This window comes from Bacillus sp. UNC322MFChir4.1, assembly GCF_000746135.1.
Lineage (GTDB): Bacteria > Bacillota > Bacilli > Bacillales > Bacillaceae_G > Bacillus_A.
In genome coordinates this window covers 1-225,043 of record NZ_JQKQ01000011.1, presented here as the reverse complement: position 1 = coordinate 225,043, position 225,043 = coordinate 1, and the positions used below count along the sequence as shown (strand labels likewise).

The following is a 225,043-nucleotide window of genomic DNA, read 5'->3' as shown; positions in this document are numbered from 1 at the left end:
ACAAAGATCCAAAAGATCCAAACACAAATACAGAGACAAACAAAGATCCGAAAGATCCAAACACAAATACAGAGACAGACAAAGATCCAAACACAAATACAAGCACAAATAGCGATCCAAGAGTTCCATCTAATAAACAAAACGATAAAACGACAGTATTACTTCCTAAAACAGGAGGAGCACCAGCGGAGATGATTTCAATTGTTGGCGGTATGGTATTGTTCGTTTTAGGTGGAATGTTATTTGCTCGTCAACGAATGAAACAATAAAAAGCTGTAGAGTATTATTTGATAACTCCTTTAGGGAATCATTCAAAAAACTTCATGGACAGGTGAAGAAAAGAATGAAACCTAAAGGGTTTTTTTATAGGAAAAAGGAAGTGTTTTCGAATGGAGAATAAATAGCGCGCATCAATTGAGGTTCGATGCGCGCTGCTTTATAGTTCTTATGTTGTTAAGATGACTATAACCGTATGTTTTTGTTTATAGCGCTGTTAAAATAATTGGTTCACCGCGTGTTACAACAATTGTATGCTCGCACTGTGCAACAAGGCTTTTATCTGGTGTGACAAATGTCCATTCATCATCACCGCGTTCGATAATATGATCTGCATGCATAGATACGAATGGTTCTACTGCTAAGACAAGTCCGTCTTTTAGGAGAGCGCTATCCATTGGATCGAAATAGTTTAAAATATGATTTGGTGCTTCGTGTAGGCTAAGGCCAATGCCATGTCCTGTTAAGTTTTGAATGACTGTATAGCCATTTTTACGAGCATCGTTGGCAACTGCACGGCCAATTTGGTTTTGTTTTGCGCCAGCTTTTACTTTTTTCATGGCTGCCCAAAATGCACTTTCAGCAGCAGCACAAAGTTTTTCTTTTGCTTCGTCTTGTCCAAGAACAAATGAAATACCTGTATCTGCATAGTAACCATCAAGTGCCGCAGATACGTCTACGTTTACTAAGTCGCCTTCTTTTAGAACGCGGTCTCCTGGGATGCCGTGTGCAACTTCTTCATTGACGCTAATGCAAGTTGTACCTGGAAAATTATATTCTTTTTCAGGTGCAGAAATAGCACCGTGCTCATCTAATACTTTCTTACCGATTAAATCAAGCTCTCTCGTTGTCATGCCTGGTTTCGCTTGTTTTTTCATTTCCTCGCGAGCAAGCGCAACGATGCGGCCGACTTTGCGTAAGCCTTCTAAATCTTGTTCATTTCGAATAATCATGAAAACCACTGTCCTTCCTCAAATGTACATCTCACATGATTGTATCATGTTTATTTTTGTCCTGCTACTTACCTAGGGAGTCGCTCATTTCAAGATTTCATGACATTTGTCATATCCATGTCATGACGTCTCATACTGTTTTCCACATCTTCCAATTTATACAATATAAATATAAGAACGACGGGGGTGGAGAAATGGAACAGATAATTGAAGTAAATGGTGTTTCAAAAACATTTAAACATAAAAAAGCAGTAAATAACGTTTCATTTACAGTAGCGAAAGGGGAAATTGTTGCATTACTTGGACCAAACGGAGCTGGTAAAACGACAACAATTTCGATGATGCTTGGATTAAGGGATCCTTCAGAAGGAAAAGTTTCTATCTTCGGTAAGAGCCCAAAACACCGAGATGTTCGCAATCGCCTTGGAGCAATGCTGCAAGAAGTGAGCGTCATTGATAGTGTGTCAGTAGAAGAAGCAATTGACTTGTTTCGTAGTTATTATACGAATCCAGTTGCAAAAGAAACATTACTTCAGCTATCCAATTTAGCTTCAGAAAGAAAGCAAAGATGTGAAAAGTTATCTGGTGGCCAAAAAAGACGTTTAAATTTCGCGCTCGCACTTGCTGGGAATCCCGATTTACTTTTCTTAGATGAACCAACAGTAGGGATGGACATTACGTCTAGAAAAAGCTTTTGGGATACAATTCGAAAATTGGCAGCTGAAGGGAAAACAATCATTTTAACAACACATTACTTAGAAGAAGCAGATGCACTAGCAGATCGAATTTTATTATTCGGTAACGGCAAAATCATCGCTGATGGTACGCCAGATGAAATGAAAGCAACGATTTCTCAAAAAACAATTTCGTTTTATGTAAAAGAAGAGGTACCGATGGGTATGCTTCGCAGCCTATCTCATGTTACAAATGTCCAATGTAATGAAAAGCATGTGGTACTGACAACAGATGATACGGACGCTACGCTTCGAGAAATTTATCATAAAAACTTGCCTGTTAAGGATGTTGTTGTTGAGCGCGGTAGCTTGGATGAAGCTTTTGAACAGTTTGTCGCAAATCAGAAGGAGGGAATCGTATGAGAGCGTTTTGGATGCAATGTAAAATAGAAATATTACGTACGTTTCGCAATAAATTATTTATCTTTTTCTCATTATTAATGCCAGTTATGTTTTACTACATTTTTACTAATGTTGTGTCAGTGCCGCAAAACGGAGATGCATGGAAAGCACATTATTTAATTTCAATGGCTACGTTTAGTATTGTAGGAACGGCACTCTTTAGTTTTGGTGTTCGTCTTTCACAAGAAAAAGGGCAAGGATGGACACAGCTTTTACAAATTACACCGCTACCAGAAGGCGTATATTTAACAGCTAAAATTATTGCTCAAACGGTTGTAAATGCTTTTTCAATCATTGTTATTTTCATCGCGGGTATAGTCATTAATGATGTACAGTTAACAATAGGACAGTGGATTGGCGCTGGATTATGGTTATTGGTTGGTGTTACGCCATTTTTAGCACTTGGAACGATTATCGGTGCGATTAAGAAAGCGGATGCGGCTACTGGACTAGCGAATATATTAAATATGTGTTTAGCAGTTCTAGGCGGCTTGTGGATGCCGATTGAAATATTTCCAAAGACGTTAAGAAGCATTGGAGAATGGACGCCGACATATCACTTCGGAAGCGGGGCTTGGGATATTGTTGCTGGCAAGACAATTGGTTGGGAAAATGCGGCAATTTTAGGAGGTTATTTTATCGCTTTTGTTGTACTATCAATATATATAAGAAAAAGACAGGAAGCGGTATAAAATGATCGAAAAGAAGCAGTTTGAACTATTTCCGAAACAGATGGGTTTTTTCCCTTATATATGGCTCGTATATTTGTTGTATCCTCTTTACTATTTGATGGGGCAATCAGGATGGAAATTGATATTAGGAGGCGGTATGCTTGTACTCTTTGTTATTGCATACCGCCAGCTTTATTTTGTGCCAAAGAATTTTATTATGTGGGCTTGTATTCAACTGGTGATTACATTCTTATTTAGTACGTTTTATGACCCATATATGATTTTCTTTGGATTTTTTACAGCAAATGCAATAGCATTTGCACAGACAAAAAAACAATTTCGTTTATTATTTTTCCTTTTGATCGTAATGATTTGTTCGTTTATGTTGGTGAACATCCGCGTGTTTACAAACACATCTGCTATAACTGTGATCCCGATGTTTATTTTAATGATTGTTACACCATTCGGTATGCGGAATTTTAACCAGAAAAAAGTATTAAGAACACAATTAATTGAAGCAAATGAACAAATTCGTGATTTAGTAAAACGCGAAGAACGGCAGCGCATTGCAAGGGATTTACATGATACGTTAGGGCATACGTTATCGCTCATTACATTAAAAAGCCAGCTTGTTGAGAAGCTTATTGTGAAAAATCCGGAACGCGCTTGTCTAGAGGCAAAGGAAATTACGCAAACATCCAGAACGGCGTTAAAACAATTACGGGAATTAATTTCTGATATGCGGATGATTACTGTCGAAGAAGAGCTAGAACAAGTGAAGGTGATTCTTCAAGCTGCTAGCATATCGCTAGAGGTGCAGCAGGAGACAAGTACGAATGTATTATCACCGCTAGAACAAAACATTGTCGGAATGTGTGTACGTGAAGCGGTGACAAATGTTGTGAAGCATAGTAAGGCAACGGAGTGCGTAATTATTTTACTTGAGGCGCAAGGGAAGTTGATGGTGCAAGTAAAGGATAATGGTGTTGGATTACAAAACAATCACGATGGGAACGGTATACTTGGCATGAGGGAGCGATTAGCTCTCATTGATGGAGTACTTAAATTAGATGATATTCATAATGGAACGATGTTAACGATACATGTTCCAATTGTCATAAGAACAGGGAAAGAAGGTGCGCATGCATGATTCGAATCATCATTGCAGAAGATCAGCGTATGCTTCGCGGGGCGTTAGGGGCTTTGCTGGATTTAGAGGATGATATTGAAGTTGTTGGGCAAGCGGAAAATGGAGAAGAGGCTTTGAAGCTCATTGAAACAGTACAGCCTGATATTAGTATTATGGACATTGAAATGCCGATTCAAAGCGGTCTGGATGTTGCTGAAACATTGCGGAAGCAGCAATCATTGTGCCGGGTTATGATTTTAACAACATTTGCTCGACCTGGTTATTTCGAGCGCGCAATGAAAGCAAATGTTCATGGGTATTTATTAAAAGATAGTCCGAGTGAAGATCTCGCAGCGGCAATTCGTAATGTTATGAATGGAAAGCGAGAAATTTCCCCTGAGCTTATGTTCGGACTTTGGCAAGAACAAAATCCATTAACAGATCGGGAAAAAGAAGTTCTTCTATTAGCGAAAGAAGGAAAGACGACAAATGAAATCGCCAAAACACTATATCTTTCATCTGGAACCGTTCGAAATTATATTTCGGATGTTTTAACGAAGCTGGATGCAAAAAATCGGATTGAGGCGATTACGATTGCGGAAGAAAAAGGATGGATATGAAAAAAGGTGTTTACCAATGTGAATCGGTAAACATCTTTTTTTGCGGGTAACTGTGTAACAAGTGAAATTACATCAATAATTGTGTAATCGCTAATAATTGGGTTATAATTTTAATATATGAATTTAATAATATCAACGTATGTAGTCGCCTTCTCGTTTTTTACAAATGACAATTTCACTAGTAAATTCTTTTTCTGACATATCGTTTGGAATTTGCAGAGCATTTCGTAAGAAAATTTTCACTTCATTTTTCGACAAAAAATTTGTTATATTAAGATTGGGTTATTGTACTTTTTTTTCTTGTACTTCACCTTTCAAGTACTTTTTCACGATATTTTCTTTCGTGCTACTTTGAGATCCTGCTAATGTTTCGATTGTTAGCCCGGGCTGAGCAGCTGCAACTTTTATTTGTTTATTATTCATTTCTTGGATACGAATTGCTTAAGGACAGAGCAAGCCGAAAGAAGAGAACTGGTCATTTTTTGTGATTTTTCTCTAACACACTTAATCTCACAAGTGTATGAGATTAAGTGTAAGACAAAATTGCGGAATTTTATATAAATTATGCAATATTTCATATCGAAAATTGTCGAAATGGCAGTATTGTATTGGTATGACCATTTTTAAAACTAAATTGCAATAAATGGGATGGATGGTGAACTAACGTGCATGCGGAAAAGCTGGGAGACGAAATTAAAAAGATTAGAAGGATGCGAGGTTTAACACAAAAGCATTTAGCTGATAACATATGTCATCAGTCGGAAATAAGTAGAATTGAATCAGGAGTAGTATATCCGAGTATGGACATATTACAAGGAATTGCAGCAAAGTTAAAAGTACCGATTATTCATTTTTATGAAGTAGTGGCTTATTCTGATATTGAACGAAAAAAACAATTTAAAGATCTGATTCAATCGCTATGCAAACAAAAGAAATATGAAGAAATTTATAAAAAAACATGGGATGAGCTAAAGAAAGAAGAAGATCATCCAGAGTTTCAGCAATTTCTTCTTTGGCATCATCATTTATCGGCGTATATGTTGAAAAAGGTGAATTATGAATACTGCATTTTAGAGTTGAAAAAATTAATCACCCAGCAATCAGTGGGTATGGATGTCTTTCAAAGTTTATATATCGAAAATTCAATTGCAAATATTTATGCGGAAAATGAATGTATTCAAAAAAGCATTGAAGTTTATAAACATATTTTAAAACAGTTGAAATCATTACATAGTAACGAGGAATTTGCTATAAAGGTTGGCTATAATTATGCAAAGGCATTGTATTTAGATGACCGGTATGAAGAAGCTCTTTACAATGTTGAAAAAACAATTGAAACATCATGCCAGAATAGTAACATGACACTCATTGGCCAGTTATTCTATCAAAAAGGAGAATGTCTTGAAAAGCTAGGGCATTCAGAAGATGAGATTAGAATTGCTTATGCAAAAGCGCTGTTCTTTTTTGAACTATTAGATCTACATTCTTATAAAAATACGCTGTTAAACAAAATGAAAATTTAAACAGGTAAAAAAAGGGTATGCATAATTGCATGTCTTATGGATAAAATTTCATGTTATATTAGAAAAAAAGACGTGGGGGAATGGAATATGAAAAAACTTCTTGTTGGTAGTTTATTGACATTAGCAATGTTAGCAGGTATTTCATTTGGCAGTGCGCTAGTAGACCAAAATCAAGCAGTAACAAATCATAATGATGTAGTACAATTAGCTTCAGATTTACCATTTGAATATTAAAATAAAAAGAAACAACCGTCTAGTCAAGACGGTTGTTTCTTTTTTTAGGCCTTTTTGCATAAGAACAGTCCAACAATGCGGGTTTCACTTTATAGAAAAAAAGAAAATAATGTTCCGATCCATTCTTTTCCTTTATCTAAAGGGGATAAAGAAGAAACGTCTTCCATAGAAAGTAAATTGGAGGATTCTAGATCTTGATTGATTTCTTTTTTCACTTGTTCTAAAAACGGTGAATCATATAATATACAATTGATTTCATGATTCATATATAAGCTTCGTTTATCAAAATTGGCCGTTCCAATATCACAAATCCATCCATCTACCATTACAATTTTCGCGTGAAAAAAACCATCTAGAAATTCGTAAATATGACAACCTGCTTTAATAAGTTTCCGACAATACGGAAGTTTTGCTTCGCGAACAAATGGATGATCCGCTTTTTTAGGCACGAGTATAGTAATACGAACTCCTCTTTTTCGCGCGCACAGCAATGCGTTCATTAGTTCTTTTCCAGGAATAAAATAGGGCGTGCCAATATACAGTTCTTTTGTTGCCTTTTCAATGAGATCGAGAAAAGTTTGCTGCAAATATGCGCCGTCAGTTGGTACGAATTGATGAGAAGTTTCGCCTTTTTTTAGTATTGGAAAATAACAATTTTCATCCAATAAGTCTTCGTTTGTATCATCGCGCCAATCATGTAGAAACTGCGTTTGCAAATCTTGTACACCTTCTTCGGTAAGGCGTAGGTGATAGTCACGCCAAGGACCTAGCTCTTGGTTATGTCCTAAATATTCTTCTCCGATGTTGAAACCTCCAATGTACCCAATTTTCCCATCAATAATAGTAATTTTTCGATGGTTTCTTTGGTTAACAGAGAAAAAGAGAAAGGGAAAACGAATTTTATGACAAAATGAAAAGTGCACACCGTGTTGTTTTAATTTCTGAATCGTTTGTTTTGATAAACGATGGCTGCCGATTCGATCAAGAAGAAGACGCACTTCAATACCTTGCGCTGCTTTTTCCATTAAAAGCTGTAAAAATGTATGGCTAATCTCATCATTTTTTACGATAAAAAACAAAATATGTATATGATGTTTAGCGTGTTGTATATCAGTAAATAGCTCCTTATATAATGCTTTCCCATATGTATAAAGTTTAAAATTACTATGGCGTATAGGAAAGGAACGTGGTTTAAGATTGTTTAAATGAATTTTTCTTCCATAGATGAAGTCAAAAGCTGCCCACAGTAAGAGAAAGATAAGGATGAGAAATAAAAAGTTCATGAAGTTCCCTCCTCTATATTCATTTTTATCTTGCAATTCGCCGGATTCGTTCTAAGTATCAATGGGATATGAAAAAACTACTGACGGAAGCTTCGCTTTATAGTTTCACCGAAATAAAAAGCTTTATGAAAAAATATATTGTTGTATAACAAAAAACTGTTGACTGAATGCTCACTCATCATATAATGGGAGTAGGGGTAATGAATTCAGAAAATTATTTATTTTTGAAGATTCGAAAATAAAAAAGTATACTACATGGAGAGGGGTTGGCAGAAATATGAACAGCTTATTAATTGTAAATTGGTTGGCGACAATTGCCATCGTTGCGTATGCAGCTTATTTATTTGTGTATCTTATACGAACACGGATTACCTACATACGATTAGGAAAAAAAGTAGAGTTTGATCGCCGCTTCAAAGAAAGATGGGATCTTATTAAAGGGAATGTCTTCGGACAAAAGAAATTACTCAAAGATAAAAAAAGTGGCATTATGCACGTTATGTTTTTTTACGGATTTATTCTTGTCCAATTTGGAGCAATTGACTTCATATGGAAAGGCTTAGCGCCAGGATCGCATCTTCCACTTGGACCACTATATTCTGCATTTACATTCTTCCAAGAAATCGTCACACTCGTTATTTTAATCGCAGTCTTTTGGGCTTTTTATAGAAGGTATATTGAGAAGCTTGTTCGCTTAAAGAGGAACTTTAAAGCAGGGCTTGTTTTAATTTTCATCGGAGGCTTAATGTTATCTGTTCTTCTTGGTAATGGAATGGGCATCATTTGGCATGGCGAGGAATTATCATGGAGTGAACCGATCGCTTCTGCAATCGCTTACTTATTTTCTGGGATTGGCGAAACAGCCGCAATTGTCGTGTTCTATTTTGCGTGGTGGTTGCATTTACTAATTTTGTTAACGTTTTTAGTTTACGTTCCACAATCGAAACATGCGCATTTAATTGCAGGACCAGCAAATGTATACTTTAGCCGTTTAACAAACCCAGGGAAATTAGAAAAAATTGATTTTGAAGATGAAACGCAAGAAACATTTGGCGTTGGGAAAATTGAAGACTTCAAACAAACACAGCTTATTGATTTATATGCATGCGTAGAGTGCGGCCGCTGTACGAATATGTGCCCGGCAACAGGAACTGGTAAGATGCTATCGCCAATGGATTTAATTTTAAAGCTGCGTGACCATTTAACGGATAAAGGTGCAGCAGTAACGTCGCGCGCACCGTGGGTACCAACCGTTGCATTTAACAAAACAAAAGGCAATCAACTAGCGATGATGGCAGCTGGAGATGGACAACATGAATCTGCCGCAACGCTCGCATACGATCCAAGTTTAATTGGAGATGTCATTACTGAAACAGAAATTTGGGCTTGTACAACGTGTCGTAACTGTGAAGATCAATGTCCAGTTATGAACGAACACGTTGATAAAATTATTGATTTGCGCCGCTACCTTGTTTTAACAGAAGGAAAAATGGATCCAGAAGCGCAGCGTGCTCTGACAAATATCGAGCGTCAAGGAAACCCTTGGGGACTGAATCGTAAAGAGCGTGAAACGTGGCGTACGATGGAAGAGGAAGTTTCCATTCCAACTGTGAAAGAAAAAGCAAAAGCAGGCGAAGAGTTTGAATATTTATTCTGGGTAGGTTCTATGGGATCTTATGATAACCGTAGCCAGAAAATTGCGTTATCTTTTGCGAAATTAATGAATGAAGCTGGTATTTCCTTTGCGATCCTCGGAAATAAAGAGAAAAACTCAGGAGATACACCGCGCCGCCTTGGAAATGAATTTGTTTTCCAAGAGATGGCAAGTAAAAATATTGAAGAGTTTGAGAAAGCAGGCGTGAAGAAGATTGTTACAATCGATCCGCATGCGTATAACACGTTTAAAAATGAGTATCCAGACTTTGGCTTACAAGCAGAAGTCTATCATCATACAGAATTGTTAGCACAGTGGGTGAAAGAAGGGCGCTTAAAGCCAGTTCACCGCGTCGAAGAAACGATTACGTATCACGACTCTTGTTATTTAGGACGTTACAACGAAGTGTACGAAGCACCGCGCAATATTTTAAAAGCGATTCCAGGTGTGAAGCTTGTTGAAATGGAACGTAACCGTGAAACAGGAATGTGCTGCGGAGCGGGCGGCGGTCTTATGTGGATGGAAGAGACGGCTGGTTCGCGTATTAACGTGGCACGTACTGAACAAGCACTTTCGACATCGCCGACGATGATCGGTACGGGTTGCCCGTATTGCTTAACGATGATCAGCGATGGTACGAAGGCGAAAGAAGTAGAAGAGCGCGTACAAACGCTTGATATAACGGAGATTCTAGAGCGCTCTGTCATTGGACCGAAGAAAGAAGCAATATAAGAATCCGTACAACTTTAGATAAAAGGGGTGCAAATTTTGCACCTCTTTCTCACGACAGCGCTACTGAACGAGCGTTCAATCAACGCCGTAATAAGAAGAAATGGGGGAATATGTTTTGACAAGAACAGTAATTTTAAGTGCTGCAAGAACACCTGTTGGAAAGTTTGGGGGAGCTTTAAAGGATGTAAAGGCAACAGAGCTTGGAGGAATTGCAATTGGAGCGGCTTTAGAGCGTGCGAATGTTGCAGCAAGTGATATTGAAGAAGTTGTATTTGGGACGGTTATTCAAGGAGGACAAGGGCAAATTCCATCGCGCCAAGCAGCTAGAGAAGCAGGGATTCCGTGGGAGACTCGCACAGAAACAGTGAATAAAGTTTGTGCATCTGGACTTCGTGCTGTAACGTTAGCGGATCAAATTATTCGCACTGGTGATCATTCGTTGCTTGTAGCAGGCGGCATGGAATCGATGAGCAATAGTCCATATATTTTACGCGGCGCGCGCTGGGGATATCGCATGGGGCATAACGAAGTTGCCGACTTAAACGTGGCGGATGGTTTAACGTGCACATTTACTGGCGTGCATATGGGTGTGTATGGCGGCGATGTTGCCAAAGAAGACGGTATTTCTCGTGAAATGCAAGATGAGTGGGCATGCAGAAGTCATATGCTTGCCATTGAAGCGCAAAAGGAAGGCCGCTTTGCAGAAGAAATTGTTCCTGTATCTGTGCCGCAGCGAAAAGGGGAGCCGGTAGTCGTAGCGCACGATGAAGCGCCGCGCGGAGATACAACAATTGAAAAATTAGCAAAGCTAAAACCTGTATTTGATAAGGATGCAACGGTTACGGCTGGGAATGCACCAGGTTTAAATGATGGAGCAGCAGCGCTCGTGTTAATGAGTGAAGAACGTGCGAAGGAAGAAGGAAGAAAGCCGCTTGCAACGATTTTAGGGCATACAGCGATCGCGGTTGAAGCAAAGGATTTTCCGAGAACACCAGGCTATGCCATTAATGAGTTATTAAAGAAAACAGGCAAGAAAGTGGAAGACATTGATTTATTTGAGATTAATGAAGCGTTTGCTGCTGTAGCGATTGCAAGCGCAAACCTTGCAGGTATTAATCCCGAGAAGATTAACGTAAACGGCGGAGCAGTTGCGATGGGGCATCCAATTGGAGCAAGCGGGGCGCGCATTATCGTTACTCTTATCCATGCATTGAAGCAGCGCGGCGGTGGAATTGGAATTGCATCTATTTGCAGCGGCGGTGGTCAAGGCGACGCAATCATGATTGAGGTTCAGTAAAAAGGGGGCTATAAACATGACAGTACAAAAGATTGTTGTAATTGGTTCGGGGCAAATGGGTTCTGGAATTGCACAGGTGTGTGCGATGGCAGGCTATGACGTATATATACAAGATTTAAAGCAAGAGCAGCTAAACCGCGGAATCGCAACTATTACGAAAAATTTATCTCGGCAAGTTGAGAAAGGCCGCATGAGTGAAAATGATAAGGATGCAACGTTACAGCGTCTGACCGCAACGATTACGCTAGATTGTGTAGAAGAAGCAGATCTTGTCATCGAAGCAGCTGTGGAAAGAATGGACATTAAAAAGCAAATTTTTGCGAAACTAGATGAATTAGCACCGGAGCATACGATTTTAGCAACAAATACATCTTCGCTGCCAATTACTGAAATTGCAGCTGTTACGAATCGTCCAGAAAAAGTCATCGGTATGCACTTTATGAACCCTGTTCCGGTTATGAAGCTTGTCGAAATTATTCGCGGCTTAGCAACGGAGGACGCTGTATATGAAACGATTGAGGATATTACAAAAAAAATCGGCAAAGTCCCAGTTGAAGTAAATGACTTCCCAGGGTTTGTTTCTAACCGTATTTTATTGCCAATGATTAACGAAGCAATTTATACGCTATATGAAGGCGTTGCAACAAAAGAAGCGATCGATGAGGTTATGAAGCTTGGCATGAATCATCCGATGGGACCATTGACACTTGCTGATTTTATCGGTTTAGATACTTGTTTATACATTATGGAAGTGCTGCATGAAGGATTAGGGGATAGCAAATATCGACCATGCCCGCTCCTACGTAAATATGTAAATGCAGGCTGGTTAGGACGTAAGACAGGACGCGGTTTTTACGTTTATGAATAATTAATACCTCTTCCGGTGTACTAGTGGTCTTACTAAGCCATTCAATCATAATAAAAAACAATTTGAGGTGAAGTAGATGAACTTTCAATTTACAGAAGAGCAGCAAATGATGCGGAAAATGGTTCGGGACTTCGCTCAGAAGGAAATTGCTCCCTTTGTTCCAATGATGGAACAAGGGGTGTTTCCTAGAGAAGTTCTAAAGAAAATGGGCGCGCTTGGACTAATGGGGATACCAATTCCAGCGAAATACGGCGGGGCGGAAATGGACTTTATTTCGTATATTTTAGCCATTCATGAAATTTCAAAAGTAAGCGCTACGGTAGGGGTCATTTTATCAGTACATACTTCTGTTGGAACGAATCCTATTTTATATTTTGGAACAGAAGAGCAAAAGAAAAAATATATTCCAAAGTTAGCAACGGGTGAATATTTAGGGGCATTTGCATTAACAGAGCCAAGCGCAGGATCGGATGCTGGGAGTCTGAAATCAAGGGCGGTTAGGCAAGGCGATGAGTACGTTATTAACGGTTCGAAAGTATTTATTACAAACGGCGGCGAGGCAGATACATATATTGTCTTTGCTTCTACGAATCCGGATGCGGGTACGCGCGGAATATCGGCATTTATTGTCCCGAAAGATACACCAGGTTTAGTTATTGGAAAAGATGAGCACAAAATGGGGTTATTAGGTTCTCGAACAGTGCAATTAACGTTTGAAGATATGAAAGTTCCTGCTGAGAATTTGCTTGGCGAAGAGGGCCAAGGTTTTAAAGTGGCAATGGCAAATTTAGATGCTGGTCGCATCGGTATCGGGGCACAGTCACTTGGTATCGCTGAAGCAGCGCTAGATTGTGCTACTGATTATGCGAAAGAACGTCGTCAGTTTGGCAAACCGATTGCCGCGCAGCAAGGATTAGGGTTTAAGCTAGCGGATATGGCAACAGCCGTTGAAGCAGCTCGTCTGCTTGTATACCGCGCTGCATCATTAAGAACGCAAGGTTTACCGTGCGGGAAGGAAGCGTCAATTGCAAAATTATTTGCTTCCAAAACAGCAGTAGAAGTGGCAATTGAAGCTGTGCAAGTGTTAGGTGGTTATGGTTATACAAAAGAGTATTCTGCAGAGCGATTCTTCCGCGATGCAAAAATATGTGAGATTTATGAAGGAACAAGTGAGATTCAGCGTTTAGTTATTAGCAGAGCGCTTTAAGGGGGAAATAGAGATGCATTTTAAATTATCGGAAGAGCATGAAATGATTCGGAAAATGGTTCGTGATTTTGCGAGAAATGAAGTCGCACCCACAGCAGCGGAGCGTGATGAAGAGGAACGCTTTGACCGCGCTTTATTTGATCAAATGGCGGAACTTGGCTTAACTGGTATTCCGTGGCCTGAAGAGTACGGCGGAATTGGAAGCGATTACTTAGCTTATGTGATCGCGGTGGAAGAGTTGTCACGTGTTTGTGCTTCTACAGGTGTAACATTATCAGCTCATACATCGCTTGCAGGTTGGCCAATTTTCACATTCGGTACAGAAGAGCAAAAGCAGAAGTATTTACGTCCAATGGCAGAAGGAAAGAAAATCGGTGCTTACGCCTTAACGGAGCCGGGTTCTGGATCAGATGCTGGCGGAATGAAAACAACGGCAAAGCGTGACGGTGATCATTATATTTTAAACGGTTCGAAAATTTTCATTACAAACGGCGGCATTGCGGATATTTATGTGGTATTTGCACTGACAGATTCAGAATCAAAGCAGCGCGGTACAAGTGCATTTATTGTGGAAAGCAGTGCGCTAGGATTCTCTGTTGGAAAGAAAGAGAGCAAGCTTGGTATTCGTTCTTCACCGACGACGGAGATTATATTTGAGGACTGCCACATTCCAGCTGAGAACTTACTTGGCGAGGAAGGGCAAGGATTTAAAATTGCAATGAAAACGTTAGATGGCGGCCGTAACGGTATTGCGGCGCAAGCGGTTGGTATCGCACAAGGCGCGCTTGATGCCGCGGCTGATTATGCGAAGGAACGCCAGCAATTTGGGAAGCCAATTGCCGCGCAGCAAGGAATTGGCTTTAAACTAGCGGATATGGCAACTGGAGTAGAGGCGGCGCGCTTATTAACATATCAAGCAGCTTGGCTTGAATCAGAAGGTTTGCCGTATGGAAAAGAATCAGCAATGTCGAAATTATTTGCAGGAGATACAGCAATGAAAGTGACGACAGAGGCTGTGCAAGTATTTGGAGGATACGGTTATACAAAAGATTATCCAGTAGAACGCTTTATGCGCGATGCAAAGATTACGCAAATTTATGAAGGAACGCAAGAAATTCAGCGTCTTGTTATTTCACGTATGTTAACAAAGTAGAAGAGATTAGAAGCGTAGGAGCCTCCTACGCTTCTTCCTGCAAAATGATAGAAAAGGGGTGAAGGATATAGATGGTTAAGCACAATGTACAAGCATCTGTGAAAGATGAAAGACTTATTGCACTTCGGCGTGAACAAATGATTAAAGGTGCTGTGCAGCTCTTTAAACAAAAAGGATTTCCGCGCACAACAACGAGAGAAATTGCAAAGGCAGCAGGCTTTAGCATTGGGACACTCTATGAATATATTCGAACGAAAGATGATGTGCTTTATTTAGTGTGTGATAGTATTTATGAACATGTAAAAGAGCGTTTAGAGCAAGTGCTTTGCAAAGGAAAAGGAAATGTTGATAGTTTAAAAGCAGCGATTACAAATTATTTTAAAGTGATGGATGAATTGCAAGAAGAGGTTCTTATTATGTATCAAGAAGTTCGTTTTCTACCAAAAGAATCGCTGCCTTACGTACTAGAGAAAGAATTTCAAATGGTAGGGATGTTCGAAGATATTTTGCAGCAATGTGTTCAAAATAAAGTATTTACTTTAACAAAAAATGAGATTCAACTGCTTGCTCATAATATTTTTATTCAAGGACAAATGTGGGGATTTCGGCGCTGGGCGTTGCAGAAACTTTATACATTGGAAGAGTATACAGAGATGCAAATTCGTTATGTATTAAATGGTGCTCATATGATTCCGAGCTATATAGATCCAAATTAAAAAAATAAAATAAAAGCATTTTTTAGGTGGGCGAGGGCGTCTGGTCATGTATAGAAGTGGTTAGGGTCTTTTTCTGCCTAGCAGCAGTCTATATATCGAAAAATGAAAATGGGTTCATATGAAAGGAAAATGACCTTCCATATGCAGAGGGGATCACTTGATGATTCCCTATTTTTTTGTGGCATATTTGGTGCAGTTTTGTTTATAATGAATAGTATGGATTTTTTTGAACAGGCCTTTATATAATTAGGATATATTTTAAGAAAGGAAGTGCCGCACAAGTGAATTTAAAGCAAATTTCACCAGAAGAGCTAAAAGAATTGTCCATGATTGAAGTTGTACATAGCTTGTTAGAGGAAAAAGGACAAGCAACACCTTTTCATGATCTAGTTCAAGAAATCGCTCAATTACTAGAACTATCTGAAGAACAAGTTGCAGCGAGAATCGCGCAATTTTATACAGATTTAAATATCGATGGCCGCTTTATCAATCTTGGAGAAAATCGTTGGGGACTACGTGGATGGTACCCGTACGAGCAAATTGATGAGGAAATTTTACCTCAAGCGAAGCCTAAGAAGAAACGTAAAGTTGAAGAAGTAGAAGATGACTACATCGAAGCGGAAGATGATTTCGAAGACGATGGCGACTTCGAAGAAGATGAAGAAGAAGACGTAGAAGATCTTGATGAGCTTCTTGATGAAGAAGATGAAGAAGATGATGATCTTGATGACTTAGATGAAGAAGATGATGATGATGATTTCGCTGATGAAGATGAATTAGAATACGACGAATCAGAAGAAGAAGAGGAAGAGCTGTAGTTCTTGACTTTTCATTATCGTCCATGTAGAATCATTTTTGGGCTCTTTAAAAAAGACGATAATAATTTTTTCTTATAAATATAAAAGAAAATTGCTCCCTATTCATTACTTTGTGTAATAAAGGGAGCAATTTTCTTTTTTGTTTTTTGTTTAGAAAAATGAAAGAGTCTAACAATAAGATAAGGTAAGTGTTATCTACATACGTTGCAATTTGCAGCGGTAATTATATAACAGCAAAGTAGAAGGGAGTACATTCATGACTAAGTATATTTTTGTAACAGGCGGTGTAGTATCATCTCTAGGAAAGGGGATCACAGCAGCATCCCTTGGAAGATTATTAAAAAATCGTGGTTTAAACGTAACGATTCAAAAGTTTGATCCGTATATTAACGTAGACCCAGGAACAATGAGCCCATACCAACACGGTGAGGTATTCGTTACAGATGATGGTGCAGAAACAGATTTAGACCTTGGTCATTATGAGCGTTTCATCGACATCAACTTAAATAAATACAGCAACGTAACAACAGGTAAAATTTACTCTTCTGTTCTTCAAAAAGAGCGTCGTGGTGAATATTTAGGAGGAACTGTTCAAGTTATTCCTCACATTACAAATGAAATTAAAGAGCGTGTATATCGTTCAGGCCGCGAAACTAATGCGGACGTTGTGATTACAGAAATCGGCGGAACTGTTGGTGATATCGAGTCTTTACCGTTCCTAGAAGCAATTCGCCAAATTAAGAGCGATATTGGCCGTGACAATGTAATGTACATTCATTGTACGTTAATCCCTTATTTAAAAGCAGCTGGCGAAATGAAAACAAAACCAACACAGCATAGTGTTAAAGAACTTCGCAGCTTAGGTATTCAGCCAAATATTATCGTTGTTCGTACAGAACTTCCTGTTTCTCAAGATATGAAAGATAAGCTTGCTTTATTCTGCGACATTGATACAAAAGCAGTAATCGAAGCACGCGATGCAGATACATTATATGCAGTTCCATTATCTCTTCAAGAGCAAAACATGGACCAAATCGTTTGTGATCATTTAAAATTAGACAATCCAGCTGCCGATATGACAGAATGGAATGCATTAGTTGAGAAAGTACGCAATCTGTCTAAGAAAACAAAAATTGCTCTTGTTGGTAAATATGTAGAGCTTCAAGATGCATACATTTCTGTTGTAGAAGCACTTCGTCATGCAGGTTATAAATTTGATACAGATGTAGAAGTGAAATGGGTAAATGCTGAGCACGTAACAGCAGAAAACGTGAAAGAATTAGTTGGCGATACAGATGGTATCCTTGTACCAGGTGGTTTCGGTGACCGCGGTGTTGAAGGTAAAATTGCTGCAATTCAATATGCACGTGAAAACAAAGTTCCATTCTTAGGAATTTGCTTAGGTATGCAACTTGCATCAATCGAATTTGCACGTAACGTATTAGGATTAGAAGGTGCGAACTCTTCTGAAATTAATCCTGACACGCCTTATGCAATTATCGACCTATTACCAGAGCAAAAAGACGTAGAAGACTTAGGTGGTACACTTCGTCTTGGGCTATACCCATGTAAGCTTACGCCAGAAACAAATGCTTATAGTGCATATAATGAGCCAGTTGTATATGAACGTCATCGTCATCGTTATGAGTTCAACAATGAATTCCGTAAAGATATGGAAGGCGCTGGGTTCATCTTCTCTGGTACAAGCCCAGATGGCCGTTTAGTAGAAATTATCGAATTGAAAGAACATCCTTGGTTCGTGGCAGCACAGTTCCACCCAGAACTTGTATCTCGTCCAAACCGTCCACAACCGTTGTTCCGTGACTTTGTACAAGCTTCTATTATTAATAAAGAAGGTAAGTAATAAGAAAAAGGCGTCCTATTATAGGGCGCCTTTTTGCGTTACTCATATTCATTCATAATGTCATCAATTGTAAACTTTAATCCGTGATAGGCAAATAAAGCTGTCATTAAACTTGGAAATCCATACCGAGATCCGTCATCATCTGGAATTAATGGCTTGATAAGTTGTGTATCGATATGTGCATCGGTGAATTGTTCTAATGACAATTCGCCTTCTTGTTTAGCGGAAATACCAACAATAAAATGACCGTTTTCTTGCAATTGTTTCGCTAGTGAAATAATCTCTTCATCTGTAGAAAAACGGCTAATCAGTAGGATGCGATCGGCAACGGTTACGTCTTCTTGTTTATCGTCTGCAAATAATCGTTTTGCATGTTGCATAGGCTCGGCTCCGTATAAAGCTTCGGAAATTACACCTTCCATCTCTTTCGTACCGTGCAAGTAAATGTGTCCATCTCCGATTAATGCTTGTGCAAGTAAACGAGCACTATCTTCTATATTCATCTCTTCTTTCTGAGCAATTTTTGTGAAATAGCCACCTAGCTGGGTGGAAAAAATTTTAAACATGGTGATGCTCCTTTCTAGCATGCTTATCGGCTTTCATTATAGCTTATTTATTCATAACGGTGCTAGCGCTAGGAAATAGGAAGCAGTAAAATAAGAAAGAATAGGAAGGAATTTGATAAAAAGTAGCGAAATTAATCGAAAGATATGAATCCATTTTAATTTTTCGACATCTAGATTGTTGCTATGTAGAAAAAAGTTCTGACCGCTTCTATGCATGGTCAGATGCTCCCAGGCTATATAAAAAGAATGGTTTTTATGCCTGTTTTTAATTTGGATTTATAGGGATACGAGAAATACAAATTTTGTATTTATATAGAAAGGTTGGGGAATATGGAAGGGAAAATTTTAATCGTTGATGATCAATACGGCATTCGAGTTTTATTACATGAGGTGTTTCAAAAGGAAGGTTACGAAACATTTCAAGCAGCAAACGGTTTTCAAGCCCTCGATATTGTGAAAAAAGATTGTCCAGATTTAGTTATTTTAGATATGAAAATCCCGGGTATGGACGGAATTGAAATTTTAAAACATGTGAAAAAAATTAATCAAGACATTAAAGTAATTTTAATGACGGCTTATGGCGAGTTAGATATGATTCAAGAAGCGAAAGAACTCGGTGCGTTAATGCACTTTGCAAAGCCGTTTGATATTGATGAAATTCGAAGTGCTGTGCGAAAAGAAATTGCTGTAGAAGCATAATCGTGAATTTTTTATTAAAAAATAGTAAAAAAGCGTTTTCATAAACTAATGAGCAGGTGAATGCAGTTGAGTTTTTGAGTACAAGTTGGTATCCTATGGAGTGTAGAAAAAAGTCCGGTATGTGATTATACATATTTTTCCTTATTGTGGTCATACTACCACCGATAAGAACTTATCGGATACAAAAAAACGTTTTTAGGAGGATTTACCATGCCTTTAGTTTCCATGAAAGAAATGCTAAACAAAGCGCTAGAAGGAAAATATGCAGTTGGTCAATTCAACATGAATAACTTAGAGTGGACACAAGCTATCTTAGCTGCTGCAGAAGAAGAAAAATCTCCTGTAATTTTAGGTGTATCTGAAGGTGCAGCTCGTCATATGACTGGTTTCAAAACAGTTGTAGCTATGGTTAAAGCTTTAATCGAAGAAATGAACATCACTGTTCCTGTTGCGATTCACCTTGACCATGGTTCAAGCTTCGAAAAATGTAAAGAAGCAATTGATGCAGGTTTCACATCTGTAATGATCGATGCTTCTCACCACCCATTTGAAGAAAATATCGAAACTACTAAAAAAGTAGTAGAATATGCACACGCTCGTAACGTATCTGTAGAAGCTGAGCTTGGTACAGTTGGCGGACAAGAAGATGACGTAGTAGCTGAAGGTGTTATCTACGCTGATCCTCAAGAGTGTAAAGAACTAGTAGCTGCAACAGGTATTGATTGCCTTGCTCCAGCATTAGGTTCTGTACATGGTCCTTACAAAGGTGAGCCTAACTTAGGATTCAAAGAGATGGAAGAAGTTCGTGACGTAACTGGTGTACCTTTAGTACTTCACGGTGGTACTGGTATCCCAACAGCTGACATCAAAAAATCTATCTCTTTAGGTACTTCTAAAATCAACGTAAACACTGAAAACCAAATCGAGTTTACAAAAGCGGTTCGTGAAGTGTTAAATAAAGACCAAGAAGTTTATGATCCTCGTAAATTTATCGGGCCTGGTCGTGAAGCAATTAAAGCGACTGTAATCGGTAAAATTCGTGAGTTTGGTTCTAACGGTCAAGCATAATTTTAAAAATGACTTTAGAAACCGTCTAGCCTTTTAGACGGTTTCGTTTCGTTGTATAATGAAAGCGTGAACATTTTGCGGAATAGACAAATTTCTGCTTGTTAGGGCATTTTAAGAGAATTATTTTTGTAATTATGTAAAAATAAAGGGAACAGAGAGCATGGACATACTCGCAAGTGTAAGAATGTATCCGAAGTAGTGAACTTACCCGTTACAGTAGGGAATGGATCGGGAAATGAATTCACAAGAAGGGGGCTTAAGATGGATAAGTTGCTGATTGAAGGCGGTGTACCTTTACATGGTTCAATTCGTGTGAGTGGTGCAAAAAATAGTGCTGTTGCGCTTATTCCTGCGACCATTTTAGCAGAAACACCCGTTACAATTGGTGGTGTACCTAATATTTCTGATGTGAAAATACTCGGTGATTTGTTAGAGGAAATTGGTGGATCAGTCACATATCATCAAGATGAAGAAATGACAATTGATCCTTCTAAGATGGTAGCAATGCCTCTTCCGAATGGAAAGGTAAAAAAGCTGCGTGCTTCCTATTATTTAATGGGAGCAATGCTCGGTCGTTTTAAACAAGCGGTAATTGGACTTCCTGGTGGATGTCATTTAGGACCAAGGCCAATTGACCAGCATATTAAGGGGTTTGAAGCGCTTGGAGCACATGTCACAAATGAGCAAGGTGCAATATATTTGCGTGCAGAGGAACTGCGGGGAGCACGTATTTATTTAGATGTTGTCAGTGTAGGTGCGACAATTAACATTATGCTTGCTGCCGTGCGTGCAAAAGGTAGGACAATCATTGAAAATGCAGCGAAAGAACCTGAAATTATTGATGTAGCCACATTGCTTACAAGTATGGGAGCTCGCATTAAAGGAGCAGGAACAGACGTAATTCGTATCGATGGTGTTGAATCGCTTCACGGCTGTTATCACTCTATTATTCCTGATCGCATTGAAGCTGGAACATATATGATTCTGGGTGCGGCTTCTGGCGGTGAAGTTGTAGTTGATAATGTGATTCCGCAGCACTTAGAATCTATAACGGCTAAGCTTCGGGAAATGGGTGTCAGAGTAGAAACACATGATGATCAAATTGTGGTAAGTGGGGATCGCCAGTTAAAAATGGTAGATGTAAAAACGCTCGTATATCCAGGGTTTCCAACTGACTTGCAGCAACCGTTTACGACGTTATTAACAAAGGCAAGCGGAACGGCAGTTGTAACAGATACAATTTACGGCGCACGATTTAAACATATAGATGAATTAAGAAGAATGAATGCGCAAATTAAAGTAGAAGGTCGTTCTGCTATCGTGACAGGGCCTATTTCGCTGCAAGGAGCGAAAGTGAAAGCAAGTGACTTACGTGCCGGGGCTGCTCTTGTTATTGCAGGTTTAATGGCAGAAGGGATCACTGAGATTACAGGGCTGGAGCATATTGATCGCGGCTATGAAAATTTAGAGGACAAGCTTCGAGGTCTTGGCGCAAAAATTTGGCGTGAAAAAATGACAAGACAAGAGATTGAACAGATGAAAAACGCCTAAAGAGCTTTGCGTCTATAATAGGGCGCATGGTGAATGTTAATTATGGGAGAAATATTAAGGTTTAAAGGAGAGGGATTAGATTGGAAAGAAGTTTATCCATGGAATTAGTACGTGTAACGGAGGCTGCAGCGTTATCATCAGCACGCTGGATGGGGCTTGGTAAGAAAGATGAAGCAGATGGGGCAGCAACTTCAGCGATGCGCGATGTGTTTGACACAGTACCGATGAAAGGAACTGTAGTAATTGGTGAAGGGGAAATGGATGAAGCACCAATGCTATATATCGGTGAAAAATTAGGGACTGGATATGGTCCGCGCGTTGATGTAGCAGTTGATCCATTAGAAGGAACAAATATCGTTGCAGCAGGAGGATGGAATGCGTTAGCAGTCATTGCCGTAGCAGACCATGGAAACTTATTACATGCACCTGACATGTATATGGAGAAAATTGCGGTTGGTCCAGAAGCAGTTGGTGCAGTTGATATTAATGCACCAGTTATTGATAACTTACGTGCAGTTGCGAGAGCAAAAAATAAAAATATTGAAGATGTTGTAGCAACTATTTTAAATAGACCACGTCATCAAGCAATTATTGAGGAAATTCGTAAAGCGGGAGCACGCATTAAATTGATTAACGACGGTGATGTAGCTGGTGCTATTAACACAGCATTTGATCGCACGGGTGTTGATATTTTATTCGGATCTGGTGGTGCACCGGAGGGAGTTCTAGCTGCTGTAGCATTAAAATGTTTAGGTGGAGAAATTCAAGGGAAGCTTCTTCCGCAAAATGAAGCAGAACTAGAACGCTGCAAAAAAATGGGCATCGATGATGTTAACCGTGTTCTTTATATGGAAGATTTAGTAAAAGGTGACGATGCAATCTTTGCAGCAACCGGTGTTACTGACGGTGAATTACTGCGCGGTGTTCAATTTAAAGGAAGTACTGGTACAACACACTCTCTTGTTATGCGCGCGAAATCGGGAACAGTTCGCTTTGTTGACGGTCGTCATAGTTTAAATAAAAAACCAAATTTAGTTATAAAATAGGAAGTGTGAAAGTGATAGATAGAGCGAAGACAAATTTTGTTGTCTTCGCTTCTTGTATTTGTCTCGCAATGTATTGATTAAAATGAGGTAAAAGGGTTACAATAGTGAATATTACTCTACTTGTACTTATTGCCTTTCATTAATATGCATTAACCTTCCATAATTTCCCTTACCCAATGAAAAAAGAGAATAATATTAAAGTGTGGTGTCCGAATGAATTTAACAATTTCAGCATTAGAAAACATGAAGTTAAAAGAGTTATATGAACTTGCAAAAGAATTTAAGATTTCTTATTACAGCAAATTAACGAAGAAAGAGTTAATTTTTGCAATTTTAAAAGCGCGAGCAGAAAAAGAAGGTTTCTTTTTCATGGAAGGCGTACTGGAAATTATTCAATCAGAAGGATTTGGCTTCCTACGTCCAATCAACTATTCTCCGAGTTCTGAAGATATTTATATTTCAGCTTCGCAAATTCGTCGTTTTGATTTGCGTAATGGAGATAAGGTTTCTGGTAAAGTGCGACCTCCGAAAGAAAATGAACGCTACTTTGGATTGCTACAAGTTGAGGCGGTTAATGGAGATGATCCAGAGTCAGCGAAAGAACGTGTGCATTTCCCAGCGCTAACACCGTTATATCCAAATCGTCAAATGAAATTGGAAACGGAAACAAAGAAATTATCAACACGCATCATGGATTTAATTGCACCAGTTGGATTTGGGCAACGTGGTCTAATCGTTGCGCCGCCAAAGGCTGGTAAAACGATACTGTTAAAAGAAATTGCACATAGCGTTACAACAAATCATCCAGAAGCAGAACTGATTGTACTTTTAATTGACGAACGTCCAGAGGAAGTAACGGATATCGAACGTTCTGTGAAAGGTGATGTTGTAAGTTCTACTTTTGATGAGGTACCAGAAAATCATATTAAAGTAGCTGAGCTTGTATTAGAGCGTGCGATGCGTCTTGTTGAACATAAAAAAGACGTTGTCATTTTAATGGATAGTATTACCCGTTTAGCGCGTGCGTACAACCTTGTGATTCCGCCAAGCGGCCGTACGTTATCTGGTGGTATCGATCCGGCAGCATTCCACAGACCAAAGCGCTTTTTCGGAGCAGCTCGTAATATCGAAGAGGGCGGTAGCTTAACAATTTTAGCAACAGCTCTTGTTGATACAGGGTCTCGTATGGATGATGTTATTTATGAAGAGTTTAAAGGAACAGGAAATATGGAGCTTCACTTAGATCGTTCTTTAGCAGAACGTCGTATTTTCCCAGCTATTGATATTCGTCGTTCTGGTACACGTAAAGAAGATTTATTGATTCCAAAAGAACATTTAGATAAGTTATGGGGTATTCGTAAAACAATGAGAGATACGCCAGACTTCATCGAAAGCTTCTTGCGTAAGCTACGTCAAACAAAGACAAATGAAGAATTCTTGCAAAATATCCCTGCAGATTCAAAGAGATATGTCACGATGAAGTAATGCTAAAAACAGGTAGTTGCAAAATGTAGATAGCCTTGTTATAATTTCATCATGTGCGTTTCATCAACTATAGTTGTGATTGCAGCTAACGATGAAAAAACTCTGTTTCGAAAATGATTCAGGGCGGAAGGAGATGAAAAGAATGAAAGCAGGAATCCATCCAGATTACAAGAAAGTTGTATTTATGGATACAAACACAGGCTTCAAATTCTTAAGCGGATCTACAAAAGGTTCTAACGAAACTATTGAGTGGGAAGATGGTAACACTTATCCATTACTAAAAGTTGAGATCAGTTCTGATTCTCACCCATTCTACACAGGACGTCAGAAGTTTGCTACTGCAGACGGACGTGTTGACCGCTTCAACAAGAAATACGGCCTTAAGTAATAACAAACATAAAGCAGGCAAGTGTATATATCCGCTTGTCTGTTTTTTTTGCGAAAATATAAATCTTTACCTACTTAAAGTGAGAATAAGCATATAAATCCAAATGAAAAAACGACATAAAACCATCTTTTTTAGGTGGCGAGGGCATCTGGCCAATTTATATGTCAGAAAATCAAAATGGATTCATATAGGTGAACGGAGGGGCTTTTATGTACGTAATAAATCAACACGGTTGGCTTGAAGTGATTTGTGGAAGCATGTTCTCCGGGAAATCAGAAGAACTCATCCGCCGTGTGCGCCGTACGCAATTTGCAAAGCAAAATGCGATAGTCTTTAAACCGTGTATTGATAATCGTTATAGTGAAGAAGACGTTGTGTCGCATAATGGATTGAAAGTAAGAGCAGTTCCTGTTGCGGCTTCAAAGGAGATATTTGAACACGTAACGGAGGATATTGATGTTATAGCAATTGATGAAGTACAATTTTTTGATGGGGACATTGTGGAAGTGGTGCAAGAATTGGCAAGCCGCGGCTATCGTGTAATTGTTGCCGGTTTAGACCAAGATTTCCGTGGTCTACCATTTGGACAAGTTCCTCAGCTTATGGCAATTGCGGAGCATGTAACAAAACTGCAAGCAGTATGTGCTGAATGCGGATCTCCTGCAAGTCGTACGCAACGTTTAATCAATGGGGAACCAGCTTCTTTTGATGATCCAATTATTTTAGTTGGCGCATCAGAATCATATGAACCACGTTGTCGTCATTGTCATGCTGTACCAATTGAACAGAGATAAAAACTCGCTACATAAGGCGGGTTTTTTTAGAAAATGCGTAGGGGCTGAATGAGCCGTCGCCACTTTTAAATATAATTTGCGTTTTTTTTGTTATGTACCATATACTATTTGTATTAGATTAGAGACTAGGATGTTGAGGTGAATGTTGTGTTAGATCGTTTGCAAGCTGTAGAGGACCGTTATGAAAAGTTAAACGAGCTTTTAAGTGATCCAGAGATTATAAGTGATCCGAACAAACTTCGTGAGTATTCAAAAGAACAATCTGATATACAAGAGACGGTAGAGGTGTACCGTGAGTATAAAGATGCTCGTGAACAATTAAGAGATGCAAAATCGATGTTAGAAGAGAAGTTAGATGCTGACATGCGTGAAATGGTAAAAGAAGAAGTGTCTGAGCTAGAGGGACAAGAGAAGGAATTATCAGAGCGTCTGAAAATTTTACTTGTTCCAAAGGACCCGAATGATGATAAGAACGTTATCGTAGAGGTTCGTGGTGCTGCTGGTGGTGATGAAGCGGCATTATTTGCTGGTGATTTATACCGTATGTATAGCCGTTATGCTGAGGTGCAAGGTTGGAAAACTGAAATTATCGAAGCGAGCTATACAGAACTAGGTGGATATAAAGAGATTATCTTTATGATCAACGGTAAAGGCGCTTTTGCAAAGTTGAAATTTGAAAATGGTGCGCACCGTGTGCAACGTGTTCCGGAAACAGAATCTGGAGGACGTATCCATACTTCTACAGCAACTGTAGCTGTATTACCGGAAGCAGAAGAAGTAGAAATCGATATTCATGAAAAAGATGTTCGTGTGGATACGTTTGCTTCTAGTGGTCCTGGTGGACAAAGTGTTAATACAACGATGTCAGCGGTACGTTTAACGCATTTACCGACTGGTGTAGTTGTTTCTTGTCAGGATGAAAAGTCACAAATTAAGAATAAAGAAAAAGCAATGAAAGTATTACGTGCGCGTGTTTATGATAAGTTTAGACAAGAAGCGCAAGCTGAGTACGATCAAAACCGTAAACAAGCTGTTGGTACGGGAGACCGTTCTGAGCGTATTCGTACGTACAACTTCCCGCAAAATCGTGTTACAGACCATCGAATCGGTTTAACGATTCAGAAGCTGGATCAAATCTTACAAGGTAAGTTAGATGATTTCATCAATGCCTTAGTGATGGAAGATCAGGCGCAAAAGATGGAGGCAGCTGAGTAATGCGTGTCTATGAAGCCCTGAAATGGGCTTCTTCTTTTTTACAAGAAAATGGGCGAGATGAAAATGCGGGAGAAATTGTCCTTTGTCATGTATTAAAGACGAATCGAACAGGTTTAATGATGAACATGCGTGAAGAATTAACGGCAGAACAAGAGCGCATTTTTGCAGACTTTATCCACAAGCATGTAGCGGGCATGCCTGTTCAGTACTTAATTGGATATGAAATGTTTTATGGGCGTTCATTTTTTGTCAATGAAGAAGTGCTTATTCCAAGACCGGAAACAGAGGAGCTTGTGCTAGGAATATTAACACGTATTCGTCGTAAATTTGGAGATAAGGGTGTACATGTGGCTGATATTGGCACTGGTAGCGGGGCAATTTCGATTACACTTTCTTTAGAAAATCCCCGTTTACATGTATATACAGTCGATATTGCTCCGGAATCGATTGAAGTGGCGCAGAAAAATGCAGCAGAATTACAGGCGAATGTAACGTTCTATCACGGTGATTTATTGTCGCCGTTTCAGGAAACGAAGCAAAAGCTAGATGTTGTTGTGTCGAATCCTCCTTACATTCCAGAAGAGGATTGGAGAGGGCTCTCTTCCGTAGTGAAAGAGCATGAGCCAAAGCGTGCGCTCGTTGGAGGTGAAGATGGGCTGGACTTCTATCGACGCTTTATGGAGGAATTGCCAAAGGTGTTGCAAGAAGAGGCGATTGTTGCTTTTGAAGTAGGCGTAGGACAAGGTGAAGATGTGCGTGCCTTACTGCAAGAAACATTCCCTCATGCGCATGTAGAAGTTGTATTTGATATTAACGGGAAAGATCGTATGGTCTTCGCGGAAATGTAATGTTAACAGGGAGCTGAGTCAGCTCCCTGTAGTGTATTTAGCGTGTCAAACGGTGTTGAAGGGTCTTTATCCCGCATTAACGGGCAGTAAAAGCTGGAGAAGAGCAGGGAAGAAAACTGCCCGTAAAAGCCCGATTGGTGAGAGCTAATCATCAGTGAAAAAGGCGTCACTGATGGAAGTTTCACTGTATATTGTGTCGAAGCGCTGATATATTTTAAAAAGCGCCGATATATCGAAAAGAACGATCGGATAAAAATAAATAGATTCTAAATTTAGTAGGTTAGAAAGAAGAAAACTTGTCTACACTGTTTTACTGAAGGGACGGTGGAGATAAGATGAAAAAACAAGCGATTGCTTATCTACTTTTATTATTAATTGGTGCACAAATGATTGCGCACTTTGGATATATGAAAGTTGATGCGAAAGGACCTGTCGTAATTCCGAAAGAGGCGATTCGATTACGTATTTTGGCTAATAGTGATTCGAAGGAAGATCAAGAGTTAAAACGTAAAGTGCGTGATGAAGTGAAAGCGCAAATCGATGGTTGGGTGGCAGAGTTAAAATCGTTTGAAGACGCACGTCGCGTCATTCAAAGCCGTATCCCAGAGCTTGAACAAACAGTTGCAAAAACATTGAAACGAGAAGGTAGTAAGGAAACTTTTACGGTTCAGTTTAATAAACATATCAAATTTCCAACGAAAGTATATGGGAATTTTATTTATCCAGCTGGAGAGTATGAAGCAGTACTTGTGACAATTGGAAAAGGTGAAGGGGCGAATTGGTGGTGCGTGTTATTTCCGCCTATGTGTTTCTTAGACTTCTCTAGTGGTACAGCTGTAAAACGAGAAGAGCCTGTTGTGAAAGCCGAAACGATTGATGAGGATGATATAGAAGAAAATTATGTGCAAAAGGAAATTGTAAAAGAAGAAATAACACAATCTCCTAAGGATAAGAAAGAGACGCGCATCGCGCCGAAACAAAAAGTGAAAGCAAAGGATGCGCAAGAAAAACGTATTGAAAAAGAATTACAAGAAGAAAGTAAGCAAGAAGAACCGGATGTTAGTAAACAAGAAGAGCAAGTGAAGGTAGTAGAAGAAACGGAAGAAAAGCCGGAAGTAAAATTGTTTATCGTAGAAGTATTTACATCTTTATTTTCAAAATAGGTTCTAAAAGAGAATCCCTCCTCATATATAAAAGTATGAGGAGGGATTGTGTATGAAGCACATACGTTTTGCTACAAAATCAGATGTGGAAAGACTACAAACCTTTTTTGGACAAGTTCGGATGAACGAAGAACGTTTAGATCAACTGTATGGGAATTTTATGATATTAGAAGAAGAGGACCAAATTCAAGCGGCTGTTGGATATGAGCAAGCTGGAAGTGATGCGCTTCTTCGCTCGTGTTTATTCACACCTGCTGTGGATAAATCTATGTTCTTGCATTTTTTTGAAACGTTTTTACAATATATTAAAGAAAAAAATATTGAGCAATTATTTTTACTCACAAATAGTCCACAATCTGTGACGATATTTCAGTTTTTTCAATTTGAAACGGTTGAAAAGGACGTTGTATCAGAAGGGATTCAGGAATTAGAACATTTTTGTGAAAATATAAAACAACCGAATGTAATTATACTAAATTGTCAGCTATTCACAAAGTTATCCACTGATTAAATGGATTTATCCACATTTTGTGGATAAATCTTATTTGTCTTTTGGATAAATCTCATAGTAAACTACAAATAACAAGTATTTCATGGTAGAAAAGGACGTGGAAAAAAATGAATACAAAAATGTGGACTGTGGATAATGTTGTGGAAATAAAAAAAGATTATCCACAATTACAAGAAGCAGCGCATTTATTACGAGAAAATGAAGCAGTAGCCTTTCCGACTGAAACAGTTTACGGACTTGGTGCGAATGCATTAAGTGACGTAGCTGTTGCAAAAATTTTCGAAGCAAAAGGAAGACCAAGTGATAATCCGCTTATTGTACATATTGGTACGGAAGAACAATTAGATGGTATTGTAGCTCATGTTCCGCCAATTGCAAATGTATTAATGAAGCATTTCTGGCCAGGGCCATTAACGCTTGTTTTTCCGAAAAAAGACGGGATCTCTGAAAAAGTAACAGCTGGGTTGGAGACGGTAGCAGTTCGTATGCCAGATCATCCAGTAGCATTAGCGCTTATTGAAGCAGCAAGTGTACCAGTAGCGGCTCCAAGTGCGAATCGTTCCGGGCGCCCTAGTCCAACGCTCGCTTCTCATGTATACGAAGATTTAGATGGGAAAATTGCTGGTATCGTGGATGGCGGGGCAACTGGTGTTGGTGTAGAATCAACTGTACTAGATTGTACGAGTGAAATACCAACGATTTTGCGTCCGGGTGGTATTACGAAGGAGCAATTAGAAGAAGTAATTGGACCTGTTTTATTAGATCCGGCATTAAAGGATGAAACAGAAAAACCAAAATCGCCAGGGATGAAATATACGCATTATGCACCGAAAGCTCCGCTTAGTATTGTTGAGGGTTCGCGTACATTTATTCAACAACTTGTGGATAATAAAAAGCAAGAAGGTTATAAAGTAGGCGTATTAACAACAGAGGAATATGAGCATGTCTATCAAGCAGACGTTGTTCTATCTTGCGGACAGCGCAGTGACTTAGCAACCGTTGCGACAAAGCTTTATGATGTATTGCGTACATTTGACGCAAGCGGTGTTGATATTATTTTTAGTGAGTCGTTCCCAAGTGAAGGAATAGGTAGTGCAATCATGAATCGTTTAACAAAAGCCGCGGGTCACCACATCATATTCGAAAAATAAATTCTAACTCTCCTCGGACGTGCATATTGTGAAGTAGCAAGTCCGAGGGGGGACATTATGACAATTGAACATATTATAAGCGAATTGTTGCCGCTATTTATTATGGCATTTGCGCTAGGGCTTGATGCGTTTTCGGTTAGTCTCGGTATGGGAATGATTGCGCTTAAGCTGCGTCAAATTTTTTTTATCGGCATTACAATTGGTACATTTCATATAATTATGCCTTTTATCGGTATGATACTTGGCCGTTTTTTATCAGAGCAATTTGGCTCCATTGCCACTTTTATAGGTAGTGTTTTATTAATGGGATTAGGATTTCACATTGTGTATACGTCAATATCTCACAATGATGAATATAGAAGTGTTCCGGCTGGGGCAAGTTTACTATTGTTTGCTTTTAGTGTAAGTATGGATAGTTTTTCTGTTGGCTTAAGTCTCGGTATTTACGGAGCGCGTACGTTTGTCACAATTCTCATATTTGGTGTCGTGAGCATGATGCTTACTTGGTTCGGATTGTTAATTGGCCGCAGGGCACAAAGTATTTTTGGGACATATGGAGAAGTGCTTGGCGGTATTATACTTGTTGGATTTGGGATAAAATTATTATTTTCGGTATGAACGTAGCCAACTTCTTAGAAAGGATGACAGCTATGATTAAAATTAAACAATTTTTCGGTATTATTGTTAGCTTTTTTGTTTTCTGGTTTAGTATGCTAGGTGTTCAAAGATTAGCAGAGTTTTTTGATATAGATGCACTAAAATTTATGGATGACCAAACAGGCGGAGCGCATATTTTCTATTCTCCGTACCCATTTTTAATTGTCTTTATTGTAACCCTTATTTCTTTATATTTCTTTGTTGTGAAATTAGAAAAACCGAAGAAAGAAGAAGTAGAATCATTTCGTGAAGAATAGCGTAAAGGCCCAGCTGTGATAAGTAGCTGGGCTTTCATAGTTGTATACATAATATATCGGCGACTAGAACAGTCGGTGGCTTCGCGTCTTCCGCCGAGGCAAAAAGCGCCTCTATGTCAGAAGCTCCATCCCCCTCTTGTTCTGATCGAGCCGCCTCCGCTTTTAGTATATCCAGCTCCTAGCCCCTTCCGTCTAAGAACCTTCCTCACGAAAAGGTAAAGAGCACCTTTTGTGGGAAAGAACCTTAGCCGATGGAGCTAAGCAGTCGCTTCCGCTTTTAATTATGGCCTTACAAGCTCAAACTGTTCTCCAAGTTTTGCGTAGTTATGTCCGGCTAATCGGCTTATTGGTTTTAGTTGTTCAGCGTTAATGCGTCCATTTTCGTATAGGTGCTCAGCGATATGGAATCGTACGATGCGACCGATTAGTAGATCGCATGCTGGGGAGTTTTCTGTTCCGCCTAATTGAATAGCGCTCTCTAATATACATTCCATACGAATGCTTGCTTCTTTTACTCCTGGTACAGAAATTACATCACTATCGATCGGTGTTAGTTTTGCGAGTTCGATTTCACTTTCATTTGGAGGAAGATTAGCTGCTGTTTCGTTAATGGCTTCTGCATAAGATTCATCAGAAATATGAACGACAAATTCTTCTTTCTCCATCGCATTTCGTGCTGTATCTTTTGGCTTTCCGTCTTTTCGTTGTACGGAAACTGAGATAAGAGGCGGATTTGCCGCAACGATATTAAAGTAGCTAAATGGAGCGCCGTTTAGTACCCCATCATTTGTAACGGTTGTGACGAATGCAACTGGGCGTGGAATGATACTCCCCGTTAGTAATTTGTAATTGTCCTTCTCAGTTTGTTCATTTGGATTAATAGATCGCATATATGTAATCTCCCTTCTTAATATGTGTAACACTTCTTTGTTTGTTTACAAGATAAGAGGGGGAAACTCCTGCTGAAAAAATATATTTTTGTAAAGGGGATAGCGTCATATCCCTATCAAGTTACTATCTTTAAATAGGCCTACACAAAAATTTTGTGTTTATGATATGATTTACATATATAGGAAATTCGGGGCGGTTTAGCTGAGTTTCGTACGTATATATTATAAATGATGGGGAGAGCATACATATGGATAGTATAATTTTTGATTTGGATGGAACTATTTGGGATTCTATAAACACTGTACTACTTGCATGGAATAGTGTAGTTGAGGAAAATAAGCAAATAGAAAAGAAGTTAACAAGAAGAGACTTCGAAGGTACTATGGGACTTCAAATGGAAGACATAAGTAGCAAGTTATTTCCAAACTTAGATTTAAACACTCGAACACAAATCATTAAACAGTGCTTTGAGATCGAAGGTAAATATATAGAGAAACACGGTGGGGTTCTTTTTGAAAACGTGGAAGATGTACTATATAACCTTTCTAAGAAATATAAACTTTTTATCGTTAGCAATTGTCAACAGGGTTATATTGAGGGATTTTATCGGTATCATAAACTTGAGAATTACTTTTTAGATTATGAAAACCCTGGTAGAACGGGTCTCTCAAAAGGAGACAATATCAAATTAATAATTGAAAGAAACAACCTTTCAAAACCTGTTTATGTTGGAGATACAGAGAGTGATCTAAAGGCGTCTAGGTATGCGGGTATCCCTTTTGTTTACGCAAAGTACGGTTTTGGAAATGTAAGTGAATATGATCAAGTTATAGAGAAATTTGATGATCTTTTAGACCTATTCTAAAGAATAATAACAATTGATTAAAGGAACTAACAGAATAATAGATTGTGATTTTAAGATACTTATCGGCTTATCTGAGGGTTTTTTTATTTTTTTTGGGTATTTGCCTTTCTTAGCTTGATAGGCATGGAGTAGTGTCAGGTTTATGCGGATTTACAATGTTAAGCGGAAAACCTAACGGGGCAGGTTCAGTTAGTAAGAGGATTAGATAAAACTGTGTCGAATATACTTTATTTGGTGAAATTGAAGGCTGGGAGGATCCATTTTGAAGAAATATGAGATTAAAAATAACATTCCAACATTGGAAGAATATAAATATTTATGTGACTCTGTGGGATGGACTAATTATATGAATTTTGAAGTGGTGGAGACATCACTTCAAAATTCTATTCACTGCATCACAGTCTATGATAATGATCAAATTGTGGGTATGGGGAGAATTGTTGGCGATGGGGCTATCTATTTCTATATTCAAGATATAGTGGTTCATCCAGATTATCAAAAGAATGGTATTGGAAAGGAAATAATGAGTATTTTGGTTGAATACTTAAATCGGAATGCCCCAGATAAAGCGTTTGTTGGTTTGTTTGCATCACAAGGTAAAAAATCATTCTATGAAAAGTATGATTTTAAAGATTACTCACCCAACATGACGGGGATGTTTACTGTAATTTCAAAAGAATAGACATAATAAATTTTAGAAGAAGGTATTAATCAACATAAAAGCCATTATTCTTCTAGTAACCTTTTTTCCTTATTAAGCTAACAGGAGCTTTAGTTGAATAAGGACAAATAAAAAAAGTCGATTTCTTGGTTAAGAGATCGACTTTTTTAATGGGTTGAAAAAATCTCGAATTCAAGATTTTTAGTTAAATTAAAGTGTAAGCGCCAGGTCCGATAAGGGCAACGCCAACTGCAACTGTAATTAAAATAAGGTTATATTCAAAACCGTTTTGTGTAACCCAGTAGCCATTTTTTCCGTGAACTGTGATGATGGCTACTAACATTGTGCCGACAATAAATAGAGCACCTACCCAAGTGAAAATACCAGCAGCAAATAAGAAACCGCCTAGTAATTCAGTTGCTCCGGCCATAAATGCCATAAATACGCCTGGTCGTAAACCGATTGATTCCATCCAGCCGCCAGTTCCTTTTAAACCGTGACCGCCGAACCAGCCAAATAATTTTTGTGTGCCATGCCCCATGAAAGTAATCCCAATAATAAGACGGATAATAAGAAGACCAATGTTCATCATTTTATAAAACCTCCAAAAAGTTATTTACTTACCTTATGTAAGTAAATAATAAAATAGTTACTTACTTTAGTCAAGCTAATTATCTAAAAAACGAAAATAAATTTTACAAATAATAGATGAAAAAACAATGATGTTGTTAAGGGGTTTATACAATTTATGGGGGAAAATGGAGAAAGTTCACTTCTTTTTCAATTGAATTCAGACAGTCTGAATTGACTGGAATTTTTTGAGAAGATACAATAAAAGTCTGGTTAACGATTTCATTTTATGGGAACGTTTTTATATCGCTAAAGCGATGAATGATAAGGAGGATTAACCTATGTTTAAAAAATTATTTGGTTTTGGTTCTAAAACAAATGCAGAAACAATTGTCTCTCCATTAACTGGAGAAGTGAAAAATATTGAAGAAGTACCAGATCCAGTATTTGCTGGTCGTATGATGGGAGATGGTGTTGCCATTGATCCAACTGAAGGTGTGGTAGTATCTCCGGTAGATGGTGAGATTGTACAATTATTCCACACAAAACATGCTGTAGGTATTAAAGCGAAAAACGGTGCGGAGATCTTAATCCACGTTGGATTAGAAACTGTAAACATGGCAGGCGAAGGTTTTGAAACATACGTCTCTGAAGGACAAGCTGTTAAAGCTGGTGATAAATTAATCTCTTTCGATTTAGAATTAATTCGTGAAAAAGCGAAAAGTACAATTACACCAATCGTTATTACAAACACAGGTGAAACAGAATCTATTGAAACAACTGTAGGTGTAACAGCTACAAAAGGTTCAACTGGAGTAATGAAAGTAACAATGAAATAATCATTTTGATAAGTAAGGAATCCATTTCATAATTGGAGTGGATTCTTTTTTATGTCCGTTTTTTTAACTTATACATACATTTCTTTTTTTCGCTACCATTGTGCGTTATGATGAAAATAGATATTCATCATAAGGAGTGGTGTTTGGTGAAGCGAGTATTATTCGTTTGTACAGGTAATACGTGCCGCAGCCCGATGGCAGAGGCGTTATTACATCATCATGGTAAGGAGCAGTTTGACGTGCAATCTGCCGGTGTTTTTGCGGAGGTTGGTACTGATGCATCTCTTCATGCTAAAAATGCGCTAGAAGAAAAGGGGATTTCAATTGCCCATTCTTCAAAGCTGGTGACGGCAGAGTTGTTAGAGTGGTCGGATGTTGTATTGACGATGACAGCAGGACATCGCCAACTTTTATTAGCGCACCATCCAGAAATAAGTGAAAAAGTGCATACATTCTATAAATTTGTAGAAGGTACAAATAAGGATATTTCTGATCCTTTTGGCGGTTCGCTTGCTATTTATAAAGCAACATTAGAAGAAATGGAACAACTTGTGCAAACTTTGGTGAAAAAACACTCAGAAAGCTAATGTTTCGTGTATAATACGATATTGGAGTTAATGGAAAGAAGAGATTTCCACTAATAGAAGTTTCATTTTATATTTGGAGGGGTTTACAATGAAAGTAGTTGTAGCATCTGATCATGGCGGAATGAATATTCGCAAAGAAATCGTAAGTCTATTAGAAGAATTGAACATTGAATATATTGATTTAGGTTGTGAGTGCGAGGCAGGATCTGTAGATTATCCTGATTTTGCATTCCCAGCAGCAGAAATGGTTGCAAATGGAGAAGTAGATCGCGGTATTTTAATTTGTGGAACAGGAATTGGTATGTCAATTGCGGCAAATAAAGTACACGGCATTCGCTGCGCATTAGTGCATGATACATTTAGTGCAAAAGCAACGAGAGAGCACAATGATACGAACATGATAGCAATGGGTGAGCGTGTAATTGGAGCTGGATTAGCACGCGACATCGCGAAAATTTGGTTAACTACGGACTATGAAGGTGGCCGTCACGAAAATCGTGTTGGAAAAATTAAAGCATACGAAGCGAAGTAATTGTATTCTAACTTCTAGTAAGAAGTAATATAATTTGTTGAACCTACCTGCGAAAGGAAGAGCGTAATGAGTGAAATATTACAATTAAAAGAGCAGTTGCAAACGGCGCTTTTTGAATTTCAAGAGCAAGCCGCGCTGCGAAACGGAAACCTTTTTGTTGTGGGCTGCAGTACGAGTGAAGTGCTTGGTGAAAGAATTGGAACATCAGGAACGATGGAAGTAGCAGAGGCAATTTTTTCTGAGTTAACACATTTTCAAGAGCAGTGTAGTATTGCCCTAGCATTTCAGTGCTGTGAACATTTAAACCGTGCTTTAGTGGTAGAAAGGGAAGTCGCAGAAAAGCATCAGTTCGAAATTGTAAATGTTACGCCTGTCAGATCAGCGGGTGGGGCTCTTGCAACATATGCATATCATAATATGAAAGATCCAGTTATTGTGGAGTTCGTAAAAGCGGATGCAGGTATTGATATTGGAGATACATTTATCGGTATGCATTTAAAACATGTAGCTGTTCCAGTGCGCACACGAGTGAAAGAGATTGGGCATGCTCATGTAACGATGGCGAAAACACGTCCGAAGTTAATCGGCGGAGCGCGTGCAGTATATGCAATAAAAGAGGAAACGTTTACTTGTATTTAAGTAAGAAAAAAGACCAAATTCGGTCTTTTTTTTCTTTTATCATGTGTGTAGTCGTGTTAGAATGTAGTTGAAAATGTGAAGATTTAAAAGGATTACAACTAGAACTTTCGTTTTTTCTTAGGAAATGAAGGGAAAATATCGAAAATAGGTGTAGTTCGCTCAAAAAAAGGGGGATTTTGGTGGAGCATTTAAAACGTCAAGATGAAAAGGTGTTTGCTGCAATTGAATTAGAATTAGGAAGACAGCGTTCAAAAATTGAGCTTATTGCATCTGAAAACTTTGTAAGTGAAGCAGTAATGGAAGCGCAAGGCTCTGTATTAACGAACAAGTATGCAGAAGGATATCCTGGGAAACGTTATTACGGTGGTTGTGAGCATGTAGATATCGTCGAAGATATCGCACGCGATCGCGCAAAAGAAATTTTTGGCGCAGAGTACGTAAACGTTCAACCGCACTCTGGTGCACAGGCAAACATGGCTGTATACTTCACAATTCTAGAGCAAGGTGACACAGTGCTTGGTATGAACTTATCCCACGGCGGTCACTTAACACACGGAAGCCCTGTTAACTTTAGTGGTATACAATATAACTTCATTGAATACGGTGTAGATCCTGATACACATTGTATCAATTATGAAGATGTATTAGAAAAAGCAAAAGAGCATAAACCAAAATTAATCGTTGCCGGTGCAAGTGCATATCCTCGTGAGATTGATTTCAAGAAATTCCGTGAAATCGCTGATGAGGTTGGCGCATATTTAATGGTAGATATGGCACATATCGCCGGACTTGTAGCAGCAGGCTTACACCCAAACCCAGTACCATACGCTGACTTTGTAACAACAACAACTCATAAAACATTACGCGGGCCACGCGGCGGTATGATTTTATGTAAAGAACAATTTGGAAAGCAAATTGATAAATCCATTTTCCCTGGTATTCAAGGCGGACCGCTTATGCATGTAATCGCAGCAAAAGCAGTTGCATTTGGAGAAGCATTGCAGGATGACTTCAAAACATATGCACAAAACATTATTAACAATGCAAAACGTTTAGCAGAGGGTCTACAAAAAGAAGGAATTACCCTTGTTTCTGGTGGAACGGACAACCACTTAGTTTTAATTGATGTTCGTAATTTAAATATAACTGGAAAAGTTGCAGAGCATGTATTAGATGAAGTGGGTATTACAGTAAACAAAAATACAATTCCATTTGATCCAGCGAGCCCATTTGTAACAAGCGGCGTTCGTATCGGAACTGCAGCTGTAACATCAAGAGATTTCGGATTTGCTGAGATGGATGAAATTGCATCTATCATTGCTTACACATTAAAAAATCATGATAATGAAGCAGCATTAGAAGAAGCACGTAAGCGTGTAAATGCTTTAACAGATAAATTCCCAATGTATAAAGGGCTGTAAGATAGAAAAAAATTGTGAACGGAAAAACATACGTTTTTCATTTTGCAAAAAGCATGTAAAGCGAAAAGGCGACTTTCTGTTCAACATTGAACGGAAAGTCGCCTTTTCTATGTTATTTTTAGGCGGATGATTTGTTTTTCATTCATACAAAAAATCTGTATATCAAAACAGTATTTGTTTTATACACAGATCATTTGCGAAATAATTGTAAAATAATATAATGGCAATAAATATGATTTACATTACTGCTTTTAAAAGATCTGCTACGAATGGAATTACTGAACCTAGAAATTTTAAAATTTCCATAGCGATTTGCATAAACAATCCCTCGCTTTCTGAATATTTAATTATCTATCTATATTCTTATTATACTTTTGCATAATGCACTTTACAACTTATTTTGGTATGCAATATTGCATACAATATAACTAGTTTAAAAGCTCTACACACCTCATAGTATTTCAATTGTAAATGCTCAAAACAAACGCCCGAGTAGATAAAAAGGGTTATTTCATCGGTATGAGTAACGGATGTATGGGGCAACCTTTTTTGTGAATAACAATTCGGCTAATTCTATTTTTATAATGTAGGCTTGTTCTTTGCTTGTTTTTGAGTAGGTTCCTATATGGAGCACATGTATTTCCTTTCGAGAAGAGAAAAGTATGTATTTTGTCTAAATAAGGAAAATAAATAGAAATGATAGCTGTTTTACATCTATATCCCAAATTCACCCTTGAATATTAGAAGCGTTTTCTTTACAATCGTACATAGTGTAAAAACAGCGTGGTCTCACGCATCAATATCATCTGAAGGAGCGATTCACATGGGAAAACTGTATGTTTTTGATCACCCTTTAATTCAACATAAGATTACATATATTCGCGATAAGAATACAGGCACGAAAGAATTTCGTGAATTAGTAGATGAAGTAGCAAGCTTGATGGCGTTTGAAATTACACGCGATCTTCCGCTTGAAGAAATTGAAATTGAAACACCTGTAAGTAAAGCGAAAACAAAAGTGATTGCAGGTAAGAAGCTTGGTTTAATTCCTATTTTACGTGCAGGCTTAGGAATGGTAGATGGAATTTTAAAATTAATTCCAGCAGCAAAAGTAGGTCATATCGGTTTATACCGTGATCCAGAAACATTACAACCTGTAGAATACTATGTGAAACTTCCAACTGATGTAGAAGAACGTGATTTTATCGTACTTGATCCAATGTTAGCGACAGGCGGCTCTGCATCGGAAGCAATTACTTCTTTAAAGAAGCGCGGTGCGAAGCATATTAAATTAATGTGTATCGTCGGTGCTCCAGAAGGGGTAAAAGTTATTCAAGAAGACCATCCTGATGTAGATATTTATGTGGCTGCATTAGATGAAAAATTAAACGATCACGGATACGTTGTACCAGGTCTTGGAGATGCTGGCGACCGTTTATTTGGAACGAAGTAAGACAACAGACGAGAAGATATCCTTCTCGTCTGTTTTTTCATATAACATAATATGAGGTGAAATTGCATATAATATAGAAACTTCTTACTTGAGAAAGTTATATAATAGAAGGGAAATTATATATTCAAAAAACATAATAGTGACAAACTTGTGAACTTTTCTCTTCTATTATAAATAGAAAAGGTCTAGAAATTAGACGTATTTTAACATTTTTTTGAAGGAGAACGTTTTCAAATATGGAAGGAAATACCTAAAGCTCAAATTTTTTGATTTTTTTCGATTTGACGTTGACACTGTTTAATACCCTATTGTATGCTAACTACGGGGATAGATGGTAGGGTTTTCATTGTCAAATTTTCGTCTATTCTTTGACAAAAAAAATAACTTTCTTATTTAATTAGGATTTATGCAAATAAATGAGTTATTATTAACACATTCTTTACACACATAGTGAATGAGGCTGTATATCATGGAGGGATGAATCCTTGGAAGGAAACAAGCGTAGTCCATTTAAGGCATATGCTTTAATGACAGGAATTCTTTCTCAGCTCGTTGGCGCTATTTTAGTTGGGATTTTTGGCGGGCAATGGATAGATGGTAAGCTTGGAACGTTTCCATTATTTCTAGTAATCGGTTTATTATTAGGACTTGGAACAGGGGTTTATGCGATGATTCGACTCATTCGACAATTTTATTCGGGAGAGCAATGATGATAGAAGTACATGAACTTGTCCAAAGACAAAAGAAATATATGTACAACCTTCTCGCACTCTTTGTATTAGGATGGGGCTTTACCTCATACAAAGATGTCTTTTTAGGACTGATTATCGGAACGATTTTCGGTTTTCTTAGTTTGCGCATCGTTGCACATAAGACGGACAAGCTGTTAGATCGCGTTACACAAGGTGAGGAAGTGAAGTATAAAGCGACTGCAGTGAGTACATATTCGAGATTAGCCACGATAGGGCTATTAATTTTGTTTGCAGCTAAATATCAACATTTAATGGCGATGTGGAGCTTAGGATTAGGATTGCTGACAGGATATCTTGTCATGATCATAGATTTTCTTTATCTACAGTATAAGAGCAGGGAAGAGAGGTGAATTACTAGTGGAACACGGTAAATTAGTTGAATTTCTAGGTTTAACGTTCGACTTGTCCTCAGTTATGATGACGACTGTTGCGGCAGTAATCGTATTTATCATTGCTATTATGTGTACCCGTCGCTTAGCCTTGCGCCCAACAGGAATGCAAAACTTCTTTGAATGGGTTGTGGACTTTGTAAAAGGTATGATTGATAGTACGATGGATTGGAAAACAGGCGGACGCTTTTTAACGCTTGGAGTTACACTCATTATGTATATCTTTGTAGCAAACATGCTCGGTTTGCCGTTCATGATTGCGACAGCTGAAGGCGGAGAGCATATTGCATGGTGGAGATCTCCAACGTCTGACCCAGCAGTTACTCTAACATTAGCCGTGATGGTAGTTGCCCTTACCCATTATTATGGAGTTAAGATGAAGGGTACGAAAGAATATTTAAAAGGCTATATTCAACCAATGAAATTCTTATTCCCTTTAAAGGTAATTGAGGAATTTGCAAATACATTGACGTTAGGTCTGCGTTTATTTGGTAACATTTATGCGGGTGAGATTTTATTAACGTTACTTGCTCAGTTAGGAGCAAGCGGTACGTTTGGCGGCGCATTAGGTGCTGTTCTGCCGATGTTAGCATGGATGGGCTTCAGTATTTTCGTAGGCGCTATCCAGGCGTTTATCTTTACAATGTTAACGATGGTGTACATGGCTCATAAAGTAAGCCACGACCATTAATATATTTAAAGTAAGTACAAAATTTATTTTTTATTGATAAAAAGGAGGACTTTTAAAATGAGTTTAGGTGTAATCGCAGCTGCAATTGCAATTGGTTTATCTGCATTAGGTGCTGGTATTGGTAATGGTCTTATCGTATCTCGCACAGTTGAGGGTGTTGCTCGTCAACCAGAATTACGTGGTGTACTTCAAACAATCATGTTCATCGGGGTAGCGTTAGTTGAGGCGCTTCCAATCATCGGTGTAGTAATCGCGTTTATCGTATTAAACAAATAAGGGATAGCTCCCCTTACAATAAGTGGCGAAGATCGTTTTGGGACCTTCTTCGCCATTGCTTTATGAATGAAACATTACTTGTCTTTTCATTTGTTTAATTTAGATTTTTGAAGGGAGTGAATCCTTGTGCCAACTCTATTATTAGGAGCTGCTGCTGTTCCATACGGAACGATGCTTTATACAATCGTTGTTTTCTTAATTCTATTAGCATTACTTCGTAAATATGCATTTGGACCTTTAATGGGAATTATGAAGGACCGTGAAAATCATATTTCTAACGAAATTGACGCTGCGGAAAAGAACAATGCAGAGGCGAGAAAGTTAGTAGAAGAACAACGTGAAATGTTAAAACAATCGCGCATTGAAGCGCAAGAATTAATCGAGAGAGCGAAAAAGCAAGCAGAGGATCAAAAAGATGTTATTGTTGCTGCTGCCAAAGAAGAAGCGGTATCTATTAAAGAATCTGCTGTACAAGAAATTCAACGCGAAAAAGAGCAAGCTATTGCTGCTCTTCAAGAACAGGTTGCTTCTTTATCTGTCCAAATTGCTTCTAAAGTAATGCAAAAAGAACTAAAAGAAGAAGACCAAGTTCAATTAATTCGTGATTATATTAAAGAGGTAGGAGAAGCGCGATGAGCAATGAGATTGTAGCTAAACGTTATGCCGTCGCTCTTTTTCAAATCGCAAAAGAAAAACACGTACTAGAAATGTTTGAAGAAGAACTGCGCCTTGTGCAAAGTGCTTTTGTAAGTAGTAAAGAACTACATACATTTTTAGGTCAACCAAGCATTTCAGCTGAAAAGAAAAAACAATTTCTTTCTAACGTGTTTTCTACTGTTTCTCAGCCGATTTTAAGCACGTTATATATTTTAATCGATAATCATCGCGAAACATTATTACCTGAAATTGTAGATGTGTATGTTGCCCTTGCTAATGAAGAGCGTAACGTAGCGGATGCAACTGTTTACTCTATTCGTCCTTTATCAGAAGATGAGAAGATTAGCATTGCAGAAGCATTTGCAAAGAAAACAGGAAAAGATGCAATTCGCGTTCAAAATGTTGTAGATGAAGATTTACTAGGCGGTATTAAAGTACGCATTGGAAACCGCATTTACGACGGCAGTTTACAAGGAAAGTTAGCACGTATTCAGCGTGAACTTATGAAGAATAGATAGGGGTGAAGCGCATGAGCATCAGAGCTGAAGAAATTAGCGCACTGATTAAGCAACAAATTGAAAACTATCAGTCTGAGATCGAAGTTAGCGATGTTGGTACAGTTATTCAAGTTGGTGACGGTATTGCACGTGCTCATGGTCTTGATAACGTTATGGCTGGTGAGCTTGTTGAGTTCGCTAACGGCGTTATGGGACTAGCACAAAACTTAGAGGAAAATAACGTAGGTATCATTATTTTAGGACCTTATACTGAAATTCGTGAAGGTGACGAAGTACGTCGTACAGGTCGCATCATGCAAGTACCAGTAGGGGAAGAGTTAATCGGTCGTGTTGTAAACCCACTAGGTCAACCAGTAGACGGTTTAGGTCCAATTAACACAACAAAAACTCGTCCAATCGAAAGCCCAGCACCAGGCGTAATGGATCGTAAGTCAGTTCATGAGCCACTTCAAACTGGTATTAAGGCGATTGACGCTCTTGTACCAATTGGCCGCGGACAACGTGAGTTAATCATCGGTGACCGCCAAACTGGTAAAACAGCTGTAGCACTTGATACAATCTTGAACCAAAAAGATCAAGATATGGTTTGTATCTATGTAGCAATCGGACAAAAAGAATCTACAGTTCGTAACGTAGTTGAAACATTACGTAAGCACGGTGCATTAGAGTACACAATCGTTGTAACTGCATCTGCATCTCAACCTGCTCCATTATTATACTTAGCTGCATATGCTGGTGTAACAATGGGTGAGGAATTCATGTACAACGGCAAACACGTATTAGTTGTATATGATGACTTATCAAAACAAGCGGCTGCATACCGTGAATTATCATTACTATTACGTCGTCCTCCAGGTCGTGAAGCGTATCCAGGGGATGTATTCTACTTACACTCCCGCTTACTAGAGCGTGCGGCGAAATTAAGTGATGCAAAAGGCGCTGGTTCTTTAACAGCATTACCTTTCATCGAAACACAAGCAGGGGACGTATCAGCTTACATCCCAACAAACGTAATCTCTATTACAGATGGACAGATCTTCTTACAATCTGATCTATTCTTCTCTGGTGTACGTCCAGCGATCGACGCAGGTACTTCTGTATCTCGTGTTGGTGGTGCGGCTCAGATCAAAGCGATGAGCAAAGTATCTGGTACACTTCGTCTTGACCTTGCATCTTATCGTGAATTAGAAGCGTTCGCTGCGTTCGGTTCTGACCTTGATAAAGCAACACAAGCGAAATTAAACCGTGGTGCACGTACAGTAGAAGTATTAAAACAAGGCTTACATAAGCCATTAAAAGTAGAGAAGCAAGTTATGATTCTTTACGCATTAACACGCGGATTCTTAGATGATATCCCAGTAGTAGATATCACTCGTTTCGAAGACGAGTTGCATGCTTGGTTAGATACAAATGCTGCTGAATTATTAACTGAAATTCGTACAACAACAAAACTTCCTGAAGACGAAAAAATGGCAACTGCTATTAACGGCTTCAAAAAAGTTTTCGTAGCATCTGAGTAATAATAAAAGGCGGAAGCGGCTCGTTAAGCCGCTCCACTTCTATATAAACAGGGCTCTTACATAGAGTGCTAACGGATATGAAGAGGAAAAGAGTAGGTGCACCTATTCTTTTCCTTCAATCATGAACAAGTATAACGATTAGGAAGACCGACAAAATGGAAGTCTTTCTGATCATGCCAACTTCCGGAAAAAAGGTGGTGAAAACCTGTGGCATCTTTACGCGATATAAAAGCGAAAATTAACTCGACAAAGAAAACGAGTCAAATTACGAAAGCGATGGAGATGGTATCTGCATCGAAGTTAAACCGTGCAGAACAAAATGCTAAATCTTTCGTTCCGTATATGGATAAGATTCAAGAAGTAGTAGCGAGCATAGCGCAAGGTAGCGGGGTAAATCATCCAATGCTAACAGCGCGTCCTGTAAAGCGAACAGGATACATCGTTATTACATCGGATCGCGGACTAGCAGGTGGATATAACAGTAACGTTTTACGTGCAGTAAGTAACGTAGTGAAAGAGCGTCACAACATGGATGCAAGTCAGTACGCAATTATTGTACTTGGACGTCTAGGACGTGATTACTTAAAACGTCGTGGCTTTAATATCATTGATGAAGTACTTGGATTATCGGATCAACCAGTATTCGCTGATATTAAAGACATTGCTTCAAGAGCAATTTCTATGTTTACAGATGGTGCTTATGATGAATTGTATATTTACTACAATCATTATGTAAGTAAGATCTCACAAGAAGTAACGGAGAAGAAAATTTTACCGCTTACGGATGTGGCATCTGACAAAGCAACAACTTCATATGAATTTGAACCATCTGAAGAAGATATTTTAAAAGTATTATTGCCACAATACGCAGAAAGCTTAGTTTACGGCGCATTGCTAGATGGTAAAGCAAGTGAACACGCAGCGCGTATGACAGCAATGAAAAGTGCTACAGACAACGCAATGGAAGTTATCGATACACTTACACTTTCTTTCAACCGCGCTCGTCAAGCAGCGATTACGCAAGAAATTACGGAAATCGTTGGCGGTGCAGCTGCGTTAGAGTAGAGAGAAAAAGCGGAAGCGATAATCTCAAAAGCGAAATGAAATATAAAAAACGAAAACCGACTGTTCGTAGAAAAGCCGGTTAATTAAAAGAAAGCTAGGAGGGAACCCGATGAATAAAGGGCGCGTTACGCAAATCATGGGTCCGGTTGTAGACGTTAAGTTTGACGGCGGAAAGCTACCTGAAATCTACAATGCCCTTAGAATCAAAGAAGAAGCAATGGACTTAACTTTAGAAGTTGCGCTTCATCTTGGTGATAATACAGTTCGTACAGTAGCAATGTCTTCTACTGATGGACTTGTTCGTGGTACAGAAGTAGAAGACACTGGTAAACCAATTTCTGTTCCAGTTGGTGATGCAACACTTGGTCGTGTATTTAACGTATTAGGTGATGCAATTGACTTAGGTGAAGAAGTAGCAGCGGATGTACGCCGTGATCCAATTCACCGCCAAGCACCTGCATTCGAAGAGTTATCTACAAAAGTAGAAATTCTTGAAACTGGTATTAAAGTAGTAGACTTATTAGCTCCTTATATTAAAGGTGGTAAAATCGGTCTATTCGGTGGTGCCGGTGTAGGTAAAACGGTATTAATCCAAGAATTAATTAACAACATCGCACAAGAGCACGGTGGTATCTCTGTATTCGCTGGTGTAGGTGAGCGTACTCGTGAAGGTAACGACTTATACCACGAAATGAGTGATTCTGGCGTAATCAAGAAAACAGCGATGGTATTCGGACAAATGAACGAGCCACCTGGAGCGCGTCAACGTGTTGCGTTAACAGGTTTAACAATGGCTGAACATTTCCGTGATGAGCAAGGACAAGACGTACTTCTGTTCATCGATAATATCTTCCGTTTCACGCAAGCTGGTTCTGAAGTATCTGCCCTACTTGGTCGTATGCCATCTGCGGTAGGTTACCAACCAACACTTGCAACAGAAATGGGTCAATTACAAGAGCGTATTACATCAACAAATAAAGGGTCTATCACGTCTATCCAAGCGGTATATGTACCAGCCGATGACTACACTGACCCAGCGCCAGCAACAACGTTCGCTCACTTAGATGCAACAACAAACTTAGAGCGTCGTTTAACACAAATGGGTATTTACCCAGCGGTAGATCCATTGGCATCTACATCTCGTGCACTATCTCCAGAAATCGTAGGAGAAGAGCATTATGCAATTGCTCGTCAAATTCAGCAAACACTGCAACGTTACAAAGAGCTTCAAGATATCATCGCTATCTTAGGTATGGATGAGTTATCTGAAGAAGATAAATTAGTTGTACATCGCGCTCGTCGCGTTCAGTTCTTCTTATCACAGAACTTCCACGTAGCAGAACAGTTTACAGGTCAAAAAGGATCTTACGTACCTGTAAAAGAAACAGTTCGTGGATTCAAAGAAATTCTAGAAGGAAAACATGATGACCTTCCAGAAGACGCATTCCGTCTGGTTGGTGGTATTGAAGAAGTTGTTGAAAACGCGAAGAAAATGATGGCATAAGGCCTTAGGAGGGACGAATTATGAAGACATTTCCAGTCAGTATTGTAACTCCTGATGGACCGGTTTACGAAAACGAAGTTGAAATGGTAAGTGTAAGAGCAGAGAGCGGGGAAATGGGGATCTTAGCAGGTCACATTCCAACTGTTGCACCACTTAAAATTAGTGCAATTCGCTTGAAAAATGGTGGGCATACAGATTACGTAGCAGTTAGCGGTGGCTTTATTGAAGTTCGCCCTGATAAAGTAACAGTATTAGCACCATCTGCTGAAACAGCAAATCATATCGACATTCATCGCGCAAACGAAGCGAAGCGCCGCGCTGAGCAACGTATGCAAGATAAACAAGCACATGTTGACTTCAAACGTGCAGAAATGGCACTTAAACGTGCGATTAACCGTTTAGACGTTTCCAATATGAAGTAAAGACAAGGCCGCAAAGGGATGAACCTTTGTGGCTTTTTCTCGTTTATATATAAACGAGAAAAACCAACATAAAAACCACTATTTTTAGATGTGCGAGAGCGCCTGGCCATGCTTGGAGCGGTCAGGTCCTTTTTCTGCCACAGGCAATATGAAAACAAAGGGAAGTAGCATATCACTTTTTGTTTTACATACCAGCAACTTAGATGTTAAAAAATCAAAGTGGATATATATAATAAAAAAGCCCGATTCTTCCTTAGTACAGGGAGATCAGACTTTTTTACTATAATATCAATGTTTTGATGATAATGTAGAATGCGTCACTTTATTATTTTGCTAACACATCATGGTACTCTTCATTACGTTCAATTTGGCTTTTCGCAAAAGGACATAGTGGGATAATAACTTTCCCTTCTTCCCTAGCGAACTCGACGATTCTTTTCACTAATGCTTCTCCGACTCTTTGACCTCTCAGGTTGTCTGAAACAAATGTATGGTCTACAATAATTTTTTCTTCTCCAGTTGGAACATAAGTTATTTCTGCCTCTTTGTTATTTGGTTCTCCTACATAAAAACTATTGGTATCTTTTTTTATTTCAAGCATTTTATATGCCCTCCTTTTAATGCTGTACCTTTCTTTGTTTTAAAACTATACGCGTGGCAGGAAAAGGCCCTAACCGCTCCTATATATAGCCAGGCTCTCCCAGGCCATTTTAAAAATGCTTTTCTGCCTTTTTTCATAGAGTGACTGAGTAGTTACAGTGATTTTATGTAATGCACGTATGTGGAACCGTTTCTTTTCATATTCTTATTTACTACTATCTTTTTTTACATATTTCAATGCACCGCTTGGACATTGATCAATAACCTTTGCAATTTCGTCAGCCTCTGCGCCATTAGCGTTAACCCACGGCTTCTTATTTATATCAAAAACCTCTGGTAATCCTTTTACGCATTTTGCGGCATGGGCGTAGATTTCAGCGTTGAAAAAGACAGCAATATCTTTTCCTGCATAACGTTTACTTTTGAATTTTTCGAAGTAAATCTAAAAGCTGCTTTTTTTCCTCGTGATTCAAATTGGAAAATTGTGAAGCTTGAAAGTGTTCTTGGTCTGGAACCACTTCATGAAATAACTTTTTGCCTTCCTCTGTCAATGAAAGGTATTTTGTTTTCCACTCTTGCTCTCGTTTAACCAATCCCAATACTTCCATTTTGCTTAACAATTGCGTGATATTTCCCTTTGTAACAAAAAGCTTATTTGCTAATTCCTGTTGAGACAATTTTTCATGGGAACCGACCTGAACTAAGACGTCAAATTGGGCTACCGATAGATTCCATTTTTTTAAGTATTGATTCGATTCGCGAATGCTCTGGTTATATACTCGTGAGAGACGGAACCATAACATTAAACCGAGACGTTCCTCTTGTTTAGATAATAAAGAGTTGTTTGCCTTTTTTTCCATTAGGTCACCTGATTTTTCTTTTTTACATTCAATTTATAACTAAACTGATAAAATGTCAATATTATACTTGTTTACCATCACACTTTGTGTGAAAAGGAGTGTTAAAAATGGAAGAGAAAAAAGTAACGTGGTTGGAACTTTTTTATGACTTACTATTAGTAGCAGCGGTCTCAACTGCTACTAAGGTTTTAATTCACGTTGAAAATGGATATATTTAACCAGAATATTTTTAAAAATTTATTCTTATATTTATCCCGATATGTTGGGCTTGGACAAGATATTTTGCATCAACGTATGTTTATGATCTTTCAAATGTTGTTCGTCCTGATTATGATATCCAGTTTATCGGTTGATTTTGATTAATACTATTTTTCTTTTCTTATTGGTTATATTGGACTAAGAGCACTTACAGCGATTCAATATCTTGTTGTTCGGAAGTTAGAAAAAGGGAATAGAAAGAAAGCTACTCATTTAACAACTACGTAAATATAAGCTGTGAGGATGTAACGAAAAACCTTGATTTCCACTGTAGCATAGAAAAACAACTAACCGAAAGCCATATTAAACAAATTGGCTAAAGAAAAATACAAAACTTTTACTACTATTTCTTTAGCTTTCTCCATACTTTAGTACAACAACGACTTATTTATATTAAAAGAAGGATAGTGTTTAACCTAAATTTAGGGATATAATAAAATAAATGGTATATAAATAAAATAATACCATTTAGGGGGAGGTTATATATGATTAGTCAATTAAAAAGAGAAGCACTTGATGCATTAAGAGGAAGATGGGGATTTGCGGCATGGGCGACTTTATTAATCGGAATTCTTATTTTTGCTGTGAACTTAGCAATTACAGGTATTTTCTCAATCTTTTGGGGATGGGAAGAGGCAAAGGATTCTATTACAGTAAGTGTTGTGGCGATGCTTATTATCGGTCCGTTAACGTTTGGTGCTTATTATCTTGTTTTAAACGCAGTTCGTGGGAAAGAGGTTCGTATCGGTTATTTATTTAAATGGTTCGGTGATGGCGATACGTTTATGAAATCATTTTTAACATACTTATTAATGTATGTGTACCTTGTTTTATGGATGTTCCTTCTTATTATTCCAGGAATTATTAAATCATTTTCTTATTCCATGACGTATTTCATTTTAAATGATCACCCAGAGTATACAGCGAATCAAGCAATTACTGAAAGTCGCCGTATGATGGACGGACATAAAATGGACTACTTCTTATTATGCTTAAGTTTTCTAGGTTGGTTTTTATTAAGTGTCGTTACTTTAGGAATTGGTTTCTTATGGTCAACTCCATATTTTTACACGACATCTGCAGCGTTTTATGAGGAGATTTCAAAGAGATATTATAAAAAAGAAGAGACTACTATTTAAAAAGCAACTAGCATGAAATGAATTATTCATGCTAGTTTCACTTTGTTGAAAAAGTCGTTTGTCAATAAATAAACGACTTTTTCTATAAACTTTACTTCTCTATATTTGGGCTTTTTATGGTTAAAAATTACTTATTTCTGAATAAAACACCATGTTTTAACCCGAAAAATCAGTTGAACTTACAACAAGATTGTTAAAGATTCACTTGACGGATTTGTTTTTCAACAGTATGCAACTAGCATGAAATGAATTATTCATGCTAGTTTTTATGAGAATAAAATTAGTTGCAATTACTGTACACCAAGTAACGTAAGGGAAAGTCTTTCTCTAGTTACTTGGTTTTTCTTTTTCCCAATGTATCGACATAAGAATTTGAAATTTGCTATAATATCTATAATTGCATTATTTAGAAAAATTAAAAAATAATAAATGATGCAAATGAATCATAACGTGTACTAAGTGAACTTGTTTTTATGAGGGGGGAGAGAGTTTCACGATGGTAAATGTATATGAAAATAGTTATATGATTGTCGGTGTTTTTTTGCTATTAGGTATATTGTTGCCGGTTGTAGCACTCACCTTGGGGAAAATACTGCGTCCACATAAACCAAGTGCAGCGAAGAAAACAACATATGAAAGTGGAATTGAGCCGTTTCATGATGCAAACGTCCGCTTCCATGCCCGCTATTATATTTTTGCATTGCTTTTTGTCATTTTTGATGTAGAAACTGTGTTTTTATATCCGTGGGCGGTAGCGTACGACAAACTGGGATTATTTGCATTAGTGGAAATGCTCATTTTTGTTATTATGCTACTTATTGGTCTTGTCTATGCTTGGAAAAAGAAGGTGTTACAGTGGCTATAAATTTTGAAAATATTCACCCGCAAGAACGCGCTGAGTTAGAAAGAAATATATTTTTTACGACGCTTGAGCAAGTAAAAGGTTGGGCACGCAGTAATTCATTATGGCCAATGACATTTGGATTGGCATGCTGTGCAATTGAGATGATGGGAGTCGGTTCTTCGCATTATGATTTAGATCGATTTGGCTCGTTTTTCCGTACATCTCCGCGTCAATCGGATGTCATGATTGTATCTGGGACGGTAACGAAGAAAATGGCTCCAATTGTTCGGCGTTTATATGATCAAATGCCAGAACCGAAGTGGGTCATTGCGATGGGATCGTGTGCAACGGCGGGTGGACCGTATGTAAATTCATATGCTGTTGTAAAAGGGGTAGATCAAATCGTACCGGTGGATGTGTATATTCCTGGTTGTCCGCCGAATCCAGCAGCTTTAATCTACGGGATTAATAAATTAAAAGAAAAAATTCGTTACGAAGCAAAGACAGGAAAGCAGGTGACGAATAAATGAGCGATCAAGATAAAAATATAGATGACCTGAAAAAAGAGGCGGCAAGACGGGCAAAGGAAGAAGCAAAAAAGCGACTCGCAGCACGTCAGGAAAATGAGGTTCATCGTGTAGAAGAAAAAGAGAAAGCGCTATCAAAAGAGAGTGAAATAGATATAGTAGAAGCAAAGCGCCGCGCAGCAGAGGAAGCAAAAGCGAAGGCGAAGGAACTAGCTGCACAAAAGGCATCTGGTGATGATGAAAAAGCAGCAGGGCCGGAAGATGAGGAGAAGGAGAAAGCAATCGTCGCCGCAAAGGCAAAAGCAGCGGCAGCAGCAAAAGCGAAAGCGGCTGCACTAGCAAAGCAGAAAGAAAAGGAAAAAGAATCAGGTTCGGAAGATAGTGAGAAAGAGAAAGCAATCGCCGCGGCGAAGGCAAAAGCAGCGGCAGCAGCAAAAGCGAAAGCGGCCGCGCTAGCAAAGCAAAAAGCATCTGAAGGTGGAAGCGTAGACGACGAGAAAGAAAAGGCAATTGCGGTTGCAAAAGCGAAAGCAGCAGCTGCAGCAAAGGCTCGCGCTGCTGGGGGAAAGAAAGAGGAAGAAGTAAAAGTAGAACAGCCTTCACAAAATCAGCCGTATTTAGATAGGTACGTTCAGGCAATTACAGTGAAATTTGGCGAAGGTGTGCTAGAAGATTTCTATATTAATAGGTTGTCTAAAGATGTTCCAACGCTTGTTGTGAAAGTAGCGCATTACTATGAGGTGATGGAGCTTTTAAAGAAAGATCCCGAATTGGTATTTAGTTATATGTCAGAATTGCATGCAACAGATTTTGCTACGCATATGGAAGTGTATGTGCATTTATTTTCATATGGTAAGAAGCAATCTGTAGCGGTGAAAGTAAAACTTGATCGGGACGAGCCGAGAGTGCCTTCTATTGTATCGCTATGGAGCGGGGCGGATTGGCCGGAGCGCGAGGCGTATGATTTGCTTGGCGTTGTGTTTGAAGGGCATCCCAATTTAAAACGTATTTTGATGCCTGATGATTGGATTGGTTATCCGCTGCGAAAAGATTATGAGCCGTTTGATGCGGGGGTGTAAAACATGATTCGTACAGAAGAAATGCTTTTAAATGTAGGGCCGCAGCATCCGAGTACGCATGGTGTATTTCGGCTCGTTATTAAAATTGATGGGGAAATCATTAAAGAAGCTACGCCTGTAATTGGCTATTTGCACCGTGGTACAGAGAAAATTGCGGAAAGTTTGCAGTATACGCAAATTATTCCGTACACAGACCGAATGGATTATTTAGCAGCAATGACCAATAATTATGTGATCTGTCACGCTGTTGAGACGATGATGGGGCTTGAAATACCAGAGCGTGCTGAATATTTGCGCATACTTGCAATGGAGCTTGGGCGCGTGGCGAGTCACCTTGTTTGGTGGGGGACCAATTTGCTTGATATTGGAGCGGTCAGTCCGTTTTTATATGCGTTTCGCGAACGCGAGATGATTATTAACCTACTGAATGAATTATGCGGAGCGCGTTTAACGTTTAATTATATGCGCGTTGGCGGGGTGAAGTGGGATGCACCGGACGGCTGGGTTGAAAAGGTGCGTGAGTTCGTTCCGTATATGAGAGAGCAGCTAGCGGGGTATCACGACCTTGTGAGTGGCAATGAAATTTTCTTAAACCGTGTAAAGGGAGTCGGTGTTTACTCGGCAGAGGATGCCTTGCAATATTCGTTAAGCGGAGCAAATCTGCGCTGCACGGGCGTGAAATGGGATCTTCGCAAAGATGAGCCGTACTCGATTTATGACCGTTTTGATTTTGATGTTCCGGTTGGCGAAGTAGGCGATGCTTGGGACCGTTATATTTGCCGAATGGTGGAAATTGAAGAAGCTCTGAAAATTATTGAACAAGCGGTAGAGCAGTTTCCGAAAGAAGGAGCTATTTTAGCGAAGGTACCAAAGATTATTAAACCACCAAAAGGTGAGGCATTCGTGCGAATTGAGTCACCGCGCGGCGAGATTGGCTGTTACATCGCCAGTGAGGGAAAGAAAGAGCCGTATCGCTTAAAGTTCCGCCGTCCGTCTTTTTATAATCTGCAAATTTTACCGAAGCTCTTAAAAGGCGAGAATATTGCAAACTTAATTACCATTTTAGGCGGCATTGATATTGTACTTGGGGAGGTTGATGGGTGATGATACAAAACCTCTTAGAGTCACCCGCAAGCTGGACGAATTTTCTTATCTTTTTCGGATTGGCAACGTTGCTTTTGTTTGTCGTTCTTGGCTTTGTTACATATGGGATTTTAGCAGAACGAAAAGTAATGGGGTTTATGCAGGGGCGTATAGGGCCGAACCAAGTGGGCGGCCGTTTTGGACTCCTGCAAACAGTAGCAGACGTGTTGAAACTTTTGCTAAAAGAAGATACGATTCCGAAATTGGCCGATAAACCGCTCTTCATATTAGCACCGGTCATTGCGTTTGCGCCGGCATTTATGGTACTTGCGGTCATTCCGTTTACAGATAAGTTGCAGTTTGCCGATATTGGCGTTGGCGTGCTGTATTATATTGCAGTCTCAGGTATTACAACAATTGGTGTTGTAACTGGGGGATGGGCGTCTAACAATAAATATTCGTTACTCGGCGGAATGCGCGCCGCAGCACAAATGATCTCCTATGAAATTCCACTTGTGATGAGCGTAATTGGGGTTGTCCTTCTAACAGGTAGTTTAAATTTAAATGATATTGTAGAAGCGCAAAAAGGGGTTTGGTACATTTTCGTGCAGCCAATTGGTTTTATCGTCTTTTTAATCGCAGCTGTTGCTGAATTGAACCGAACGCCATTTGATTTACCGGAAGCCGAATCCGAGCTTGTCTCTGGATATCATACGGAGTATTCGGGATTTCGCTGGGCGTTCTTTATGCTTTCAGAGTATGTGTATTTCTTCGGAATGGCATCGCTTATAACAGTACTATTTTTAGGAGGTTGGCAGCCAATTCCGTTTCTAGCGTTTATTCCGGGAGCTGTTTGGTTTGCGCTCAAATTTAGTGCAGTTGTCTTTCTCTTCATTTGGTTCCGCGTGACGTTCCCGCGTATACGAGGCGATCAGTTAATGGAGTTTGGCTGGAAAGTATTACTGCCAGTAGCACTTGCGAATATTTTCTTAGCAGCATTGATAAAAGAATTGTTCTTCTAATCTAAAGGGGGCAGGAGTACAATGAAGGGATTATTTAAGGGTTTAAAGTATACACTTAGCAATTTAAGTAAGAAGAAAGTAACGTACGACTATCCGAATCAGCCACTACCACTCCCAGATCGCTTTCGCGGTATTCAAAAGTTTTATCCAGAAAAATGTATCGTGTGCAATCAATGCGCAAATATTTGTCCAACAGACTGCATTCAACTAACAGGGAAAAAGCACCCAGATCCAGAGAAGAAAGGGAAAATCATAGACACGTATGATATTAACTTTGAAATTTGTATTCTTTGCGATCTTTGTACAGAAGTTTGCCCGACAGAAGCCATTGTGATGACAAATAACTTTGAGCTAGCTGAATATTCGCGTGATGATTTATTTAAAAACTTACAGTGGCTTGATGAAAATAATCAACATGTGAGAAGGGAGAATAAAGCATGAGCGGCGAGTTAGTAGCATTTCTAGCATTAGCCCTGCTTGCGATCATGGGCGGTGTACTTATGCTGAACTTAACGAAAGTGATGCATATGATGCTCGCTTTAGTGTTTACATTTCTTAGTATTGCCGGGCTGTATTTCATGTTATCGGCAGAATTTGTCGGGGTTGTTCAAATTTTGATTTATTCCGGTGCGATTACGATTATTATGATTTTTGGCATTATGTTAACGAAGCATAATGATCAAGAAAACTCCTGCTTTGGCTGGCGTAAATTCATTGTTTTTCTTGCTGTGGTAATCTTCGGTGCGGTAATGTATTTTGCGGTGAATAACGTCGATTTTGAGAGTGGACGTGTTCAAGATGGCGCAGTGCTTCATGAACAAAATACACGTCAGATTGGGGAATTGTTGTACTCGAAATATATAATACCGTTCGAATTAACGTCTGTTGTATTACTTGTTGCTCTTGTGGGGGCAATTGTACTTGCGAAAAAGGACGAGAAAAAGGGGGATTCGCATGAATAGTATTCCAGCTTCTGCGTACCTGACGCTTGCGATTATACTGTTTTGCATCGGTTTATTTGGAGCATTAACGAAGCGCAATACAGTAATTGTATTGATTTGTATTGAACTTATGTTAAATGCGGCGAACTTAAATTTAGTTGCCTTTAGTAAATTAGGGATGTTTCCAAATTTAAAGGGACAAATTTTTTCATTGTTCACAATGTCTGTTGCTGCAGCGGAAGCAGCGGTTGGATTGGCGATTTTAATTGCTTTATATAGAAACCGCGCGACTGTTAATACAGATGAAATGGATTCGTTAAAGCATTAAGGGGAGGGGGATTTCGTAATGGGTGGTTATGCATGGCTAATACCGCTTTTCCCGCTTGTGTCTTTCGTTTTACTCGTGATGTTTGGTAAGAAGCTAAAAGAAGGAAGCAGCTGGATTGGCATCTCGCTTACGTTTCTTTCATTTGCGTCAGCGGTAGTTGTATTAATAGAGCGGCTATCATCAGAAACGGTAAAACAGCAATGGAATTGGCTCCGAGTAGGGGATGTGAACATTTCTTTTGGATTCGAAGTAAGTGCATTAAACGCATTAATGCTCTTTATTGTCTCACTTGTAAGTTTGCTCGTTCATTTGTATTCGAAAGGGTATATGCACGGTGATGAAAGACTCCATATCTTTTATGCATACTTAGGTTTTTTTACATTTGCGATGCTGGGGCTCGTCATCTCTACTAACTTATTACAGCTGTATATATTTTGGGAGTTAGTAGGACTTGGTTCTTTCTTATTGATTGGTTTCTACTTCTTTAAAGAAGAAGCAAAGGCGGCTGCGAAAAAGGCGTTTATTATGACGCGTATCGGTGATGTAGGCTTGTTTATCGGGATGATTCTATTATTCTGGCAAGTTGGTAGCTTTGATTACGATGTGATTTTTCAGGCCGTACAAGCTGGAGAGATTTCGGGGACGATGATTACAGTAACGGCGATTTTAATCTTCGTCGGTGCGATCGGGAAGTCAGGTCAGTTTCCGCTTCATACGTGGCTTCCGGATGCGATGGAAGGTCCGACGCCAGTATCAGCGCTGATCCACGCGGCGACGATGGTTGCTGCAGGGGTATATTTAGTCGCTACTATGTTCCCGCTTTTTGCAGCGAGCGAAGCGGCGATGCAAACTGTTGCAGTCGTTGGCGGTATTACGGCAATTTTTGCAGCATCTATTGGTATCGTGCAAACGGATATTAAGCGTGTATTAGCGTACTCCACGGTGAGTCAGCTTGGTTATATGATGCTTGCACTCGGTTCGGCTGGTTATGTGGCGGGGGTGTTTCATTTAACGACGCACGCTTTCTTCAAGGCATTATTGTTCTTAGCGGCCGGCAGCGTCATTCATGCGGTGCATACGCAAAACATCGAAGAAATGGGCGGCCTGTTTAAGAAGATGAAAGTGACCGGCTCATTGTTTTTAATTGGAACGTTTGCGATTAGCGGGGTACCGTTATTTTCCGGTTTCTTTAGTAAGGATGAAATATTAGCGGCGACGTGGGAGCGCGGCAATTACGGTTTATTCGTTCTGGCGGTAATTGCAGCTTTCTTCACGGCCTTCTATATGTTCCGCTTATACTTTCTTGTCTTTACAGGAGAGGCGCAAAGCGAGCAAAAACATGTTCATGAGTCACCAAAGGTAATGACAGTGCCGATGATGATTCTTGGCGTCCTAGCAGTTGTGGGTGGCTATGTGAATACACCTTGGTTCGGAACTTTTCTTGGGGATTGGCTTACAAAAGACGCGACGTTTCAAGTGAGAGAGGTTCATGGCCCGGCTTGGATTATGATCGTGGCAACGCTCGTTTCATTGGCCGGGATTGGTTTAGCATATTTGATATATAGAAAACGTACCATTTCACGTGATTGGCTTGGCGGGAAGAATACATTCGTATACAGCTTGCTGAAGGAGAAATATTATATTGATGAATTGTATAGGGTAACGGTGCTTCTACTCGTGAAGGGAATTGCATATATTTTATATTTCTTTGAAACGTATATTGTTGAAGGCACGGCGCAGCTTATTAGCGGCATTGTAAAAGGTGTAAGTACGATTGGCTCAAAGCTCCAAAACGGGCAAGTGCAAATGTACGGCACAGTTACAGCGGTTTGCTTAGCTGCACTCGTAGTCATTCTGTTATTGACAGGGGGGTATGGACAATGAGTTCCTTTCTATTATCTTTCTTCATTTTCTCCCCGCTGCTAGGCATTATACTGCTGGCATTTGTACCAAAGAAAGAGGAACGAGCGGCGAGGATTGCCGGTTTAATTGGAACATTACTTCCGCTTGGGGCTGCGCTCTATATCGCAAGTACATATGCAGCGGGAAAAAGTTTAACGATGTTTGCAGAAAAGGTAAAGTGGATTCAATTTGGAAACTTTCCGGGTATAGACAAAGAATTGTTTGCAATTTATTACGAGCTCGGCATTGATGGCTTCTCGCTCGTTATGATGTTTCTTACGGCATTATTGGCGACATTGGCAGCTATTACGGCCTTTTCCGTTACAAAGCACGTAAAAGGTTTCTATGTGCTCTTGCTTATGCTTGAAATCGGCATGCTTGGCGTCTTCGCTGCGGAAAACTTGTTACTGTTCTTCGTTTTCTTTGAAATTACACTGCCAGCTATGTTTTTACTTGTTGGGAAATGGGGCAAATTCAGCAGTGAAAAAGCGGCGTACAGCTATTTAGTTTATAACGGCATCGGTTCAGCGATTTTACTTATTGCCTTTTCCATTTTATTTGCGAGAGCAGGTACAACAAACATTGCAGATTTGCAAGCCGTTTTAGCAGGAAAAGAAATGACAACAGTTGGTGAACTGTCAAACTCCTTGCAGCTCGGTTTATTTATAGCGATTATGATTGCATTCATGATTAAACTTCCAGTCTTTCCGCTGCACCGCTGGATGGTGAATGTCCACGTAGAGGCGCACCCAGCGGTAGTCATGCTGCATGCAGGTGTTCTCTTAAAGATTGGGGCATACGGGATTGTCCGTTTTGGAATGGGACTTTTCCCGGCGCAGTTTGAAACATTCGCGGTTGTTTTAGGAGTTCTAGGAGTGATCAACTTGCTGTACGGGGCACTCTTAGCGCTTGTTCAAACCGATTTCCGAAAGGTGCTCGCTTATTCTAGTATTTCACATATGGGAATTGTATTGATCGGTTTAGCCGCGCTGAACGCAGCGGGAATGAAAGGGGCATTGTTCCAAGTCGTTTCCCACGGTTTAATTGCGGCGCTGTTATTTTTCTTGCTTGGGATAATCGAGCAACGCTTTGGTACTTCTGACATTACAAAGCTTGGCGGCTTAGCGAAGCAAGTGCCGGTGCTTAGCGGATTTTTGTTAGCGGGAAGTATGGCTTCGCTCGGACTTCCTGGAATGTCTGGCTTTGTAAGTGAATTTCTCGCATTTCTTGGCTTGTTTCAAGAGCACCGAGTATTAGCGGCAATTGGGGCAATTGGGATTATTTTAACAGCCGTGTATGTACTGCGGGCAGCTATGCAAGTGATATTTGGAAAAAGCGAGTGCGAAGCGAAGAGCGATATACACGGATCGGAGTATATTCCAGTGGTAATCTTGCTTGCGTGTATTTTAGTCATTGGTATTTTGCCAGATGTACTAGGTGAACCGCTTCGTGACACATTACAGTCGTTAGGGGGTAGATAGAATGGATATGAAAACATTACTAGACTTATCATGGTATTTAATGACCCCGGAATTTATCCTGCTTGGCGGGGCTATTCTTCTATCACTTCTTGATCTGTTTGTAAAACAAACGTTTCAGCGCCGAAATTTAGCGTATGGGGCAATTGGAACGGTCATACTTGCACTTGTGGCGCTCGTTACATTGTACGGTGCACCAACTGGAGGAATTTTAGAAGGAACTTTTGTATTAGACGGATATTCAAAAGCATTTAAAACGCTCTTATTGCTCGGCGGCATTCTTGTATTGCTGCTTGCGATGAGCGATGATGATAAGCAGCCGATTGAAGACTTGGGAGAATATTATTACTTATTTTTAACGGCGCTTCTTGGTGCGATGTTTATGGCTTCTAGCAGTGATTTCATTACACTGTTTATCGGTCTTGAGTTATTGTCTTTGTCTTCGTATATATTAGTTGGCATTCGTAAAAATTATAAGGCTTCAAATGAAGCGGCAATGAAGTATGTCATAAATGGTGGGATTTCTACGGCAATTACGTTGTTTGGGATGAGCTATTTATACGGACTGACAGGCTCAACAAATATTTTAGAGATGCAGCGCTTGTTCGCGCAAGGTGTGGGCGGCGATATACAACTTTTGCTGTCGCTTGCGTTTATCCTGCTTTTTGTTGGTTTGTCTTTTAAAATCGCGACTGTCCCATTTCATATGTGGGCACCTGATGTGTACGAAGGAGCAGCAACTCCTGTTACAGCACTCTTAGGAACGGTATCGAAAATTGCTGGATTTGTAATGATTGTTCGCATTTTCTTAGTTGTTTTCGGGGCGACTCCTGCTTGGCAAGGGGCAGCATCACTACTTAGTAATATGAGTATTTATATCGCTGTTCTTGCTGGTGTAACGATGATTGTTGGGAATAGCGTTGCTTTAAAGCAACATAATATAAAGCGAATGCTTGCATATTCAGGAGTGGCACATGCCGGTTATTTACTCGTACCGCTTGTTGCGATGTCGCCATTTCTTATGGATAGTATGTGGTTTTATATGCTGGCTTATGTATTGATGAATGTCGGGGCATTCGCAATTATCCATGGAATAATCTTACAAACAGGGCAAGAAAATATATCTGCTTTTGCTGGTTTATATAAACGATCACCGTTTGCGGCGATTATGATGACAATTTTTATTTTATCACTCGCTGGTATTCCTGGGACAGCTGGATTTATCGGGAAAATTAACATCTTTTTAGGGGCCTTTATCGCCGAGCCAGCTCATTACGTGCTCGCATCAATTATGATGGGAACAACGGTTATTTCATTCATCTACTATTTTCGCATCTTGCAGCAAATGTTTTTTCGTCAGGCAAAAAGTGAGGAGCGTATCATTCTTCCGGTTAACCTAAAAATCGTTGTAAGTCTTTGTACGATTGCAACAGTTGGGCTCGGTATATTGCCAGCGAGCGGTTACAATTTCTTTTATCACTATTTTCCTTTTCTGAAAGATTTCTTCTTTCTTGGGGTTATGGTACAATAATACAAATTGAAAGTGTAGAGCATAAACTCTACACTTTTTATTTTGGTAAATTTTCATTTACTACATATAGTGGTAAATAAGTTTGGTTCATACGGACAGTTTCCCGTTAGAGCAGGAGGGTCGATTTGTTATGGCACAAATTTTAGGTCAACAAGCACTTATTGCAATTGTGTCGCATTTACTGTTTATTACCATTACGTGGTGGGCCTTGCAAGGTCTTCACTTAGAACGTTTAATGAAGCCAGGGAAAGTGATGCAAACGAGGGTGATTCTTATTCTTGTAACGATTGCCATTGGTGCATCTGTAAGTAATTTTTTCCTTGATTATTTAGGTTATTCAAAGAGTTTAACATACCTTGTAAAGTAAAAAAATACAACGTATAGAACCATCCTTCTCCGTCAACAATGGGGACTAGGAGGGGATGAACGTGAAAAAAATACAAGCCATGATGTTGATTGTCGTGAGTTTGGTTATATTTTTAGTTGGATATCGGGAAATGAAGCCTGTGAGTGATCAGGAAAAAATGGAGAGTATGATAGCTGCTTTAGAGAAGAACGGTACGGATGTTCAGCGTTGGTCTTGGTTAGCAAGAGAAACGAAGGAAATTTCAAATATACATACATTTGAAAAAGAATTAAAACAACTGAAAGAACGTGCGGATTTAGAAGAGTGGCAAATTGAGAAGTCTAAAGATGGTTACAAAGCGATTGCACAAAAAAAATTTTCTTCTTATGAAGAAAGACTAGTAGTTACGTGGACAATGGAAAATACTAAAGAAAACACTTTCATTATATATGAAGTGAGCGGAAAAAAGTGGGATCCTAAATATATTAATAAAATGAATAAAATTTTTAATACAAAACCAAAAATTTATACTTGTATTCAAGGTGCGCTCAGTGATAAGATTGAAGGTGTTTTGCAAGATAAGGTAAATGAAGTTTTGAAAGATCTTTCAGCAAAAGTGATTGAGAAAGTAGAAGAAAGAGCATTTGTGTCAGTCTCCGCATATAATAAAAAATGGAATGACGCTCTTTCAACAAATAAAGAGAAAATCAATGTGCAAATAGCAATACGTTCTACGAACAGCAAGAATACAATTGTGGTTGGCACACCGATCATAACTTCTGAGTATTGAATAGATGTGAAAAAAGGACACGGAGGGGAATAACTTGGAAAAGATCATCGTCCGTGGCGGAAAGCGGTTGAACGGCACAGTGCGCGTAGAGGGCGCAAAAAATGCTGTATTACCTATAATCGCTGCAGCCCTATTAGCGAGTGATGGAAAGAATGTACTATCTGAAGTACCAGAATTATCAGATGTATACACAATTAATGAGGTATTACGTCATTTGAATGCAGAAGTATCTTTTGCAAACAATGAGGTAACAATTGACGCATCAAAAGAACTAAACATCGAAGCACCATTTGAATATGTACGTAAAATGCGTGCGTCCGTTCTTGTAATGGGGCCACTTTTAGCACGTAATGGTCGTGCACGTATTGCGCTTCCTGGTGGATGTGCAATCGGTTCACGTCCAATTGACCAACATTTAAAAGGCTTTGAAGCAATGGGAGCAAAAGTAAAGGTTGGTAACGGATTTGTTGAAGCGTATGTAGACGGTAAATTAAAAGGTGCGAAAATTTACTTAGATTTCCCAAGCGTAGGGGCAACTGAAAACATCATGTCTGCCGCTGTATTAGCAGAAGGAACAACAGTGATTGAAAACGTAGCAAAAGAACCAGAAATCGTAGACTTAGCGAACTTCTTAAATGCAATGGGAGCAAAAGTACGCGGTGCTGGAACTGGCACAATTCGCATTGAAGGTGTCGATAAATTATATGGTGCAAACCATTCTATTATTCCTGATCGTGTAGAAGCGGGAACATTTATGGTTGCAGCAGCAATTACAGGCGGAAACGTTTTAATTGAAAATGCTGTACCAGAACATTTACGCTCTATTACAGCGAAAATGGAAGAAATGGGCGTTACAATTATTGAGGAAAACGAAGGTATCCGTATTATCGGCCCTGAGAAGTTAAAAGCGGCTGACATTAAAACGATGCCACACCCAGGATTCCCAACAGATATGCAATCACAAATGATGGCATTATTATTGAAAGCAAACGGCACAAGCATGATTACAGAAACAGTATTCGAAAACCGTTTCATGCATGTGGAAGAGTTCCGCCGTATGAATGCAGATATTAAAATCGAAGGTCGTTCTGTAATTATGAATGGACCAGGTAACCTGCAAGGTGCTGAAGTAGCTGCAACAGATTTACGCGCTGCAGCAGCGTTAATCTTAGCTGGTTTAGTATCTGAAGGCCATACGCGTGTAACAGAATTAAAACACCTTGACCGCGGATATGTAAACTTCCACGGCAAGTTAGCTGCATTAGGTGCAGATATTGAACGTGTAACTGAGCGAGTAGAAGAAGTAGTAGAACAACAAGTATCTGATCTTCACGCTTAATAAAGGTAGCTTCTATGCAAAGGCATGGAAGCTATTTTTTTTCATGTACTCTTATTGTTATAGTCAAGAAACATAATATTTATGCCTGCCTCATTAAAAATTCTAAAAATTTAAACATAAAATAGATGAAAAAGAACGTGTTCTAAATGCTTGTCTTACTCCATAAGAATGAAATGAGTCCAATTTCATAGTGGAGGAAGATCATGAAAACGACAAAGCCCATTATCCTCATCATAACGCTGCTAATAGCGTTAGTGATTATCGTACCAAGTTTGCTTGTTTTTCCGTTTGGGAAAGTGAAAGAAGGGAAGGAACATTCACCTTCTGCCCCTAAGTCCGTGCAAGACGTACCGGCTCCCCCTCCTACAAAAACCGATGTGCAAGTATCTGTGTATCGCAGTCAGCAAAAAAAGACCGAAACGGTTTCAATTGAAGACTATGTTGCCGGCGTTGTCGCGGCAGAAATGCCAGCAAACTTTGAAATGGAAGCATTAAAAGCACAGGCATTAACAGCGCGTACATTCGTTGTGAAGCGTATGTTAAGCGGACAGAAGCTTCAAAATAAAGCGGATGTAACAGATACGGTAGAAAATCAAGTGTACAAAAGTAAAGCGGAGCTAAAAGAACAGTGGGGCAAAGAGTACGAAGGGAAAATGAAGCGGATTGAAGAAGCAATATCAAAAACAGCCGGACAAGTTTTGACGTATGAAGGCAGCCCGATTACAGCGTCATTTTTCTCAACAAGCAATGGCTATACAGAAAATGCCGCAGACTATTGGGGCAGTGACTACCCGTATTTAAAAAGTGTAAATAGTCCTTGGGATCAACAAGCACCGAAATTTACGAGTGAACAAACTTTTACTGTTGCTGACTTTCAAAAGCGCCTTGGCGTAAAAGTGTTGACAAACGGAAATGTTGGCAACATTAAGGACCGCACAGAAGGAAAGCGCGTTAAGGAAGTTAACTTTCAAGGAAAGACATTAACAGGGAGAGATGTAAGGGACAAATTAGGCTTACGCTCCTCTGACTTTACGTGGAAGCAGCAAGGCGATCAAATTATTATCACAACGAAAGGTTATGGTCACGGCGTCGGAATGAGCCAATACGGTGCAAATGGAATGGCGAAGGAAGGAAAGGTATACACAGACATTGTGGCCCACTATTATAAAGGTATAGCAATTTCAACGTTGAATCAGTATGAGGGGAAATTGACGGCGAAGAAGTGAAGGCATAGCGCGGCGGCGCTATGCTTTTTTATGCATGGGTGTCTCGTTTTGTCGAATCGCCGATAAAGTGAAACTTCCGTCAGTGGGGGTTTTCTTCATCCCCCACTGACGGTTAGTTGAACCAATCGGGCTTTTACGGGCAGTTATCCCCCACCTATCTTCTTTGCTTCTCTCTGAATCTTGAGGTGGGGGTCTTACTGCCCGTTAATGCGGGATAAACGGTAGCACAGGTACGAAACATCGTCTTGTATGATGTAACTCCTTGTCAGACTTTGTAGAAAAGGAAAGAAAGGTTGTTAGTTTTTGCCTAGGTTTGTCGTGTTATAATACAGTTATATCTTTAGATATACAATGTTGATAGGGGGAACGAAAGATGATGATGGATGTACCACTTCTCATTCCGGCAATGATGGAACGAGCGGAGAAGTATTTTTCAAAAAAGGAAGTTGTCTCGCGTACGGCATCACGTATTCAAACGTTAACATACGGAGAAATTGCAAGGAGGACAAGAAAACTTGCAAGTGTATTAAAGAAAATGGGGATTGAGGCAGGAGATAAAGTAGGAACAATCGCCTGGAATCATCACCGCCATTTAGAAGCATATTTTGCAATTCCCGGAATCGGAGCGGTATTACATACAATTAATTTACGCCTTTCGGCAGACCACATTTCCTACATTATTAACCACGCCGAAGATAAAATTATTTTGGTGGATGAAGATATGGTTCCTGTATTAGAAAGTATTCAACACGAAATTCCTCATGTGAAAGCATTTATCATTATGACAGATGACGATGCACTACCTCATACAACACTATCACCAGCATATCACTATGAACAACTCCTTGAAGAAGGCGATGAAACATTTCAATTTATAACAGATTTAGATGAGAAAGCACCTGCCGGTATGTGCTATACTTCCGCAACGACAGGGAAACCGAAAGGCGTTGTGTACACGCACCGTAGCATTGCACTCCACAGCTATACGCTTGGGCTTGTCGACGGAGGGGGCATATCAGAAGCAGACACTTGTATGCCTGTTGTTCCGATGTTCCATGTCAATGCATGGGGACTCCCATTCGCAAGTACGTGGTTTGGTACAAAGCTCGTCTTACCAGGACCACACTTTACTCCGAAAATTTTAGCAGAGCTAATTGAACGTGAGAAAGTAACGATTAGTGCCGGTGTTCCAACAATTTGGATTGGCTTACTGCAAGAGCTTGAAAAGTACCCGTATGATATTAGCAGTGTTCGGACGATATGGTCAGGTGGATCAGCAGCACCAAAAGGTATGGTTCGTACTTATGAAGAAAAATATGAAATTGCGTTCAGACAAATCTACGGCATGACGGAAACAAGTCCGGCCGTTGTCATTAATTGTCCGAAGTCGTATCAACGTGATTTACCGAAAGAAGAGTACTATGAGCTACGCTCCCGCCAAGGCTATTTACTCCCAGGCCTTGAAATGAAGGTAATTGGTCAAGAGGGTGAAATAAAATGGGACGGTGAAGAAATGGGAGAGCTTTGCCTCCGCGGGCCATGGATTGCCGGCAGTTATTATCATGATGAACGTACTGAAGAGTCGATGAAAGATGGCTGGCTGCACACTGGCGATATCGTAACAGTGGACCCGGAAGGTTTTATTAAAATTGCTGATCGCACGAAAGATTTGATTAAAAGCGGCGGCGAATGGATTTCCTCCGTTGATTTAGAAAATGCATTAATGACACACGAAAAAGTATTAGAGGCATCTGTCGTTGCTGTTCCGCACGAAAAATGGCAAGAGCGTCCTGTCGCATGTGTCGTTTTAAAAGAAGGAGAAATGGCCAGTCAAGAAGAGCTATATGATCTATTAGAAAGCCAATTTCCAAAATGGTGGATGCCCGACGATATTTTATTTGTCGAGGAAATTCCGAAAACATCTGTCGGGAAGTTTTTGAAACGAGCACTTCGCGATCAGTTGAAGAGTTATATGGTGAAGTAGGAAGACAAAATGAACGAGTGAGAGCATAGCGCGGTGGTGCTATGCTTTTTTATGTGCAAATAAGTGATATGTATATATTATAAAATATAGTAATTGAAAAAAGTGTTAAATTGTAATATTCTGAAATTGTAATGATATATAAAAAAAGGGGAGAAAGTAAGAAAATGGTAAAGTGGCGTAATAAAATAGCTTTTTTAACAGCATTTATTTTTATTTTTATGAACTTATTTATGGAAGCACCTGTTTTTGCAGACATGCAAAATGCAACGTCTATTGCTCTGAATCAGGACTATACAGGTAGTGTAAAGAATGGAGCGCAGCATTATACGTTTAAATTATCGAAAGATGGAAAAGTGAAAGTTTCGATGAATAAGCATAAAACGAGTAGTTGGTATGTGGATGTCATGAATGCGAAAGGGAATAGTTTGAAAAGCTTTAAAACGGAGTATGGAGCGAATGTAAGTGGTAATGAAGAAAGAGAGATTGGCCTGCCAGCAGGAACGTATTATATAAAAATAAAGAGTGGTCAAAATGGTTATGCTAACAATTATAAATTTAGGGTGAACTTTACAGCGAGTGATGTGTATGAAAAAGAATTCAATAATACACAGCAAACGGCAAATAAAATTCAATTAAATACAGTATATAAAGGGGCATTACAAGAATCTTGGGATCATGATTATTATACGTTTACGCTTCCATCTGATGGAAATGTAACATTTTCAATGAAAAAGAGCAAAACAGCGAGTTGGTATGTCTATATTACAGATAGCAAGGGGAACTCTTACAAATATTTCACAACAGGAAATGGTGCAAATGCTAATGGCAATGAAGAAAGACAAATTGGTTTGCCAAAAGGAACATATTATGTAGAGATACAAGATAATCAAAAAGCGATGGATATTCCGTATGAACTTCAAATGAAATTTCAAGCGAGTAACTATTTTGAAAAAGAATTCAATGACAGCTTTGCGCAAGCTAATTCTATTGAATTAAATAAAAATTATAGAGGATCGTCGAGAAATGGTCTCGATAGTGATTATTATTCATTTTCAATTGATGCAACAAAAGTAATCCATATAAAAATGGAAAGATCTAAAGAAAGTTCTTGGGATGTAACGCTTTATGATGCCAAACAAAAGTATATGAGTAGCTTCTCAACTGAATATGGAACAAAAGGAGTTGGAAGTGAAGAACGTACATATACGTTAACAAAAGGGAAATATTACATTACAGTATTTAATGGGAAGGGTGCGGTGGAGAAGCCGTATCAATTTAGCGTTTTAGATCGTTCCCCGCAATTAACAGAAAAACAAATACAAGTGAATAACTATAAAGGGAAAGACGATGTTGTTACAGTAAGTGGTGTGAAAGTAAACGATGTTGTAAAGGTGTACGATCAAGCAACGGGTGGTAAATTGTTAGGAACGGCTAAAGTAACAAAAGGAACACAGGTGAGTATGAATATAAAGCAACTTGGACCGAAAGCTGGTAAAGTGTATGTTTCTTTAACACAACCAGGAATGGGAGAAGGTGTGCGTACAGCTGGTAGTTTTGCTGGTGAACCAACAAATGCATTACAGGCGAGCCAAGTGAAAGTTGTAAATAATAAAGGGAAAGCTGATGTTATTACAGTAAGTAATGTGAAACAAGGCAGTGTTGTAAAAGTATATGATCAAGCAACAGGCGGAAAAGTATTAGGGACAATGGCAGTAAAAAGTGGAACACAAGCTGTTATAAATATGAATCAAATTGGAGAAAAAGCAAGTAGTGTGTATGTAACATTAACAGAACCTGGTTTATTAGAAAGTGCACGAGCATCATATAAATTCGCAGGCGAACCAACAAATGCACTACAAGCAAGTCAGGTGAAAGTTGCTAACAACAAAGGGAAAGCCGATGTTATCACGGTAAGTGGTTTACAAGTAAACGACGTTGTAAAAGTATATAACAAAGCAACAGGCGGAAAATTATTAGGAACAGTAAAAGTTACAAAAGGCACACAAGCGGTAGTGAGTGTACAGCAGTTAGGTGAGAAGGCAGGAGCGACATATGTGACTGTTACAAAGCCTGGTATGAGTGAAAGTACTCGAACGGCGTATAAGTTTGCGGGAGAAATATCGAACTCATTGCAAGTAAGCCAAGTGAAAATTACAAATAATAAAGGAAAAGCAGATCGCGTAGCAGTAAGCGGGATTGTTAAAGGTGATATAGTGCGTGTGTATGATGCAAACAGTAAGCTTTTGGTCACTTCTCCGCAGGCAACAGGGACTACTGTTACAGCAGATGTGAAACAATTAGGAACAAAAGCAGGTTATGTTTATGTTTCTGTAACGCGTGCAGGAATGAAAGAAAGCACAAAAGTGAAAGTAGCTTATAAAGCAGAATAAAGATTGTATGAACAAGCCAACGTCCTGTTATCATCAGGTTGTTGGCTTGTTTTTTGAATAAGTATCATAATTTTCCAGCATTTGTTTGTTATAATAAATAGAAAAAAATAGCATGGGGGAAAAAATATGGCGCTACTTGAGCTAAAACAATTGGGGAAGACAAATCAATTACCAACGATTCAGCTCAAACTCGAAAAAGGTCAATGCGTTGTGCTGCAATGTAATAACCATACTGCTAAAGTTTTGCACCGCATTATCATTGGAGAGGAAGAGGCATCGACAGGAAGTGTGTTATTTGCGGGGAAGCCTATTCAAAAACAAGTGTATGCACGTATTGGTTTTTGTTTTTTAAAAGATGAGGCATATGATCGCTTGGAAGTGAAGGAATATTTCGCATTTTTATCTGGATTGTATGAATCTAGTATGAATATAGAAGAAGTCTTTCAGCATGTTGGTTTACTTGATAAGAAAAATGTCCAAATAAGGAATTTGTCATTTTCAGAGAAACGTCGTCTTCATATTGGACGAGTCATGATTCATAACCCAGATCTCATTATATTTGAAGAACCGGAACAAAACGTAGATATGGAGAGTACGATCATTATTCGAAAGGCAATTATGAAATTAAAAGAACAAGGAAAAGCGATCTTTATCACGTCTGCCTTTCTTTCGGATGCTTTATCGTTAACGGAGGACGTGTATGTATTGCATCAAGATGGCGTAAAAAAAGTGGAAATTGAACAAGAAGAACAGGTAGAAGCGGAAGATGAAAAGGTAATCGAAATGATTCCGCAAATGAAATTAGAACGAATCCCGGCAAAAGTAAACGATAAAATCATTTTAATAGATCCAATGGAAATTCAATTTATTGAAACGCAAAATGGGACGACACATATTCATGTGCGTGATGGTGATTTCATTTGTGCGCTTACATTAAGTCAATTAGAGGAACGACTAAAAGGGTTCGGATTTTTCAGGTGTCACCGCTCTTATCTCGTGAATTTACAGCGTGTAAGAGAAGTGATTACATGGACGCGAAATAGTTATAGTTTAATCCTCGATGATGAACGCAAAACATCGATTCCACTTTCAAAGGGAAGGATGGATGAATTAAAAGGTGTAATCGGACTGTAAATGTATGTTGCGTTAACCCTAGTATTACTTCATTCGCCTCTTATCGTGTTTCAATGAGTTAAAACTATGCTCCATTCACCGGTAAAAATACTCCTTTTACCGGTATTTTACTGCATAGCCTCTTTGTTTTTCATATGATTGACTCAAGAAAAGTGAAACGAACAAACGAAAAGCAAAGGGGATGACGAAATGACATTAGCAATTGAAATGAAAGATGTAATGAAAACATTCGACAGCAAAACAGCGCTTCGTAATGTAAATATTGAAGTGAAGCAAGGAGAAATCTTCGGGTTTCTTGGTCCAAGTGGATCTGGAAAAACAACAACTGTAAAAATTTTAACTGCGCAGTTGCTTCATAGTGTAGGAACGGTGAAAGTGTTAGGCCAAGATATTACAGGATCAGGAAGCATTGATTATAAACGAGTTGGTATTTTAACAGATAATAGCGGTCTATATGAAAGACTTAGCATTTATGATAACTTACTATTATTTTGTGACTTATACGACTGTAAAAAAGAGCGAATTGATGAAGTGTTAGCAGAAGTGAACTTATTAGATGATAAAAAGACACAAGTAAAAAAGCTGTCAAAAGGAATGAAACAACGGGTAGTGCTAGCGAGGGCGATTCTTCACAAGCCAGATATTCTCTTCTTAGATGAACCAACATCAGCGCTTGATCCGGTAAATGTTCAAAACATTCATAACATCTTAAGGGATTTAAATAAAGAAGGAACAACAATTTTCTTAACAACGCACAATATGGATGAGGCAGAAACACTTTGCAACCGCATTGCGTTCTTATGCGGGGGAGAAATTGTTGCACTTGATACGCCAGAAAATCTCCGTTTACAATACGCAAAAGACAAAATTGAAGTTGTGTTAAAAGATAAGAAAAAAGAAACAGTGCAAAAAGATGAATTAGGAGCAAAACGTATTTCAGAATGGATGAAAAAAGGGGAGTTACTATCGATTCATTCTTATGAGCCCACGCTCGGGGATATTTTCATTGAAGTAACTGGGAGGGGATTATGATGACATTTTCTATGAAGAGGTTTTCGGCGATTTTACGGAAAGAGATGCAAGATTTAAAAACGAATGCACAAGTATTATTAATGGCGATTTTACCGCTTGGTCTAGCGCTTTTTTACAAACAAATGGGGGGCGGAAAAGAGTTTTTAGCGGGAATTGTAATTGTTATGGTATTGAGTATGGTGACAACAATTACACAAGCGACCCTGATTGCAGAAGAAAAAGAAAAACATACTCTTCGCGTTATGATGCTATCACCAGCTTCTCCTATAGAAGTTATTTTAGGAAAGTCTTTACCAATTATGGTCTTATCGATTCTTTTAAGTATAATAAGCTTATTTGTGTTAGATACGTTAAAGGGAAATATCTTTTTATTAATGATCATTATCTTATTGGGAGTACTGCTATTTATTATCATAGGGACAATGATTGGTCTTTTAGCTAAAAACCTAGTGCAAGTTTCTATACTTGGCACACCGATTATGATGATCTTTTTTGCAGGGCCTTTACTACACCTCTTTGTAAAGAATGAAATCGCAAAAAAAATCCTTTATTATGTACCGACAAATCATATTTTTAATGCAATTACAGATGCATTAGAAGGAAAAGGTTTCTCTTCATTAAGTGGAAATCTAATGAATATTTCTATATGGGTTTTCATTACATTTATTCTGTTTCTCTTCGTCTACAAAAAGAAACAACTAGACTAAAAACTGAGCATTTTGGCTCAGTTTTTTCTTTTTTTATCATTTCCTCGGAAATTTTGTAATTCTGATGCATATTTTTACAAATTTTGTCGAAAAGTAATTAGTTATAGATTGTATAGGATGGATGAATCTTGTTCAAAATGATTGCTGAGGTGATGATAGAATGAGAGAGAGGGAAAACAAGAAGTCTTCTCGAAAAGTAGTTCATTTGTTTCAAAAGCGTTGGGTATTCCCGACACTATACATTGTGTGTGCAGCAGTCATTTTAACGGTTGCATTATGGTATCAGGCAACGAATACGAAAAAGATGCCTGAGAAGAATGAAGCGAAGCAGCAAAGTCAAAGTGAAAATCCAACAGTGCCAGTAATCAAATCTTCAGAAGTTGTGAAGATGCCAACTGCAAATGGTGCAGAAGTTGTTGTAAAGAAGAAGTTTTACGAAGATAAGGCAGCAGCTGAAGAGCAAGAACAAGCACTTGTTTTTTATAACAACACATACTCTGCGAATACAGGAATCGATATCGCAGCGAAAAATGGAAAAGAGTTTGATGTAACAGCGGCAATAAGCGGAACAGTTACAAAAGCGGAAAAAGATCCACTTCTTGGCTATGTTGTAACGGTTGACAGCGGCAATGGTATTAAAACGTTTTACCAAAGCTTAGGAAATGCAAAAGTGGAAAAAGGCGCGAAAATTAATCAAGGTGAAGTGTTAGGGAAAGCAGGATTAAGCGAAGTGAATAAAGATGCAGGATATCATGTTCATTTCGAAGTTCGTAAAGATAATGTTGCTGTAAACCCAGAAAGTTACTTTGACAAATCGATTGCGGATATTAAAGTTGAAAAGCAAGAAAAGAAAAAAGAAGAGAAATCAACAAGCGGTCAGGCTGATGATAAGCAAAAAGAAGAAAAATCAACAAACAGCCCAGCTGACGATAAGCAAAAAGAAGAGAAATCAACAAACAGCTCAGCTGACGATAAGCAAAAAGAAGAGAAATCAACAAACAGCTCAGCTGATGACAAGAAAAAAGAAGAAAAATCAACAAATGGTTCAACAGAGAACGAAACAACATCTCCTGAACAAGCTGAGTAATGTACAAAACCATCAACTCTCTATACGAGGATTGATGGTTTTATTTCTATATAAAAATAAAACGTTTTTAAAAACATTGTAACGGCAAGGAAATTGGACAGAATTCTCGAATATATATTACTAAGAAGGAGGGGATTGGTTTGTCGTTATTATTTGTTGTGTCAATTGCAATTATTTTATTATTTGTTTTATTTTCCTTATATTATTTGATTACCAGTAAGAAAGAAGTCCCCCATCAAAGCCTTTTGGAAGAAGAATTTGATCGAGAAGAATGACGCCTTTTAGAAGGCGTCATTTTTTTTGTTTCGGTTTTGTCTTAAACGGAAAACTTTCATTTTTCACCGATTTCTCAAAAAAAAATGTAATTTTTGTCACCATAGTCCGCAAAAATAGAGAACTTGTAGCATATAAATACAATGCGAGCAATACAATGGTTATAAACCAAAGCAAAGAGAGTGTTTGAGGTGAGAAATCGTGGATCATTTCATTATAAATCCTAGAAAGTGTAGCGCTTACAAACAGCACTCGAACTTACAGCTTAGTCACATGCAGCGAGTCTCATTTCACCCTTCTCACATCCAATTTAGGGAGGCGAGTGGTGTGCACGATTACATCAAAGAGAGAACAATCAAGATTGGTAAGTATATCGTGGAGACAAGAAAAACAGTTCGTGTTATTGCGAAGGAATTTGGGGTGTCAAAAAGTACTGTGCATAAAGATTTAACAGAACGTTTACCAGAAATTAATCCAGAGCTCGCAAATGAAGTGAAAGAAATTCTTGATTATCATAAGTCAATCCGTCATCTCCGGGGCGGCGAAGCGACGAAACAAAAGTATCAAAAAGAGGATACAGAAAAAATCGTGCGTCAATAATCGGCTATTAAGCAAACATTCCAAAGAAAAGTAACTTTTTTTTCAGCATAATTCATTTCTTCAATATTACGTTTCAGAAAAGATTATGATAAAATTAGGAATTAGGTGCAAAAGAATTCGGGTTTAGCCTGATTTGGATATTGAGGAGGAAGACACAGGAATGTTTGCGAGAGATATTGGAATTGACCTTGGCACGGCCAACGTATTAATTCATGTAAAAGGTAAAGGGATTGTATTAAATGAACCGTCTGTTGTGGCAATTGACCGCAATACAGGAAAAGTATTAGCGGTAGGAGAAGAAGCAAGACGTATGGTAGGGCGTACACCTGGAAACATTGTAGCGATTCGTCCGCTTAAAGATGGTGTAATTGCTGACTTCGAAATTACAGAAGCGATGTTAAAACATTTTATCAACAAACTTGACGTAAAAGGCTTTTTATCAAAACCTCGCATTTTAATTTGCTGTCCAACAAACATCACGTCTGTAGAACAAAAAGCAATTCGTGAAGCCGCTGAAAGATCTGGCGGTAAGAAAGTATACTTAGAAGAAGAACCAAAAGTAGCTGCTGTTGGTGCTGGAATGGAAATCTTCCAACCAAGCGGAAATATGGTTGTTGATATTGGCGGAGGTACAACGGATATTGCGGTACTTTCTATGGGCGATATCGTTACCTCCTCTTCCATTAAAATGGCGGGCGATAAGTTTGATATGGAGATCTTAAGCTATATTAAACGTAAGTATAAGCTATTAATTGGGGAACGTACAGCAGAAGATATTAAAATTAAAGTGGGTACAGTGTTCCCAGGTGCACGTAGTGAAGAACTTGAAATTCGCGGTCGTGACATGGTAACTGGTTTACCTCGCACAATTACAGTAGGCTCTGAAGAAATTACAGAGGCATTAAAAGAAAACGCAGCTGTCATTGTACAAGCTGCAAAAGGTGTATTAGAACGTACACCACCAGAATTATCTGCTGATATTATTGACCGCGGCGTTATTTTAACAGGCGGCGGTGCATTATTACACGGTATTGACATGCTTCTTGCAGAAGAGTTAAAAGTACCTGTATTAATTGCGGAAAATCCAATGCACTGCGTAGCGGTTGGAACAGGAGTTATGTTAGAGAATATTGATAAATTACCACGCCGCGCTTTGCGATAAGAGAATAAGTATAAAATGTAAAAAGCCGAAAGAAAGCAATTTTCTTTCGGCTTTTTGTGTAGTGAAAATATGATAAGAAAAATTCCGCTGTATAGATAAGCGAGAACAACCCTATTTGTACATAGAATAATGAATAGGAATTTATATATAATCATAACATCATGATGTGGATATGTTTGTAATAATGGGCTGATGGGGGGGAATGATTAAGGTTGCTGTATTAGGGAGTTGTGTTTCAAGAGATAATTTTAATTCCGCATTTGTCCTTGATTATGATGATTATGCCACTTGCGTTGTTCATCAAAATCAAATATCAATGATTTCACTTAATTCAAAGCCCATTCCTTATGACGAGAAATTAATAGATAATTTACCCCCTTTTGAGACAAACCATTTCACTACGGAATGAAATAAAAGTTTCTTTAGTGAAATGATAAAACACCAACCAGACTACTTAATCATAGATTTTTATGGTGATTTGCATTACGGTGTACAGCAAATAGTGGAAAGTTATATAACCAATAAGAAATGGTTATTTCAAAAGACATCTCAATATCAAATTTTAGATAAAGGAATGGAAATGCTGCTGTTTTATGTTCACTATGAAATGCCTTTCTATCAAGATTTTTCACGTAAATTCTTAAATATTGTGTTAGCTGACACAAGAAGAGAATTAGAAGCTGCGAAACGAAAAATTGAGATTGCTGGAAGCGGAAAAGGCGGAAAGATAAAAAAGTATGTCCTATATATCATAAAAATGTTATATTTTCACAAATGAATTTCTTTTAGATTTGCCTCGCACAATTACAGAGGTATTGTTATTGTACAAGCTACAAAAGGCGTTAGGTAAACATTCTAACGCTTTTTTAATTTATATATTTGACTATCTATCTTTAAAAATATAACGATTCTACAAAAAGTAGAGATAAATAAAGAAAAAGAGAGAAAATTCGGTTTAAATCGAAAAAAATGTAGAAATTTGTCGTTTTTATATTAGAAATAATTGTATTATAATGAACTCGAATACGACAAATGGGGTGAATATGCCCTTTGGTATATTGACTTCCCCTAAACTGGGCATACGCTTTTTCTACCTCCATGTAAATTGTACTTATGTTTGTTATACCAAAACTTGTAGAGAAGAAAGAGTGTGTGCATTTTTTTGAAATAACACGAAGCAGAAAAGTCTGCTTCGTTTTTTTTGTAATGACAAATAATAAACAAAGTGGGATAATATATATAACCTAGTACTAAGACTAATATCTAAAAAAGGAGCGAGATAGGATGTTAAATATAGAGCAAATTAAAGAAATTATTCCGCATCGCTATCCATTTCTACTTGTTGATCAAGTTCTTGAAGTAGAAGAAGGAAAACGTGCGGTCGGTATTAAAAACGTTTCTGCAAATGAAGAATACTTTAACGGTCACTTCCCTGATTACGCAGTAATGCCTGGTGTACTTATTGTAGAAGCATTAGCACAAGTTGGGGCAATTGCTGTTTTAAAGAAAGAAGAAAACCGCGGACGTCTTGCTTTCTTTGCGGGCATTGACAACTGCCGTTTCAAAAGACAAGTACGCCCAGGTGATCAACTTCGTTTAGAAGTAGAAATGACACGTGTACGCGGCCCGATTGGCAAAGGAAAAGCAGTTGCAACTGTAAATGGTGAAGTCGCATGTGAAGCAGAAATTACATTTGCGCTTGGAGATAAGAAAGAGTAAAACCGTCATGATGATGACGGTTTTTTTAGTTGTTGCAATTCAATGCTAAGGTACGATACAGTGGAAAAACGGAAAAAGAGCAAGCGCTAAAGAAAAAAATGTATTACAACATTACTCGGTGTTTTGTGGAAAATTTATGGAATTACATTGTCAGATTTAATAGGATTTTGTAATATTAAGTTAGGTTTTTTTTAGTTGCAAAATAATAAGTACAACGAGAGACAATAGCATAAAGGTTTTTATAAAAATCTTATGTTTTTTTGTGCTTAGGGGTCTTATGATTTGAATATTATTATAGATAAATAAAATAGAGAATGGTTAAGTTAGGGGGATTTATGTTGAAACAAGTAAAAAAAGCAATTATTCCAGCAGCTGGACTGGGAACAAGATTCTTACCAGCAACGAAAGCAATGCCAAAGGAAATGCTACCAATTGTCGACAAACCAACAATTCAATACATCGTAGAAGAAGCAATTGAATCTGGCATTGAAGACATCATTATCGTAACAGGAAAAGGAAAACGTGCAATTGAAGATCATTTCGATCATTCCTTTGAACTAGAAGAAAATTTACTATCAAAAGGTAAATATGAAATTTTAGAAAAAGTACAAGAATCTTCAAAGATTAACATACATTACATACGTCAAAAAGAACCAAAGGGGTTAGGACACGCAGTATGGTGTGCTCGTAAATTTATCGGCAACGAACCATTTGCGGTATTACTTGGTGATGACATTGTACAAGCAGAAACACCATGCTTACGTCAGCTAATCAATGAGTGCGAAGCAACAAGCGCTTCTGTCATCGGTGTCCAAACAGTACCAGACAACGAAACACATCGCTACGGCATTATCGACCCAACTACGCAAAATGGCCGCCGCTACCAAGTGCGTAAATTTGTAGAAAAACCAGCACAAGGAACAGCGCCATCAAACTTAGCAATTATGGGCCGTTACGTATTAACACCAGAAATCTTCATGTTCCTAGAAGACCAGCAAACAGGTGCAGGCGGAGAAATTCAATTAACGGATGCAATTCAACGCTTAAATGAAATTCAAAGAGTATTTGCTTACGACTTTGAAGGAACACGCTATGATGTTGGAGAGAAATTTGGCTTTATTAAAACGACAATTGAAATGGCACTTCAGCATGATGAGCTAAAAGAAGAGTTGATGAAATATATAAATGAATTGGTGCAGAAAGAAAATATTTATGTATAAAAAGTAAGGTAGAAGTTTTGATGTAGTGGTCGGTGTGACAAAAAGGGCATCGATTTGGATGCAAAAGTTAGGATTAGAATGGTTTTATAGGTTTGCTCAAGAACCTAAGTGAATGTGGGAATATAGATTTAATAAGTAAACATATAAAGTGGAAGATACACAAGGCTACATTAGATATGATAAGAAACAAATAGATTCTTATGCAATTAAAATCCCTTACATAAGAAGGGTTACCAAACAAGTAGAGAGAAAAATATAAAGGACCACGATATACAAAATCGTGGTCCTTTATATTTTCTACTATTTACTTCGTAAAGTACTGTGAAACAACTTGCTTTATTTGTTCCTTGTCCATTATTAATTGATCGTTATTATTCTTTAAAATATCATCATACATGGACTTAAATTCGCCGCTAATTTGATGATATTGCAATTGTTTTGCAGGATTAAAGTCTTTTACAGCCATTCCCAAGCTTAGCATATCTGTTGTCGTCATATTGGATGAGATTAAGAAGTTTGGAATTTGTTTAACAAAATCTGGTAGTTTCGTTATGTTTGAAGGTTGCAGTGTTTTCTTTGCAATCCCTACTAATGCTTCCTCTTGTAACCTTTGGCGGTCATATTCACCTTTTTTAAGAGAGTAGCGTTCATGTACAAGTTCTGTTACCATTTTGCCATCTACTGAATGTGTGCCGGCGTTTATTACTTTATTTTTATTTTCTGGGTACCAAGGATGTGTAAGTTTCACATCAAACGGTACATTCATTTCAATACCACCAATTGCATCGACCATTCCTTGTAAGCCTTGGTAGTTTGTTTCTACATAGTAGTTAATATTTACCCCCGTTAGTTCGGTAATGGCTTGTATTGCGGCTTCTACACCCTTTTGTTGACCTTCTGTTGCTTGCTTAATATATTGTACGCTCGTCAATTTTGTGTAGCCGTAGCCATCAAGGTGTACGCGTGTATCACGAGGAATACTCATCGCGTGATATTCTTTTTTATTTAGATCCATATGGACAATCATCATAGAATCAGAGTGACCGATTTTTTGGCCTTTTCGCTCATCTGAACCGATTAATAAAATGTTAAAGACACCGTTTTGTATTTTTGTGTCCTGACTTGGATCTGCCTTTTTATTAGAATTAGGATTGGCATTGACTACAGGAACATTTTTGAAATGATTTTCAGGCTGCAGTTGCTTGTAGGCATACACGCCTCCGCCTACAGCAAGGATAATTATTACTAGAAAACTGATCCCTATAATCTTCCATATTTTCTTTCTTTTTTTCATAGGAGCCTCCACTGTGTTCTATTTATTTATAAATAAATTAGTTGAATACATGCTAAATAATTTTACTATATAATATAAGTTTTTTTCTACTTCATTTTCTTGTATTTTGAATTTGTAATATACGTGGAGAAGAATGGGATTCTTTGTATGTAATAAATATAAACATTAAGGATTCAGCAAGGGAAGAAACTCTTTTGGAATAATAAAATCCGTTAGGTGTACAATAAGGAATACTACTGGGAGATTCTATTACGTATAATTTTAAAAATGTAATTTTTTTCATGTTATGATAAATATTGTTAACATTCTGTTGATTGGAAGGGAAGAAGGCATAAAAGATGAAAAAGAAAATTTTATTTTGGATTCTGGGCCTTATAGGTCTTCTCTTAGTTGCTGGAGGGGCTTATGCGTATCATATTTATTCTAATGTATCAAATACGTTAGAAGTAGTTCATAAACCATTAGAACGTGAGAAGTCAGAAAAGCGAGAGCGAAAAATAGATGTCGCAGATCAAAAGCCGATTTCGATTTTATTAATGGGTAGTGACCAACGAAAAGATGAGGCTAGTCGTTCGGATTCTTTAATTTTATTTACGTTAAACCCAAAGACAAAGTCGATGAAAATTACGAGTATTCCACGTGATTCATACACAGAAATTATCGGTAAAGGTAAGAAGGACAAAATTAATCATGCTTATGCATTTGGCGGAATTGACATGACTGTGAAAACAGTTGAAAATTTCCTTGATATTCCTGTTGATCACTATATTGAAGTAAACATGGTTGGTTTTAAAGATATTGTAGATGCGGTTGGCGGTGTAGATGTTTATAATGATTTGGACTTTACAATTGAAGGGGTTCATTTTGTAAAGGGAGATTTACATTTAAATGGTGATAAGGCTCTTTTATATGCTCGCATGCGCTACGAAGATCCTCGCGGCGATTTTGGACGTCAAATGCGTCAACGTCAAGTGATTCAAGCGGTAATTAAAAAAGGAGCAAATGTTTCTTCACTTGCGAACTACGGTGATGTATTACAAGCGATTCAAAAGAATGTAAAGACAAGCTTAACGCAAGACCAAATGTTTGATATTCAAAAGAATTATAAAGATTGTATGAAAAACAGTGAAGAAATCCAAATTCCAGGTGATGGTCATAAGGCTGAAGATGGTATTTGGTACTATTTTGTAACAGATCAAACACACAAAGATATCTCTAATAAGCTAAGGGAAAACCTTGAGTTACCGAAGAAATAACCTTTCAAACCCAACTACTCTTACGATGGTTGGATTTATTTTTTTATTGTTTTATATTGATATTATGTAATGCAAGGTTAGTAATGGGATAAAACGCATAAATAAGAAAGTTGCGAAGAAGGTGATACATGCAATACATCTTCTGGTTAATTCTGATATTTAATTAACTTAGTAAAATAATGGTTAGAAAGGTATTATCTATTTTTTTAGGGCATAATTAATGATAGGTTATATCTTAACGATAAAAAAATGACTATTTGGTTTATTGCGATAATTATTATATGCAAAGCCGGTAAAAAAATGTAAAGGAAATGTCGTTTTTTATATTTTTGGGGTTTGAAAAAGGGAATAAACTGTTGGTATATCAAAGATATAAACATTTTCTTTAGTTTAAATATGACAAAAAACGACGGCATTTTACTTTATTTAGTAAAAAGTATGATATAATATTTTTGTTAATTTTAGATGGATTTTATATGAAGTTTATGTAAAATTATTTTTGGTTACATAAATAGAATTGAATTGTGTTAATCAATTATTTACAGGGGCAAGAAAGGCATTTTTATATAAATATTTGTGGAAAAATGTTCAGAGGAAAGGGAGAGACGTAATTTTGAGGAAGGTAATTACATACGGGACGTTTGATTTGTTGCATTGGGGCCATATTAACTTATTGAAAAGAGCAAAAAGCCTAGGTGATTACTTAATTGTGGCGGTATCTTCAGATGAGTTTAATAAATTAAAAAATAAAAAATCTTACCATAGTTATGAAAATCGTAAAATGATTTTAGAAGCAATTCGTTATGTGGATCAAGTAATTCCAGAACAGGATTGGGAACAAAAGGTAAAAGATGTCAAGAAGCATGATGTAGATGTATTTGTTATGGGCGATGATTGGGAAGGGGAATTTGACTTTCTGAGTGATTATTGTGAAGTTGTATATTTACCACGTACAGCGGGGATTTCTACTACAAAAATAAAAAAGGAACTAGTGCTTGTTGCTAGATAAAGATAGATGATTAGAGAATTAGTAGTAGATATATACCTTATTATATTTAAAATTTTGCATAGTTTGATGAAACTATTTCCTATGCAAAGAAAAGTTACTTTTATTATGTCTTATGGTGAAAACCACATCTTTATTTATGATGAAATGAAACGCCAAAAAATTGATTATGAAGTCATTTTCTTATATAAACCTACATGTAAATATAAAGTGGATAGCTATTCAAATGTGAAATCTTATACATTTGAATCGAAGAATATCTTTCATATGATTCAATCAGCCTATCACTTGTCTACTTCCCAGTATGTTATTGTTGATAACTATTTTGGGTCTCTTGCAGGAATCAAGTTTAAAAAAGGCGTACAATGTATTCAACTTTGGCATGCAGCAGGTGCTATTAAAAAGTTTGGCATGTTAGCATCTGCCTTTTATAAAAGAAGCCCAAGAGCTCAAAAGCGATTTCTCGATGTTTACGATCATTTTCACAAAATTGTTGTAGGTTCTGATGCATTGGCTAATATCTATAAGGGAGCTTTCGGGTTGTCGGATGATAGGATATTAAAAACAGGGATTCCGAGAACGGACCTGTTTTTTTATGAACAGTGCAAGAGGGAGATTAAAAACAATATTTTATCAATAAATCCTTCTTTAAAGGGTAAGAAGGTTATTTTGTATGCCCCAACTTTTAGAGATAAAGAGTTGGAAGATTTCGGTTTGCATCTAGATATTGATGCAATGTATCGAGAATTTGGGCATGAATATGTCCTCATAATAAAACTGCACCCAGCTATAAGAAATAAATGTGATTATGAAGGTAAGTATGAAGGTTTTCTATATGATTATTCTTCTTATTCTAATATTAATGATCTATTTTTAGTAACGGATGTATTAATAACAGATTATTCTTCCATCCCATTTGAGTTTTGTTTGTTGAATAAACCAATGATCTTTTTTGCATATGATTTAAAAAAATATGCAAAGAAAAGAGGAATCATTGGTAACTATGCATCTAGTGTTCCAGGACCAATTGTATATAATATGAACGATTTAATTCAAGTATTAAAACAGGCACGGTTCAACATAGAGGACGTAACGAAGTTTTCTTTGAAGTGGAATCAGTATTCGGAAGGCGATGCGAGTGAGAGATTTGTAAATATGGTATTTAAAGGGGAGGAGTGAATCCCTATTACCTTGGTATTTTGAATCATGTAAATTTTAATATGCATGCATTGTTTTTAGTGACGAACTACAATATATGCGAAAGAAAAAAAAGATGTTGTTAGTCATTCCAAATATACTTTATGAATATGTTGAAGAGGAGTTTTAGGATTGCAAATTAGGAAACAAATGAACAGAATGAAAAACCGTATGAACTTTTTAATGGGTCCGATTAAAAAGAAATTAAATGATCCAGGATTTAATCGAGGTCTTAAATATACTGAATTTTATACAAAATTAGTGATAGATGATAAAGTTATCATTTATGAATCTTTCCATGGAAAAGGTATGACGGATAGTCCGTATGCGATTTTCAAGAAACTTATTGATGATGCGGAGTATAAAGATTATAAACATGTTTGGGCTTTAAATGATACGAATAACTTTTATGCAAAACGTTATGAAAATAGAAAAAATGTTAAATTTGTTAAAGTTCATAGTGAGGAATACTTGGAGTATTTAACAAAGGCAAAATATTTAATTAATAACACTACGTTCCCACCTTATTTTCAAAAAAAAGAAGGACAAATTTATGTGAATACGTGGCATGGAACACCTATTAAGACATTAGGAAAAGATATGAAAGGTGAACTGGGCCAACATAAGAATATTCAAAGAAACTTTATGCACTGTGACTATATATTAAATCCTAATAAGTTTACTGCCGATACGATTGTAGATTCCCATGATTTAGAAGGGATATATAATGGTTACATTGTTGACGAAGGATACCCTCGAATTGATCTTACCCTACAAACAAATCCAGAAGAAGTACGGGAGTATTTAAAGCAATTTGTAGAAATTGATGATAAGAAAAAAATTGTTTTATATGCCCCAACTTGGAGAGGCGGAGTAAATCAGGTAAACAATATTAAGGATGAAATTGATAATATTGTAAAAAAACTGCATTCTAAAATGCCTGATGATTATCAATTACTATTAAAGGTTCATACATTGACATACAAGTTTATTAAAGATGATGAAAGTTTACGAGAGATTTGTATACCTGATTGGGTAGATTCTAATGAATTAATGTCAATAGTAGATATTTTGGTGACAGATTACTCTAGTATTTTCTTTGATTATATGGTAACTGGAAAACCAATTATCTTTTTAACGTATGATAAAGAAGCGTATGAAGAGGAGCGAGGATTATACGTTAACCTTGAGGATATGCCAGGTCCGTTATGTTATACAGTAGATGATGTTATTGATAGTATTGTAAATATTGACACTGTAAGAAATGATTATGATTTTAAATACAAAGAAATGTTAAAAGAATATTGTTATCATGATGATGGAAATGCCACAATGAGAGCCATTGATATTATTTTTAAAGAAAAGCATACAAATTATGTATATAAAGTGACAACTGAAAATAAGCAAAATATTTTGATGTACTGCGGTGGATTCTTAAATAATGGAATTACTACATCGGTTATTAACCTTTTAAACAATATAGATTACTCAAAATATAATGTAGTAGTCATTGATAAGGGAAAATATGATGAAGTTTCAGGGTATAATTTCAGTCAAATTAACTCAAACGTTAAAAAGTTTTATCGAGTAGGTAGCTTGAATACAACTTTAAAAGAATCTTATCAACATAATTATCTCATGAAGATGGGATTAAAGAATGAACGAGCTCAGAAGGTTTTACCAAAACAGTTATATAAACGTGAAGTTGCAAGACTATTTGGTAATGCAAAATTTGATATAGCAATTGATTTTAGTGGATATGTTCCATTTTGGGCACTATTGTTTGCATTCGGAGATTTTAAAAAGAAGAGTATTTATCAACATAATGATATGTGGGCAGAATATTCTAAGAAAATTAAAGGTAAATTTAAGCATAAAGCTAATTTGAATATTATTTTCCCACTGTATAAAGAATTTGACAAAATAGTAGCTGTAGCAGAGCATACAAGGAATTTAAATAGAAAGAATTTAAAAGAATATATCACACCAAAGCAAGGTGTTTATGTTCATAATTCTATAGATTATAATAAGGTGCTTAAACAGATTGAAGAAGGCGACATATATAATTATGAAGGTCAAGATTATTTATTGAAAGAAAACATTTCTGTAAATGGTAGACTTGATATTCAAGGGATTGAGATGCCAAAGAAAGAGAACATTAACTTTGTGAATATGGGTAGATTATCCCCTGAAAAGGACCAAAAGAAGCTTATAGAAGCCTTTTCAAAGGTTGCTGAGCTCTATGACAACGTGAGGCTTTATATTATTGGAGATGGAGTTTTAAAAGATGAGCTAGCGAGTTTAGTAAGAGCAAAGAAATTAGAGGACAAAGTCTTCTTTACTGGTCAAATGAAGAATCCGTTCTTGCTTATTAATCAATGTGATTGCTTTATTCTTTCATCTAATCACGAAGGACAACCAATGGTGTTATTAGAAGCATTAATATTGAATAAACCTATTATTGCCACTGACATTGCAGGATCAAGAAGTATCCTAGAAGAGGGTTATGGTGAATTAGTCGAAAATAATGTAGTTGGCTTAGTTATAGGAATGCAGTTTTTCATCTTAAATAAGCTCCATTTTAAAGAGTTTGATTTTAAGGAGTATAATGAGCATGCGCTTGAAATGTTTTACAATGAAGTGTGCGTAATCGAAAATCAAGAATAGTATGTAATGAAGCTAAGTGAATTGTATTTATATCACTTAGCTTCTTGTATAAATGATAAACTTTTTAATGTTGTTAAGGTGGTAAAAGGGGGATTATTTTGAACCAGATTACAGTCATCGGTGCAGGAAGTTGGGGAACAGCATTATCTATGGTTCTAGCAGATAACGGGCATGAAGTAAGAATTTTCGGGAATAAATCAGAACAAATCCGAGAAATTAATGAAAGGCATACGAACGAAGCGTATTTACCTGGCATTCAGCTTCCTGAAATAATAAAAGGATATGAATCTCTGAGTGAAGCAATGGAAGGAATAAATACAGTACTATTAGTTGTTCCTACGAAAGCAATTCGTAGTGTAATGCAACAATTAAAAGATATAGTAAAACAGCCAATTACAATTATTCACGCTAGTAAAGGGATTGAACCTGGCTCATTTAAACGTATTTCAGAAATGATTGAAGAAGAGATGCCGAAAGAATTGCTAGAAAGTGTTGTTGTTCTTTCGGGGCCAAGTCATGCAGAAGAGGTGGGTCTTCGTCATCCTACTACAGTAACTGCTGCGTCATATCATCTACAGGCTGCTGAGAAAACACAAAATTTATTCATGAATACAAATTTTCGTGTATATACAAATCGAGATGTAATCGGTGTTGAATTAGGCGGTGCATTAAAGAATATTATTGCCCTCGGAGCAGGTATTTCAGATGGACTTGGCTATGGGGATAATGCAAAAGCGGCATTAATTTCACGGGGATTAACTGAGATTACACGTTTAGGGTGTGCGATGGGAGCAAATCCACTTACTTTTGCCGGCTTAACAGGTGTTGGAGATTTAATTGTGACCTGTACTAGTGTTCATAGCCGAAATTGGCGCGCTGGAAACTTACTTGGAAAGGGTCATGATTTAGAAGAGGTATTAGAGAATATGGGAATGGTAGTAGAAGGTGTTCGTACAGCCGAGGCAGCGTACTATTTAGCTGAGAAGATGAATATTGAAATGCCAATTGTGGGTGCCATATACAATGTTTTATTTAATGGAAAAAATGCAAAAGAACAAGTAGATGCGTTAATGGGGCGAACAGGAAAAGGTGAAGTGTCACGTTAATGTATCAAATTGAAGTGTAAAGCGAAGAAAAGCGATTAAGTTAGAAGGTGTATTAACGACATGAGCTTTATTAAAAAAATAAAAAATTATCGTATCGTAAAAATTTTATGTAAGGCAATATTTCTGTTCTTTAGTTGTTTACCGCCGAAAAAAAATCTAATCCTATTCGAAAGTTTTTCCGGAAAGCAATATAGTTGTAATCCACGAGCCATGTATGAATATATGCTGCAAAATAATATGGATTTTCAAATGGTATGGAGTGTAAAAAAGGACTGCATAGCGGTGTTTGAGGAAGCAAATATTCCATATGTAAAAAGGTTTTCAATTCGTTGGTTTATATTGCTAGCACGCGCCCGGTATTGGGTAACAAATAGTAGGATGCCGACTTGGTTGCCAAAACCAAAGCACACTACTTATGTGCAAACATGGCACGGTACACCTCTTAAGAAGCTGGCCGGTGATATGAAAGAGGTTCACATGCCAGGTACAACAACAGAAAAGTATAAGCATAATTTTTACCGCGAGGCACAAAACTGGGATTACTTACTTTCTCCTAATGCTTATTCTACAAAGATATTTAAGAGGGCTTTCCAATTTCAAAAAGATGTTGTTGAGGCAGGATATCCTCGAAACGATTTCTTATATGTAAATAATAACTCTAAGGCCATTCATGCATTAAAGAAAAAAAATGGATTACCTGTAGATAAAAAGATTATTTTATATGCACCAACTTGGCGAGATGATCAGTTCTATAGTAAAGGGCGTTATAAGCTAGATTTACAATTAGATTTAGGTCTTTTACAGGAAACGTTAGGCTCAGATTATATTATTTTGTTGAGAATGCATTATTTAGTGGCGGAACAATTTGATTTAGAACAGTATAGTGGGTTTGTATATGACTTTTCTCATTACCGAGACATTAATGAACTGTACTTATTATCTGATTTGTTAATTACAGATTATTCGTCTGTCTTTTTTGACTATGCAAATTTGAAGCGGCCAATTATTTTTTATACATATGATATTGATTCGTATCGTGAAAAACTAAGGGGGCTCTATTTTGATTTAGAGACAGAAGTCCCTGGCCCCGTTGTTGTAAATACAGAAGGAGTACTAGCAGAAATATTAAAATTCGAATTGAACGGTTTAGGTGAGTTTGCAGACAAATATAATACCTTCTATAATAATTATTGTTATTTAGAAGATGGTTTTGCTTCTAAGCGAGTAGTAGAGAAAATATTCTTCGGAGAGGCACAATAAGATGAAATCAATGATTATGGTTTTAAAAGAACAGATTAATAGCTTGTATTTAATTCAGCGGTTATCTGTTTATGAAGTGAAAAGTGCGAACAATAACAACTATTTAGGAATTGTTTGGGAAGTGTTAAATCCTTTAATTCAAATGAGTATTTATTGGTTCGTATTTGGGCTTGGAATTCGAGGCGGACATGGGGTAGATGGGGTCCCGTTTATTTATTGGCTATCTGCAGGGCTTGTTGTATGGTTTTTTATAAACCCAACAATACTACAAGCCTCTAAATCTATTTATACAAGATTGAATATGATTTCAAAGATGAATTTTCCAATGAGTGTGATTCCGAGCTATGTTATTATGTCTAATTTTTATCAACATGTAATACTCGTTGGTATTGTGACCATTCTATTTATCGTAACTGGTCAAGGAATTTCCATTCATTATATTCAACTCATTTATTATATGTTTGCGACAATTTTATTTATATTTTCGCTGTCCTTAATTACATCAACGTTAGCTACCATTGTAAGAGATGTACAAATGATTGTGCAATCTGTTATGCGAATGTTGTTATATTTAACACCTATTTTGTGGACTCCTGAAAGATTACCAGCTGGTCTTCAAAAAATTATGCAATTAAATCCATTGTGTTATATTGTAGAAGGTTATAGAAAGGCCTTTTTAGGTACGGGTTGGTTTTTTGAGGATATAAAGTATGGAATGTACTTTTGGGGACTTGTTTTCTTGATGTTGCTAATTGGTACGACATTACATGTAAAGTTTAGAAAACACTTTGCAGATTATCTATGATGAGGGTTGTAAAAATGAATTGTTCAGTGAAGTTTCGTAACGTAACAAAAAAGTATAAGATGCATAGTAAAAACTCTGATAAGTTGAAGGATATTTTATATCCTGGAGGGTTCGGTGAGGATTTTTATGCATTAAGAAACTTAGAATTTGAGGCTCATAAAGGTGATGTGATTGGAATTATTGGAGTAAATGGATCGGGTAAATCAACGATGTCTAACCTAATCGCCGGAATTACTCCACCAACAGCTGGAAGTGTTGATATAAAAGGAAAAGTAGCACTCATTGCTATTGCGGCGGGTCTTAACAATCAATTATCAGGTAGAGAAAATATTGAGCTTAAATGTTTAATGATGGGGCTAAGTAAAGCAAAAATTGAAAAATTGAAACCTGAAATTATCGATTTTGCGGATATTGGCAAGTTTATTGATATGCCAGTAAAGAAATATTCTAGCGGGATGAAGTCAAGGTTAGGATTTGCCATTTCGGTGAGTATTAATCCGGATGTGCTCGTAATTGATGAAGCTTTATCAGTTGGGGATCAAACATTTGCTGATAAATGTTTAAAACGTATGAATGAATTTAAAGAACAAGGTAAAACGATATTTTTTGTTAGCCATTCTTTAGGACAAGTCAAATCATTTTGCACAAAGGCTTTGTGGCTTGAATATGGTGAAGTTAAAGATTATGGTCCTATTCAAGAAGTGATGCCAAAGTATGAAAGCTTTTTAAAAGAATATAAGGCAATGAGTAAGGAAGAACAGCAAAAGTTTAAAAAGGAAGCAACAGAGAAACAGGCGGGAAAAGATTTCGTACAAACTAAAGAAGCTTCTATTCCTTTTAATTCTTTATCCATAGCAAATAGAAGAAAGAAGAAAAAGAAGAAAATATCTAAATATGTCGCTGGTTTTATTAGTTTAGCGCTATGTATAGCTATTGGCGGAACTGTATATTGGAAAAAAAATAACGTATTTCATTCTTTACAGGCGAAAGAGAAACATGAAGAAAAACCTATTGAAAAAAAAGGTGTTCCAAAGCCAAAAAATCCATTAGCTGATCTAGATGTTCGATATGTGAATACTACAAAAGCTCGTGTAAGAAGTACGCCAATATTAGAGGGTGAAGTAGCTACCACTATGACATTTGGGACATCGTTTATAGTGAAGGATCAGAAAAAAGACGACCAATCTGGAGTAAATTGGTTAAAGATACGATATGGTAATGGACAAGAAGGTTGGATTAGCGAAGCGGTAGTGAGTGCAATTCCCTTTAGCAATGCTTTACCGTATGAAGGCGTTGTTAACAAACTCAAAAAATTAGATGGAACTTCTCAAAATTTAGAGCAATATCTTGCTTTGTTAGGTAAAAGTAAAGAGGATGTAACTAGTATAATAGGGGCTTCTCAAAGTGAAGAGAAATTGCCAGAAGGAATAATGACTCATTATAAAAATGTCGATATTATATGTACGGATCAACTAATTGTTAAACAAGTGAATATTAAGAATACAAATATATTACAATCGGCATTAATAGAACAATTAGGCGAAGCGCAATTAAAAAGCACAGACAATTTAATGTTAGTGTATCGATCAAACAAATATGATTTTAAATTTTCTTCTGACGGTTCCGTAATTAACCAAATAGCAATTTTGGATATGTTAAAATAAAGCCTAATGGATCAAGTTTTATCTATTTAAATTAGAACTCATATGCAATGAAAAAGACTATGCCTGAAAAAGGTAAACAGAAAGGTTATTCCTACTAAAGGAGATAGCCCATGGTCTTTGGGCGCAATATGTGACGAATTATTTTGTTACAAAATAATAATAGCTTAGCAGAATGATTAGTGAATGTAATAGAGGGAATTGTCGTCAATATATAGTCGATAATTCCCTCTATTTTCATTTTTGATCTTTGTTATACTATTTCTGATGTTTGTTATACTATATAAATCACAAATAAGTTGTTACTATAATACAAAATGATGCTCGCTTTGTTTTCAATTTGGCATGTGGGATGCTATGCAAGAATGGATGCTCTCGCCCTCCTTAAAAAGAAAAGGAGGTTTTTATGTCGTTTTTTATATAGCTTCGGAAGGGGGAACTCCATGAAAATACTCGTAGTCGATGATGAATCGAGCATTTGTAATTTAATTCGGATGCAGTTAGAGATGGAAGGATATGAAGTACTGACAGCTGCGAATGGCAATGAAGCGCTGCAAAGATGGGAAGAGAAGCCCGATGTATTGATTTTAGATGTGATGCTTCCTGATATAGATGGTTATGAACTTCTTCGGTTGTTCCGGGAGAAGGACCATGATATTCCGGTGTTAATGTTAACGGCGAAGAGTCAGATGAATGATAAGTTGCTTGGTTTGCAGCTCGGTGCTGATGATTATGTGACGAAGCCTTTTCATTATGCGGAGTTGATTCTACGTGTGAAAAATATGGCACGGCGTGTGCAGAAGAAGGAAACAATTTATCATCATGATGTGATTCAAGCCAGCGAGTTTGTGATTTGCCCAAAGGAACGAAAGCTACATGTGAGTGGACAAGAAATTCATTTGACGTATCGTGAGTTTAATTTGTGTCAGTTGTTTGTGATGAATCCTCAGCGCGTGTTTATGAGAGATGAGTTGTTAGAGAAAGTATGGGGTTTTGAATATATCGGCAATACGAGAGCGGTTGATATTATGGTGCAGCGTCTGCGAAAGAAGCTTGGGAGCAGCGGAGAGAGTATTAAAACGATTTATGGCGTTGGCTATAAGTTAGATTGTTAAAGGTGATTGGATGTCATTAAAACGAAATATGGTGCTTGGTATAGTAGGATTATTGATTCCCATTTTGTTTCTTCTTTATATGGTGATTTACATTTCACTTGAAAAGAATATGTATCGGAATGCGGCAAGTTCGCTCGAGAAGTTAAGTGTGGAAGCCCAAATATATACGATGAATTATTTGGAGAAGGAGGCGGAAGTGGAGACGCTTGGGCCTAATTCGTTATTGATTGCTTCTTATTTAGCAAAGCGGATGGATATCCGTGTTCAGATGATCGGGAAAAACGGAGAAGTTGTGGCGGATACGCAAAAAGGGGCGCTTCTTTATCGGAATGTCGATATTAGGCATTCGCTGCAAGGGAAGAAGGCTTATGTTGTTGAAGATGGTGATCCAGCGCCGTTACTACTGTTTTCGAGTCCGGTTTATTATGGGAATGAAGTGATTGGAGCAATCCGCTTTGTAGATGAGCTGCGTGATGAAAAGGAAGTATTGTTGAATGTGAGCTGGACATTTGTCGTGACATCGATTTGTTTAGTGGCAGGCGGCATTTTCTTTGCGATTCGTTTGGCAAATTCGCTTCATAAACCAATTGATCAATTAAGGCAAATGGCAAAGCGCCTTGCTAATGGTGATTATAAAAGCAAAATTGAGTTAACAGAGTATGTGGAAATTGCCCAGTTGTCGGCTTCTTTTAATGCAATGGCCGATGCAATTGAGTTACACATGACGCAATTACGAGAAGAGAAAGAGAAGCAGAAGGATTTCTTGGACCGAATTACGCATGAGTTGAAAACACCGCTTACTGCCATTATTGGTTATGTTGACTTGATTCCAAAACTGCAGAATGAGCGCGATGTGAAGGACAGTCTTCATTATATTTCGATAGAGAGTCAGCGTTTATTATCGTTAGTGGAGGAGTTATTGCAATCTTCGAAGTATGGAACGAGTACGTTTGAAGTTTCACCGACGATTGTGGATATAAAGCAAATTGCGGATGAAGCCATTTCGATTGTAAAGCCGCGCCTGCAGCAATATGAGGTAGATGTTAGCAATGAATTATATGCTACGTACGTCATTGCTGATTTTGATAAGACGAAGCAGATTTTCTTAAATATATTTGATAATACGATTAAATATAGTGATGCTTCTCAGATGAGGTTAAGTGCGGTTGTAAATGGACATGAAGTAAAAATATTGATTTATGATGATGGAATTGGAATGGATGATGAGGTACTTGCAGAATGGAATCGTTCTACTAAGGAGAAGGTGCTATCTTCTAGTTATGGGAATGGCTTCGGTTTGTTGATCTGTAAGGAGATTATGAATAAGCAAGGTGGAAGCATGCGAATTGAAAGTAATGATATGGGAACGATGATATACATGACATTTCTGTTGCCAAGGTATATGGAAGATATAAAAAATTTGAAAGCGATTAAATGATACATTTATGAAACATTTATGCGGTATTTTCGAAACAACGTTTTTTTATCTTGGAGGTAGGCAGAAATGAAAAGGCTATCATTTCAAGTTCTCTTGTTTGTCTGTTGTATGATTTGTTTTATTTTTTTGTTTTATTTTATTGAAGAGCAGTTGTACAACCGCGTTACTATTGTAAATGACAAGCAAGCTGTTTTAAAAGGAGCAAATGAATCTGTTCCTATTGAAGTAAGAGTAAAGCACGAGAAGTGGGGAGAAGTAGTTGTCACAGACGAGGTTCGTCTGCATGCGATTATCTCATTTTTTGATCGGATTCGAACCGAAAAGAATCATGCAGATATTTTAGAGAAAGTTTTTACTGGAGAAATAACGTACTTGAACGGACATAAGCGTACGTTTGCAGTAGGTGATTTGTTTCAGTATGAGGCAGATGTGTACGGAAAGAATGGTACAGATCCTATGATTTCTGCGTTTCAAACGTATTTGTTAAGTTTATATTATACGCCTGAGAGAATTAGTGATTTCTTTGCGAGTGCAAAGGAAGTGGTTGTGCGGCAAGGTGATGATGTGCGTGCTGCTGATTTGGACCTAATACTGGCGCGAATCCGGCAAGCGAAACAAATTACGGATTATGCCGAAATTCAAAATTTGCTGTATGCGCAGAAAGATCCAATCGCTTATATAACCGCTTATCAAAATGGAAAACAGGTAAAGAATAGGCGCGAGGATATTCTTACGATTTCTGTATATGGAAATTACTTTGTTGTTCAATATCTCGGCGATAATAATGGAAATGTTATGTATATGAAAGGCTCCCTAGCGTCGTTATTTGTAAAGGAGAATCATTCATGAAAAAGATAGCCTTTTTCTTCTTTTTGCTAGTAATAGGAGGAGCGATGTCTAGTTGCTCTCGAGATACAACCACTATTAAATATGATGAAGGCGGTCTTCCGATTTTAAAAGATCGTCATCTCGTTGCTTATGTTGCAGCGCGTGAAGAGGTAGGCGAGGCATTGTTATCGTCTTTTTGCAGGGCGCGAGGATGTACGTATGAATTTATTCGTCTTTCTACAGAGGAAATGTTAAGAAGAGTAGAAGCGGAAGCTGATAACCCAAAAGCAGATGTTATTATTGGGGGCACATTAGATGCTCATCAGATGATGAAGCGAAAGGACATTTCGATTCCTGTAACAAGTCAGCATGCTAATAACATTTCAAAAGCCGTAAAAGATAAAGATGGCTATTGGTATGGTTATGAAGTAGAGCAGCTGGCGATTGCTATTAATAAGGAGCGATGGAAACAGGAAATAGAACCGCTTGGACTTTCGTATCCCACGGAATGGAAAGATTTATTACATCCTGCTTATGCTGGAAAGATTGTCATACCTGATCCGAATGTATCAGGAACAGCGTATACGTTGTTTCAATCATTAATAGATACGTTTGGAGAAGAAGAAGCAAACAAATTTGCGGTGGGGCTTGCCAAACAAGTTGCAAAGGTAACGGTTAATGGTTATATGCCTGCGGAATATGTTGCGAGTGGCGAATCGATTATCGGCATTAATTTCATCGGAGACCAGCGTATGCTGCAAAAGCAAGGCTTTCCAATTGTAAGTAAGGTACCGAAGCAAACAGGTTTATCTGTTAATGCGATTTCTAAAATACAACATGCACCGAGTGGTATTATAGCGGATTTATTTATTGATTATTGTTTATCAGAAGAAGCGGGGCATATTTTAGAAAAAGTTTCGTTTGGCGTACCAACGATGCTTGCAAAGCGTCAGCAAGAAGTGCAAGGTCAGCCAGTTGGAAGAACGAATCAATCAGTATCAGATAGTGGAATCATCGAGTTATGGAATAGACAACGTCTCTCTCAAAAGTGAAAAAAGGAGAAGAGATAATATGTTTAATTGGCTTAAACCTGCACCAGCAATCGAGCGTTTGCCAGCGAATATGATCGACAAATTATACAAACTACTACGTCTTCGTGTATTACTTGGAATCTCGGTCGGGTATGCAGCGTATTATTTAGTTCGTAGTAACTTTACGTTATCTAGTACGTACTTAATGAAAGAATATGGTTTTACTACAACGGATATTGGTTTACTAGGTTCCGTTGTGGCGATTGTATATGGACTAAGTAAGTTCTTTATGGGGAATTTATCAGATAAAGCGTATGCTCAGCGCTTTATAGCGGTTGGATTATTTTTATCTGCAATTATAAATATTTGTTTTGGTTTTGCATCTTCATTTGGCATGATTTTAACATTATTAGTATTAAATAATGTTTTCCAAGGTATGGGGGCTCCGCCTTGTAGTACTGTAATGGCAAAGTGGTTCTCGAAGAAAGAACGCGGTACGAAAACAGGACTTTGGAATATTTCACATAATATCGGCGCGATGCTTGTACCACCGGTTGTTGGAATTGGTGTTGGTATTTTCGGTGAAAGTCATTGGCAAGCTGGCGTGTTCATCTTCCCGGCGATTATTGCAATGGTCATTTCAATTCTTATGTGGATCAATGCGAAGGATACACCAGAATCTGTCGGTCTTCCACCAATTGATGAATATCGTAATGACTATGAAGATCTTGAGAAGGCAGACAATGCGGGCAAAATGTCACCAAGAGAAATTTTAATGAAATATGTAGTGAAAAATAAATTTGTTTGGTATTTATGTATTGCGAACGCATTTGTATATTTAATTCGTTTCGGTGTAATTAACTGGGTACCAATTTATTTAACAACAGTTAAAGGATTTACAAAAGCAGAAGCACATGCAGCGTTCTCAATCTTTGAAGTTATGGCAATTCCAAGTTCATTAATCGTTGGTTTGTTAAGTGATAAGTTATTCAAAGGGAAACGTATGTCACTATGTGTGTTTAGTATGGTTGGTGTTGTTATTGGAACGTTCGTATACTGGCAAGCATCTAACATACTTGTTGTAAGTGCGGCAGTTTCGATTATTGGTTGCTTAATCTACGTACCACAATTTTTAATTGGTTTAAGTGCAATGGAATTAGTACCAAAATTCGCAATTGGTACAACAGTAGGTATGTGCGGCTTGTTCGGTTATTTAGGCGGAAGCCTAGTTGCCAACGCAGCGATTGGTGTTATCGTTGATCGCTCTGGTTGGGATGGTTGTTTCATTCTATTAATAGCAGGTGGTATTTTATCTACTGTATTCTTATTCATCGTTCAATTTGGTCATGAGAGAAAAGCGTCTAAGAAGCAAACTGCTTAATCATTTTGAAGAGGAGAATCTATCAATTGATAGATTCTCTTTTTTTAATCAAACGTTTGTTTAAAGGTTGAGATGTTGATATGCAAATGTTTACGACTGAAGTGGAAAGAACTTATCGTTGTACGGCAATTGTTGTAACAGGTGAGAATATATATGAAATTAGACTGGGGGTACCGAAAGATTTACCTACTTCAAATAATTCCACAGATGTAGATTTATAAGAGGATTTTTAAAAGTGGCGCCTGAGAGATTTTAAACTCAATACAGTCAACAATTAACGGTTATTTTGAGCTGTTAATCAAACGTTTGTTTAAGGAAAATATGCATATTTGCATATTAGAAAATATTGAATTTTAAAACATGCCATTGTTTGATACAATTTGTAATATACAGACTATGTAATATAAATGTAATAAATGTCGAATGTTTGTTGAGATATTTTGGAAAAGTTTGTATAATTTAATTATATTAACAATTTAAATAAAAGGAGAGAGAAAATGTTACCAAATACGGTTCGTACTCCGAATAAAAAGAAAAAGTGGATCATCATTGGAGTTATTGCACTTATTATTATCGTTGCTGCTGTTAATATTTTTATTATGCAGGGTAAGAAAAAAGGGACTACAGCAGATGTAAAGTTTACAGAAGTAACAGAGCGTCAGCTTAATAATACAAAACTCATTTCTGGCCAAGTAAAACCAGGGAATATTGAGAGTTTCTATACGGATGCAACTAAAGGAAAAGTAAAAGATATTGCTGTAAAAGAAGGGCAAGAAGTGAAGAAAGGGGACAAGCTGTTCTCTTATGATAATGAAGAAACTAATTTGCAAGTGAAGCAAGCAGAAATAGAACAAAAAGTGGCTTCTATGCGCTTTGATCAAGGAAAGAAAAAAATAGATTCATTGAAACAAGATATTAAGAAAGCGAAGGATAGCGGGGCGACGAAAGAGGCAATCGAGCCGTTAGAATCGCAATTAAATGAATTAGAATTGCAACAAAAAACATCTGATCTTGAAAAAGAAAAAGTGAATCTTCATATAGAAGAATTAAAGAAAAAACAAGGTGAACTTACGGTTTATAGTAATTTTGCCGGTGTTGTACAAAAGCTTGATAAAGATGCTTCGCAAGGTTCTACGTCAGCATTGGGTGGACAAGGGAAATCATTTTTGCAAATCGCTTCTAAGGATGCATTCCAAATTCAAGGTACATTAACTGAACTACAAAAATCACAAATCCAAAAAGATCAAACAATTACAGTGACGGCAAAGGCAGCGCCAAAGAAGAAGTGGACTGGAAAAATTACTGAGGTAAGCGAATATCCGACAAGTGCAGAAGTAACTACACAAGCTTCAGCAGGCGGAGAAGCAAACCAAAATATGTCTTATTATACATATAAAGCATCATTAGATTCCCAAGATGGATTATCACCAGGTTATCATGTGTCTATTCAAGTAAACTTAGAAAATAAGAAAATGGTTGCTGTTCCTAGTAAAAGTATTGTAACAGAAAAAGAAGAATCATTTGTGTATGTAGAGGATAAAGGAAAGCTTCGCAAACAAATTGTGAAAAAAGGTTCAAGTGATGGAGATTGGGCTGAAGTAGTTGAAGGCGTAACAGTAGGACAAAAGGTGGTTGAAAATCCTTCCGATAAAGTGTTTAACGGAATGGAAGTGAAGAAAAAATGATTACCTTAAACAATATTCATAAAACATATTATCAAGGAAGTTTAGCTGTACCAATTTTACATGGTATTAGTTTAAGAATTGATAGCGGTGAATTTGTTTCGATTATGGGACCATCTGGATCGGGGAAATCAACGCTTATGAATATTATCGGTTGTCTCGATCGTCCAACAGAAGGCGAATATACGCTGAATGATGTGAATGTTTTAACAGCAGATGAGTCAAAATTGGCGCTTATTCGAAATGAATATATCGGTTTTGTGTTCCAGCACTTTAACTTGCTGCCCCGTCTTTCGGCGGTGGAGAATGTAGAGCTCCCGCTTATTTACGGTGGTATAAAGAAAGCGGAGCGCCGCGAGCGGGCATTAGAGGCATTAGGGAAGGTTGGATTGGCAGATCGCGTCCATCACTTGCCAAATGAATTATCAGGTGGACAAAAGCAGCGTGTGGCAATTGCACGTGCGATTGCGAATGATCCAACATTCATTATGGCCGATGAACCAACCGGTGCGCTTGATACAAAATCGGGTGAACAAGTTATGAATATTTTCACCCAGCTAAACAAAGAAGGTACAACGATTGTAATGGTTACGCATGAAGAGGAAGTAGCAGCGTATTCATCTCGCCGCATTGTGCTCAGAGATGGGAAAATTACAGAAGATAGAAGGTGTGCTGTATGAGTTTACTAGATAGTATTAAAATTGCTCTTTCTTCTATTCTAGCTCATAAGCTGCGCTCCGTACTGACAATGCTTGGGATTATTATCGGTGTTGGTTCCATTATTACTGTCGTTGCAATTGGACAAGGCGGGGAAGCGATGCTGAAGTCTCAATTTGCCGGTATCGGTAATAATGTAATTCCACTTCAGTTTCAAACGGATATCGATGATCCGTATGCAGCGGGAATGGGAGAACGTCCTGAATTAAAAGAAGAAGATATTCTCGCGTTGAAACAATTGCCAGAGATTAGCCATGTTGTTACGACGAATTCGGGTATGGAACCAATCGATATTAATGATAAAAAAAGCATGATTAATATTATTGGACTTGATAGCGAATATTTTGCGGTAAATAAAATAAAATTGACTGAAGGCCGTTCTTTACATGAATCAGATGTTGAGCAGGGCAATAACGTTGTAATGATTAGTACGAAAGCGAAGGAGACGTTTTATCCGAAAGAAAATCCTGTTGGGAAAATTATCGAGATAAAAGGTCAGCCATTGCAAATTATCGGAGTGTATAAATCAGATAATAGCTTTATGGGCATGGGACCGTCGGAAATATTAATTCCGATTTCGCTTTGGGCAACACTATATGGAAAAGATGAAATTCAAAGTATTTCAGTGCAAGTAAAAAATGTTGATCAAATGGAATCCGCTGGGAAAAAGGCTGTTGGCGTTTTAAACGACCGCAAACCAAATGATATTCCAGGGAAATATGAAGTTCTCGATATTGAGAAGATGAAAGAAAGTATTTCAAAAGTAACGAGTATTATGACGATGATTATCGGCGGTATTGCGGGTATTTCCCTTGTCGTTGGAGGTATCGGCGTTATGAATATTATGCTCGTATCTGTTACAGAACGTACGCGCGAAATTGGTGTTCGGAAAGCGCTCGGTGCAACGCGCGGGAAAATCTTGCTGCAATTCTTAATCGAAGCTGTGATGTTAACACTTCTTGGCGGTTTAATTGGAATTGGCCTTGGATACGGAGGCGCTTATATCGTTTCTACCTTTGCGAAATGGCCACCGCTTGTTTCATGGGAAGTTGTCGTTGGCGGCGTCTTATTCTCGATGACGCTCGGCATTATTTTCGGATTAATTCCAGCAAACAAAGCAGCGAAATTAGATCCAATCGAAGCGCTGCGTTATGAATAATATATAGATCTATTTTGATTCTTCAACATCCAAGTTGTTGTTATGTAAAACAAAAGTGATACGGCTCGCTTAACATTGCCTGTGGCAGCAATGGGCCTTGACCACTTCAAGCATGGCCATTTTATGTTGATTTTCAATTTGTATTTATATATCACACCCAGTTCTTGTGGGTGGTGAATCCCTGTTTGAAAAAGTGGGGATTCACCACCCGTTAGAACGGGTATAAAATAAAGGGGGGCTTTACATATGGAAGTGAACGTAAACACGCAGAAGGTAAGTGGAGAGAAGCCATCATTATTTGGAATGATTACTTCTCCTAGTTTGCAGTTTGAGAGAATGAGAACTAATGCACCGGTGTGGGGCGCGTTTTTCTTATTAGTTCTTTTAGGTGGACTTGGATTCATGGCGATTGGCTATGCATCGTTAAAAAACCCTATAATGGTAGAAGCGCTTAAAGAGGATCCTACTGGAACTGCTAAGTACTTTATAATGGGTGGGGCATTTGTTACTGGTCTATTTATGACGGCAATTATGTTTTTTATTGGAGCTGCATTGTATAAAGTTATTATGATGTTTATGGGAAATGATACATCTTATAAGAAATTATTATCTATTACAGTATATTCAGGTATCATTAGCTGCATCGGTTTATTAGTGAATGCTGTATTAGCAATTGTACTAGGCACTGATGGAACTGTACGCTATACAAGCTTAGGACCTTTATTTGAAAAAGGGACAACTGCATTTGGGATTGGAAACTCAATTGAAATCTTTGCAATTTGGGGTTTATTTGTAACATGGTTAGGACTGCACATTACAGCTGGCTTAAGCAAGAAACAAGCAACGATTCTTGTTGTGATTTTCTTTCTTATTTCTCTTGCTTTTAGTGCTTTCAGAGGTTTTGGTGCTTAAGTAAAATGATGAGAAGGTTGTCGGGAATTTCCCGACAACCTTTTTTTATGTTGCATAACGTTTCGATAAAATTGCTATGGAATCTCACATAAGACTAGCAGAACTTCAAATGTTGCATAGGTAAATTTGAAATTTTGCTAGTCTATCATGAAATGCAGTGCGGTGAAGGGGCTGCTGTTTTTTTATAAGGTAAAGGTACCGCGGAATAACAAAGAGGTATACCTTTTAGAAATGGGTCAAATGTGAAGCCAGTTACCTTTACGGAAACAGTAGCGCTGTATGAGAAGATGATTAAAAATCAAATGAAGAAGCTTTGTATTTACCGTGATTATGAAGAGTATTATCAATGCGGGCTCATTGCACTTTGGCGAGCGTATGAGAAATATGATGAGGAGAAGGGAAGTTTTCCGGCATATGCGCTTGTGACGGTGCGGGGGTATTTGCTAGGGCAGTTAAAGAAGGAGTGTCGTGTTCAAGACCAGGAGGTTTGTACGGAGTGGCATATGTTAGAAAATATCGGCGGTGAGGAGAAGCAAGAAGAGGCATTTGAGTATATGAGTATGCTAGAAGAGAAGGAAAGCTTTGTCTTATTTGAGCATTTCTACGGTGGGAAGAAAATACATGAGATTGCAACTGAGCTCGGGATGACGTATCATCAAACGCGCTGGATATATAGACAAGCGCTGAAGAAAATGCGGCTGCATGCAGTGGGAAAAGAATAGAAAAAGGGAGCAGATAGCCTCCCTTTTCTATATGTATGCAGAGTTCACTCAAAGAGGAGGAAAAGAATGATCTACTGGTAGTTTCATTTTATCTAGAAGATTGAGTTTAGCTAAAATGTGACCAGCTTTTATCCATTGATTCTCCATTTGATTGGGACTAATAGGGAAGATTTGATTTTTACCATTACGAAAATAGATGTTTGTGTGGCGAGAATCGTGACGTTCCAGTCTTTCGATGTAAGCATAAAATATCCAGGAGCATGGCCAAGATGAAGGTGATTTTGTAGGAATGGCGCACATGAAGTGTTGATGATCAATAGGGATTGGGACGTTTTGTTTAAAGTGGCAACATTCTTGAATGGCTAATCGTTTTCCTTCATAAGTCGAGTAGTTTCGCATAATGCAACTTTCACGAATGAGTTGCAGCGGTGTTTTCACTGAAAAGATGATTCTTTGCGTTTCCCAAATTTTTGTTTGATAAACAGGATGAGCGTACGCCTCAAGTGCCATCGTTTGCGCGGAAATTTCATACCAATCAACTAAGTCAGTCAATGGAAAAGCCTCCTCATATTGTAATGAATTACACTTCCTATTATAAGAATAAAATATAAAAACAATTTAAAGAATTTGTAAATTAATGTTAAAAAATGTATTTATTTACTGTTTTTTCTCGATATATGCGGAAGGGATTCCTTGTTAGAAATTTGTAGCTATTTAGGTTGTCTAATTTGCAATAGGATTCCATATATATGAAAATAGAAAGGATAGGCGGTGAGGAAATATGAAAAAGAAATATGTGTTTCTCGCTTTGGTTCTAGTACTCTTCGTATATTTAGCAAATAGCAACCCGAGTAAAGGGGAATATACAGACTGGGCAGCAAAGCAGTTTATGAAAAGGAATGATATTCATAAGAAATTGACGGAAGTTGAGCAAGAAGATAAAGAAGGGCTTCTTGGTGAATTAGCTACCATTGGAAAGAAATTAGCGAAGAGTTATGTAGAGCCGCAAGTTGGTTTATTAATCGATCATTATACAAAGCGGAATGACTATATTTTTTTCTCGACATATACAACGGAGTTTCAGCTAGGGAAAGAAAATTATAAATATGTTTCAGTCGGTATTTCAAATATCTTTATACCAGTTGAAATGCCAAAAAAGAAAGAGAAGTAACCGCATTGGTACTCCTCTTTCTTTTTTGTTTATATGTTAATTTTTACTTCAGAAATACTCTTTTCGACAATACGTGCGCCTTTTTTGCGAGCATGCTGCCCAAGCGTTAGGAAAATGCCAGCGGATAGAATGGTATCCATGACGCTATTTACGGTTTGTTCGTTTACTGGTGTAACAGGATTTTCGATTGAAAAAGTAGTTGTTTTACCGTCTTCTTTTAAGAAAACAAGTTCTAGTACTTCCATTTGTTATTCCCTCCTTTTATTATTGGTTAGATACGTCAGTTGTGCTAACAAGCTGAACAGAATCAAGTTTTTGCTGTTGCAGTGAAGCAATTGCAGATGCAACTTCGTGTACTTTGTTTAAGTCTGCATCAGGTTTGACGTTTTTAAATTGTTTGTTTTTCATAATCGCTTTACCATTTTTGTCTGTACCACCATTTAGGACAAGACGTAAGCTCATATCAGATACAATCGTTTGAATCGCCATGCCTTTCACCTCCCTTTCGTCATATATATAGGTGGTAACGTTACATTTTTGGCGTGAATTTTTTCCTTTTTTTTGTTACGCTTAAGAGAAATAAAGTAAGGAGTTTCAAACATGAAGCATAAGTGGTTATTTTGGATTCCCGTTTTAGCATGGATGGGGATCATTTTTTATTCATCTTCTCAGCCATATCAGGATCAAGATATACGTCCAGATATCACAAAATATGTGAATGTGGAATTTGTGAAAGAGCATTTTTCATGGGTATCCATTGATTATGGAGGGGGTACTCCTGTTAGCATTGTGAACAAAGGGGTCGATGGTTTTCTCGAATTTTTTATTCGTAAAGGAGCTCATTTTATTGTGTTCGGTATTCTGGGGGCATTGTCATATTTCGCATTATTGAAGTGTGGCTTGAAGCGAAAACAAGTTTTTTGGCTGGCCGTGTTTCTTGTTGCTGTGTATGCGGGCATGGATGAGATTCATCAATCCTTCACAGGTGACCGTACACCAATGTGGCAAGATTCCGTATTAGATACATGTGGTGGTTTCACGGGTATTCTAATAAGCTGTTTTATTTGGAGAAGAAAAAGGAGCTGAAATATTAATATTTCAGCTCCTTTTTATATGGTGGCGTTTTTTGGATATAACGGTGCTTGGACACCGTGCGACACGATTGTCTATACTCCTAATAGTTCTTTCAGTTCGTTTGTGGATAGTTCTGTAATCCAGTTTTCACTAGTGATAATCGCATTATTGAGCGATTGTTTTCGCTCGAGCATTTCATCAATTTTTTCTTCAAGTGTTCCTGTTGTAATGAGTTTATGCACATGGACAAATCGTTTTTGACCGATGCGATAAGCGCGGTCTGTCGCTTGGTTTTCAACGGCAGGGTTCCACCAGCGATCGTAATGAATCACATGGTTGGCTGCGGTTAAGTTTAGTCCTGTTCCGCCCGCTTTTAAAGAGAGCAGGAAGATGCCATGTTGTCCGCTTTGGAACTGTTCGATCATTTTATCGCGCTCTTTCTTCGGTACACTTCCGTTCAAGAAGATGACGCGCTCTCCAAAATGTTCTTCAAGCAATGTTTTCAGCATATTTCCCATTCGAATATACTGCGTGAAAATGAGGCAGCTTTCATGCTGATCCCGTATGTTTTCAACGAGTTCTAATAATGTTTCTATTTTCATAGAACGATTGGCTAAGTTTGTTGGCGCATCTTCTTTTAAATAGAGAGCAGGATGGTTACAAATTTGTTTTAGTTTATTTAACATGAGCAAAATAAAACCGCGGCGCTCAATGCCTGTTAATCCTTCCACATTCTTTAACGTATCTTGAACGAGTTGTTCATAAAGCGATGCTTGTTCCGCCGTTAACGGACAATATGCTTTTTGCTCTTGTTTATCTGGTAAGTTCAAGGCAACTGATTTATCTTGTTTCGTGCGGCGCAGTAAGAACGGTGCGATTAAGCGCTGCACTTGCTGAATCTTTGTTTCATCGCGGTCCTTTTCAATCGGCGTTACGAAACGGCGCTGAAACTGCGGTAAACTACCAAGATAGCCATGGTTCAGAAAGTCAAAGATCGACCATAATTCTGATAAACGGTTTTCCATCGGTGTTCCTGTTAAAGCGATTTTATGATTTGCTTGCAACTTTCGAACAGCACGCGATTGTTTCGTATGCGGATTCTTTATATTTTGCGCCTCGTCGAGAATAATTGCATCCCAGCGCTGTGAGCCGAGCTCTTCTTCATCAAGCTGTGTGAGTGCATAGGATGTCAAAATTACATCGGCATCTTGCATAAAAGTGGACAAATCTTCTCCCTTGGCCCGGTTGCCGCCGTAATGGAGTTTCACTTGTAAGCTCGGTGCAAAGCGCTCGAACTCTTTTTGCCAGTTACCGAGAACAGATGTAGGCGCCACAATAAGTGCGGGTCCTGTTTTTAGGTTGTGTTCTTTTATATAGAGTAAGTAAGTAATTGTCTGGATGCTTTTTCCAAGTCCCATATCATCGGCTAATAACGCACCAAATCCAAGCTCTCGTAAATAGAGGAGCCACTCAACTCCTTGCTGTTGGTATGGTCTTAATGTTGCTTGCAAGGAAGCTGGTATTTGTATAGATGGAATCTCTCCAATGTGCAGCAATCTGTCGAATAACTTATCATAATAATCATCGAGTTCGATTTCCATATCTGCAAATGGACTTTCTTCTTCAACTACTTCTGTTTCTGCTCCGCGAAGTAATCGCTGCTGCACAACGTCTTTCATTTCAAGGCCGTATTTGTCTGCTTTCTTCATCAGTTTCTTCACTTCTTCGATAAAGGCAGGGTCAAGCCTCATCCATTGTCCGTTTATATGAATGAGACGTCTGTTTTGTTCGATGAGCGCGAGAAATTCGGCCTCTGATAAATTGATGCCGTTTGTAGAAATACGCCAGTTAAAATCTACGAGCGTATTCATGCCAAAGAATGCTTGCCCTGCCTTTGCATTATGTTTCACTTGGATGCGCAGCTTTGGTTTATTGGCTTTTAAATTTTGCCACCATGATGGTAGTAAAATATCAATACCAGCTGCTAGCAATTCATTGCTGGCTTCTGTTAAAAAGCGCCATGCTTCCGTTTCGTGTAATTCACTTCGAAATAGATCGTCTTCCATTAACCAAGGTACGAGTTTGCCGAAACCATCTTGCGTTTCCGTAATACGTTCTTCATATTTCAACCATCGTTTCGGCAATGATTCAGAATCGGTATATACGTATATTCGTTGAGTGCCGCGCTTTGGTGTTAATATGGTTTCAAGCTGCCACGTTTCAAAATCATTCTCCGGTTCTTGAAGACGAAGTCCAACTGTAAATGGTAGATCGTCTTCGATATAGCCAATTTTACGTAGCCAATCGTCTTCATGAATGGCTGTTTCAAGCTGTCTTATCGTAAAGTCATAATGCTCATATAAGCGCTGTGCATCTTCCCATGCTGTGCCAGAACGAGTCTGATGGCGAAGCGTTTCATTAATTGCATCTGAAAACAGGGCTTGCACCGTTTCATCTACTATTTCTTCATGAGCGGTTTTCCAGGAAGGATATTGATGCCATTGCTTTATATCTGGAATGAAGTCTCCTACCCTGTAAGCCTCCCACATTTTTTCGGCCATTGGCGCGAGTTCGCTAATGGCTGCACTTGTTTGTAAGTTCGTAAATGAATTTACCGGTTTTTTCGCGATATATTCAAATGCTTGAGTAGCGTTTAAAATGATACCGCTCCGCTGTTCATATGTTCCTTCTTGCAAAAGTGTTCCATAGAAAGAAGAGGAGTGCCATGTGAACGCATGTTGTTTCCAACTGCTTACAGGCAAACTGTTCCCTGTTTCATCCTCTGCCCAAAGAAACCAGTTTTGGTTCATTCGTTCGAGCCGAATGATAATGTCAATTAATGTTGTCATGGATCAACTTCCCTTTCCGCAGTTCTTCTTGTAAAGCTCGCAGTCGTGAGTGAGAGGAAGCAATAATCATAATGAAAGACTCCCATTCATCTACCCGTTTGAGCTTTTTATATAGTGTTCTTAGTTTTTTTAAGTAGCGAACAGCTCTGCGGTACGATTTGCGATTCTTTTCTTCAATCGCTTGCATTGCAGCATAATGATAGAGCGGAAGAGCAGCTTCCGGCGCTTCTTTTTCAACTTCTTTTAATACTTCTTTTAACAATTCAATGGATTCAAATCCATATAGTAAATGGAGTTCTGTCCATGTGTGATATTGTCTTTTAGCGAGTACATATTGCTCATAGCTGGTGAAGCTATATGGTAATAATTCTTGAAGAATCATCTCATAGCCAGCTTGTTCATTCGTATGCGTTGCATATGTTTCATACATCATCATAAATAAACGGACAACATCTTTCACAAAGTAAGGATCGTGCTCGGTCGTTATCGTTTCTTTCACTCGCTTGTAAGTGAAGGACAGCCATCCTTTTGCCCGCTCCCACTGCATGGAACTTAATAAATCTTCAAGCCAATCAAAGTAAAGGCCAACAACTTGTGGTGGCTGTGCTCTTAGTACATCCATTGCCTCTTTATCTTTTCGCTGTAGAAAGAGAAGATGAGCGGATGCAAGTGCTTTTGATAATGGATGTATTTTTGTTTCAATCCGTTTTTGTTCTTCCAGTATCCAATCCGGTTCTACGAACAGCTCTCCCCATAGGTGGCGATAAATAAAAAATCGCTCCTGTGTATAAGAAGGGGCAGAGAAGAATATTGTATGCAGCATTTCAGCGATGTGGTGCAGAAATGGCTGGAGTGCATCTTGAAATGGTTCAGCTTTCAAATCTTGTACAATACTCTCTATTTTATTCACAAAGAGTTGTACAATATTGATTTGTTGATGATAAGAATAGATTTTATCTGCTTCAAATGTTTCAATCTCTTTCAGTAGCTTCTGAAAAGTAAAGAGTGCTGCACTCAGTTTAAATAATTCGTGAACTGTAACAATCCGCGGTGCTTTTCGTTCCAGTTTCATATAGAACTCCGTGAAAATGTTCATCAGAAAATACATTTGTTTGTATGAAAGACGTGCGTGTTCTTTAACAAATGTATCGTACTCAGATTCAAAGTACGGAAGCCAGCTTTCATAATTTGTATCCGTAAAATCGTTCATTTGCAGCATTTGCCGCGCTGTGCGAATAGGCGGGAGCACCGGCCTCGTTTTTTTCTTAAATAAAGTTAGAATGTCTCCCACTTGCCCAAAGCTTGAAGCTGCATATAGTAATACGGCGAACATATGCTCACATTGCGTTGGTGAAAAACAATCACAATAACTTTCGGACACATTTCGAATCGGAATATTTACACTATAAATATCCCCGTCATGTTCGACTGTTCCTGATAATGTATATCCATCGAAATCAACGTTATACACGAGGCCACTACGATAGAGCTGAAGTGCATTTGATACTTGTTCTTTGTCAGCCGCTTGCTGTGGGTCGAGTCCTTTCAAAAACTCATTGGCAATTTCCATAATTTCATCTTTCGTAATTGAATGTTGCAGCATAATGTTCCTCCGCGCAAAAGATTTCCTTCTTTTCTATTATAAGGTGAAACTTCCCTCAGTGGGTGTTTTGTTCATTTCCCACGGTGGGGAGTAGTTAAATGAACTAGGCTCTTATGGGCAGTTATCTCCTAATTTTTTCTCTTTCATTCAACGAAAAAGACTATCTCTTTTAAGAAGAGGTAGTCTTTTGTTGCAATATGCTTTGTACATAAGGATCTTGTAAAATCATTTCGATTAAAGGAATCGTTTTATTTTTGAAGTGGTAGCCAGTATCGATTGGAAATGGCTTTTGGTTACCAGGCTTGACGCCATATTGTATGATTTTGTATTCTACGTCTTCGCCGCGCTGTAAAATGATGAGTCTATAGCGGTTATCATCATGTTCTAATGAAAAATCAATGGCAGTTGCATCGTATGTAACGGCATCTTTATATATATATGGAGTTGGTGTACCAATCCAGTCAACGTTTGCGTTTATATTCATATGAATTCCTCCTTTTTTCTATTATAAATAAAATAAGAGCCAGCTCTCAACTGATGAGAGCTGGCTCGCCTTTTTAGCAACAATAGTAATTAGTTTAAAATTTTCACTTTTACAGTTTTACGTCCCCATTTGTTTGCAGCGCTGTCAGAGCCTACTAGGACGTCGATACGATTTCCTTTAATTGCACCGCCAGTATCACCAGCAACTGCTTCGCCGTATCCTTCTACCCAAATTTTTGATCCAAGTGGAATTACTTTCGGATCAACAGCAACCATTTTCATATTTGGATTTGCTGTTAGGTCATGACCCATTGCAGTTAATACACGACCGCCATGTGTGCCGCCATTTTCGCTTGGGTTAGCTGTGTAAGCAGTTGCAACAACTGTTAATTCACGGCCATTAGCTGGAGCAGCTTTTGTTTCTGTAGCAGCCTGCGTTTTTTGGGCTTGAGCTGGTTGAGCCGACCCGGCTTTTGCTGGAGCAGGTGCTTGTTCTTGTGCTGTTACGACAGGTGCATTACCTGTTAAGTAAGGAACATTTACATAAGCTGTTTTTCCGTTATATTCAAATTGTAACCATTCGTTTTGAACTTGATGTGTTGTTTCGATCACATCATCTTTCTTTAATGTACCCAAAATTTCTGAGTTTGTGTTTGCATCAGCACGTACGTTTAATACGTTTGCTGTTACATAATAGATGTTTTTCGTAAATTCTGCGCTTACGAATCCTTCTTTACCATTTAGGTTCACTTTTAGCCAACCGTTTTCTGTATTTTTAACATCTAATTTATTACCATTTAGTACTTTTCCTACAACTTTTGATTCAATAGTTGGGTTTTCTCGTACGTTTAGTACGTCTGTTGTAACAACTGTTTCTGCCTGTGCAGAAGAAGTGAAAATCCCAAGACCAAAAACTGCTGCTGTTGCTATACCAAGTAACTTTTTCATGAATAGCCTCCAATGCTTTTGTTTTCGTGTCCTCATTATAGCAACAGATTTTTTGAGAAAATGGGAAATCACACAATTACAAACCATTCGTAACAGTTCATTAATAATTTGTAATATGAAAAGAAGTATAAAGAAAACGCTCTTTTCCTATGTTTTAAGGGATTCTATTACATCTTTACGGATTAGAAAAGAGAAATAAGATATTGCAAAGCGGTTAATCGTGTTTCGCTCATATTACAAAGTTATTATGGGAGTGTTGCATAAATAAAGGATTTTATTAATTTATAAGTAATATAGTTATGAAAATATAACGTATTTGTGTTGTTTTTCACAATTTATAGCCCGATTTTAAGAAAAATCATCATTTAATTGTTACAAAAAAGGAGGCTGTCATAGAACAAAATGGGCTTGTTTCAATCCTGTAATAGTATGTGAGAGGGGGGGAATTAATAATATTTCTATATATAAGTTAAAAAAACGATTTAAAAACCTCTTTCTTTTTGGAGGAGGACGAGAGTATTGGGTTGTGCATAGCAGCGATGTTACAAAATGAAATAATAACTGTCTTTTATGATTGCAATTGAGAAGGCAGATTGAACGAGTTAGAGGCATCATTAGCCATGGGATATTTAATTTTGCATGATATTGACAAAAAATTGTCGAAAATGTGTTGTTACTTCTTTTTAAATGTGCTATATTATTTCGTGTAAGCGATTCCAATTTAGGTTTCATGGCAATCAAGGGGAGGACATCAAGAATAATGAAACGTTACGAACGAAAGTGGAAACATATTTGTTTAAAGCGTACTACACATCGAGCGGTACATGAAAACGCAGAGCAGAAAATGGAGAAAGCTATAGAAGGACAAGAAAAGCAACTTGTCTCACAAAAGTAGTATCCACTTTTTTCGTAAGTATGATAAGAAAGTATTACGTTCATTGGGGGATGGGCGTGAAGTAACTTTCAACTAAGGGGTATTAGTTCGATATATAAGTTTTACGGCTAAAATAAGCGCAGGGCATACGGCAGCTCTGCGCTTATTTTTTTTCTTATTGAGTAATAATATAAAACCCTTTTCTTTTTAAGGGGACGAGAGCATCTGGCCGTGCATAGCAGCGATTTAGATGTTGAAAAAATGAAATGGATATATATAAGAAAGAAGTGAAAATAAAAAATCCATCTTAAGTGAAAAATGCAACTTAAGATGGATTTTGTTTATTAGTTAAAACATCATGCCTGCTACAGCAGCGTTTAAGAAGTTTGCAAGTGTACCTGCGATTACCGCTTTAATTCCTAGCTGTGCAATTTGTTGACGGCGTGAAGGTGCAAGTGTACCTGTCACACCTAATTGAATAGCAATAGATGAGAAGTTTGCGAATCCGCAAATTGCAAACGCTAAAATAATGTTTGTTTTATCAGAAAGCTCTGCCATATGCTTAGCTAAGTTTCCGTATGCAACGAATTCATTTACTGCAAGTTTTTGTCCGATGTAACCAGCAGCTTGAATCGCTTCATGAGGCGGAACCCCGATTAGTATAGCAAATGGAGAAAGGATGTAACCGAAAATTAGATCAAGGCTTAGTTTAATATCAAACCAAGAACCGATCCATCCTAGTAGACCGTTTAATACAGCGATTAACGCGATAAATGCCATAAGCATTGCTGCAACGTTAATAACAAGTTGCATCCCTTCAGATGCACCGCGCGCTGCTGCGTCAATAACGTTTGCATCTGTACGCTCTGTAGAAAGTTGTACATCATTATTTACTTCTTCTGTTTCAGGCATCATTAGTTTTGCAATTAATAAGCTTGAAGGTGCAGCCATAATAGCAGCTGCAAGTAAATGCTCTAGCGGAATTCCCATTGCCGCATAACCAACAAGAACAGATCCGGCAACAGATGTCATACCGCTAACCATAATAGTGAAGAATTCACTATTTGTTACGCGATCTAAGTAAGGTTTAATTAAAATTGGTGCTTCCGATTGTCCTAGGAAAACAGTTGTAACAGCATTTAAGCTTTCTGTCTTTGAAGTTCCAAGAAGTTTGCTTAACCCGCCGCCAATAATCGTAATAAACCATTGCATAATACCAAAATAATATAATACGGCTACGAGTGCACTAATAAATACAATTGGAAGTAATGCTTGAATAACAAAGACGAAGCCCCAAGGCCCTTTTGCGTTAGCTAAACCACCAACAACGAATTGAATTCCTTCATACGAGAAATTAATAAGAGTTTGTACGCCGTCAGCAGCATGCTTTAAAGCCGCTTTTCCTGCGCCCCATCTTAAAACGATGAAGGAGAAAGTAATTTGAAGTGCAAGCGCAATTGAAATTGTGCGCCAATTAATAGCTTTGCGATTGGAAGAAAGTAAAATTGCGATTACCAAAACTCCAAGCACGCCGCCAATTCCCCATAAAACATTCATGCTTGTAAATCTCCTCTCTGAATTGTCGGAACATTACAAATAGCAGAACTGCTCCGTTTCCTTGAAAATATTATCTTATGTAACTTATCACACCAGACATCAGAGGTCAAACGTCTACGAATAAGTCAGAATAGGAAAACAATACTGGAGTAAACATATTATATAAAGCAGTTTTATAAGTGCAGCCATGCGGAACAAAATGTATGTGGAAGGAATAAAATCTAAGCTACTATGCATGGCCAGATGCTCTCATCCATCTAAAAAAGGGGAGTATGTAGATCTTTCATTATCTAAGCCGCTCTCGCCTTCCCCTAAAAGAAAAGGTCTATTAAAATCTTTTATACAAAAAAGCCTTCTAGTAATCTAGAAGGCTCTTAAACTATTAATTAATAAGGCTTAGAATATCCTAAGAAATGGCTGCTCCAATAAGAGTTACTTAATGATGCTACTTTAACTCCATTGTCCCCAGCTTGAATAAATCTGCCGCCACCAAGGTAAATACCCATATGGGATGGACCAGATTTATATGTGTCTTTGAAGAAAATCAAGTCGCCTGGTTGCGGGTTAGATGTATGTTGGAAGCTGCTCCAATATCCAGCTACGCTTTGACGGCTGATTGAATAACCAAACTTTTTATATACATGATAAATGTAACCACTGCAGTCAACGCCGTTTGCAGAAGTGCCACCCCATACATATGGAACACCTTCCATTGATTGTGCGTATGAAAGTAGTGATGAAGTATCATGAGAGTTATTGTTATTATTGTTGTTATTGTTATTATTGTTTTCAGCTGGCTTATTGTTTTGTCCACCACTTACAGGTGTTTTAGATAAGAAGCGAGTTCCTACATAGCCAGTGCGGCCGTTGTAGTTAATTTTGCTCCAGCCGTATTCGTCTGCAAGTACTTGTACTTTTTGTCCTTGTGGCAGTGCACCGATTACACCGTAGTTTGTTCCAGCACCACTACGTACATTTAGTGCGCTTGCATTCACGTAATAGTCTCCACTTCCTTGATTTGAAGTGTTGCTATTATTGTTGTTGTTTTCAGCTGGTTTTTGAGTTGAAGTATTACCTTGCCCACCACTTACAGGTGTTTTAGATAAGTAACGAGTTCCTATATAGCCAGTGCGGCCGTTATAGCTAATTTTGCTCCAACCATATTCGTCTGCAAGTACTTGTACTTTTTGTCCTTGCGGCAGTGAACCGATTATCATGTAGTCCATTCCAGCGCCGCTGCGTACATTTAGTGCGCTCACATTGATGTAATAGTCTCCACTTCCTTGATTTGAAGTGTTGTTATTATTGTTGTTGTTTTCAACTGGTTTTTGAGTTGAAGTATTACCTTGTCCACCACTTACAGGTGTTTTAGATAAGTAACGAGTTCCTATATAGCCAGTGCGGCCGTTATAGCTAATTTTGCTCCAACCATACTCGTCTGCAAGTACTTGTACTTTTTGTCCTTGCGGCAGTGAACCGATTATACCGTAGTCCATTCCAGCGCCGCTGCGTACATTTAGTGCGCTCACATTGATGTAATAGTCTCCACTTCCTTGAGATGAAGTGTTGTTATTGTTGTTTGTTGACGGATTAGAAGTACCGCCTTTAACAAATTTCACAAATTCGCTGCTAACATAACCTGTATTTCCATTATGTTTTACTTTGAACCATCCATTTTCAGCACCAATAACGTTTAATGTTTGACCGTTTAATACGCCACCAATGATACTGTGGTATGTAGCTGGGCCTGTACGAACACGTAAAGATGTAGCATTTACAACATATGTACCGCCTGTTTGAACTGTAACATTGTTGTTATTTTGTTGTTGTTTATCTTGTACAACGTTAGCGTCAGAACCGCCTTTTGTTACATAGTCTTTGCTAACGTAAGCGTTTTGTCCACCGTAGTTAATTTTGAACCAATCTTTTACTTCACCAATGACTTGTACAACTTGTCCTTTATGTATAGAGCCTAATTGTGTGTGTGATGTGCTAGGGCCTGTACGAACACGAAGGGAAGATACATTTACTGTATAATTTCCGCTTGCTGGTTGAATAGTTGAGTTGCCTTGTGATGAAGAGCCTGTATTTACAAAATCGCCGCTAACGTAGCCGACTTTTCCGTTATATTGTATTTTATACCAGCCGTTTTCTTGTCCAATTACGTCTAGTTTCTGTCCTTCATACACACGAGAAGTAATGTCATAATCTGTGCTAGGACCCGTACGAACGCGTAATACGTCTGCATTTACTGTGTATTTTGTGTCGCTTTTTGGAGCTACTTTAGTTGTTTGTTCTGTTTGTGCTGCAGGTTGTTGTGCATTTTGTCCAGTTGTTTCTGCCTGAACTGTGCCCATTGCCGGGGCTGCTGCACCTGCTACAGACACTGCTGCAAGACCAGCAAGATATTTTTTCATAGTTTGTCGATTCCTTTCTGTCTGTATTTTAGGTGATGAAAAAATTACCAACTATAAAAATTCTAAAGTGGTTGTCGACTGATGTCAATGCATATAGGAAAATCCATATATGGTAAAAAGGATAAAAAAGAAGGGTGCTAATTCATTTGCACCTTATTTTAGGAACTAAATCTATATATTAATAATAAATAGATGTATTATTATTCGTTTTTAAGATAAAAAGGCGTTAGAAGTAGAAAAGCTTTGCATAAATGTCTTCTGTAGTAATTTTGTGATCGGGCCTACTTGCCCGTTTTGAATAGGGGTTCCATCTAGATGGGTAAGTGGCATTATTTCAAAGGTTGTGCCTGTAAAGAAGCATTCATCTGCTTTATACACATCATGAATGCCAAATAATTCTTCATGCAGGGAAATATGTAATGTATGGGCAAGTGATATAACATATTGCCTAACAATACCATTTAAAATGAGATGATTTGCAGGATGAGTGTATAGTTTGCCGTTTTTCACAAGAAAGAAGTTAGAATGACTACCTTCTGTGACAATGCCATTTCGAACGAGAAGAGCTTCTTTGCAGCCTCTTCGCTCTGCTTTCGTATTAGCTAGTATATTAGGTAACAAATTTAATGACTTAATATCGCAGCGAAGCCAGCGAATATCGGGCTCTGTTATCGCACGAATTCCATATTCAATCCATAAAGCAGGTCGCTCTTTTTTTCGAATGTAAGCATAAATAGTTGGAGTAGTATCAAAAGAGAAGGCATGAACACGAGGATTGACACCTCGGGAAATTTGTAAATAAATGATGCCATCTTCTTGAAATTGATTCTTTTCAAGTAGTTCGTATAAGAATGAGATAAGCTCAGCTTTTGAAAGGGTAAGGGACAACTCAACTTCTTCCATGGAGCGGTATAACCTTGTTATGTGTGGATCTAATAAGTGCAAAGTACCTTTATAAATACGAATAACTTCATATATGCCATCACCGAACTGTAGACCGCGCTCCTCTATATCAATATGAGGTTGTTCTTTTGCTGTATCAATCATTTTTCCATTCCATAATACAAAGCGTTCATACTTCATGTTTTCCCCTTCCTTCTCCAAGTAGTGTTTGCACATACAAATTCGAAGGTTGAAAGAAAGAATCCTGCTTTATGATATAAAAAATAGCAACGTTCTATCATAGAACGTTGCATAAAGGAGGGTAGCTTGTTTGTTAGGGACAAAGCTTACATGTTTTATTATAGAGATGTTTCATGAATTTTATGTAAAATTTTGGTGAAGGTTGTGTAATGGTTGCGCAACTATAAAAAAAGCACTGATTACTCAGCGCTTTTTTCTTTAATTGCAGTTTTGATTGTACCTGTTTTTGTTTTGTTGCCTTCAAAGAAACGAAGTAAGTCACCTTCAATGATCTTATCTGACATGTGCAATTCGTTTTGAGCACGGTCAACCATTGCTTGTGCTTCATCTTTTGGTACTTGTGCAACCTCACCTGTCAGGCGATTATAGAATGTGCTATTTGTATAAAGGTATTGATCTGTAACGAAGCTTCCATCACGTAATACGACAAATGATTTGCGATCTGGCGCGAACAAGTCATGTCCGAAATGAATATCGTTTGTTGTATCAACACCTAGTAAATTAAGAATTGTTGGTTTTACATCAATTTCTCCAGCAGGTGCTGTAATTGTTTTACCTTCTTTTTGACCAGGAACGTGAATGAAGAACGGTGTACGTTGTAAGTTCATATGGTCAAATGTTGTAATTTCTTCTTTTCCTAAGAACTGTGCCATTGCACGGTTATGGTTTTCAGAGATACCATAGTGATCACCATAAAATACAATAACAGAGTTATCGTAAAGACCTTCAGCTTTTAAACGTTCAATAAAGTGTTTTAAAGCTTCATCTAAATAGCGAGCTGTTACTACGTAACGGTCAAATACACCGTCACCAGAGTTATAAGGCTCAATTAATTTTGTTCCATCATCATAATCAAATGGATAATGGTTCGTTAATGTAAGGAAACGTGTATAGAACGGTTTCTTAATATTTTTTAACATATCCACTGATTGATCGAAGTACTCAATATCTTTTAAACCCCAACCTAATTTCGTTTCAGGAGTAATTTTATAATCTAATTCATTAAAGTAACGATCGTAACCAAGTGCTGGGTATACGATGTTACGGTTCCAGAACGTTGCGTTGTTTGCATGGAACACAGCTGTGTAATACCCTTGATTGTGCAAGATTTCTGGTGTTGCAATAAATTCATTGTTACCGTGTGTAAAGAATACAGCGCCGCGATCTAACGGATATAATGAGTTGTCTACAAGAAACTCTGCATCAGATGTTTTCCCTTGGCCTGTTTGATGATAGAAGTTTTCAAAGTAATAGCTTTCTTTTGCGAATTGGTTTAAGAATGGTGTTACTTCTTGACCATTTACTTTTGAACCAATTAAGAATGTTTGCATTGATTCAAGAGATACAACGATTACGTTTTTCCCTTTTGCTACGCCGAACATATTTGGGTCTGGCTTTTCTTGTACTGTCTTCACATAGTTTTCTGCTTCTTGCAACTTACTTCCATCTGCAAATGCTTTTTGTGAACTTGATTTTGCTTGTAAACCAAGATCATATACTTGGTGTGTGTATAAACCTAAGTTTTTCACAAGCATAACGCGGTCAAATGAGCGCGTTAATAATTCAGGACGCTCTGTTTCTGCAAGCCCTAAGTTTGCAAAGAAAATAGCAATTGTTGATACAAAATATAATGAGCGCATTGGACGTGAAATACGCTCTGTTTTTGCATACTCTTTCTTTTTCTTTAAAAGAATAAAGAAGAAGATAAGATCAGCAAACGCAACGACAATTTTGTAGTTAAAGAGCTCTTTCACACTAGAGCCAAGACTACCAAAGTTTGACGTTTGTCCCAGTACAGGTAATGTTACGAAGTCGTTATAGAAACCATAGAACATTACGTTACCGACAAGAACGATAGTAAGAACAAAGTCGATTCCAAGTGCAATATAATTTCGTTTTTTTCCTTTTGCGAATAATGCAAGACCCACTAGAAATAATGATGTTGCTAACGGGCTAATAAATAAAATAAATTCTTGCATGAAAGACTCTAATTTTAAGTCGAAACTAGTACGTGTAATAATGTACGTTTTTAACCATAATGTAATGGCGACAAAGAAAGTAAAACGCACGTTTTGAAATTGTGATTTTAAAGATTCCTTCATCCATTTTCACCCTTTCTCTATCAGGCTTGGTCAATTTTGAGAGAAAAATGCTAAAATAAAAAATACATAGTTTTCTTTGCCATGAATAGAGTTTTTTCTTTCGTACATCCATATATGACTTGAACTATGCATACCTTTGTTTTCCTGCCTCTATGTTGTTCCATAAGCACAATGTCATTTTTGTATTATACAACAAAAATTGACTATTAGGAACACACTGGAATTTTACATTTTTTGTATCTTTTTCATTGTAGCTGACAGTGAAAACTTTAACATTGGTTTATATGCTCGTCAACTAAAAAATATAACAAAAATGGCAAAGGATATGTAGAGAAAGTGAGTATTATATTATTGAAAAATTTTTAAAAACAGAAATCGAACACTTGTTCTTTTCGTGTCTATTTGATATAATGAGGGTACATGATAAGTAGCGTAGCCAAGCTAGAACTTACCTTATATTGTATGTGTGTAAAGTTTGCTTATGTTGTAAATAAACGTAGTATATATAGAAATAATGTGAATTTCCCATTAGCAGAGGGTTTTCCTGCTAATGAAGCGCTCTAAATAAGTTTCTTTATTTTGTCACAAATTGACCGCAAATAGCGGGAAAATAACGAGGGGAGATTTCATAGTGAAGGAGAATTTTTCAGTCGAAGCGTTTTGGAATAAAGTAAAAAATGCGGCAATTAAGGCGGGACATTCAGTCATTTATACTAGTTTGTTACTGTTTTATGTATTGCAAAAACGAGATGTTCCAAAACGAGTAAAGCTTGTCATTATTGGTTCTCTTGCGTACTTTATTGCACCGATTGATGCGATTCCTGACTTTGTAGCTGGACTCGGTTATACAGATGACTTAGGGGCATTAACAGCTGCACTTATACAAGCTTCTATGTATGTTGATGAAGAAGTGAAAGAACAAGCGCGTACAAAACTGGGAGAATGGTTTGGTTCTGATGTGGATACGTCACTTATCGATCAAAAGTTAGATTCATGAAGTGAAACGTCTAACAGAAGGAATGGGATATGCCGTCAGGAAAAACACACACGAAGATAAACTTAGTTTCTCTTCCCATCGTATTATTTATGCTCGTCTCTTATGGGTTAACAAATTTTGATTTTTTACTTATGTTTGTAATTGGATTTATCGTTGGAACGTACTTTTTAACGCCGGATTTGGATATTCATAGTTCCGCTTATCGGAAATGGGGACTACTTCGCATCTTTTGGTATCCATATCAAACTGTGATGCCGCATCGCTCACCGCTTACTCATACCATTATTATTGGTGATTTAATTCGTCTTCTCTACATGCTTCTCGTTTTCTCACCATTTTTATATGTGTTAAATAAAACGGTGCTAGAAGGAAAGCTAGTAGAGATTGCAAAGGTACATGAAGTGGAAATTTTCACGTTTGTACTGGGCGTTATAGCTGCTAGTACATTACATATTGTAGCGGACAGCATCAATACAAGGCGGAAAAAGATGAAGCGCCGCAAACGGAGAAAAAGAAGATAGTAAAAGCACTTGCATACTGCAAGTGCTTTTTTGTTATCGATTGTTCTTTGAAATATATCGGCGCTTCGACACGGGATAAAGACCCCTTGACAATATTCGACACGCAAGTAGTCAATCGGCTGAGCTGAATCATCTCGAAAAGTGAAATTTTTAGTCAGCTCGTTGTTCCTTGTTATCTAGTTGTGACATCTTTCATTGTTTCTGAAATACGATCAACAGCTGCTTTTCCAGCGTTTTCAACAGTATCAATTGCATTTTGCATTGCGTCACTTGCTGCTTCAATGCCACGTTTTGTTTTATTACGTCCTTCGTCAATAGCGGCTTGATTTCGATTTTGGTCAGTCATTTGCTATTCCTCCTAAAGTCAGTTTTCTACTTTAGTATAAGAAGATGTTACTTTACTATTCATAAATAAACTGGAAACAGCAGTTTCATTTTTGGTGGATAATTTTAACAACTGGCGTATCATTTCGATTACGATAGGACCTCTAATTTCCTCTCCTAAAATTTACAATAAATACATAAATAATTAAAAATTAATCGATAAAATAATACAAGAAAAGTGCATCTGTTCTCGTTAACAAGATAAAGGAAATTATTATTTTCAGGGGGGAAATACAAATGTTAAAGGAAATATCAACAGCTGCTTTAATGACGAGTGTATTATTTTCGACAGTAAATTCTGCGGCGGATTTGGTTGGGGAATTTCCAAGTCTGAGTGTTCAAGAGAAACAAAGGCATTCAAAGTTTGTAAAAGTGGAAGCAAAAGAAGAAACAGCTGCAGTTGCCAATGCGGGTGATGCAGCGGATGATCCAGCAATTTGGGTTCATCCTCATGATTCTGAAAAGAGTAAGATTATTGGAACGAATAAGGAAGAGGGGATATCTGTCTACGATTTAAAAGGAAAACTGCTGTATTCATATAATTTTGGGAAACTAAATAATGTTGATGTACGATATGGATTTCCCATTGGAGGTAAAAAAATTGATATTGCAGCAGCTTCAAATCGTTCTACAAATACAATCGATATTTTTGCGATAAACTCTAAAACAGGAGAATTAGAAAATATTACGGGATCTCCCATTAAATCAAATATGAAAGAAGTATATGGGTTTAGTCTCTATCATAGTCAAAAAACAGGTGTTTTTTATGCATTAGTTGTAGGGAAGGACGGAACTTTTGAGCAATATGAGTTATTTGACAATGGAAAAGGGAAAATAGAAGGAAAGAAAGTACGTGAATTAAAGTTAAGTTCTCAATCAGAAGGAATTGTAGCAGATGATGAGTATGGAACAATGTATATCGGTGAAGAAGATGTTGCGATTTGGAAATTCAATGCGGAACCAGACGGAGGAAAACAACCGATTACAAAGGTAGATAGTGCTGATGGAAACCATTTAACAGCGGATATTGAAGGTTTGACGATATATTATGGGAAAAATGGGACAGGATATTTAATTGCTTCTAGTCAGGGGAATAATACTTATGCAGTGTATGACCGTAAAGGTAACAATGAGTATATTGGTAATTTTGCTATTGTTGATGGTAAAAATACTGATGGAACGAGTGATACAGACGGTATTGATGTAATGAGTTTTGGATTAGGAAAAAAATATCCAAACGGCATTTTTCTAGCGCAGGATGGAGAAAATATAGAACGCGGGAAAATAGTAAATCAGAACTTCAAAATGGTGGATTGGAAAAAGATTGCAAAAGGATTTGACTCAAAATTACAGATAGAAAATAATGTAGACCCTCGTAAACTGAAATTTAGACAAAATAGTTAAGGGAAATAAAAGGACATTTCATTGTATATTGAAATGTTCTTTTTTTAGAAATAATGGGTATAACATATAATCATATCACTTTTGTGAAATAGTGAACAAACAAATTGTGAACAAAATTTGAAAAATTAGATTGTAAATAAAGGAAAATATGATAAAGTATAAATATCACATTACTGAAAACGTTTTCCTAAAACGTTTTATTTTTAGGTGTAAAGGTATGATGACCTGGTGGTCTACTTATATGGTTATTAGGAAACAGGGGATATTGGAAAGGGAGAGGGACTATGAGCACATGGGCACAAACTTATGATCCGCTAGGTAACATTTGGATCTCGGCAGCAGTTGCAATGATTCCGATTATATTTTTCTTTTTGGCTTTAGCAGTTTTTCGTATGAAAGGCTATGTTGCGGGATTTATTACAGTTGTATTAACAGTTATAATTGCACTTTTCGTTTATAAAATGCCATTTACGATGGCGATGGCAGCAACCGGTTATGGATTTGCATATGGATTGTGGCCGATTGCGTGGATTATCGTTATGTCAGTGTTTTTATACAAAATTTCGGTGAAAACAGGACAGTTTGATATTATTCGTGCATCTGTTCTTTCTATTACAAGTGATCATCGTTTACTTGTTATTTTAATTGGTTTTTCGTTTGGCGCGTTTTTAGAGGGGGCAGCTGGATTTGGAGCACCGGTAGCAATTACAGCAGCGCTTCTTGCGGGACTTGGTTTAAATCCATTATACGCAGCTGGACTTTGTTTAATCGCCAATACAGCACCGGTAGCGTTCGGAGCTATGGGGATTCCGATTTTAGTAGCGGGTCAAGTAACAGGTATTGATCCTCATAAAGTAGGACAAATGGCTGGGCATCAATTGCCGCTTCTATCATTATTTGTTCCGTTTTTCATCGTATTTTTAATGGATGGATTAAAAGGTGTGAAACAAACGTGGCCTGCATTATTTGTAGCAGGCGGCTCGTTCGGGGTTACGCAGTTTATTACAGCAACATATCTTGGACCTGAGCTTCCAGACATTACATCAGCATTAGTAAGTTTAGTCAGTTTAGCGCTATTCCTAAAAGTATGGCAGCCAAAAGAAATTTACCGTTCTGAAAAAGGACAGGCTGAAGCAGCGGCAACGGTAGAGGCTGATTCTACAATGCAGTTAACGATGGGAAAAGTTTTAAAAGCATGGTCACCGTTTATTATCTTAACGGTAATGGTTGTTATTTGGAGTCAAAAATTCTTTAAGGATTTATTTGTTCCAGGCGGTGCGCTTGAAAGTTTAGTGTTTAAGTTTAAAGTTCCGGGTCTGCATAATTTAGTCATGAAGGCGGAGCCGATCGTTAATAAACCGACGCCGTATGAAGCGGTATTGAAGCTTGATATTTTATCGGCAACAGGAACAGCAATTTTGATTGCGTGTATCATTACAATGTTTGTTTTAAAAATGAGTCCAAAACAAGCAGTAGCTACATTTAAGGAAACGTTGCAAGAATTAAAAATGCCAATTCTATCAATTGGATTAGTACTTGGTTTTGCATTTATCGCAAATTACTCTGGACTTTCCTCAACGTTAGCATTAGCGTTAGCGGGAACAGGAAGCTTATTCCCATTCTTCTCACCATTCCTTGGCTGGATTGGGGTATTCTTAACAGGATCAGATACATCTGCAAACGCATTGTTCTCAAATCTACAAGCGATTACAGCGCAGCAAGTAGGTGTGAAGGAAGTATTGCTTGTTGCTGCCAATACAACGGGTGGGGTAACGGGTAAAATGATTTCTCCGCAATCGATTGCAATTGCATGTGCGGCAGTTGGACTTACTGGGAAAGAATCGGATTTATTCCGCTTCACAGTGAAACATAGTTTATTCTTTGTAACAATTATCGGCATTATTACATATATTCAAGCTTATTATTTAACTTGGATGATTCCATAAGCACAAACAAAAGGGATTCTCTTATAAGGAGATTCCCCTTTTTCATTATTTTTGATTTTGATAAGGAAAATGAACAGTTTTAATATGGTGTAAGTTGAAATGAAAATGTTGATTACGTGCTGTAATGAGTTCAATTTGACTGTCAGTTACTTCCGTTAATTTTCCAATTTTGTAAGTTTGTATGCCGAGATCAAGTAATACAATATGTTGTTTTAGTTTTTTCATTTGTTCAGAAAACGTTCGGGCAAGTGTGAGTTTGGATGATGTTGGTGACAGTCTTTCTTTTTCTAAGCCGTAAGGTGTTTCGGCGTCTTTATAAGGAACAAGATATTTGACGTGGTGAAATGGGACGTATAACGTTTGATAGACAGGTGAGAGGAAGACAAAATAGTCATTCATAATATGAGTGACATATCCATGTAAAAAATGTTCGTATGATAGTGCGAGTTCAATAAATTGTCCTTTTGCCACTTGTAGTGTTTTTCGAAGTGAAATTGTCGATTCGGTTGATAATATATCTTGTGGTAGCAAAGATTCTGGAATTGTGAGATTTTCAAAGTCTGGGCATTCTGTGAATGGAGTTAAATGTTGAATGTGTAGACTAGAGATATACATGTATTTTTCTCCATCATACAAGACGATAATATCGGAACCTTTATCAATCATAATTCCTTCAAATGGAAGGTCTCCTGATAATAATACTTGCACGGGTTGATTCATATATTTTTGTAAATGAAGCATAATAATCTCCTTTCTTGTAATTACATACGTTCCTTCTCTTCATCTTTAAGCTGCAAAGATTAATTTCACCCAATAATATAAGCAAAATAGCGTGAAAATGACAGTTGGCGGAATGACGAGAAATGTAGTTTTCATATACGTTCCCCAGCTGATATTTACTTTTCCTTTTCTTGTAATATACATCCACATTAAGGTTGCTAATGTACCGATTGGGAGTAGTAGTGAGCCCATGTCACTACCGATGATGTTTGCAAGATAAATTGTTTTCAATGTAATCGGATCTAGCCCCATTTCGGTAAGAGCGATTGTACCGATCATTAAGGCAGGATGGTTATTAAAGATGTTAGAGAGGATTGAGAGTAAGCCGCCCATAATAAAGCTAGCATGAAATAAGCTACTGGTGATGAGTGGCTGAAGTTTTGTAACGAGAAAGTTAGTTAAACCGATGTTATGAAGTCCGTATACAATTACGTACATAGAAAATGCGAAAATTAACACATACCAAGGTGTTTTCTTAATCATGTCAACTGGTGGAATGCGCAGTTTATGCCATCTCCACCCAAGTAAAATAATAGAGCCAATGACCGCTGTGATGGCGATAGAAAATTGAAAGTACGATGCAATAAACAAGCTGATGCGAACGCATAAAATAAATAAGAGCATTCCAAACATAAATCGTGTTCGCTTACGATTTGCATCTGTTTGGGGTCTTGGCTGCAATGGATGAAAGGATTTTTTGACGAAATTTTCATCTAAATGTATCGGTAAGACCGGGAGGGTTTTCGGTAATTGTTTTTGAAAGATGAGGAATAACAGGAATGCCATAAAGATAAGGCCTAATGTGGCAGGGACAAACATCATTGCTGTATGCATGTATAAATCCATATGGATAATTTTCAAGGCGATTAAATTTACAATATTGCTTACACCAATCGGTGCACTTGAGGCAGTGGCGATGAGTGCGCCGCTTAATAAGTAAGGTATTTTTTGATCATGTTTAAGTCGTAAATGGTGTAACAAAAGCAGTAAAATGGGAGTTGTAATTAATATGCTACCGTCGTTATTAAAGAATAATGTCATGAGAAAGCAAAGAAGATTTGTATACCAAAAGAGGCGAATACCGGAGCTTTTTGCCTTTTTGGCAAGTTGAACAGCGCACCAATGAAAAAAGCCAAAACTCTCTAGTACGATCGCCATGACAATGGTAGCCATAATCGTTATAGCAGCGCCAATAATTTTTGAGCTAATATCACCCAAGTCAGCAACAGAAACAGTGCCGCTTAAAATGACAATCATTGCTCCAACTGTTGCTGGAATTGCTTCATTCATTCCTTTTGGTCGCCAAAAGATGATGAGCATAGTTCCGAGAAACGCGAGTATGGTTATGAGAGATTGGAGGTTTATCAACTCTTTCACTCCTGTTCTTATAGTGAAGTGTCCTTGCAGAACATAGTCCTACACCGGCTTATACTACATATGTATGAAGTGCGGATTCGGCTTGTACTAAGTGAAATAACTATTTTTTGAGTGAAAAGAAAAATTGTAAATATCTTTGCATTTTTTAGACAATGATGTATGATAGGTGCGTAGTAAAAATTTAATCAGTGATAAACTGGGGGTGCCCGTAGAGCTGGGCTGAGAGAGAAGCGTGTTGAAGCTTCTTAACCCTTTGGACCTGATCTGGTTCGTACCAGCGGAGGGAAGTTGTCGGCTTTACATAACAATGTCTTTATGTAGCCAGGTCCTATTCTTTATGATGGGCCTGGCTTTTTTATTTGGCATTGCTAGCCGCTAGTTCTCTTCCTTGTCACAAGAAAAGTGGAGCCGACTGTTTAGACCCGTCGGCTAAGGTTCTTTCGCACCGAAAGCGTTTTTTGTTTTCTCGTGCGGAAGGTTCTTAGACGGAAGGGTTTAGGAGGCGAAACTGGATCACAAGAAAAGTGAAGACACAGGGGAGGAAAAAATGATGAAACAATCTGTTTCAGCTGAGCAAATTGAGTTAAAGTCAAGTTTACCAGGAAGCAAGAAGGTATATGTAGAAGGTACGCGTGAAGACATAAAAGTACCAATGCGTGAGATTGCGCAAAGCGATACAAACGGTGTACCAAACTCGGCTATTCGTGTGTATGATACGAGCGGTCCTTATACAGATCCGAATTACACAGTGGATTTAGAAAAGGGGATTCAGGCGCCGCGCCGCTCGTGGATTGTGGAACGAGGAGATGTAGAAGAGTATGAAGGTCGTGAAGTGAAACCGGAAGATGATGGGGCGAGAGCAGCGTCTACACATACGCCTGTATTCCCGCAAATGGGACGGAAGCCACTTCGGGCAAAAGACGGGGAAAATATTACGCAAATGCATTATGCACGTAAAGGTATCATCACAATAGAGATGGAATATGTAGCCATTCGCGAAGGTGTGGAGCCGGAATTTGTACGGAAGGAAATTGCTGAAGGGCGTGCTATTTTACCAGCAAATATTAATCACCCGGAAGCAGAACCGATGATTATTGGTCGTAACTTCCATGTGAAAGTAAACGCGAATATTGGGAACTCAGCTGTTTCATCCTCTATTGCTGAAGAAGTTGAGAAGATGACGTGGGCAACGCGCTGGGGTGCTGATACGATTATGGACCTATCTACTGGGAAAAATATTCATACGACGCGTGAATGGATTATTCGTAATGCACCTGTACCAGTTGGAACAGTACCGATTTATCAAGCACTTGAAAAGGTAAACGGAATTGCCGAAGATTTAACGTGGGAAGTATACCGTGATACGCTCATTGAACAAGCCGAGCAAGGGGTAGATTATTTTACGATTCATGCTGGCGTGCTACTTCGTTACATTCCGCTTACAGCCAAGCGTGTAACAGGAATTGTATCACGCGGTGGTTCGATTATGGCGCAATGGTGTTTATACCATCATCAAGAAAACTTCTTATATACACACTTTGAAGAAATTTGTGAAATTATGAAGAAGTACGATGTTTCCTTCTCTCTTGGAGATGGATTACGCCCTGGTTCGATTGCGGATGCAAACGATGAAGCTCAATTTTCTGAGCTCGAAACATTAGGAGAGCTTACGAAGATTGCTTGGAAGCATGACGTCCAAGTGATGATTGAAGGGCCAGGGCATGTACCGATGCATTTAATTAAAGAGAATATGGATAAAGAGCTTGAGATTTGTCATGGTGCCCCGTTCTATACGCTTGGGCCATTAACGACAGACATTGCACCTGGTTATGATCATATTACTTCTGCAATCGGTGCAGCGATGATCGGTTGGTTTGGTACAGCAATGCTTTGCTATGTAACGCCGAAAGAACACCTCGGCTTGCCAAACAAAGATGACGTTCGTGAAGGTGTGATTACGTATAAAATTGCTGCACACGCTGCCGATCTTGCAAAAGGTCATAAAACAGCACATGAGCGCGATGATGCTCTTTCGAAAGCGCGTTTTGAATTCCGCTGGCGTGATCAATTCAATTTATCATTAGACCCTGAACGTGCAATGGAATATCACGATGAAACATTGCCAGCAGAGGGAGCAAAGACAGCGCATTTCTGCTCTATGTGCGGTCCTAAGTTTTGCAGTATGAGAATTTCGCATGATATTCGTGAGTATGCGAAAGGGAATGATTTAGAAACAACTGAGGCGATTGAGCGAGGTATGAAAGAAAAAGCCGAAGAGTTTAAAGAAGCGGGGAGTCAGTTGTATAAATAAGTAGAAACTTGAAAAGCTGAAATGAAAAACCTTTCTTTTTTTGGGTGGGCCGGAGGGTATGGCTGTGTGTGGGAGCGGTTAGTGCCCTTTTCTAAACAGCTTTTAATCTATGATCATGTGTACTTAATCTAATATATAATCATCCCCCTGCTGAGTAAGAGCGGGGGATTTGTTGTTCTATTGAGAATGCTTTATATGGAATGGCGACTTGGAGAAAGATTTTAAAATCACATTATACAGTAATAATATTCAGAAAAAATATAAAATTGGTTAAAATGCTATATAATGAATATGTAGAATAACCAATATTTGGTCTTGTTGTTATATGTTATGAAAAGGGGGATGGGGTATTGGAATTAGATGGCTTAAGGGATGATATAGCGGTAAGGGGTAAACGGGGATTACATTTTATTCTAGCTTCAATTATGATTTGGAGTGCTATCTTAGTAGTATGGTTACTTCCGATAAAGGAGGTATCGACAAAAAATTTATTCATATTTTGTATTACTGCAACGCTTTTACCGATTGCTTTTATGATGTCTAAAATAATAAAGGCAGAGTTTTCAACTAAAGATAATTCGTTAAATGCTTTAGGAATATTATTTTCTTGTAATCAATTTTTATATATTTTAATTGCAATGTGGATTTATCAAGCTGTTCCTGAAAAAATGGTTATGATATTAGCAGTAGTATTTGGAGCGCATTTATTACCTTTTGGATGGTTATATAAATCTAAAGCGTACTTTGTAATGGCGATAGTTGTTTCTTTCACATCTTTTATAGTAGGAATTATTTTTAGCCCAGCAATAGTGGCAATAGTTATGATATCTTTAGAAATTATATTTTCTATATGGTTAAGTTTTGAGATTAAGGCTTTAGGAAGTCGGATACATAGAGGTGAAAAGTAAAAAACTTTTCGAGGTGAGCGAGGGCCTTAAATAGACAGAGCCTTTTAATCTATGATTATGTGTATATAACTTAATATGTAATTATCCTCCTGCTGAGCGGGGGGATTTTGTTTTTTTATCAAGAATACTTTTCGTAGAAAGTGAGATGAATTGGAGGAAAGAAAGGTGAAGCAGAAGGTTATTCTTGCTATTGCATGTATATTACAGATTTTTTTTGTTGTGACATTTGTTTTGTTATTGTCACCAAGTTATGAGAAGGAAATGGATATTATTTTAACAGCCGTTGGTACGTTGTTTCTCGTATTTAGTAGTTTTGGTCTTTCCGTATATTCATTTGCGAGGGGATGGTACCCAAAATTATCGTTTTTACTTATCGTCACATCGTGTATGTTTCTTGCCTATTTCATTTTGGCCTTCATTCTTCCGGAGGCTGGGATCCCGCCTTATCTCTGTCACCGATTTGTAGAGCGTTAGTATACATTAAAATAGGGACCACCCCTAATCTATTTTTTTTGGTCCCTATTTAGTTTGATAGATTAACGGGCGAAGACGAGCTGTACCCAGTAGAATAAGAGGAAGAGTGTTACGATTGTGGTGAGTGGAATGACAATTAAGGAGACCCTCAAGTAATCTTTCCATTTTACTTTAATTTTATTTTGCTTTAGGATATACATCCAAATAAGAGAAGCGAGTGTACCGATTGGTAATAACAATGATCCCATATCGCTACCGATGATGTTGGCAAGGTAGATGGTTTTGAGGGTAATAGGATCTAATCCCATTTCTGTTAAGGTAATTGTTCCAATCATTAAGGCAGGGTGGTTGTTAAAGATGTTTGATAGAATCGAGACGAGTCCGCCCATGGTAAAGCTGGCATATAATAAGCTTTGATTGACAATCGGTTCGCATACTTGGACAAGCCAAGCTGTTAATCCAGCGTTATGAAGCCCGTAAATAATAACGTACATGGAAAAAGCGAAAATGAGAATGTGCCACGGTGTCTTTTTTAGTATATCGACTGGGTTTGTTCGTAAATAATACCATCTCCAGATGAGGAGAACGAGGGAGCCGACTACCGCGACAATCTCAATCGGAATGGAAAGAAATGAGGCAACGAAAAGAAGACAACGCATAAGGAAGACAAACAGTAACACTTTTAACATAAATTTTGTGCGTTTCTTTTTCGTATTAATTGAATCTGTCCCTTTTAATGGATGAAAGTGTTTTGTGAAAAAGACTTCTTCAATGTCATAAGCGGATTTTGGTAGTTGTTTCGGTAATTTCTTTTTCACAACTAAATACATGAGCCATGACATAAAGATAAGCCCTAATGTTGCAGGGACAAACATCATTGCTGTATGCATATAGAGTGTCATGTGAACGATATTTAATGCGATTAAATTTACAATATTACTAACGCCAATTGGAGCGCTAGAAGCTGTTGCAATCAATGCGCCGCTTAATAAATATGGAATTTGTTGATGCGGTTTTAATTGAAGATTTTTTAGAAGTAAAATTAATATTGGTGTTGTAATTAAAATACTACCATCGTTATTAAACAATAATGTCATAAGAAAGCAGAGTAATTGAATGTACCAATATAGACGATGCCCAGATCCTTTTGCTAAGCTTGCGAGCCTAGCTGCTGCCCAGTGAAAGAAACCGAAACTTTCCAATATAACGGCCATAACGATTGTGGCGATGATGGTAATGGAGGCGCCGCCGATCTTACTAATGATATCGGCAATGTCAGCACGTGAAACGAGGCCGGTAATAATGATAATTCCTGCTCCGATTGCAGCTGGCCATGCTTCATTCAATCCGCCTGGTCGCCAAAAGATGATGGTCATGGTAAGAAGAAAAACAACGACCGTAATCCAAATTTCGATACCCATAGCTAGCCTACCCTTCTAAGTTGTTTAGTTTGAACAAGAGTATTTCAACTTGTCCGAGACTTTCTACTTAATCATATTCAAATTGTTAATAGAAGGTATGAGGCATTACCCTAACTGTTGTAAATATGTGTGTTTAATACTTTAGGGAAAAGACATAGCATATAGGGGATTTTAAATGAAAATAGGCACATAGTCAGTATGTGCCTATTAGGTATTTATAAGAGAAAAGTGATTGCGTACATCTACCTAATTATCTTTTGGTAGGTAAATGCGGAGTGAAATCTACTCTTTATTTTGTGGTAGGTGATGTTTGACTAAGTATTTTGTTATGAGTATAGGTATTTGTGATGCTGTCTGTAATCGTCAGGTAGTTGAACGTCACTTTAAAAATGATCGATCTTTCAAAAATAAGTTCCAGAAGAAGATGAAGCCTGGTAGTAAAATTGCGATACCGATTGCATAAAGGACGAGCAGTGCATAAAATGTTTCTGTCGTTGTAAAGCTTGTGAACACGGTCACTTCTGGGTAAATGATATATGGAAGATGGGCAACGCCGTAAGCATAGCTTGCAAATCCATATTGGGCGACGACAGAAAGAACTGCAATACGCGGCCAACCTAGTATTCCTTGCCTGTTGTTTGTCCACCAAAGTGATGAATAGCCAATGGTAAAAAAGATAATTGAGATTGTAAACCATAGAATTTGTTTCATTAAACCTTCCATAAGCCAATGTGTTTCCGGTTCCGTGACGACAAGTGCGATGATAGCGGTGACAAGCGTTGCAGGACCGAGTAAGATGGCATTTCTTCGATATAGCCGGTATGTATCTTTAGAGCCTTGTTCGCTAGCAAAGTCGGCGAGAAAGAGGGCTGATAAAAAGAGTTCGGACGTTAAACCGAAGAGCATGTACCAATATACGACCGGGCTTGATAATAGCTTTCCGTATAGTAACGTTTCTTTCCCGTTAGCAGTCGTAATGAAAGCTCCTTCTGTTACAGGGAGAACTGTAATTAAGAGAGCTGGAATTAATAGACCCGTAATGCCTGAAATTGTGCGCAGCATATGCTCGTACTTTGGTACCGAGTAAGCAAATACCATAAAGGTACTGCGGATGGCAACGAGAATGAGAATTAAGGTAACAGGAACAAACATTGCTGTTGCAAGTGTAAATGCAGCCTTTGGGAAGAATCCGAGAAACGCTACAACGACAAAGACTAGAAATGTATTCGTAACTTCCCATGTTGGAGACAAGTAGCGATTCGCTAGCTTTCCAGCAAGTGTTGGATGCTTTGCGTACACCATCCCCCAAAAGCCAGCTCCGAAATCGATCGAGCCTAAAATACTGTATACAAAAATGACGGCCCAGAGAATGATAATAGCAATACTTGCTTCATGCATGTGAATCCCCCCTGTTCGATTGTAAGTCGTTCTTTAGTGGATGGCGCTTAAAGAACGTTCGTAAGACAAAGACAGTTAATGTGCCGAGCGCGATGTAAAGGACGACAAAGACGATAAATAATGGTCCGACAAAATCAGCGCGCGTAGCAGCATCTGTCGTCCGCTGAAATCCATAAATTGTCCAAGGTTGACGGCCGCTACAGCTGAAAATCCAGCCAAATTCAATGCCAAGAAGCATAATTGGACCACACGCCGCAACGGCCCACAGCATCCATTTCGGCAATTGTCCTCCTTTTTTTCTGTAAATGAAGTACCAATATCCAAGGGCAATTGCAGCGACGGCAAATGTGAATGTAGCTGTTCCAACCATTAAATCAAAGAATAAATGGGTGTAGAAAGGCGGCCACGTTTCTTTTGGAAATTCATTTAATCCTTTTACAACTGTATTTGGAGACAGGCCAACTAACATGCTCAGTAAGTTTGGAAATTCAATAGCGTATTTTAATTTGTTTGTTTCTGGGTCAAGTACGCCGCCAATAGCTAGCGGTGCATGTGATTGTGTTTGATATAAAGCTTCTGCTGCTGCTAATTTTTCTGGCGAGTGCTCATGAAGGGCAATCGCAGATTCATGTCCAGAGAGCCACATGATTGCACCTGCAATAAACGTGACGATTAGACCTAAATATAGTCCTTTTTTATGATAGGTAATCTCCTGTGCGCTTTTGTTTCGTTTTAATAATTTAAAACCGGCAATCGAAGCAATGACAGCAGCTCCTGTTGCATAAGCTGTAATGACAACGTGAATGGAGCTTGTGACAAAGCTTGGATTGAAAAAGGCTTTCCAAGGGTCGACATTGTAGACCGAGCCGTCTGCAGCCATTGAAAACCCGGCTGGTGTATTCATCCACGTATTTGCTGATGTGATAAGCACAGCAGATGCAGTTGCACCAAACATCACAAAAAAGAGCGATATTAATCGCATGAATGGTGGCAATTTATCAGCAGCATACACGTAAATGGACATGAATAATGCTTCTAGGAAGAAGGCGAAAATTTCAATTTGAAACGGGACGGAAATGACTTGTCCAACAATCTTCGCAAAGCCAGGCCAAAGCAAGGAAATTTGGACGCCTACAATTGTTCCTGTTGGAATGGCAACACCGAGAAGAATTGCAAATGCTTTCGTCCATCTTTTGGCCATTACAGAATAATCGGGGTCCTTTTTCCAGTGATATAACACTTCGCTTATAAAAATCATTAAAGAAAGTCCAATTCCTAGCGTTGCAAAAATAATATGGAAGGCTAACGATGATCCAAAGAAAGCGCGCGATAGTGTAACAGTATCCATATGTCTACTCCTCATCTTTTTTTACCATTATTTTCTTACCTTTATGGAAAATTTATTCGAAAAAGTGACAAAAAATATATATGTACTTGAGGAGGGATTATGATATTATAATGTTGAAATCTTCGGAAAAAAATAAAAAGAAGAATTTGAATTTTATAATTGTGCTTTGGAGAAAAATGGTTTATAATGCTTTATGCAAACATAAGTTCTGTTTTGTTTTTATAGACTAGAGGGTAATGTTCACTGGATTTAGTCGTATTCATGAAACGGAGGGAAAAGTTTTCATGTATCCAGAGGTCATTAAAAAAATGGCATTTTCGAAAGAGCATAAAGATTTATTGTTAAAGCTATATAATAAAGAAATTACAAGGCGTGAATATGATCGTCTCGTACAAACATTATATCGGCCCGCAAAAGAAAGCGTGTAGTGAAAGAATCATTTCATTACTATAGCAATAAAGGAAAAGAGGTAACCTGCCAAAGGTTACCTCTCTTTTGTATGGTGATGGATACTTGTTGTTAATTGAAATAGTAAGCCCTTCTTGCTAGAAGCTTCATTTCATGATAGAGAAAGTGAATTTAGTATAGAGAATTTTTGTTTATATGCTCGTCATATGAGAATTACCCTAGACATATATATAGGTTAGCTTAACCTTATGGGTAGCTGTAAAGAGCTGATGAGAAAGGGAGGGATCATATGAACATTTTGCTTTGCTGCGCTGCAGGGATGTCTACGAGTTTACTTGTTACAAAGATGGAGACAGCAGCAGAGGCGCAAGGGATAGAAGCAAGAATTTGGGCCGTATCCGGGGCGGAAGTGCGCAATCATATCGATGAAGCGGATGTGTTATTACTCGGCCCGCAAGTACGTTATCTATTACCGAAAATGCAGGAGCTTTGTAAAGAAAAAGGAATACCTGTTAATATCATTCAATCAGTGCACTACGGACTTTGTAATGGGGAAGCGGTGTTACAAGCAGCATTGTCAATGAAGGCATAAGGGGAGTGGAGAGGATGACGGGATTTTTAGAAAGATACGTTATGCCTGCAGCAGGAAGAATTGCTGAGCAGCGTCACTTACAAGCTGTTCGAGACGGAATTATTTTAACGATGCCTTTCTTAATTATCGGATCATTTTTCTTAATCATTAGTGCGTTGCCGATACCTGGGTATAATGAGTTTATGGCCAATTTATTTGGAGATGGTTGGCAGAAAACATTAGGGTATCCGGTAAGTGCTACGTTTAATATTATGTCTTTAATAGCCTCTTTTGGAATCGCTTACAGATTGGCGGAACAATATAAAGTAGATGCATTAGCGTCAGGGGCATTGTCGCTTGTGTCTTTTTTAGTAGCAACGCCATTTCAAGTTACTCATGTTGTAGAAACGACGAAGGAAAGTATTTTAGTAGAAGGGGTAATTCCAGCTGCACTTACAGGCAGCCAAGGTTTATTTGTGGCGATGATATTAGCACTTATATCTACAGAAATATACCGCGTTATTATACAGAGAAATATTGTGATTAAAATGCCTGAAACGGTACCACCAGCCGTGTCGCGTTCGTTTGTTGCACTCATTCCTGGTTTTGTCGTGATTACTTTCGTATGGATTATACGGTTAATTCTAGAACGTACTTCATTTGTGAGCGTTCATAATATTGTGGGACAATTGTTACAAGCGCCGCTTAGTGCACTTGGTGCTAGCTTATTTGGAGCTGTAGTTGCGATTATTCTTATTCAAGTATTGTGGGCGTGCGGGATTCACGGAGCAGCAATTGTTGGCGGAGTGATGGGACCAATTTGGCTCTCATTAATGGATCAAAACCGCGTCGCCTTTCAAGCTGGGCAGGGTGTGCCAAATACAATTACACAGCAATTCTTTGATTTATGGATTTATATGGGCGGTTCTGGGGCAACGCTCGCACTTGTTGTGGCGATGTTACTATTTGCACGAAGTCAGCAATTAAAAAGTTTAGGCCGACTATCTATTGGACCAGGTATTTTTAATATTAATGAGATGGTGACATTTGGAATGCCAATTGTGTTAAATCCCCTTCTTCTCATTCCATTTATTCTTGTTCCTCTTGTCCTAACAATTGTGACATACTTTGCGATGGAGTGGGGGGTTGTTGCACGGCCAAGCGGCGCAGCTGTACCGTGGACAACACCGATTCTGTTTAGCGGCTATTTAGCGACAGGAGGTAAGGTTTCAGGTGTTGTAATGCAGCTAGTAAACTTCTTCCTAGCTTTTTTTATCTATTTCCCATTCTTAAAAATGTGGGATAAGCAAAAGCTGGCAGAAGAAAGGGGGGAGCAATAGAGGGAAATGGATACGCTCGAGACAACGGCTTTTCATTTAATTTTACATGGAGGAAATGCGAGAAGCTCGGCGATGGAGGCAATTCAATTTGCGAAACAAGGAAAACTTTCCGAAGCGGACGGAAAATTGCAAGAGGCAGACAGCGAGTTAAAGGAAGCCCATCGCTTACAGACAGCGCTGATTCAACAAGAGGCCGGCGGCGAACGGGTCGAACTTACGTTACTGTTCGTTCACGCGCAGGATCACCTTATGAATGCTATAACAATGAAGGAATTAGCGAGTGAGTTTGTTGATTTATATAGGAAGATGTTAGATGGAAAATAGGCCTTGCGGATGCAAGGTCTTTTTCATGCACCGAAAACGACAAGTAAAACAAATAACGGAACCGCTTATGTACATATCTATTTATTTTTTCCACATTTATGTAAAAATAAAGTTGTAAGGGGGGGCTGAAATGAAGATTCATATTGATTTAGACCCAGCACATGAAGAACTAGAAATCGTGATAAGGACGAAAGAAATGACTGAAGATGTTCAGCACATTTTGAAAATATTAGAAGGGGGGACGATCAAGCAAATTGTTGGGATAGCAGATCAGCAGTTTTATTTACTAGAGTTTAAAGAAATATATTGGTTCTATTCGGAAGGCAGAAAGGTATTTGCCCAAACGACAAAAGGAAACCTTGAAGTAAAACACCGCTTGTATGAATTAGAGACCTCTCTGCAGCACGAAGGATTTGTGAGGTTCTCCAAATCAACAATTGCAAATATAAAGCATGTGAAAAGTTTTGAAATGTCGTTTAGTGGCAGCATGTGTGCCCATTTTTCAAACGGGATGAAAGAGTACGTTTCGCGAAAATATGTGCCGCTTATTAAAGAAGTTTTGAATATAGGAGGTTAGTAAGATGATGGATAGAATAGGTGCAAAGTTGGCAGCTGGTATGGGGATGGCGATGTTTTATAGCTTACTATTTTTAGGCATCGGTTATGCAAATGGGATGGAGACAATCGAGACAAGGACATTGTTAATTCAGCTTGTTGTCGCAAATATCATTGGGATCATTTTCTCCGTTGCTTCTTTTGTTTTTGAGAGGGAAGAGTGGAGCCTGTTAAAGCAAACAATGATTCATTTCATTATATTACTAGGAACATTTCTCCCAGTAGCAGTATGGATGGGATGGGTTCCTAGTCATGCAAGTGCCATTTTCATTTGTGTAGGAAGCTTTATTATTATTTACCTCGTGATATGGTTTGCAATGACAATGTATTGGAAGAAAAAGATTGAGGGTTTAAATAACCAAATTAAATAAGAAGGAGAATACAAAACACGCCGGGTATGGAAAGTACTTGGCGTGTTTTGTATGAATGTGATCGTTTAGTTAATAACTGTGATTTCGCCTAAGCCACGAATCAACCGTTTTATATACCATTGTTTCGGCTTGAATATAGGTAATATATAATCGATGGCTTGTTGCGGATCTACCTTTTTTCCGCACGTATAGCAGTCAATGGCTGCGAACTTTTTTTCTGGATACGTATGAATAGAGATGTGACTTTCCGATAGTAAAACTAATATTGTAACTCCAGATGGTTCGAATGTTATGGAGTCTACTGATAATATAGTTGCACCGCACACATTGGCTGCCGTGACTAAATGTTGTTGTAAGAATTCACAATCATTTAATAAGGCAGTGTCTATCCCCCACATATCTACTATTATATGTCTTCCAAATGTTGAATACTCCATGATACCTCCTGTTTTATATAAGACTAATATTCCATATCTTCTTGATAGCAACGGTGTAGTGTAAGTTTGTTCTCTGTGTTGATTACTGCATTTTTCTGTTCCTCTAAGAGGTCTTCTCTAAAGCGAAATAATAAAGCGAGGTTGTTTGGAAGTGTTCGATGAGGAACGGTTACGGGTAGTGGGTTTCTATTGCGCATAATAGAAGAAGAATTGGTCGCGATATGAAAGCCCCAATCGTTTCCGAAAGAAGGAACGATGGTATGATAACTTGCAACTGTTAATCCAGTACTGCGAATTGTTTGGCCTATGCTCCAATAGGTAAGCGGTGCATCTTCTGGTGAGTTAGATTGACAGACGAACGCGCCACCTTTCGTAAGGAAGCTAGATACAACAGAAAATAATTCTTTCGTATATAGCTGACTTAATGTCTCGGTTGCGGGGTCTGGGAAGTCGATAATAATCACGTCATATTTACGAGATTTTGTACGTAAAAATTTTCGAGCATCGTATGCATGGATTTTTACACGCTTATCGAAAAAAGCACCTTCATTTAATGCGACAATTTCAGGCACATTGGTTGCAATTTTGATAACTTCTTCATCCAAATCGACAAGATCGACGCGGCGAACCGTTTGATATTTTAAAACTTCTCTTAATGCAAGGCCATCACCGCCCCCTAAAATGAGAACAGATTTTGGAGAATCTACTAGCGCCATTGCAGGATGAACAAGTGCTTCATGATACAGCCGCTCGTCTACAGAGCTAAATTGTAATTGTTCATCAAGATACATTCTGACATCATTTACTTTTAGCACATCAACCTTCTGGTATTGACTCTTTCCTTGAAATAGAGCGGTATGTTTGTCTGCTAATATTTCTCCTAAACTTAGTTTGTCCCATATATCACCGTGGCTGTAACTTTGAGATGATGTTGAGTTTGATGTATTGCTGTTATATTTTTTACAACCTGAAGTAGATTCTTTCTTTTGATCTTGCTTCCGACAGTTTCTTGACATATTGAGCCCCTTTCTTTTATGTGAAATATATTTTGTATGTTCATGTTAGTATATGTAAATTACCAGGGGAGAATTGGGTTATTTTCAATTTTGGGAGAATTTTTTTATAGAATAGATTCATAGAGAATTTTGTTCGGAAAAACTTTTTTTCTAAACGTATACAACTAGAGAACTAATCGCTGTATAAATTTCATGTAAATGTGTGTCAATAATGCGTTCTTTTTGTAACACATAGTCTTATTTCTAGTAATACAAAAGAAAAACGTGCAAAAAACATTGATAGAAGTTTTACTTTGTTACATTTGATTCTTTAATCATTATTACTCCGACAACGCCAGAAGAAGCAATTCAAGAAGCGCATCATTTTCAAACCAGGCTCATACAATCAGAAACAAGAGGAGAAAAAATAGAGATTACATTACTACACTGAATAAACTTTCAATTTATAAAAAATCGATTCGAAAGGAGAACGTGTAGCATGCGTGGAATAAAAATTACAACAATTGGCGGTGGCTCTAGTTATACACCAGAATTAATTGAAGGTTTTATTAAGCGCTATCATGAACTTCCTGTTCGTGAAATTTGGTTAGTTGATGTGGAAGAAGGAAAGGAAAAGTTAGAGATTGTTGGGAACTTAGCGAAGCGTATGGTGAAAAAGGCAGGAGTACCAATTGATATTCATCTGACATTAGATCGCCGCGAAGCGTTAAAAGATGCTGACTTTGTGACAACGCAGTTTCGCGTTGGATTATTAGAAGCACGCGGTAAAGATGAAGTCATTCCGCTAAAGTATGATGTAATCGGTCAGGAGACAAATGGTCCCGGCGGGTTATTTAAAGCTTTACGAACGATTCCTGTTATTTTGGCTATTTGTAAAGACATAGAAGAACTCTGCCCGAATGCATGGTTAATTAATTTTACAAATCCAGCGGGTATGGTAACAGAAGCTATTCTTCGCTACACGAACATTCAAAAGGTTGTTGGGTTATGCAACGTTCCGATTGGGATTCGTATGGAATTAGCGAAGATTCTCGATGTTGATTCAAGCCGTGTACATGTTGATTTTGCAGGATTAAATCATATGGTGTACGGATTAGATGTGTATGTAGATGGTGTAAGCGTCATGGACCGTGTGCTGGAACTCGTGACCGACCCAGAGAAACAAATGACGATGAAAAATATTGCAGCGCTTGATTGGGAACCGGATTTCATTCGCGCGCTTCGGGCAATTCCATGCCCATACCACCGTTATTACTACAAAACACGCGAAATGTTAGAAGAAGAAAAGCAAGCATCAATGGAAAATGGTACACGTGCAGAAGTGGTGAAAAAGCTAGAGAATGATCTGTTTGAACTATATAAAGATCCAAACTTAGACATTAAACCACCACAACTAGAAAAACGAGGCGGAGCATATTATAGCGATGCTGCCTGTAGTTTAATTACGTCTATTTATAACAATAAAGGTGACATTCAGCCTGTAAATACAAGAAATAACGGTGCAATCGCAAGTTTGCCAGCTGACTCCGCTGTTGAAGTAAACTGTGTGATTACAAAAAATGGCCCAAAACCGCTTGCGGTTGGGGACTTGCCAGTACCAGTTCGCGGGCTAGTACAACAAATTAAATCGTTTGAACGTGTAACAATTGAAGCTGCAGTAACAGGTGATTATCATAAGGCGCTGCTTGCGATGACGATTAATCCACTTGTTCCATCCGATAAAGTAGCAAAACAAATTTTAGATGAAATGCTAGACGCTCATAGAACATATCTTCCGCAATTTTTTAAAAAAGCGGAGAACTAAAAGCGGCGCTATGGAGCCCGCTTTTTCAGTTTGAATTATCTCTCTTTTTTTAGGTGAGCGAGCGTGATTTTTTGTTGGAAGTATCTGTTGAAGAATCATATAGGAGGGGATGTAATGATTCAATTAATTGTAAATGCAGATGACTTCGGTTTAACGCGAGGTGTAAATTACGGCATTGTTGACGCGCATGTGAATGGGCTTGTGAATTCTGCAACGATGATGATGAATATGCCAGGGGTAGAGCATGCCGTACAATTAGCGAAGGAATATAAGACGCTCGGGGTTGGTGTACATCTTGTCTTAACCGCGGGAAAACCGCTTCTTTCTGATGTACCTTCTCTTGTGAAAGAAGATGGTTCGTTTCATTCACAAAGTACGGTGTGGGGAGGAAATATAGATTCATATGATGTTGAGAAGGAATGGACTGCACAAATTGAAAAGTTTCTATCATATGGTTTAACACCGACGCACCTTGATAGCCATCATCATGTACATGCACTGCCAATTTTGCATGATGTCTTAGAGCGATTGGCAGCGAAATATCATCTTCCAGTGCGCCGCTGTGAACAAGAACGTGCGATATGTCCATTTTCTGATGTGTTTTTGCACGATTTTTACGGAGATGGTGTAACGGACGACTACTTTATGACTTTGCAAGAGCGTGTAGCGGACGGAGCGACAGTTGAAATCATGGTACATCCAGCTTATGTAGATGCAGAGTTGATGAAATGTTCGTCTTATGTGATGAAGCGTGTTGAAGAGTTGCGTATTTTAACAGAGAGCAAGCTTCCGAGCGGGGTGGAGCTTGTGAAGTTTTAGAAATAGAGCTGACCAAAAAGTCTACTTTTGATTCAGCTCCAGCGAATGGACGATTCGTGTGTCGAACGTCGTCGAAGGGTCTTTAAATCGTGTCGAAGCGCCGATATATTTGAAAAAGCGCTGATAAATGTATCATTTGCGCCGATATATTGCGAAAAGCGCTGATATATTTGGTGGACATGTGAAAGGAGCGCATTCAAAAGGTACTTATGTGCCCGTTGAGTGCGCTCCTATTATTATTTCGTCCAAAGTTTGACCAGTTCTAAGTCGCTAGCTGAATATTCCCTTTCTCCATAACGAACTTTTTCATAGATCGGTATAATATTTGCTGGTTTATTCAGCCTTGATAGCCACTGCTGCACGGTCTCATATGGTTTTCTTCTATTATGTTTAGGTAGGGTTTTTTCCCATTTTATAAGTGCTTGTCGGATTTCATTGTGAATCGAATGGATGTCATTGCTATGTTCATCTGCTATCGGAGTAGTTTCTGTGTTGACTTGTTGTTTAGGACGTAAGGTAGGGTAGGATTCGGTTGGTTTTTTCTTTTTGAAATATAGGAAAGCAAGAATGATAGTTGCGGTGATAATTAAGGTAGTTAGCCATGATTTTTTGTTATTTTTAATGCTTTCATTGATGGTACCTAAAATCTTAACTTTCCATGACATTTGAATCGGTTGACCTTCTAGTTTCTCATTGTCGTCTTTAATTTCATATGCTTCATCACTTGGAATACCTGGTGGCTTCCCATTCCAATCCGCTTCATAGTTATAGTAATGCCCCCAACCTATAAATTTTCTAAATTCCTGTTGTGTAAACAAAGAAAATGTAGATAGTCCGGATGAAATGATTACAAACATCACAACAATTATCGTGCGAGAGAACCAGAGCCGATTTTTAGGCATGCGCAATGCAACTCCTGTTTCTAAATTTGTTTGTTCTATAAATCGTAACATAATTTGCAGGAATAATAAATTGAATATTTAAAAAATAATAGTGAAATCCTCCAAAGTGTGAGGAGGATGTAAGGTTAGCTTTTATAGTACCGACAAAATCATCCCGCTGATTGCACCAATTATCACAATGATCCACGGCGGCATTTTCCAAAAGGAAAGCATCGTAAATAAGAGTAATGCGACAACGAAATCAGCTGGCTGCATAACCGTGCTTGTCCAAATGGGATGATAGAAAGCGGCGAGTAAAATGCCGACAACCGCTGCATTTATTCCAAACATAGCTCCTTGTATGTACGGTTTGCGGCGCAGCGCATCCCAAAATGGCAATACGCCGACAACAAGTAAGAAGGCAGGAAGGAAAATGGCGATTGTCGCAATCGTTGCCCCGGCGGCGCCGTTCATAATAGCCCCGATATAAGCGGCAAATGTAAATAATGGTCCGGGCACAGCTTGCGTCATTCCATAGCCAGCGAGAAATTGTTCTTTCGTTATATAGCCGTTTGACACAAATTCATTTTCTAAGAGCGGAAGAACGACATGACCACCGCCAAAGACGAGAGAACCAGAGCGATAGAAACTATCAAACATAGCAATCCAGTGCGAGAAAGGGCGTAATATCGGTAATAGTATGAATAAGAGAAAAAATAAAGATAGGCATAGCGCTGCGACTTTACGAGAGATAGAAATCGATATTTCTGTTTTAGCTGTGATTGTGTGCTCTCTGTATAAGAGCCAGCCAACGATGCCTGCACATAGAATCACAATGATTTGTATCCAAGCTGTTTGGAATAATAGAACGGTAGCCGCGGCGATGACTGCAATCGTTACGCGGTTCCGGTCTGGGGTTAGCTTTTGTGCCATTCCCCATAATGCATGAGCGACAATCGCTACGGCTACTAGCTTTAGGCCGTGAATCCATCCTGCGTGTGCAATATCGATCTGCTGTAGTAATGAAGCAAACAGGACGAGCGCAAGAACAGAAGGGAGCGTAAATCCAAGCCAAGAAACAATCGCTCCAAGTATACCGCCTCGTGATAACCCAATTCCGATTCCAACTTGACTGCTAGCAGGACCAGGAAGAAATTGGCAAAGAACTACCAAATCAGCGTAGCTTCTTTCATCTATCCATTTTCGCTTTTGGACGTATTCGTTATGAAAATAGCCAAGATGTGCAACAGGTCCTCCAAAGGAAGTAAGCCCAAGTTTCGTGGAGACGAGAAAGATTTCTGCTAATATTTGCAAATGCTTTGTAATACTTTGTTTAGAGTTCATCATATTTCGGCGAGGAGACCCCGACTTCTAAGCGAAAGCGTAAGTCGGGGACGAATCGCTTTCTCTCCTTTCGATGAGTAAAGTATCGGTATATTCGACTCGTTTCAATTTTTTTACACTTGCGGACGCATGAATTTTGCTTCCGTCTAACAGTCTTAAGTCAAAATACCCTGTTTTTCGTCTTCCGAAAATAAAGCACTCTTGCCCTTCGTAGACCACTTTGTCAAATAGCTGAAACCCTTTTACGTATCGTTCTGCCTTATTCGATTTGCGCTTCCCGCCTTTCCCAATCGTTGCTTTATACAACTGACGGTTGTTCTTGCGAACGAATTTCATGAGATACACTGCATCAATAGGTTTCGCTACTGGATAACCACTCACGCATCGCGCATCGACGATGTGTGATGCGTGTATGCTTCGTGAGATATCCGTATGTCAACTGGGCATGGGGATAGATTTCTTTGATTCCGTTATAGATAAACCATCGCATCACGGTCATCTGAGAGGCATCTCGCAATGATTTGCTTTTCCGCTTAATGGTATGTTCTAATCCTTTTCGATGAATTTCATTATGACACGTTTCGCACAGTGTAATCAAATTATCAGGACGATCTCCGCCTGTTTTCCGACTTTCAATGTGATGCACATTAAGGATTTTGTCTTTCTTCTTTCCTTTACAGCGCTGACACGTGTGACGATCGCGAAACAAGACATATTCTCTAGTATTCTCTAGTGTTCCAAAACCCCATTTGTTCGCCTTGTTGATATTGCTCTCCTTGAATATCGGGGTTTTTCAGCAGTTGTGTGTCAAATTGAGCAACTTCCACTGTTAGTTTGGTAACAGGAAGGATGTCATGTACAAGGCTTACGATTTTGAGATGAGAATTGACTTTATGTTGTACCGAAGGGGCTAACCAACCTTTTGGTTTCTTACGGTTTAAAAACCTTGCCTTTCGGTAGCGTGTTGTACGGTTTCTTCTCGCTTTTCGAAACTGGGAACGAGTCGTCAGTAATTCTTGGATATCGGTACGAAGCTGTACATTTGCTTCGAATAGAACCTTTTGTTCTGTTGGCGCAGAAACACCAATGTGTTTTGTTCCTGCGTCAATTCCTAAGGAAACAGATTGTTTGTATCCACTGCTCCCATAGAGTAATTGAATGGTAAATGGTGTTCGTTTGATTACCTTTGCTTTTCGTTCCTGTAATAAGCGCCTTGCTTTTCTTGGCGAACATGGCATGACAGGTTCATCGTGTTTGTTTCTTACGTATACGAACAAAACGTATACCTCCTTTTTTGGAGTGTGTGCCTCATACCCAATGTTGGAAAGGCTTGTTAGGTCTACAGCACCGCTCCTACCCATCAGAGCTTTTAACCATAGACGACAGGGCTGCGGACTTGAGGAGTATCCACAGGTGTCATGACCAAACCAACGTAGTTCGCGAAAGACTGAGGGTAGTCAACAAAGGCCTTTGCAAGCCTCCACTTCAAACCGCATCAGCGGGTAAGTGGCGGGTTATTGGCAGTGATAGAAGTCACCTTTTTCTTGAATAAAGTTTTTTATAAATTTTATGTATGCCCAGACGCTTTCGCCCCTCCAAAAAGGGAATGTTGTTTTTATCATATCGAATCTATGTAAATAAGGAAATGGCGAGAATGTTATGAATATGTAAAATTGCATAATTGAGAAGTGGTTTTTTATGGTACAGTGAATTTGTAAGAAGATAGCCTCCTAACTATCTTTGATCTAACGGATAATAGCTCTACAAAATTACTTGTCATTGAGAAAGAACAAAAGAAATCTCTTCATTGAGGATTCCTTTGTTCTTTCTCTTTTTTCTTTGTTTTCACATGGCTCGGCCGTTCTTTGCAATATATCGGCGCTTCGACACAATATAAAGACCCTTCGGCAATATTCGACATATAAGTAGTCGATTCAAAGTGAAAGGAGCTAACTAAAAAGTGGACTTTTTAGTTAGCTCCTTATAATCTTGCGTCCTTCCAAAAATTCACTTCTAAATGAGAGGAAGGGTTGTAAGGGAGAAGTGTATATCCTTGTGAATGAAGATAGTCAATGATTTTTGGTAAGATTTGTACGGTAACGTTTGAATCATGCATTAAAATAACTTCGATTGAATTATCACTTTGATTCATTACTCGTTCCAATACGGCAAATGGATTATGTGCGCTTTTCCAATCGTATGTATCGATTGTCCAATCCCACATTTTATAGTGAGAGGCAACGAGAGCGTCGCGATAATTTTTCTTTAAATAGGGCATACTGCCATAAGGAACGCGAACAAGATGTGTGTCAATTCCAGTAATCATCCGAACAATTTTCCGGGCCTGTTCCATTTCAGAAACTAAAATAGAGGGATCACCATTATAAAGGGATTTTGCATTGTGAGACATACTATGTAATCCTAAATAATGACCTTCTTGAATGACTCGTTTTGTTGTTTGAGGATAACGAGAGACGCGTCCACCGATAACAAAGAAGGTTGCTTTTCCGTTTTTTTGCTTTAAAATGTTTAAAATTTGTGATGTGTATTTGTTTGGTCCATCATCGAATGTTAAATAAGCTACTTTTGTTTGCGAAGCAGCGGTATATTGATGGAGCGGTTGTGTTTCAGAATGAGAGATAGGGCGATTCTCATGTGAAGGTACAACGGCACCCTGCATAGGTGATAGAAAACAAAAGATGATAGTCGAAAACAAACAAAGAAGTAAAAATGTTCGCTTAATCATGATAATCACCCTAATTTGAAGATTGTACTGTTATCTTGCTCCAAGGTGGACCTTCTCAAACGAACTATATTTTGGAAAACAAAAAAACAGGAAATTTCTTTAAAGAAATTTTCCTGTTTGTATATTTTTACGTTGTATTGGTTATGCTATTTTTATTCTTCACGTCTTTTTACTTTTTTATAGATTGAAATAATTGGTTTATAGCGATCGTGTACAAGACCGATAATTTCTGCCACAATTTCAGTAATTAAAATAAGCAGGAATAGAAGAACAATTGAGAGCCATAATGTTGCTTTTGAGAAAATAATGGCATTTACACTAAAGAAAATACCAAATGCATAAATAATTAGCACCGTTGTTCGATGAGAGAACCCTATTGCCAGTAAGCGGTGATGCAAATGCGATTTATCTGGTGCTGAAATAGGTTTCTTATTTACAACACGGCGAATAATCGCAAATGTTGTATCAAAGATTGGTACCCCTAAAATAATGATTGGAACGATAAAGCTAAATAATGTTACGCTTTTGTATAGTCCGAGTAGTGACAGCACCGCAATGCAATATCCTAAAAACAGTGCCCCCGTATCTCCCATAAAGATTTTCGCTGGATGGAAGTTATAGAATAAAAATCCAATTGTACTTGCTAATACGATAAGTGCAAGCGGTAAAATAATTGCACTACCGGCACCAGTCACGCTAGTAGCAGCCATGTAAGCTAATGTTGCAAGAACAATGGAAGAAATGCCAGCTGATAATCCGTCAAGTCCGTCAATTAAATTAATAGCATTCGTAATACCGACAATCCAAAAGACTGTAATTGGATAAGATAGCCATCCAAGTTCAGTGTCTCCTAAGATTGGAATGTAAAGCACTGGTATTTGTAAGTTTTTCACGATTAACAAAGCGACTAAAAGTTGTCCACCGAATTTTACTTTTGCAGATAATTCATACATATCATCTAAAATTCCAATGATAATGATGATGACAGCACCTATACTAATCGATACGATACGCTGTTCATACAAGCCACTAACAAAGCACCCTATAGCAACTCCGATAAAGATTGCCAGTCCGCCAAGACGCGGCATAATGTTCTGGTGTACTTTACGAGCATTTGGCTTGTCTGTTGCCCCGATCTTAAAGGCTAACTTAATTACGAAAGGGGTAGCGATCAGTACGGTAATGAACGATGCCAGAACTGCATAAATAATTCGTGAGTCCATTAATACCCCACCTTTTATATTTTAACGTATTGAAATCTCTTTTTTACTTTAAAATTCAATATAAGTTTTTGGCTCATAACATATGGTATCACAAAAAGAATGGAATTCAATCTTTTTTTCGCATGACTTTAAATTGTAATATCTGAAATATATGACATTTTAAAAGCGAATTATAAGATGAAAATTAATCTTAATATGGATGTTTTACAGAAAAATATGTATGTTTCTTATGCGAGGATGATGTGGGGTGGTATATAATGGTTATGGTAGAACTGCGTTGTGTAAATATATACGTTGAGAGAATAGCGGAATACAGGTGAATGCTTTTTTCTTGTTATAAGCTATTAGGAGAAAGTTGATTTTGCAGCTAGGAATTGCTTTATAATAATTATGGAGCTATAGATAATATATTTTTTATAGGGGGAGAAACCATGATTTTAGTCGTTGGCGGAGCAGGGTATATTGGAAGTCATACAGTAAAACAATTGTTAGACCAAAAATTTGAAGTGGTCGTATTAGATAACTTATCAACTGGTCATCGTGAAAGTGTTGATGAGAGAGCGATCTTAGAAGTAGGAGATTTAAGTAACGCAGCAGATTTGGATCGTGTATTTGGTAACTACTCTATTGATGCTGTTATGCATTTTGCGGCAAATAGTCTTGTTGGTGAATCTGTTTCCAATCCGTTGAAATATTATAAAAACAACGTATCGGCAACGATGACGTTGCTAGAGAAAATGATGGAGCATGGCGTAACATCATTTATTTTCTCTTCAACAGCGGCAACGTACGGAATTCCAGAAACAGATATGATTACAGAAAAGACGGCAACAAATCCAATTAATACATACGGACGCACTAAATTAATGGTTGAGCATATTTTACAAGATTTTCATGCCGCTTATGGCCTGAAATATGTTGTACTTCGCTACTTTAATGCAGCGGGAGCCCATGTATCAGGAACAATTGGTGAAGATCATACGCCAGAGACACATTTAATTCCGCTTGTACTTCAGCATTTATTAGGAAAACGTGAATCGATTGCTGTTTTTGGTACAGATTATGATACACATGACGGTACTTGTATTCGCGATTATATTCATGTGACAGACTTAGCGGAGGCGCACATTTTAGCGCTGCAAAGTTTACAAAATGAGCAAAAATCAAATGAAGTATACAACTTAGGGAACGGAAAAGGATTTTCTGTTAAAGAAGTGATTGAGACGTGTGAACGTGTAACGGAGAAGAAAGCAAATGTGATTAGCGCGGAGCGCCGCGCTGGAGATCCTGCAAGGCTTATCGCTTCATCAGAAAAGATTTATAATGAATTAGGTTGGAAGGCAAAATATTCGCTTGAAGAAATGATTCAAACAGCTTGGGAATGGCATACATCCCATCCGGACGGATATAGTAAGTAAAAACAAGTCAGCTGCTTCCTTGTAGCTGACTTGTTTTTATATATCTTTTAGAAAATATTTCCTTTTGACATTATGGATTCTCATATATAATAACAAGTGTTGTCGTATATGACGAATCGAGAAACTGAAAGAAGAGAGGAATTGAATATGACAGAACGCATTAAAGTAATGACGATTTTTGGAACGCGTCCGGAAGCTATCAAAATGGCCCCTCTCGTGTTGGAATTGCAAAAACATTCACAGCAAATTGAGCCTATTGTGACTGTAACAGCACAACATCGTCAAATGCTGGATCAGGTGTTAGACATTTTTGGTATTAAGCCAAATTATGATTTAAATATTATGAAAGACCGTCAAACGTTAATTGATATTACAACTCGTGGTTTAGAAGGTTTAGATAAAATCATGAAAGAAGCGAAACCAGATATCGTTCTTGTACATGGTGATACAACGACGACATTTATTGCAAGTCTCGCTGCTTTTTATAATCAAATTCCAATTGGTCATGTGGAAGCTGGCCTTCGTACATGGGATAAATATTCTCCATATCCAGAAGAAATGAACCGTCAATTAACGGGTGTAATGGCAGATCTTCATTTTGCACCAACAGCGAAGTCTGCAACGAACTTACAACAGGAGAACAAAAAAGAGGTAAACATTTTCATTACAGGAAATACAGCAATTGATGCGTTAAAAACGACAGTGAAAGAATCGTATACGCATCCGGTGTTAGAGAAAGTTGGAGATAGCCGCCTCGTTCTCATGACAGCTCATCGCCGTGAAAATTTAGGTGAGCCGATGCGTAATATGTTCCGTGCTATTAAACGTCTTGTTGAAACTCATGAAGACGTGCAAGTAGTATATCCGGTACATATGAATCCTGTTGTTCGTGAAATTGCAGGAGAAATTTTAGGGGAGCATGATCGTATTCATTTAATTGAACCGCTTGATGTTATTGACTTCCATAACTTTGCAGCTCGCTCATACTTAATGTTAACGGATTCTGGCGGTGTGCAAGAAGAAGCGCCATCACTTGGTGTGCCGGTTCTTGTTCTGCGTGATACTACAGAGCGTCCAGAAGGTATTGAAGCTGGTACATTAAAGCTTGCTGGTACAGATGAAGAGACGATTTTCAACTTAGCAAATGAGTTATTATCAGATAAAGAAGCTCACAGTGCAATGGCAAAAGCATCGAATCCATACGGTGATGGTCAGGCGTCAGGTCGTATTGTGAAAGCGATTGTAGAATACTTTAATAAATAAGATGAAAAACAGCTGTCCCTAAAAAGGAGACAGCTGTTTTTTTAATGTCCAGACATTTGCCATTCTTCATCTGATTGCTGATTGGATGAAGGTGTCTTTTGTGTATTGGAATTATGATTCGGTTTAGCTGGTTCTTGTTTTTCTTGCTCTGTATTTTGGCCGTTCGTTGGTTTAGCCGGTTCTTTTGTTTCAGGTTGTTCTTGCGTACCTGACGAAGAATCTGGTATTTCTAAGTTTTGATTAAAGGTATGGCGAACTTCTTGAATGTTTATTTCGTTTGGAACGAAATAATAAATTCCATCGATTTTCTTATCTTCGCCTTCTAGTTTTAACGTTTGAATGCTAGATGCATCAAAACCAGAGAATTTTTTATAGAGTGCAAGGCCATCAGATACAGGTATGTCTGTTTTGATATATTTCCCGATTGCTTTTGCAAGATCGTTTATTTTAAATACGGTAGTAGGTGAGTTTAATTCATGTACGACCGCCGCAAGTACTTGACGTTGACGAGCTGCACGTCCAAAATCACCATTTGGATCTTGCTTTCTCATTCGAACATAAGCTAATGCTTCTTCTCCGTTTAAATGCTGTTGTCCTTTTTTAAACTCAATCTTTTTGTAATAGTTCACATCAGATCGTTCCCAAAAATCAAATGGAACATCAACTGTAACGCCGCCAACAGCATCGACGATACCTTTAAATCCTTTAAAGTCCAGTTTTATATAGTGATCCACAGGCACTTTTAGAAAGTTTTCGACTGTTTCTCTTGTCATTTTTTCTCCGCCATAGGCATGAGCTGCGTTTATCTTATCTTTTTTATCACGCCCTGCAATTGTCACACGTGAATCGCGCGGGATACTCATTAAAGATACTTTTTGTGAATTTGGATTAATTGTTGCAAACATTAAGGAATCAGTTCGTCCATTTTCGCCACCTGTTGCATAATCTTCAATTCCCATAATTAAAAGACTAAATGGTTTTTTCGTAATTTCTACATCTTCTGTACGGAGTTTCGATTTATCGTGCTGCATACCGCTATAAATTCCCATTAAAGAAGAATAGGAATTATAAGCATAAACTCCTCCACCTCCGATAAGGAGGGCGAAAATAAGGAATATGAAACCTTTACGTCTTCTTTTCTTTTTTGTTCTTCGATTTTGGAGATGATGATAACGATCTTCCATAAATAATCTCCTTTAAGTGTAAATTAGTGTTGTACTATATAAATCCAAATTGACTTTCCAACATACAAGTCACGGCCATGTTGGGCAAAAAGTACCCCGCTACTTTCTTTCTCTCTTTGTTTAAATATCGCATGTGGCAGAAAAAGGTTTTTAAGTCAGTTTTTCAACTTGGATTTATATCTTGTTCTAGATATAACATCTCATCTTCGTTAATTGTACATTTCCCATTTGTGATTTCAATCATCCATTCTGTGAATGATTGTTTTTGATCTTCCTCCACATATGTATCGCATATGACGTGATCTAAGTAGTGTATATCTTTAATAGCATATATAGAGTTGCGTAATTCATTTTCAACTTTTCCAAGCAATGTATAATCAATTTTTGTTTTCATGACGCGCATCAATTTTCGTTCAACGATGCCGATATGATTGAGCCCTTCACTTGTACATTTTCCGTATGCGCGAATTAAACCACCTGCTCCGAGTTTAATGCCGCCGAAATAACGTGTGACAACGACTACAGTATCTTTTAAGTGACGTTTCTTTAATACTTCTAGAATAGGTACACCAGCCGTGCCGCTCGGTTCTCCGTCGTCATTTGCTTTTTGTATTTGGTCGTGCTCACCAATTAAGTAGGCTGAGCAATTATGAGTTGCATTCCAATGTTGCTTTTTAATCTTTTGGATAAATTCTTGTGCTTCTGCTTCTGTTGTTGCGCGGTTTGCATAGCAAATAAAGCGAGATTTTTGAATAACGATTTCATGTTCGCCGTATCCTTTTAATGTAAAATATTGTAATAACAATAATATACGCTCCTATCTTAATAAATTGCAACTTTGACTCTATCTCAATCTTTTTTCGTCTCTCAGAAGGTGAAGGATTTACAAGATAAATAATCAATACTTTTTTATTCTAAAAGGGCTAGTTTGGAGTTTCAAATCTTTTTTGTATAAGTTTGACTCTTTCTATTATAATTTGAATTTTTTTGTTGTAAATTGGTGAGATAGTATTTATAATCTTTACCTTTCGTTTATTCGTCAATTAATGCACCTTTTTCCATTTTCATGTACAATAAATAATAAAACTGTTTATAAGGTAGGTACGAAAATGAAAATAGCTATTGTCACTGATAGTACGGCATATATACCAAAACATGTACGTGAAGAGTTACAAATACATATGATTCCTTTAAACGTTATTTTGGGAAATGAATCTTATCAAGAAGAAATGGAAATTACAGCGGAAGACTTTTATGAGAAAGTTAGGGAGCAAGGAGAACTGGCGAAGACGTCGCAACCAGCTATCGGGGAGTTTATTAAGTTGTTTGAAGAGCTAGGAAAAGAGTATGATGCGGTGATTAGTATACATCTTTCTAGCGGCATTAGTGGCACATACCAGACGGCAACGACAGCTGGTCAAATGGTAGAAGGAGTCGACGTATATACATACGACTCAGAAATTAGCTGTGAAGTACAAGGATTTTATGTACGTGAAGGCGCAAAAATGGCGAGTGAAGGGAAAAGCCCAGAAGAGATTCTTGCTCGTTTTGATGAAATGAAGAAAACAATGGATGCGTACTTCGTTGTTGACGATTTACATCATTTGCAGCGCGGCGGCCGTTTAAATAGTGCACAAGCATTTATTGGGAGTTTATTACAAGTAAAGCCGGTATTATATTTCCGTGATAAAATCATTATTCCATTTGAAAAAATTCGTACGCGTAAAAAAGCATTAAAACGTATTGTAGAAATCTTTGATGAACAAGCAAGTAAAGGAATCCCAATGGAAGCTGTTGTTGTCCATGCGAATCGAGAAGAAGAAGCAAAAGAATTGGAGCGGGAATTGAAAGAACTATACCCGCATGTTGAATTTCGAATCAGTTATTTTGGACCGGTAATTGGAACGCATTTAGGCGAAGGTTCGCTTGCATTAGGATGGTATACAAAATAATAAAAATGAGGCTCTCTTTTAAGTAGAGAGCTTTTTTGGTAAAAATATAAAAAATAAGTGATTCTACTTACTTTTTATAAGAAACTATTTTATAATAAAAAAGAGGTGAAACATATGGAACATAATCCGTGTTTATGTCCAAAGTTCGAATCTGCTTTTACACTTCTTAGTAAAAAGTGGACAGGTTTAATTATTAAATCATTATTAGAAGAACCGAAACGATTTCGGGAAATTGCTGATATTATTCCAAATATGAGCGACCGTATGTTATCAGAGCGTTTAAAGGAATTAGAGAGTGAAGGAATTGTTGTGCGTTCCGTTTATCCTGAAGTGCCAGTACGCATTGAGTATGGCTTAACAGATAAAGGGAAAGCGTTAGAGAGTGTTATGCAAGAAGTGCAAAAATGGGCGGAGAAATGGGTTCATTAATAAAGTGAATTTTGGTAGCTCAGGAAAAAGTGCAAGTGGAGATTCTTGCGCTTTTTTTATTTGCGTGTATAAGTTGGAAAACCCCCTTTCTTTTTAGGGTGAGCGAGAGGGACTGGCCGTGTATGGGAGCGGTCAGGGCTTATTTCTGCCACATGCGATATTTTAAACAAAAGGAGCAAGCGAGTAGCGTTTGTCTTGTTTTTTTGAAGCAGTGATTTGTATGTTGGGACGTTGAGCTGGGGAATGAATGAAAACCCTTTTCTTTTTAGAGGTGGTCGAGAGAATTTGGCCGTGCATGGGAGTGGTCAGGGCCTGTTTTTGTCACGTGCGAGTGGCGTTTGTATTGACTTTTTCGAAGCAGCGATTTATGTGTCGGGACGTTGAAATCAAGAATGAAATGAAAGCCCTTCCTTTTTAGGGTGAGTGAGAGTATTTGTTTGTGAATGGAAGTTAGTTGTATGTTAGAAAATCAATATAAAATTATATAAAAATAATAGAAAAGTAGTGGACTGGTAAATTATTCTATGTAATAATAAGGGAGTTTGAATGTGTTATATTTTTGTAAAAAAACTGAAATTGTACGACAAAGGGAAAAGGTTTATCGTTTTATTTCCTTATTTCTTTACAAGAAAATACAATATTAGAATGGAAATGCCAAAAAACTACAAGCATAATATTACATTTCTTTTACAAAAACGTAACATTATAAAAAAGCATTGGTAATTATGGTATAAATTTATTAGATAAATTCGGGAAACTAAAAAAAGAAAGCGGTGTAAAACAAAATGAAAAAATTAAAAATCGCATCTTGCGCATTAGCTGCAGGATTTATGATGTTTTCAGTAGTAACACCAAACGCATTTGCTGAAGATGTAAATACACAAATTCAACAACAAAAAGACACTTTACATAAACAACAACAAGAACGTGATGAAATCCAAAAACAAATGGATGAATTAAAGAAGACAATTCAAGGGTTAGATAAGTCTGTTCAAGAGAACGAAGCGAAACTTGCTGAAACGATCAAGCTAGTTGAAGATGCACAAAAAACAATTGAACAAAAAGATAAAGAAATTGCAGAGTTACAAACGAAAATTGCACAGCGTGAAGAACTGTTAAGAAAGCGCTTAGTTGCTCTTCAAGAGAAGCCAAACACGAACGTTGTAACAGAAGTAGTTGTAAACTCTAAAAGTATTGCGGATTTAGTTGATCGTTTAACTTCTGTTTCACAAATTCTTGATTCTGACCAAGATATTATGAAAACGCAACAAAGTGATCAAGCGAAAGTGAAAAAAGATGTAGAGCTTATTAAAGAAAAACAAAAAGAATTAAAAGATGCACAAGCGAAAATCGAAACTGCGAAAAAAGAACTTGATGTTGAAAAAGCGAAAAAGCAAACAGCAATCGATGAATTAAACGCAAAAATGCAAACGGTTGTAAACGGAATGCAAAGCACAGAGGGTCAATTAAAAGACCTAGAAAAGCAAGCTCTATATTTACAAAGCTTAGCTGAAAAAGCAGTACAACCAGCGCAACCAGCGCAACAACCAGCAAATAATGGTGGTGGACAAGAGAAACCTAAGCCAAAAGAAGTTAAGCCAAATCCTGGTCCTACTCCTCCTCCAGCTCCTGGTGTACTTGGAAAAGCACAACAATACCTTGGTATGCCATATGTTTGGGGTAGTGCAAGCCCATCTAACGGTGGATTTGACTGCAGTGGATTCATTTCTTACATTTACGGCGTAGGTCGTCAAGATGTAGCTGGATACTGGAATTCTACTCAGCACATTAGCGATCCACAACCTGGTGATTTAGTATTCTTCCAAGGTACGTATAAAGCAGGTCCATCTCATATCGGTATTTATGCTGGTAACGGACAAATGATTCACGCTGGTGATAAAGGGATTTCATACTCTGACTTGGGCAGTTCTTACAACCAAAAACATTTCTTAGGATACGGTAGATTCTAAGATTTCTAATGAAATAAATTACGTGTATAAGGTCGATAGCTTACTATTTTAAAAGTAGGTTATCGGCTTTTTTGCGTTTTTACAAACTCTTTCCAAGCTTTTATAGTAAAAGCAGAAAGGGGGGAATCTGGTTTAAAACTTATATCCCTTTGCGTATAGTTGACCCGGATAAATGATTATACGCAAAACAAGACCGTTCCTAACAAGAACCTGCCGTTATTCTTTCACAATAGGTGAATGAGAAGGTGATAACCTTGCGGACAGGAAAAGGGTGAGATTCCTTTTCGGAAGTTGGCTTTTGTCTTGGTCCGCCAACGTTTTGAGAGAATTTTATAAGTTTTTTAAACCAGGAGTGAGATGCTAGAAGGTCGTCAATTACTGTTAGAGGAAGTACCTGTATCGAAAGAAGAACTGCATCAATTAGAGCGAGAAGGCCATATTCGTTATGAGAAAGGCGTTGTAAAGAAAAACTCTCGTTATATATGTAAGCGCTGCGGAAATAAAGAGCAACGATTGTTTTTTTCGTTTCGATGCTATCGCTGCGGTGCGATGTGCATGTATTGCCGGAAGTGTATCATGATGGGAAGAGTGAGTGAATGTACAAAGCTCGTTCGCTGGACTGGTCCGATACAAAACGAAGTGATTGCGAATTGTTTGAGGTGGGATGGTCAGTTATCAGAAGGGCAGCGAAAGGCTGCAGATGGAATTGTTAGGGCGGTAGAGCGAAAAGAATCATTTTTCGTCTGGGCTGTATGCGGTGCGGGGAAAACCGAGATGTTATTTCATGGGATACAAGAAGCGCTGCATAGGGGAGAACGTATTTGTATCGCTACGCCGCGGACGGATGTTGTACTTGAACTTTATCCGCGTTTACAGGAAGTGTTCCCATCTGTTTCAATTTGCGCGTTATACGGGGGAAGTGACGACTTATCAAAAAATGCGCAGCTTGTTATTTCGACAACGCATCAACTTCTTCGTTATTACAGGGCGTTTGATGTAATGATTGTGGATGAAATTGATGCTTTCCCTTATTCAGTGGATGAAACGCTGCAATATGCAGTTCGCCTTGCTAGTAAAGAAAATGCTTCGTTTATTTATTTGACAGCGACGCCGTCTAAAGATTGGCAGAGAAAGCTTCGGAATGGAAAACAAACCGGTGTGATTATTCCGGCGCGCTACCACCGTTATCCCCTCCCTGTCCCTCTTTTTCGCTGGTGTGGTAATTGGCGAAAATCCATCGAAAAGAAAATGTTACCTTCTAATGTTTTGCGGTGGCTCCATATGTATTTAGAAAAACAATATCCTCTATTTCTATTTGTTCCTCATGTTTGTTATGTAGAAGAAATCGTTTCTATTTTAAAAGGTATCGATGATCGTATAGAGGGTGTGCATGCGGAAGAGGCAAACCGGAAAGAGAAAGTGGCTTCGTTTCGAAAAGGAGAGATTCCGTTATTAGTAACGACGACGATTTTAGAACGAGGCGTTACTGTTTCGAATTTACAAGTGGCAGTGTTAGGAGCAGAAGAGCATGTCTTTTCAGAAAGTGCACTCGTTCAAATTGCCGGGCGGGCAGGGCGCAGTCGTCACGCTCCTTCTGGAGATGTCATCTATTTTCACTACGGCAAGACAGAGGCGATGGTTGCGGCGAAAAAACAAATTCAAATGATGAATAAACGAGCGAAGCAAGAAGGGTTAATTGACTAATGAATTGTCTTCTGTGCGACGATGTTGTCTCTATTTTGCCGAGCTGGTTTTCCTTTTTTGTTGAACAAGATAAGCGGTATGTATGCACGCATTGTGAACAAAAATTTTCTTATATTATAGGAGATATTTGTGCGGATTGCGGCAGAATGTTTCAATCTTTAGCGGATGAGTATAGAGAAGGAGAATATTGTCAGGATTGTTTACGCTGGAGGAAAGATCCGCATTTTCGGCATGTATATGTCAAAAATCGCTCTGTCTATGTATATAATGATTGGATGAAAGAAGTGTTAGCTCGGTTTAAGTTTCGCGGTGATGCGGCTCTTGTGCAAATATTCTTTTCTGCTTTTGCGAATGCTTTTCGGCAACATTTTCCGCATTGTGATTGTATTGTTCCGATTCCGCTTAGCTTGCCGCGTCAATATGAACGAGGATTTAATCAAGCCGAATTATTAGCGGCATGTTTATCGGCCACGGTAATGAAGACATCTCTTGTGCGAAGCGGTGCAGAGAAGCAAAGTAAGAAAACGAGAGCGGAGCGATTGCAGCGTTCTCGGCCTTTTTATTTTGCGGCGGATGAGTCTTTTCGTGGGAAGGATATTGTCTTAATTGATGATGTGTATACAACCGGTATTACGGTGCGGCAGGCGGCGGAATGTTTCTATGAAAAAGGAGCGAAGAACGTGTCGTCTTTGACGTTATGCCGCTGATTTTTCATTTGCGGTCTTTTTTACTACTGTAGTTTGATGTAAGCGCGCTTTCTACTTGAAAAGCAAAAAGAACTTGTAGCAATCACTACAAGTTCTTTTTGAGATAATAATAAGGGTAATACAAACTATCTTAACAAGTAAAACAGGGGAACTTACCTAGGTGATTATTTGACAAGTTTATTGTATAACAAATATTAACATTTGGATCACTTAATTTTGAAAACTTTGTGAATTAGGAAAATTAAACAATTTATTCATTCAACAAACTTTTTTATCAAATATAAAAACTCTATGAAAAACTGACAGAAAAGCAATTTTTTTAATGGGCGAGAGGGACTGACTATGTATAGAGTTGGTCAAGACCTTTTCCTACCACGCGCAAAGTTTTAATACAAAGAAAGACAGCGAGGTGTAGTTCCATTTTTCGATATGTATACTAGAATACTTTTTGTTATATGTAAGCTCACACAAATAATCTGCACATCAATTTAATTTTGATAGACAGATTATTTGTACGATAATTTATTATAAGTGCGAGAAGATTACATGAATGCTTTTAAAAGAGTTGTGATTAACGGAATTAATCCACCTAAAAATGATAAAACTGCAATTGCGATTGCCATAATAATTCCTCCTTTTATATTTTTTGAAAATTAAGAATTTTGTAAGTTTAGTATATTATAGATTCAAGAATATGGCAATATGTTTTTTTGAAATTGTATATCATCATAGTTTTTATCTCTATATATCCATTTTAATTTTCCGGCATATAAGTTTCTGTTATGCGAAATACAACATGACCGCTACTTGTTTTCTCCTTTTGTTTTAAATTTAGCATGTGGCAGAAAAGGGCCCTGACCGCTCCATGCATGGTCAGACCCTCTCGCCCACCTAAAAAAGTGGTTTTTGTATTGGTTTTTCAAGTTGTATTTATATACTCGCATTATGCAGTGACACTATTAAATCTTTGTAAGGAGAAATCTGTGTCTATTATTCAATTTAATACAAATGATTGGATAAACCTCTGCATAACATAATTGTGTGGGACAATTTTAAATTCGATGAGGGGGTCTGTTATGTTTCATAAGTTCAAACGGTTCTTTGCATTGGTAACGGCTTTTATTTTGATTTCTTGCTCTTTTTCTATTTCATCTGCTTTTGCTAGTTCTGTACAAATATCTGGGGGGATTTTTCCACCGTCAGAATCGTTTACTCCTGGGAGTTGGTTTTTAGGGGCAACTCCTGAGAATAGTTCGGATAAACCACCTATCGTATTCGTTCAAGGTAAGAATGGAAATGCTAAGAACTGGTATGGTGAAACTGTTTATCACGGTATGAATGATATGTATAGCTACGCTTACAATGCAGGGTATCAAACGGTTTTTGTTCAGCTGTATGATGCGGCTGGAAAAGGTTCGGCAAGTGAGTGGGACAATGGACGTTTGCTCGCGTCTATGCTGGAGGAAATTTATAATCGCTTTGGGAAGAAAGTGAATATTGTCGCGCACAGTAAAGGTGGGCCAGACACGCAAGCAGCGCTTATTCATTACGGTGCCAGCCGTTATGTTGGAAATGTAGTGACGCTTGCTTCTCCGCATTATGGATCTAATTTAGCGGACTTAGCGTATAGCTGGTGGGCAGGCTGGCTTGCTTCTTTACTGGGGCAACAAGATGCGGGCACGTATTCTTTACAGACGGGGGAAATGGCGCAGTTTCGTAATGTAACGGATAGTAATCCGAACGCAAAGTTAAACCGGTATTATACAGTAGCGGGAACAAGTTGGGGACCGGCCTTCTCCGCATTGTCCGTAGGTGGGTTTTACCTCTCTTGGTATGGTGCGAATGATGGGTTAGTTAACGAATGGAGTACGAAGCTGCCTTATGGAAAACATCTATTTACAGACTCTAGTCTTGATCATGATAGCATTCGAATGGGATCAGCTGTATTTTCACGGATTGAGCCTTATTTGCGTAGTGCTGCACCATCTCCTTCTATGGTAAGCGAAAGTATGCTTGGAGAATCACAAAAAAGCTTGGCTAGTAATGCGAATCAAACAGTGCTTGGAGGAACTCTCCCAGCAAATAGCTGGGCGGAACAAACCTTTGCGGTGGACACTGTAACAGATGGAAGTATTTCTGTATTGACTGCAAACGAAAATGTACAAGTGCAACTTATCGCTCCATCTGGTAAGGTGTACACAAATCAAAATAGTAAAGCGACAATTGGAGAAGAGTATGCTTATTTTAACGGAGCGACTATTCGAACATTCCAAGTAGATCAAATGGAAGAAGGCGAGTGGCGTTTGAAAATGCTGTCACAGAAAAAGGACGATGCGTATTTGATGATTGCGAATTATAAACAAGCTGCACCGTTTACATTAGAAATGCCAGGTAAAGTGAAACAAAACAAAGCGGAGTTTAAGGTAACGAAATCTCAAAAGCGCTCCGTGCAGCAAGAAAACGTATCTTTTGATGTACACGTTGTAGATCGAGATGGAAAGCTAGTTTCGCAATCTAATAAACTGCAAAAAGAAGATGCAGCCACATTCACTGGGAAGTTACCAAATGTCGAAAAATCAGGTGTGTATAATGTAACGATCGATATTAAAGGGAAGAATAAAGAAGGAAAAGCATATACACGTACCATTGTACGTTCGGTGTATATTGAGAAATAGAGTGAAACTTGCATCCCCTACTTATCTTCTTTGATTCTTTGTCAATCTTAAATCTGCCCGCGAATAGCGGGAAAAAGTATGTCGAAAGGTACAATAAAAAGACGACAACTCTTCTTTGACTTTCTGTTTTCTAATTCGTTATAGTCAAAGTATGGGGCATATGCCTTTATTTTAAGATTGAAGGGAATGGAACGAGTATGCAAGGAAAAGTAAAATGGTTTAATTCAGAAAAAGGTTTTGGGTTTATCGAGCGCGATGGTGGAGATGATGTTTTCGTTCATTTTTCTGCGATTCAGCACGATGGATACAAATCGTTAGAAGAAGGAGAAAAAGTAGAATTTGAGATTGTAGACGGCGCGCGTGGTCCGCAAGCGGCAAACGTTGTAAAGTTATAATCATTTTATTTGAGAAACATGGTGTGCTTTAAGGACCAGCGTTTCACATAAGAGAACCTCCGTTGCATAGCTAACGGAGGTTTTATCATAAAGTGAAACTTTAATCAGTGGGGGTTCTTCATCCCCACTGATTATTAGTTGAACCAATCGGGCTTTTACGGGCAGTTTATCTCCCACCTAACTTCTTAAGAAAAGCGGAAGCAGCTCGCTCAGAATCGCAGGGCGAAACGACCGGAGATTCTAGCCGCTGGAGCTGGACAATGTTTTCGCCGAATTTTGAGGTGGAAGTATTTACTGCCCGCGAATAGCGGGAGAAGTTGTCAAAAAGTTGTTGCAATTTTGTAACGGATTCTTCACACGTACATACAGTAAACAAGATGTGAATAGGATAAAATAAAAGTAGGAAAGATAATACATTTTCTTTTCTACAAAAATCGATAAAAAATATCGAATTTTATCAAAAATTTTTAAAATGTAGGAAGGGTTTTTGATTCCTTTGTCGAAAACCTTATACATAGGCTTGAAAGGAGGAGTTCATCTATGAAATTCAACATTCGCGGTGAAAATATTGAAGTAACTCCAGCATTAAAGGAATATGTAGAGAAAAAGTTAAGTAAATTAGAACGCTATTTCGATACTTTTCCAGAAATTAAGGTAAACTTAAAAGTATACTCTGACAAGCAAAGGGTGGAAGTAACAATCCCGTTTCCAGATTTATTACTTCGTGCTGAAGAAACAAATAGCGATATGTACGCTGCTATTGATTTAGTAGTAGATAAACTGGAAAGACAAATTCGTAAACATAAAACAAAAGTAAATCGTAAGTTACGTGAGAAAGGCTCTGTAAAAGCAATGTTGATTCTTCCAGATCAACCAACTGCGCAAGAAGAGGTTGCTGAAGATGAATTAGAGCTTGTTCGTACAAAACGATTTGACTTAAAACCAATGGATGTAGAAGAAGCGATTTTACAAATGGATATGTTAGGTCATAATTTCTTCGTCTTTACAAATTCAGAAACAAATGAAACAAATGTTGTGTATGGTCGTAAAGATGGAAAATATGGTTTAATCGAAACTAAATAATATAATGGAAAACGCAGCTGTCATGGCTGCGTTTTTTTAGATTCTATATACATATGAACAGACCTCTTCCTTACTTTCCTGCAGCCGTGTTTGGCAGATTGTTGTCATACATATAAAACAAGTGTTACAATTGTTAGTATGTTTATACTTTTTTAGTAGGCGAAAGAATTCGATGTTTATACAAAATGAAATTGAGTGTTATAACGACCAACCAGTGAAAAGAATCACGACACTGATGGAAGTTTTATTTTAATAAAAGAGGAGCGTATTCTCATGATCGGTATTTTAAAAAAGGTGTTTGATACAAATGAACGTCAAGTAAAACGTATGCAAAAAACCGTGGATAAAATAGAAGCATTAGCAGATCAAATGTCACCACTGACAGATGAACAGTTAAAAGGAAAGACAGTAGAGTTTAAAGAGCGATTAACAAAAGGTGAAACAGTAGATGATTTGTTACCAGAAGCTTTTGCTGTTGTGCGTGAAGCGGCAACACGTGTACTAGGTATGCGTCCATATCCTGTTCAGTTAATGGGTGGTATTGCCTTGCATGAAGGGAATATCTCTGAGATGAAGACAGGGGAAGGTAAAACGTTAACTTCTACTTTACCAGTATACTTAAATGCTCTTACAGGAAAAGGTGTTCACGTTGTTACTGTCAATGAATATTTAGCACAGCGTGATGCGAGTGAAATGGGACAACTCCATGAGTTCCTTGGTTTAACAGTTGGTATCAATTTAAATCATATGTCACGAGAAGAGAAGCAAGTTGCGTATGCTGCTGATATTACGTACAGCACGAATAATGAGCTTGGATTCGACTACTTACGTGACAACATGGTGCTTTATAAAGAACAGTGTGTACAGCGTTCACTGCACTATGCCATCATCGATGAGGTAGACTCCATTTTAGTCGATGAAGCACGTACACCGTTAATTATTTCTGGACAAGCGCAAAAATCTGCAGAATTATATATTTTTGCGAATGCATTTGTGCGTACGTTAACAAATGAAAAAGAATACACATTTGATGTGAAAACGAAAAATGTTATGTTGACAGAAGAAGGGATCAACAAAGCAGAGAAATCGTTCCACATTGAAAACTTATTTGATTTAAAACATGTAGCGCTTCTTCACCATATTAATCAAGCGCTTCGTGCTCACGTTGTTATGCACCGTGATACAGATTATGTTGTACAAGAAGGCGAAATCGTAATCGTTGACCAATTTACAGGTCGTCTTATGAAAGGTCGCCGCTACAGCGAAGGATTGCATCAAGCGATTGAGGCAAAAGAAGGCGTAGAAATTCAAAATGAAAGTATGACACTTGCGACAATCACATTCCAAAACTATTTCCGTATGTATGAGAAGCTTTCTGGAATGACAGGTACAGCGAAAACAGAAGAAGAAGAATTCCGTAACATCTATAATATGCAGGTTGTTGTGATTCCGACGAATAAGCCGATTATTCGTGACGACCGTGCGGATTTAATTTTTAAAACGATGGAAGGAAAATTTAATGCTGTTGTAAACGATATTGTTGAGCGTCATAAAAAAGGACAACCTGTTCTAGTTGGTACAGTGGCAATTGAAACATCTGAGTTAATTTCGAAGATGTTAACGAGAAAAGGTGTACGTCATAATGTCTTAAATGCGAAAAACCATGCACGCGAGGCAGAAATTGTTGCTGAAGCAGGTTATCAAGGTTCGGTGACGATCGCGACAAACATGGCTGGTCGTGGTACGGATATTAAACTTGCAGAAGGTGTACGTGAAGTCGGCGGTTTAGCAGTTATCGGTACAGAGCGTCATGAAAGCCGACGCATCGATAATCAGCTGCGCGGTCGTTCTGGACGTCAAGGAGATCCGGGTGTGACACAGTTCTACCTATCAATGGAAGATGAACTGATGCGTCGTTTCGGTGCTGATAATATGAAAGCGATGATGGATCGTTTAGGTATGGATGATACACAACCGATCGAAAGTAAAATGGTATCTCGCGCTGTTGAATCTGCACAAAAACGAGTAGAAGGTAATAACTACGATGCACGTAAGCAGCTTCTTCAATACGACGATGTACTTCGTCAGCAGCGTGAAGTGATTTACAAACAGCGTCAAGACGTAATGGAATCAGAAAATCTGCGCGGCATTATTGAAGGAATGATGCATTCTACAGTAGAGCGTACGGTAGCTCTTCATACGCAAGAGGAATTAGAAGAAGAGTGGAACATTGCTGGTCTTGTTGAGTACTTAAATGCAACTCTTCTACAAGACGGTGATGTGAAAGAAGAAGAATTACGCCGCTTAGCGCCAGAAGAAATGATCGATAGCATCTTTGCGAAAGTGAAAGCACGCTACGATGAGAAGGAAGTACAAATGCCGGAAGCACAAATACGTGAATTTGAAAAGGTAGTTGTATTCCGCGTTGTAGATTCGAAATGGATGGATCACATCGATGCAATGGATCACTTACGTGAAGGTATTCATTTACGTGCATACGGTCAAATTGATCCACTTCGCGAATATCAAATGGAAGGCTTTGCGATGTTTGAAGCGATGATTGCTTCTATTGAAGAAGAAATTTCTCGTTACATCATGAAGGCGGAAATCGAACAAAACTTAGAACGTCAAGAAGTGGCACAAGGAGAAGCAGTTCATCCGAAAGATGGCGACGAACTTGCAAAGAAAAAACCAGTCGTAAAAGCTGACCAAACAGGCCGTAACGACTTATGCTCATGCGGCAGCGGGAAAAAATACAAAAACTGCTGTGGAATCGGGAAGTAATAAAGAAAAGCGTATGCGGCTCGTTCAGAATCGCAGGACGTTGGAGCCCGCGACAGAGAGGCGCTTTTTGCCTCGTCCGAGGGGGCGAAACGACCGGAGATTCTAGCCGCAGGAGCTAGACAATAAAGAAAAGCGTATGCGGCTCGTTTAAAGTGTTTTTTCTCATGAATGGAAATTTTTAATAAACATTCATATAATAACAAGAGATGAACTCTCTCTCGCAAAAGCAGAGAGAGTTTGCCTTGTTGCTAGGATAAAGTAGTGAAGGTTTTATTATTCTTTCGTATGAGAGAAGTAATTACATAGAGGTGACAAAAATGGAATTAGTAGAAATTAGGCAAGAACTAGAGAAAATGGCTAAGAGATTAGCGGCGTTTAGGGGGTCTCTTTGACCTCGCTGGAAAAGAAAAGCGAATCGCAGAACTAGAAGAAATTATGATGGGTGCAAGCTTTTGGGATGATCAAAAGAGTGCACAAACAGTTATTAATGAAGCGAATGCTTTAAAAGATATGGTTGGTAAGTTTAACACGCTTAATGAAACGTTTGAAAATCTAGAAGTAACACATGAACTTGTAAAAGAAGAATACGATGAAGAATTACATGCGGAGCTTGAAGCTGAAGTGAAAATTTTATCTACAGATATGAACGAATACGAACTTCAATTATTACTAAATGAAGAACACGACAAGAATAATGCTATTTTAGAGTTACATCCAGGTGCAGGTGGAACAGAATCACAAGATTGGGGTTCTATGCTGCTTCGTATGTATACACGCTGGGCAGAAAAACGCGGCTTTAAAGCAGAAACGTTAGATTATCTTCCTGGTGACGAAGCGGGGATTAAAAGCGTTACGTTATTAATTAAAGGACATAATGCTTACGGTTATTTAAAAGCAGAAAAAGGCGTACATCGTCTTGTACGTATTTCACCATTCGATTCATCTGGCCGTCGTCATACATCGTTCGTATCTTGTGAGGTGGTACCAGAGTTTAACGATGATATTGAAATTGAAATACGTACAGAGGATTTAAAAATAGATACGTACCGTGCAAGTGGTGCGGGTGGACAGCATATTAATACGACTGACTCAGCTGTACGTATTACACATATTCCAACAAATGTTGTCGTAACATGTCAATCTGAGCGTTCACAAATTAAAAACCGTGAGCATGCAATGAAAATGTTGAAGGCGAAACTGTATCAACAAAAGTTAGAAGAACAACAAGCAGAGCTTGATGAAATTCGCGGTGAGCAAAAAGAAATTGGCTGGGGAAGTCAAATTCGTTCATACGTATTCCATCCATATTCTCTTGTAAAAGATCATCGCACAAATACAGAGGTTGGGAATGTGCAAGCCGTTATGGACGGAGAAATTGATGCGTTTATTGATGCATATTTACGTTCCCGTATTTCATAAATAACAAAAAAATGCCAACAGGCGTTGGCACATGCGTGAGAAAATGCGAAGCATACCTTCTATTTAGAGGGTGAGAAAGAGGAGAGAAGTTGCATCACAACTTCTCTTTTTGGTGGGTGTAGTTGTAGCATACAAGTTGTATATTCTTTTGTAAAAAGTAGAAAATAATAAAATGATGCATGTGATAGTACAAAAAATAGAGTGCATTTTGGATTCTTTATACTATATAAATGCAAATTGAAAGAACGACATAAAAATTTAAATGGATGAAGCGGTCAGGACCTTTTCCTGCATAGCGACGATTTATATGTTGAAAAATCGTAATGAAATTATATAGAAAACATTAATTTTATTGCATCCTATCATTTGTTCACGAAATTGAAACAATTGCTATAAGCCTTGAGCCCGCAAGAGATGACCCTCGTTCAGGATAATATTGGGTATGGAGGTAAGTTTTGAAATTACAAGGAAATCATTATAATGGCTATTGAGGGATTAATTAATAGTGGGGAGCGATATAGATGAAGAAGAAATTATTGACGATAGTATTAGGCGCATCGTTAGCCCTTACGGTAGGAGCATGTGGAAAAAAAGAAGAAAGTAAACCTTCTAGCCCTGGTCAAGCAGCTAGTGGTGATAGCGCTGAAAAAGTATTTCAAAAAAGTTGTGCAGGTTGCCACGGTAATGACCTACAAGGATTATCAGGGCCAGAGCTAAAAAAAGTGGGCGGAAAGTATAGCCAAGAAGAAATTGAAAAAATCATCGCGAAAGGTCGCGGTAGTATGCCAGGTGGTGTAATCCAAGGCGAAGATGTGAAAAAAGTATCAGAATGGCTAGCTGAGAAGAAGTAAAAAAGAAAAGCGGAAGCGGCTCGTTCAGAATGGGAGGGGGATGGAGCTCCTGACAGAGAGGCGTATTGTGCCTCGGAGGAAGGCGCGAAGCCACCGAGCATTCTAGCCGCGGGAGCCGACTAACTTAGAATCTCTTCATGAAATGCCAACAAATAAGACCTCTTTGTACGACAGCAGAAGGTCTTATTTGCTTGTGTTATGTTATATATTTCGTACCGTGTAACATAACTGTAACAAACTTGTATCCAAATTTAAAACCGAATAATGGTACAATGTAGGACGAAGTGCCTTTTTGTAGAATTTTGGTGAAAAAGTTTTACATAATTTAGAAGATAAAATAATGAAAAATGTGAAAACGACCGAAGATTTTAGCAATTATAGTTAAACATCGAAGAATAAAAAGTGTCGAAAAAATCATTAGTATTGGGTGATAAATAATGATAACAATGACGAATGTTTATAAGGAGTATCCAAATGGCATGAAAGCCGTGGATGGACTCACAGTAAAAATTAAGCAAGGCGAATTCGTTTATGTAGTAGGACCGAGTGGAGCCGGGAAATCTACATTTATTAAAATGATGTATCGTGAAGAAAAACCAACTACAGGATCTATTAATGTGAATGGTTTAGTAATTGAATCTTTACCAGAGCGTGACGTACCATATTTCCGTCGTCAGCTAGGCGTAATTTTCCAAGATTTCAAGTTACTTCCGAAGTTAAATGTATATGAGAATGTTGCGTTTGCTTTAGAAGTTATCGAAGAAGATCGAGACGTGATTCGTGAGCGCGTTATGGAAGTATTAAAGCTTGTAGGTCTTGAAGATCGTGCTGATGCATTGCCAAGTGAGCTTTCTGGTGGGGAACAACAACGTATTGCAATTGCAAGAGCAATCGTGAATCGTCCGAAAGTTGTAATTGCCGATGAACCAACTGGTAACCTTGATAAGGATACAGCGATGGATATTATGGGTATTTTTAAGCGCATTAATGATCGCGGTACAACGATTGTTATGGCGACGCATAATGCGGATATTGTAAATACAATTCGTCATCGTGTAATTGCAATTGAAGGTGGAAAAATTGTTCGAGACGAGATTGAGGGAGGATACGGATATGAAGACTAAAACCCTTAGTCGCCATTTACGAGAAGGTATCAAAAATTTATCCCGTAACGGATGGATGACATTTGCCTCTGTAAGTGCAGTAACAGTTACATTATTACTTGTAGGTGTCTTTTTAACAGCGATTATGAATATGAACCATGTTGCGACGAAAGTAGAGCAAGATGTAGAAATTCGTGTGCATATTGATCCAGCAGCTAAGAAAGAAGATCAAAAGAAATTAAAAGAGGATATTTCTAAGATTTCGAAAGTCGATTCTGTTAAATATTCTTCTAAAGACGCAGAACTAAAAAAATTGATTAAGAGTTTAGGCGATAGCGGGAAATCATTTGAGCTATTTGAGCAAGATAACCCGTTAAAAGATGTATATGTTGTAAAGGCGACAGAACCAACTGATACAGCTGTTATTGCAAAGAAAATTGCAAAAATGCAATTTGTAAATAAAGTACAATACGGACAAGGTGAAGTAGAAAAATTATTTGATACAGTAAAAACTGGCCGTAATATTGGGATTATCTTAATTGCTGGTCTATTATTCACAGCGATGTTCTTAATCTCTAATACAATTAAAATTACAATCTATGCACGAAGCACTGAAATTGAAATTATGAAACTTGTTGGGGCAACAAACTGGTTTATTCGTTGGCCATTCTTGTTAGAAGGATTATTCCTAGGTGTACTAGGTTCAATCATTCCAATTATTATGATTTTGATTTCATATAATTCGCTTCAATCTGTGTTTAATGAGAAATTTGCAGGAACAATCTTTGAATTACTTCCATATAGCCCGTTCGTTTTCGAGCTATCTGGCTTGTTAATGCTAATCGGTGCATTAATCGGTATGTGGGGAAGCGTTATGTCAATCCGTCGTTTCCTAAAAATTTAAAGTGTAAAAAGTTGCAAACATATTTCGTACAAGCTTATCATATAGTAGAAATAGTTAAAGGCATCGCACAGTGTGTGATGCCTTTTCATACACCATTGTGTGTTCGGAAAGGGGAATTCCGCATTGAAACGTAGAGTTGCGATTATAGGCATGGTTGTAGCGTTTTTCATTGGTGCTGGCGGAATGTTTGCGGGGATGTATTGGTTTGGTGGGTCTAACATCGCGCAATCTATTACAGGGAAAGAGGCCAATGTAAAACAAGCGGATTTGGATAAAATTCGCGAAGCGTATACACTAATTGATTCACGTTATGTTGAGGATGTGAAGGATGACAAGCTAGTGGAAGGAGCTATTCAAGGGATGCTTGCAACGTTGAAAGATCCATACTCTACATACATGGATAAGACCACAGCGAAGCAATTTGAGCAATCGCTTGATCCAGAGCTAGAAGGAATTGGTGCTGAAGTAAATAAAACGGATGAGAAATTGATTATTGTGTCACCAATCAAAGATTCTCCAGCAGAAAAGGCAGGTCTGAAACCGAACGATCAAATTTTAACAGTTGATGGAAATGGTGTGAAAGACTTAACACGCGAGGAAGCAGTCATGAAAATTCGCGGAAAAAAAGGGACGACAGTTACGCTTGAAGTGAAGCGTGCAGGGGTTACTGATCCGTTAACATTTAAAATTAAGCGTGATAAAATTCCAATTTTCACTGTATTTAGTTCTGTGAAGAAAGAGAATGGAAAGGATATTGGATATATACAAATTACATCATTCTCTGACAAAACAGCGAAAGAATTTCAAAATCAGTTGAAAGAGCTTGAAAAGAAAAATATACAAGGTCTTGTCATTGATGTGCGCGGAAATCCAGGCGGCTATTTAAAAAGTGTTGAAGATATTTTAAAAGAGCTTATGACAGACAAAAAACCAATGCTTCAAATAGAACAGCGTAATGGCGAGAAGCAAAAGTTCTACACTTCATTAAAAGAGAGAAAAACGTATCCGATCTCTGTATTAGTTGATAAAGGCAGCGCCTCTGCTTCTGAAATTTTAGCAGGAGCGTTAAAAGAAGGAGAAGGCTATCCTCTTATTGGTGAGAAAACATTTGGAAAAGGTACTGTGCAGCAAGCTGTACCATTTACAGATGGCAGCAATATTAAGCTGACAATGTTTAAATGGTTAACGCCTGAAGGCAATTGGATTCATAAAAAAGGAATTGAGCCGACGGTTGAGGTGAAACAGCCTGATTACTACCATGCAACGCCAATTCAAGTTGAAAAAACGTTGTCTTACAATGATAACGATGAGCAAGTGAAACATGCACAAGAGATGTTAAAGAGTCTTGGATATGAGCCGGGCCGTGGAGATGGCTATTTTAGCAAAGAAACAGAAGCAGCTGTGAAAGCATTCCAAAATGCAAACAGTATGGATGCAACGGGTAAGCTTGATAAAAAGACAGCAGAGACAATCCAAAATAAGGTTGTTGAAAAAATTCGTTCTGGTGAAAACGATCTACAGCTTCAAACAGCACTGAAATTAATGACGAAATAAGAAAAGCTGCCGGGAAACCCCGGCAGCTTTTCTTATATAAATCCATTTTGATTTTTTAACAAATAAGTCGCTGCCATGCAGAATACAACATGCTCGATTCTATGTGCGGCCAAACGCTCTTGTCCATCTAAAAAAGGTTTTTTTTATGTCATTGTTTCAATTTGTATTTATATATACTTTCAATGTTATGTAATGTGTTAAACAAACGTTTGATTAATTGTGATAAGATAAAATGAAACGGATTAAATCTTACATAAAGCAATATGTACGGGAAGAAATAAAATATCTTATAAATGGTGGTGAATCGTTTCGTGGAGAGTTGGTTATTAGAAATTATGAAGGCAATCGTGCGTTGTTTAGCGCATCCTGCTTTGTATGTTTTCTTTATAAGTAGTTTTTTTGTTGGATATTTACGAGTATTACGAGAACGGAAAGATTTTTCTTTTAAGGTGTATGATCTTTGGTATGAACTACGCACATCTGGATTTGCAGGAATTGGTTTAGGACTCATTTTATCATTGATTACAGTTTTAGCAGGGCTTGTTTTCTCACAAGCAAGCGTGATTATAATGGCGATTTGGACGATATCGTTTGCTATTATTGCTCAGTATAGATACTTATCACCTGCATATACGTTAGGAGTTTCCATTGTAGCAGCGATATTATCTTCGAAACTTCCATTCTCTTTCTTACAGCTTCAAGAAGGAGAAGAGAGTAGCGTTGTATCATTAGCGATTTTACTTGGGCTTATGTTAGTTGTAGAAGGTTTACTTATTTCAAAGAATGCGGCGAATTATTCGACGCCGAAATTGCGAAAAGGAAAACGCAGTTTAAATATTGGACTCCATGAATCAAATAGATTATGGTTAGTGCCATTATTCGTTCTTATCCCAGGCGATGCTTTAACGCAATTTATATCTTGGTGGCCGGTGGTCTCTGTTGGGTCACAAAAGTTTTCTTTATTTTTAATCCCGTTCTTAGTTGGATTTACGAGAACGATTAAAAGCTTTGAGCCAAAATCAGCGTTGTTATTTACAGGACGCCGCGTATTTGGACTAGCTGCAGTTGTCCTTTTATTAGGAATAGCGAGTTATTGGTTGCATACATTAGCGATTGTAGCTATGGGAGTAGCAATGCTTGGAAGACTGACAATTGCTGTGCAAGAGCGTTTGGAAGATGACCGACGCCCTGCGTACTTTTCTTCTCGTGATAATGGTCTAGTTGTACTAGGCACAATTCCAGGTACAGCCGGAGAGGAACTGGAATTGAAACCAGGGGAAATCATTGTGAAAGTGAACGGAATCGTTCCGACAAATGTAGACGAGTTCTACAATGCACTGCAATTAAGATCAACAGGTGCTTTTTGTAAAATGGAAGTTGTTGATACGAACGGCGAGCTTCGCCTTGTACAACATGCAATTTATGAAGGAGAGCATCATGAACTTGGGATTGTTTTTGTAGAACAAGAACATCAGTGGGATACGGAAGTTGTATGATGTTGTTAAAAGAATAGCATATAAAAATGCATCTAAAGTTAGATGCGTTTTTTTTGTGATTTTTATGGAAGTCGTTATTTAGTAACATATGATCGTTTATTGAAATGTACTTATACATTCTGGTACAGCAAAATAAATTATGCTATGATGTGGACAAACAAAGCATAAAGCTATCTAACGGAGGGATTCATATGCCACATGTTGTATTTCGTGGAGTTACCACTGAACAATTGAAGAGTATAAGCAAACCATTAGTAGAAGAGCTCGCAGAGATTTGTGAGTGTGGTACGGATAATTTTACGTTGGAACTACCGAATTCTACATCTATATTCAACGGAGAAGAAATAGAGGTGTTTCCTCTTATTGAAGTAAAATGGTTTGAACGTGGACAGGAAACTCGTGATCGATTTGCTAAGGCCATTACTACATATTTGATGGATTTTGGACTTCCTGAAGTAGAGGTTGTGTTTACGGTTTTCACAGAATCAGCTTATTATATTAACGGAAAACATTGCGCAAGCTAAGGTTATAAGTTTATATACATAGGAGGAATAGATTATGATCGTTACAACAACTTCTGTTATTCAAGGAAAAGAAATTGAAGAGTATATTGATATTGTAAACGGTGAAGCGATTATGGGAGCAAATATCGTTCGTGATTTATTTGCGTCTGTTCGTGACATTGTCGGCGGTCGTTCTGGTGCTTATGAAAGTAAATTAAAAGAAGCACGTGATATTGCGATGGAAGAAATGAAAAGTCTTGCAGCGCAAAAAGGCGCAAACGCAATTGTTGGTATCGATGTTGATTATGAAGTCGTTCGCGAAGGAATGCTGATGGTAGCTGTAAGCGGAACGGCAGTTAAAGTTCGATAAGAGAATGATTTTGTGAACCCTTTCTCAACTGGAGGAAGGGTTCTTTTTATATGGACTTTAAGTTGTCTTTTCAGCGAAATCGTTTAGACTAATAGAGAGGTGAGAACGAATGAAAGAGAAGGTTTCAAGTACGAAATGGTTCGGACTTGCTGTGCAATCTTTATTGGTACTAGCGGATTATGAGGGTATTTGTCCTAGTGCAATTATGGCTGAAAAGTTAGGGACAAAGCCGCTCTTTTTAAGAAAAATCCTTACTCATTTAGTGAAAGCAGAACTCATTGTAGCGAAAGAAGGACGAGATGGCGGTTATTATTTAGCTAGAGCAGCAAATGAAATTACATTAGTAGAAGTGTATGATGCGATAAGAGCAGATCCGTATTCAAAAGGATTCCTTGATGTAGATGGGAAAGAGTGTTTTTCTCCTTCAACATGTTCAGCGTTATATGAATTAAGAGATGAAATGGAAAGATGGCTTGTAGAGGGGCTGGCAAAGAAAAAGCTAGCTGATTTACTTCCTAAAGAATAAATAAAGTGAAACTTCCATCAGTGGGGGTTTTTCTTTATCCCCACTGATGGAAAGCCCACCCAATCGGGCTCTTACGGGCAGTTATCTCCCACCTATCTTCTTTGTTTTTTCATAATCTCGAGGTGGGAGCTTTACTGCCCTAAAGTAGCGGGATAAAACGGAACTGTAGTTTTCGTTTTATTTTTTACGATTAACTGTTCTTGACAAAAGAACAGTTAGGAGGATATACTGTTCTTAAATTTAGAACAGTTAAAGGGGAGAAAAACCATGTCAGCAAAAAAGTCTGCAGCAGAAGAGTATTTGAATAAAATCCATGAGCTTAATACTCATACGGAAGCTCCAAAAGAAATTAAGGACACAGATTTCTTTACTATTGCTAAGGAGCGCCAATCTGTACGTCATTATGATCCGCATTTTAAAATGGATGAAAAAGATATTCGTGAAATTTTAGAGCTCGCAACTTTAGCTCCGTCATCGTCAAACTTGCAATCATGGAGATTTCTTGTTGTGCAAGATGAAGCAGCGAAAGAAGAGTTATTGCCAATCGCAAACAATCAAAAACAAATTGTCGATGCATCTATTGTCATTGCTGTTTTAGGAGATAAACAGGCCTATAAAAATGCGGAGAAAATTTACGGAGAAGTAGTGAAAAAAGGAAGAATGACAGAGGAAACGAAGAGTTTCTATGTTAATTCGATTGTTGAAAACTACGGGAAATTCTCTAATGAACAAGCTACTCGCGTGGCGATGATTGATGGTGGTTTAGTAGCGATGCAGCTTATGTTAGCGGCAAAAGCAAAAGGTTTTGATACTGTACCAATCGGTGGCTTCCATCCGCAGAAATTTGTAGAAGCTTTCCGTGTTCCGGAAAATCTTGAACCTGTTATGTTAATTTGTGTAGGGAAAGCAGTGCAGGCTGGATTTGAAAAAGTTCGTCTTCCACTTGATGATGTGTTAACTTGGAATAAATTTTAATCGAAAAAACGGGGCTGACTTGGGTCAGCCCTCTTTAGTGTGTCTAATATTGTCGAAGCGCCGATATATCAGAGGACAGCTTTTTTGCATTCTTTAATTTCACGCAGTAATTGCTCGTATTCACTTTCCAGAACAATCACATCATCGTGACGCCCTGGCATCGAAATGCGTCCAATTACTTCTGTTAATTTTGTTTGCAGACGCAGTAGTTCTTGCTCTGCTGGATTGATAGAAGATTGTTCAGTTCGTTTCGTATACTGCTCGTAATTTCCTTGAAAGATCCGCGGTTCGTTCTCATCTAGGTGTAAAATATGATCAGCAATTTTATGAATGAAGGTGCGGTCATGACTAATGAACAACACAGTACCAGGATAATCTTTCAGCATGTGCTCTAGTTCTTCTTGCGTAGCAAGGTCTAAATAGTTTGTCGGTTCATCAAGAAGAAGCAGATTGTAGTCTCCTAAGAATATTTTCGCTAGTGCGACCTTTACACGTTCGCCGCCGCTTAATACGTTTACTCGTTTATAAACATCTTCTCTTCGAAATAAGAGGCGCGCAAGAATTGTTCGTACGAAAGATTCGTCATAACGTGTTTTTTCCGTTACGTTTTGTAAAATGGTTTTGTCGTTTTGTAAAATGGCTAATGTTTGTTCAAAGTAACCAATTTTACAGCTTTTTGAAAGCTGAATTCCTCGTTCCTTTGCTTGAATCAGATGAAATAGCGTTGTTTTTCCACTTCCGTTTTTTCCGAGAATCGCAAGTTTTGCACCTGGAGTTATACTTCCATTTATGTTGTGAAAGAGGGTGCGGCTGCCAATTTTTTTCGTAACTTTATTTAATTGCAGGGCCGTTTTACTATGAATGGGTGCATGGTATTGTATATCAAATTTTGTATGCGCAATTTCTTTTGGTTTTTCTTTCTTTTCTAATTGCTCTAATCTTGTTTCTAGTGCTTTTGCGGCTTTTTGAACGTTACCTTGGCTATAAGCTGCTCCGGATTTGTATAGACAAGATTCATAAGAAGAAAAGCGCGTTGGGATTTTTGTCATACCAGAAGCCCGCTGTTGTCTACTGGCGATTGCCGTTTCTAAGCGCTGTTTTTCTTTCGTATATTTTTCATATTCCGCTTGCTGGTGCTGTCTTTGCAGCTTCTTTTGCTCCCGATAGTTTGTGTAATTTCCTTTATACTCCCGAACGGTACCGTCTTCAATTTCGATTATCTTTGTGCAAATGGCATCTAATAAGGCGCGGTCATGAGAAATTAAAATAATCGCTCCTCTATAAGATTGTAATGCCCGTTCTAGTTGTTCTGTGCCATGCATATCGATATGACTTGTCGGTTCATCAGCAAATAAGATAGCTGCTTCTTGTTCAAGGGCGTGAGCAATTTTTAAACGCCCGCGTTCGCCACCGCTCATATTCGTTGTGATGTGAGAAATTCCCCATTGTCCTTTTGCAAGAGAAGAGGCTGTTTCTAATGTCTCCTCATGGAACTGTGGAATGATGGCGATCGAACCGTAATGAGTAATCGTTCCTTCATCAGGTTCGATTTCTTTACTTAATATTTGTAATAGCGTTGATTTCCCGGCGCCGTTTACACCGACGATTCCAATGCGATCGTGCGCATGGATATCAAGCGCTTGTAACGTAAATAAAGTGCGGTCACCAAAGCTTTTTTCAATGTTTCGTGCTGTTAAAATAGTCATAAAAAAACCTCCCTAGTTTCACTAGAGAGGACATATTTCACCCGTAATATGTAAAAAGAGATGCACAAAAAACTGTACATGTATTTTTACATGTTCCTGTCAAAAGAAAGTTATCGACAAAAGGGCATACTAATCCTCTTCTAGTTTTCATCATTTTGTTTCACTATTTGTGATGGATGAATAAAAAGAGAATTAGAACTTCATTGGCCGATGTACCTTCCTTTCATAATTTCACCTTTATTGTATGCATTTGGGTGTATATTTGTCAAATCATTCTATTAATTTTCCTTGAAAATTTGATTATACAGTTTAGCCTTTTCAATTGCTTCTTTATCATTCACAATCTCTCCTGGCGCATTGGCAGATCCAATTATATAACCATCAAAAGAAGCGCCGACAAAGTCAAAAATGTATTGAAACTGTGCGATGAGTGGAAGTGCTTTTAATTTCGGATTGTCGCCGCCGACAATGACAACATATACTTTTTTATCTTGCATCCGCTCTTTAAAGTGAAGGGAAGCATCTCGTAAGCTTTGCGACCAGCGATCGACAACATTTTTCATATATCCGCTCATACCGTACCAATAAAGCGGCGTTGCAAAGACAATGGTATCATGTTCAAGCATCCGCTTAATGATACCTTCGTAATCATCATCAATTGGTTGAAAGCCCTCTGCATCGTGACGCTGATCTGTAATGGGCTTGATAGTATGATTACGTAAATATACTTCTTCAGTTTGGACGCCTTCTAACAACATATGCGTTAATTGTTCTGTATTCCCATTTGGACGTGAACTGCCGTGTAAAACGAACATCGTATATCAATTCCTTTCTTTTAGCAACGTAATGTGTTTTTGTAAATTCGCTTCGATATGAGAAAGTAACGAAATCTGCTTTTTTACTTCCGTAAGCTTATCCTCGTAAAGTGTGATGATACTGCTGCACGGGTTATCGTATAAGTGTGGCTCTACTTCTAAACAGCGCAGCATTCTAGCGGTTTCTTCTAAATTTAGCCCAAGTTGTAAATACATTTGAATAAGCTTTACTTGCTCAATGGTCGTTTCATCAAAATCACGATAGCCATTTGCAAGTCGTTTTGAAGTCAGTAAGCCTTTATCTTCGTAATGCCGTAGTGACCGTTCGCTTACGCCTGTATGTTTCGATAATTCTCCGATGCGCAAATCTATCACTCCTTCATCTCACATTTTAAACCCTGACACTAGTGTAAAGGTCAACGATGTTGATTCGCAAAGTTTTGCACATGATCTAAAAAGACTTGAATCGCTTTAGAAGGAATAAAATATTTTCCCCGTACAATGGAGAAAGGGCGCATGAGCTTTTCGTTTGGCACAGGGATGTGACATACTTCGCCAGCTTGCAACTCTTTACGCACTGTCCAGTCTGATAGAATGGCAATGCCAAGTCCGGCAGCAACGGCTTCTTTTACACTTTGAATGCTGCTAAATGTGAAGTAACGCTTCATTTTTAAATGATGGTCGTGAATAAAACGGTCGCTGTAAGCTCTCGTTCCTGAACCGGTTTCGCGGAGCACCCATACTTGATCTTGTAGCATGTTTGTCTGAATCGGGTTTGTCATCGTCAGAGGATGATTTGGCGGAACGACAAGCTTCATTTCATCCTCCATAAATGATTCTACGTCTACATCTGTGTAGATGACTTGTCCTTCTACTAAGCCAATATCTAGCTGATTCGAGCGAACACCCTGTAATACCTCTTCTGTATTCGAGATAAAGGTATGAACTTCAACGCGTGGATGTTCCTTTGCATAGTTTGCTAATATTTTCGGAAGAAGGTATTCTCCGATTGTAAAACTAGCGCCAATGCGCAGTGTTCCCGTAACGATATTATGAAGTTCATTAATTTCTTGTTTTGCTTCTTCGTACAGTGTCAGCATTTGTTTTGCATGTATGTATAAAATGTTTCCCGCTTCTGTGACTTGGACGTGTTTTGGTGAGCGCTGAATGAGCGTTGTACCAAATTCATTTTCTAAATTGCGAATGTGCATACTTACACCTGGCTGGGAAAGGTTCAACATTTCAGCAGCTCTTGAAAAATGTTTTTGTTCTACGACTGTTACAAAAATTTTTAAAATGTCGGTGTTGATGAGAATCATTCCTTTCGTTTTTTTGTCCAGCTCCGCCTCCGCTTTTCTTTTCATTTTATCATAAGTTTTCTTGATGATTGAGATAGTATATTGATATTAAACTTATGATTAAAATGCTCTTATAATGAAGGTAGAGCGAACATGCATATTACAAGATAGTTATTGGAGTGGTGAAAAGTGAATCAAATGATAGCGTTAAAAAAGGAGAGGGGTTTCGGATTCGCACAGGGCATTGGGATTACGTTACTGATCGCGATTGTTGCAAAATATTTGGCTCAGCTTCCGTTTTTAAGTATTATGGGCCAATTGGTTATTGCTATTCTAATCGGAATGATATGGAGAGCGGCAGTTGGCGTACCGCATCAAGCAATTGCTGGAACGAATTTTGCAAGTAAAAAACTACTGCGTCTCGGGATTATTTTACTCGGTATGCGATTAAATTTAGTTGATATTGCGAAGGCTGGCCCAAAGGTATTGGTCATGGCTGCAATTGTCATTACATTTACGCTTACTGTTGTATATGCGTTAACACGTTTTTGTAAAGTAGAGAAGAAGCTTGGTATTTTAACTGCATGCGGAACGGCGATTTGCGGGGCAGCAGCTGTTATAGCGATTGGTCCACAAGTAAAAGCAAAGGATGAAGAGGTTGCAGTTAGTGCAGCGATCGTTGCGATTTTAGGGACAATTTTCACATTAGCATATACACTGCTGTATCCTGTGCTTAACTTGTCTCCGTATGGATATGGTGTTTTTTCTGGGGCAACATTGCATGAAATTGCTCATGTTATTGCAGCGGCAGCACCTGGTGGCAGTCAGTCGGTTGATATTGCGGTAATTATGAAGTTAACGCGCGTTGCCTTTTTAGTACCTGTGGCACTTTTAATTGGCATATGGTTTCAGCGCGGAGAAGAAACGGGGCAAAAAAAATCTTGGCGTGACATTCCGATTCCGTGGTTTATTTTCGGTTTCTTAGCAGTGAGTGCGTTTCACTCGTTAGGAATTGTACCTGAAAAAATCGCAAGCGATATTGTGGTTGTTGCCTATATGCTTATGGCAATGGCCATGGCTGGACTTGGTTTAAATGTAGAGTTTAAGACATTCCGTAAGCTCGGAACGAAAGCATTTGTTGCAGGATTAATTGGATCGGTATTGCTTTCTGTTCTTGGGTATACGCTTTTGTATGTGCTGCATTTTGTGTAGAGGACTTGCTGAGCAAGTTCTTTTTTTATTGGAAATTTTGTAAAGATATCTTTACTTATTTTGGAAAATATTTATAATAAAAGTAAAGATATCTTTACTTTTTGAAGGTGAATTCTATGAGCGTACAAAACAGAATTAAAGAATTAAGAAAACAAAATCATATTACGCAAGTTGAGATGGCAAAAGCAATGCAAGTGACGCGCCAAACTATTGTTGCGATTGAAAACCATCATTACAATCCGAGCTTGGAGTTGTCACTTAAGATTGCGAAGTATTTTAAGGTGAGTGTGGAGGAGATTTTTACGTTGGAATAGGGGGGGTGTGATGGGGAGTTATAAATCATTATACATAGGGACTTTTTTAGGGTTACTTATAGGAGATATTTTATTATTTATGATGGATTCTTTTATACCGAAGATACCGGTATTACTGAGTAATGTTTTAGCGATGGTATTGGTGATTTTATACGCTTATTACAAAAAGAAAAAGTTTGAACGTGAAGAAATTCCTGAGATTGATGAACGGGTACAAGACAATATAAAGAGATACTTAAATATTTCTTTTATCATGTCATTTATGATTCTCATTTTTTACATTGGTATAAGCAAAGTGGTCGGTAGAGAAACGTTACCGATACAAGAAATGTTTCTTATTTGCTGCGCTTTGATGGCTGGGAGTTTTATTGTTGCAACGGCATTTGGAAAACGAGCGTAAAGAAGAGATCGAGTGTAGCGAGTTACATGTTGAAAAATTATGATGTGTAATGTATGTAATGAATTTAATAGCATCTAAGAGAATGAATAATGACTTTGAGGGAGAAATGGATCATGAAAAGACGGGTCGATGAATACGAATGGCACATAACAGGAAAAGCCTCTAGATACACCTTTATGTTTTACGCAACATGCCTGTTAATTTGGACATTTTACGACATGATAACAAAGGGGAAAACAGGCTGGGAGTTCCCAATTATGGTGACTGGTAGTGCGATTTTTTTCGCCATTTGTGCATGGGAGAAGCGAAAGCTGAAAAATCTTGAAGATGATGAATGAGAATAATTTCGATAAGAGCTGTTTACACAAACTTGGATGTAGACAGTTCTTTTTTTATAAAACCTCTTGAAACTAACGTTACGTCACCTTTTATAATAAAAATGAGAGGGTGATGGAAATGATTTCTATTCAGCAATTAACGAAGGAGACAAGTATTACAGTAAGGACACTTCGGTATTATGATCAGATTGGTTTGTTAGAGCCAAGCGGAAAGACGGAAGGTGGACACCGATTATATAGTGAAGGTGATGTATTGAAGTTGCAGCAGATTTTGTTTTTAAAAGAAATGGGCTTCGCATTAAAAGAAATTACGAATATGTTAGAAACAGAGCGTGTAAATCTCAAAGAGGTTTTGCAAAATCAGTTGTTGTTCGTGCGAGAAGAGCAGCAGAAGTTTTCACATATGGAGAAAATGCTGCAAGCTGTTTTGTATTCTACAGAGTTAGAAGGGGACTTGAATTGGGGGATTATGTTTGAGCTCATGCAGCTTTCACAGCAGTCCCCGCGCATGCGGCAGCAATTTCAGCAACACGTATTTTCACAGGAAGAAGAACACCTGCTTAAAAATTTGCCAAACATGAGTGAACAAAATGAAGAAGTACAAGAGTGGATTCTTTTACTAAAACGAATGCGTCAGTTTATGCAAAGGAAGAAAGCACCAAGTGATGCTGAAGTACAAGGAATTACTGGAATCATTTTAGAGAAATGCCGGGAGATGGCCAACGGTGATGAATCATTTTTAGATAAATTGTGGGAAGTGCGTAAGTCAAAAGAAGAGTCGAAAAGAATGAATATGTATCCGATTGAAGAAGAGCTTCTGCAGTATATGGATGAGGCTTTTGAGTTGTATATAGAGGGAGAGGAGAAAAAATGAATCTACTAACCGAATATCGCTGGGCATTTTTAATTGGTGCTGAAATTGTGTTTTGGAGCGCAGCAATTAGTTTCTTTCTGTTACGATATGCTTTTCAGCTGCGTAAAGCAAGTTTCATTGTAGGGATTGTATTATTGCTGAATGAATTATTTATTTTAACGTTAGGTGTCATTGATTATTATGAAACAGGCGAGTTTTCTCAATTTCAAATTATTATCGTCATCATCTTATTGTATGCTGTTTTTTACGGAAAGAAAGATTTAAGGAAGTTAGATTTACGTATACAACGAATGATTGCAAAGTGGCGGGGAGAAGCATTACCAGTGATAGAGGAACCGGTAGAATTAACGGGCTGGGCACATACGAAGCAGGAATTATTGCATTGGGGACCTCATTTTATTGTATTTGCAGGTGTGCACATTGTGTTTTTCTTTCTGTATGGATTAGTACCTCTTGAAAACATATCAAGCTGGGATGCCGATATATTTTTAAATGAAACTGCGAATCGTGTAAGTAAAGTGTGGAGACTCGTTTTCGGTGTAGATACGCTTATTACTCTCTCTTATGTTATTTTTCCAAAAAAGAAAAAGAACGAGATGTTTTCGCGCTAAGGTAACATCTCGTTTTTTCTTCATTCTTCACGGCAGATACAGAACGTTTCTTGGATAAATATATTCAATCCAGCTTGAGCAGAATTTGTATTTGAGACACTTAAGCTTTTAAAGTTTTCCACATGAAATATTCTTGTACTTTCTGTAATTATAGCAGTAATAGGGTTATGGGGGCTTTTGGTTATAATGGTCACCGCTAAAGGTAAAGGGTCTTCACCTTGTAATGAGGCAGAAGTCAACTGAAGTAATGTTTTATTGTGATTACTAGTAAAATCTTGCAAAACAGGTTGATGGCTAGTGTCTCCTGGTACGAGAACTAGTACTGGTGAGTTTGTTGATCCAATTATGTGATTTTCAACAAAACAGTTAGGAGTATTTGATTCATCTTTAAGAGATTCTTCATTAAATTTGTCATGATGATCAAGCATATTGGGATTAAACCTCTTTTCTTTATTTTTGATACATTGTATTCCTTAAATAGAAAACACGTGTGGACAATGCGTGACGAGCTAGTTGTTCGTTTAAGTTGAAGATTGAGCTATGTGGATTTGACGTATGTCAATATAAAAAGAAGCTGCTGTCCTTAATGGACAACAGCTTCTTTGCTATCCCGCTCTAATAAGCGGTAAATAAAAATGGAAGTTTCACTTTATCCTGCCCAAATAGCCGGTAAGAAGTTAGGCAAGGAAGAGAGACAAACCGTCTGTAAGGGCCCGATTGGTTCAACTAACCATTCAGAGGAAAAGCATTTCTGAATGGAAGTTTCACTTTAAGCAACGTCTTCTTTTTGACCATCTCTCAACGTACTATTTTTATAACCATAGCTGAAATATACAACTAATCCGATAATTAACCAAACGACAAAGCCGATCCATGTTGTTGCTGGAAGTTGTAATGTTAAATATCCGCAGAAGAGAACTGCTAATATCGGAACCAATGGTACGAATGGTACTTTAAAGGCACGCGGCAGGTCTGGTTGTTTTTTGCGTAAGATGATAACACCGATTGATACAACGATGAATGCAAATAATGTACCGATGTTTGTTAATTCTGCTAGCTTGTCTAGTGGAACAAATCCAGAAAAGAAAGCAACCATAGCTGCTGTAATCCAGCTGTTCATGACTGGCGTTTGTGTTTTTTTGTTTACGCGAGAAAACGCTTTTGGCAGTAAGCCATCACGGCTCATTGCGTAAAATAAACGAGTTTGTCCATATAGCATAACAAGTAATACTGTTGTAATCCCAGCAATTGCTCCTAAAGAGATAAGTCCGGCAACCCAATCTTGATGAATATATTGCAAAGCATATGCAACAGGGTTCTTTACATTTAATTGGTTGTAGGGAACGATTCCTGTTAATACTAATGAAACAACAATATATAAGATTGTACAGATTGCTAAGGAAGCGATAATACCAATTGGCATATTGCGCTGTGGATTTTTAACTTCTTCAGCAGCTGTTGATACAGCGTCAAATCCGATATAAGCAAAGAATACAGTTGCTGCTCCAGTTGTTACGCCAGAGAAGCCAAATGGCATGAATGGCGTCCAGTTCTCAGGTTTTACATAGAAAGCACCAACGCCGATGAATAGAAGAACAACAAATATTTTGATAGCTACCATAATGGCATTGAAGCGAGCTGATTTTTTTGCGCCTCTTGTTAATAAAAATGTCATGATGAAAATAATACAAATTGCTGGTACGTCTACGTATGTGCCAGCCGCTGGGTTATAAGCGCTTGTTAAGGCGTGAGGCAACTTAAACCCAAATCCAGATAATAATCCTTGGAAGTATCCAGACCAGCCAGATGCAACGGCTGAAGATGCCAATCCGTATTCTAGAATTAAGTCCCACCCTAAAATCCATGCAATAATTTCTCCAAATGTTGCATAGCTGTAAGTGTAGGCACTACCTGATACCGGTACAGTTGAAGCAAATTCAGAATAACATAATGCCGCAAATACACAGGCTAAGCCGGATAAAATGAACGATAAAATAAGTGCTGGTCCGGCATGCTTTGCTGCTGCAACGCCGGTAAGAACGAAGATTCCTGTTCCGATAATGGCGCCGACTCCTAACATTGTTAAATCAAATGCGCCTAGCTCCTTTTTTAAAGAAGCGCCTTTCTGCTGCGATTGCGCTAGCAGTGCGGAAATTGATTTTTTTCGAAATAGATTCATATAAGCTCCCTCACCCTCTAGTTGTTAAAATATTCTGAACTTTAATTCCGATTTGTCGTATAATGTCGAATCTTTAAACGTATTGTAATATGAAAAATGGGTGTTGTAAATACAAAATTTTTAGAAAATTATACCTATATAAAAAATTAGTTTCTTGTCGAATTGTTTATCGAATACTTGTTCGTTTTTTTGGTTTTTTCATGGGAGTTCGTGGTAAAATGAAAATACAGATTTTTTACGAGGAGGGCGGATTTATTTGGAACATCAATTTGAAATTGTCTCAGAATATTCCCCGCAAGGTGATCAGCCAAAAGCGATAGAGAAGCTGGTAGCGGGGATTAAAAACGGTAAGAAACATCAAGTGTTGCTTGGCGCGACAGGAACGGGTAAAACATTTACGATTTCAAATGTTATTAAAGAAGTGAAAAAGCCAACACTTGTAATGGCTCATAATAAAACGTTAGCAGGACAGTTATACAGTGAGCTGAAAGATTTTTTTCCAAACAATGCAGTTGAATATTTTGTTAGTTACTATGATTATTATCAACCGGAAGCATATGTACCACAAACCGATACATTTATTGAAAAAGACGCAAAAATTAATGATGAAATTGATAAATTGCGTCACTCGGCGACGTCGGCTTTATTTGAACGAGATGATGTGATTATTGTGGCGAGTGTGTCTTGTATTTACGGTTTAGGTTCTCCAGAAGAATATAGTGAGCTCGTTGTCTCTTTACGCGTTGGTATGGAGAAAGATCGCAATCAATTGCTTCGTGAACTTGTTGATGTGCAGTATGGCCGTAATGATATTGACTTCCAGCGCGGGACGTTTCGCGTGCGCGGTGATGTAGTTGAAATCTTCCCGGCATCTCTTGATGAGCATTGTATCCGAATTGAATTTTTCGGTGATGAAATTGATCGCATTAGGGAAGTAAATGCATTAACAGGGGAAGTATTAGCAGAACGTGAACATGTGGCAATCTTTCCGGCATCTCACTTCGTTACACGCGATGAAAAAATGAAAGTTGCTATTGAAAATATTGAAAAAGAGTTAGAAGAACGCTTAAAAGAATTAAATGATAACGGTAAATTGTTAGAGGCGCAGCGGATCGAGCAGCGGACACGTTACGATTTAGAAATGATGCGTGAGATGGGCTTTTGTTCAGGGATTGAAAACTACTCCCGTCATTTGACGCTCCGTCCGGCTGGTTCAACGCCATATACATTGTTAGATTATTTCCCTAAAGATTTTCTCATCGTAATGGATGAGTCGCATGTATCAGTGCCGCAAGTAAGAGCGATGTACAACGGTGATAAAGCGCGGAAACAAGTGCTTGTTGATCATGGATTCCGTCTGCCATCAGCGCTAGATAACAGACCGCTTAAGTTTGAAGAGTTTGAAGAGAAAACGAATCAAGTTGTGTATGTATCAGCGACGCCGGGGCCATATGAAATTGAACATTCACCAGAAGTGGTGGAACAAATTATTCGTCCGACAGGGCTAGTAGATCCGAAAATTGACGTAAGGCCAATTGAAGGACAAATTGATGATTTACTAGGAGAAATCCAAGATCGAATTGCGAAAAATGAGCGTGTATTAATTACGACATTAACGAAGAAAATGTCAGAGGATTTAACAGATTATTTGAAAGATGTTGGGATTAAAGTAAACTATCTTCATTCTGAAATTAAAACGTTAGAGCGGATTGAAATTATTCGTGATCTTCGCCTTGGTAAGTTCGATGTACTTGTCGGTATTAACTTACTTCGTGAAGGGCTTGATATTCCTGAAGTATCGCTCGTAGCGATATTAGATGCAGATAAAGAAGGATTTCTTCGTTCAGAGCGCTCGCTTATTCAGACGATTGGCCGTGCAGCTCGTAACGCAAACGGTCATGTTGTAATGTATGCCGACCGAATTACAAAATCGATGGAAATTGCAATGGAAGAAACGAAGCGTCGTCGTCAAATTCAAGAAGCATATAATGAAAAGCACGGCATTATACCGAAAACGATTCAAAAAGAGGTGCGCGATGTAATTCGGGCAACGATGGCTGCGGAGGATACCGAAACATATGAAGTGCCGTCACTAGCTTCTAAGAAAATGACGAAAAAAGAACGAGAAAATGTAATTGCAAAAATGGAAGCGGAAATGAAAGAAGCTGCAAAAGCGCTTGATTTTGAGCGGGCAGCTGAGCTTCGCGATCTATTATTAGAATTAAAAGCAGAAGGGTGAAGGTAATGGGTAAAGATTTTATCGTTGTAAAGGGTGCGAGAGCTCACAACTTAAAAAATATAGATGTCACCATTCCAAGAAATCAGCTTGTTGTTGTAACGGGGTTATCCGGTTCAGGGAAATCGTCGTTAGCATTTGATACGATTTATGCAGAAGGGCAGCGCCGGTACGTAGAATCACTATCGGCATATGCACGACAATTTTTAGGGCAAATGGATAAACCAGATGTCGATGCAATCGAAGGATTATCACCGGCCATTTCCATTGACCAAAAAACGACGAGCCGTAACCCGCGTTCAACAGTTGGAACGGTGACAGAGATTTACGATTATTTACGCTTATTATTTGCGCGTATTGGGACTCCGATTTGTCCAAATCATGGCATTGAAATTACATCGCAAACAGTTGAACAAATGGTGGATCGTATTTTAGAGTATCCAGAGCGTACAAAGCTACAAGTTCTCGCGCCGATTGTGTCAGGTCGTAAAGGTGCGCATGTGAAGCTATTAGAAGATATTAAAAAGCAAGGGTATGTCCGCGTTCGTGTTGATGGAGAAATGCTTGATGTATCCGAAGAAATTACGTTAGATAAAAATAAAAAACATTCCATTGAAGTTGTCATTGACCGGATTGTGGTGAAAGAAGGCATTGCTCCTCGCCTTGCCGATTCATTAGAAGCGGCTTTGAGGCTTGGTGAAGGCCGCGTTTTAATTGATGTGATTGGAGAAGAAGAGTTGCTGTTTAGCGAGCATCATGCTTGTCCGTATTGCGGATTTTCTATTGGTGAACTTGAGCCGCGCATGTTTTCTTTCAACAGTCCGTTCGGTGCGTGTCCGTCTTGTGATGGTCTCGGTTCAAAATTAGAAGTAGATCTTGATTTGGTTATTCCAAACTGGGATTTATCATTAAACGATCATGCAATCGCACCTTGGGAATCGACGAGCTCGCAATATTATCCGCAATTGTTAAAGTCTGTTTGTAATCATTATGGCGTTGATATGGATGTACCAGTAAAAGATATTCCGAAGCAATTGCTTGAAAAGGTGTTGTACGGAAGCGGAGAAGAAAAAGTGTATTTCCGTTATGTGAACGACTTTGGTCAAGTAAAGGAAGGCGAGATTATTTTTGAAGGTGTCATTCCTAATGTTGAGCGCCGTTACCGAGAAACGAGCTCTGATTATATTCGTGAGCAAATGGAAAAATATATGGCGGAGCAAGCTTGTCCAAAATGTAAAGGCGCTCGTTTGAAACCGGAAACTTTAGCTGTTTTTGTAGGTGGGAAAACGATTGCGGAAGTGACGCAGTTTTCTGTGCAAGACGCACACGAATTCTTTACAAATATTGAGTTAACGGAAAAGCAACAAAGTATTGCGAAGCTGGTTTTGCGTGAAATTAAAGAGCGTCTTAGCTTCTTAATTAACGTGGGACTTGATTATTTAACGCTCAGCCGTGCAGCTGGAACGTTATCAGGCGGAGAAGCGCAGCGTATTCGCTTAGCAACGCAAATTGGTTCGAGCTTAACAGGGGTATTATATATTCTTGATGAACCTTCAATCGGTTTACATCAGCGTGATAACGAGCGCTTAATTCAAACATTGAAAAATATGCGTGATTTAGGAAATACGCTTATCGTTGTAGAGCATGATGATGATACGATGATGGCCGCGGACTATTTATTAGATATTGGCCCTGGTGCAGGAATTCACGGCGGACAGGTTGTTGCAGCTGGGACACCGCAAGAAGTGATGCAAGATGATAATTCGTTAACAGGACAATATTTATCTGGTAAAAAGTTTATTCCAGTTCCGCTAGAGCGCCGCAAAGGTGATGGCCGTAAGATTGAGGTTATTGGAGCGAAGGAAAATAACTTAAAAAATGCGAAGATGTCATTCCCGCTTGGTACATTTGTTGCGGTAACGGGTGTATCTGGTTCAGGGAAAAGTACATTAATTAATGAAGTGCTATATAAAGCAGTGGCTCAAAAATTATATAAATCGAAAAGTAAGCCTGGTATGCATAAGGAAATTAAAGGCCTGGATCATTTAGATAAGGTAATTGATATTGATCAATCACCAATTGGACGTACACCGCGATCTAACCCGGCGACATATACAGGTGTATTTGATGATATTCGTGATGTGTTTGCGCAAACGAATGAAGCAAAGGTGCGCGGTTATCAAAAAGGACGCTTTAGTTTTAACGTGAAAGGTGGTCGCTGCGAAGCGTGCCGCGGTGATGGAATTATTAAAATTGAAATGCATTTCTTACCAGATGTGTACGTTCCATGTGAAGTTTGTCATGGAAAACGTTATAATCGTGAAACATTGGAAGTAAAATATAAAGATAAAAACATTTCTGAAGTGCTAGAGATGACAATTGAAGATGGGGTAGAGTTCTTTGCGAATATCCCGAAAATTAAACGTAAGCTCCAAACGCTTGTGGATGTAGGGCTTGGTTATATGAAGCTCGGTCAACCGGCAACAACGTTATCAGGCGGAGAAGCACAGCGCGTGAAGTTAGCATCTGAGCTGCACCGCCGTTCAACAGGCCGCACGTTGTATATTTTAGATGAACCGACAACAGGGCTTCATGCACATGATATTGCTCGTCTATTAAAAGTACTGCAGCGCCTTGTTGAAAATGGTGAAACGGTACTCGTTATTGAACATAACTTAGATGTTATTAAAACGGCAGATTATTTGATTGACCTTGGTCCTGAAGGCGGAGATAAAGGCGGGCAAATTGTTGCCACAGGTACGCCGGAGCAAGTTGTGAAAGAAGAGCGTTCTTACACAGGTAAGTATTTAAAAGGTGTTTTAGAACGTGATACAGCGCGTATGAAAGAAAAAGTGAAAGAAGTAGAATTAACAAAGTAAAGGAACATGTAACAGAGGGGCGGTGCCTTTCTGTTACATGTTTTCTGTTATATACATCCAAGGGGGATGAGGATGTGGATTCTACTGAAAAAGTGTTAGCCTCTTGTTGTTATTTCAGTATTTTTGTGTCTCCGTTATTATTTCCGATCATTGTGTATTTTGTTGTTCCTCATGAAGAAGTGAAATTTCATGCAAAGAAAGCTTTCATTTCCCATTTACTACCGTTCTTTTGTATATTTTTCGTTTTTCTACTTGGATTTGTGATGAACACACCAGAACAAATTGGTGTAATGGTACTTATTGCACTGTTGTTATTCGGATTAGTAAACCTTGTTATTTTCATCTGGAATATTGTGAAGGGTGTACAATTGCTTGTCAATGAGTAAATGATTTTCCGAAAGAAGAATCTGATAGGTGGCTTCATTGTATTTGTTCTTGGTATTTTTGGCGTAGTTAACGTATTATTGTTAGTATATATAAATCCACTTTGATTTTTTAACACACGAATCGCTACTATGCAGAATATAATATGCCAGGTACTAGCTTGTTCTTTTTGTTTCAAACTTGGCATGTGGCAGGATAAGGTCCTTCCTTAAAAAGAGGAGTTTTATGTCGTTTTTTCAATTTGTATTTATATATGTAGTTTAGATATTCAGTGTCCCTAGTGAAAAGGAAGTGTAAAGAACATGAGATGGGTTATATCACTTATTGTAAATAGTATTGTGCTAATCGTTGTATCAGGTCTTCTCAAAATATTTGCACCAGGTGCGTTTGAAATAGCGAATATACAAACAGCAGTAATTGCGAGCGTTATTTTGTCTCTTTTAAATGTATTTGTTAAACCGTTATTAATTTTAATTACCTTGCCAATTACTGTGTTAACATTTGGTTTCTTCTTAATCGTTATTAATGCGATTACGCTAAAAATTACGGATTCGTTACTTGGTGATGCATTTAATTTATCTGGATTTGGCGCAGCGATTATGGCAGCGATCTTTATTTCGATTTTAAATATGTTAATTGAAAAAGTGATTATTGAACCGTTATATGAGAAAAAATAATCGGATGGTAGAAAGTATCCGACAAAACGTAAAACATTTTGCGCACAGCGTGAAATGTTTTTTCTTTTTCAAAAGAAACCGTATTTCTTGTTTTAAGAAAAAAATGGTACAATAGCGGGTAGAATGGTAGTCCGCTGCCTAGATACATTCCGCAACGTGGAGGTTTACATATGCCAAAAGTTCGAACGAAAGATTTAATTGAACATTTTCATTTAGAATTAGTAAGTGGTGAGGAAGGAATTCACCGTCCAATTGATACGAGTGATTTATCACGACCTGGAATTGAAATGGCAGGATTTTTCACATATTATCCAGCTGATCGTGTGCAGCTTCTTGGGAAAACGGAGCTTACGTTTTTTGATACATTAACAGAAGAACAGAAGAAAATGCGCATGCAAGCGCTTTGTACAGAAGAAACACCGTGCATTATCGTAACGCGCGGTGAAGATGTGCCAGAGGAGTTAATGCAAGCATCTCGTCAGACGGGTGTGCCGATATTATGTTCACCGTTAAAAACAACACGTTTATCGAGTCGTTTGACGAATTATTTAGAAAGTAAATTGGCGCCAACAACAGCTATTCATGGTGTATTAGTTGATATTTACGGCGTCGGTGTAATGATTACAGGACAAAGTGGTGTCGGGAAAAGCGAAACAGCACTTGAGCTTGTGAAGCGCGGACATCGTCTTGTCGCTGATGATAGTGTAGAAATTCGCCAAGAAGATGACGATACACTAGTCGGGAGTTCACCGGAGTTAATTGAGCATTTACTTGAAATTCGTGGACTTGGCATTATTAACGTAATGACGTTATTTGGTGCAGGTGCAGTGCGTAATCATAAACGTATTACACTTGTGATTAATCTTGAGATTTGGGATCAAAAGAAAAATTACGACCGCCTTGGCTTAGATGAAGAAAAAATGAAAATTATTGATACAGAGATTACAAAGATTACTCTTCCAGTACGACCAGGTCGAAACTTAGCTGTCATTATTGAAGTAGCAGCGATGAACTACCGTTTAAAACGTATGGGCGTCAATGCAGCGCAACAATTTTCAGATCGTCTTATGAGCGCGATTGAACAAGGAGATCAAAATTAAATATAAGTGAAACTTCCATTAATGGAATAGAAGGGGAGTAGAGAATATGCTGTTAGGGTCTGTACCGCAGCTTGATCGCGTAGCAGTTCAGCTTGGGCCGTTTCCAATCTATTGGTACGGTGTCATTATTGGTACGGCTGTGTTGCTTGGATTATTGCTTGCAACCCGCGAAGGAGAGCGTCTCGGTGTTCCGAAAGATACGTTTATTGATTTGGTCCTAATTGCAGTGCCGATTGCAATCATTTGTGCACGTGCATACTATGTTATTTTCGAATGGAACTATTATTCCCAAAATCCAAGCCAAATTATTAACATTCGTCAAGGTGGTTTAGCGATTCATGGCGGATTAATTGGTGCGGTTCTTACCGGAATGGTATTTACAAAAATACGCGGGCTATCTTTTTGGAAGCTAGCAGATATTGCAGCACCAAGTATTTTGCTTGGACAAGCGATTGGCCGCTGGGGCAACTTTATGAACCAAGAAGCTCACGGCGGTGAGGTAACGCGTCAATTTCTTGAAAGTTTGCATTTACCGCAGTTTATTATAAATCAAATGTATATTGATGGCGTATATTACCATCCAACATTTTTATATGAATCACTGTGGAATTTTGCTGGGGTTATTTTACTCCTATTTTTGCGGAGAGCAAATTTGCGCCGCGGAGAACTATTCTTTATCTATTTAACTTGGTACTCCATCGGTCGTTTCTTTGTAGAAGGATTGCGCACAGATAGCTTAATGCTTGGTCCGCTTCGCATTGCGCAGGTTGTCTCCATTGTCTTAATTCTCGTCTCTATCATTTTTGTTGTTGTGAGACGAAAAATGGGGTATGCGGATAAACGATATGCAGAAAAATAATGATAGAACTTCAGAGATAATTCAGAAAAAGTAGCGTCATATATACGGCGCTGCTTCTTTTCATATCCCGCTATTTGCGGGCTTTCCATCAGCGGAAAAAAGCGCTGATGGAAGTTTTACTTGATCCCGCTCTAACAAGCAGTAAGCGCAAAAGGAAATGCGAGAAGAGGAACTGCTTGTAAGAACCCGATTGGGCGGGCTAACCATTCGAAGGAAAAGCGACTTCGAATGGAAGTTTCACTTTATCATACAAACAACTAAGGACGTGGAAAAGATGAACATCAATACAGTGTTATTTGATTTGGATGGAACGTTGATTAATACGAACGAACTTATTATTTCTTCATTTTTATATACTTTAGAAAAGTACTATCCAAATCAGTATCAGCGTGAAGATGTACTGCCGTTTATTGGTCCATCATTGCACGATACATTCAGTAAGATTGACGAAAACCGAGTGGAAGAACTCATCCAATGTTATCGTGATTTTAATCATGAACATCATGATGAGCTAGTAGAAGAGTATGAAACAGTGTATGAGACGGTGCAGGATTTGCGAAAGAAAGGTTATAAAGTTGGGATTGTAACAACGAAGGCGCGCAAAACTGTTGAAATGGGATTAAAACTATCGAAATTAAAACAGTTTTTTGATGTTGTGGTGACAATTGATGATGTAGAGCATGTGAAGCCACATCCAGAACCGATTCAAAAAGCGCTGCAATTATTAGAAGCAAAGCCGGAAGAAGCGTTAATGGTAGGGGATAATCATCACGATATTGTTGGTGGGCAAAATGCTGGCGTGAAGACAGCAGCGGTTGCATGGACAGTTAAAGGACGCGAATATTTAGAGTCTTATAAACCGGATTATATGTTAGAAAAAATGAGTGATTTGTTAACGATCTTAGGCTGACAAGGAGAGAGCATGGTGCGACGGACAACACGCTACCCTGTGTCAGGAGCAAATTCATTATGGAACGTATATAAGACCGTTTCATTTTGGAAAGTGATGAAAAACTTCATTATCATTCAAATTGCGCGTTATACTCCGTTTTTACGGATGAAAAATTGGTTATATCGCACATTTTTGCGCATGCAAGTTGGTGAGCAAACTTCTTTTGCTTTGATGGCTATGCCTGATATTATGTTTCCAGAGAAAATTACGGTTGGGCGTAATTCGATAATTGGTTATAATACAACATTATTAGCTCATGAATATTTAATTACAGAATATCGCCTTGGTGAAATTAGAATTGGAGACGAAGTCATGATTGGAGCAAATTCGACGATTTTACCGGGTATTGTCATTGGAGACGGAGCGATTGTTTCCGCGGGTACACTTGTTCATCGTGATGTACCGAGCGGTGCTTTCGTTGGTGGAAATCCGATGCGTGTTATTTATACGAAAGAGGAAATGGCAGCGAGAGAAGGGAAATGTTAAAAATGTAACATTTCCTTTTCTTTTCGAGAATGAAAAGGAAATAATTGCGTATAATATACTGTTTTGTTTTTAGAAGAATCGTTTATACTTATAGATAGAAGAATGAAATAATGGAGGCTCTATGGGGAAAAATCAAGAAGTTCATAAAGATAACGGACAAGTAATTGCTTTTAATCAATTAGCCGATTTCTTTTATGATAAAGGAATGAAGGCTTATCGCAATCATCATTTAGATGATGCAATTAAATATTTCAAAAGAGCGGCACAAAGTCAGAAAGAGCCGTTTATTTTATGTCAATTAGCAACGGCATTATCAGAAGCGGGAGAGTATCACGAATCGAATCAAATTTTATTGCAAATCGTTCGTACGGGTGAACGAATAGAAGAATGCTATTATTTTATGGCAAATAATTATGCGTATCTTGGTCTATTCCAACAAGCGAAAAAGTATGCAGAGCGTTATTTAGAAATTGCGACGGATAAAGAATTTATTGCAGAGACGATGGAACTTTTAGAGATTATCGAAGAAGAAGAAATAGATGCACCGGAATTAGAAGATGAAGATGGACTAATTGTGATGCAAGAGCAAGCAAATCATTATATTCGGAATGGTCAATTAGAAGAGGCAATTGCTACGCTTGAAGGAGTTATAACGGAATATCCGGAATTTTGGTCGGCACATAATAATTTAGCGATTGCTCATTTTCAGCTTGGTAATGTTGATCAAGCATTGAAAATGACTGAGCTCATTTTAGAGAAGAATCCAGGGAATATTCATGCGTTATGTAATACGCTTATTTTTCTATATTCTATTGGAGAATATAAGCAAGTAGAAAAGTTAGCAGAGCAACTGGAGACGGTGTATCCGATGTCGTTTGAACATCGTGTAAAACTAGGGACAACATTTGCGACAATTGGTCGTTTTGAAAGTGCATATAAATGGTTAAAAGTTTTAAAACGTCAAGGCTATGAAGGTGATGTTAGTTTTTATTATTGGTTTGCATATTCTGCTTACATGGTAAACGATGAACAAACAGCAGAGAAAATGTGGGCACACGTGGTGGAATTACATCCTGATAAAAAAGGAAAAGAGCCTTGGAATGCTATTAATTTAGCAGATGAAGGCCAAAATATTTTATTTCAAGAACTGCAGCAATCATTTCAGCAAAGTGAAACGTTAGAAGAACAAATGCTGGCTTTATATTTAATGAATGAGCTGACGACACCAGAGAAAATCGGCTTTTTCTTTGATGTGATGCAATCTCCTAAGCGTGTTCCAATCGTATCACAGCTCGCGCACTATTTCTTTTTAATAAATAGTCATAAAAGTATCCCACAAGAGCTTCAGCCGTTTGAACAATGTATTCATATTGCTGATGCTTTATACAACTATACAAAAAAAGATGATGAGCTGATTGAAGAGTGTCTATACCTTTGGTTTTGTACATTTATACGCTTATACACGAGCGGAACGGTGTTTACAAATGTATATGGTTGGTCAGCGGCAGTTGAATATATTGTAAGAGGTGAATGTCACGATAAGTTGACGCAGGTAGAACTAGGGAATATATATAATGTATCAGTAGCAACTGTACGAAAGTATGTGCAAGCGGTAAGAAGTGTGCATGCGTAAAGTGAAACTTCCATCAGTGACGCCTTTCTCACTGATGGTTAGCCCTCACCAATCGGGCTTTTACGGGCAGTTATTCTCCCGCTTCTCTGCTTCGCTTTTCCTCTGAATCTTGAGGTGGAAGGTTACTGCCCGCGAATAGCGGGGTAAGAGCGAGCAAATCATTGGGAAAAAAACATTGCCGGCAGTATAATGAGGGTATGAAAAGGTCGTTATGAACAGGAGATGAAGACTATGGCAGAAGAAAAAATTTATGATGTAATTATTATCGGAGCTGGTCCAGCAGGAATGACAGCAGCTGTGTATACATCTCGATCAAATTTAAGTACGTTAATGCTAGAACGCGGTATTCCAGGCGGACAAATGGCAAATACAGAAGAAGTAGAAAACTATCCGGGTTATGACCATATTTTAGGGCCGGATTTATCAAATAAAATGTTTGAACATGCGAAGAAATTCGGTGCAGAATATGCATATGGTGATGTAAAACAAGTTATTGATGGAAAAGAGTATAAAACTATAATCGCTGGAAAGAAAGAATATAAAGCACGTGCAATTATTGTAGCAAGCGGTGCGGAATATAAGAAAATTGGTGTGCCAGGCGAGAAAGAACTTGGCGGACGCGGCGTATCATACTGCGCAGTATGTGACGGTGCATTCTTTAAAGGAAAAGAGCTTGTTGTTGTTGGTGGCGGCGACTCAGCTGTTGAAGAAGGTGTGTATTTAACGCGCTTTGCAACGAAAGTAACAGTTGTTCATCGTCGTGATCAATTGCGTGCACAAAAGATTTTACAGGACCGTGCTTTCCAAAATGAAAAAGTTGATTTCATTTGGAATCACACTGTAAAAGAAATTAATGAAGCAAATGGAAAAGTAGGCAGCGTAACGCTTGTAGATGTAAACAGTGGGGAAGAGCAAGAGTTCAAAACAGACGGTGTGTTTGTTTATGTTGGTATGTTACCACTTTCTAAACCATTTGTAGAATTAGGTATTACAAATGAAAATGGCTATATTGAAACAAATGAACGTATGGAAACAAAAGTTCCTGGTATTTTCGCAGCTGGTGATATTCGTGAAAAAATGCTTCGCCAAATTGTAACAGCAACAGGTGATGGAAGTATTGCAGCGCAAAGTGCACAGCATTACGTGGAATGCCTAGTAGAAGAATTAAAAGAAGAAAAATAATAATTCAAGAAGAGAAGTTACCTTACTGAGGTAACTTCTTTTTCATTTATCGGCGCTTTTTTCGATATATCGGCTGTAGTTTCTATTATTACATTTAATTTTGGATTTGCGATTGTATCATATTTTAGTAAGAAATAAGTGATTGAGGGGTAGTCCTTAGTCACTTATTTTTTTGTTTGTAAAAGGTTAAAACCTACTTTTTTTAAGGGGGGGGCGAGAGCGACTGGTCGTGCATAGTAGCGTTCAGGGCCTTTTTGTGCCACATGCGGAGTTTGAAACAAAAAGACGATGCAAGTGGAGGCTATGTTTTGTTTAGCGTGGCAGTGACTTGTAGGTTGAGAAAACTTTTAGATGGGCGAGAGTGACTGGTTGTGTAAAGATGGGTTCAGGGCCTTTTTGTGCCACGTGCGGAGTTTGAAACAAAAAGACGATGCAAGTTGGAGGTTATGTTTTGTTTAGCGTGGCAGTGACTTGTAGGTTGAGAAAACTTTTAGATGGGCGAGAGTGACTAGCCGTGTAAAGAAGCGTTCAGGGCTTATTTTTGCCACGTTCAGGGCTTGAAACAAAGGGAGGAAACGACTGGGGTTCCTTCGTTGTGACAAACTGTATTTGATAGTATAATGAAGGAAGTATATAATGGGGATTTCTCCGTTAGTAGCTGAGGTGAAGAAGTTTGCAAAGAGTGACGAACTGTGTGTTAATTAAGGATAATGAAGTTCTTCTATTACAAAAGCCTCGTCGAAATTGGTGGGTTGCTCCAGGGGGAAAAATGGAGCGCGGGGAGACAGTAAGAGAATCGGTTGTTCGCGAATATCGCGAAGAAACGGGTATTTATTTGAAAAACCCAGCATTAAAAGGTGTCTTCACTTTCGTAATCCAAGAAGGAGACAAGGTTGTTTCTGAATGGATGATGTTTTCTTTCTTAGCGACAGACTTTGCAGGAGAAAATAAACTGCAAAGCGAAGAAGGGATAATAGGCTGGCATACATTTGATAAGATTGATGAGTTGCCAATGGCACCGGGAGATTATCATATTATTGATTATTTAATTAAAGGAAATGGTATTATTTACGGTACATTTGTATATACACCAGATTTTGAATTGCTTTCGTATCGATTAGATCCGAGTTAAACCATGAGGGGTGATATGATGGATGCGCATAATGATATTAAAATGGTTATTATTACAGGAATGTCTGGAGCCGGGAAAACAGTTGCCTTACAAAGTTTCGAAGATCTAGGATATTTTTGTGTGGATAATTTACCGCCGATGTTGTTGCCAAAGTTTGTTGAATTAATGGCAGACTCGAAAGGTAAAATGAATAAAGTAGCGCTCGGTATTGATTTACGTGGACGAGAGTTCTTTGATCACTTATGGGGAGCGCTTGATGATTTAACAGAACGTACATGGATTATACCGCATATTTTATTCTTAGATGCAAAAGATAGTACACTTGTGACTCGTTATAAAGAAACAAGGCGTTCACATCCACTTGCTCCAACGGGTCTTCCGTTAAAAGGAATAGAAGCAGAGCGTTCATTATTAACAGATATGAAGGCGCGTGCGAATATTGTACTTGATACATCAGAATTAAAGCCGAAAGAGTTAAGAGAAAAGATTATTCAATTATTCTCAACTGAGGGTGAACAAGCATTTCGTGTAAATGTGATGTCATTTGGATTCAAATATGGTATTCCAATTGATGCTGATTTAGTATTTGATGTTCGTTTTTTACCAAATCCATACTATATTCCACATATGAAGCCATTAACAGGTCTTGATGAGGAAGTATCGTCATATGTGCTTAAATTTAATGAAACGCACAAGTTTTTAGAGAAGTTAACTGACCTTATTTCCTTTATGCTTCCGCATTATAAACGCGAAGGGAAAAGTCAGCTTGTTATTGCGATTGGATGTACAGGTGGGCAACATCGATCCGTTACACTTGCAGAATATTTAACGAAATATTTAAAGCAAGAGTATACAACGCATGTATCTCATCGTGATGTGGAGAAGAGAAAGGGACATTAAGAGATGGGAAAAGAGGGGAAACCAAAAATCGTTATTATGGGAGGTGGAACGGGTCTATCCGTTTTGCTTCGCGGTTTAAAAACGTATCCTGTTGATATTACAGCGATTGTAACGGTCGCTGATGATGGGGGAAGTTCTGGAAGGCTCCGTGATGAGTTAAAAATCCCGCCTCCTGGAGATATTCGTAACGTGCTGGTTGCGTTGTCTGATGTAGAGCCTTTGGTGGAGTTGTTATTTCAGCATCGCTTTACATCAGGAGAAGGATTAACAGGACATGCGCTTGGAAATTTATTGTTAGCTGGAATGACAGCTATTACAGGTGATTTCTTTCATGCGATTACGGAAACGAGTAAAGTGTTAAATGTGAGAGGACGTGTACTTCCAGCTGCAAATCAAAGTGTTGTTTTGCATGCGGAATTGGAAGATGGTCAAATTGTAAGCGGGGAATCGAAAATTCCGTATTACGGGAAAAAAATTAACCGTGTCTTTTTAACACCGGGGGAAGTAGAGCCGCTTCATGAAACGTTAATGGAAATTCAAAGAGCTGATTTACTTTTATTTGGACCAGGAAGTTTGTATACGAGCATTTTGCCGAATTTAATGGTGAAAAAAATCGGTGAGGCAGTACTTCAGGCAAAAGCGAAGAAAGCATATGTTTGTAATGTTATGACTCAAGCTGGTGAAACAATGGGATATACAGCGTTTGACCATGTGAAAGCATTGCATGATCATCTTGGAGAAGCGTTTATCGATACAGCAATCGTTAACGATGAATCAATCCCATCTCAATTATTAGGACGCTATGCAAAAGAAATGTCGGAGCCAGTTGAGATCGATGAAGAACGTTTTGCTGCGCATAATATTAAGTTGATTAAAGGTTGTTTGGCAAAGTATGATGATAAAGTTGTGCGTCATGATACGATAAAGCTAGCTTCGATTTTATATTCATTAATATAACTTGTAAGCTATAAAGCGTTACTTCTTTGAGGTAACGCTACAAATTCATTTAGGGTAGTAATGATCATTAATAGGAGGTGAAACGGTTGTCCTTTGCATCAGAAACAAAGAAGGAGCTAACAAAGCTTACGATGAAGGAATGCTGTGAGAAGGCAGAGTTGTCAGCATTGCTTCGTATGAACGGTTCACTCTCCTTTTCAAACCGCCGTGTAATCATTGACATTCAAACGGAAAATGCAGCGATTGCGCGGAGAATCTATACATTATTGAAAAAAGGATATAACGTGACAGTTGAACTACTTGTGCGTAAGAAAATGCGCTTAAAGAAAAATAATGTGTACATCGTTCGTTTAGTTGAAAGAGCGCGTGAAATTTTATCCGATTTACACATTGTGCGAGAAGACTTTTCGTTTATTCGCGATATTTCACAAGAATTAATTGAGAAAAAGTGTTGTAAACGTTCGTACTTACGCGGTGCATTTTTAGCGGGTGGTTCTGTAAATAATCCAGAAACATCGTCGTATCATTTAGAAGTTTTCTCGTTATACCAGGAGCACAATGATGCGATATGTGAACTTATGAATGAGTTTATGTTAAATAGTAAAACGTTAGAAAGACGAAAAGGGTACATTACGTATTTAAAGGAAGCGGAAAAGATTACCGAATTCTTAAATATTATTGGTGCTCATAGTGCTCTTTTAAAGTTTGAAGATATTCGGATTGTGCGTGATATGCGTAATTCTGTAAATCGTCTTGTGAATTGTGAAACAGCAAACTTAAATAAAACGATTGGTGCAGCTTTAAGACAGATTGAAAACATTCGTTATATTGAAGAGACTGTTGGACTTGACTTTTTACCAGATAAATTACGTGAAATCGCAGAACTACGTATCAATTATCAAGATGTTACATTGAAAGAATTAGGAGAAATGGTATCTGGGGGAAACATTAGTAAATCGGGGATCAATCATCGTTTGCGTAAAATTGATGACATTGCAGAGAAATTACGCGCCGGTGAAGCGGTTATAAAAAAATAAAGGGCAAAGGGGAATGGAACAGTGGTTCAAAAACTGGTAGAGGTACGGTTGAAGACTGGATTACAAGCACGTCCGGCGGCGTTGTTTGTACAAGAGGCAAATCGTTTTCAAGCTGATATTTTTATGGAAAAAGACGGGAAAACGGTCAATGCTAAAAGTATTATGGGGATTATGAGCTTAGCTGTTGGATCTGGATGTGAAGTTACAATTACGACAGAAGGATCAGATGAGACAGAAGCATTAGCAGCACTTGTTGCTTATGTACAAAAAGAACAATAAAAAGCTATCGCGAATGTGCGATAGCTTTTTATTGTGGCTGGGCTACTCGCCGCGTGTCGAATGTGGTCGAGGGGTCTTTAAATCGTGTCGAGTCGCCGATAAATTGTGCCGAGTCGCTGATAAATGAAAAAGAGCTATCAGGAATGATAGCTCTTTTCTATAAGCGATTAGCGATTTGTAAAGATTTTATCGATTAAGCCGTATTCTAGCGCTTTTTCTGCTGTCATGAAGTTGTCGCGTTCTGTGTCGCGCTCGATTACTTCTAAGTCTTGACCTGTACGCTCAGCAAGAATTTTGTTTAGTTTATCACGTAAGAATAGGATACGTTTTGCAGCGATTTCGATTTCTGTCGCTTGTCCTTGTGCGCCGCCAAGTGGTTGGTGAATCATAACTTCACTGTTTGGAAGAGCGAAACGTTTTCCTTTTTCACCAGCTGCAAGTAAGAAAGCACCCATAGATGCAGCCATACCGATACAAATTGTAGATACGTTTGGTTTAATGAATTGCATTGTATCGTAAATTGCCATACCAGCTGTAATAGATCCACCAGGACTGTTGATGTATATATGAATATCCTTTTCTGGGTCTTGTGATTCTAAGAATAAAAGCTGAGAAACGATTGAGTTTGCTACGTTGTCATCAATTGCGCTACCAAGCATGATGATGCGGTCTTTTAATAAACGAGAGTAAATATCGTAAGCACGTTCCCCGCGATTTGTTTGTTCAATAACTGTAGGAATTAAATTCATGTGTAACTTCCTCCTTTAACACATTTGTTAATTTTATAATACAATTATGGTCAATAAAGGTCAAACAAAACCACTTCAGTTTCAAAAAATATGTAGTTGTATCATGTTAATTCGCTATAAATAAGGAATTCCCTTCTTCTGTACCTTCCTCATCATAACCGAATTGGGTGAATTTAAACATACTTATAGAAAACCCCTCTTTTTTTAGGTAGGCGAGTGCATCCGGCCATGCATAGAAGCGGTCAGGACCTGTTTTTGCCACATGCGAAGTGAAAACCAAAAAAGAACGCTATTACATATATAAGCGTTCTTTTCCGTACTATTCCTTTAGTAAATACGTAACTTTATTTAAAATTTCTTCTAGCTTCTTGGCGTTGTTTGCATACATGTTCGCGGCAATGCTTGATTTCGTTTCTAAAGAAAAGAGTTCAAGATCAGCATGACACTTCTTTAAGGAAGCGAATAATAATGGTTTGTCTTGAGGAGAAGGCATTTGGATTTTATCGTTGTATATGTCGACTGTTAGTTGGCCGTAGGAGTCGACTTGTCCAATGAATACGTTGTCGATTGCAACCCCCATTTTTTCGAGTTCGGTGCGAACCCAAGCGCGGTTATGACCGCTTGCTGCAAGAGGTTCATCTATTATGTTTCCATCCATAATGATTGTGTGTGTTTCTTTTTCGTTTGGTAGTTTTAATCCGATATCTTTTGCAGTTAATGGTTGCTTGTCCTTCTTCAATAATACGTTTAGTTCACCGCTCGGTTCTAATATAGCGAATTCAACATCGGTTATGTTGAATACATCTTTTTTTCGCAGAAGTTCTAATAGTTCGTCGCTTGTATATTTTTCCTTTTTTAAATTATCTTCGAGTACTTTGCCGTCTTTTATAAAAATAGTGGATTTACCTTCTACAAAATCTCGTACTGTTTTATTTTTTAAGGAAATTAGTCCTGCGAAAAAGGGAATGACGGCAAAAACCAGCATACTAGAAATACCGTGGAAGAAGTTTTGTTCCAGTCCTGTTGACACTTCCGCAGCGATATCACCGATTGTCATACCTGCTATGTATTCAAAAAAGGAAAGTTGAGCGATTTGTCTTTTGCCAAGCCATTTCGTAATGGCGAATAAAACAATTAAGACACATAAAGAACGTATAATGACAAGTGGCCATTCTGGTATGTGAATGTTAGGCATGTATATCCTCTCCAGTCTTCCTAAAATCCTTTATATTGTGGTTCTTCTCGCTCTAATGTTGAAACGCGCCCTTGTATATCAGCGATAATACTATCCATCTCTAACATACATTCATGAAAAACGCGCTTTGTTTCTTGATCAGCAGAGTTTTGAGAAAGGGCGCTTAAACTTGCTTGTGCACCTTTCAAACTAGCAAGGCATGTTTTGACGCTTGCAACAACGGTCATGAGAGCACCTCTTATCCTTTTGGTTTAAATAATAAAGCTCCAATAAATCCGAAGATAATTGCGGCGGATACACCAGCGCTTGTTACTTTAAACATTCCTGTTATAACGCCAATGATTCCATGTTCAGCAGCTTCGGCCATTGCGCCGTGAACGAGAGCGTTCCCAAAGCTTGTAATAGGAACCGTTGCACCCGCTCCGGCAAAATCAATTAATGGTTCATACAAATTAAATCCGTCTAATATAGCGCCAATGACAACAAGTGTCGCCATTGTATGAGCGGGGGTGAGTTTGAAGACGTCGAACATAATTTGTCCAATGACACAAATGATGCCGCCGATTACAAAAGCCCAGAAAAAGATCATGTATTATACACCTCCAACTTCAATGGATACTGCATGGGCGATACAAGGAATTGTTTCTTGTTGCTGGAAAGTTAATGGGGAAAGTAGGGCCCCGGTAGCAACTACAAGTATTTTGCGAAACTCTCCTTTTTTCATTCGGTTTAGTAAATGTCCATACACAACAGTTGCTGAGCAGCCTGGGCCACTTGCTCCTGCTAAAATAGGTTGGTCGTCTCTATAAATGAGCAATCCGCAATCTTGAAATTGTTCGCTTCGTATAGATGTTCCTTGCTTTCGTAGTAAGTCATAGGCAATTTCTCGTCCGACATGACCGAGATCGCCCGTTACAATTAAGTCGTAGTAGGATACGTCGATTTGTCGTTCTCTTAAATGTGCTTCTATCGTGTCGACAGCAGCGGGAGCCATAGCCCCTCCCATATTAAACGGATCGGTTAATCCCATATCGATCACTCTTCCGATTGTTGCTGATGTTACGCAAGGTCCATCTCCTTGATCACTTAATAAGGCAACACCGGCTCCTGTTACTGTCCACTGCGCGGTAGGGGGTTTTTGTCCTCCGTATTCAGTTGGATATCTAAACTGTTTTTCTATAGCGGTATTATGGCTTGATGCTCCTGTTAATAAATATTTCGCTCCTTTTGCATTTACGATGCTTGCCCCTAACGCAAGTCCTTCCATTGAAGTAGAACAAGCGCCGAATAATCCGAGATAGGGAGTGCCGAGTGTCCGGCAAGCAAAGCTTGAAGGTGTAATTTGATTAATTAAATCTCCCGCCAAGATAAATTGAACATCTTCCTTCCGTAGTTTTGCTTTTTCGGTTGCTCTGCTGCAAGCCTCTTCGAATAAAACGCGATGTGCCTTTTCATAAGAGTCTTGTCCTAGCCATAAATTATCATGCAATGTATCGAAATCGTCAGGGATGTTGCCGTTTGCTTCAAATGGTCCGCCAATGACACCAGTTGAGATAATCACGGGTTTGTTTTCAAATACCCATGTTCGGTGACCTTGTAACATTTAAAATCCTCCCCATTGAATTAAAATTGTGCGAATCAGTGCAATTACAAAAGCGGAAAATACACCAAATAAAATAACGGATCCGGCTAGTTTAAACATATTTCCGCCCACTCCAAGAACAAAACCTTCCGTACGGTGCTCGATACAAGCGGATATGACAGAATTTCCAAATCCGGTCACTGGAACGGCTGTACCTGCCCCGCCAAACTGAGCTAATCGATCGTATACACCAAAACCTGTTAGGAGCATAGAAATAAAGATCATTGTTGCTACAGTTGGGTTCCCCGCAGATTGTTCAGTAAAATCGAAATAAGTAATATAAAATGTGGAGATAAGTTGACCGATTAAACAAATGAATCCGCCAACAAAAAATGCTTTTATACAATTTTTTAGAACAGGACGCTTCGGCTCACGCTGCTGTTCAAACTTTTTATATTCTTGTTGCACTGGTGTTAAGTCTTTGTTTTGGCTCGACATATGAATCCATCCTTTTCTATGGTGAAAAGTATTATCCCGCTATTCGTGGGCAGTAAATTGAAGAAGAACGGGGGAACTACCCGTAAAAGCCCGATTGGGCGGGCTTTCCCTCAGTAAGAAAAGCATCACTGATGGAAGTTTCACTTTATTACGTATCAGAATGCATTTCTTCTTTCACTACTTTTAGTTGTTTCTTAATCTCTTTCTTATCCGCTTTTTTGTTTTTAATCTTCGTTTCTAATTTATCTAGCAACATAAAAATTTTTTTATCTGTACTGACATAAATTTTTGAATTTGGATACTTTTTTTCTAATGTTTGTTTCATTTTCTTTTTTAATTTCTTTAGCTGAAAGCGTTCGTGGTGCTCTGGTTTCGCGGCTACATACAGTTCGTTATCTAAATTAACCGCCTTTACATCAATTATTTCTTCCATATTAAAAATCTTATCTTTCGCTTGATTTGCTATGGATTGATCAACAGACTCCATACTGACTTGTTTTAATTTCGTATCTTCTTTAGTTGCTTTGTGTTCTTCTTTCTCATTTGCTTCTTTTTTTACTTTTTTATCTAGTGGGCTGTTACAGCCGCTTAGGAAATTGAGGGAGAGAAGGAATAACAAAGTAATAATCCTAAATTTTCGCATTGTATCATTCCGTTTCTATAGCTCTATGTAATTTGAGGTGAAAAAAGGATGATATGGTATCACCCTTTTTTCGGTTCAGTGTAAAGTAGGCATCAATGCCCTTTACTGTTGTGTATATTGAGGTTCTTCTTGTTGAACCTCTTCAACGCGTGGAGATAAAGAATCAATAATCGTTTGCGTTTGCTGCGCTGCACTTTGGAATAATTGCTTTGCTTGTTGGTTATCAGTATCAAGAGCGAACCCTTCTAAGCTCGCTTGTGCACTTTTTAATCCTGAAACAGTTTGTTTAAGTTTCGTAATTACAGTCATAACGTAATTCCTCCTCTGTTTGAATTGAATTTCAATGATTAGAATTTGTGAATGTGCGTTGAAATATAATTACCAATTTTAGGTTTTGTTCGAAATGTAAATTTTTATCATGTAATTTGAAAATGTAAGGGATTAGCAGGTTTTCTATATAAGCGAGTAGCAAGCATGTTGTATTCTGCATAGCAATGAATTGTATGTAGGGAAATTAAAATATCAATAGTTATGGTTATTAGAAAATAACGATTATGTGTAAATTTGTAGGCTTTTGATGGAGAGTACATATTTTATATTTCGTAGTTCAAAATATCATGTATCAATTGAAATATGGAGAATAAAAATTAGCAAACGACGATAAAAAGGAGAAAAAGTTATGGATCATCATACTTTAATTAGATGGTTGGAAGCGATGTTAATTATTTTCGCATTAATTGCAATTTGGTTTTCTGCAAGTAATTTCAGTAGTGTGAAGCGCTTTTTAATTGGTCGTCCTATGTCAACGTCAGAGCTTCATGCGCAACATAACAAGTTATTTTGGTTAATCGCGCTGCCGATCCTTTCAGCGGATTTGTATTCATCTGTTGCATATGGACCTGAATCAGGAATGACAGAGCTTGTAGGACTTGGCCCTGATGCGAAATGGTTAATTTTACCGATTACCATTTCTACTATCGTTCTTTTGGCAATATTGATTGTCTCGTATATTATGGGGATTTTGGCATATCCAAACGGCGGGGGAGCGTATGCTATTGCGAAGGATAACTTCAAGCCACGCTGGGTTTCTCTTGTTGCCTCTAGTTCTTTGCTTGTTGATTATGTGTTGACCGTAGCTGTATCCGTATCTGCGGCGATGGAAGCTGTTTCTTCAGCGTATCCTGTAGTCGCTCCTTATGAAACGATTTTGGCTATTTTATGCGTCGTTCTTTTAGTGCTTGTAAACTTACGCGGAGTAGCAGAATCAGCTCGCGTATTTGCTTGGCCGACATTCGGGTTTATGATTTGTATGTTAACTTTAATTTTTACGGGCTTTTTTGATGAACTTCGTCACGGGTTTATTCAACCAAGTACACCGAGCTTTGGAACAGTTCCAGAGGGCTTAACAACTTTACTAGTTTTGAAAGCGTTCAGTTCAGCTTGTTCAGCCCTTACAGGAATTGAGACGATTTCAAATGCAGTTCCTATTTTTAGAGAACCACAGCAAAAAAACGCAATTAGAACGTATATTGCTTTAGGTTCGATCACAGCTGTGACACTGTTAGGATTTTCGTTTCATCTGTATGCGAAAGGTATTACGCCAGACCCACATAACACGATGTTGTCACAGTTAGCTGGCATGTATTTTGGACATGGAATTTTATATCAAGTCATTATATGGTTTACGTTCATTGTGTTAATTTTAGCAGCAAACTCTACATTTACAGGATTTTCTCAGCTTGCTGCGATTGTAGCAGCAGACGGATTTTTGCCTCGAAGCTTAACAAATCGCGGAGACCGCTTAGGATATTCGAATGGAATTATTGCGTTAGCATCACTAGCATGTATTTTGATTATAGCGTTTCATGCGCATACGAATGCGTTAATTCCGCTTTATGCGATCGGTGTGTTCCTTTCGTTTACAGTAGCGCAAATTGGTTTGATGCGCCGCTGGAAGCGAGTGAAAGGATCAAACTGGAAAGTTAAGTTTACAATTAATACAGTTGGTGCTGTGATTACATCAATCGTTGCCGTTATTTTTGCTGTTACAAAATTTACGGGCGGCGCCTGGGTTGTATTAGTTGTCTTGCCGATTGTTATTTTCATCTCAATGTCCATTCACAAGCATTATGAAGATGTTGCGAAAGAACTGCGCATCGATATGCAAACGATACGTCCAGAAGCAAGCGATATAGTCACACTCGTTTTAGTGTCAGGCGTTCATCGTGTTGTGAACAACACGATATCCTTTGCGAAAAGTGTAGATGTGGATCCGATTGCTGTATATGTTGGTTTCGATGCTGCATCTATAAATAAAATGGAGACAAAGTGGAAAGAATGGGGAACTCCTTGTAGACTGGTAGTTCTTCGCAGTAAATATCGGTCTATACTTGAACCGCTGAATCGCCTTATTAAAACGATAGAAGCGAAACAAAAGGGTGGGGGACACATTCATATTATTATTCCGCAGTTTATTCCGCACAAATGGTGGCATCATGCGTTGCATAACCAAAGTGCGCTTCTATTACGCATGTGGTTTATGCGCAATAAAGATATTGTAATTACAACGGTTCCATATCATTTGCAGAAATAATATCGTTTCATGATTGGCAGCCCACATCGTTACGTGATGTGGGCTGTTATTCAGTAATTATGACATAAGAAGTAATTGCTTCCAAAACGAAGATATCGTATAATAAACATTACGCGATAGGATAAACAGGTATCCGTTTGCCGTAGAATTTATAATCATGCGCCCATAGCTCAGTCGGATAGAGCGGTGGTTTCCGGTACCACGTCTGCCGGGGGTTCGAATCCCTCTGGGCGCGTCAAAAACCCTAACTTATAGTAAAGTTAGGGTTTTATTAATATAAAAGAGTAGTCTAAGTATAATGAGGTTTCGTTATATTTAAACTACTCTTTTTAATTGTTATTTCTAGAAATGGGAGTTACTATTAGTACGTGGTATAAAGTTTTGAGTGTTTTTAAAAGGTTGGCATTCATTCCTCCTAAATATTATTCGTTTTTTTAGTTGTAATATATAAACTTGAATAATACATATAGAGTAATAATATGTGGATATGGGTGTTAGTCCAGGATTCTCCTTTTTATAAACTTATTGTACAATAGAAGTGAGGGGGAGATTAGGTTGAAAGCAAGTCTTTTACAAGAACAAAGTTTACGTTTGGCAATGACGCAAGAGTTAAGACAAGCAATTACAATGCTCCAGTACAATGTGCAGGAATTAACGGAGTTTTTGTATGAGCAATCGCTGGAAAATCCCCTTATCGAGCTGGGGGGCTTTGACAGGGAGAAGAAAAAAAGTAAAACAACGGGGAAACAAACTGAGAATCAAATGGAAATTTATAGTGTTGATTCAACAACGATTCAACAGCATTTAGTAAACCAATTGCAGTATTATAAAATAGATGAAAAGCAAAGAAGAATTGCCTCATTCATTATTTTAAATATGGATGAGAATGGATATTTACAAGAAACGAATGAGGAATTAGCGTCGTTATTATCAGTGCGTATAGAAGACGTGAATAGCTGTATGGAGCTCGTTCAATCGTTAGAGCCAGCAGGGATAGGAGCGAGAAATATTCAAGAGTGTTTATCCATTCAATTAAAGCGCTTACATAAAAGGAGCGCTTTAGCGGAGATGATTGTAGATGAATATTTTGCATATTTTGTAAAGAAAGATTGGCGCAAATTAGCAAATGTATTGAAGTGTAGTACGGAAGAGTTACAAGAAGCTGTTCATGTGATTACATCGCTGCAACCGAAACCGGGTTTGGCGTTTTCTTCGGAGAAGCCGATGTACATTGTTCCAGATATGGCGGTGAAAAAAGAAGAGAATCGCCTAGTGATTCAGATGAATGAACGTAATATGCCGAGAATTGAAATTCATTCAGAATATAGTGAGCTTCTTCATAATAGTGAAAGTGACGTTGCTTCTTATGTTTCGGAAAAATATCAGCATGTACAATGGATTATGCGTAGTTTAAAACAAAGGAAGCAAACGCTTTTAAATGTAATGGAAGTAATTATTGAAAAGCAACGTGACTTTTTTATGAATGGGCCGCAATATTTAAAGCCACTTGCACTAAAAGAAGTGGCCGAGATATTAGGTGTTCATGAGTCAACGATTAGCCGAGCGACGCGCAATAAATATGTGCAAACGCCGTATGGTTTATTTGAAATGAAGTCGTTCTTTAGCAATGCGGTAACAACTACAGAAGACGAGGCGGTTTCAACGAAGAGAGTAAAGCAGCTTATCGGAGAGTTTGTAGAGAAAGAAAATAAGAAAAAACCACTTTCAGATCAAAAGATTTCAAAAATGTTAGAAGAAGAATACGAAATTGTTGTGTCGCGCAGAACAGTAGCGAAATATCGTGAGCAGTTAAATATTCCAGCTTCTTCTCTGCGAAAAACGATTGTATAGGTGATGAACATGGAGGTTATTCTATATACAAAAGCGGAATGTGGCCTTTGCCAAAAGGCAAAAAAACTTCTGCAAGAATTGCAAGATGAATACGTATTTGATTTGAAGGAAATAAATATATATGAGGATGAACAGCTGTTAGAAAAGTATCATCTTATGATCCCTGTTGTTGAAATTGAAGGGATAGAGGTAGAATATGGAATTATTCACAAAGATGTCATAATGGACAGTATAATTCGTATAATAAGAGTTGAATAACTTTTTATCTCCTGTTACAATAATAAATGTAGCAGGGATTATTTTTTTACTCTATGCGGGACACAATATGTCACTACGGGACATATAATGACCATATAGATAATGAACCAATGTGGTGAGGAGATGCAATATGATGCGCTCATGGATTCAGTATACAAAAAAATTATTACCTGATCTGCTACCTGTTATGCAAAAGAGAATGCAAATTCTTCAGTACATCCGGTTAACGCAACCTATTGGTAGAAGAAACTTATCTGCAAGTCTTGGTATGACAGAACGAGTATTACGAAGTGAAGTACAGGTTTTGAAAGATGAAAACTTGATTCACGTCGCCTCTTCTGGAATGACATTAACAGAAGAAGGAACAGCTGTTGTTCTTGCTTTGGAAGACTTTATGAAAGAAATTTCTGGTTTGAAGGTTTTGGAAAAGCAGCTTAAGGAAACATTAGATTTGGATGAAGTTTTCGTTGTCCCTGGTGATAGTGATGAATCACCTTGGGTCAAGCTGGAAATGGGCCGTGCTTGTGTTGCTCGTATAAAAGATCGTCTAACAGCGAATAATATCGTTGCTGTGACTGGAGGAACCACGATAGCTGCCGTAGCTGATATGATGCAAATTGATTGCAAAGATCTACATATGTTATTTGTCCCAGCACGCGGTGGAATAGGAGAGAGTGTGGAGCTAGAAGCAAACACGATTTGTGCGAAAATGGCACAAAATACGATGAGTAATTATCGCTTATTGTACGTTCCTGACCACGTAAGCGGCGAGGCATACGCATCCATTGTGACAGAACCTTCTGTGAAAGAAATTCTTGAGTTGATTCGATCTTCCAATATTGTCATTCACGGAATCGGTGATGCCCTAACAATGGCGCGTAGAAGAAGTACTTTAGAAGCAGATTGGACGAAAATTAAAGAGAACAAAGCGGTCGGTGAAGCCTTTGGGTACTACTTAAATGAACAAGGTGAAGTTGTTCATAAAGTGCAAACAGTTGGCATGCAGCTTGAAGATTTACAGCATGTATCTCATGTCGTGTCAGTTGCTGGAGGTTCATCAAAAGCGAAAGCGATTCAAGCAGTAATTAAACAAGGGAACACTTCGTTACTAATTACAGACGAAGGTGCAGCAAAAGAGTTAGTAAAGGGTAAATAACCCTTAATATACATCCCCCAAGGAGGAAATTCAAATGACTAAAATTGGTATTAATGGATTTGGCCGTATCGGACGTGTGGTATTCCGCGCAGCTCTTAACAACCCTAACGTGGAAGTAGTAGCAATTAACGACTTAACAGATGCAAAAACATTAGCACATCTTTTAAAATATGACTCTGTTCACGGAACAGTAAATGCAGAAGTATCTGCAAACGGCGATAGCATCGTTGTTAACGGTAAAGAAATCAAAGTTATTGCTGAGCGCGACCCAGCTCAATTACCATGGAGCGACTACGGCGTAGAAGTAGTAGTAGAATCTACTGGCCGTTTCACTAAAAAAGCAGACGCTGAGAAACACTTAGGTGGATCAGTTAAAAAAGTTATCATCTCTGCACCAGCTTCTGACGAAGATATCACAATCGTTATGGGCGTTAACCACGAGCAATATGATGCAGCTAATCATAACGTAATCTCTAACGCTTCTTGTACTACAAACTGCTTAGCTCCATTTGCTAAAGTATTAAACGAAAAATTTGGCATGAAGCGCGGTATGATGACAACTATTCACTCTTACACTAACGATCAACAAATTTTAGACTTACCACATAAAGATTTACGTCGTGCACGTGCAGCAGCAATGAGCATGATCCCAACTACAACTGGTGCAGCGAAAGCAGTAGCATTAGTATTACCAGAACTTAAAGGTAAATTAAATGGTGGTGCAGTTCGTGTTCCAACTGCTAACGTATCTCTTGTTGACTTAGTTGTTGAGCTTGAGAAAGAAGTAACAGTTGAAGAAGTAAACGCAGCATTCAAAGCAGCAGCTGAAGGCGAATTAAAAGGTATCCTTGGATACAGCGAAGAGCCATTAGTATCTATCGACTATAACGGATGCACAAGCTCTTCTACAATCGATGCATTATCTACAATGACTATGGAAGGCAACATGCTTAAAGTTCTTTCTTGGTACGACAACGAAACTGGTTACTCTAACCGCGTAGTTGACTTAGTAGACTACATTGCTTCTAAAGGTCTTTAATTCTTAAGTTTATCAGTTATTAATGACAAAACGAGGGAGAGGGTTTGTTCCCTCTCTCTTCTTTCGTTTTATAAGCAAATGTGATAAGCTTTTGAATGGGTTTTGTCAATCCTAACTAGTCGGAGGGAAATCCAATGAATAAAAAATCAATTCGTGACGTAGATTTAAAGGGTAAACGAGTATTTTGCCGCGTTGACTTCAACGTGCCAATGAAAGAAGGCAAAGTTACAGACGAGACTCGTATTCGTGCAGCTCTTCCTACAATTCAATATTTAGTAGAGCAAGGTGCGAAAGTGATTTTAGCAAGTCATTTAGGTCGTCCAAAAGGACAAGTGGTAGAAGAAATGCGTCTAACTCCAGTAGCAGTACGTTTAGGCGAACTTCTTGGTAAAGACGTGAAAAAAGCGGACGAAGCATTCGGACCTGCTGTACAAGAAATGGTTGCAGCAATGAACGAAGGCGACGTATTAGTTCTTGAAAACGTGCGTTTCTATGCAGGTGAAGAAAAGAACGATGCAGAACTTGCGAAAGAATTTGCAGCTCTTGCTGATATCTTTGTAAATGATGCATTCGGTGCAGCTCACCGTGCTCATGCTTCTACTGCAGGTATTGCAGATTACTTACCAGCAGTATCAGGTTTCTTAATGGAAAAAGAATTAGAAGTATTAGGTAAAGCACTTTCTAATCCGGAACGTCCATTTACAGCAATCATCGGTGGTGCGAAAGTAAAAGATAAAATCGGTGTAATACGTCATCTACTTGATAAAGTTGATAACTTAATCATTGGCGGCGGACTTGCTTATACATTTGTAAAAGCATTAGGTCATGAAATTGGAAAATCTCTATGTGAAGATGACAAAATTGAACTAGCAAAAGAGTTTATCCAACTTGCAAAAGAAAAAGGTGTAAACTTCTACATGCCAGTTGATTGCGTTATTGCAGATGAGTTTTCTGAAACTGCAAACCGACAAGTTGTAGATATCGATTCTATTCCTGCTACTTGGCAAAGTTTAGATATCGGACCAAAAACAAGTGCAATTTATGCAGATGTAATTAAAAACTCTAAGCTTGTTGTATGGAATGGACCAATGGGCGTATTCGAAATGGCTCCATATGCAGAAGGTACAAAAGCAGTAGGACAAGCATTAGCAGATGCAGAAGGTACATACTCTGTTATCGGCGGTGGTGACTCTGCAGCAGCTGTTGAACTATTTGGTATGGCTGATAAAATGAGCCACATTTCTACTGGCGGCGGTGCGTCATTAGAATTTATGGAAGGTAAAGAACTTCCTGGTGTAGTTTGTCTTAACGACAAATAATTAGCAGCCAAGAAAAAGGACGGTGCAAAGCATGCGTAAACCAATTATCGCAGGTAACTGGAAAATGAATAAAACTCTATCTGAAGCAGTTAGCTTCGTAGAGGAAGTAAAAGGTCAAATCCCAGCTAGGGCGGCTGTTGATGCAGTTGTTTGTTCTCCAGCTCTTTTCTTAGAGCGTCTTGTAGCAGCTTCAGAAGGAACTGATTTACAAGTAGGTGCACAAAACATGCACTTCGAAAAGAATGGTGCATTCACTGGCGAAATTAGCCCGGTAGCACTTAGCGACTTAAAAGTAAGCTATGTAGTACTTGGTCACTCTGAACGTCGTGAAATGTTTGCTGAAACAGACGAAACAGTAAACAAAAAGACTCTTGCAGCATTTGAACATGGTTTAACACCAATCGTTTGCTGTGGTGAAACGTTAGAAGAGCGCGAAAGCGGAAAAACATTTGATCTTGTAGCAGGTCAAGTGACAAAAGCACTTGCAGGCTTAACAGAAGAGCAAGTAAAAGTAACTGTTATCGCTTATGAGCCAATTTGGGCAATCGGTACAGGTAAATCTTCTTCTGCACAAGATGCAAACGAAGTATGTGCGCACATCCGTAAAGTTGTTGCTGAAGCAGTCTCTCCGGCAGCGGCAGAAGCAGTTCGTATTCAATACGGCGGTAGCGTAAAACCTGAAAACATTAAAGAATACATGGCACAATCTGATATCGATGGTGCTTTAGTTGGCGGCGCAAGCTTAGAGCCTGCTTCCTTCTTAGGTCTTTTGGAGGCGGTAAAATGAGAAAGCCAACAGCTTTAATCATTCTTGACGGTTTCGGTTTACGTGAAGAAACATACGGGAATGCTGTAGCACAAGCTAAGAAGCCTAATTTCGACGGTTACTGGAGCAAATTCCCTCACACAACACTAACAGCGTGCGGTGAGGCGGTAGGTCTTCCAGAAGGTCAAATGGGTAACTCTGAGGTAGGTCACTTAAATATTGGTGCCGGCCGCACTGTATACCAAAGCTTAACACGTGTTAACGTTGCAATTCGTGAAGGTGAGTTCGATCAGAACGAAACGTTCCAAAGTGCAATGAAACACGTAAAGGAAAAGGGTACAGCTCTTCATTTATTCGGTTTACTTTCTGATGGCGGTGTGCATAGTCACATTGACCATATGTTTGCTCTTCTTCGCTTAGCTGCAAAAGAAGGCGTGGAGAAAGTATATCTTCATGCGTTCTTAGATGGCCGCGATGTTGGTCCGCAAACAGCAAAAGGGTATATCGATGCAGCAAATGAAGTAATCAAAGAAACAGGAGTAGGACAATTCGCGACAATCTCCGGTCGTTATTACTCCATGGACCGTGACAAGCGTTGGGATCGCGTTGAAAAATGTTACCGTGCCATGGTAAAAGGCGAAGGCCCTACTTACAAAACAGCACATGAGTGTGTGGATGACTCATATGCAAATGGTATCTATGATGAATTCGTATTGCCGTCTGTAATGGTAAATGAAGATGAAACGCCAGTTGCAACTATCAATGATGATGATGCAATCATCTTCTACAATTTCCGTCCAGATCGTGCAATTCAAATTGCGCGTGTATTTACAAACGAAGATTTCCGTGAGTTCGATCGTGGTGAAAAAGTACCTCGCATTCCAGAATTCGTTTGTATGACACACTTTAGTGAAACTGTAAAAGGTTACGTAGCATTCAAGCCAATGAACTTGGATAATACGTTAGGTGAAGTTGTTTCACAAGCGGGATTAAAACAACTTCGCATTGCGGAAACTGAAAAGTATCCGCACGTTACATTCTTCTTTAGCGGTGGTCGTGAGGCTGAATTCCCAGGAGAAGAGCGTATCTTAATTAACTCGCCTAAGGTTGCAACGTATGACTTGAAACCTGAAATGAGCATTTACGAAGTTACGGACGCTTTAGTAAATGAAATTGAAAATGATAAGCATGATGTAATCATTCTTAACTTTGCAAACTGTGATATGGTTGGCCATTCTGGGATGATGGAACCAACAATTAAAGCAGTAGAAGCAACTGATGAATGTTTAGGAAAAGTTGTAGAAGCGATTCTTGCAAAAGATGGTGTAGCACTTATTACTGCTGACCATGGTAATGCTGATGAGGAGTTAACTCCAGAAGGCACACCGATGACTGCTCATACAACAAACCCGGTTCCTTTCATCGTTACAAAAGAAGGTATTGAGCTTCGCGGCGACGGTATTTTGGGAGATATCGCACCAACAATGCTTACACTTCTTGGCGTTGAACAGCCAAAAGAAATGACAGGTAAAACAATTATTAAATAATTACTCATATAATAAAGGAGAGAAATAATATGCCAGCAATTTTAGATGTTTATGCTCGTGAAGTTTTAGACTCTCGTGGTAACCCAACTGTAGAAGTAGAAGTATACACGGAAAGCGGTTCATTCGGACGCGCATTAGTACCAAGTGGTGCATCTACTGGTGAATACGAAGCAGTAGAATTACGTGACGGTGACAAATCTCGTTACCTTGGTAAAGGTGTTCTTAACGCAGTAAATAATGTAAATGAAATTATCGCTCCAGAAATCGTTGGTTTCGACGTAACTGACCAAGCTGGAATCGACCGTGCTATGATCGAATTAGACGGCACTCCAAACAAAGGTAAATTAGGCGCTAACGCTATCCTTGGTGTATCTATGGCAGTAGCTCATGCAGCAGCTGACTATGTAGGTCTTCCATTATACCGTTACCTTGGTGGATTCAATGCAAAACAATTACCAACTCCAATGATGAACATCATCAACGGTGGTTCTCACGCTGACAACAACGTAGACTTCCAAGAGTTCATGATCTTACCAGTTGGTGCTCCAACATTCAAAGAAGCAATCCGTATGGGTGCTGAAGTATTCCATGCATTAAAAGCTGTATTACATGACAAAGGTCTTAACACAGCAGTAGGTGACGAAGGTGGATTCGCTCCAAACCTTGGTTCTAACCGTGAAGCATTAGAAGTAATCATCGAAGCAATCGAAAAAGCTGGTTACAAAGCTGGCGAAAACGTATTCTTAGGAATGGACGTTGCTTCTTCTGAATTCTACAACAAAGAAACTGGTAAATATGATCTTACAGGTGAAGGACGCAGCATGACTTCTGCAGAAATGGTTGATTTCTACGAAGATCTTTGCAATAACTTCCCAATCATCTCTATTGAAGATGGTTTAGACGAAAACGACTGGGATGGCCACAAGTTATTAACTGACCGTCTTGGCAAAAAAGTTCAATTAGTTGGTGACGACTTATTCGTAACGAACACACAAAAACTTGCTGAAGGTATCGAAAAAGGTATCTCTAACTCTATCCTAATTAAAGTTAACCAAATCGGTACTTTAACTGAAACTTTCGAAGCAATCGAAATGGCTAAACGTGCTGGTTACACAGCAGTTGTATCTCACCGTTCTGGTGAAACTGAAGATGCTACAATCGCTGACATCGCAGTTGCAACTAACGCTGGCCAAATCAAAACTGGTTCTATGAGCCGTACTGACCGTATTGCGAAATACAACCAATTATTACGCATCGAAGACGAACTAGGCGAAATCGCTGTTTACGGTGGTTTAAAATCTTTCTACAACTTAAAGAAGTAATTTCTGTAAGGTAGAATAGTATTGCTTTTACCTCCTATAAATGTGGACATCCACGTTTATAGGAGGTTTTTTTAATATGAGGAACCATTGCTAATTCTGTTATAAATACAGAAAAATCAGAATGTAAGCGCCTACCACATTGTGCCAAATTTGTCAACAAAATAAATTGAAGGTCTTTACAATTTGTACTATGATTAGTTAGGGAAATGTCAACAATCGCATAATAAAGGATGATAGATAGATGAAATTCACGAAAATTATTGTCCAAGTAGCAGCGCTTTACGTATTTTATATGATTGGAACGTGGATAGGAGGCACATTTCATCTTCCGATTCCAGGAAGTTTAATAGGGATGCTTTTGTTATTTATATTGCTGAGCTTAAACGTCCTTCCAGTAAAGTGGTTTGACTTTGGAGCAGAAACATTGGTGGATCTTATGCCATTTTTATTAGTTCCCTCAATCATTGGTTTAATGAATTATGGTTCTTTTTTTGTGAGTAAAGGTATTTCGTTGTTAATTACTGTTGTTCTGAGTACGTTTATTATTATCGTTGTAGCAGGGCATACAGGACAATACTTTGCGAATAGAAAGGAAAAAGAGATACAATGAGTATAGTAATTGGAATTGGTTGGATTATATTGACAGTGCTATTATATCAATTATCGAAGAAGATTTATGAGTGGTTTCCAACGCCGTTTACGATTCCCATGCTTGTCGCAACAGCTTTAATGATTATATTGTTAGTTGTATTTGGTATACCATATCAACAATACATGCAAAGCGGCGGGGGCTGGATTTCGAAATTGCTTGGTCCTGGGGTAGTAGCGTTTGCGATCCCTCTTTATAAACAACGCAGTGTTTTAAGAAAGTATATTATCCCAATTGTTGGCGGTGTATTGATTGGAACAATCGTTGCCATTGCAAGTGATGTGATGATTGCAACCGTTATTGGAACGGATAAAAGCTTAATTTTATCTTCCTTACCGAAGTCAGTAACGATGCCAGTAGCTATGAGTGTGTCAGAGGAAGTTGGCGGTGTACCATCGTTAACGGCTGCTTTCGTAGTAGTTGCCGGAATATCTGGAGCAATTACCGGTCCTCTTTTATTAAAATGGAGCAGAGTGACAAATTCTGTTGGGATAGGAATTGGACTTGGTTGTGCATCGCATATTATGGGTGTTATGCGTGCGATGAAAAATAATGAGAACGAAGGCGTAATCGGATCAGTAACGATGACATTAGCAGCAATCTTAACATGTTTACTAGGTCCATTATTTGCATCGTTTTTTATTTAATTTGGTGAAGTATTGGGCGTATGAGACGCTCTCGCTTTTCCAATTATTTTATGTTACATTTAAAGTAATTGAAACTTGAGGAGGCGTGTAAAGTGCATACGTTTTTATCGGTCCTGCTTATTATTGTATCGTTGTTATTAATTGTACTTGTATTAATGCAATCCAGTAAGAGCGCTGGTTTATCTGGTGCAATTTCTGGCGGTGCGGAGCAATTATTTGGCAAGCAAAAAGCACGCGGAGTAGAAGCTGTATTAAACCGCATTACAATTGTTCTTGCTGTATTATTCTTCGCGTTAACATTTGCAGTTACGTATTTACAAGTCTAAGTATAAAAGATTCGCCTTTTCGGGTTGAATCTTTTTTTATTTGCCCTGAGAATTTCTAATTAGATTATGGAAAAGAAACTATGTTACACTATGAATAGACAATATATAAATACAAATTTAAAAAACGACATAAAAGCCTTTTTTAGGGACGGACGAGAGCATCTGGCCATGCATGGAGGCGGTCAGGGCCTAGGAGGCAGAGTTAGACAAAGATGTCGGAAAATTAAAGTGGACATATATATGAAGATTACATTATAGGAAGAGAAGGAGATTGGGAAATGAAGCTAGCATCCCCAAAACCATTTACATTTGAAGCGGGAGAACGTGCAGTTTTACTATTACATGGTTTTACAGGAAATTCTGCAGATGTTCGTATGCTCGGACGTTATTTAGAGACAAAAGGCTACACATGCCATGCGCCAATTTATAAAGGTCATGGTGTACCACCAGAGCAGCTTGTACACACAGGTCCAGAAGACTGGTGGAAAGATGTAATGGGAGCATATCAGCATTTAAAAGATAAAGGATACGAAAAGATTGCAGCAGTTGGTTTATCGCTTGGCGGCGTTTTTTCGTTAAAACTTGCTTATACAATGCCAATTATCGGAGTGGTACCGATGTGTGCTCCGATGTACATTAAAAGCGAAGAAACGATGTACCAAGGTATACTAGCGTACGCACGCGAATATAAAAAGCGTGAGCGTAAATCGCCAGAGAAGATCGAAGAAGAGATGTTTGCATTTAAGCAAACACCGATGAACACATTAAGAGCACTGCAAGATTTAATTCGCGATGTGCGCAATAACATCGATATGATTTATGCACCAACGTTTGTTGTGCAAGCACGCCATGACGAAATGATTAATACAGATAGCGCAAATATTATTTATCATGGAGTAGAATCAAACTTGAAGGAAATTAAGTGGTATGAGGATTCTACACATGTAATTACGCTTGATAAGCAGCGTGATGAGCTGCATGAGGATGTATATAACTTCTTAGAGCAACTAGATTGGTAAGATCTAGTTGCGTATTTTTTACATATGTAAAAATATAAAAACCTCTTTTTTAGGATTGGCGAGAGGGACTGGCCATGTGTAGGAGCGGTCAGTGCCCTTGTTCTGCCACGCGCGAGGTTTGAAATACAGGGAGAAGACGAGAGCGGGTCTTGTTTTGTTTTCATAGCAGTGATTTGTATGTTGAAAAACCGGTATAAAAACAAGAAGGACGAGAGCAGGTTCTGTTTTGAGCAACTTATGTGTTGAAACGTTAAAATGGATTGATATAAGGCAACATCATTTATATATGGTTATCTTTTCGGATACAATATTAAATACGAGGATTTTGAAGGAGGTTTTTGTACTTGGAGGAAATGATTCAGGAGAATATCGATAAGTTGTTATCGTTTATGAAAGAGGAAGCATATAAGCCGCTTACTGTGCAAGAGTTGGAAGAAGCGTTTGGTATTGAAGATGCGGCGGATTTTAAAGAGTTTGTGAAAGCACTTGTTATTATGGAGGAAAAAGGACTTGTTGTGCGGACGAGAAGTAATCGTTACGGTCTTCCAGAGAAAATGAATTTAGTGCGCGGTAAACTCATCGGACATGCTCGTGGCTTTGCGTTTGTCGTACCAGAGGAAAAAGGGACAGATGATATTTTTATACCGCCAACAGAATTAAAAGGCGCGCTGCATGGTGATACAGTATTGGCGCGTATTAGTTCAGAGTCAAGTGGTTCGCGCAAGGAAGGGACAATTGTTCGTATTATAGAGCGCGGAACGAAAGAATTAGTTGGTACATATACAGAATCGAAAAACTTTGGCTTTGTGCTTCCTGACAATAAGCGCTGGACGAGTGATATTTTCGTTCCAAAAAATGCTTCTATGGGTGCGGTAGAAGGGCATAAAGTTGTTGTGAAAATTACAAGCTATCCGCAAGACCGTTTAAGTGCAGAAGGAGAAGTTATTCAAATTCTTGGTCATAAAAACGACCCAGGCGTTGATATTTTATCTGTTATTCATAAGCATAACTTACCGCTTGCGTTTCCGCTAGACGTAATGGAGCATGCGAACAGTGTACCAGAAACGATTGATGAAAACGATTTACAAGGGCGTCGTGATTTACGAGATCAAACAATCGTTACAATCGATGGCGCGGATGCGAAAGACTTAGATGATGCGGTTACAGTAACGAAGCTTGAGAACGACAATTACAAGCTTGGTGTACATATTGCTGATGTAAGTCATTACGTGACAGAAGGTTCAGCAATTGATCGCGAAGCCGCGGAGCGCGGAACGAGTATTTATCTTGTAGACCGTGTAATCCCAATGATTCCACATCGTTTATCTAACGGAATTTGTTCATTAAATCCAAAGGTAGACCGTTTAACTTTATCTTGTGAAATGGAAATTAATGAGCAAGGGGAAGTAGTAAAGCATGAAATTTTCCAAAGTGTGATTAAAACAGCGGAGCGTATGACGTATTCTGATGTGAAGCGCATTTTGGACGATGAAGATGAAGAACTAATGGAGCGCTATGAGCCGTTAATCCCAATGTTCCAAGAGATGGGGAAACTAGCTGCTATTTTACGTGAAAAGCGTATGCGCCGCGGAGCAATTGACTTTGACTTCAAGGAAGCAAAAGTATTAGTGGACGAAGAGGGCAAACCGACAGACGTTGTATTACGTGAACGTTCTGTTGCGGAAAAGCTTATTGAAGAATTTATGCTAGTCGCAAACGAAACGGTTGCAGAGCATTTCCACTGGATGAACTTACCGTTTATGTACCGCGTTCACGAAGACCCGAAAGAAGATAAACTAGAGCGTTTCTTTGAGTTTATTACGAGCTTTGGGTATGCGGTAAAAGGACGCGGAAATGAAGTACATCCGCGTGCGCTGCAACAAATTCTTGAAATGGTACATGGTCAACCAGAAGAGGTTGTGATTTCAACAGTTATGCTTCGTTCTATGAAGCAAGCACGTTACGATGCGGATAGTTTAGGCCACTTCGGTTTATCGACAGAGTTCTATACACATTTCACATCACCAATTCGCCGTTATCCTGATTTAATTGTGCATAGATTAATTCGCACATATATAATTAACGGAAAAGTGGATCATGAAACACAAGCAAGATGGCGTGAGGATTTACCGGATATTGCGGAGCATTCTTCAAATATGGAGCGCCGCGCTGTTGAAGCAGAGCGTGAAACAGATGAATTGAAAAAAGCAGAATACATGCTTGATAAAGTTGGTGAAGAATACGACGGAATCATTAGTTCTGTAACAAACTTCGGTTTATTCGTCGAACTTCCAAATACAATTGAAGGTCTTGTTCACGTTAGCTATTTAACAGATGACTACTATCGTTATGACGAACATCATTTTGCGATGATTGGCGAACGAACAGGGAACGTCTTCCGCATTGGTGATGAAATTACGATTCGCGTAATTAACGTAAACAAAGATGAACGCGCGATTGACTTTGAAATTGTCGGCATGAAAGGCAGTGTAAAACGACAACGAAAAGATCGCCCAGTTGTAATTGACCAGCCAAAAGGAAATAGAAGAAAACGCAGTGATCGTGATAACAATCGCGGCGGACAAGGAAAAGATTCGAGTCGCAACGGAAAACAAAATGGAAATGGAAACAAAAAGAAAAAGCCATTCTTTGAAAATGCACCGAACTTTAAGAAGAAAAAGAAAAAACGTAAGTAAGAAAGAAGCCGTATATGGCTTCTTTCTTCATATTTTGTTACAATGATACAAATGAAGGGAGGCAGCAAAGAGATGCCAAAAGGTCAAGGGAAAGTCATCGCACAAAATAAAAAAGCATTCCATGATTATTTTATTGAAGAAACATTTGAAGCAGGTCTTGTCCTTCAAGGAACAGAAATTAAGGCGATTCGTGCCGGTCGTGTAAACTTAAAAGATGCCTTTGCACGTGTGCAAAATGGTGAAGTATGGGTACATAATATGCACATTAGTCCATATGAACAAGGAAATCGTTTTAACCATGATCCGCTTCGTACAAGAAAGTTACTTCTTCATAAAAAAGAAATTTTAAAGCTAATCGGTTATACGAAAGAAACAGGTTATACGCTTGTACCGCTTAAAATTTACTTAAAAAATGGATTTGCGAAAATGGCACTTGGTTTAGGGAAAGGTAAAAAGCAATATGATAAGCGCCATGATTTAAAAGAAAAAGAAGCAAAACGTGAAATTGCACGTGTATTCCGCGATCGTCAAAAAATGTAATACAGAAATTTACAATTGCAAAATGACGATCGTGTGCTATAATAACAAATGTAAGGCCAGTTGAACATTGAAAAACAGCTCAATAGCAGCTATCACGAATATACTTCGTATGCTCCATTTCTTATATGGGGACGTTACGGATTCGACAGGGGTAGTTCGAGCTTAGGTTGCGAGTCGAGGGGATCGGCCTCGTTAAAACGTCAAAGCCTATAACTGGCAAACAACAAAACAACTTCGCTTTAGCTGCTTAATAACAGCTTTTAGCGGTTCGTCCCTCCATCGCCCATGTGGTAGGGTAGCGGACTCACTCTAAGTGGGCTACGCCGGAGTTCACCGTCTGAGGACAAAGGAAGAGAACAACCAGACTAGCAATTCGGAAGCCTGTCGATAGGCTGAAGAATTTGCGAAATGCTAATATATCGACTACACTCGTAGAAGCTTAAGTGCCGATACTTTTGGACGTGGGTTCGACTCCCACCGTCTCCACCAATACATATTTGGTGGTTTTTTTATTTTGTATGTAACAAGAAGCATAAGATGGCCGTTTTGGCCAACTTATGCTTCTTTTAGTTTACGGCCAACTTATGCTTCCAATATAAAAAATGAGTGTGGATTCTCTTGAGGTTTTATTAGATTAGGACTTGCCACCCAAATTGCCTACGTACGTTTTCCAGGAAAACTATTATCTGAGAATAATAAATATGTTGAATGCTACTCTTATTAACAATACAAAGGGAACCTGATACATTCTCATATGCAACATTGCATACAAGAATGTATTGATAAAAATGAAAGCGCTTACTATAATAAGGGTATAAAGATAAAACACATTTTAGCAACAACAAAGGGAGAGTAAATACTATGACAATCGCAATGACAATTTTAAAATTTCTAGGTGGAGCACTTCCAATAGTTCAAGGACTTTTAAAAGCATTTATGTAAGTTTACTATTTAGCAATTATTGATAAATAACTATCATACTTAAATACGCAAAAGAGGAAGAAGTTGATTTTTTTGAAAAATAGAAAAAATACTAAGGGAATAAAATTACTAGCATGTTTATCAATTGGTTTATGCACTTTTAATTATACATCTATTTCTTTCGCTGAAACACCTAAAAGTAATTCAGCTGATCAAGTAAAAAAAGCTATTGACATTGATACTGGTATAGGAAATCTAAAGTATAATAATCAAGAGGTTTTAGCAGTAAATGGTGATAAGGTAGAGAGTTTTGTTCCGAAAGAAAGTAGTAATTCAAATGGTAAATTTGTAGTAGTTGAACGTGAGAAAAAATCACTTACAACTTCACCAGTGGATATTTCGATTATTGATTCTGTGGTTAATCGCACTTATCCAGGAGCAGTACAACTTGCAAATAAAGCTTTTGCAGATAATCAACCTGATTTATTAGTGGCTAAGAGAAAACCTTTGAATATTAGTATCGACTTACCTGGTATGAGAAAAGACAATACAATTACTGTCCAAAATCCTACATATGGTAATGTGTCTGGAGCAGTAGATGAATTAGTATCGACTTGGAATGAAAAGTATTCAAACACACATACGTTACCTGCAAGAACGCAGTATACAGAATCTATGGTGTATAGTAAATCTCAAATCGCAAGTGCTCTTAATGTTAACGCTAAATATCTTGACAATTCACTGAACATTGATTTTAAAGCAGTTGCAGATGGCGAGAAAAAAGTGATGGTTGCGGCATATAAGCAAATCTTCTATACAGTAAGTGCAGAACTACCTAACAATCCATCAGATCTTTTTGATAATAGTGTTACGTTTGATGAGTTAACTCGTAAAGGGGTAAGTAATACGGCTCCACCTGTTATGGTGTCAAATGTAGCTTATGGTAGAACAGTTTATGTGAAATTAGAAACATCATCTAAGAGCAAAGATGTACAAGCTGCTTTTAAAGC

The 225,043-nt window shown here is 38.3% G+C and carries 222 protein-coding genes, 1 tRNA gene, 1 other RNA gene, 4 pseudogenes and 1 riboswitch; of the genes and pseudogenes, 176 read left to right on the top strand and 52 right to left on the bottom strand.

From position 1 onward, the window contains the following. Positions 1–269 (top strand): LPXTG cell wall anchor domain-containing protein (locus tag BR72_RS05275; protein ID WP_035430667.1); only part of this gene is annotated, 269 nt, incomplete at its 5' end. Positions 270–482: 213 nt separating this feature from the next. Here the strand turns inward: BR72_RS05275 and map are convergent. After that, positions 483–1,229, bottom strand: coding sequence for a type I methionyl aminopeptidase (gene map, locus BR72_RS05270; RefSeq protein ID WP_035430666.1), 747 nt, complete (start codon positions 1,227–1,229; stop codon positions 483–485). A gap of 194 nt (positions 1,230–1,423) precedes the next feature. Between map and BR72_RS05265 the strand changes: the two genes are divergently transcribed. From BR72_RS05265 to BR72_RS05250, 4 genes are read left to right on the top strand one after another with little or no spacing between them, the layout of a single operon-like run. After that, positions 1,424–2,326 (top strand): ABC transporter ATP-binding protein, encoded by a 903-nt coding sequence (locus tag BR72_RS05265; RefSeq protein ID WP_035430665.1) that lies wholly within the window; start codon positions 1,424–1,426, stop codon positions 2,324–2,326. Further along, positions 2,323–3,057, top strand: coding sequence for an ABC transporter permease (locus tag BR72_RS05260; RefSeq protein ID WP_035430664.1), 735 nt, complete (start codon positions 2,323–2,325; stop codon positions 3,055–3,057). The genes BR72_RS05265 and BR72_RS05260 overlap by 4 nt, the downstream gene beginning before the upstream one ends. Before the next feature lies 1 nt (position 3,058). Further along, positions 3,059–4,186 carry a sensor histidine kinase gene (locus tag BR72_RS05255; protein ID WP_035430663.1) on the top strand — a complete coding sequence of 376 codons (1,128 nt, stop codon included), beginning with the start codon at positions 3,059–3,061 and terminating at the stop codon, positions 4,184–4,186. Beyond that, on the top strand, positions 4,183–4,785 hold the full coding sequence (locus BR72_RS05250; protein ID WP_035430662.1) for a response regulator transcription factor: 603 nt from the start codon (positions 4,183–4,185) through the stop codon (positions 4,783–4,785). The genes BR72_RS05255 and BR72_RS05250 overlap by 4 nt, the downstream gene beginning before the upstream one ends. Before the next feature lie 141 nt (positions 4,786–4,926). Here BR72_RS05250 and BR72_RS27560 read toward each other — a convergent pair. Next, a pseudogene (locus BR72_RS27560) lies at positions 4,927–5,208 on the bottom strand (hypothetical protein); the annotation flags it as partial. Between the two features lie 242 nt (positions 5,209–5,450). Here BR72_RS27560 and BR72_RS05245 point away from each other — a divergent pair. Together BR72_RS05245 and BR72_RS05240 are read left to right on the top strand one after the other, a co-directional pair. Next, complete coding sequence (locus BR72_RS05245) at positions 5,451–6,308, top strand: helix-turn-helix domain-containing protein (RefSeq protein ID WP_035430661.1); 858 nt, start codon at positions 5,451–5,453, stop codon at positions 6,306–6,308. Positions 6,309–6,395: 87 nt separating this feature from the next. After that, entirely contained in the window at positions 6,396–6,542 is a 147-nt protein-coding gene (locus tag BR72_RS05240; protein WP_035430660.1) for a quorum-sensing peptide PapR, read from the top strand. Positions 6,543–6,631: 89 nt separating this feature from the next. On the opposite strand, the gene cls is transcribed toward BR72_RS05240, so the two are convergent. After that, positions 6,632–7,825 carry a cardiolipin synthase gene (gene cls, locus BR72_RS05235; RefSeq protein WP_035430659.1) on the bottom strand — a complete coding sequence of 398 codons (1,194 nt, stop codon included), beginning with the start codon at positions 7,823–7,825 and terminating at the stop codon, positions 6,632–6,634. 277 nt (positions 7,826–8,102) lie between these two features. On the opposite strand from cls, the gene BR72_RS05230 reads away from it, so the two are divergent. From BR72_RS05230 to pyrG, 8 genes are all read left to right on the top strand, one after another. After that, positions 8,103–10,211: a (Fe-S)-binding protein gene (locus tag BR72_RS05230; RefSeq protein ID WP_035430658.1), complete on the top strand. Its 2,109-nt coding sequence runs from the start codon at positions 8,103–8,105 to the stop codon at positions 10,209–10,211. A gap of 100 nt (positions 10,212–10,311) precedes the next feature. Further along, positions 10,312–11,508, top strand: coding sequence for an acetyl-CoA C-acetyltransferase (locus BR72_RS05225; protein ID WP_442852833.1), 1,197 nt, complete (start codon positions 10,312–10,314; stop codon positions 11,506–11,508). Between the two features lie 16 nt (positions 11,509–11,524). Further along, the gene (locus tag BR72_RS05220) at positions 11,525–12,376 is read left to right on the top strand and encodes a 3-hydroxybutyryl-CoA dehydrogenase (RefSeq protein ID WP_035430656.1); all 852 of its coding nucleotides are present in this window, start codon (positions 11,525–11,527) and stop codon (positions 12,374–12,376) included. Between the two features lie 76 nt (positions 12,377–12,452). Beyond that, positions 12,453–13,583, top strand: coding sequence for an acyl-CoA dehydrogenase (locus BR72_RS05215; RefSeq protein WP_035430655.1), 1,131 nt, complete (start codon positions 12,453–12,455; stop codon positions 13,581–13,583). Positions 13,584–13,596: 13 nt separating this feature from the next. Beyond that, complete coding sequence (locus BR72_RS05210; protein ID WP_035430654.1) at positions 13,597–14,736, top strand: acyl-CoA dehydrogenase; 1,140 nt, start codon at positions 13,597–13,599, stop codon at positions 14,734–14,736. Positions 14,737–14,807: 71 nt separating this feature from the next. Further along, positions 14,808–15,452: a TetR/AcrR family transcriptional regulator gene (locus tag BR72_RS05205; RefSeq protein WP_035430653.1), complete on the top strand. Its 645-nt coding sequence runs from the start codon at positions 14,808–14,810 to the stop codon at positions 15,450–15,452. A 281-nt stretch (positions 15,453–15,733) separates the two neighbouring features. Next, positions 15,734–16,270, top strand: a complete 537-nt coding sequence (gene rpoE, locus BR72_RS05200) for a DNA-directed RNA polymerase subunit delta (protein WP_035430652.1) — start codon at positions 15,734–15,736, stop codon at positions 16,268–16,270. Positions 16,271–16,526: 256 nt separating this feature from the next. Beyond that, positions 16,527–18,134: a CTP synthase gene (gene pyrG / locus BR72_RS05195; protein ID WP_035430651.1), complete on the top strand. Its 1,608-nt coding sequence runs from the start codon at positions 16,527–16,529 to the stop codon at positions 18,132–18,134. 38 nt (positions 18,135–18,172) lie between these two features. On the opposite strand, the gene BR72_RS05190 is transcribed toward pyrG, so the two are convergent. Then, complete coding sequence (locus BR72_RS05190; protein ID WP_035430650.1) at positions 18,173–18,700, bottom strand: DUF2529 domain-containing protein; 528 nt, start codon at positions 18,698–18,700, stop codon at positions 18,173–18,175. A 330-nt stretch (positions 18,701–19,030) separates the two neighbouring features. Between BR72_RS05190 and BR72_RS05185 the strand changes: the two genes are divergently transcribed. The 14 genes from BR72_RS05185 (at position 19,031) to BR72_RS05120 (ending at position 31,533) form a co-directional block, all read left to right on the top strand. Next, positions 19,031–19,399, top strand: coding sequence for a response regulator (locus BR72_RS05185; RefSeq protein ID WP_035430649.1), 369 nt, complete (start codon positions 19,031–19,033; stop codon positions 19,397–19,399). 210 nt (positions 19,400–19,609) lie between these two features. Then, the gene (locus BR72_RS05180) at positions 19,610–20,467 is read left to right on the top strand and encodes a class II fructose-bisphosphate aldolase (RefSeq protein ID WP_035430648.1); all 858 of its coding nucleotides are present in this window, start codon (positions 19,610–19,612) and stop codon (positions 20,465–20,467) included. A 261-nt stretch (positions 20,468–20,728) separates the two neighbouring features. After that, a complete protein-coding gene (locus BR72_RS05175) occupies positions 20,729–22,018 on the top strand; it encodes a UDP-N-acetylglucosamine 1-carboxyvinyltransferase (protein ID WP_035430647.1) in 1,290 nt (429 codons plus the stop codon). 80 nt (positions 22,019–22,098) lie between these two features. Then, positions 22,099–23,064: a class II fructose-bisphosphatase gene (gene glpX, locus BR72_RS05170; RefSeq protein ID WP_035430646.1), complete on the top strand. Its 966-nt coding sequence runs from the start codon at positions 22,099–22,101 to the stop codon at positions 23,062–23,064. Positions 23,065–23,277: 213 nt separating this feature from the next. Then, positions 23,278–24,549 carry a transcription termination factor Rho gene (gene rho / locus BR72_RS05165; RefSeq protein ID WP_035430645.1) on the top strand — a complete coding sequence of 424 codons (1,272 nt, stop codon included), beginning with the start codon at positions 23,278–23,280 and terminating at the stop codon, positions 24,547–24,549. 142 nt (positions 24,550–24,691) lie between these two features. Continuing rightward, positions 24,692–24,937, top strand: coding sequence for a type B 50S ribosomal protein L31 (locus BR72_RS05160; RefSeq protein ID WP_034635411.1), 246 nt, complete (start codon positions 24,692–24,694; stop codon positions 24,935–24,937). 209 nt (positions 24,938–25,146) lie between these two features. Further along, positions 25,147–25,731 carry a thymidine kinase gene (locus BR72_RS05155; protein ID WP_035430644.1) on the top strand — a complete coding sequence of 195 codons (585 nt, stop codon included), beginning with the start codon at positions 25,147–25,149 and terminating at the stop codon, positions 25,729–25,731. Between the two features lie 147 nt (positions 25,732–25,878). After that, a complete protein-coding gene (gene prfA / locus BR72_RS05150; RefSeq protein WP_035430685.1) occupies positions 25,879–26,946 on the top strand; it encodes a peptide chain release factor 1 in 1,068 nt (355 codons plus the stop codon). Beyond that, positions 26,946–27,794, top strand: coding sequence for a peptide chain release factor N(5)-glutamine methyltransferase (gene prmC / locus BR72_RS05145; protein WP_035430643.1), 849 nt, complete (start codon positions 26,946–26,948; stop codon positions 27,792–27,794). The genes prfA and prmC overlap by 1 nt, the downstream gene beginning before the upstream one ends. 335 nt (positions 27,795–28,129) lie before the next feature. Further along, on the top strand, positions 28,130–28,957 hold the full coding sequence (gene spoIIR / locus BR72_RS05140) for a stage II sporulation protein R (protein WP_035430642.1): 828 nt from the start codon (positions 28,130–28,132) through the stop codon (positions 28,955–28,957). Positions 28,958–29,009: 52 nt separating this feature from the next. Then, a complete protein-coding gene (locus BR72_RS05135; RefSeq protein WP_035430641.1) occupies positions 29,010–29,468 on the top strand; it encodes a GNAT family N-acetyltransferase in 459 nt (152 codons plus the stop codon). 107 nt (positions 29,469–29,575) lie between these two features. After that, positions 29,576–30,619, top strand: a complete 1,044-nt coding sequence (locus BR72_RS05130) for an L-threonylcarbamoyladenylate synthase (RefSeq protein ID WP_035430640.1) — start codon at positions 29,576–29,578, stop codon at positions 30,617–30,619. Between the two features lie 57 nt (positions 30,620–30,676). Continuing rightward, positions 30,677–31,237: a manganese efflux pump MntP gene (locus BR72_RS05125; protein ID WP_035430639.1), complete on the top strand. Its 561-nt coding sequence runs from the start codon at positions 30,677–30,679 to the stop codon at positions 31,235–31,237. Positions 31,238–31,269: 32 nt separating this feature from the next. Next, on the top strand, positions 31,270–31,533 hold the full coding sequence (locus BR72_RS05120) for a DUF3935 domain-containing protein (protein ID WP_035430638.1): 264 nt from the start codon (positions 31,270–31,272) through the stop codon (positions 31,531–31,533). Between the two features lie 281 nt (positions 31,534–31,814). On the opposite strand, the gene BR72_RS05115 is transcribed toward BR72_RS05120, so the two are convergent. After that, positions 31,815–32,423 carry a flavin reductase family protein gene (locus BR72_RS05115; RefSeq protein ID WP_035430637.1) on the bottom strand — a complete coding sequence of 203 codons (609 nt, stop codon included), beginning with the start codon at positions 32,421–32,423 and terminating at the stop codon, positions 31,815–31,817. Positions 32,424–32,671: 248 nt separating this feature from the next. Here BR72_RS05115 and BR72_RS05110 point away from each other — a divergent pair, with 248 nt between their 5' ends. Next, positions 32,672–33,289, top strand: a complete 618-nt coding sequence (locus tag BR72_RS05110; RefSeq protein WP_035430636.1) for an HAD family hydrolase — start codon at positions 32,672–32,674, stop codon at positions 33,287–33,289. A 262-nt stretch (positions 33,290–33,551) separates the two neighbouring features. Beyond that, positions 33,552–33,971: a GNAT family N-acetyltransferase gene (locus tag BR72_RS05105; protein ID WP_035430635.1), complete on the top strand. Its 420-nt coding sequence runs from the start codon at positions 33,552–33,554 to the stop codon at positions 33,969–33,971. 184 nt (positions 33,972–34,155) lie between these two features. On the opposite strand, the gene BR72_RS05100 is transcribed toward BR72_RS05105, so the two are convergent. Next, the gene (locus BR72_RS05100) at positions 34,156–34,542 is read right to left on the bottom strand and encodes a DoxX family protein (RefSeq protein ID WP_035430634.1); all 387 of its coding nucleotides are present in this window, start codon (positions 34,540–34,542) and stop codon (positions 34,156–34,158) included. A 319-nt stretch (positions 34,543–34,861) separates the two neighbouring features. Between BR72_RS05100 and BR72_RS05095 the strand changes: the two genes are divergently transcribed. From BR72_RS05095 to BR72_RS05020, 16 genes are all read left to right on the top strand, one after another. Continuing rightward, complete coding sequence (locus tag BR72_RS05095; protein ID WP_035430633.1) at positions 34,862–35,359, top strand: PTS sugar transporter subunit IIA; 498 nt, start codon at positions 34,862–34,864, stop codon at positions 35,357–35,359. Between the two features lie 146 nt (positions 35,360–35,505). Next, positions 35,506–35,946, top strand: coding sequence for a low molecular weight protein arginine phosphatase (locus BR72_RS05090; RefSeq protein ID WP_035430632.1), 441 nt, complete (start codon positions 35,506–35,508; stop codon positions 35,944–35,946). A gap of 88 nt (positions 35,947–36,034) precedes the next feature. Next, a complete protein-coding gene (rpiB, locus tag BR72_RS05085) occupies positions 36,035–36,478 on the top strand; it encodes a ribose 5-phosphate isomerase B (protein ID WP_035430631.1) in 444 nt (147 codons plus the stop codon). Positions 36,479–36,544: 66 nt separating this feature from the next. After that, a complete protein-coding gene (locus tag BR72_RS05080; RefSeq protein WP_035430630.1) occupies positions 36,545–37,117 on the top strand; it encodes a TIGR01440 family protein in 573 nt (190 codons plus the stop codon). Positions 37,118–37,296: 179 nt separating this feature from the next. Continuing rightward, positions 37,297–38,538, top strand: a complete 1,242-nt coding sequence (glyA, locus tag BR72_RS05075) for a serine hydroxymethyltransferase (protein WP_035430629.1) — start codon at positions 37,297–37,299, stop codon at positions 38,536–38,538. A gap of 823 nt (positions 38,539–39,361) precedes the next feature. Further along, complete coding sequence (gene upp / locus BR72_RS05070) at positions 39,362–39,991, top strand: uracil phosphoribosyltransferase (RefSeq protein ID WP_020061432.1); 630 nt, start codon at positions 39,362–39,364, stop codon at positions 39,989–39,991. A 485-nt stretch (positions 39,992–40,476) separates the two neighbouring features. Next, complete coding sequence (locus BR72_RS05065; protein WP_035430628.1) at positions 40,477–40,701, top strand: AtpZ/AtpI family protein; 225 nt, start codon at positions 40,477–40,479, stop codon at positions 40,699–40,701. Next, positions 40,701–41,093, top strand: a complete 393-nt coding sequence (locus tag BR72_RS05060; RefSeq protein ID WP_035430627.1) for an ATP synthase subunit I — start codon at positions 40,701–40,703, stop codon at positions 41,091–41,093. Before BR72_RS05065 ends, BR72_RS05060 begins: the two co-directional genes overlap by 1 nt. A 7-nt stretch (positions 41,094–41,100) precedes the next feature. Beyond that, positions 41,101–41,823, top strand: a complete 723-nt coding sequence (atpB, locus tag BR72_RS05055) for a F0F1 ATP synthase subunit A (RefSeq protein WP_035430626.1) — start codon at positions 41,101–41,103, stop codon at positions 41,821–41,823. A 57-nt stretch (positions 41,824–41,880) separates the two neighbouring features. Next, positions 41,881–42,099, top strand: a complete 219-nt coding sequence (atpE, locus tag BR72_RS05050; protein ID WP_020061436.1) for a F0F1 ATP synthase subunit C — start codon at positions 41,881–41,883, stop codon at positions 42,097–42,099. A gap of 126 nt (positions 42,100–42,225) precedes the next feature. Then, on the top strand, positions 42,226–42,735 hold the full coding sequence (atpF, locus tag BR72_RS05045; protein ID WP_035430624.1) for a F0F1 ATP synthase subunit B: 510 nt from the start codon (positions 42,226–42,228) through the stop codon (positions 42,733–42,735). Beyond that, entirely contained in the window at positions 42,732–43,274 is a 543-nt protein-coding gene (locus tag BR72_RS05040; RefSeq protein WP_035430623.1) for a F0F1 ATP synthase subunit delta, read from the top strand. The genes atpF and BR72_RS05040 overlap by 4 nt, the downstream gene beginning before the upstream one ends. A gap of 11 nt (positions 43,275–43,285) precedes the next feature. Continuing rightward, entirely contained in the window at positions 43,286–44,794 is a 1,509-nt protein-coding gene (atpA, locus tag BR72_RS05035) for a F0F1 ATP synthase subunit alpha (protein ID WP_035430622.1), read from the top strand. 207 nt (positions 44,795–45,001) lie between these two features. After that, complete coding sequence (atpG, locus tag BR72_RS05030; RefSeq protein ID WP_035430620.1) at positions 45,002–45,859, top strand: ATP synthase F1 subunit gamma; 858 nt, start codon at positions 45,002–45,004, stop codon at positions 45,857–45,859. 109 nt (positions 45,860–45,968) lie between these two features. Beyond that, the gene (gene atpD / locus BR72_RS05025; protein WP_035430619.1) at positions 45,969–47,363 is read left to right on the top strand and encodes a F0F1 ATP synthase subunit beta; all 1,395 of its coding nucleotides are present in this window, start codon (positions 45,969–45,971) and stop codon (positions 47,361–47,363) included. A 20-nt stretch (positions 47,364–47,383) separates the two neighbouring features. Beyond that, positions 47,384–47,785: a F0F1 ATP synthase subunit epsilon gene (locus BR72_RS05020; RefSeq protein ID WP_035430617.1), complete on the top strand. Its 402-nt coding sequence runs from the start codon at positions 47,384–47,386 to the stop codon at positions 47,783–47,785. 325 nt (positions 47,786–48,110) lie between these two features. On the opposite strand, the gene BR72_RS05015 is transcribed toward BR72_RS05020, so the two are convergent. From BR72_RS05015 to BR72_RS05010, 3 genes are all read right to left on the bottom strand, one after another. Beyond that, positions 48,111–48,386 carry a GNAT family N-acetyltransferase gene (locus tag BR72_RS05015; RefSeq protein WP_035430616.1) on the bottom strand — a complete coding sequence of 92 codons (276 nt, stop codon included), beginning with the start codon at positions 48,384–48,386 and terminating at the stop codon, positions 48,111–48,113. Positions 48,387–48,590: 204 nt separating this feature from the next. After that, positions 48,591–48,827, bottom strand: coding sequence for a (4Fe-4S)-binding protein (locus BR72_RS25300; RefSeq protein ID WP_081904787.1), 237 nt, complete (start codon positions 48,825–48,827; stop codon positions 48,591–48,593). Further along, positions 48,802–49,245: a MarR family winged helix-turn-helix transcriptional regulator gene (locus BR72_RS05010; protein WP_035430615.1), complete on the bottom strand. Its 444-nt coding sequence runs from the start codon at positions 49,243–49,245 to the stop codon at positions 48,802–48,804. Before BR72_RS05010 ends, BR72_RS25300 begins: the two co-directional genes overlap by 26 nt. A gap of 107 nt (positions 49,246–49,352) precedes the next feature. On the opposite strand from BR72_RS05010, the pseudogene BR72_RS25295 reads away from it, so the two are divergent. The 31 genes and pseudogenes from BR72_RS25295 to BR72_RS25290 all read left to right on the top strand — a co-directional run. Beyond that, positions 49,353–49,710, top strand: a pseudogene (locus BR72_RS25295) (low temperature requirement protein A); the annotation flags it as partial. A 278-nt stretch (positions 49,711–49,988) separates the two neighbouring features. Continuing rightward, a complete protein-coding gene (locus BR72_RS05005) occupies positions 49,989–50,642 on the top strand; it encodes a DUF975 family protein (protein ID WP_035430614.1) in 654 nt (217 codons plus the stop codon). A 496-nt stretch (positions 50,643–51,138) separates the two neighbouring features. Beyond that, positions 51,139–51,507, top strand: a complete 369-nt coding sequence (locus tag BR72_RS05000) for an NADH-quinone oxidoreductase subunit A (protein WP_035430613.1) — start codon at positions 51,139–51,141, stop codon at positions 51,505–51,507. Beyond that, positions 51,498–52,016 (top strand): NADH-quinone oxidoreductase subunit NuoB, encoded by a 519-nt coding sequence (nuoB, locus tag BR72_RS04995; protein ID WP_035430612.1) that lies wholly within the window; start codon positions 51,498–51,500, stop codon positions 52,014–52,016. The genes BR72_RS05000 and nuoB overlap by 10 nt, the downstream gene beginning before the upstream one ends. Continuing rightward, positions 52,013–53,092, top strand: a complete 1,080-nt coding sequence (locus BR72_RS04990; RefSeq protein ID WP_035430610.1) for an NADH-quinone oxidoreductase subunit C — start codon at positions 52,013–52,015, stop codon at positions 53,090–53,092. The genes nuoB and BR72_RS04990 overlap by 4 nt, the downstream gene beginning before the upstream one ends. 3 nt (positions 53,093–53,095) lie before the next feature. Beyond that, complete coding sequence (gene nuoD, locus BR72_RS04985; RefSeq protein ID WP_035430609.1) at positions 53,096–54,196, top strand: NADH-quinone oxidoreductase subunit NuoD; 1,101 nt, start codon at positions 53,096–53,098, stop codon at positions 54,194–54,196. Then, positions 54,196–55,197, top strand: coding sequence for an NADH-quinone oxidoreductase subunit NuoH (gene nuoH, locus BR72_RS04980; RefSeq protein ID WP_035430608.1), 1,002 nt, complete (start codon positions 54,196–54,198; stop codon positions 55,195–55,197). The genes nuoD and nuoH overlap by 1 nt, the downstream gene beginning before the upstream one ends. A 21-nt stretch (positions 55,198–55,218) precedes the next feature. Continuing rightward, positions 55,219–55,638: an NADH-quinone oxidoreductase subunit NuoI gene (gene nuoI / locus BR72_RS04975; protein ID WP_035430607.1), complete on the top strand. Its 420-nt coding sequence runs from the start codon at positions 55,219–55,221 to the stop codon at positions 55,636–55,638. Then, complete coding sequence (locus BR72_RS04970; protein ID WP_035430606.1) at positions 55,635–56,159, top strand: NADH-quinone oxidoreductase subunit J; 525 nt, start codon at positions 55,635–55,637, stop codon at positions 56,157–56,159. Before nuoI ends, BR72_RS04970 begins: the two co-directional genes overlap by 4 nt. Then, complete coding sequence (gene nuoK / locus BR72_RS04965; protein WP_035430605.1) at positions 56,152–56,466, top strand: NADH-quinone oxidoreductase subunit NuoK; 315 nt, start codon at positions 56,152–56,154, stop codon at positions 56,464–56,466. Before BR72_RS04970 ends, nuoK begins: the two co-directional genes overlap by 8 nt. Positions 56,467–56,484: 18 nt before the next feature. Beyond that, a complete protein-coding gene (nuoL, locus tag BR72_RS04960; protein WP_035430604.1) occupies positions 56,485–58,350 on the top strand; it encodes an NADH-quinone oxidoreductase subunit L in 1,866 nt (621 codons plus the stop codon). Then, on the top strand, positions 58,347–59,849 hold the full coding sequence (locus tag BR72_RS04955) for an NADH-quinone oxidoreductase subunit M (protein ID WP_035430603.1): 1,503 nt from the start codon (positions 58,347–58,349) through the stop codon (positions 59,847–59,849). Before nuoL ends, BR72_RS04955 begins: the two co-directional genes overlap by 4 nt. Before the next feature lie 7 nt (positions 59,850–59,856). Further along, entirely contained in the window at positions 59,857–61,377 is a 1,521-nt protein-coding gene (nuoN, locus tag BR72_RS04950) for an NADH-quinone oxidoreductase subunit NuoN (protein WP_035430684.1), read from the top strand. Between the two features lie 130 nt (positions 61,378–61,507). After that, entirely contained in the window at positions 61,508–61,744 is a 237-nt protein-coding gene (locus BR72_RS04945; protein ID WP_035430602.1) for a DUF1146 family protein, read from the top strand. Positions 61,745–61,823: 79 nt separating this feature from the next. Further along, positions 61,824–62,513: a YwmB family TATA-box binding protein gene (locus tag BR72_RS04940; RefSeq protein ID WP_231559670.1), complete on the top strand. Its 690-nt coding sequence runs from the start codon at positions 61,824–61,826 to the stop codon at positions 62,511–62,513. A gap of 34 nt (positions 62,514–62,547) precedes the next feature. Then, positions 62,548–63,852, top strand: a complete 1,305-nt coding sequence (murA, locus tag BR72_RS04935; protein ID WP_035430600.1) for a UDP-N-acetylglucosamine 1-carboxyvinyltransferase — start codon at positions 62,548–62,550, stop codon at positions 63,850–63,852. Between the two features lie 203 nt (positions 63,853–64,055). Then, on the top strand, positions 64,056–65,078 hold the full coding sequence (spoIID, locus tag BR72_RS04930; RefSeq protein WP_035430599.1) for a stage II sporulation protein D: 1,023 nt from the start codon (positions 64,056–64,058) through the stop codon (positions 65,076–65,078). A 373-nt stretch (positions 65,079–65,451) separates the two neighbouring features. After that, positions 65,452–67,062, top strand: coding sequence for a long-chain fatty acid--CoA ligase (locus tag BR72_RS04925; RefSeq protein WP_081904784.1), 1,611 nt, complete (start codon positions 65,452–65,454; stop codon positions 67,060–67,062). 164 nt (positions 67,063–67,226) lie between these two features. Next, complete coding sequence (locus tag BR72_RS24880; RefSeq protein ID WP_051957224.1) at positions 67,227–69,452, top strand: hypothetical protein; 2,226 nt, start codon at positions 67,227–67,229, stop codon at positions 69,450–69,452. 126 nt (positions 69,453–69,578) lie between these two features. Then, positions 69,579–70,586 carry a LytTR family transcriptional regulator DNA-binding domain-containing protein gene (locus BR72_RS04915; protein ID WP_035430598.1) on the top strand — a complete coding sequence of 336 codons (1,008 nt, stop codon included), beginning with the start codon at positions 69,579–69,581 and terminating at the stop codon, positions 70,584–70,586. Positions 70,587–70,775: 189 nt separating this feature from the next. Further along, complete coding sequence (locus BR72_RS04910) at positions 70,776–71,618, top strand: ABC transporter ATP-binding protein (protein WP_035430597.1); 843 nt, start codon at positions 70,776–70,778, stop codon at positions 71,616–71,618. Then, positions 71,618–72,325 carry an ABC transporter permease gene (locus BR72_RS04905; RefSeq protein WP_035430596.1) on the top strand — a complete coding sequence of 236 codons (708 nt, stop codon included), beginning with the start codon at positions 71,618–71,620 and terminating at the stop codon, positions 72,323–72,325. The genes BR72_RS04910 and BR72_RS04905 overlap by 1 nt, the downstream gene beginning before the upstream one ends. Before the next feature lie 160 nt (positions 72,326–72,485). Beyond that, positions 72,486–73,412: a stage II sporulation protein SpoIIQ gene (locus BR72_RS04900; RefSeq protein WP_035430595.1), complete on the top strand. Its 927-nt coding sequence runs from the start codon at positions 72,486–72,488 to the stop codon at positions 73,410–73,412. A gap of 140 nt (positions 73,413–73,552) precedes the next feature. Next, on the top strand, positions 73,553–73,687 hold the full coding sequence (locus tag BR72_RS04895) for a hypothetical protein (RefSeq protein ID WP_035430594.1): 135 nt from the start codon (positions 73,553–73,555) through the stop codon (positions 73,685–73,687). A gap of 325 nt (positions 73,688–74,012) precedes the next feature. Further along, a complete protein-coding gene (gene spoIIID / locus BR72_RS04890; RefSeq protein ID WP_020061467.1) occupies positions 74,013–74,285 on the top strand; it encodes a sporulation transcriptional regulator SpoIIID in 273 nt (90 codons plus the stop codon). 160 nt (positions 74,286–74,445) lie between these two features. Next, positions 74,446–75,447: a rod shape-determining protein gene (locus tag BR72_RS04885; protein ID WP_035430593.1), complete on the top strand. Its 1,002-nt coding sequence runs from the start codon at positions 74,446–74,448 to the stop codon at positions 75,445–75,447. 202 nt (positions 75,448–75,649) lie between these two features. After that, complete coding sequence (locus tag BR72_RS24875) at positions 75,650–75,856, top strand: hypothetical protein (protein ID WP_051957223.1); 207 nt, start codon at positions 75,650–75,652, stop codon at positions 75,854–75,856. 21 nt (positions 75,857–75,877) lie between these two features. Beyond that, on the top strand, positions 75,878–76,225 hold the full coding sequence (locus tag BR72_RS24870; RefSeq protein WP_051957222.1) for a hypothetical protein: 348 nt from the start codon (positions 75,878–75,880) through the stop codon (positions 76,223–76,225). 506 nt (positions 76,226–76,731) lie between these two features. After that, a complete protein-coding gene (gene fabZ, locus BR72_RS04875; protein ID WP_035430592.1) occupies positions 76,732–77,166 on the top strand; it encodes a 3-hydroxyacyl-ACP dehydratase FabZ in 435 nt (144 codons plus the stop codon). A gap of 338 nt (positions 77,167–77,504) precedes the next feature. After that, the gene (gene galU, locus BR72_RS04870) at positions 77,505–78,386 is read left to right on the top strand and encodes a UTP--glucose-1-phosphate uridylyltransferase GalU (RefSeq protein ID WP_035430681.1); all 882 of its coding nucleotides are present in this window, start codon (positions 77,505–77,507) and stop codon (positions 78,384–78,386) included. A 7-nt stretch (positions 78,387–78,393) separates the two neighbouring features. Next, positions 78,394–78,495, top strand: a pseudogene (locus tag BR72_RS25290) (WecB/TagA/CpsF family glycosyltransferase); the annotation flags it as partial. A 195-nt stretch (positions 78,496–78,690) separates the two neighbouring features. Here the strand turns inward: BR72_RS25290 and BR72_RS04865 are convergent. Beyond that, entirely contained in the window at positions 78,691–79,680 is a 990-nt protein-coding gene (locus BR72_RS04865; protein ID WP_035430591.1) for an LCP family protein, read from the bottom strand. Between the two features lie 338 nt (positions 79,681–80,018). On the opposite strand from BR72_RS04865, the gene tagU reads away from it, so the two are divergent. The 19 genes from tagU (at position 80,019) to BR72_RS04775 (ending at position 101,623) form a co-directional block, all read left to right on the top strand. Next, a complete protein-coding gene (tagU, locus tag BR72_RS04860; RefSeq protein WP_035430590.1) occupies positions 80,019–80,936 on the top strand; it encodes a polyisoprenyl-teichoic acid--peptidoglycan teichoic acid transferase TagU in 918 nt (305 codons plus the stop codon). Positions 80,937–81,549: 613 nt separating this feature from the next. Next, positions 81,550–81,945, top strand: coding sequence for a glycerol-3-phosphate cytidylyltransferase (tagD, locus tag BR72_RS04855; protein ID WP_035430589.1), 396 nt, complete (start codon positions 81,550–81,552; stop codon positions 81,943–81,945). 6 nt (positions 81,946–81,951) lie between these two features. Beyond that, a complete protein-coding gene (locus tag BR72_RS04850) occupies positions 81,952–83,121 on the top strand; it encodes a CDP-glycerol glycerophosphotransferase family protein (RefSeq protein WP_035430588.1) in 1,170 nt (389 codons plus the stop codon). A 177-nt stretch (positions 83,122–83,298) separates the two neighbouring features. Next, complete coding sequence (locus BR72_RS04845; protein WP_081904786.1) at positions 83,299–85,806, top strand: glycosyltransferase; 2,508 nt, start codon at positions 83,299–83,301, stop codon at positions 85,804–85,806. A gap of 98 nt (positions 85,807–85,904) precedes the next feature. Continuing rightward, complete coding sequence (locus BR72_RS04840; RefSeq protein ID WP_035430587.1) at positions 85,905–86,912, top strand: NAD(P)H-dependent glycerol-3-phosphate dehydrogenase; 1,008 nt, start codon at positions 85,905–85,907, stop codon at positions 86,910–86,912. 60 nt (positions 86,913–86,972) lie between these two features. Further along, positions 86,973–88,172 carry a CDP-glycerol glycerophosphotransferase family protein gene (locus BR72_RS04835; RefSeq protein ID WP_035430586.1) on the top strand — a complete coding sequence of 400 codons (1,200 nt, stop codon included), beginning with the start codon at positions 86,973–86,975 and terminating at the stop codon, positions 88,170–88,172. 1 nt (position 88,173) lies between these two features. Continuing rightward, entirely contained in the window at positions 88,174–88,977 is an 804-nt protein-coding gene (locus BR72_RS04830; RefSeq protein WP_035430585.1) for an ABC transporter permease, read from the top strand. Between the two features lie 14 nt (positions 88,978–88,991). After that, positions 88,992–90,641: a teichoic acids export ABC transporter ATP-binding subunit TagH gene (tagH, locus tag BR72_RS04825; RefSeq protein WP_035430584.1), complete on the top strand. Its 1,650-nt coding sequence runs from the start codon at positions 88,992–88,994 to the stop codon at positions 90,639–90,641. Positions 90,642–91,081: 440 nt separating this feature from the next. Further along, positions 91,082–91,753, top strand: a complete 672-nt coding sequence (locus BR72_RS04820) for a response regulator transcription factor (RefSeq protein ID WP_035430583.1) — start codon at positions 91,082–91,084, stop codon at positions 91,751–91,753. Positions 91,754–91,763: 10 nt separating this feature from the next. Further along, entirely contained in the window at positions 91,764–93,191 is a 1,428-nt protein-coding gene (locus BR72_RS04815; protein WP_035430582.1) for a sensor histidine kinase, read from the top strand. A gap of 66 nt (positions 93,192–93,257) precedes the next feature. Then, complete coding sequence (locus BR72_RS04810) at positions 93,258–94,040, top strand: DUF3919 family protein (protein WP_035430581.1); 783 nt, start codon at positions 93,258–93,260, stop codon at positions 94,038–94,040. After that, positions 94,037–95,071: an ABC transporter substrate-binding protein gene (locus tag BR72_RS04805; RefSeq protein ID WP_035430580.1), complete on the top strand. Its 1,035-nt coding sequence runs from the start codon at positions 94,037–94,039 to the stop codon at positions 95,069–95,071. Before BR72_RS04810 ends, BR72_RS04805 begins: the two co-directional genes overlap by 4 nt. A gap of 19 nt (positions 95,072–95,090) precedes the next feature. Continuing rightward, positions 95,091–96,431: an MFS transporter gene (locus BR72_RS04800; RefSeq protein ID WP_035430579.1), complete on the top strand. Its 1,341-nt coding sequence runs from the start codon at positions 95,091–95,093 to the stop codon at positions 96,429–96,431. An 80-nt stretch (positions 96,432–96,511) separates the two neighbouring features. Beyond that, positions 96,512–96,652 (top strand): hypothetical protein, encoded by a 141-nt coding sequence (locus BR72_RS26235; RefSeq protein ID WP_156107898.1) that lies wholly within the window; start codon positions 96,512–96,514, stop codon positions 96,650–96,652. A 276-nt stretch (positions 96,653–96,928) separates the two neighbouring features. Next, positions 96,929–98,116 (top strand): efflux RND transporter periplasmic adaptor subunit, encoded by a 1,188-nt coding sequence (locus BR72_RS04795; protein WP_035430578.1) that lies wholly within the window; start codon positions 96,929–96,931, stop codon positions 98,114–98,116. Next, on the top strand, positions 98,113–98,793 hold the full coding sequence (locus BR72_RS04790; RefSeq protein WP_035430577.1) for an ABC transporter ATP-binding protein: 681 nt from the start codon (positions 98,113–98,115) through the stop codon (positions 98,791–98,793). Before BR72_RS04795 ends, BR72_RS04790 begins: the two co-directional genes overlap by 4 nt. Further along, the gene (locus BR72_RS04785) at positions 98,790–99,989 is read left to right on the top strand and encodes an ABC transporter permease (RefSeq protein WP_035430576.1); all 1,200 of its coding nucleotides are present in this window, start codon (positions 98,790–98,792) and stop codon (positions 99,987–99,989) included. The genes BR72_RS04790 and BR72_RS04785 overlap by 4 nt, the downstream gene beginning before the upstream one ends. A gap of 246 nt (positions 99,990–100,235) precedes the next feature. After that, positions 100,236–100,901 carry a YknW family membrane protein gene (locus tag BR72_RS04780; RefSeq protein WP_035430575.1) on the top strand — a complete coding sequence of 222 codons (666 nt, stop codon included), beginning with the start codon at positions 100,236–100,238 and terminating at the stop codon, positions 100,899–100,901. A gap of 242 nt (positions 100,902–101,143) precedes the next feature. Continuing rightward, positions 101,144–101,623: a sigma-70 family RNA polymerase sigma factor gene (locus BR72_RS04775; protein ID WP_035430574.1), complete on the top strand. Its 480-nt coding sequence runs from the start codon at positions 101,144–101,146 to the stop codon at positions 101,621–101,623. Positions 101,624–101,671: 48 nt separating this feature from the next. Here BR72_RS04775 and BR72_RS04770 read toward each other — a convergent pair whose 3' ends face one another. Beyond that, positions 101,672–102,175 (bottom strand): competence protein ComK, encoded by a 504-nt coding sequence (locus BR72_RS04770; RefSeq protein ID WP_035430573.1) that lies wholly within the window; start codon positions 102,173–102,175, stop codon positions 101,672–101,674. 229 nt (positions 102,176–102,404) lie between these two features. Here BR72_RS04770 and BR72_RS04765 point away from each other — a divergent pair, with 229 nt between their 5' ends. Further along, on the top strand, positions 102,405–102,794 hold the full coding sequence (locus BR72_RS04765) for a DUF4359 domain-containing protein (protein WP_035430572.1): 390 nt from the start codon (positions 102,405–102,407) through the stop codon (positions 102,792–102,794). A gap of 29 nt (positions 102,795–102,823) precedes the next feature. On the opposite strand, the gene BR72_RS04760 is transcribed toward BR72_RS04765, so the two are convergent. Both BR72_RS04760 and BR72_RS04755 read right to left on the bottom strand, forming a co-directional pair. Next, positions 102,824–103,039 carry a DUF2922 domain-containing protein gene (locus tag BR72_RS04760; protein ID WP_035430571.1) on the bottom strand — a complete coding sequence of 72 codons (216 nt, stop codon included), beginning with the start codon at positions 103,037–103,039 and terminating at the stop codon, positions 102,824–102,826. A gap of 19 nt (positions 103,040–103,058) precedes the next feature. After that, complete coding sequence (locus tag BR72_RS04755) at positions 103,059–103,283, bottom strand: DUF1659 domain-containing protein (protein ID WP_035430570.1); 225 nt, start codon at positions 103,281–103,283, stop codon at positions 103,059–103,061. A 111-nt stretch (positions 103,284–103,394) separates the two neighbouring features. Between BR72_RS04755 and BR72_RS04750 the strand changes: the two genes are divergently transcribed. Next, positions 103,395–103,880, top strand: a complete 486-nt coding sequence (locus BR72_RS04750; protein WP_035430569.1) for a VanZ family protein — start codon at positions 103,395–103,397, stop codon at positions 103,878–103,880. An 80-nt stretch (positions 103,881–103,960) separates the two neighbouring features. Here the strand turns inward: BR72_RS04750 and BR72_RS04745 are convergent, their stop codons facing one another. The 4 genes from BR72_RS04745 to BR72_RS04730 form a co-directional block, all read right to left on the bottom strand. Then, complete coding sequence (locus BR72_RS04745) at positions 103,961–106,717, bottom strand: DEAD/DEAH box helicase (RefSeq protein ID WP_035430568.1); 2,757 nt, start codon at positions 106,715–106,717, stop codon at positions 103,961–103,963. Next, complete coding sequence (locus tag BR72_RS04740; protein WP_035430567.1) at positions 106,701–108,320, bottom strand: SWIM zinc finger family protein; 1,620 nt, start codon at positions 108,318–108,320, stop codon at positions 106,701–106,703. Before BR72_RS04740 ends, BR72_RS04745 begins: the two co-directional genes overlap by 17 nt. Before the next feature lie 169 nt (positions 108,321–108,489). Beyond that, positions 108,490–108,804 carry a DUF3910 family protein gene (locus BR72_RS04735; protein ID WP_035430566.1) on the bottom strand — a complete coding sequence of 105 codons (315 nt, stop codon included), beginning with the start codon at positions 108,802–108,804 and terminating at the stop codon, positions 108,490–108,492. 89 nt (positions 108,805–108,893) lie between these two features. Continuing rightward, positions 108,894–109,751 (bottom strand): 3D domain-containing protein, encoded by an 858-nt coding sequence (locus BR72_RS04730; protein WP_035430565.1) that lies wholly within the window; start codon positions 109,749–109,751, stop codon positions 108,894–108,896. 760 nt (positions 109,752–110,511) lie between these two features. On the opposite strand from BR72_RS04730, the gene BR72_RS27315 reads away from it, so the two are divergent. Continuing rightward, positions 110,512–110,646 carry a hypothetical protein gene (locus BR72_RS27315; RefSeq protein WP_090998998.1) on the top strand — a complete coding sequence of 45 codons (135 nt, stop codon included), beginning with the start codon at positions 110,512–110,514 and terminating at the stop codon, positions 110,644–110,646. 327 nt (positions 110,647–110,973) lie between these two features. On the opposite strand, the gene BR72_RS04725 is transcribed toward BR72_RS27315, so the two are convergent. From BR72_RS04725 to BR72_RS04710, 4 genes are all read right to left on the bottom strand, one after another. Then, positions 110,974–112,182: a NupC/NupG family nucleoside CNT transporter gene (locus tag BR72_RS04725; RefSeq protein ID WP_035430564.1), complete on the bottom strand. Its 1,209-nt coding sequence runs from the start codon at positions 112,180–112,182 to the stop codon at positions 110,974–110,976. 386 nt (positions 112,183–112,568) lie between these two features. Then, positions 112,569–114,599 carry an SH3 domain-containing protein gene (locus tag BR72_RS04720; protein WP_051957221.1) on the bottom strand — a complete coding sequence of 677 codons (2,031 nt, stop codon included), beginning with the start codon at positions 114,597–114,599 and terminating at the stop codon, positions 112,569–112,571. Between the two features lie 210 nt (positions 114,600–114,809). Beyond that, positions 114,810–115,682: a D-amino-acid transaminase gene (locus BR72_RS04715; protein ID WP_035430563.1), complete on the bottom strand. Its 873-nt coding sequence runs from the start codon at positions 115,680–115,682 to the stop codon at positions 114,810–114,812. 239 nt (positions 115,683–115,921) lie between these two features. After that, entirely contained in the window at positions 115,922–117,844 is a 1,923-nt protein-coding gene (locus tag BR72_RS04710; protein ID WP_035430561.1) for an LTA synthase family protein, read from the bottom strand. A 631-nt stretch (positions 117,845–118,475) separates the two neighbouring features. Here BR72_RS04710 and BR72_RS04705 point away from each other — a divergent pair. Continuing rightward, a complete protein-coding gene (locus tag BR72_RS04705; protein ID WP_035430560.1) occupies positions 118,476–118,841 on the top strand; it encodes a YkvA family protein in 366 nt (121 codons plus the stop codon). A 29-nt stretch (positions 118,842–118,870) separates the two neighbouring features. Further along, positions 118,871–119,362 (top strand): metal-binding protein, encoded by a 492-nt coding sequence (locus tag BR72_RS04700; protein ID WP_035430559.1) that lies wholly within the window; start codon positions 118,871–118,873, stop codon positions 119,360–119,362. 172 nt (positions 119,363–119,534) lie between these two features. On the opposite strand, the gene BR72_RS26650 is transcribed toward BR72_RS04700, so the two are convergent. Beyond that, complete coding sequence (locus BR72_RS26650) at positions 119,535–119,708, bottom strand: hypothetical protein (RefSeq protein WP_177206940.1); 174 nt, start codon at positions 119,706–119,708, stop codon at positions 119,535–119,537. 305 nt (positions 119,709–120,013) lie between these two features. Here BR72_RS26650 and BR72_RS04695 point away from each other — a divergent pair, with 305 nt between their 5' ends. Further along, positions 120,014–121,150 carry a phytase gene (locus tag BR72_RS04695; protein WP_035430678.1) on the top strand — a complete coding sequence of 379 codons (1,137 nt, stop codon included), beginning with the start codon at positions 120,014–120,016 and terminating at the stop codon, positions 121,148–121,150. Positions 121,151–121,434: 284 nt separating this feature from the next. Beyond that, entirely contained in the window at positions 121,435–123,096 is a 1,662-nt protein-coding gene (locus tag BR72_RS04690) for a lactate permease LctP family transporter (RefSeq protein WP_035430558.1), read from the top strand. Positions 123,097–123,141: 45 nt separating this feature from the next. On the opposite strand, the gene BR72_RS04685 is transcribed toward BR72_RS04690, so the two are convergent. Together BR72_RS04685 and BR72_RS04680 are read right to left on the bottom strand one after the other, a co-directional pair. Further along, entirely contained in the window at positions 123,142–123,837 is a 696-nt protein-coding gene (locus BR72_RS04685; protein ID WP_035430557.1) for a hypothetical protein, read from the bottom strand. 45 nt (positions 123,838–123,882) lie between these two features. Further along, entirely contained in the window at positions 123,883–125,241 is a 1,359-nt protein-coding gene (locus tag BR72_RS04680; protein WP_035430677.1) for an arsenic transporter, read from the bottom strand. A gap of 200 nt (positions 125,242–125,441) precedes the next feature. Next, positions 125,442–125,556: riboswitch (TPP riboswitch) on the top strand. A 247-nt stretch (positions 125,557–125,803) separates the two neighbouring features. Between BR72_RS04680 and thiC the strand changes: the two genes are divergently transcribed. The 3 genes from thiC (at position 125,804) to BR72_RS04665 (ending at position 128,946) form a co-directional block, all read left to right on the top strand. After that, positions 125,804–127,564, top strand: coding sequence for a phosphomethylpyrimidine synthase ThiC (gene thiC, locus BR72_RS04675; protein ID WP_035430676.1), 1,761 nt, complete (start codon positions 125,804–125,806; stop codon positions 127,562–127,564). Between the two features lie 350 nt (positions 127,565–127,914). Continuing rightward, on the top strand, positions 127,915–128,472 hold the full coding sequence (locus BR72_RS04670; protein WP_035430556.1) for a DUF7010 family protein: 558 nt from the start codon (positions 127,915–127,917) through the stop codon (positions 128,470–128,472). Between the two features lie 165 nt (positions 128,473–128,637). Then, the gene (locus tag BR72_RS04665; RefSeq protein WP_035430554.1) at positions 128,638–128,946 is read left to right on the top strand and encodes a hypothetical protein; all 309 of its coding nucleotides are present in this window, start codon (positions 128,638–128,640) and stop codon (positions 128,944–128,946) included. Between the two features lie 62 nt (positions 128,947–129,008). Here BR72_RS04665 and BR72_RS04660 read toward each other — a convergent pair whose 3' ends face one another. The 3 genes from BR72_RS04660 to BR72_RS04650 all read right to left on the bottom strand — a co-directional run bounded on the left by BR72_RS04660 (position 129,009) and on the right by BR72_RS04650 (position 133,113). Then, positions 129,009–130,367, bottom strand: a complete 1,359-nt coding sequence (locus BR72_RS04660) for an arsenic transporter (RefSeq protein ID WP_035430552.1) — start codon at positions 130,365–130,367, stop codon at positions 129,009–129,011. 378 nt (positions 130,368–130,745) lie between these two features. Further along, positions 130,746–131,765, bottom strand: coding sequence for a cytochrome d ubiquinol oxidase subunit II (locus tag BR72_RS04655; RefSeq protein ID WP_035430550.1), 1,020 nt, complete (start codon positions 131,763–131,765; stop codon positions 130,746–130,748). After that, entirely contained in the window at positions 131,758–133,113 is a 1,356-nt protein-coding gene (locus BR72_RS04650) for a cytochrome ubiquinol oxidase subunit I (RefSeq protein WP_035430548.1), read from the bottom strand. Before BR72_RS04650 ends, BR72_RS04655 begins: the two co-directional genes overlap by 8 nt. Before the next feature lie 284 nt (positions 133,114–133,397). On the opposite strand from BR72_RS04650, the gene BR72_RS26645 reads away from it, so the two are divergent. The 6 genes from BR72_RS26645 (at position 133,398) to BR72_RS04620 (ending at position 136,742) form a co-directional block, all read left to right on the top strand. Further along, positions 133,398–133,541 carry a hypothetical protein gene (locus BR72_RS26645; RefSeq protein ID WP_090998139.1) on the top strand — a complete coding sequence of 48 codons (144 nt, stop codon included), beginning with the start codon at positions 133,398–133,400 and terminating at the stop codon, positions 133,539–133,541. Between the two features lie 269 nt (positions 133,542–133,810). Beyond that, positions 133,811–134,113 (top strand): PTS sugar transporter subunit IIB, encoded by a 303-nt coding sequence (locus BR72_RS04640; RefSeq protein WP_035430546.1) that lies wholly within the window; start codon positions 133,811–133,813, stop codon positions 134,111–134,113. Between the two features lie 14 nt (positions 134,114–134,127). Next, positions 134,128–135,432, top strand: coding sequence for a PTS cellobiose transporter subunit IIC (gene celB, locus BR72_RS04635; RefSeq protein WP_035430545.1), 1,305 nt, complete (start codon positions 134,128–134,130; stop codon positions 135,430–135,432). Positions 135,433–135,438: 6 nt separating this feature from the next. Continuing rightward, positions 135,439–135,756 carry a PTS lactose/cellobiose transporter subunit IIA gene (locus BR72_RS04630; RefSeq protein WP_035430542.1) on the top strand — a complete coding sequence of 106 codons (318 nt, stop codon included), beginning with the start codon at positions 135,439–135,441 and terminating at the stop codon, positions 135,754–135,756. A 130-nt stretch (positions 135,757–135,886) separates the two neighbouring features. Continuing rightward, positions 135,887–136,333 (top strand): LytTR family DNA-binding domain-containing protein, encoded by a 447-nt coding sequence (locus BR72_RS04625; RefSeq protein WP_035430541.1) that lies wholly within the window; start codon positions 135,887–135,889, stop codon positions 136,331–136,333. Positions 136,334–136,337: 4 nt separating this feature from the next. Further along, a complete protein-coding gene (locus BR72_RS04620) occupies positions 136,338–136,742 on the top strand; it encodes a DUF3021 domain-containing protein (RefSeq protein WP_035430540.1) in 405 nt (134 codons plus the stop codon). Positions 136,743–136,807: 65 nt separating this feature from the next. Here BR72_RS04620 and speD read toward each other — a convergent pair whose 3' ends face one another. Together speD and BR72_RS04610 are read right to left on the bottom strand one after the other, a co-directional pair. After that, complete coding sequence (gene speD / locus BR72_RS04615) at positions 136,808–137,179, bottom strand: adenosylmethionine decarboxylase (RefSeq protein WP_035430539.1); 372 nt, start codon at positions 137,177–137,179, stop codon at positions 136,808–136,810. A 23-nt stretch (positions 137,180–137,202) separates the two neighbouring features. Further along, positions 137,203–138,195: a spermine/spermidine synthase domain-containing protein gene (locus BR72_RS04610; RefSeq protein WP_051957220.1), complete on the bottom strand. Its 993-nt coding sequence runs from the start codon at positions 138,193–138,195 to the stop codon at positions 137,203–137,205. Positions 138,196–138,532: 337 nt separating this feature from the next. On the opposite strand from BR72_RS04610, the pseudogene BR72_RS25285 reads away from it, so the two are divergent. The 3 genes and pseudogenes from BR72_RS25285 to chbG all read left to right on the top strand — a co-directional run. Beyond that, positions 138,533–138,619 (top strand): annotated as a pseudogene (locus tag BR72_RS25285) (PTS lactose/cellobiose transporter subunit IIA); the annotation flags it as partial. A gap of 54 nt (positions 138,620–138,673) precedes the next feature. Beyond that, positions 138,674–139,999 carry a 6-phospho-beta-glucosidase gene (locus BR72_RS04605; protein WP_035430538.1) on the top strand — a complete coding sequence of 442 codons (1,326 nt, stop codon included), beginning with the start codon at positions 138,674–138,676 and terminating at the stop codon, positions 139,997–139,999. A gap of 114 nt (positions 140,000–140,113) precedes the next feature. After that, complete coding sequence (gene chbG, locus BR72_RS04600) at positions 140,114–140,818, top strand: chitin disaccharide deacetylase (protein WP_035430536.1); 705 nt, start codon at positions 140,114–140,116, stop codon at positions 140,816–140,818. 236 nt (positions 140,819–141,054) lie between these two features. Here the strand turns inward: chbG and BR72_RS04595 are convergent, their stop codons facing one another. From BR72_RS04595 to BR72_RS04575, 7 genes are all read right to left on the bottom strand, one after another. After that, positions 141,055–141,720 (bottom strand): hypothetical protein, encoded by a 666-nt coding sequence (locus tag BR72_RS04595; RefSeq protein WP_035430534.1) that lies wholly within the window; start codon positions 141,718–141,720, stop codon positions 141,055–141,057. A gap of 132 nt (positions 141,721–141,852) precedes the next feature. Next, positions 141,853–143,046: a chromate transporter gene (locus BR72_RS04590; protein ID WP_051957219.1), complete on the bottom strand. Its 1,194-nt coding sequence runs from the start codon at positions 143,044–143,046 to the stop codon at positions 141,853–141,855. Between the two features lie 24 nt (positions 143,047–143,070). Beyond that, complete coding sequence (locus BR72_RS26975) at positions 143,071–143,424, bottom strand: hypothetical protein (protein WP_231559672.1); 354 nt, start codon at positions 143,422–143,424, stop codon at positions 143,071–143,073. Continuing rightward, positions 143,393–143,689, bottom strand: coding sequence for an HNH endonuclease (locus tag BR72_RS26970; RefSeq protein WP_231559669.1), 297 nt, complete (start codon positions 143,687–143,689; stop codon positions 143,393–143,395). Before BR72_RS26970 ends, BR72_RS26975 begins: the two co-directional genes overlap by 32 nt. 73 nt (positions 143,690–143,762) lie before the next feature. Then, positions 143,763–144,320 carry an RNA-guided endonuclease IscB gene (iscB, locus tag BR72_RS26965; protein ID WP_231559668.1) on the bottom strand — a complete coding sequence of 186 codons (558 nt, stop codon included), beginning with the start codon at positions 144,318–144,320 and terminating at the stop codon, positions 143,763–143,765. 704 nt (positions 144,321–145,024) lie between these two features. Further along, positions 145,025–145,789, bottom strand: coding sequence for a polysaccharide deacetylase family protein (locus BR72_RS04580; RefSeq protein ID WP_035430532.1), 765 nt, complete (start codon positions 145,787–145,789; stop codon positions 145,025–145,027). Positions 145,790–145,941: 152 nt separating this feature from the next. Beyond that, a complete protein-coding gene (locus tag BR72_RS04575) occupies positions 145,942–147,012 on the bottom strand; it encodes a glycosyltransferase family 4 protein (protein WP_035430531.1) in 1,071 nt (356 codons plus the stop codon). A 431-nt stretch (positions 147,013–147,443) separates the two neighbouring features. On the opposite strand from BR72_RS04575, the gene galE reads away from it, so the two are divergent. Both galE and wecB read left to right on the top strand, forming a co-directional pair. Further along, a complete protein-coding gene (galE, locus tag BR72_RS04570) occupies positions 147,444–148,430 on the top strand; it encodes a UDP-glucose 4-epimerase GalE (protein WP_035430530.1) in 987 nt (328 codons plus the stop codon). Positions 148,431–148,577: 147 nt separating this feature from the next. Then, a complete protein-coding gene (gene wecB, locus BR72_RS04565; protein ID WP_035430529.1) occupies positions 148,578–149,693 on the top strand; it encodes a non-hydrolyzing UDP-N-acetylglucosamine 2-epimerase in 1,116 nt (371 codons plus the stop codon). A gap of 41 nt (positions 149,694–149,734) precedes the next feature. Here the strand turns inward: wecB and BR72_RS04560 are convergent, their stop codons facing one another. Both BR72_RS04560 and BR72_RS04555 read right to left on the bottom strand, forming a co-directional pair. After that, positions 149,735–150,877 (bottom strand): LCP family protein, encoded by a 1,143-nt coding sequence (locus BR72_RS04560; RefSeq protein ID WP_035430528.1) that lies wholly within the window; start codon positions 150,875–150,877, stop codon positions 149,735–149,737. Between the two features lie 163 nt (positions 150,878–151,040). Further along, the gene (locus tag BR72_RS04555) at positions 151,041–151,682 is read right to left on the bottom strand and encodes a YigZ family protein (RefSeq protein WP_035430527.1); all 642 of its coding nucleotides are present in this window, start codon (positions 151,680–151,682) and stop codon (positions 151,041–151,043) included. Positions 151,683–151,986: 304 nt separating this feature from the next. Between BR72_RS04555 and BR72_RS04550 the strand changes: the two genes are divergently transcribed. The 19 genes from BR72_RS04550 to BR72_RS04460 all read left to right on the top strand — a co-directional run bounded on the left by BR72_RS04550 (position 151,987) and on the right by BR72_RS04460 (position 174,277). Beyond that, positions 151,987–152,829, top strand: a complete 843-nt coding sequence (locus BR72_RS04550; RefSeq protein ID WP_035430526.1) for a DegV family protein — start codon at positions 151,987–151,989, stop codon at positions 152,827–152,829. A 114-nt stretch (positions 152,830–152,943) separates the two neighbouring features. After that, complete coding sequence (locus BR72_RS04545; protein WP_035430525.1) at positions 152,944–153,258, top strand: winged helix-turn-helix transcriptional regulator; 315 nt, start codon at positions 152,944–152,946, stop codon at positions 153,256–153,258. 785 nt (positions 153,259–154,043) lie between these two features. Further along, positions 154,044–155,228, top strand: coding sequence for a C40 family peptidase (locus BR72_RS04540; RefSeq protein ID WP_035430523.1), 1,185 nt, complete (start codon positions 154,044–154,046; stop codon positions 155,226–155,228). A 357-nt stretch (positions 155,229–155,585) separates the two neighbouring features. Further along, positions 155,586–156,932, top strand: coding sequence for an ATP-dependent helicase ComFA (locus BR72_RS04535; protein ID WP_035430521.1), 1,347 nt, complete (start codon positions 155,586–155,588; stop codon positions 156,930–156,932). After that, the gene (locus BR72_RS04530) at positions 156,932–157,639 is read left to right on the top strand and encodes a ComF family protein (RefSeq protein WP_035430519.1); all 708 of its coding nucleotides are present in this window, start codon (positions 156,932–156,934) and stop codon (positions 157,637–157,639) included. The genes BR72_RS04535 and BR72_RS04530 overlap by 1 nt, the downstream gene beginning before the upstream one ends. Positions 157,640–158,715: 1,076 nt before the next feature. Beyond that, entirely contained in the window at positions 158,716–160,314 is a 1,599-nt protein-coding gene (locus BR72_RS04525; protein WP_035430518.1) for a lipase family alpha/beta hydrolase, read from the top strand. A gap of 197 nt (positions 160,315–160,511) precedes the next feature. After that, positions 160,512–160,709 (top strand): cold-shock protein CspD, encoded by a 198-nt coding sequence (gene cspD / locus BR72_RS04520; RefSeq protein WP_035430517.1) that lies wholly within the window; start codon positions 160,512–160,514, stop codon positions 160,707–160,709. A 540-nt stretch (positions 160,710–161,249) separates the two neighbouring features. Next, positions 161,250–161,792 (top strand): ribosome hibernation-promoting factor, HPF/YfiA family, encoded by a 543-nt coding sequence (hpf, locus tag BR72_RS04515; protein ID WP_035430516.1) that lies wholly within the window; start codon positions 161,250–161,252, stop codon positions 161,790–161,792. Between the two features lie 273 nt (positions 161,793–162,065). After that, on the top strand, positions 162,066–164,576 hold the full coding sequence (gene secA, locus BR72_RS04510) for a preprotein translocase subunit SecA (RefSeq protein ID WP_035430515.1): 2,511 nt from the start codon (positions 162,066–162,068) through the stop codon (positions 164,574–164,576). Positions 164,577–164,893: 317 nt separating this feature from the next. Next, a protein-coding gene (prfB, locus tag BR72_RS04505) for a peptide chain release factor 2 (protein WP_156107897.1) occupies positions 164,894–165,995 on the top strand; the annotation gives its coding sequence in 2 pieces (ribosomal slippage) (positions 164,894–164,965 and positions 164,967–165,995; 1,101 coding nt in all). Between the two features lie 521 nt (positions 165,996–166,516). Further along, on the top strand, positions 166,517–166,846 hold the full coding sequence (cccB, locus tag BR72_RS04500; protein WP_035430513.1) for a cytochrome c551: 330 nt from the start codon (positions 166,517–166,519) through the stop codon (positions 166,844–166,846). Positions 166,847–167,283: 437 nt separating this feature from the next. Then, complete coding sequence (gene ftsE, locus BR72_RS04495; protein ID WP_081904781.1) at positions 167,284–167,970, top strand: cell division ATP-binding protein FtsE; 687 nt, start codon at positions 167,284–167,286, stop codon at positions 167,968–167,970. After that, positions 167,960–168,853, top strand: coding sequence for a permease-like cell division protein FtsX (gene ftsX, locus BR72_RS04490; protein ID WP_035430511.1), 894 nt, complete (start codon positions 167,960–167,962; stop codon positions 168,851–168,853). The genes ftsE and ftsX overlap by 11 nt, the downstream gene beginning before the upstream one ends. Positions 168,854–168,976: 123 nt before the next feature. Next, a complete protein-coding gene (locus tag BR72_RS04485; RefSeq protein ID WP_035430509.1) occupies positions 168,977–170,407 on the top strand; it encodes a S41 family peptidase in 1,431 nt (476 codons plus the stop codon). Positions 170,408–170,700: 293 nt separating this feature from the next. Continuing rightward, positions 170,701–171,903 (top strand): PDZ domain-containing protein, encoded by a 1,203-nt coding sequence (locus BR72_RS04480; RefSeq protein ID WP_035430507.1) that lies wholly within the window; start codon positions 170,701–170,703, stop codon positions 171,901–171,903. A gap of 191 nt (positions 171,904–172,094) precedes the next feature. Next, positions 172,095–172,427: a DUF1904 family protein gene (locus BR72_RS04475; RefSeq protein WP_035430505.1), complete on the top strand. Its 333-nt coding sequence runs from the start codon at positions 172,095–172,097 to the stop codon at positions 172,425–172,427. A 34-nt stretch (positions 172,428–172,461) separates the two neighbouring features. Then, positions 172,462–172,776, top strand: coding sequence for a heavy metal-binding domain-containing protein (locus BR72_RS04470; protein ID WP_035430504.1), 315 nt, complete (start codon positions 172,462–172,464; stop codon positions 172,774–172,776). A gap of 109 nt (positions 172,777–172,885) precedes the next feature. Then, entirely contained in the window at positions 172,886–173,302 is a 417-nt protein-coding gene (locus tag BR72_RS04465) for an RrF2 family transcriptional regulator (protein WP_035430503.1), read from the top strand. A gap of 267 nt (positions 173,303–173,569) precedes the next feature. Next, positions 173,570–174,277 carry a nitroreductase family protein gene (locus tag BR72_RS04460; RefSeq protein WP_035430502.1) on the top strand — a complete coding sequence of 236 codons (708 nt, stop codon included), beginning with the start codon at positions 173,570–173,572 and terminating at the stop codon, positions 174,275–174,277. Between the two features lie 68 nt (positions 174,278–174,345). Here BR72_RS04460 and abc-f read toward each other — a convergent pair whose 3' ends face one another. From abc-f to BR72_RS04440, 4 genes are all read right to left on the bottom strand, one after another. Continuing rightward, positions 174,346–175,983 (bottom strand): ribosomal protection-like ABC-F family protein, encoded by a 1,638-nt coding sequence (abc-f, locus tag BR72_RS04455; RefSeq protein WP_035430501.1) that lies wholly within the window; start codon positions 175,981–175,983, stop codon positions 174,346–174,348. A 278-nt stretch (positions 175,984–176,261) separates the two neighbouring features. Then, positions 176,262–176,798, bottom strand: coding sequence for a flavodoxin family protein (locus BR72_RS04450; protein ID WP_035430500.1), 537 nt, complete (start codon positions 176,796–176,798; stop codon positions 176,262–176,264). A 6-nt stretch (positions 176,799–176,804) separates the two neighbouring features. Then, positions 176,805–177,164 carry a MerR family transcriptional regulator gene (locus BR72_RS04445; RefSeq protein WP_035430499.1) on the bottom strand — a complete coding sequence of 120 codons (360 nt, stop codon included), beginning with the start codon at positions 177,162–177,164 and terminating at the stop codon, positions 176,805–176,807. Positions 177,165–177,214: 50 nt separating this feature from the next. Then, positions 177,215–178,108 carry a LysR family transcriptional regulator gene (locus BR72_RS04440; protein WP_035430672.1) on the bottom strand — a complete coding sequence of 298 codons (894 nt, stop codon included), beginning with the start codon at positions 178,106–178,108 and terminating at the stop codon, positions 177,215–177,217. A gap of 186 nt (positions 178,109–178,294) precedes the next feature. Between BR72_RS04440 and BR72_RS04435 the strand changes: the two genes are divergently transcribed. From BR72_RS04435 to BR72_RS04410, 6 genes are all read left to right on the top strand, one after another. After that, positions 178,295–179,308 (top strand): YeiH family protein, encoded by a 1,014-nt coding sequence (locus BR72_RS04435; RefSeq protein ID WP_371261881.1) that lies wholly within the window; start codon positions 178,295–178,297, stop codon positions 179,306–179,308. Positions 179,309–179,424: 116 nt separating this feature from the next. Next, positions 179,425–179,622 carry a helix-turn-helix transcriptional regulator gene (locus BR72_RS04430; RefSeq protein ID WP_035430496.1) on the top strand — a complete coding sequence of 66 codons (198 nt, stop codon included), beginning with the start codon at positions 179,425–179,427 and terminating at the stop codon, positions 179,620–179,622. Positions 179,623–179,632: 10 nt separating this feature from the next. Further along, positions 179,633–180,022, top strand: a complete 390-nt coding sequence (locus BR72_RS04425; protein ID WP_035430494.1) for a hypothetical protein — start codon at positions 179,633–179,635, stop codon at positions 180,020–180,022. Between the two features lie 113 nt (positions 180,023–180,135). Further along, positions 180,136–180,360 (top strand): hypothetical protein, encoded by a 225-nt coding sequence (locus BR72_RS04420; RefSeq protein WP_035430671.1) that lies wholly within the window; start codon positions 180,136–180,138, stop codon positions 180,358–180,360. Positions 180,361–180,472: 112 nt separating this feature from the next. Further along, entirely contained in the window at positions 180,473–181,234 is a 762-nt protein-coding gene (locus BR72_RS04415; protein WP_035430493.1) for a MerR family transcriptional regulator, read from the top strand. Further along, on the top strand, positions 181,231–181,845 hold the full coding sequence (locus BR72_RS04410; protein ID WP_035430492.1) for a hypothetical protein: 615 nt from the start codon (positions 181,231–181,233) through the stop codon (positions 181,843–181,845). The genes BR72_RS04415 and BR72_RS04410 overlap by 4 nt, the downstream gene beginning before the upstream one ends. 20 nt (positions 181,846–181,865) lie before the next feature. Here the strand turns inward: BR72_RS04410 and BR72_RS04405 are convergent, their stop codons facing one another. Both BR72_RS04405 and BR72_RS04400 read right to left on the bottom strand, forming a co-directional pair. Further along, a complete protein-coding gene (locus BR72_RS04405; RefSeq protein WP_035430670.1) occupies positions 181,866–182,273 on the bottom strand; it encodes a hypothetical protein in 408 nt (135 codons plus the stop codon). 341 nt (positions 182,274–182,614) lie between these two features. Then, the gene (locus BR72_RS04400; RefSeq protein WP_035430490.1) at positions 182,615–184,024 is read right to left on the bottom strand and encodes a branched-chain amino acid transporter BcaP; all 1,410 of its coding nucleotides are present in this window, start codon (positions 184,022–184,024) and stop codon (positions 182,615–182,617) included. A gap of 256 nt (positions 184,025–184,280) precedes the next feature. On the opposite strand from BR72_RS04400, the gene uvrB reads away from it, so the two are divergent. The 15 genes from uvrB (at position 184,281) to BR72_RS04325 (ending at position 200,717) form a co-directional block, all read left to right on the top strand. Then, entirely contained in the window at positions 184,281–186,263 is a 1,983-nt protein-coding gene (uvrB, locus tag BR72_RS04395) for an excinuclease ABC subunit UvrB (protein WP_035430489.1), read from the top strand. Between the two features lie 5 nt (positions 186,264–186,268). Then, complete coding sequence (uvrA, locus tag BR72_RS04390) at positions 186,269–189,139, top strand: excinuclease ABC subunit UvrA (protein ID WP_035430488.1); 2,871 nt, start codon at positions 186,269–186,271, stop codon at positions 189,137–189,139. 74 nt (positions 189,140–189,213) lie between these two features. Next, positions 189,214–189,525, top strand: a complete 312-nt coding sequence (locus BR72_RS04385; protein ID WP_035430487.1) for a magnetosome magnetite crystal formation protein family — start codon at positions 189,214–189,216, stop codon at positions 189,523–189,525. 300 nt (positions 189,526–189,825) lie between these two features. After that, complete coding sequence (locus BR72_RS04380; RefSeq protein WP_035430486.1) at positions 189,826–190,200, top strand: phage holin family protein; 375 nt, start codon at positions 189,826–189,828, stop codon at positions 190,198–190,200. A 170-nt stretch (positions 190,201–190,370) separates the two neighbouring features. Beyond that, a complete protein-coding gene (gene hprK, locus BR72_RS04375) occupies positions 190,371–191,300 on the top strand; it encodes an HPr(Ser) kinase/phosphatase (protein WP_035430485.1) in 930 nt (309 codons plus the stop codon). Between the two features lie 46 nt (positions 191,301–191,346). Beyond that, positions 191,347–192,159 carry a prolipoprotein diacylglyceryl transferase gene (lgt, locus tag BR72_RS04370; protein WP_035430483.1) on the top strand — a complete coding sequence of 271 codons (813 nt, stop codon included), beginning with the start codon at positions 191,347–191,349 and terminating at the stop codon, positions 192,157–192,159. Positions 192,160–192,433: 274 nt separating this feature from the next. After that, complete coding sequence (gene ppaX, locus BR72_RS04365; RefSeq protein ID WP_035430481.1) at positions 192,434–193,069, top strand: pyrophosphatase PpaX; 636 nt, start codon at positions 192,434–192,436, stop codon at positions 193,067–193,069. 15 nt (positions 193,070–193,084) lie between these two features. Further along, positions 193,085–193,597, top strand: a complete 513-nt coding sequence (locus BR72_RS04360) for an acyltransferase (RefSeq protein ID WP_035430669.1) — start codon at positions 193,085–193,087, stop codon at positions 193,595–193,597. 121 nt (positions 193,598–193,718) lie between these two features. Then, a complete protein-coding gene (locus tag BR72_RS04355) occupies positions 193,719–195,230 on the top strand; it encodes a tetratricopeptide repeat protein (protein WP_035430479.1) in 1,512 nt (503 codons plus the stop codon). Between the two features lie 222 nt (positions 195,231–195,452). Next, positions 195,453–196,412, top strand: a complete 960-nt coding sequence (gene trxB, locus BR72_RS04350) for a thioredoxin-disulfide reductase (RefSeq protein ID WP_090998051.1) — start codon at positions 195,453–195,455, stop codon at positions 196,410–196,412. A gap of 673 nt (positions 196,413–197,085) precedes the next feature. After that, the gene (locus BR72_RS04345; RefSeq protein ID WP_028411235.1) at positions 197,086–197,544 is read left to right on the top strand and encodes an NUDIX hydrolase; all 459 of its coding nucleotides are present in this window, start codon (positions 197,086–197,088) and stop codon (positions 197,542–197,544) included. A gap of 18 nt (positions 197,545–197,562) precedes the next feature. Continuing rightward, the gene (gene rapZ, locus BR72_RS04340) at positions 197,563–198,444 is read left to right on the top strand and encodes an RNase adapter RapZ (RefSeq protein ID WP_035430475.1); all 882 of its coding nucleotides are present in this window, start codon (positions 197,563–197,565) and stop codon (positions 198,442–198,444) included. Positions 198,445–198,447: 3 nt separating this feature from the next. Beyond that, positions 198,448–199,401, top strand: coding sequence for a gluconeogenesis factor YvcK family protein (locus BR72_RS04335; protein WP_035430474.1), 954 nt, complete (start codon positions 198,448–198,450; stop codon positions 199,399–199,401). Between the two features lie 86 nt (positions 199,402–199,487). Next, complete coding sequence (gene whiA / locus BR72_RS04330) at positions 199,488–200,438, top strand: DNA-binding protein WhiA (RefSeq protein WP_035430472.1); 951 nt, start codon at positions 199,488–199,490, stop codon at positions 200,436–200,438. 21 nt (positions 200,439–200,459) lie between these two features. Continuing rightward, a complete protein-coding gene (locus BR72_RS04325) occupies positions 200,460–200,717 on the top strand; it encodes an HPr family phosphocarrier protein (RefSeq protein ID WP_035430471.1) in 258 nt (85 codons plus the stop codon). A gap of 167 nt (positions 200,718–200,884) precedes the next feature. Here the strand turns inward: BR72_RS04325 and clpP are convergent, their stop codons facing one another. The 8 genes from clpP to BR72_RS04285 all read right to left on the bottom strand — a co-directional run bounded on the left by clpP (position 200,885) and on the right by BR72_RS04285 (position 205,693). Beyond that, complete coding sequence (gene clpP, locus BR72_RS04320) at positions 200,885–201,466, bottom strand: ATP-dependent Clp endopeptidase proteolytic subunit ClpP (protein ID WP_020061713.1); 582 nt, start codon at positions 201,464–201,466, stop codon at positions 200,885–200,887. Between the two features lie 319 nt (positions 201,467–201,785). Continuing rightward, complete coding sequence (locus tag BR72_RS04315; RefSeq protein WP_035430470.1) at positions 201,786–202,661, bottom strand: DUF421 domain-containing protein; 876 nt, start codon at positions 202,659–202,661, stop codon at positions 201,786–201,788. 20 nt (positions 202,662–202,681) lie between these two features. Then, positions 202,682–202,888, bottom strand: coding sequence for a DUF1657 domain-containing protein (locus tag BR72_RS04310; protein WP_035430469.1), 207 nt, complete (start codon positions 202,886–202,888; stop codon positions 202,682–202,684). Positions 202,889–202,899: 11 nt separating this feature from the next. Then, the gene (spoVAE, locus tag BR72_RS04305) at positions 202,900–203,250 is read right to left on the bottom strand and encodes a stage V sporulation protein AE (protein ID WP_035430468.1); all 351 of its coding nucleotides are present in this window, start codon (positions 203,248–203,250) and stop codon (positions 202,900–202,902) included. Positions 203,251–203,253: 3 nt separating this feature from the next. After that, the gene (gene spoVAD, locus BR72_RS04300) at positions 203,254–204,264 is read right to left on the bottom strand and encodes a stage V sporulation protein AD (protein ID WP_035430467.1); all 1,011 of its coding nucleotides are present in this window, start codon (positions 204,262–204,264) and stop codon (positions 203,254–203,256) included. Continuing rightward, a complete protein-coding gene (gene spoVAC / locus BR72_RS04295) occupies positions 204,265–204,741 on the bottom strand; it encodes a stage V sporulation protein AC (protein ID WP_035430466.1) in 477 nt (158 codons plus the stop codon). A gap of 148 nt (positions 204,742–204,889) precedes the next feature. Further along, a complete protein-coding gene (locus BR72_RS04290) occupies positions 204,890–205,384 on the bottom strand; it encodes a YhcN/YlaJ family sporulation lipoprotein (protein WP_035430465.1) in 495 nt (164 codons plus the stop codon). A gap of 102 nt (positions 205,385–205,486) precedes the next feature. Continuing rightward, on the bottom strand, positions 205,487–205,693 hold the full coding sequence (locus tag BR72_RS04285; RefSeq protein ID WP_035430463.1) for a DUF1657 domain-containing protein: 207 nt from the start codon (positions 205,691–205,693) through the stop codon (positions 205,487–205,489). Positions 205,694–206,063: 370 nt separating this feature from the next. On the opposite strand from BR72_RS04285, the gene BR72_RS04280 reads away from it, so the two are divergent. The 18 genes from BR72_RS04280 to BR72_RS04195 all read left to right on the top strand — a co-directional run. Next, the gene (locus BR72_RS04280) at positions 206,064–207,977 is read left to right on the top strand and encodes an APC family permease (RefSeq protein ID WP_035430461.1); all 1,914 of its coding nucleotides are present in this window, start codon (positions 206,064–206,066) and stop codon (positions 207,975–207,977) included. A 159-nt stretch (positions 207,978–208,136) separates the two neighbouring features. After that, a tRNA-Arg gene (locus BR72_RS04275) sits at positions 208,137–208,212 on the top strand. A gap of 320 nt (positions 208,213–208,532) precedes the next feature. After that, positions 208,533–209,828, top strand: a complete 1,296-nt coding sequence (gene rpoN / locus BR72_RS04270) for an RNA polymerase factor sigma-54 (protein WP_035430459.1) — start codon at positions 208,533–208,535, stop codon at positions 209,826–209,828. A gap of 9 nt (positions 209,829–209,837) precedes the next feature. Beyond that, positions 209,838–210,086 (top strand): glutaredoxin family protein, encoded by a 249-nt coding sequence (locus BR72_RS04265; protein WP_035430458.1) that lies wholly within the window; start codon positions 209,838–209,840, stop codon positions 210,084–210,086. A gap of 133 nt (positions 210,087–210,219) precedes the next feature. Next, positions 210,220–211,242 carry a sugar-binding transcriptional regulator gene (locus BR72_RS04260; RefSeq protein WP_035430668.1) on the top strand — a complete coding sequence of 341 codons (1,023 nt, stop codon included), beginning with the start codon at positions 210,220–210,222 and terminating at the stop codon, positions 211,240–211,242. 34 nt (positions 211,243–211,276) lie between these two features. Further along, the gene (gene gap / locus BR72_RS04255) at positions 211,277–212,281 is read left to right on the top strand and encodes a type I glyceraldehyde-3-phosphate dehydrogenase (RefSeq protein WP_035430457.1); all 1,005 of its coding nucleotides are present in this window, start codon (positions 211,277–211,279) and stop codon (positions 212,279–212,281) included. Positions 212,282–212,415: 134 nt separating this feature from the next. Next, positions 212,416–213,600: a phosphoglycerate kinase gene (locus BR72_RS04250; protein ID WP_035430456.1), complete on the top strand. Its 1,185-nt coding sequence runs from the start codon at positions 212,416–212,418 to the stop codon at positions 213,598–213,600. 31 nt (positions 213,601–213,631) lie between these two features. Continuing rightward, on the top strand, positions 213,632–214,387 hold the full coding sequence (tpiA, locus tag BR72_RS04245; RefSeq protein ID WP_035430455.1) for a triose-phosphate isomerase: 756 nt from the start codon (positions 213,632–213,634) through the stop codon (positions 214,385–214,387). Continuing rightward, entirely contained in the window at positions 214,384–215,913 is a 1,530-nt protein-coding gene (gpmI, locus tag BR72_RS04240; RefSeq protein ID WP_035430454.1) for a 2,3-bisphosphoglycerate-independent phosphoglycerate mutase, read from the top strand. The genes tpiA and gpmI overlap by 4 nt, the downstream gene beginning before the upstream one ends. A 29-nt stretch (positions 215,914–215,942) precedes the next feature. Continuing rightward, the gene (gene eno, locus BR72_RS04235; RefSeq protein WP_035430453.1) at positions 215,943–217,235 is read left to right on the top strand and encodes a phosphopyruvate hydratase; all 1,293 of its coding nucleotides are present in this window, start codon (positions 215,943–215,945) and stop codon (positions 217,233–217,235) included. Positions 217,236–217,476: 241 nt separating this feature from the next. After that, on the top strand, positions 217,477–217,845 hold the full coding sequence (locus BR72_RS04230) for a CidA/LrgA family holin-like protein (RefSeq protein ID WP_035430452.1): 369 nt from the start codon (positions 217,477–217,479) through the stop codon (positions 217,843–217,845). Beyond that, complete coding sequence (locus BR72_RS04225) at positions 217,842–218,531, top strand: LrgB family protein (protein WP_035430451.1); 690 nt, start codon at positions 217,842–217,844, stop codon at positions 218,529–218,531. Before BR72_RS04230 ends, BR72_RS04225 begins: the two co-directional genes overlap by 4 nt. A 92-nt stretch (positions 218,532–218,623) precedes the next feature. Continuing rightward, positions 218,624–218,857, top strand: coding sequence for a preprotein translocase subunit SecG (secG, locus tag BR72_RS04220; protein ID WP_035430449.1), 234 nt, complete (start codon positions 218,624–218,626; stop codon positions 218,855–218,857). A gap of 278 nt (positions 218,858–219,135) precedes the next feature. Next, the gene (locus BR72_RS04215; RefSeq protein ID WP_035430447.1) at positions 219,136–219,876 is read left to right on the top strand and encodes an alpha/beta hydrolase; all 741 of its coding nucleotides are present in this window, start codon (positions 219,136–219,138) and stop codon (positions 219,874–219,876) included. A 353-nt stretch (positions 219,877–220,229) separates the two neighbouring features. Next, positions 220,230–222,572 (top strand): ribonuclease R, encoded by a 2,343-nt coding sequence (gene rnr, locus BR72_RS04210; protein ID WP_420482260.1) that lies wholly within the window; start codon positions 220,230–220,232, stop codon positions 222,570–222,572. 72 nt (positions 222,573–222,644) lie between these two features. Further along, positions 222,645–223,112 carry an SsrA-binding protein SmpB gene (gene smpB, locus BR72_RS04205; protein WP_035430443.1) on the top strand — a complete coding sequence of 156 codons (468 nt, stop codon included), beginning with the start codon at positions 222,645–222,647 and terminating at the stop codon, positions 223,110–223,112. Between the two features lie 127 nt (positions 223,113–223,239). After that, positions 223,240–223,601: a transfer-messenger RNA gene (gene ssrA / locus BR72_RS25275) on the top strand. A gap of 516 nt (positions 223,602–224,117) precedes the next feature. Next, positions 224,118–225,043: thiol-activated cytolysin family protein (locus BR72_RS04195; RefSeq protein ID WP_035430441.1), on the top strand; the 926-nt coding region annotated here is incomplete at its 3' end.

Bases quoted from the DNA above. Each gene is read 5' to 3' on its own strand.
- map (WP_035430666.1), bottom strand. From the start codon at position 1,229: ATGATTATTCGAAATGAACAAGATTTAGAAGGCTTACGCAAAGTCGGC.
- BR72_RS05265 (WP_035430665.1), top strand. From the start codon at position 1,424: ATGGAACAGATAATTGAAGTAAATGGTGTTTCAAAAACATTTAAACAT.
- BR72_RS05260 (WP_035430664.1), top strand. From the start codon at position 2,323: ATGAGAGCGTTTTGGATGCAATGTAAAATAGAAATATTACGTACGTTT.
- BR72_RS05255 (WP_035430663.1), top strand. From the start codon at position 3,059: ATGATCGAAAAGAAGCAGTTTGAACTATTTCCGAAACAGATGGGTTTT.
- BR72_RS05250 (WP_035430662.1), top strand. From the start codon at position 4,183: ATGATTCGAATCATCATTGCAGAAGATCAGCGTATGCTTCGCGGGGCG.
- BR72_RS05240 (WP_035430660.1), top strand. From the start codon at position 6,396: ATGAAAAAACTTCTTGTTGGTAGTTTATTGACATTAGCAATGTTAGCA.
- cls (WP_035430659.1), bottom strand. From the start codon at position 7,825: ATGAACTTTTTATTTCTCATCCTTATCTTTCTCTTACTGTGGGCAGCT.
- BR72_RS05230 (WP_035430658.1), top strand. From the start codon at position 8,103: ATGAACAGCTTATTAATTGTAAATTGGTTGGCGACAATTGCCATCGTT.
- BR72_RS05225 (WP_442852833.1), top strand. From the start codon at position 10,312: ATGGGGGAATATGTTTTGACAAGAACAGTAATTTTAAGTGCTGCAAGA.
- BR72_RS05220 (WP_035430656.1), top strand. From the start codon at position 11,525: ATGACAGTACAAAAGATTGTTGTAATTGGTTCGGGGCAAATGGGTTCT.
- BR72_RS05215 (WP_035430655.1), top strand. From the start codon at position 12,453: ATGAACTTTCAATTTACAGAAGAGCAGCAAATGATGCGGAAAATGGTT.
- BR72_RS05210 (WP_035430654.1), top strand. From the start codon at position 13,597: ATGCATTTTAAATTATCGGAAGAGCATGAAATGATTCGGAAAATGGTT.
- BR72_RS05205 (WP_035430653.1), top strand. From the start codon at position 14,808: ATGGTTAAGCACAATGTACAAGCATCTGTGAAAGATGAAAGACTTATT.
- pyrG (WP_035430651.1), top strand. From the start codon at position 16,527: ATGACTAAGTATATTTTTGTAACAGGCGGTGTAGTATCATCTCTAGGA.
- BR72_RS05190 (WP_035430650.1), bottom strand. From the start codon at position 18,700: ATGTTTAAAATTTTTTCCACCCAGCTAGGTGGCTATTTCACAAAAATT.
- BR72_RS05185 (WP_035430649.1), top strand. From the start codon at position 19,031: ATGGAAGGGAAAATTTTAATCGTTGATGATCAATACGGCATTCGAGTT.
- BR72_RS05180 (WP_035430648.1), top strand. From the start codon at position 19,610: ATGCCTTTAGTTTCCATGAAAGAAATGCTAAACAAAGCGCTAGAAGGA.
- BR72_RS05175 (WP_035430647.1), top strand. From the start codon at position 20,729: ATGGATAAGTTGCTGATTGAAGGCGGTGTACCTTTACATGGTTCAATT.
- rho (WP_035430645.1), top strand. From the start codon at position 23,278: ATGAATTTAACAATTTCAGCATTAGAAAACATGAAGTTAAAAGAGTTA.
- BR72_RS05160 (WP_034635411.1), top strand. From the start codon at position 24,692: ATGAAAGCAGGAATCCATCCAGATTACAAGAAAGTTGTATTTATGGAT.
- BR72_RS05155 (WP_035430644.1), top strand. From the start codon at position 25,147: ATGTACGTAATAAATCAACACGGTTGGCTTGAAGTGATTTGTGGAAGC.
- prmC (WP_035430643.1), top strand. From the start codon at position 26,946: ATGCGTGTCTATGAAGCCCTGAAATGGGCTTCTTCTTTTTTACAAGAA.
- spoIIR (WP_035430642.1), top strand. From the start codon at position 28,130: ATGAAAAAACAAGCGATTGCTTATCTACTTTTATTATTAATTGGTGCA.
- BR72_RS05135 (WP_035430641.1), top strand. From the start codon at position 29,010: ATGAAGCACATACGTTTTGCTACAAAATCAGATGTGGAAAGACTACAA.
- BR72_RS05130 (WP_035430640.1), top strand. From the start codon at position 29,576: ATGAATACAAAAATGTGGACTGTGGATAATGTTGTGGAAATAAAAAAA.
- BR72_RS05125 (WP_035430639.1), top strand. From the start codon at position 30,677: ATGACAATTGAACATATTATAAGCGAATTGTTGCCGCTATTTATTATG.
- BR72_RS05120 (WP_035430638.1), top strand. From the start codon at position 31,270: ATGATTAAAATTAAACAATTTTTCGGTATTATTGTTAGCTTTTTTGTT.
- BR72_RS05115 (WP_035430637.1), bottom strand. From the start codon at position 32,423: ATGCGATCTATTAATCCAAATGAACAAACTGAGAAGGACAATTACAAA.
- BR72_RS05110 (WP_035430636.1), top strand. From the start codon at position 32,672: ATGGATAGTATAATTTTTGATTTGGATGGAACTATTTGGGATTCTATA.
- BR72_RS05100 (WP_035430634.1), bottom strand. From the start codon at position 34,542: ATGATGAACATTGGTCTTCTTATTATCCGTCTTATTATTGGGATTACT.
- BR72_RS05095 (WP_035430633.1), top strand. From the start codon at position 34,862: ATGTTTAAAAAATTATTTGGTTTTGGTTCTAAAACAAATGCAGAAACA.
- rpiB (WP_035430631.1), top strand. From the start codon at position 36,035: ATGAAAGTAGTTGTAGCATCTGATCATGGCGGAATGAATATTCGCAAA.
- BR72_RS05080 (WP_035430630.1), top strand. From the start codon at position 36,545: ATGAGTGAAATATTACAATTAAAAGAGCAGTTGCAAACGGCGCTTTTT.
- upp (WP_020061432.1), top strand. From the start codon at position 39,362: ATGGGAAAACTGTATGTTTTTGATCACCCTTTAATTCAACATAAGATT.
- BR72_RS05060 (WP_035430627.1), top strand. From the start codon at position 40,701: ATGATAGAAGTACATGAACTTGTCCAAAGACAAAAGAAATATATGTAC.
- atpE (WP_020061436.1), top strand. From the start codon at position 41,881: ATGAGTTTAGGTGTAATCGCAGCTGCAATTGCAATTGGTTTATCTGCA.
- BR72_RS05040 (WP_035430623.1), top strand. From the start codon at position 42,732: ATGAGCAATGAGATTGTAGCTAAACGTTATGCCGTCGCTCTTTTTCAA.
- atpA (WP_035430622.1), top strand. From the start codon at position 43,286: ATGAGCATCAGAGCTGAAGAAATTAGCGCACTGATTAAGCAACAAATT.
- atpD (WP_035430619.1), top strand. From the start codon at position 45,969: ATGAATAAAGGGCGCGTTACGCAAATCATGGGTCCGGTTGTAGACGTT.
- BR72_RS05020 (WP_035430617.1), top strand. From the start codon at position 47,384: ATGAAGACATTTCCAGTCAGTATTGTAACTCCTGATGGACCGGTTTAC.
- BR72_RS05015 (WP_035430616.1), bottom strand. From the start codon at position 48,386: ATGCTTGAAATAAAAAAAGATACCAATAGTTTTTATGTAGGAGAACCA.
- BR72_RS05010 (WP_035430615.1), bottom strand. From the start codon at position 49,245: ATGGAAAAAAAGGCAAACAACTCTTTATTATCTAAACAAGAGGAACGT.
- BR72_RS05005 (WP_035430614.1), top strand. From the start codon at position 49,989: ATGATTAGTCAATTAAAAAGAGAAGCACTTGATGCATTAAGAGGAAGA.
- BR72_RS05000 (WP_035430613.1), top strand. From the start codon at position 51,139: ATGGTAAATGTATATGAAAATAGTTATATGATTGTCGGTGTTTTTTTG.
- BR72_RS04990 (WP_035430610.1), top strand. From the start codon at position 52,013: ATGAGCGATCAAGATAAAAATATAGATGACCTGAAAAAAGAGGCGGCA.
- nuoD (WP_035430609.1), top strand. From the start codon at position 53,096: ATGATTCGTACAGAAGAAATGCTTTTAAATGTAGGGCCGCAGCATCCG.
- nuoH (WP_035430608.1), top strand. From the start codon at position 54,196: ATGATACAAAACCTCTTAGAGTCACCCGCAAGCTGGACGAATTTTCTT.
- nuoI (WP_035430607.1), top strand. From the start codon at position 55,219: ATGAAGGGATTATTTAAGGGTTTAAAGTATACACTTAGCAATTTAAGT.
- BR72_RS04970 (WP_035430606.1), top strand. From the start codon at position 55,635: ATGAGCGGCGAGTTAGTAGCATTTCTAGCATTAGCCCTGCTTGCGATC.
- nuoK (WP_035430605.1), top strand. From the start codon at position 56,152: ATGAATAGTATTCCAGCTTCTGCGTACCTGACGCTTGCGATTATACTG.
- nuoL (WP_035430604.1), top strand. From the start codon at position 56,485: ATGGGTGGTTATGCATGGCTAATACCGCTTTTCCCGCTTGTGTCTTTC.
- BR72_RS04955 (WP_035430603.1), top strand. From the start codon at position 58,347: ATGAGTTCCTTTCTATTATCTTTCTTCATTTTCTCCCCGCTGCTAGGC.
- nuoN (WP_035430684.1), top strand. From the start codon at position 59,857: ATGAAAACATTACTAGACTTATCATGGTATTTAATGACCCCGGAATTT.
- BR72_RS04945 (WP_035430602.1), top strand. From the start codon at position 61,508: ATGGCACAAATTTTAGGTCAACAAGCACTTATTGCAATTGTGTCGCAT.
- BR72_RS04940 (WP_231559670.1), top strand. From the start codon at position 61,824: ATGATGTTGATTGTCGTGAGTTTGGTTATATTTTTAGTTGGATATCGG.
- spoIID (WP_035430599.1), top strand. From the start codon at position 64,056: ATGAAAACGACAAAGCCCATTATCCTCATCATAACGCTGCTAATAGCG.
- BR72_RS04925 (WP_081904784.1), top strand. From the start codon at position 65,452: ATGATGATGGATGTACCACTTCTCATTCCGGCAATGATGGAACGAGCG.
- BR72_RS24880 (WP_051957224.1), top strand. From the start codon at position 67,227: ATGGTAAAGTGGCGTAATAAAATAGCTTTTTTAACAGCATTTATTTTT.
- BR72_RS04915 (WP_035430598.1), top strand. From the start codon at position 69,579: ATGGCGCTACTTGAGCTAAAACAATTGGGGAAGACAAATCAATTACCA.
- BR72_RS04910 (WP_035430597.1), top strand. From the start codon at position 70,776: ATGACATTAGCAATTGAAATGAAAGATGTAATGAAAACATTCGACAGC.
- BR72_RS04905 (WP_035430596.1), top strand. From the start codon at position 71,618: ATGACATTTTCTATGAAGAGGTTTTCGGCGATTTTACGGAAAGAGATG.
- BR72_RS04900 (WP_035430595.1), top strand. From the start codon at position 72,486: ATGAGAGAGAGGGAAAACAAGAAGTCTTCTCGAAAAGTAGTTCATTTG.
- BR72_RS04885 (WP_035430593.1), top strand. From the start codon at position 74,446: ATGTTTGCGAGAGATATTGGAATTGACCTTGGCACGGCCAACGTATTA.
- BR72_RS24875 (WP_051957223.1), top strand. From the start codon at position 75,650: ATGATTAAGGTTGCTGTATTAGGGAGTTGTGTTTCAAGAGATAATTTT.
- BR72_RS24870 (WP_051957222.1), top strand. From the start codon at position 75,878: ATGATAAAACACCAACCAGACTACTTAATCATAGATTTTTATGGTGAT.
- fabZ (WP_035430592.1), top strand. From the start codon at position 76,732: ATGTTAAATATAGAGCAAATTAAAGAAATTATTCCGCATCGCTATCCA.
- BR72_RS04865 (WP_035430591.1), bottom strand. From the start codon at position 79,680: ATGAAAAAAAGAAAGAAAATATGGAAGATTATAGGGATCAGTTTTCTA.
- tagU (WP_035430590.1), top strand. From the start codon at position 80,019: ATGAAAAAGAAAATTTTATTTTGGATTCTGGGCCTTATAGGTCTTCTC.
- BR72_RS04850 (WP_035430588.1), top strand. From the start codon at position 81,952: ATGATTAGAGAATTAGTAGTAGATATATACCTTATTATATTTAAAATT.
- BR72_RS04845 (WP_081904786.1), top strand. From the start codon at position 83,299: ATGAAAAACCGTATGAACTTTTTAATGGGTCCGATTAAAAAGAAATTA.
- BR72_RS04835 (WP_035430586.1), top strand. From the start codon at position 86,973: ATGAGCTTTATTAAAAAAATAAAAAATTATCGTATCGTAAAAATTTTA.
- BR72_RS04830 (WP_035430585.1), top strand. From the start codon at position 88,174: ATGAAATCAATGATTATGGTTTTAAAAGAACAGATTAATAGCTTGTAT.
- tagH (WP_035430584.1), top strand. From the start codon at position 88,992: ATGAATTGTTCAGTGAAGTTTCGTAACGTAACAAAAAAGTATAAGATG.
- BR72_RS04820 (WP_035430583.1), top strand. From the start codon at position 91,082: ATGAAAATACTCGTAGTCGATGATGAATCGAGCATTTGTAATTTAATT.
- BR72_RS04815 (WP_035430582.1), top strand. From the start codon at position 91,764: ATGTCATTAAAACGAAATATGGTGCTTGGTATAGTAGGATTATTGATT.
- BR72_RS04810 (WP_035430581.1), top strand. From the start codon at position 93,258: ATGAAAAGGCTATCATTTCAAGTTCTCTTGTTTGTCTGTTGTATGATT.
- BR72_RS04805 (WP_035430580.1), top strand. From the start codon at position 94,037: ATGAAAAAGATAGCCTTTTTCTTCTTTTTGCTAGTAATAGGAGGAGCG.
- BR72_RS04800 (WP_035430579.1), top strand. From the start codon at position 95,091: ATGTTTAATTGGCTTAAACCTGCACCAGCAATCGAGCGTTTGCCAGCG.
- BR72_RS26235 (WP_156107898.1), top strand. From the start codon at position 96,512: ATGCAAATGTTTACGACTGAAGTGGAAAGAACTTATCGTTGTACGGCA.
- BR72_RS04795 (WP_035430578.1), top strand. From the start codon at position 96,929: ATGTTACCAAATACGGTTCGTACTCCGAATAAAAAGAAAAAGTGGATC.
- BR72_RS04790 (WP_035430577.1), top strand. From the start codon at position 98,113: ATGATTACCTTAAACAATATTCATAAAACATATTATCAAGGAAGTTTA.
- BR72_RS04785 (WP_035430576.1), top strand. From the start codon at position 98,790: ATGAGTTTACTAGATAGTATTAAAATTGCTCTTTCTTCTATTCTAGCT.
- BR72_RS04780 (WP_035430575.1), top strand. From the start codon at position 100,236: ATGGAAGTGAACGTAAACACGCAGAAGGTAAGTGGAGAGAAGCCATCA.
- BR72_RS04765 (WP_035430572.1), top strand. From the start codon at position 102,405: ATGAAAAAGAAATATGTGTTTCTCGCTTTGGTTCTAGTACTCTTCGTA.
- BR72_RS04760 (WP_035430571.1), bottom strand. From the start codon at position 103,039: ATGGAAGTACTAGAACTTGTTTTCTTAAAAGAAGACGGTAAAACAACT.
- BR72_RS04755 (WP_035430570.1), bottom strand. From the start codon at position 103,283: ATGGCGATTCAAACGATTGTATCTGATATGAGCTTACGTCTTGTCCTA.
- BR72_RS04750 (WP_035430569.1), top strand. From the start codon at position 103,395: ATGAAGCATAAGTGGTTATTTTGGATTCCCGTTTTAGCATGGATGGGG.
- BR72_RS04745 (WP_035430568.1), bottom strand. From the start codon at position 106,717: ATGACAACATTAATTGACATTATCATTCGGCTCGAACGAATGAACCAA.
- BR72_RS04740 (WP_035430567.1), bottom strand. From the start codon at position 108,320: ATGCTGCAACATTCAATTACGAAAGATGAAATTATGGAAATTGCCAAT.
- BR72_RS04735 (WP_035430566.1), bottom strand. From the start codon at position 108,804: ATGAATATAAACGCAAACGTTGACTGGATTGGTACACCAACTCCATAT.
- BR72_RS04730 (WP_035430565.1), bottom strand. From the start codon at position 109,751: ATGAAAAAGTTACTTGGTATAGCAACAGCAGCAGTTTTTGGTCTTGGG.
- BR72_RS27315 (WP_090998998.1), top strand. From the start codon at position 110,512: ATGAAACGTTACGAACGAAAGTGGAAACATATTTGTTTAAAGCGTACT.
- BR72_RS04725 (WP_035430564.1), bottom strand. From the start codon at position 112,182: ATGAATGTTTTATGGGGAATTGGCGGCGTGCTTGGAGTTTTGGTAATC.
- BR72_RS04720 (WP_051957221.1), bottom strand. From the start codon at position 114,599: ATGAAAAAATATCTTGCTGGTCTTGCAGCAGTGTCTGTAGCAGGTGCA.
- BR72_RS04715 (WP_035430563.1), bottom strand. From the start codon at position 115,682: ATGAAGTATGAACGCTTTGTATTATGGAATGGAAAAATGATTGATACA.
- BR72_RS04710 (WP_035430561.1), bottom strand. From the start codon at position 117,844: ATGAAGGAATCTTTAAAATCACAATTTCAAAACGTGCGTTTTACTTTC.
- BR72_RS04700 (WP_035430559.1), top strand. From the start codon at position 118,871: ATGCCGTCAGGAAAAACACACACGAAGATAAACTTAGTTTCTCTTCCC.
- BR72_RS26650 (WP_177206940.1), bottom strand. From the start codon at position 119,708: ATGACTGACCAAAATCGAAATCAAGCCGCTATTGACGAAGGACGTAAT.
- BR72_RS04695 (WP_035430678.1), top strand. From the start codon at position 120,014: ATGACGAGTGTATTATTTTCGACAGTAAATTCTGCGGCGGATTTGGTT.
- BR72_RS04690 (WP_035430558.1), top strand. From the start codon at position 121,435: ATGAGCACATGGGCACAAACTTATGATCCGCTAGGTAACATTTGGATC.
- BR72_RS04685 (WP_035430557.1), bottom strand. From the start codon at position 123,837: ATGCTTCATTTACAAAAATATATGAATCAACCCGTGCAAGTATTATTA.
- thiC (WP_035430676.1), top strand. From the start codon at position 125,804: ATGAAACAATCTGTTTCAGCTGAGCAAATTGAGTTAAAGTCAAGTTTA.
- BR72_RS04660 (WP_035430552.1), bottom strand. From the start codon at position 130,367: ATGGGTATCGAAATTTGGATTACGGTCGTTGTTTTTCTTCTTACCATG.
- BR72_RS04655 (WP_035430550.1), bottom strand. From the start codon at position 131,765: ATGCATGAAGCAAGTATTGCTATTATCATTCTCTGGGCCGTCATTTTT.
- BR72_RS04650 (WP_035430548.1), bottom strand. From the start codon at position 133,113: ATGGATACTGTTACACTATCGCGCGCTTTCTTTGGATCATCGTTAGCC.
- BR72_RS26645 (WP_090998139.1), top strand. From the start codon at position 133,398: ATGTATCCAGAGGTCATTAAAAAAATGGCATTTTCGAAAGAGCATAAA.
- BR72_RS04640 (WP_035430546.1), top strand. From the start codon at position 133,811: ATGAACATTTTGCTTTGCTGCGCTGCAGGGATGTCTACGAGTTTACTT.
- celB (WP_035430545.1), top strand. From the start codon at position 134,128: ATGACGGGATTTTTAGAAAGATACGTTATGCCTGCAGCAGGAAGAATT.
- BR72_RS04630 (WP_035430542.1), top strand. From the start codon at position 135,439: ATGGATACGCTCGAGACAACGGCTTTTCATTTAATTTTACATGGAGGA.
- BR72_RS04625 (WP_035430541.1), top strand. From the start codon at position 135,887: ATGAAGATTCATATTGATTTAGACCCAGCACATGAAGAACTAGAAATC.
- BR72_RS04620 (WP_035430540.1), top strand. From the start codon at position 136,338: ATGATGGATAGAATAGGTGCAAAGTTGGCAGCTGGTATGGGGATGGCG.
- speD (WP_035430539.1), bottom strand. From the start codon at position 137,179: ATGGAGTATTCAACATTTGGAAGACATATAATAGTAGATATGTGGGGG.
- BR72_RS04610 (WP_051957220.1), bottom strand. From the start codon at position 138,195: ATGTCAAGAAACTGTCGGAAGCAAGATCAAAAGAAAGAATCTACTTCA.
- BR72_RS04605 (WP_035430538.1), top strand. From the start codon at position 138,674: ATGCGTGGAATAAAAATTACAACAATTGGCGGTGGCTCTAGTTATACA.
- chbG (WP_035430536.1), top strand. From the start codon at position 140,114: ATGATTCAATTAATTGTAAATGCAGATGACTTCGGTTTAACGCGAGGT.
- BR72_RS04595 (WP_035430534.1), bottom strand. From the start codon at position 141,720: ATGCCTAAAAATCGGCTCTGGTTCTCTCGCACGATAATTGTTGTGATG.
- BR72_RS04590 (WP_051957219.1), bottom strand. From the start codon at position 143,046: ATGATGAACTCTAAACAAAGTATTACAAAGCATTTGCAAATATTAGCA.
- BR72_RS04580 (WP_035430532.1), bottom strand. From the start codon at position 145,789: ATGATTAAGCGAACATTTTTACTTCTTTGTTTGTTTTCGACTATCATC.
- BR72_RS04575 (WP_035430531.1), bottom strand. From the start codon at position 147,012: ATGGACTCACGAATTATTTATGCAGTTCTGGCATCGTTCATTACCGTA.
- galE (WP_035430530.1), top strand. From the start codon at position 147,444: ATGATTTTAGTCGTTGGCGGAGCAGGGTATATTGGAAGTCATACAGTA.
- wecB (WP_035430529.1), top strand. From the start codon at position 148,578: ATGACAGAACGCATTAAAGTAATGACGATTTTTGGAACGCGTCCGGAA.
- BR72_RS04560 (WP_035430528.1), bottom strand. From the start codon at position 150,877: ATGGAAGATCGTTATCATCATCTCCAAAATCGAAGAACAAAAAAGAAA.
- BR72_RS04550 (WP_035430526.1), top strand. From the start codon at position 151,987: ATGAAAATAGCTATTGTCACTGATAGTACGGCATATATACCAAAACAT.
- BR72_RS04545 (WP_035430525.1), top strand. From the start codon at position 152,944: ATGGAACATAATCCGTGTTTATGTCCAAAGTTCGAATCTGCTTTTACA.
- BR72_RS04540 (WP_035430523.1), top strand. From the start codon at position 154,044: ATGAAAAAATTAAAAATCGCATCTTGCGCATTAGCTGCAGGATTTATG.
- BR72_RS04535 (WP_035430521.1), top strand. From the start codon at position 155,586: ATGCTAGAAGGTCGTCAATTACTGTTAGAGGAAGTACCTGTATCGAAA.
- BR72_RS04530 (WP_035430519.1), top strand. From the start codon at position 156,932: ATGAATTGTCTTCTGTGCGACGATGTTGTCTCTATTTTGCCGAGCTGG.
- BR72_RS04525 (WP_035430518.1), top strand. From the start codon at position 158,716: ATGTTTCATAAGTTCAAACGGTTCTTTGCATTGGTAACGGCTTTTATT.
- cspD (WP_035430517.1), top strand. From the start codon at position 160,512: ATGCAAGGAAAAGTAAAATGGTTTAATTCAGAAAAAGGTTTTGGGTTT.
- hpf (WP_035430516.1), top strand. From the start codon at position 161,250: ATGAAATTCAACATTCGCGGTGAAAATATTGAAGTAACTCCAGCATTA.
- secA (WP_035430515.1), top strand. From the start codon at position 162,066: ATGATCGGTATTTTAAAAAAGGTGTTTGATACAAATGAACGTCAAGTA.
- cccB (WP_035430513.1), top strand. From the start codon at position 166,517: ATGAAGAAGAAATTATTGACGATAGTATTAGGCGCATCGTTAGCCCTT.
- ftsE (WP_081904781.1), top strand. From the start codon at position 167,284: ATGATAACAATGACGAATGTTTATAAGGAGTATCCAAATGGCATGAAA.
- ftsX (WP_035430511.1), top strand. From the start codon at position 167,960: ATGAAGACTAAAACCCTTAGTCGCCATTTACGAGAAGGTATCAAAAAT.
- BR72_RS04480 (WP_035430507.1), top strand. From the start codon at position 170,701: ATGGTGGTGAATCGTTTCGTGGAGAGTTGGTTATTAGAAATTATGAAG.
- BR72_RS04475 (WP_035430505.1), top strand. From the start codon at position 172,095: ATGCCACATGTTGTATTTCGTGGAGTTACCACTGAACAATTGAAGAGT.
- BR72_RS04470 (WP_035430504.1), top strand. From the start codon at position 172,462: ATGATCGTTACAACAACTTCTGTTATTCAAGGAAAAGAAATTGAAGAG.
- BR72_RS04465 (WP_035430503.1), top strand. From the start codon at position 172,886: ATGAAAGAGAAGGTTTCAAGTACGAAATGGTTCGGACTTGCTGTGCAA.
- BR72_RS04460 (WP_035430502.1), top strand. From the start codon at position 173,570: ATGTCAGCAAAAAAGTCTGCAGCAGAAGAGTATTTGAATAAAATCCAT.
- abc-f (WP_035430501.1), bottom strand. From the start codon at position 175,983: ATGACTATTTTAACAGCACGAAACATTGAAAAAAGCTTTGGTGACCGC.
- BR72_RS04450 (WP_035430500.1), bottom strand. From the start codon at position 176,798: ATGTTCGTTTTACACGGCAGTTCACGTCCAAATGGGAATACAGAACAA.
- BR72_RS04435 (WP_371261881.1), top strand. From the start codon at position 178,295: ATGATAGCGTTAAAAAAGGAGAGGGGTTTCGGATTCGCACAGGGCATT.
- BR72_RS04430 (WP_035430496.1), top strand. From the start codon at position 179,425: ATGAGCGTACAAAACAGAATTAAAGAATTAAGAAAACAAAATCATATT.
- BR72_RS04425 (WP_035430494.1), top strand. From the start codon at position 179,633: ATGGGGAGTTATAAATCATTATACATAGGGACTTTTTTAGGGTTACTT.
- BR72_RS04420 (WP_035430671.1), top strand. From the start codon at position 180,136: ATGAAAAGACGGGTCGATGAATACGAATGGCACATAACAGGAAAAGCC.
- BR72_RS04415 (WP_035430493.1), top strand. From the start codon at position 180,473: ATGGAAATGATTTCTATTCAGCAATTAACGAAGGAGACAAGTATTACA.
- BR72_RS04410 (WP_035430492.1), top strand. From the start codon at position 181,231: ATGAATCTACTAACCGAATATCGCTGGGCATTTTTAATTGGTGCTGAA.
- BR72_RS04405 (WP_035430670.1), bottom strand. From the start codon at position 182,273: ATGCTTGATCATCATGACAAATTTAATGAAGAATCTCTTAAAGATGAA.
- BR72_RS04400 (WP_035430490.1), bottom strand. From the start codon at position 184,024: ATGAATCTATTTCGAAAAAAATCAATTTCCGCACTGCTAGCGCAATCG.
- uvrA (WP_035430488.1), top strand. From the start codon at position 186,269: ATGGGTAAAGATTTTATCGTTGTAAAGGGTGCGAGAGCTCACAACTTA.
- BR72_RS04380 (WP_035430486.1), top strand. From the start codon at position 189,826: ATGAGATGGGTTATATCACTTATTGTAAATAGTATTGTGCTAATCGTT.
- hprK (WP_035430485.1), top strand. From the start codon at position 190,371: ATGCCAAAAGTTCGAACGAAAGATTTAATTGAACATTTTCATTTAGAA.
- lgt (WP_035430483.1), top strand. From the start codon at position 191,347: ATGCTGTTAGGGTCTGTACCGCAGCTTGATCGCGTAGCAGTTCAGCTT.
- ppaX (WP_035430481.1), top strand. From the start codon at position 192,434: ATGAACATCAATACAGTGTTATTTGATTTGGATGGAACGTTGATTAAT.
- BR72_RS04355 (WP_035430479.1), top strand. From the start codon at position 193,719: ATGGGGAAAAATCAAGAAGTTCATAAAGATAACGGACAAGTAATTGCT.
- trxB (WP_090998051.1), top strand. From the start codon at position 195,453: ATGAAGACTATGGCAGAAGAAAAAATTTATGATGTAATTATTATCGGA.
- rapZ (WP_035430475.1), top strand. From the start codon at position 197,563: ATGGATGCGCATAATGATATTAAAATGGTTATTATTACAGGAATGTCT.
- BR72_RS04335 (WP_035430474.1), top strand. From the start codon at position 198,448: ATGGGAAAAGAGGGGAAACCAAAAATCGTTATTATGGGAGGTGGAACG.
- clpP (WP_020061713.1), bottom strand. From the start codon at position 201,466: ATGAATTTAATTCCTACAGTTATTGAACAAACAAATCGCGGGGAACGT.
- BR72_RS04315 (WP_035430470.1), bottom strand. From the start codon at position 202,661: ATGCCTAACATTCACATACCAGAATGGCCACTTGTCATTATACGTTCT.
- BR72_RS04310 (WP_035430469.1), bottom strand. From the start codon at position 202,888: ATGACCGTTGTTGCAAGCGTCAAAACATGCCTTGCTAGTTTGAAAGGT.
- spoVAE (WP_035430468.1), bottom strand. From the start codon at position 203,250: ATGATCTTTTTCTGGGCTTTTGTAATCGGCGGCATCATTTGTGTCATT.
- spoVAD (WP_035430467.1), bottom strand. From the start codon at position 204,264: ATGTTACAAGGTCACCGAACATGGGTATTTGAAAACAAACCCGTGATT.
- spoVAC (WP_035430466.1), bottom strand. From the start codon at position 204,741: ATGTCGAGCCAAAACAAAGACTTAACACCAGTGCAACAAGAATATAAA.
- BR72_RS04290 (WP_035430465.1), bottom strand. From the start codon at position 205,384: ATGCGAAAATTTAGGATTATTACTTTGTTATTCCTTCTCTCCCTCAAT.
- BR72_RS04285 (WP_035430463.1), bottom strand. From the start codon at position 205,693: ATGACTGTAATTACGAAACTTAAACAAACTGTTTCAGGATTAAAAAGT.
- BR72_RS04280 (WP_035430461.1), top strand. From the start codon at position 206,064: ATGGATCATCATACTTTAATTAGATGGTTGGAAGCGATGTTAATTATT.
- BR72_RS04265 (WP_035430458.1), top strand. From the start codon at position 209,838: ATGGAGGTTATTCTATATACAAAAGCGGAATGTGGCCTTTGCCAAAAG.
- BR72_RS04260 (WP_035430668.1), top strand. From the start codon at position 210,220: ATGCGCTCATGGATTCAGTATACAAAAAAATTATTACCTGATCTGCTA.
- gap (WP_035430457.1), top strand. From the start codon at position 211,277: ATGACTAAAATTGGTATTAATGGATTTGGCCGTATCGGACGTGTGGTA.
- BR72_RS04250 (WP_035430456.1), top strand. From the start codon at position 212,416: ATGAATAAAAAATCAATTCGTGACGTAGATTTAAAGGGTAAACGAGTA.
- tpiA (WP_035430455.1), top strand. From the start codon at position 213,632: ATGCGTAAACCAATTATCGCAGGTAACTGGAAAATGAATAAAACTCTA.
- gpmI (WP_035430454.1), top strand. From the start codon at position 214,384: ATGAGAAAGCCAACAGCTTTAATCATTCTTGACGGTTTCGGTTTACGT.
- eno (WP_035430453.1), top strand. From the start codon at position 215,943: ATGCCAGCAATTTTAGATGTTTATGCTCGTGAAGTTTTAGACTCTCGT.
- BR72_RS04230 (WP_035430452.1), top strand. From the start codon at position 217,477: ATGAAATTCACGAAAATTATTGTCCAAGTAGCAGCGCTTTACGTATTT.
- BR72_RS04225 (WP_035430451.1), top strand. From the start codon at position 217,842: ATGAGTATAGTAATTGGAATTGGTTGGATTATATTGACAGTGCTATTA.
- BR72_RS04215 (WP_035430447.1), top strand. From the start codon at position 219,136: ATGAAGCTAGCATCCCCAAAACCATTTACATTTGAAGCGGGAGAACGT.
- rnr (WP_420482260.1), top strand. From the start codon at position 220,230: ATGATTCAGGAGAATATCGATAAGTTGTTATCGTTTATGAAAGAGGAA.
- smpB (WP_035430443.1), top strand. From the start codon at position 222,645: ATGCCAAAAGGTCAAGGGAAAGTCATCGCACAAAATAAAAAAGCATTC.